This is a genomic window from Streptomyces sp. NPDC104367 (assembly GCF_055583825.1).
The window spans coordinates 1-175,708 of sequence record NZ_JBVJND010000023.1; the positions used below are offsets into that span (position 1 = coordinate 1).

Here is a 175,708-nt window from a genome sequence, read left to right on the forward strand (position 1 = left end):
TCGGCCCAGTCCTCCACTTTCAGCACCCTCCAGATCATCAAGGGGGGTTAATTCTGCGGGAGCACCTGGGGGTCATTCTTACGGGAGCAACGACACGGGCGTTAAGGGGCGGCGGTGCCTGCCCTTCGGGACGCTCCGCACTCTGGTGAGGGAGACGGCGCGGCGGATACGGTTGAGCACGCTGTTCAGCTCCTATCGCTGATGGCCCGGTCCCCCGACATCGCCCGTCGTGGGGGCCGTTTTGCGTACGACCGCCCAAAGGGTGCGGCCGTTCAAGCTGGTGGCAAGGAGCCCGAACCGATCGGCCTCGGCCACCACGTCCAGGACCTCCCGCCATGTCTCGGCAGAGACTGATTCCGGTATCTCCGCTTCCACCGAGGTGTGTCGGGGGTGTTCCTCCACCCGCGTGAGGAGCCCGAGAGCGGACAGCCGGGCGGCGATGGCCGCCGCGCTAACTCCCGAAGCGGGCACAGGGCAGCCTCCGTCACCGGCGATCACTTTGAGTGAAGCTAGTTAACTAGATTAGAGCTAGTGGACTAGATTTTCCATATGCCTGAGCAGCCGCCCTATCTCCGCATCGCCGACGAGCTTCGGCAGCGCATCGCGGAGCACGTATGGGAGCCGGGGGACCGTCTGCCGTCCCGCGCCCAGATCGGCCAGGAGTACGGCGTAGGTGAGAACGTGGTCCGCCGGGCGCAGGAGTTGCTGATCTCCCAAGGTGTGCTGGAAGGCCGCGCCGGATCGGGCACTTACGTCGCCGAGCCCCGGCAGCGGGTCCGGGTCGTCCGGTCAACCGCCCGCGAGCAGCCCAGCGGATCGCCGTTCCGGGCCGACATGAAGGCCGTCGGCAGGCAAGGGGATTGGGAGAGCCGGACAGACGCCAAGGTGCCGGCGCCGAGGGAGATCGCGGCGCGACTCGGCATCGCCGAGGGCGAGTTGTGCGTCCGGACGACCTACGAGTTCCTGGCGGACGGCAGACCGGTGCAGTTGTCGACGAGTTGGGAGCCGTACGACCTCACGGCCGGCACCCTCGTCGTACTGCCCGAAGGTGGGCCCCACGCGGGCACCGGGGTCGTGAACCGCATGGCCGCGATCGGGATCACGGTCAGCCATGCCGTGGAGCAGCCGGAGCCGAGGCAGGCGACCGCCGAGGAGGCGTCGCTACTGGGCATCCAGAAGGCCGCGCTCGTGACGCACATCCGGCGGACGTACTACAGCGACGACGGGCGGCCCGTGGAGACGGCGGACATCGTGGTGCCCGCGGCTCACTGCGAGATCGTCTATGAGATCCCGATCAATCGTTAGCCGAGGTCAGAGGCCGACATCTGACATCCACGGCTGACATCAACGAGGCCGGACGGCGGCATACAGCAGCACCCCCGCACGACCGTCGGATCAGCAGCCAACGGCCCCAGAGGCGGGCGTGGATCGAACTCCTAAAGCGGGTGTCGCAGGTTCGAATCCTGCCGGGGGCACCGGGCAAAAGACCCCGGGCCGATCATGGTCCGGGGTCTTCGACGTCCGGTTTTGCGGGCGGTCAGTCCCGGCTGGGGCGCATCGCCCGGAGGAGCCGGTCCATGTGGCTCATGGCTTCGTGCTGGGCGTCCTGGGCGGCGTGTGCGCGTCCATGGTGATGCTGATCTGGTGTCCGAGGATCCCCATCATGGCGCGGGGCGCGACCTCGGGCGCCATGAGGAGGGTGGCGGTGCTGTGGCGGGCGTCGTGCAGTCGGATGGTGCGGAGGCCGGCGGGCTCGGTGACGTGGGTGAAGGAGCGGTAGAGGGTGCGCGGCTCGACTGGGAGGGGCGGTCGAGTGGAACCGGGCACCCCGTGTATGCACTTGAAGGCGTATGCGCGGAATGAGAGTTCGACGTCATTGCGGTCGGTCGGTGGTGGTTGGACGGTCGACCGGATCGTCCATGTGATGCGCGTGCCGGGCCGCTAGGGTGCGGCTCCTCACCCTGGGATTGAACCTCGGGCATGCTCGCCTGCAGCGAGTGCCTACACAACCACCGGGGCTTGAACGTCAACGATGCCACCGGGGATGAGGACGGTGTCGAGGCGGATGCGAGATCTGCCTAGGCCCTGAAGCCGAACGCGTCACCCATGCCCTGCAGCAGCGCCCATGCCAGCAAGTGAGTCATGGCTTTCCCCCTACTGGTTCAAGGTCCGAACGACCGTGGCGCGCTCCACGGATGGGAGCCGGGGCGGGGGTGGATTGAGGTCGCAGTGGCAGTTGTGCATCGATCAGGCGCTTGAAGTGCGACTTTGCGGAATAAGGCTGAAATGCACCCTGTTTGAGTGATGTAGCGGCCACTCACACTCGGAAAATGGCGGTCCTCCACAGTGTCAGCCGGCCTGAGTGCCTGTTGTGCTCCTCGAACGGGCCCGACGTTCGCGAACGCGGACGGATCATTCCCCTGTGCGCCGAACTCTGCGACAGGTGCTGGAACCAGGTCGCCAACGAGCTTGCGTTGAGCGAGGGCGCCACAGCTGCGCCCGACCCCGAGTTCGATCCGGATGACGTGGAATGGGTCGAGCCTCGCACATGCCGGCATTGCCATGCTCCGGTCCGGTGCTACCCGACGAACTATGACCGTTGGGTTGAACTGGCCACGTTCGAACTCCCCGCGAAGAAGGTGCCCCCCAAGCACCGCTGGCGGCTGACGAGCCGGAAGGCCGCGTACAGCCCGATCGAAGTCGAGCGGGTGGCCGTCAGGATCGGAGCCGTCGATCCCACGCCCGGGGAACCCGTCATTCCCGCTCATGAGTTCGTGTGCCTCAGGCAGGAGGCATGACCGTGCCACTCTCGTGCCGCAACACCCTGGGCGTGATCAACCAGCCCCGTCCCTGAAGCGGGTGCCACCGGACGCCGGAAGAGCCCCTCTGGAGTGGTCTCCGAGGGGCCCTCTGGTTTGCGTGGGATGAAATGGGATGAAGCGGGATGAAGGGGAGCGTGTCGTCGTCAGGTGGCGGGCTCGGGAGTGCTGGGTGGCTTCGCGGGAAGCGTGTTGCGTGGATGCGATCGCCTCGGCGAGGCGGGTGGGTTTTCAGCGACTCGCCCTGGTCACGGCACCTGCGATGGGGCCGGGTGGGCTCCCGGCCCCATCGGGGTGGTCAGTGGCGGGGGGCCGGCTGGTTGCGGTTTTCGTCGCGGTGGTTGTCGTTGGTGCCGCGGTGGTCGCGGTTGTCCGTGCCGCGGTGGTCGCGGTCGTTGGTGCCGCGGTGGTCGCGGTTGTCGGTGCCTCGGTGGTCGCGGTCGTCCGAGCGGTGGCGGCCCCAGGTGACCTGGTCGACCACGCGGCGGTGGTCGTTGCGGAGGGTGGCCGTGTGGGAGCCGTTGTGCCAGACGAAGTGGCGGCGGTCCTGGTAGAGGTCCGTGGCGTTGTCGCGGCCCTCGCCGGTGTGGACGCGGACCGTGGCGCGGCCCTGCAGCCGGACGTGGCGGAAGGTGTAGGTGTGGCCGGCGTCGTCCGAGAGGGTCCAGTGGTCCAGGTTGACCACCCGGCGCGAGGTGTTCGAGACGTCCACCCACTCCTTGTTCAGGGCGCGGTTGGAGTGGTCGTCGCGGCCCGGGGAGTCGTTGTGCACGGCGCTGATGAACACGTCGCCGTGCGGGCGGACGGGGTACTGGCCGGCGGCCGCGGCCGGCAGCGCGAGCGCGCCCACGGCAGCGGCGGCCACGGCGGTGACGGCGGTCAGGCGACGGGCGGATGCGGATACGGACACGAGGTCCCCCTTCTCGGGCCGGGCACCCCCGGTGGGCGACTCTGGGCCACAGGTCACCCGGGGTGTCGGGCGGGTCGGCGACCGGTCGGCCGCACACCCACACCTTGCCCACCACCCGAAGAAGTTGTGGTGGTTACGCGTAGGTCGTGACTGTTTCTGGATATTTCCATGACCCTTGTATGTAAGGTTCATGTATGGGGTGAATGCGCCGTGTTGACGGCTTGTCGTCTCCTTGGTCCGTTGCGGCGTACGGGATCCACCCTGGTCGAGCCGACGTCGTCATGGGCCCCGGGCGGTCTGGCGTCACCCGAAAGTGAGTAACAGGATCTGCGCGGACGGCTCAGCCCGCGCCCGCCGACTTCAGTGCGGCCAGCAGGGTGCGGGCGTCCCGCACGGTGGGGTGGCGTTCGCCCAGGTGAACGGCGGCTTCGTCCAGCACCTGCCCGGCGTGGGCGACCCCGCCGGGCCGGTCGCAGCCGAGCATCGCGTGGGAGACCCGCAGGCGCAGTGTCAGGGGATGGTGTTCGCCCAGCCCGGTCCGGGCCTCGGTGAGGAAGGAGGCGCAGCCGTCGCGCGTCCGGGCCATGGAGCTGCCCTGCCGTTCCTGGTCTCGCTCCCAGTGGAGGACCCTGGTGGTGAGTTCGTCGGCGGCTCGGACCTGCGTGTACGGCAGTGTCTCGGCGCGGCGGGTGGCGTGCTCGGCGACCAGGGTCCTTGCCCGGTCGGGCAGGGGCGGCGGGCCGATGCTGCCGGCGGCGGCTCCCGGCACCAGCGCCTCGGCCACCTCGGCGGCCGTCGGGCGTCGGGCCGGGTCGGGGCGCAGGCACCGCCGGACCACCTCCGCCAGGTCCCGCGGCAGCCCGGTGAGATCGGGGGTGCCGGCCCTGATCGCGGCGACCACCGACGGCGTGTCCCGGCCCCAGGGGCTGCGGCCCAGGGCGAGGCGGGCGAGGACGGTGCCCAGGGAGAAGACGTCGCTCGCGGGTGTGAACGTGGGCTGCTCGCGCAGCTGCTCGGGCGAGGCGTAGGCGTAGGTGCCGGCGAAGCCGCGCCGTGGCTCGGTGAGCCGTTCGATCTGGGCGATGCCGAAGTCGATCACGCGCGGGCCGTCCTCGGTCAGCAGCACGTTGGCCGGCTTGAGATCGAGGTGGACGATGCCCTCGGCGTGGATGGCGCCCAGCGCGACGGCGATGCCCGCCCCCAGCGTGCGCACCAGGTCGGCGTCCAGGCGGCCGCAGCGCTCGGCGAGTTCCTGCAGCGAGGGGGCGGCCACGTAGGGCACCGCCATCCACGGGGTCGCCCCCTCGGTGTCCGCGGCGATCACCGGCACGGTGAACCGTCCGTCGACCCGCTGGGCCGCCCGCACCTCGTGGGCGAAGCCCTGCTTGATCGGGGGCGCCGCCGCGAGGTGCGCGTGCAGCGTCTTCACCGCGACCATCAGCCCGTCGGCGTCCTGGCACAGGTAGACCCGCCCGAAGCCCCCCTCGCCGACGCTCTCCAGCACCTCGTACGCGTCGAACGCCTGGGGCCCGTCCGTGTCGGCGGCGGCACCGGCACCGGGCCGGGCCCGTTCCATCTCCCGCCAGGTCCCGATGGCCGCGGCCTGCGCGTGCAGCGCGATCCTGCCGTCCTGGGCCGTGGTGGGGAGCCGCTTCCGCGTGTCCCGATCCGCCGTCGCGGGCTGGTCGTCCGCCACGACCACGATCCGCGCCGCGGCCTGTACACCGTCTTCGAACGTGTACGCCTCCATCTGTACGTTCGCGTCGCCGAGGCGGGAGACGTAGACGCCCGGGAGGCCCAACTCCGCGCACATGGCGGCCTCTTCGGGGGTGGGGCGCAGGTCGGCGCGGGCGAAGCAGAGGGCGGTCGGCTCGTATCCCCGACGGGTCAGGGGACGGAGGGTCCGCTGCCAGCGGCCCGCTGTCCAGGTGCGCCGAGTGGGCGCTTCCGTACCGTCGTTCACCAGGGCCAGGCAGGTCGCCTCGGCCGCGCCTGCCTCACGTGCCAGCACCGTGCAGGCCGTCTCCGGTGCCGCCTGCACCGTCTCCCCCAGCAGCGTCGCGGTGCGTGCCGCGACGCGCAGGACGGTGCGGCCTGCCGTCCGGGCCAGCTCGTCGCGCTGCTCGCGGAGCGCGTCGTACGCCTGCGACGAGCCCGGCATGTGGCCCTGGAGCTCCATGCACGCGAGGACCTGGCCGAAGCAGTCGACGGCCGTCGCGTGGTCCCCGGCCGCCACCGCCGCCTTCGCCTGGGCGACGCGGGCCGAGAGGACCTCGGAGCCGGCCGGGCCGTAGAGCTCCGCGGACCGTTCGGCTATGTGGCCGTACATGCGGACCGCGCGCGGGAAGTCCCCGGCGGCCTCGACCGCGGCGGCCGTCGCGAGGAGGTCCCGCAGCCCGTCCTGGCCGCCCTCGTTCCCGAACGGCAGGACGCCGGCGACCTCGGCGTAGCGCTGGCGGGCGATCCTGACCAGCTGGTGGGCGGGGCCGAGTTCACGCTGGGCGGTCTGGAGCATCTGGGAGAACGCCCGGAGCGCGGCCGCGTTGTCGCCGCTCTTCTGCTGCCAGTAACCCACCTCGCACAGCAGGGTGAGGGCGGTCTCGGTGCGGTTCTCGCGTTCGGCGGACCGGCGCATGGCCTCGTAGCGGCGTACGGCCTCCTCCGGGCGCCCCGACCTGCCGTGCCAGTGGGCGAGTTGGTGCCGGGCCAGCTCGGTGTCCGGGTGGCGTGGTCCCTGGACGCGCTCCCGGTCGGTCAACAGGCCTACGAACAGCCGGATCGCTGCTTCGGGTCGGCCCGACTCCCCTGTCCAGTGAGCCAGTTGGTGCCGCAGCGCCAGAGTGTTCGGGTCCTCGCGCCCCAGTGGGCGGTCCGCGCGGTCGACCAGTTGCGCGTAGCGTTCGGCGGCCTGCTCCGCGTCGCCCTCGTGGCCGATCCGCTCGGCCGCCGCGCCGCCCTCCCGTAGCGCCGCGACGGACTCGCCGGTCACCGGAGGCGTTTCGCGCTGTCTGCCCAACCACTTCATCGAGCCTCCCCGTTGGCCGTAGCCGGACGCGTGCCGAGGAGCCAGTATGCCTTGCCCAAACGTTTGCGCCAATCGTTTGGGCCAACCGTTTGGGCGGGGTGGTCGGATGAGGTGTGGTCGGGGTCGAGCGGCCTGGCCGATGAGTAACCGGGCGGTGGGGGCGGGGTGTTACGGCCGCGGTCTCACCGGAGGCCGGGGCCGACGGGGATGCCGGTGGAGGCCCGGACCACGAGGTCGGGGGTGAGGGCCTCCGAGGCGACGGGTTCGCCCGCGATACGGCGCAGGAGCAGCCGTACGGCACGACGGCCCTGTTCGGCCATCGGTGAGTGAACGCTGGTGAGCGGCACGGGCAGTTCGGCGGCGAGGGGGGTGTCGTTGAAGCCGGCCAGCGCGAGGTCCTGGCCCAGCCGCAGGCCCAGGTCACGGGCGGCGCCGATGGTGCCGATGGCCGCGAGGTCGTTGACGGCGAAGATCGCGGTCGGGCGGTCGGGGCCGCTCAGCAGCTCGACGGCGGCTCCGTGTCCGCCGGCCGCGTCGAAGCGGCAGTGCCGTACGCGGTGGGCGGGCACGGGGAGGCCGGCCTCGCGGTAGCGGTCGGTGAAGCCGGTGGTGCGGTCGGTGCCGGTGCTGGCGAAGGGCTCGCCGGCGATGACGGCCACGTGGCGGTGGCCCAGGGCCAGGAAGTGCTCGGCCACCAGGCGGCCGCCCAGCGGGTCGTCGCAGGTGACCGCGGGGTGCCCGGTGTCGGTACGGCGGTTGACGAGTACGAAGGGGGTGCCGTCGAGGACCGGGTCGGTCAGCGCGGCGCCGTCCAGGTGCGCGTCGCCGATGACGAGGCCGTCCACCCGGCGGCCCAGGATCATGCCGATCCGCTCGCGCTGGGTGGGGGGATCGTCGTGGGTGTTGGTGACGAAGGTGGAGATGCCCCGCCGGGTCGCCTCCTCCTCCATGCCCTCGTAGATGGTCGCCACGACGACCTCCGAGAGGCGGGGGAAGAGCACGCCGACGAGGTTGCTGCGCCGGGTGCGCAGGCTGGTGGCGTGCGGGTTGGGGCGGTAGCCGAGTTCGTCGGCGAGTTCGCGGATCCGCCGGGCCGTCTCGCCGGACGCGGCGCGGCCCTGCTCGCCGGAGGGGCCGTTGAGGACCCGGGAGACCGTCGAGACGTGCAGCCCGAGCCGGTCCGCGATCCCCCGCAGTGTCACCGGACCGCCGTCGCCCGCCATGCCCGTCTCCCACCTCGCCGCTTCCGAACCACCCGGCCCCATTCTCCCCAACGCCGTGAGGGAGTCGAGCCGGTGGGGGTGAGGGGAAGGACGAAGGACCGGAGGGAGGACGAGGACCGGAGGGAGGGACGAAGGGCCGGAGGGTGGGGGTGGGAGGGAAGAGGCCGCGAAGGGAGCAAGGGGACGCGTACGCGAAGGGGGCGGGGTGCGAAAGGGGCAGGGAGGGGCGGAGGGACAGGCGTGAAGGGGGGCGAGGGGGCCGAGGGTCGATGTCGCGGGCCGAGTCCGGGGCCGGGGTGAAGGGCCGGAGGTCAGGAACGGGGCCAGGAACGGGGGCCAGGGCGAGGGATCGCGAGGGGGCGGGGAGGACCGGAGGGAAGAAAACGCAAGGGGCGCGGGGTGAAGGGGAGGTGGGTGAGGGGCAGGGCAGGGCCGGGAGCGTGGGGGGCTCGCTCCCGGCTCTGGAGGGGTGGAGCTTGGGTGTTTGCCTGGCTCCTGGGCCTGGGGGGTCAGGACGGGGGGTGGAGGACTGCGTCGATGACGTAGATCGTGGCGTTCGCTGCCTTGATGTTGCCGCAGACGATGTTCGCCGTGCCGTTGACCTTGAAGTCGGTGCCCGAGCCCGACGTGGTCAGTTTGCTGCCCTCCACGGTCTTGAAGGAGCCGTTGGAGAGTTGGTCCGGGGTGATCCGCTGGTCCACGACGTGGTAGGTCAGCGTCTTCTTCAGCTCCCCCTGGTTGCCCAGCAGCGAGGCGAGCTGATCCACGGTCACCTTCTGGAAGGCCTGGTCGTTGGGGGCGAAGACGGTGATGTCCGGCTTCCCGTCGAGGTCGCCGTTCAGGTTCGCCCTGACCAGGGCGGACACCAGATGGCTGAGCTGCGGATACGCGGCCGCGGCCTCCGTGACCTTGTCCCTGGCCGTGCCGATCTTCTGGGCGAGCCCCGAACAGTCGGGACCGAACGTCCCCGAAGGACTCGGGGAGGCGTCCTGCGCCTGGCTCTGCGACGCCAGGCCGCCGAGCGCGAGCGGGACCGCGAGCACGGCCGCCGCGGCGGCCTTCGCTGTACGCATGCGGGTGAACCTCATCGCAACCTTCCTCCCGTGGAGGCGTGAAACTGCAGAGGTCAGAGGTCTGAGTGGGGAAGTCGTCGAACCGGTCGGGCGGGGGCGGGGCGGCTGCTACGGCGCCCGGCCCTGGACCGTCGTCCCCCGACCACCCAGCGAGCGTATCCAGCGGGTGCGCGTGACCGCATCTCGAGCCGGCCACGGCGCGCGGGGTGCGCCCGCACCCGGCACCATGGACGCAGTGCCCGACCGCCGCGCCGCGCCGCCGATCACGGAGGGCCGGGACGGAGGCATGATCGACATGGACGGGTTCGTCTTCGCGGTCGGCGGGTCCGCGCCACCGCCCCCCGCGGCCGTGCATGCCGTGGCCGCCCGTGCCGCAGCCGTGCATCCCGTGGCCGCCCGTGCCGCGGGAGCCCGTGCCGCAGCCGCCCATCCCATGGGCGCCCATCCCGTGGGCGCCCCCGCCGCACCACGGTACGGATGACGCCTCGGGACGGCCGGCGCGCGGAGGGCGCGGGCCCGTTCACGACGCGGCTCAGGTGGGAGCTGCCCGGCGGCGGTACGGCGGTCTGGGAGTCGCGGGCCGCACGCAAGCGCGGAACGCTCACGGTGCGCCCCGTGGGGACGGCCGAGGGACGCCCGCGCACCGCGGACCACGTGTCCGTCGTACGGCTGCGCAGGCTGAACACCGTCGCGGCGGTCTCCTTCTGCGTCGGCGGCCTGCTGTTCGCCCTCGGGGCCGGCCTCTCCCGGTTCGGTTCCGGCAGCGCCACGACGACGGCCTCGGTCTACTTCGTCGGGGGGCTGTTCTTCACCACCGGCGGCTACGCGTCGCTGCTGCAGGTGGTCAACGCGCCGCGGCGGGCCGACCACGGCGCCCTGCTGACCCGCGCGTGGCGATGGTGGCGCTACGAGCCCCAGCGCATCGACTGGCTGAGCGCCTTCACCCTGTTCGCCGGAACACTCGTCTTCGGCGTCAATCTCCTCGACTCCTTCCTGCACGGGCTCACCGTCCAGCAGATCAACCGGCTGATCTGGGCCCCGGACCTGATCGGCTGCGCCCTCTTCCTGCTCTCCGGGCACCTCGCCTTCGGCGAGATCTGCCACGGCTGGCCATGGCCGTGGCCCTGTCTGCGGGCGCGGAGCCTCGGCTGGTGGATCGTCGCGGTCAACCAGTTCGGCTCGTGGCTCTTCCTGGTCTCCGCCGTGGCCGCGTTCACCCGCCCGGTGACCGGCAGCGAGCTGAACACCGCCGTCGCCGACTGGGGAACCCTCCTCGGGGCGCTGTGCTTCGCGGCCGGCGGCCTCTCCCAGTACTTCGAGCGCCCCGCACCGCAGGAGAACACGGGAGCCGCGGGAGCGGCGTGAGCCATGTGAGCCGTAGTGACCGTCCGGGGTTCGGTCTCCGCTGAGGCGTCGGTGCCGAAGCCGTGCGGCGACCGGGCCGGAAGCGGATCGGAAGCAGGTCGGTTCTGGTCGCGGAAGCGGGCGCGCTGGTCGCATCGGAGGCGTCAATCGCGCTTCCGTGTCCCGCTGTTCACCTCCGGCCCGTGACGTTCCCGTACCGGGCGGGCCGCCGTGAGGGCGGGCGCGGTGCACTGCCGTGACCGCTGGAGAACTCCATGACCGATCCAGGGCTGACGCCGCCCGCCGAGCGTCCCGACCCGCTGTCCACCCATCGCGCGCCGCCCACCTACGGCCCTCCGGGGCTGATACCGCCCGGCGGCCCCGCCCGTACCTGGGGGTTCGTGGTCATCGCCGCGCCCCTGCTGCTCGCCCTGATCCTGAGCCTGGTCGGCGGCTCGGGCGGGGGCTCCGGATCGTCGGGGTCCTCGGGGTCGGCCGGCTACTTCGGCTCGGGGGTCTCGGGCTCGGACGGCGGCGGGACGACGACCGAGGAGCCGGACTATCCGACCGCGACGGCGACCGCCACGTCGCCGTACTACGGCACCGACACGGCCGGGGCGACCGCCACCGGGGGGTACACCGACTCGACGGACCTGTTCTCCGCCATCCCGAGCGCGACCGAGAGCGCGAGCACGGGCACGAGCACGGGCACGGGCACGGGCACGGGCGGTGGGCCGCGTGAGGTCGTCACCGCCTACTTCGCGGCGATCGACGCGCGGGACTACGAGACCGCCTGGGCCCTCGGCGGCAAGAACCTCGACTCCGACTACGACAGCTTCGTCTCCGGCTTCGCCACCACGCGGCAGGACACCATCGGCATCGTCTCCGTGACCGGCGCCGAGGTGCGGCTGACCCTCGACGCCCTCCAGACGGACGGTACGACGCGCACGTACGACGCCACCTACACCGTCCAGGACGGCGTGATCACCAGCGGCACGGCCACCCGGACCGGCTGACACCCACCCGCACGAGCGGAGCGCTGAACCACCATGGCCACACAGGTACTCGATCCCCAATCCTCCGGCCCCGCACCTCAGGAACCGCCGGAGCACCGCGTCTACGCGCGCACCAGGGCCACCCGGCTGCTGTCCGCGGGCACCTACCTCCACCCCGGCTACCGGCGCGCCGTCATCCGGGAACTGCTCCACCGTCGTTTCCGGGTCGTCGCGCCCTCCTACGGCTACGACGCCGTGTCCGTGCTCGCCCACGCCCTCGCCGCGCGCCGGCTGCGCCGCATCCAGTGGGCGGTCGCGGCGGGCTCGACGGTCGTGGACATCCTGCTGCTGAGCAACGGGGTGCTCAACCCGTCCGTCGGCGTCGTCCTGCTGTTCTGGGTGCCGTGGGCGGCGTCGTACCTGCGCCGGATCGTCACCCTGCACGTCCTGATGACCCGGGTGCGGGAGAGCGGCAAGGACGGCGGCTTCGACGGCGCCTGCCCGTCGCACGCCAGGCTGACCGCCGAACTCGCCCGCAAGATCGACCACGAGCAGGCCGGCCGCAGCGGACTGGTCTTCTACGGCGGCTACCGCCCGTTCGTCGGCGCGGGCCTGCCGTTGCGCGACTGGTCCAACGCGCAGTTGCTGCTCGGCGCCCCGAAGACCCGGATCATGGCGCGCAAGAGCGCGGACGGCGAACCGCCCGACCTCGACACCGTCGAGCGCAGACAGGTCGTGCCGTTCACCGTGCACGAGATCACCAGTGAGGTCGCCACCCGGCTGGCGGCCGACCTGCGCGACGAGGTCGGCCCCGAGGAGCGGATCGACGGGCTGACCGTCGAACAGCGCCGCTACACGACCGCGATCCGCACCAACGACCGCACCACCGGCGCCGGCTGGTCCCGGCTGCCCAGCGTGGACGACCTGCCCGGCGTGCACTGGCGGGAGGACTACGACGCGGCCCGCGAATACCTGTGCGTGCGCGTCGGGTCGTGGAACGAGGAGCTGGTGACCTCGATCTTCGTCGGGTTCGACCTCAAGGGCAACACGCTGCACACCGAGTTCTACACGTACGTGCTCGGGCCGCTCGTGGAGGACTTCCACCTCGTGGACCAGCTGCCCGCCGCCGTCGACGGGCGGCTGGCGGTGCGGGTGGCGTGGGACATGTGCGTGGGCGTGGTGCGCTGGTGGGCGATGCTGTGGCTGCTGCCGCTGCTGGTGATCCCGGAGCGGTTGCTGCCGACGTGGGTGGTCCGGTGGACCCGGCCCTGGCGGGTCAGGAAGGCCAGGCGGAACGCGATCGCGATGCTGCTGGCGAACCGGGTGACGGACACCAGCGAGCTGCGGCTGGGCCGTTACGTCAACCGCTGGCTCAACTGCGGTGCGCTGGCGAGCGTCCGGGAACTGGCGACCAGCGACACGTACCACCACTTCTTCCAGCAGTCGGACGCGGTGAAGTACATGCAGATCGTGGAGCGCCGGCTGCTCCAGAACATCCGCGCGTTCCTCGACGAGCACGACGTGGACCTCGCCGAGCACGACCGCGCGCAGACCAACATCCTGCTGGGCGACAACAGCCAGAACATCTTCGGCGGCCAGAACAGCAACTTCGGATACAACTACCAGCCGCAGAGCGGCGGTTCATCGGGGAAGGCGGGAGCGTGACCATGAGCCAGACCAATGCCGGCGACAACAACCAGATCGTGTCCGGCGGCCAGAACAGCGGGTTCGGGTACAACGTGTACAACACCCCGCAGCAGGACGACCGGTCCGCGGAGCGGGAGGCCGCGCGCGCCGCGCAGGCCCGCGCGGACTACGGCCGCAGCCGCAGCGTCTTCGTGGTGCACGGCCGTGACGAGCAGGTCCGTACGGCGATGTTCGGGCTGCTGCGGCGGCTCGATCTGCGCCCGCTGGAGTGGGAGCGGCTGGTGCGGGCCACGGGCGGGACCGCGCCGTTCCTCGGTGAGGTCGTCGCGAAGGCGCCGTCGCAGGCGCAGGCGGCGCTGGTGCTGCTCACCCCGGACGACGTCGCCAAGCTGCACCCGCAGCTGCTGGGCGAGCGGGAGCAGCCCTACGAGACCCGGCTGACGGGCCAGCCCCGTCAGAACGTGCTGATCGAGCTCGGCATGGCGCTGATGGCCTTCCCGGAGCGGACGATCATCGTGGAGGTCGGCCAGGTGCGGCCCGCGGCGGATCTCGCGGGGCGCAACGTGATCCGCTTCGACGGCACCGAGGCCGCCGTCGCGAAGATCGTCGAACGGCTCAAGGGCGCCGAGTGCGACCTCGACGACACCCGCCCCGACTGGCGCGACACCTCCCCCTTCACCAACCTGGCGGCCTACCACCGCCTGGCCTGACGGAAGGGGGGAAGCCGGCGGCGCAAGGGGCCCGCGGGGGGGCGAGGACGGGAAGGCCGGGAAGGATGGCCGGGGAAGGATGGCCGGGCGCTCGGGCCGGCCTCGCAGCCGGCCTCGCGGCCGGCCTCCTACCGGTTCGGCGGTTCCGTTGCCAGGGTCGAGAGGAAGGCCGCCAGTTCGCGCATGTTGATGTTCTCCGTCTCCTCCGGCCTGATGACGACGCGGAGTTCGCGGCAGATCGCGGACTCGCGGGACGAGGCCACGAAGGACATGAGGATCAGGTGGAGCAGGCTGTCGCGGTCGAGGTGGCCCAGCCGGGCCAGGCCGGAGCCGACCAGTGGCATGGCGACCGTCTCCAGCTGGGCGTGGGTGCGCAGCGCGGCCCACAGTCCGCCGAGCCCTTGCCACAGGTCCTCCACGCCGGAGGAGGCGACGTAGTCGTTGCCGATGCGGCTGTAGGCCACGCCGAACACCAGCCGCGGCCGGCTGCCCAGCACCGCCACCGTGCCGACCGGGTAGCGGTCGAGCTTGCCGAGCGGCTTGTCCGCGCGCGCTTCCCGGGCGACGGGCTCCGCCGGGGCGAGCGCCGCGTCCAGCTCCGCGTCGAGGCGGTGCGCGTCGCCGTCGTACAGGCGGTCCAGCAGCTGCGCCTGCACGCTGTCGCCGTTGATGACCCGGCCGCCGGCCGACAGCGTGTCGAAGGTGTCGCAGAACCCGACGACGAGGTGGGCCGGCTGGTCGAACACGTCGCCCGTCTCGACGACCACCGTGATGTCGGGCCGCCGGAACACCTGCCGCACCCGGCGCTGCGGCCGGGCCCGCAGCAGCCCCCAGGCCAGGCACGCCCCCACCGACAGCCCGACGGCCGCACCGGACCCGCTGTGCGGCACGAACGGTCCCACGACCTGGAGGACGGCGGACAGTCCGCCGAACGCCACCATCGTGTCGCGCACGAAGACCTGCTGGGCACGGCGCGAACCCCTCGGCAGCCGAACCAGTTGGCCGAAATCACCCGAACGCATGGTTTCCCCAGAGCATCATGGTAACCTGACGGTCACTGAGGCTGACGCAGAGTGACGCAGAACCGCCGGGGGGCGACGCGGATGGCCGGTGCGAGAGCGCGTATCCAGGTGAAGGTACTCGGCCCGGTCCAGCTCGAAGTCGACGGTGTACCAGTGCGGTTGACGCCGCTGACCGTACGGCTGCTGGTCCGCCTGGTCGCGGCCGAGGGCGAGGCGGTGCCGGTACGGCAGCTGCGCCGCGACGTGTGGGGACTCGCGGACGAGCCACGCCACCTGGACCAGCGCAACCGCAACGAGGTCCAGAAACGGGTCCTGGAACTGCGCCGGGCGCTGGCCCCCGGCCAGGACGGCGTGGGAACGCATGTCCTGCGCACCGAACAGCAGGTCACCGTGCACGGCCCGGAGACCGCCTACCGGCTGGCACTGCGCGCCGAGGAACTGGACAGCGCGCGGTTCACCGCGATCGTCAGCGGCGCCCTGCTCGCGCCGCCGGCCACCGCCGCGCACCGGCTCGCCGAGGCGTTGTCCCTGGTGCGGGGCCGGCCCCTGGCCGAGGTCGACGGCGAGGGGTTCGCGGTGCCCTTCATCCGCCGTCTGACCGTCCTCCAGGACACCGCGCGCCGTGAACTCGTCCGGGTGCAGGCCGACCTGGGGCGGCCCGAACTCGCGCTGCCGGTCGCCGAACTGATCGTCCATGAGCGTCCCGACGACCCCGAGGCCGCGCGGGTCCTGGACGCGCTGCGGGCGGAGCTGCGCGCCCGGCACGGTGACGAACTGCTGCGCTACCGGGTGCCGTTGCCCGGCCAGCGGGCCGATGTGGTGCTGGTGCGGGGGGACTTGTTCGAGCAGGCGGACTCCAACCTGGTGATCGGGTTCTCCGACACCTTCGACACGGAGACCGCCGAGGACCTCGTGATCAGCCGGGAGAGCGTGCAGAGCCAGCTGGTCGAGCGGCTGTTCGCCGGGCGGCGGCGCCTGCTGGACGACCGGCTGCGGGCCGGGCTGCGCACGGTGAAGCCGGTGGGCACCGAGCGGGTGCGGGCCAAGCCGCTGGGCCGGCGTATACGGTATCCGGTGGGCACGACCGTGGTGGTGCCGGTCGACGGCCGCCGGGTGTTCGCCACCGCCTATTCGCGGCTCGGCAACGACCTGGTGGCCCGCTCCAACCACACCGACCTGCGGCTGAGCCTGGAGAGTCTGTGGGCGTCGGTGGCGGTGCACGGCATGTTCAAGCCGGTCGCCGTGCCGCTGATCGGCTCCGGGCTGGCCCGGGTCACCGATCTGGACCGGGGGCAGCTGGTCGACCTGATCGTGGACTCGTTCATCGACGCCTGCCGCCACCACCCCGCGCTGACCCCCGAACTCCGGATCGTCATCAGGCCCGAGGAGCTGGCCCAGACCGACCTGACCCCGGTGGTCGGGCGCTTCCAGGACCTGGTGCCCGGGCCGCGCGCGGCGGACTGACGGCGGCGGTGGGACCGGGTGAAGGACCGGGCGCGCTCCCCGGGACGGCGGGCTGCTCCGCATCTCGGCTCCCCCTTCGCGGCGTCACCCCGCCGTCCGCGCCTCGCGCCGCTTCACCCGGCCCCACCGCTCCCCACGGGACCATCGCGTCCGCTTCCGCGGACACCCACCGACCGCTTCCGATCCGGTTCCGATCCCCGGCGTGCGAGAGGTGGCGGCCGGCGGTCATTCCGGTTCGCCCCGGGGCCCGGCCCGTACCGCCCGGCCCACCCGCGTGCGCAGCGCGACGAAGGCGGGTGAGCTGCGGGTGGTGATCTGGTCGCGGTCGCGCGGGAGGGCGACCGGGAGGTCGTGGGTGATGCGGGAGCCGGGGCCCGGGGAGAGGACGACGACGCGGTCACCGACGTAGACGCTCTCGTCGATGTCGTGGGTGACGAAGACGATGGTCGTGTCGTCGGCGCGGTGCACCTGGAGCAGCAGGTCCTCCAGGTCCTCGCGGGTGCCCGCGTCCAGCGAGCCGAAGGGCTCGTCCATGAGCAGCAGCGAGGGCCGGCAGACCAGGGCGCGGGCGATGGCGACGCGCTGCTGCATCCCGCCGGACAGCTCCCGGGGGCGGCGCCGGGCGACACCGTGCAGTCCGACGCGTTCGAGGATGGTCTCGGCCTCGGCCCGGCGGGCGGCGCGGGCGAGGCCCCGGCGGCGCAGCGGGAGCGCCACGTTGTCGCGGACGGTGAGCCAGGGCAGCAGCGAGCGGCCGTACTCCTGGAAGACCACCGCGAGCCGCTCCGGCACACCCCGCACGGGCGTCCCGTCGACCGTGACCGTGCCCTCCTGCGCGGGCAGCAGCCCGGCGATGGTGCGCAGCAGCGTGGACTTGCCGCAGCCGGAGGGCCCGACCACGCTGAGCAGTTGGCCGTCGGGCACGGTGAGGCTGATGTCGTCCAGGACGTGCTGGTCGCCGAAGTGGCGGCTGACGGAGTCGAGGCGCAGCATCCGTCACCCGGCCCGGTGCCCGCAGCGGTCGGCCTTCCCGAGCACGCGGGTGAAGTCGTCGGGCCGGTCGCGGAACATCCGCGGTTCCGTGGAGCCGGGGTTGCCGATGACCGTGGTCATGCCGTCCTCCCTCGGAGCAGACGTCTCTCGACGGCCAGCAGTCCGGTGTTGAGGAGATACCCGAGGGCGCCCAGCAGCAGCAGCGCCGACCACACCGTGAGCAGGTCGGAGCGGGTCTGGGCGTCGGTGAGCGTGAACCCGATGCCGTCGGCGCCGCCCGGCAGCAGCTCCGAGAACACCATCAGGATCAGGCACAGCGACAGGCTGAGCCGGAGCCCGGCGAAGACGCGGGGCAGCGCCGAGGGCAGGACGAGGAACCACAGCCGTTCGGGTGCGGTCAGCCGCAGCACGGCCGCCACCTGGAGCCGCAGCGGGTCGGTGGACCGGGCGCCCTCGGCCGAGTTGACCAGCACCGGCCACACGGCGCCGAGCGCGATCGAGGCGACCTGCATGGGCGTGCCGACGTCGAGGACGACGACGAGGACCGGCACCAGCGCGGGCGGCGGTACGGCCCGCGCGAACTGGAGCACCGGGTTGCACAGCGCGTACGCCCGGGGTGAGCGGCCCACCGCGATCCCCAGGGCGATCCCGGTGACGGCGGCGAGCGCGAACCCGGCCGCCATCCGGCCCAGGCTCGGCAGGATGGTGGCGACGGCGTCCGGGGTGAGGAACAGGTGGCCGGCGGGGCCGGAGAACCACAGGTCGCGGGCGTGCCGGGCGATCCGCAGCGGCGGCGGGAAGTACACACTGTGCCGGGCCCGGGCGCCCAGTTCCCAGCAGAGCACCGCACCGAGGAACACCGCCCAACGCAGCACCACGGGCACGGCGGCGCCCCGGAGCGGGACGGGGGCCGCCCCGGGGCGAAGGCGGTGGCGGTGGCGAAGACGGTGGCGAAGGCCGTGGTGGGAGCCGTGGCGAGGACCGTGATGGAAGTCGTCGCTAGGGCCGTGGTGGGAGCCGTGACCAGGGCCGTGATGGAAATCGTGGCGAGGACCGTGGGGGGAGCCGTGACCAGGGCCGTGGGGGGAGTCGTGGGAGGCGTCGTGGGAGGCGTCGTGGGGGGAGTCGTCCGGGGTCCGGGTCATGGTCGGCTCCGCCACGGCTTCGCCCGCGCCGTCGCCCCCGGCCCTGCCCCCGCCCCCGTCCCCGCCCGTGCGGGTTCGTGGTTCCAGGCGAACAGCCGGTGTTCCAGGGCGACCAGCGCGCTGTTGATCACCAGTCCGAGGCCGCCCGCCCAGACCACTCCGGCCAGTACGTCGCGGGTGCCGTCGGTCGCGCTCTGGGCCTGGGCGATGAAGATGCCGAGGCCCTGGCCGAAACCGGAGAGGATCTCCGTCGCGACGGCGAGGACGAGGGCGACCGCGGCCGAGATCCGTACGCCTGCGGCGATGAACGGGGCGGTGGCCGGCAGTTCCGCCCGCAGCAGCACCGCGAGCCGGCCGAACCCGAACGCGCGCAGGGTGTCCCCGGCCAGCGGGTCGGTATCGCCGAGGCCGTAGACGGTGTTGAACAGCACCGGCCACAGCGAGGCGTACGCGATCAGCGTCACCTCCGTCCGGACCCCCGACCCGAGCAGCAGCGAGACCAGGGGGATCAGCGCGACGGACGGCATGGGCCGCAGGAACTCGACGACGGCCCGGGCGGCGGCCTCCACGACCGGCACCGCACCCAGCAGCAGCCCCAGCGGCACGGCGAGCGCGCAGGCGAGCGCGAGGCCGAGCGCCCAGGCCCGCAGGGTCACCGCCACGTCGTCGAGGAAGACCGGGTCGCCCGCCAACCGCACGGCGCGCAGCAGGACTTCGGACGCGGGCGGCAGATAGCTGTGCCGGACGATCCCGGCCCGGGCCACCGCCTCGCAGATCCCGAAGGCCGCCGCCGCGCCGAGCAGGCCGAGCAGGAGTTCCTGGCGTCGGGTCATGTCGCGCGGTCTCATCTCACCAGCAGGGGTGCCGGGTCGATGTCCTTCGTCAGCAGTCCCTGGCCGCGCATGAGCCGGATCAGCCGGCGCAGGGCGGCGGGATCGGCGGTCGACGGATAGGCCGGGAGGTGGATCGACCTGGCCTGGTCCGCGGTCACCTTGGTGTACTCGGGCAGTTCGGCGCGTACGACCGCGGGGTCGCCGGAGGCCAGTTCGGACGCCGCCTCGACGGCACGCCGGAAGCCCTCGGCCGCCTTCGGGTGCTTCTTCACGAACGCGGCCGTGGTGACGTACCCGCTGGCGGGCAGGCCCTTCGCCGGTCCCGAGTCGCCGTCGAGCAGCACCCGGGCGCCCAGTTCGCCCTGGATGGCCGTGTCGAAGGGTTCGACGGCGTGTACGGCGTCCACCTGGCCGCGCTCCAGGGCGGCGCCCATCTGCGGGAACAGGATCTGCCGGTACTCGGGGCGCCCGGCGTGCAGGGCGTCGAGGATCGCGTTCAGGGTCAGGGACTGGATGTTGTTCAGGACGGCGACGGCGACCTTCTTGCCGGCGAGGTCCGCGGGCGACCTGAGGGCGGAGTCCCCGGGCACGAGGACGTCCATCATGTGCGGGGCGATCCGCACGCCCTCGGCGAGGATGCGCAGGTCCAGGGTGCCCTTCTCGTACGCCTGGAAATAGGTGACGTAGTTCGCACTCGCGATCACGTCGACCTGGCCCTTGAGCAGTGCGGGCAGCGCCTGGATGCTCTGCTGCACGGGCTGGATGCGCACCTCCAGGCCCTCCTTGGCGAACAGGCCGCGGTCCCGGGCCAGATAGAGGGCGGCGGAGTCGGCGAGCGGCAGCGCGGCCACGGTCAGCTCCTGCCGGCCGGTCCCGGAGCGCGAGGTGCCGCCGCCGTCGCAGCCCGCCAGGACCAGCACCGCCGCGGCGAGGAGCGCGAAGCGTTTGATTCCCGAACGTGATCGGCGTAATCGGCGTGAGCGCATGTCGGCATGACTACCCGAATTTGTCATGATCGCTACAGATTCGACGCGGTTTTCGGGGTCGCGGGGAAACTCCGGCACCCGTCCGGCCCCTTGCGGATGCCCGGGGCGGGCGTGCGCGGTGCACTGGGAGTGCAGGTACGGACGGAAGGCAGCGCTCATGCGAGAAGCCCCCTCACGGCGCGCGTTCCTGCGCCGGTCCGCCGCGGCCGGGCTGGTCACCGCCGTACCGGGACTCGCGCTCTCGGCGTGTGCCGGGGCGAAGGAGACCCGGGCCGCGGCGGCCAGTCCGGGGGCGGCCACCCCCGGCGCGAGCGCCCCGGCGGGCGGCGGTGGCCTCACCGCCAACGGCTACGGGCACACCGACGCCGACTACGCGCGGGCCGGTCTCACCCCGGGCAGGGTCCAGCAGTGGGAGGACGGCTTCCGCACCGCCGCCGGCAACGACGACCCGGACGTCTTCGAGTGGTGGTACTCCGACTTCACCGGTGACGACGGCACGGTCGTCTCCTTCACCCTGAGCACCCGGCACGACGACGGCTTCGTCCCGGAACCGGGCGAGGCCGGGCGCAGACCCAAGTCGGCCGTCATCGTCACCGACCCCGACGGCACCAGCCACGGCGGGACGCAGAGCCACGAGTGGAGCGAGTTCGCCGCCGCCGTGGACCGCTGCGACGTACGGCTCGGCCCCTTCACCTTCAGCGGCGACCTGAAGACGTACCGGATGAAGGGGCGTTCGGGCGACGTCGGTGTGGACCTGACGCTGACGAGTCTGGTGCAGCCGTTCCGGCCGGGCACCGGCCTCATCTACTTCGGCGACACCGACCACCACTTCGGCTGGCTGTGCGTGGTGCCGTCCGGCACCGCCACCGGCACGGTCACCGTCGACGGAGAGCAGCGGTCCTTCTCCGGCCACGGCTACCACGACCGCAACTGGGGCAACCGGCCCTTCCCGTACGGCGTCGAGCACTGGCGCTGGGGCCGCGGCAACGTCGGCGCGTACTCGGTGATCGGCGCCGACCTGCACCTGCGCGAGGAGTACGGCTCCGCGGTCGTCCCCGTCTTCCTCGTCGACGACACCGGGAGCGGCAGGCGCCTGGCCGGCGCGTACGGCACCGAGAAGGTGACGGCCACGGAGTCCGACCCGGTGCCCTACGACGACCCGGCCTATCCGCGGGACTACTACGGCAAGGTCCACTGGGCCTACCGCGACGGCGCCGACCGGGGCGACTTCACCTTCACCGACACCGACCGGAGGATCGTCTCCCGGCAGTACCTGACCGAGCCCAGCGAGGCCCAGCGGACCGCGCTGGAGCAGCTCGGCATCGACGAGATCTGGTACACCCGGTACGCCACGGAGAACGACCTGGACCTCGACATCGCCGGCCACCGCGCCTCCGGGACCGGCACGGGGACCCTGGAGGCCGCCCAGTTCGGACTGGCCGCCGCCCCGCCCAGGACGTCCCACGACTCCGGTTCTCCGACGCCCGGCTCCTGAGGACGGGCCGTCCTAGGGGGTGTCCAGCCGTCGGGGTGCCTTGGCGAGGTCCCTCGCCCGTGCCTTCTCCGCGGAGGTGGGGAAGAGGGGCGGCTCGCCGGGGCGGACGGCCGGCTGCGGGACCGGGTGGCCATGGGCACCGCCGGCGGGCGGGACCGGGAGTCCGCGCGGCACCGGGGGTCCGGCGGCGGCGCGGGCGACCGCCTCCAGCAGGACGGTACGGGCCTCCTGCTCGGCCAGGCCGTACACCTCCCGCCGGGCCGGGAGGGCGAGGGCGGCGGGGAGCCGGGCGGGGTCGAGGGGTTCGACCACCAGCGGGACGAGACCGCCGGGCAGGGACCGGTCCGCCGTCCGCTCCGCCCCGGTCGGCTCCTTCCTCGCCGGCTCCTCCGCCGTGGGCTCCGCCCCCGCCCCGTGCGCGGGGCCGTAGCGGTGCGGGGAGAGCAGCACCAGCACCACGGCGGCGCTGTCCGGCGCCGCGTCCGCCACCACCTCGTAACCGGCCTCCCGCAGGTGCCGGGCGGCCCACTCCGCCCAGATCCGGTCCGGCCGGGCATGGTCGATGAAGACCGGCCCGCTCGCTGAAGTCACCCGTGCCTCCCCCGCCGACGTCACCTCACCGCCATGATTCCCCATACGCGGCGCCCCGGCTTTCTTTACGCACTCCTGACGCCGGTCCCGCATCCGGGCGGCGTCGGCCGGTGTCCTCCTCATTGGTCCGGATTCTTGTCCGGATCACGTCGAGAACGGAGTGTGTGCTCATGGACGGCGCCGTCGTAGGGGTCGTACTGGCGGTCGTACTGGCCCTGCTGGTGCTGCGCAGCGGGATGCGGGTGGTCAACCAGGTGGAGCGCGGGGTGGTGTTCCGGTGGGGCAAGGCGCTGCCGGAGCACCGGCAGCCGGGGATCACCTTCCTCGTCCCCTTCTCCGACCGGATGCGCAAGGTGAACGTGCAGGTGGTCACGATGCCGGTGCCCACGCAGGAGGGGATCACCAAGGACAACGTGTCGGTGAAGGTGGACGCCGTCGTCTACTTCCGGGTCGTCGACCCGATCCGCGCGGCGATCGAGGTGCAGGACTACGTCTTCGCCGTCGGCCAGGTCGCCCAGTCCTCGCTGCGTTCCATCATCGGCAAGAGCGACCTGGACGACCTGCTGACCGACCGCGAGCGGCTGCACGAGGGGCTCGCCCTGATGATCGACAGCCCGGCCGCCGAGTGGGGCATCCACATCGACCGCGTCGAGATCAAGGACGTACAGCTGCCGGAGTCGCTGAAGCGGTCGATGTCCCGGCAGGCCGAGGCCGAGCGGGAGCGGCGGGCCCGGGTCATCACGGCGGACGGTGAGTTCCAGGCCGCCCAGCAGCTCGCCAACGCCTCCCGGATCATGTCCGACTCGCCCGAGGCGATGCAGCTGCGGCTGCTCCAGACCGTCGTCGAGGTCGCCGCCGAGAAGAACTCCACGCTGGTGATGCCCTTCCCGGTCGAGCTGCTGCGCTACTTCGAGCGCGCGACCAAGCGGCTCGACCAGGAGGTCGAGAAGAACGAGATCGAGAAGAGCGGACGGGACGGCCGCGCGGACGGCCCCGGCGGGGGCGACGGGAACGCCACCGGGGACGGCCTCGGCGCTGGGCTCGGTGAGGGGCTCAGGGCCGGGATCGAGCAGATCGCCGCCGTGGCCGACAGGTTCGGGCCGGCCGCGGGGCTCACGGCCCCGAGGGAACCGGCAGCGGAGCCGGCCGATCCCGCCGAGCGGCCGTAGCGAGCGCCAGCGTCACGGCGAGCGACGCGGCCGCGACGAGTGTCATCGCGCTTGCGGGCGAGGTGAGTTGTGCCACCGAGCCCGCCAGCGCGGCGCCCACGCCCTGCATGGTCAGCATGCCGGCCGAGTGCAACCCGAGGGCGTGGCCGCTGAGTTCGTCGGGGGTGAGGGACATCAGCCGCTCCTGGAGGACCAGGCTGGCCGCGAAGCCGACGGCGGCGACGGTGACGCAGACCGCGGCGAGCGCGAGCGGCGGGTGCAGGGCGAACACCAGGTAGGGCGCGGCCAGCAGCAGCCGCAGCGGGACGTCCAGCCGGGGGCGCAGCGCGGGCGGCACGAACCGGCCGACGGCCACGTCGCCGGCGAACATGCCCAGCGCCCCGCAGGCGAACAGGGCGCCGGCGGCGTGCGGGGCGTAGGAGACGTAGAGGGAGTCGCAGCCGACGACCAGCCCGTTGGGGACCCACAGGCCCAGGTAGGTGAGGCGGCGCGGGCGGGAGGACCACAGCAGGGCGTTGGTGCGCCAGGTCGCCGCGACGGACGGGCGGCCGGCGGCGCGTGGCGGCCGGGCGGTCAGGCCGAAGCGGGTGCCGAGCGCCGACGCGGTGTAGAGCGCGGCCGCCAGCAGCAGACAGGACCGCGGGGACAGGAGCGCCAGGAGGAGGCCGCCGAGCGCGAACCCGGTCACCTGCATCAGCCCGTTGACCATGTTGAACACGGAACGGCCCAGTACGTAGCCGTCCTTGGAGAGGATCTCGGTCAGCAGTCCGCCGCGCACCCCGCCGCCCAGCGAGGCGACCAGGCCCTGGGCGACCAGCACCGCGAAGACGGCCGTGACCGGCAGGCCGGGCAGTGCCAGGGCGGCCGTGGCGGCCGCGAAGCCGAGGCTCATACCGGTGAGGGTGGCGCGCGGGGGCAGCCGGTCGGCGCCCGAGAGCAGCAGCGTGGCCCCGACCACCTGGGCGAGCTGCGGTCCGAACATGCTCACCGCGGACAGCAGGGGCGAGCCGGTGAGCCGGTAGACCAGCGTGCCGAGCGCCAGGGCGCCGATCGTCTGGGCCGCGCTGGCGGCGGCGAAGGTCAGGAGTAACGGAGGGAACTCGGGGGTCCGCAAGAGCTCTCGGTAGCTGCGCATGGACGGAGTCTCGGAGCGGACGGCACCCGGAGGTTACTGTTTCGCGCACGCGCGAAAGGCAGGGGCCTCGCGCGAGGGACCACGAAGGACGGGGGTCTTCCCGTGGGCTGGTGGCAGATGGACGCGGACACGCTCGCCCGCAGCCGCTTCGTGCTCTCCCCGCTCGCCGAGACCTTCGCCGCCCTGAAGCTGCTGCACGCGGGTGCGGGCCGGCATCCGGGCGAGCGGGCCTGGCTGCACGGGCACCTGTCCGGCTACCGGAGCCTGCTAGGGGCCGACCCGGTGACCGCGCGGCTGGTGCGGGCCGGGCTGGGCCGGCGGTGGATCGCCGACTTCCTCACCCCGGCGCCCCGGGACGGCGAGACCTTCGAGGAGGGCGTCGGGCGGGTCCGGGCCGTCCCGCCCGACGCGGCCCGCGCCCATCTGCGGGTCTCCCTGGCCGGGCCGCTCCCCGCGGAGCTGGACCGGGACGACCTGCCGGAGCGCGCGGCCCGGCTCCTGGAGTACGTCTGGACGGAGGCGGTGGAGCCGTCCTGGGACCGGCGCCGGCGCGTCCTGGAGGCCGATGTCGTCGCCCGGACCGCGCAGGTCAGCCAGGGAGGCTGGGCGGCCGTCCTGGACTCGCTGCGGCCGGGGACGCGCTGGCTCGGCGAGAGCCGGTTCCAGGTGAACCTGCACGCGTACCCGCCGCGCGAGATCTCCGGCGCCGAGCTGGTCTTCGTGCCGGTCACCCCGCAGACCGGGTGGGTGGCGTGGGAGGAGCGGAAGCGGTACGCCGTGGTCTACCCCTGCGACGGTGTGCTGACCGCCGCCGACCGCAGGGCCGTGCCGACGGCGCTGGGCACGCTGCTGGGCACCGCCCGCGCCGCTGTCCTCGTCCTGCTGAACTCGCCGCTTTCCACGACCCAGTTGACGGCGGTCACCGGGCAGGGGCTGGGCTCGGTCGGGCGCCATCTGAAGGTGCTGCTCGACGCGGGGCTGGTGGCGCGGCGGCGGGCCGGCCGGTCGGTGCTGTACTCACGGACGGCGGCCGGGGACGTGCTCGTCGGCGCCGGCCGAGGCCGGGCGCCGGCCGTCCGCCCGGCGGAGTTAGCATCCGCTCATGACGACTCCTGAGAACAACGGTTCCGTCCTCGACGTCGAGATCGGTGCGCTGCGGGGCGGTTCCGCCGGCCTGGGCGGCTACGCCGGCAAGGCCGTCCTCATCGTGAACGTGGCCTCCAAGTGCGGCCTGACCCCGCAGTACACCGGCCTGGAGCGGCTCCAGGAGCGGTACGCGGAGCAGGGCTTCACCGTGCTCGGGGTGCCCTGCAACCAGTTCCTCGGGCAGGAGCCCGGCAGCGCCGAGGAGATCGCCGAGTTCTGCTCGGCGACGTACGGCGTGACCTTCCCGCTGACCGAGAAGGTCGAGGTGAACGGCGAGGGCCGGCACCCGCTCTACGCCGGGCTCGTCGGGTTCGCCGACGGCGAGGGGCACGCCGGTGACATCCGCTGGAACTTCGAGAAGTTCCTGATCGGCCGGGACGGACGGATCGCCGCCCGGTTCTCGCCGCAGACCGAGCCGGAGTCGGCGGAGGTCGTGGCGGCGGTGGAGGCGGCCCTCGCCTGAACCGCCTTGACCTTGCCCCCGGGGCAGGGACGAGTCTCCCGGTCACCGGGTGGAACGGATCCGCCCGGTGACGGAGGATGTGGCCGTGGACGACGGGGAACTGCTCACGATCGGCGCCTTCGCCTCACGGTCCCGGCTCTCGGCGAAGGCCCTGCGCCGGTACGACCGCCTGGGGCTGCTGGCCCCGGCGCACGTGGACGCGTCGACCGGCTACCGCTACTACCGCGCCGGTCAGGTGGAGCGGGCCCGGCTGGTGGCGCTGCTGCGCCGGCTGGACATGCCGCTGGCCCGGATCGCCGAGGTGGTCGAGGCGGCGGACGGCGCGCGGGCGGAGGCGCTGCTCGCCGGGTACTGGGCGGACGCCGAGCGGCGGTTCGCCGGGCAGCGGACGCTCGCCGCATACCTCCGTGGACGGCTGTCCGGGAGGAGTTCACAGATGTACGAGACGTTCGTGGTGGAGACGGTCGAGGTCCCCGCGCAGGTGGTGATCACCGAGACCCGGCACACGCTGGCGGACGAGCTGCCCGCCTGGATCGGTGCCGCGCTGGGCCGTCTGGAGGCGGCGGCCGGGGAGTGCGGGGGCGTGAGCGGGGCGCCGTTCGTCGTCTACCACTCGGAGGTGTCCATGGAGAGCGACGGGCCCGCCGAGGCCTGTGTCCCGGTCGCCGACGAGGCGGCGGCGCGTGCCTGGGCCGGGCGGCAGGGGCGGCCCCGGGAGACGGCGGTGCGTGTCGAACCGGCCCGTGTCCTGGCCCGCACCCGCATCGGCAGGGCCCAGGTGGCCCATCCGCAGATCCTGGCGGCCTTCGAGGCGGTGGAGCACTGGATCGCGGGCCGGGACGACCTGGCGCACGACGGGCCCTGCCGCGAGACCTACTTCGCGGACTGGGACACGGCGGGCCCGCAGGACCCGGTGTGCGATGTGGCGTTCCCGGTGCGGAACCGGGCGCAGGACCCGGCGCCGTCGCGGTAGCCGGCGGGCACAAGCCGAGCCCCCTCGGCAAGGACGGCGGGCCGGTCGAGAGGGCTCTTGATGGTGCTTGTGAAGTTGTCGTCGTCGGGAGCGTGAACGGTGGGTCAGCGAATGCCCCCTACGCCTTGACCGAGGCCACGAAGGTGTTCCACGCGCCGGCCGGGAACGCGAGGACCGGGCCTTCCTGGACCTTGGAGTCACGTACGGCGAGTCCCGCGGTCGTCGGCGACTTCACCTCGACGCACGCCCCGTTCCCTGCGGAATAGGAGGACTTCGTCCACGTCTCCGTGGCGCCCTGAAGCAGTGCCATGTCCACTCCTGTAGCGAGTTGCTGTGGTGCTTGCTGTGGTGCGATTCGCGCCAACCTTCTGACGGGTTGGCGTGATCGACGCTACTAGCGAACTCCCCCGCCCGGAGGACTCGTTCACTCGACCGGGTGGCATATTCCAGGTGAGACTTCCACTGGAGCGTGGCATCCGTGTAGTATCCGGCGCCCACAGCCCGGAAAGCACCGGAACGGGCTCAGCGGGCATACTCCTTGGCCGCGTCGGCGATGAACTGCCGGGACTGCTCGACGTTCAGCGACTGGGCGCGCAGGTGCTCGTACATGACGGCGTACTTCTGCACGTCGTGGGCCTTCTCCAGGTACAGGTCGCTGGTGACGCCCTCCAGGTAGACGACGCTGGAGTCGGCCGCGTCGGTGAACTCCAGGATCGCGTACTGGCCGTTGAGGCCGGGGTGCGCGCCCACCTCGAAGGGCAGCACCTGCACGGTGATGTGCGGCTGCTGGGACATCTCCAGGAGGTACTCCAACTGCTCGCGCATCACCAGTCTGTTGCCGACCAGCCGGCGCAGCGCGGCCTCGTCGAGCACCGCCCAGAGCCGGAGCGGGTTGTGCTCGGCGGTGATACGTTCCTGTCGCCGCAGCCGGACCTGGACCCGCTTGTCGATGTCGGCGGCGGAGGTCTCCGGCAGCGCGCCCTGCACCAGGGCCTCGGCGTAGGCGCGGGTCTGCAACAGCCCGGTCACCAGCTGGGGTTCGTACACCCGCAGCGACTCGGCGTCCGTCTCCAGGCCGATGTAGACGCTGTACGGGATGTCCCCGAACGCGTGCCACCAGCCTTGCTGGCGCGAATCCCGGGCCATCTCCATCAGGGAGTCGACGACCCGCTGGTCGTCGACCTCGTACACCCCGCACAGGTCACGGACGTCGCGCTGGCTGATGCTCCGGCGGCCGTTCTCCAGACGGCTGATCTTCGACTGCGAAACGAGCAACCGCTCCGCAACCTCCTCCGCCGTCATGCCCTTGAGCTCCCGGAGCCTGCGCAGCTCCTGGCCCAGCCGGCGCCGCCTGACGGTGGGATTGACATTGGACGCCACGGGACGTGCACCTCCGGCTGCCTGCCTGTAACTACCACTTTGCGTATCTGCTGTTGAGCAGATTGCCACCAAGGTGCTTCCTACCGCTGGGAAACACTGGATATGCGGCGCGTACGCGTCAGTTCGGGCACGTTCCGGATCCTCCGGACTCCGGGGCCGGGGACGGCCGAGCGGGGCGGCGAGGCGCGTACTGCGTACGCCTCACCGCCCCGCTCGGACCAGCGGCTCCCGAACCGGGTCTGAGAGTTGGCGCGTTGCCGCCGCGGCTGCGGCTCAGTGCACCGCGGCGCGAGCCATCGCACCCCGCCGCGGCTGCATCGGAACACCACGGGCGGGTTCCGGCACACCGGGCCTGGCGCCTGGTCCGGCCGGCCGGCCCGCGGGGGCCTGGGCCGGGTTGCGGCGCGGCTGGGCGGCCGCGCCGTTCTGCACGTCCATCACGGCGTGGGCGACGAGCCCACCCATGGGGTCGTGCCGGATCAAGTCCCGCAGCCTGGAACGAGAGGAGCGTCCCTCGTTCCCCGGGTACAGGTGCTTGCCGAGTCCGACCGCGTGGGCCAGGGCGGCGAGCGCGGCGGTCCGCGGGTCCGGCGGTACGCCGGTGCGGATCGCCGAATCCAGCCGGGCACGGATCTCCCGGGTGATGGCGTTGTCCGTCGCCTGGTAACGAGTTGTCGGCAACACCCCGCACATCTGCCCCGCCACGGCGGCGACCATGCCGCACCGTTCGAGATGCGAGAGATAGACCTGACGCAGCCCCAGCCGGGGCCCGCCGATCCAGTTCACAGCCCGCACGGGAGCGCCACGCCTTCGCAGCAACTCCAACGCGCAGTCCAAAGTCGGATCTCCAGTCGGCCGTGGCTGCACCACGGCGATACGATCCCCGTCTGGGGCTATCCGTCCGGCCAGCGCCAGCTCCACTAGCTGTGCTCCGGCCAGACCGAGGTCGAGCGACTGCGGCTGCGCAGTGGTACCCGTGGCCGGGTCCAGTGCCAGCAGCAGAAGCTCCTCCGGAATTGTTCTGCGGCTCCTGCCCATCCATGCCTCCCCGCGTGGATGAATGACAGGGTGACCCCTCTCACATTGGTCTGTCGAGGGTGCGTGACCGGTTTGTAAGGGAACCGGGAGGTATGTCGTTCTCGTCTACCGCAGGGGCTAAGCCCGCACACAGGACACTGGTACATGGTTCGGACAACGCACGGCAACGTGCGAAGCGTGGAGGAGGCATCGGTGGCGGGCGAGTCCCCCGACAGGTCGAAGCAGCGCGAGTCGTCGGCAGAACCGACGTCGGGGAGCGAGGGTTCGGTTCCCGAAGCACGCGACCCGCGGCTGGCGGTGGCCGACGGGAAGGAGACCGGCGGCGGCGTGGACACCGCGACCCGGGTCTTCTCGGTGAAGGAGACGGCGGCGGGCGAGGACAGCCCCAAGCCCCGCGAGGCGGCGGCGGCTTGGGTACGACCGGGAACGCCGACGGACCCCCCCGAGGCTCCCGAGGCCGCCAGGACGCCCGAGGGGGCCCCTGAGCCCCCCGAGAGCGCCACGACCCCCCAGGAGCCCTCCGAGCGCCCCGCGCCCGCCACAGAGCCGACAACCGCCACCGAGCGAGAGGCCCCGGCCACCGCGAAGACCACCGCCGGGAGCACGGACGCCGGGCGCAAGGCTGCCGCCGAGGACGCGGACGCCGGGCGCAAGGCTGCGGCGGAGGACTCGGCGGAGGCCTCGGAGCCCGGGAACGGACCGAAGGCTGCCACCGAACCCCAGGCCGCCGAACCCCAGGCAGCCGAGCCGAAGGCCGCCACGCCGGAGGCCCCCGCGGCCGAGAAGGCCCGGCCCGAGGACGCGGCCCCCGCCGACGCACCCGAGACCGGCGCCGACCCCCGGAACGCCGAGCCGGAGGCCGCGGCCGGAGCTGCCGAGGTCGAGGACGCCGTTCCCGCCGACGCGTCGAAGGACGAAGCCGAGGACTCTCAGCGCGAGGACACCGTCTCCGCGAACGCGCCGAAGGCGGACACCGAACCCCAGGACGCCGAGCCGAAGGCCGCCACGCCGGGGGCCGCGGGGACCGAGGACGCCCCGAAGGCCGGCGCCGAGACCGCCGGGACGGAGACCGGGACCGGGGACGCGGCCCCCGAGGACGCCAGGCCCGAGGCCTCGGGGGAGGACTCGGAGCCCGAGGACGCCACCCCCGCGAACGTCTCGCGGCCCGGCGCGGAGCCCGAGGACGCCGAGCCGGAGGCTGCGGCGGAGGACTCGGAGCCCGGGGACGGGCCGAAGGCCGCCGCCGAACCCCAGGACGCCAGACCGAAGGCCGACGCCGAGGCCGCCGCGGCCGAGAAGGCCCAGCCCGAGGACGCGGCCCCCGAGGACGCGGCCCCCGCCGACGTACCCAAGAGCGACACCGGCCCCCGGGACTCCGCGCCGAAGACCGGCGTCGGCCCCCGGGACTCCGCGCCCGCCGACAAGCCGGAGGCCGACGGCGGCAGCGGCACCGGTGGGGGCGCGGTGGCCGGGGGCGTCGATCAGCCGACGACCACCCTCAAGGCCCCCCGCCCGAAGCCCCAGGTCGACCAGCCCACCACCATGCTCAAGCTGGGCAGCCTGCCGAAGACCCCGGCGAAGACCCCGCCGAAGACCCCCGAGCGGCCCAGCAAGTTCGTCGCGCTCAAGTCGGACATACAGCAGCCGGACGCGAAGCCGGCGCCGAAGCCGAGGACCGAGCCCGCCTCGACCACGCGCACCACGGCCTTCCCCCAGGTCGGCCCCGAGCGCACCACCCAGCAGCCGCTTCCCCCGAAGCCCCCGCTGGACCTGCTCGCCGAGCTGACGAACACGCCCCCGCCGCCGGAGACGTCGGTCCGGACGATCCTCCGCCGGGTCAAGATCTGGACGCCCCTGGTCATCGTCCTGCTGATCGTCTTCGCGGTCGTACAGAGTCTGCGCCCGCTCCCCCAGCCCACCCTCGACCTGACCGCGAAGGACACGTACACCTTCGACGGCAGCGAGGTCGACATCCCGTGGCCGGCCGACGGCCAGGCCGCGCTGGACGTCGAGGGCATCGGCTCGTTCGGCTCCTCCGGCTCCCAGAAGCCCGTGCCGATCGCCAGCGTCGCCAAGGTGATGACCGCGTACATCATCCTGCGCGACCACCCCCTGAAGAGCGGTGCCGCCGGCCCCAAGATAAAGATCGACCAGGCCGCCGAGGACCAGGCGAACGCCGGCCAGGAGTCGACCGTCGACGTGACGGCCGGCGACTCGGTCACCCAGCGCGAGGCGCTGGAGAGCATCCTGATCGCGTCGGCCAACAACGTGGCCCGTCTGCTGGCCCGCTGGGACGCGGGCAGCGAGAAGGCGTTCGTGGCGAAGATGAACGCCACCGCGAAGAAGCTCGGCATGACGAACACGACGTACACCGACCCCTCCGGCCTCACCGACTCCACCGTCTCCACGGCCGTGGACCAGGTGAAGCTGGCGAAGGCCGCGATGTCGAGCGAGCCGGCCTTCCGCGAGGTCGCCACGATGATGTCGTACGACGACTACAAGGGTGTCAACCACTCCAACTGGAACCAGCTGGTCGGCCACAACGACGTCGTCGGCATCAAGACCGGCACCACCACCTCCGCCCTCGGCAACCTGGTGTTCGCCGCGAAGAAGACGGTCGGCGGCGAGACCCGCACGATCATCGGCGCGGTGATCCGGCAGCCCGCCGGCGGCACCGACAACACCATCCTGAGCGCCGCCCTCACCGGCGGCGACAAGCTGATCCGGGCCGCCCAGGGCGCGCTGAAGTCGGCGACGATCTTCAAGAAGGGCGATGTCGTCGGGTACGTGGACGACGGCCTCGGCGGCCGCACCCCGGTCGTCGCGACGAAGGACGTCACGGCCGTCGGCTGGTCGCGGCTGAAGGTGAAGCTGTCCTTCGCGGCCGACGACGTACCGCACACCGCGAAGGCGGGCACCGACGTCGGCACCCTCACCGTGGGTGACGGCTCCGGTTCCGCCGTCAAGGTCCCGGTCGCGCTGGAGAAGGATCTGACCGAACCCGGGTTCGCGAGCAAGCTGACCCGTCTGGGCTGAGCCTCGCAAAACCCATAGCAGGCATTACGTCACGCACCCCGCCGATTGGCGCCCCGCCCCGGGGCCCCGCGGCGGGGTGCGTGCTAGCGTCACGAATCGGGGCAGGTCGCCGACCGTCGGGACACGGCCGCGAACTGGACGGGAACCGGCCGGTAACACCGTGGAACGCGGCCGAGAACAGAAGACGGGACACGGGGAGTACCGACAGGTGGCCACAGCGGAGCCGACACGCGCCGACGACGCCGACCCGGGCCCGGTGGCGGGCCCGCGAATAGCCGTGCCGCCGGCGGATCCGGACGCGCGCGCGGACGGTGACACGGCGGAGACGGCGGAGCCGGACGCGCCCGCCGACACGGAACGTGACGGCCGCCTGGCCCGGCTGCTGCGCGCCGCCGAGCCGCTGCGCCTGCGCATGCTGCGGCACCCGGTGCTGTCGGTCACGGCCCTCGCCGGCGTCCTGCACATCATCTGGTTCTTCACGTTCGCGAACAGCGGTGGCGACCTCGCGGCGCAGGACGCCTGGGCCGAGTTCGTCGGCCGCCACCCCGACTCCGCGTACAACCTCGCCTGGTACGGCGGCATGCACCCGGTGTCGTACAGCGTGGTGTCGCCGTATCTGATGTCCGTGCTCGGCGTCCGTACGACGCTGATGATCGCCGGCACCGCCTCGGCCGGGCTGCTGACGCTGGTCCTCATCCGCAGCCGGATGGTGCGCAACCCCCTGTGGGCCTCGCTCGCCGGGGTGTTCGCGCTCATATGCAACGCGCTGTCCGGGCGGGTCACCTTCGGGCTGGGCACGGCGTTCGCGCTGGCCTCGGTCGGCGCGGTGTTCTGCTGGCCCCACCGCTGGCGCTTCAAACGCTGGGCGAAGGCGCTGGTCGCGGCCCCGCTCGCGGCCCTCGCCACCATGTCGTCGCCGGTGGCCGGGCTCTTCGTCGGTCTGGTCGCGGTCGCGCTGTTCCTCCAGAAGCGGCGCCCGGGCGCCTGGGCGCTGGGCCTCGCCCCCGCCGCCGTGGTCGCCGTCTCCGCCTGGCTGTTCCCGTTCTCCGGCACCCAGCCGATGGGCTTCGGCTCGGTGGTCATGCCGCTCTCCTACGGCCTGTTCTGCCTCTTCCTCGTCCCGAAGAAGTGGAAGACGGTCCGGCTGACGGCGGCCGTGTACAGCCTCGCGGTCGTGCTGGTGTGGCTGGTCAGCTCGCAGATCGGCTCGAACATCTCGCGGCTGCCGATGCTCTTCGCGGGCGCGACCCTGATCGCCGCCCTCCCGTACACGGTCCCGCGCTCGCGCAAGTACTACGTCACGATCCTCGCCTTCCTCGGCTTCGTCGGCTGGATCGGCTTCAAGTCGGTCGACGACATCCTGCACACGACCCCGGCCGCGTCCTGGGCCCGTGAGCTCGCCCCGCTGGTCCACCAGCTCCAGCAGGTCGGCGCCGAGAAGGGCCGCGTCGAGGTGATCCCGGCCCGCTCGCACCGGGAGGCGTCGGCGCTCGCGCCGTACGTCAACCTGGCCCGCGGCTGGAACCGCCAGGCGGACATGGAGCGCAATCCGCTCTTCTACGACGACACCCTCAACTCCGCGAACTACCACGAGTGGCTCCAGCGCTGGGCCGTCCACTTCGTCGTCCTGCCGAAGGACGAACCGGACGGCGACGGCGGCGAGCGGGAGCGGGCGCTGGTCCAGCGCGGGATGCCGTATCTGAAGCAGATCTGGGGCGACGCGAACTGGCAGCTGTTCAAGGTGACCGACGCGGTGCCGCTCGCCGAGCCCAACGCGGTGGTGGACAGCGCCGAGCAGGGCGAGCTGACCATCGAGGTCCGCAAGGCCGGGCGGATCCTGATCCGGATCCCGTACTCGCCGTGGCTGAGCATCGTCGACGCGGAGGGCAAGAGCCTCAAGGCGCCGCAGGAGACCCAGGCCTCCAAGAACCGCCCCGACGGCGAGCCGAAGAGCTACGTGAACGTCAACGGCTGCCTGGCGGAGACCGCGGAGGACGCGAAGGGCGACAAGTGGACGATGCTCCTCGCCCCCAAGGCCGGCACCTACCGCCTCGCGGCCCCCTACCAGCTGCCCCGCGGTACCCCGTGCCCGGACGAGCTGAAGTGATCAGGCCGCGCCGCGGGACGGCGGTCGCCGCGCCGGCGTTCCGCGGGGCGGAGGGCTTCCAGGGCACCGTGCTCGAACGCGCTGTCCCGCGGGTCGCGCTCGGCTGACCCTCACCAGCTGTCCGGCCCGTGCCGCAGCTCCCAGCGCCCAAGGTCGTGGAAGGACAGGTGCGCCGTCGGGACGCCGGTGCTCCGGTAGAACTCCAGACCGGCATCCCAGACGGCCCCGTACGCCGGCCCGTTCTCGTCGTGCGTGCCCAGCTCCCGCAGGCAGCGGGACGCCCCGTACACGGTCCAGCCGCCCACCGGGAGGACGGCCGCGGCCAGCTCCTCGGGGGTCACGTTCAGGTAGGGCTGGAGACAGACGCTCCAGATGCGCGACGCGTCCAGTGTGCTGTCGGGGCCTTTGGCGGTGTGGCGTCCGAGGATCTCCATCCGCAGCGGTGTCTCCGGCGGCATCCCGCGGGCGGGCCGGGCCGGGTCCTGGGCGGCGAGGCGTTCCAGGGCCGCGGCGGCGGCCCCGTCCGGGTCGCGCCGGCCGGCCATCGTGTGCTGGAGGCGCTTCCACGAGCGGTCGATGTCGGCGGTGGTGACGCTCTCGATGACCGGGACGAGTTCCCGCAACGCCTCCCAGACGGACTGCCGGTCCGCGGCGAACGCCACGGGTGCCTCTTCGAGGTAGAAGATCAGGGACGAGGCGCACATACGGGCCTCGGTGCGCTGGTCGTTGTCCGTCAGGTCGTCATGGCGGACCGCGCGCCGCCACCGGCGCAGGACGTCGGCGGCACACGCCCACTCGCCGCCCGCGCCGAGGAGCCGTACGAGGTGGAAGAGCTGGTCGTACCCGTGGGCGCGCCCCGCGGCACGGCCGGCGTCGAGCAGGCCGGCGAGCTGGGCCGCGATCTCCGGTACCCGGTCCGGGCGCCCCGTTCGCAAGGCGTCGGCGGCGGACCACAGCAGGTCCTCGGCGCGGGCCCGGTCCGGGTCGCCGTACTCCGGCGAGCCGTTCAGCCGGGCGTCGAGCTCCACCCGCTTCGCCTCGTGCTGCCAGGGCTCGGCCAGCGAGAACGTGACCACGGCGGTGCCGCAGCCGGGGCAGGTACGGGGCCAGCGGTCCGAGGGATGGTCGGGACCGCCGCGCCCGCACTCCTCGGAGGGGCAGATCCACCGGAGGCCCACGGCGCCCTGGGGCGGCCGGTATCCGTGGCGCGTGGGTGGCGGCGCCTTGCGCCGGTCGAACAGTCCCATCGGTGCCGGTGCCTCTCATCGGTGGTGCGGTCTGTGGTTCGTGGGGGGCGCACGCCTTCTGCCCGGCTACGACCGTGCCGACGGCTCCTCGTCCTTCTCCCCTTGGCCCCGGACGATCCGGCCGCTGCGGCTGTCGCGCGGGACGCCCCAGCGGGAGGCCGGCCGGCCGGTGGCGAGCCAGTACACCAGCACGGCTTCCCATATGAACGACTTCACCAGGGTGACGGCGAACCACTCGGGGCTGATCAGGAGGATCCGCACGGGCAGCCCGTGCCATCCCGAATAGCCGGTCCGGTGGGTCAGAACCCATACGGACACGATGACGCCCAGCACGTGCGCCAGCCCGATCACGGCACCGGAACTCATGGCCGGCCTCCTTGGCTCTGTTCCGAACTCGCTTGCCCTCACGCCCGTTTGGAGATCGCGAGTGCCCCCAAGGATGAGGGAAGGGGCGTCTCGGGAGTCGCCATTTCTGTACGCTTTCGTCACCAGATCCGTTCGGCCCGGCGGCGCGGTGACCTACGGCTTCGGCGTGGCGGCGGTACGGATTCGCCGGAGCTGTCCCGTGGTCGCGGAACAGCCCTCGGGCGAGGTCTCGTCCTCGCCCGAGGGCTGTTCGTCACGGTGCGGGGTCCCCGGCAGCCGCCCCCGCCGGAGGGTTCAGCGGAGTTCGTCCGCGTAGCGGTTCGTTCCCGGGACCGTCGGTATGAAGGGTGCCACCAGTTCCACTCGGCCCAGGCCCGAGGCCGCGACGTCCTCGTCCAGACCCGTGAAGCGGGCGGGCCAGCAGTCCCTCGGGTCGGCCTCCAGGAACCAGAGCAGGGTGAGGCGGGTGTCGACGCCTTCCACCTGCTTGACATAGGTCATGCGGTCGCCGGGGAGGGGGGTGGGCCGGAAGACGGTCACCATGGCGGAGGGGGAGCCGGCGAGGCGCCTGGGGAGGTGGCGGGAGCGGAGCCATTCCAGGAGTTCGGCCCGCTGCTCGGGCGACTCGCTGTCGACGACCTCGACGACCAGGCCCGCGTAGGGGTGGTCCAGGGCGTGGAAGTCGCGGGGGCCGGCCGCGCCGTCGCGGTAGACGGTCGCCTCGTGGTCCTGGAAGGCCGTGAAGACGTGGGTGCGGTCCTGGTAGACGCGCGCGTCCCGGTTCAGCCGCTTGTTGATGCCGACCGTCCACTTCATGTGGTCGGCGTAGCGGCCGTCGGTGACCCAGTAGACGGAGAGGTAGCAGCCGGCGGTGGCCGGCTGGGCGACGGCCGACTTCTCCGGGTAGCGCAGGAGCTGGAGGTCCCGGGTGGCCACCCAGCGGCGGCCGGCGTACATCCAGGGCATGGCCATGGCGCCCGCGTAGTAGTGGTCGTCCTCGTACCAGCGGTTGTACGCGTACTCGTGGCCGGGGTGCGGCTCGACCATGGTGATGAGGGCATGGCCGGGCCGGACGCCGTACGGGCCGACCGCGGCCAGCTCGGCGTACACATCGCTGCGCGTGTCCTCGCTCATGCGCCTTCCCTTCCGTCCGTCTGCACTCGCCCATACTCTGACGCTCCGTCAGATAAAGCGCCAGAGCCGGGAGGTCATCGATGTCACTGCTCGCGGGCAAGACGGTCGTCGTGTCGGGAGTGGGCGCCGGGCTCGGCCATCAGGTCGCGGCGGCGGTCGTGCGGGACGGCGGGAACGCCGTGCTGGGCGCGCGGACCGGGGCGAACCTCGCCAAGAGCGCGGCCGGGATCGATCCGGAGGGCGGCCGGACCGCGTACCGCGCCACCGACATCACCGACGAGGGACAGTGCGAGGCGCTGGCGGCGCTGGCGCGGGAGCGGTTCGGCGGGATCGACGCGGTGGTGCACGTGGCCGCCTGGGACTCCTACTTCGGCGGGGTCGAGGACGCGGACTTCGCGACCTGGGCCGCGGTGATCGACGTCAACCTGCTGGGGACGCTGCGGATGACCCGGGCCTGCCTGCCGGAGCTGAAGGCGGCGGGGGGCGGTGCGGTGGTCTTCGTCGGCACGCAGTCCGCCGTCGCCGCGCCCTCGCAGGTGAGGCAGGCCGCGTACGCCGCCTCCAAGGGCGCGCTGACCAGCACGATGTACTCGCTGGCGCGGGAGCTGGGGCCGCACCGGATCAGGGTCAACACCGTACTGCCGGGCTGGATGTGGGGGCCGCCGGTGCAGGCGTACGTACAGTTCACGGCGCACACCGAAGGCGTGCCGGAGGACGAGGTGCTGGGGCGGCTGACCGAGCGGATGGCGCTGCCGGACCTGGCGACGGACGGGGACGTCGCGGACGCGGCGGTGTTCCTGGCGTCGGACCGGGCGCGGGCCATCACCGGGCAGTCGCTGCTGGTGAACGCCGGGGAGCTGATGCGCTGAGGGATCGGTTCCGGCCATCCGGGCCACTCGGAATTCGTTCATACACATGAATCAAGGTCAGCAAGGCGAACGATTTTACCGCCCCTTGACCCTACGCCCGCTTGTCGTGCCCGCGTAAACGAACCCACGATGAGCGGGCACTTCGCGGCCTTCCCCGTCCAGGCTCCGCTTATGCGAAGTGCCATCCAGCTGAGCGGAGTTCACAAGGCGGACCCTGGAAGGGGTGGCGCATGAACGGGCTCGACTGGACCGTGCTCATCGGCTATTTCGGCGTGATGGTCGCGATCGGCGTGTGGTCGCACAAACGCGTGGACAACGTGGGCGACTTCTTCACGGCCGGCGGCCGGATGCCCTGGTGGCTGTCCGGCATCTCGCACCACATGTCGGGCTACAGCGCGGTGATGTTCACCGGGTACGCGGGCATCGCCTACACCTACGGCGTGACGTCGTTCGCCACCTGGTCCTTCCCGATCGCGCTCGGTGTCGCGATCGGCTCCAAGCTCTTCGCACCGCGCGTCAACCGGCTCCGCTCCCGCCTTAACGTGGCGTCCCCGCTGGAGTACCTGAAGAACCGGTACAACCTCCCCACCCAGCAGGCGCTGGCCTGGTCCGGCATGCTGCTGAAGATCGTGGACGTGGGCGCGAAGTGGGCGGCGATCGCCACCCTGCTGTCGGTCTTCACGGGCGTCTCCCTCAGCCAGGGCATCCTCATCACCGGCGCGATCACGGCGGTCTACTGCACGATCGGCGGCCTGTGGGCGGACGCGCTGACCGAACTCGGCCAGTTCGTCATCCAGTTGCTCGCCGGCATCTCCATGTTCGTGGCCGTCGTCCTGAAACTGAACGACAAGGGCATCGGCTTCTTCGACGCCTGGAACGAGCCCGCCCTGCACGGCCACGGCAAGCCGCTGGTCGGCCCCTACGGCACGGTCTTCCTGCTGGCGTTCCTGTTCATCAAGCTCTTCGAGTACAACGGCGGCATGCTCAACCAGGCCCAGCGCTACATGGCGACGAACAGCCCGAAGGAGGCCGAGCGCGGCGCCCGGCTCTCCGCGGCGCTCTGGCTGATCTGGCCGGTGGTCCTGTTCTTCCCCATGTGGATGTCCCCGCTCCTGGTCCACGCCCAGAAGCCGGACGGCTCCGACTCCTACGGCCTGATGACCGAACAGCTCATCCCGCACGGCCTGCTGGGCCTGGTCATCGTCGGCTTCTTCTCCCACACGATGGCGATGTGCTCCTCCGACGCCAACGCGATCGCCGCCGTCTTCACCCGTGACGTGGCCCCGGTCGTGTCCCGGCGGGCGCGGGCCTGGAACGAGCGCTCGGGGCTGATCGCGGCCCGCGTCACCACGGTCGTCTTCCTGGGCCTGTCCATGGCGGTCGCCACCCAGGTCAACTCCCCCACCTTCAAGGACATCATCACCGTCGTCATCAAGTGGGTGGCCGGTCTGATGGGCCCGATCGCGATCCCGATGATGCTGGGCCTGCTGCGCCCGTTCCGCCGCTCCGGTCCGACCGCCGCGCTCACCAGCTGGGCGATGGGCCTGCTGGCCTTCTGGCTGGTGAACTACCCGATCAACTGGAACGTCGAGGGCGGGGTCCCGCTCCAGTACCAGGTCTCGGTGCCCCTCGCGGTCTCCCTGGTCCTCTACGTCCTCATCGGCTTCCTGAAGCCCGAGGACACCCCGGAGCGCCTGGCGATCATCGAGACGGTCAACACGGACGGCGGCAGCGCGGCGGCGGTACCGGTCCCGGCCCAGGCGCAGACGGGCGGCGACGGGGTGCTGCACGACTGACCCGCCCGGACGCGACGGGCGACCCGCAGGCGCGACGGGCGGCACGGGCCCGGCGGGTGGCTCAGGCGCCGCGTGGGTAGCGGGCCAGCCAGCCCGGGGCCGCGCCCGCCGGACCGTGCAGCGCCGGGCCCTGGGTCATCTCCATCGCGAAGTCGTCGGCCAGTTCCAGGATCGTGGGACGGCCCTCCAGCTCGGCCACCCAGGCCGGCGGGAGGGCCGTCTCGCCGTGCAGGGCGCCGAGGAGACCGCCGGTGAGGGCCCCGGCGGCGGCGGAGGGCCCGGCCTGGTTCACCGCCAGGCACAGCCCGTGCCGTACGTCCTCGCCGACGAGCGCGCAGTACACGGCCGCCGCCAGCATCCCGTCCGCGGCCCCGTCCCCCGTCAGCTCCTCCACCCGGGCCGGGGACGGCATCCCCTGCCGTACGGCGCCCAGCGCGTGCTGCAACGCGTCCGACACGGGCTGGTGTCCGGGCCGGGCGGCGAGCAGCGCCAGCGCCCGCTGCACCGCGCCGTCGAGGGAGTCGCCGCGGGCCAGGGCGTGCACGATGACGGCGTACGCGCCGGCCGACAGACAGGCGGTGGGATGCCCGTGCGTCTGCGCCGAGCACTCCACCGCCAACTGGACGACGAGCTGCGGCTCCCACCCGACCAGCAGCCCGAACGGCGCGGACCGGGCGACGGCCTCCGGGCCCATGTCGTCGGGGTTCTTCGGCGACTCCAGGGTCCCCATGTTCTCGTCCCCGAGCCCCAGCAGCAGCGACCTCGTGGGCTGTCTCCTGGCGTACAGCCACTCCTCCCGGGCCAGCCACCCGTCGTCCTTGCGCCGCTCGTCGGGCCCCCAGTCCCGCTGGGTGGCCGCCCACCGCAGATACGCCCGGTGCAGGTCGGTGGGCGGGTGCCAGGCCCCCGTGTCCCTCCTCACCTGGGCTCTTATCAGCCCGTCCACGGTGAAGAGCATGAGCTGGGTGTGATGGGTGACGGCCCCGCGCCGCCCGTACCCGAAGCCGAGGTCGACGAGGCCCTCCGCGCCGTACGCCGCCCGGATCTCCTCCAGGGTCAGCACGTCCACGGGGCCCCCGAGCGCGTCCCCGACCGCGGCCCCCAGCAACGCGCCCCGCACCCGGCTCCGGAAGTCCTGCTGCTCGGCTCGACCCCAGACGGCATCCGATGTCGCACCCACCATGACCTCCTCACGGGCACCGTCCGTACGCACGACCGCCCAGCACTGTAATCGACCGGGAACGGTCGGTTCAGGGTGCGGTCAGGTAGGCGACGTGTGGGTTGTGTGCTGCCGGGTGACCGGATTTCAGCCGAAGGGGAAAAGGTCAGCCGTACCAGGTGACGTTGCAGACGCAGACGCATTCGTGGCGTGGCACCGGCAGGAAGCTGATAAATCCCCGACCGCCCAGGATGTCGAATTCACGCAGCCCACCCTCCCGGTCGAGAGGCCTGCCGACCTTCACAGAGTCCTGTCCGAGGTCAGCCAGCTCGGTCGCGAGGCGCTCCACCTCTGCCACCACTCCGGGCGGCAGCCCGTCCATGACGTACTCGGCGCTCGGGTTGTAGTCCCAGGCCCAGTCCGTCACAGTCCGGCCTCCGCCCGGGCAGCCTCCTGGATGGCCCGGATCTCCGCGATGGCGGCCGCAGGGTCCTGTTCCCCCGCGTCCACGATCCGCTCCAGCGCACGCAGACGCGCGGCGCGTTCCGGATGGCGCTGGATCGCCACGAACACGGCCCACGAGTGCACGAAAGCCCTCAGTGGCGCGAGGCTCTGGGTCTGCTGCGCGTTCGTCGTGGCCTCGAAGAGGTGCTGAGTGAGAGCCGGGACCCGACTCGGGGCGATCCGTACGACCGCCGCCCGCAAAGCGTCCGGAGTGAGTTCGGGCATGGGGATCAGCGGTTCGATCGGGCCGTCGTTCTGGGCGCTCACGGTGGCCTCCGGTGCGGGTGGCTCGGTCCTCGTACGGTACCCGGACAGCCGACGGCACGACGCCTTGGCAGCGCTTGTCACGTAACTCGGTGAAGTTCTCGGTGCGGGGCCACTCATACACTCAGCGATCATCGGGAAGAAGCTGCTTCCTTGCCGATCAGGCCCTCGTAACGAGATGGCGGTCCCGACAGGGCCGAAGTATGTGCAGACCTGACTCGGCAGACGCTGTCGTACAACTGACTCCCCACGCCGGTCGAGTTCGGCATATTCACTCCGGCGGGTGACCATGGTCGCCCCCGTCGCCCCCGTCGCCGCCGGTCACCTCTCCCCGTGCCCCGGCGCGAGTTCGGCCCACACGGTCTTGGCGCCGGCCGGGGCCGCGGCCACACCCCAGCGTCTCGCGTACGCCGCTACGATCAGCAGACCGCGCCCCGATTCCGATTCCGCGCCGTCGGCCTCCCGGCCGGGACCCCGCGGGACCCGGTCACCACGGGCGTCGGTCACCTCGACACGGAGCGTGCGGTCGGCTCGCAGCCGCAGCCCGAGCTGGAAGTCCCGTCCGGCGACGCGCCCGTGCGGTACCGCATTGGACGCCAGTTCGGCCACCACCTGCGTCGCCGCGTCGTGCGGCAGCCCCAAGTCGTCCAGTTGGCGTTCCGTGAACAGTCGCGCAAGTCGGGCACCCCTTCGTGTCGACGACAACTGGACCGTGAAGTGGCATGTGGGAGCGGGTGCTTCGGGAAGAGATTTCCGGATCATGTCACCCAGCGTGGCGATCTCCGTGATGCCCACGGACCGCGAGGACCACGCAGGGATGGGCGGCTCGCTCCAGTTGGTGAAACTCCCGGGCGGCAAGACGCTGGGGCACTCCGAGGCCCAGCTGCACAGTCGCATGATCAGCGATCCCCGGGAAGTACAGATCCTGGAAATGCGCTATGGCATGATCCGGGCGCAGGCTCTCACGCCCCGGGAGTCGCTTCGCCATATCCCCCGCCGACACCACCGTCCACGTCCGGGGCTCCAAGGACAAGGAGGGCGCTCGGCTCGCGTTCGGCGGCGCTCCGTGGGCCGAGTTCGTCACGTTCGCGAGGCGTTGACGGTCAGTGATCAGCGAGGTCGGCCTACTCGTTCGACAAGAAGCCTGACTATAGCTTGCATCTGCGCTTGCGGAAAGTCACTCTCCTGCCTGGCGGCATTGACGATCCATTCAGCCATCCCGTCGGCTTCGCCACCCGGAAAATGAAGGTTCTTGAGTATGGAAGCGATCAGCTTGATCCTTTCACGCTCAGTGAATTGAAGTGCCCGCCGGGAATAGGCCTCCTGCCATTCGGGGGAGGATTCGCGTCCCGCTCTGCGTACACGAATGAACTCAAGTACATAATGATGCCTCACCAGGGCCACGTACGCGACGGAGCAGACGACAGCCAGGCTCGCCGTGGCCCCGATGAGCATGAGGGCCTGCAATGCTCCCGCGTAGATGGATATGGCGTAGACACAGACCGCGACGTAGGTGGCACAGAGCAGCAGGGGCGCGAAGGCCGACGTACGCATACATGCCTCACTGAGCGAAGTTGACGCCGAAGACGATGGCCACGACGATGCTGATCGCACTGAGCACGTTCGGTATCACGATCCCCCGCCACTTGTGCGGCACACCGGAGGAGTCGGAGCCGTACCAGTCTTTCCAGAGGACGGCATCCTCTTTGTCGATCGGCGACGCCCCCGAACTGTCCGACGAGGAAATCTTCAGCAGGAGCTGAAGACCCGTGGAGATCAGAATCACCACGAAGGAAAGCGTCAAGCGGCCCACAAAACCCGGACTCGCGGCCGTCGCGGCGGAATACATGAAATGCCCGTCCCCGGTCATGCCCTACCCCCCAACAGGGCTCAACGATCCGTGGCGGAAGGTATGCCCGGTCAACGCCTGCGGCATTCCTCACCCAGAGGGGGTGTGAGCGGCGGGGAGCGGGAAGGAGGGTGTCATGTCCACCTCCCGCTCGCCTCGTGCGCTCTCGCTCTCCGCCGCCGTGCTCACCGGCACCGTCGCCCTCTACACCGCCCTCGTCGCCCTCGGGAACATCACCGACTTCGGCACCAACCAGGCGTTCGTCCAGCATGTGCTGGCCATGGACACGACGTTCAAGGACGACGACCTGATGTGGCGGGCGGTCACCGGAAAGGGGCTCCAGAACACCGCCTACGTGCTGATCATCGTGTGGGAGACCCTCGCCGCGCTGGTGCTGATCGCCGGGACCGTGCTGTGGTTGCGGCACGACGACGCGCGGGCGCGGCGGCTGTCGACGTACGGGCTGCTGATGCTGGTGCTGCTCTTCGGCGCCGGGTTCGTCGCCATCGGCGGCGAGTGGTTCGCGATGTGGCAGTCGAAGACCTGGAACGGCCTGGACGCGGCGACCCGGGTGCTGGTGCTCACCGGGATCGCCCTGGTCGTCGTACGGCTGACGGAGCGCGGGGATCAGGCCGGGTAGGGGGACGTCTCCCGGCCGGTGCGGAGCGTCCTCGCCCACCAGGCGAGCTGGTCGAGGAGCGTCCTGGCGTAGCCCGCCGCACCGGCGTCCAGCGGGCGGCCGTCCCGCCAGCCGGTGTAGTAGTCGGGGAAGGCGAGGCCGTCCCGCACGGTCACCGCGTGGAGTTCGGTGAGCACGTTCTCCAGGTGCAGCACCGCGTGCCGGCCGCCCGCCGCCCCGCCGTAGCTCACGAAGGCGACGGGCTTGGCCGTCCACTGGGTGAAGTGCCAGTCGACGGCCGCCTTCAGGGCCGCCGGGTAGCTGTGGTTGTACTCGGGAGTGACGACGACGAACGCGTCCGCCGACGACAGCGCGGCCGTCAGGCCCGCCATTCCGGACGGACGGGGGTAGGCCTCGCCCGCGTGTTTCGGTGACTCCGCGGGCAGCGCGAGAGGGATGTCGTACGCGGCCAGGTCCACGGTCTCCACGCCGAAGGCGCCGTGCCCGGCGGCCTGTTCGGCGACCCAGCGCGCCACCACCGGGCCGAACCGGCCCTCCCTGACGCTGCCGACCAGGATCACCAGCTTGTGTGTGTCGTTGTCCATGGCCCTCAGCCTGCGGCGGGGCCGTCCGGCCGGCCAGACCGCGCCCAGGCTGGCCCCCGCAGGGCCACGCTGAGCGCCGGGCCCCTGCCTATCCTCGACGGCATGGGCTCACCACTGGGGGACTTCGTCCGGGCGAAGCGGGACAGCATCCAGCCGGAGGCGCTCGGGCTGCCGGAGCGCGGCCGCCGCCGGTCGCCGGGGCTGCGGCGCCTGGACCTGGCCAACCGGGCCGGTGTCAGCGTCGAGTACCTCACGCGCATCGAGCAGGGCCGGGACCGCAACCCGTCGGTGGCCGTCGTCAACGCCCTCGCCGACGCCCTCAGCCTCGACCCCGCCGAACGCGCCCATCTGCGCTACCTCGCGAAGATCACCGGCGGTGAGTGCGCCGTGCGCCACGAGCCCGCGCCGCCGCTGCGCGAGGTGCGGCCGGCCGTGCGGGAGACCCTCCGCCTCCTCGAACCGGGCCTCGCCCTGGTGACCAACCGGCTCGGCGACATCCTCGCCCGCACCTCCGCGTACGAGGCGGTGATGGGCGCGAGCGGGCTGCTGGACCCCGAGGTCCCCAATCTCACCCGGTACGTCTTCACCGACCCACGTGCCCGGGACCTCTTCCCCGACTGGGACACCGTCGCCGACGAGCAGGCCTTCGACCTGTGGCTCGGGCCGTCCGCCGAGAACAGCGAGTGGTTCACGGCGGAGCTCGCGCCCGTCGCCGGAGCCGACTTCACCCGCCGGATGAACCGGCACACGGTTCCGGCCCGGGGGGTCCTGCGGCTGCGGCACCCCTCGGGCGCCGGGCTCCGGCTGCGGCGCGTGACGCTCGACATCACCGAGGACGCACAGCAGTTGGTCGTGCTCCTGCCCGCGGACGAGGAGAGCGCCGGAGCCGTCGAGCGACTCCGCCGCTCCCCGAGACTCCGCGCCATCTCCTGACGACGTCACGTGCCGGCCGTCGGCTGCCGACTGCCGATCGTCGGCCGCCGGTCCTCGGCAGCCGGTCCTCGGCAGCCGGTCCTCGGCAGCCGGTCACTTCACGACGGTGACCTTGGTGTCCGGTTCGGTGGCGAAGGTCCACAGGGCCGCGCCGTCCGCCTTGTGCACGCGGATGCCGCTGGTCTGCTTGCCGGCGGCGGGCGGCGGGGACGAGCCGTCGACGGCGTTGGAGAAGGCGATCGACAGGCCCGACTTCGCCGCGAAGTAGAGGATGTGCTCGATCTGGACGCCGTCCGAACCGGTCGTCGACGCAAGGGTCTTGGAGACCGTGTAGGCGCCCGGGTCGGGGCTCACCGTGCCCGGCCACACCGTGAACGTGCGGGTCGCCTTGTCGCTCGCGTCGACCAGCCAGACCCGCTTGTCGCCGAGCGAGTAGACGACCCGGCGGCCGGTGCCCGAGGCCGCCGGTATGTCCGGGGCCGACGCCGCCGGGGTCGGGGACGCCGAGGGGTGGGCGCCCGCCGACGCGCTCGCGGACGGGCGGACCGTCGCGGCCGTGGGGTGCGGCCCCTTGTCGGCCTGTACGGCCAGGAGGACGACGGCCACCGTCGCCCCCGCCGTCAGACCGGTGACCCAGACCCAGGAGGGCAGCAGTCGGGCAGCCACGGGTACGCATCTCCTCCGTTATGAGGCCCCCTACCGATTCGCACAGGGGTCGGATCATCGTACTGTGCGCCGCCCGGCCGCCCGCCGCTCAGTCCAGCACCGGCAGCAGCTCCGGCAGATGCCCGTCGGACGCCCGCGCCGCCCGCTGCCGCTCCTCGGGGACCTCGCCGTACAGCGTCGTCCGGGGCTTCGCCGGGCGGCCGGCCGCCTCGGCCACGGCGATCAGGTCGCGGACCGACTTGTACGAGCCGTACGACGAGCCCGCCATCCGGGAGATGGTCTCCTCCATGAGCGTGCCGCCCAGGTCGTTGGCGCCCGAGCGGAGCATCTCGGCGGCACCCTCCGCGCCCAGTTTCACCCAGCTCGTCTGGATGTTGGGGATGTGCGGGTGGAGGAGGAGGCGGGCCATCGCCGTCACGGCCCGGTTGTCGCGCATCGTCGGCCCCGGGCGGGAGATGCCCGCCAGGTAGACGGGGGCGTTGGTGTGGATGAAGGGCAGGGTCACGAACTCCGTGAAGCCGCCGGTGCGCTGCTGGACGCGGGCCAGGGTGCGCAGGTGGCCGAGCCAGTGGCGGGGCTGGTCGACATGGCCGTACATCATCGTGGAGGAGGAGCGGATGCCCACCTCGTGGGCCGTCGTCACGACCTCGATCCAGGTGGCCGTGGGCAGCTTGCCCTTGGTGAGGACCCATCTGACCTCGTCGTCGAGGATCTCGGCGGCCGTGCCGGGGATGGTGTCCAGGCCCGCCTCCTTCGCCGCGGTCAGCCACTCCCGGATCGACAGGCCGGTGCGGGTCGCGCCGTTCACCACCTCCATCGGCGAGAAGGCGTGCACGTGCATGCCGGGGACCCGCTCCTTGACCGCCCTCGCGATGTCGAAGTAGGCCGTGCCGGGCAGGTCGGGGTGGATGCCGCCCTGCATGCAGACCTCGACCGCGCCGACGTCCCAGGCCTGCTGGGCCCGGTCGGCGACCTGGCCGAGGGAGAGGGTGTAGGCGTCGGCGTCGGTGCGGCGCTGGGCGAAGGCGCAGAAACGGCAGCCGGTGTAGCAGACGTTGGTGAAGTTGATGTTGCGGGTGACGATGTACGTCACGTCGTCGCCGACGGCGGCCCGGCGGACGTCGTCGGCGATCCGCGTCAGCGCGTCCAGCGCCGGGCCGTCCGCGTGCAGCAGGGCGAGCGCCTCGGCGTCGGTGAGCTTCGTCGGGTCGTCGGCCGCGGTGGCCAGGGCCGCGCGGACGTCGGTGTCGATGCGCTCCGGTGCCATGCCGGGGGCGGCCGCCTCGCGCAGGGCGCCCCAGTCGCCGTACACCTCGTCGAAGTCGTCGCGCCGGTCGGCCGTACGACCCTCGGTGTCGACGGCCGTGTGGAGGTCGGTGCGGCCGGAGGCGGTGAAGACCTCCTCGGGCTCCTGCCAGGGGTGCCCCTGGACCACCGCGTCGGGGATCGCCAGGCCGGTCTCCGGGTCGGCGAGGGCGGCGACGTGCGGGCGCAGCCGCGGGTCCAGCCAGGGCTCGCCGCGGCGGACGAACTCCGGGTAGACGCAGAGACGTTCCCGCAGGGTGAAGCCGGCGGCCGCCGACTGCCGCGCCAGCTCCTCGATCCGCGGCCAGGGGCGCTCGGGGTTGACGTGGTCGATGGTGAGCGGGGAGACCCCGCCCCAGTCGTCGATGCCGGCCGCGATCAGGCGCGCGTACTCGCTGTCGACGAGGTTGGGCGGCGCCTGGATGTTGCCCGCCGGGCCCATCACCAGCCGCGCCACCGCCACCGCCGCGACCAGTTCGTCCAGTTCGGCGTCCGGCATGCCGCGCATCGCGGTGTCCGGCTTGGCACGGAAGTTCTGGATGATCAGCTCCTGGACGCCGTGGTAGGAGCGGGCGACCCGGCGCAGCGCGAACAGCGACTCGGCGCGCTCCTCGTACGTCTCGCCGATGCCGATGAGGACGCCCGAGGTGAACGGCACCGAGGAGCGGCCGGCGTCCTCAAGGACCCGCAGCCGTACGGCGGGTTCCTTGTCCGGGGAGCCGTGGTGCGGGCCGCCGGGCTCGGACCACAGCCGGGTCGCGGTCGTCTCCAGCATCATGCCCATGGACGGGGCGACCGGCTTCAGCCGCTGGAAGTCGGTCCAGGTCAGCACGCCGGGGTTGAGGTGGGGCAGCAGCCCGGTCTCCTCCAGGATGCGGACGGAGACGGCGCGGACGTAGGCGATGGTGTCGTCGTAGCCGTGCGCGTCGAGCCACTCGCGCGCCTCCGGCCAGCGGTCCTCGGGCTTGTCGCCGAGGGTGATCAGGGCTTCCTTGCAGCCGAGGGCCGCGCCCTTGCGGGCGACGTCGAGGACCTCGTCCGGCGACATGAACATCCCGTGCCCGGCCCGGCGGAGCTTGCCGGGGACGGTGACGAAGGTGCAGTAGTGGCACTTGTCGCGGCACAGGCGGGTGAGGGGGATGAAGACGCTCTTCGAGTACGTGATGACACCGGGGCGGCCCGCCTCCGCGAGGCCCGCGTCACGGACCCGGGCGGCGGTCGCGGCGAGGTCGTCCAGGTCCGCGCCGCGGGCCTGGAGCAGGACGGCGGCCTCGCCGACGTCCAGGGCGACGCCGTCCCGGGCGCGTTTGAGGGCGCGACGCATGGAGTTCTCGGTGGGGCCGGTACCGCGGGGGCGGTCGGTGGATCCGGTTCCGGAGGTCGCGGAAGTCGTCATTCTTCGAGCATACGGAGGGACTCCGCCGGTTCGGCCGGGGCGGGGGTGGCCCCGGAGACCCCGGTGCGGGCGGGGCGGACCGGCGGTGCGGGCACGGGGGCCTCGGGCGGACCGGTGGTGCGGGCGGGGGAGGCTTCGGGCGGACCGGTGGTGCGGGCGGGGGAGGCTTCGGGCGGACCGGTGGTGCGGGCGGGGGTGGCCTCGGGCGGACCGGTGGTGCGGGCACGGGCGGCCTCGCCATGGCCCTTCTTCTCCTCCCCCTCCGCCCGCGCACCGCCCCGCCCCGTTCCCTTCCCGTGGGGTTCATCCCCGGAGGGCACAGTGGGCGGTATGTGTGAGGACACGCACGGCATCGGCAGGCGCGCGCTGTTCGTGACGGGCGCGGCGACAGCCCTTACGTTGGGAAGCGTGAGCTTCGCGGCGGCGGACGGCCAGGACCCGGGCACCCGGAAGACGGCGACGGTGGGCGGCACGCTGCCCCCCGGCTCCCCGGACTTCGTGTACGTACCGTTCGAAGTCCCTTCCGGGGTGAGGGAGATCAGGGTCTCCTACACCTACGACAGACCCGGCGTCCCGGCCGGCACCGCCGGCAACGCGCTCGACATCGGCCTCTTCGACCAGCACGGCACCGGTCTCGGCGGCAAGGGCTTCCGGGGCTGGTCGGGCGGCGCGCGCACGGAGTTCTTCGTCCGCGCCGACGACGCCACCCCCGGGTACGTCCCCGGCCCCGTCGGCGCCGGCACCTGGTACGTCGCGCTAGGCCCGTACACGGTCGCCCCACAGGGCCTGACGTACGAGCTGGCGATCACGCTGACGTACGGCGAGCCCGGCACCCCGGTCCGGCCGGTCCACCCGCCCTCCCGGGCCAAGGGCCGGGGCCGCGCCTGGTACCGCGGCGACTGCCACCTGCACTCCTGGCACTCCGACGGCCGCCGCACCCCCGCCGAGATCGCGGCCCTCGCCCGGGCCGCCGGGCTGGACTTCATCAACTCCTCCGAGCACAACACGCACTCGGCGCACGCGCACTGGGCGGACCAGGCCGGCGACGACCTGCTGATCATGCTGGGTGAGGAGGTCACGACCAGGAACGGGCACGTGGTCGCCCTCGGCACGGACCCCGGGACCTTCGTCGACTGGCGCTACCGGGCCCGGGACAACCGCTTCGGCCGCTTCGCCCAGCAGATCCGCAGGGCCGGCGGTCTGGTCGTACCCGCGCATCCGCACGCCACCTGTGTCGGCTGCGCCTGGAAGTTCGGGTTCGGCGAGGCGGACGCGGTCGAGGTCTGGAACGGCCCCTACACGCCCGACGACGAGGTGGCCCTGGCCGCGTGGGACGCCACGCTGGTGGCCTCGGTGCGGGACGGCGGGCAGTGGCTGCCGGGCATGGGCAACAGCGACGCGCACCGGGACCCGGACGCCGTGGGCCTGCCGCAGACGGTCGTCCTCGCCGACGACCTGTCCCGCGAGGCGATCCAGGAGGGCCTGCGCGCGGGCCGCTCCTACATCGCCGAGTCGAAGAACGTGACGCTGAGCTTCACGGCGACGGGCGGCCGCGGCGAGCGGGCGGGCATCGGCGAACGCCTGGCGGTCGGCGCGGACACCCCGGTGACCGTCCGCCTGGACGCCTCCGGCGTCCCGCGCTGCACGGTCCGCCTCGTCACCGACCAGGGCGTCCTCCTCACCACCGACCCCTTCCCGGTGGCCGGCTCCGGCACGGTCGAATGGCGGACCACCCCGTCGTACGCCGCGTACGTCCGCGCGGAACTCCGCCACGAGACAGCGGCCGGCACGGTCCCCGGCGCCCTGGCGGCCCTGACCAACCCGATCTTCCTGGGCCGCTGACCCCCACCGCACTCATACCGGGTTCAGCGCACGGCGGGCGCCCCTGATCACGCCGTAGGCCTCGGCCCCGTACACGGCCGACGCACGGAGGGTCTTCCAGGTGCGGTGATAGAGAGCAACGGTGTCGGAGTCGTCGAGCCACAGTTCGGCGTGCCAGGTCTCGGTGACGACCTCACGATCGTCGTAGATCCAGAAACCCGGCCCCGGCGGAACCTTGAGCGCCGCCGCGAGCGGCACGATGCCCAGCTCGACCGTGTCCATGCCGATCACGCCTGCCAACCGGTCAAGTTGGGCGGCGAGGACCGGGGGCGGACAGATCAGGGAGCGCAGCACCGGTTCCCAGAGCAGGATGTGATACTTGCGGCCCCCGCTGTACAGCAGTTCTTGACGCTTGATGCGCGAGCGCACGGCGGCCTCGATGTCGTTTGGCGACCGGTGAAGTTCGGCGGACCGGGTGAGCACGGCGCGGGCGTAGTCGGGAGTCTGCAGAACGCCGACGATCCACGAGGACCCCCAGGCCAGCAGCACATTCGAACCGGCCTGCGCCTGGTTGTGGGCGTCCTGAACAGGCTTGTGCCCGCCGACCAGTTGTCGGCGCCATGAGCGGATGTGTGACTCGAACCCCGCGAGCCGGGAGCGCAGTTCGTCGTACGCAGTGGGCTGGCCGCACGCCTCGGCCCATGCCCGGAGGTCCTCGGGAGTGGCGGTCTGCTTGCCCAGCTCCAGCTTGGAGACCTTGGAGCCGGGCCAACCGAGCCGCGTGGCGAGGGCAGTGCCGGTGAGTCGGCCGTCAGGAGCCGAGAACCGCAGTTCCCTCAGTCGGGTTCCGAGGATTTCGCGGGCCTTCTGATAGTCCGTGCTCACCGGGCCACACCTGCTCTACGCCTCCTTCGCGGCCATGTTCGCCGCGAACTGTTTGTAAGGAACGGCGTAGTGCAGTGCGACGTCCCTCAGTCGGTTGTACTGGTTCACGGCCGCCGGTTCCGTGATCAGTTCGGCACCCGTGAGGTTGTCATCATCATCGAAGACGAGGACGGCGACGAGGTGTGCGTCGAAGATCCAGAAATCCTCGTCAGGCAGATCGACCTGCTGGGCGTCCTCGCGCCACATGCTGCGGACATCCTCGCCGAGCGCCGCGTTCTTGTCGCCATGGGCCAGCAGATACAGCTGGCCCGTGGTCGGAGGACTGTCTACGATCCGGACCCGCCCGACATACGCACCGTCCTCGGTCTTCGCACGGATCGTACGGCTCCACGGGGAGTCCAGATCCCAGACGGGCGTCTTGCCCCGGACGAACTGGTCGTAGGTCTGGGTCAGTTCGTCGGACGCGTAGCGACCGCGCATCTCCGGGTGCCAGGCACTGTGCCGGAACTTCTCGAAGAGCTTGCCGAACTGCTCCGGAGCGAGGGTCCGCGGCACCGGGTCGCGCTCCTTCGGCCCGAAGTCGACCAAGGTGTTGCGGGGCACCACGATCGGGACCTCGCCCTCGCCCAGGTGCTGGAGCTGGGCGAGGGCCTCGGGGTCGGTCAGGCGCGGTCCGTGGACGATGATCTCGCCCGAGTCGAGGTCTTCGTGCACGGCAGGGCAGCCACCCTCGCCGCTGCCCGTGCCGTTGAAGCGGAGTCGTCGGGCCATGACCAGCATCCTTTCAGCGGGGCCGTTCACTACAGGATTGTCAGGGCCGGAGCCCAGGACCATACGGTCCGGCCGTCTTCGTGAGAAAAATCGGGCCAAGCGATCATCTCCGTGCGAAAAATCGAGAAAACAGCGTGGTTCCGGCCGATCGCGCAGATCTAGCGTTCGGTTCATGGCACCGAGGAACACTCCGCACAGCCCTGGTTGTCCGCCTGGCCGAAGCACTGAATCAGGGGACTCGCGAGTGGCCGAGCCGGGGGCTGAGCCGGACCGCACCCTGGTCATCGACACCGCCCGCGACCGGTTGGGCCATGTCATGGGCCGGGTGGGGCCGTACGTCCAGTTGCGGCCGTTGGCTGGTGGCCGGGAGTGGGATGCCGATCCCGCTCACGTCCGGCCGGCGACAGACGCGGAACGACTGAGAGCCCTGGCCGAGCGCACCAGCGCCATGAACTCGTTCAGCAGCGGCGGCATCTTCGGGTGATCGCGTCCACGGAGGGCACCTCGTCCGTCGCTGTACCTGCCTGTGTCACCCTCGTCCGAAGGAGTTGTCCATGACCGTCACCCTCGACCGACCCGCGAGCACCCGCAGCCGGGACCCGGAGGAACTCCTCAACGCCGCCCAGCCACACATCCAGCACCTGACGGTCAACGTGCTGGACAGCGGCATGTCTCTCTGGGACCGCGAGGTCGCCCTGCTGCTGCGCGACCACACGATGGTCCGCGACATGGCCGAGCGCGTCCTCGGCAACGCCGTCATGTACACCATCGGATGCATGGAACACCCCGAAATCCACCTGGGCATGGGCAAGCTCGTCGACATCGGTGTTCACCAGCTCATCCTGGACACACCGGTGTGGTGGGCCCTCTGCGGCGTCTACAACGAGGGCCGGTACAAGCACCACGCCCCGTTCGTCGAGCGCCGCCGCGACGGTTTGTGCCTGCGCACCGCGGACTTCTTGAAGTCCATCGGCTTCGACGTCGACGAGGAGTTGTGGGCGATCGACGGCACAGACTGCTCGCCGTGTGACAGCAAGGTCCCCGACAGCCACTGAACGGCCCTACCCTGGCCCCCGTCCTCGGTCCCCGAAGGACGGGGGCCGGCCCTTGCCAAGAGGAACCTCCTTGCCTGTACGACACGACATCGCCGCCGAGACGGAGCTGTGGAACGCCTTTGCCGCGTCTGCTTTCAAGGACGACGCGGAACCGGGCTTCTGCTGGACCCAGTACGCCGGTCACGGCCCCGGTCCGGAACTGCTCGGTGAGCCGCGCTCCGTCCTGGAGATCGGATGCGGCACCGGCCGCGCCCTCGCCCACCTCGCCCAACGCGGCATCACAACCGTAGGTGTTGACCTCTCTCCGGTCATGGTCGAGAAGACCACCAGCAAATGGGCCGACACTGGTGCGCAGTTCGTCTGCTCCGAGGTGCTGGAGTACCTGAGCGCGCACGACGTCGCGTACGACGCCGTCTACTCGATCTTCGGAGCGGCCTGGTTCACCTCCCCCGAGCGCCTCTTCCCCCTTGTCCGCCGACGTCTCAATCCGGGCGGCGTCTTCGTCTTCTCGCAGCCTCCGGCCATCCCGGGGGCGTACGGGCCACAGGGCATGTACAAGGGCGGTTTCGCCGGCAAGGCGATGTTCACCTACCGCTACAGCTACCGCCCGGCCGTTTGGGAACGCCTGCTCACCCGCGCCGGATTCGCCACGGCCGACGCGGAGGAACTCGACGCACCACACCCCGGGCACATCGGGACACTTCTCGTGCACGCTGTCGCGATGTGAACCTTGCCGTACGACAGGAGGGGGGACTGACTGTGGAGAACATGCTGGCCGTGGCCGTCGGGGCCGGGTGAGGATCGGCGGGCGGTGGCACCACGGCACCGCCCACCTGCTGCCCGAGGACGACCCGGTCGCCCGGCTGCACACGCCGCCCAGGGGCAACAGCGCGGCCGTGCGGATGCTGGGGAACCAGTTGCTGACGATCCGGGTCGACCTCGACGACTAGCGACCGACGACCGGGGCGGGCCGCCCGCCGCGTCGAGGAGCCGTCGTCCACGACATCCGGCCCAGGGCAGGAGCACAGCCCCGGTTGGTCGTCAGCCCGGCCAGACGATGGCCTGGGTCTCGCTGTAGGCGTGCAGCGCGTACGAGCCCACGTCCCGGCCGACGCCGCTCATCTTGAAGCCGCCGAACGGCGCCTCCATGTTGCGGCCGACCGTGTTGACGCCGACCCCGCCCGCCCGCAGCCGCCGCGCCACCCGGAAGGCCCGGGCCACGTCCCCCGACCAGACGTAGTCGATGAGGCCGTAGTCGGAGTCGTTGGCGAGGACGATGCCCTCCTCCTCGTCGTCGAAGGGGATGACGCAGACGACCGGGCCGAAGATCTCCTCCCGGGCGACCCTCATGTCGGCGCCGCAGTCTGCGAGGAGGGTGGGGCTGACGTAGAACCCCCTTTCCAGTGGCGGGCGTTCGCCGCCGGTGAGCACCGTCGCGCCTTCCTTGCGGGCGAGTTCGACGTACGACTCGACGCGCGCCCGGTGTCCGGCGCTGATCACCGGTCCCACCACCGTGCCGGGCGCCGCGGGGTCCCCGACCTTCAACCGGGCGGCGTAGGCGGCGAGTGAGTCGACGAGCCGGTCGTACAGCGGCCGCTGCACCAGTACCCGGGTGGGTGCCGTGCAGATCTGCCCGCTGTAGAAGGAGAAGGTGGTTCCGATGCCGGCCACCGCCGAGCCGACGTCCGCGTCCGCGAAGACGACCGCCGCGCCCTTGCCGCCCAGCTCCATCAGCTGACGCCGCATGTCCCGCCCGCACACCTCCCCGATGCGCCGGCCGACGGCCGTGGACCCGGTGAAGCTCACCATGTCGACGTCCGGTGACGCCACGACGGCCTCGCCCACGCCCACGTCCTGCCCGGAGACCACGTTCACGACCCCGTCCGGGGCCCCGGCCTCCGCCAGCGCCTCGGCCATCCGGTAGACGGAGAGGGGGTCCTGCGGGGCCGGTTTCACCACCACCGTGTTGCCCATGGCCAGCGCCGGCGCGACCTTGCCCGCGGGATTGGCCCACGGGTTGTTGTACGACGTGATGCAGCCGACCACGCCGACCGGCTGGCGCACGGCCAGCGCGCCCATCACCCCGGCCTTCCCCATCGGTCCGGCCTCGTTGATCTGGGGCGGTACGGCCCACTCGGCCGGTTCCACCGTCGCGTACCGGCGGAAGCGGGCCGCGGCCACCCCCACCTGCATGGCCCGTGCGGTGCCGGTGGTCGCGCCCGTCTCGGCGCGGGCCAGCTCCGCGTACTCGCGCAGCCGCCCCCGGATGATGTCGGCGGCCCGCCCCAGCACCGCCGCCCGCTCCCCCGCCGGGGTCCGCGACCACGCCCCGAACGCCTCCCGGGCCGCCGCGCACGCGGCCAGCGCCTGCTCCCGCGAGGCCTCCGGAGCCAGGCCGACGGTCTCCTCGGTCGCCGGGTCGACGACCTCGTAGTGCCCGCCGTCGGGCTCCGTCCACCGCCCCGCGACGAACAGCCGCTGTCCGCCGGCCGCCTCGCTCACCGGGTCCTCACCGTCCTGGTGTCCCGTCCGGACCGCAGCACCTTCCCGGGGACGGCACCGCTCACCACGTCGTCCCGGATCGCCTCGACGCCGTTCACCCAGACCGCCCGTATCCCGATCGCCTTGGAGTCCAGGCGGGGGCTGTCTCCCGGCAGGTCGTGGACCAGGGTGGCCGGTCCGGCGGCGATCCGCTCCGGGTCGAGGAGGACCAGGTCGGCGTGGAAGCCCTCGGTGATCCGTCCGCGCTCGCGCAGCCCGAAGAGCCGGGCGGGGTCGTCGGTGAGCATCTTCACGGCCTGTTCGAGGCCCAGCAGTCTGCGGCCGCGCAGACAGTCCCCGATGAACCGGGTGGTGTACGGCGCCCCGCACATCCGGTCCAGATGCGCCCCCGCGTCCGACCCGCCCAGCATCACGTCCTCGTGCAGCCAGGTCTCGGCGCGCAGCGCCCAGGAGGCGGGGTCGTTGTCGGAGGGCATCGGCCACAGGACGGTCCGCAGCCCGTCGGCGGCGCAGATCTCCACCAGGCAGTGGAAGGGGTCCTGGCCGCGCTCCTGTGCTATGTCACGCACCACCCGGCCCGAGAGTCCCGCGTTCGCCTCGCTGTAGGTGTCCCCGATGACGTACCGCCCGAAGTCCGCCAGCCGCCGGAAGACCCCGGCCTCCTTGGAGCGGGCCCGTTCCAGCAGTTCCGCGCGCACGCCGGCGTCCCGCAGCCGCTCGATGCGCTCAGGCACCGGAAGGCCCAGGACCGGTCCCCAGCCGGGTATCAGGTTCAGGGCGCAGAAGGTGCCCAGGGACATGTTCATCGGGGTGAGGATCGGCATGGTCAGCGCCACGACCCTGCCGCCCGCCTTCCGGGCCCGCTCGCTGGCCTGGAGCTGCCGGGGCACCCGTTCGGGGACGGCCGCGTCGACGGTCAGCACGTTCCAGTTCAGGGGCCGCCCGGCCACCGCGCTCATCTCGGCGAACAGCTCGATCTCGGCGTCGCTGAACTGGTCGAGGCATCCGGCGACGATCGCCTCGATCTGCGTTCCCTCGTGCTCCCCGACGGCTTTCGCCAGGGCCAGCAGCTCGGCGGGGAGCGCGTGCCGGGAGGCGACGGGCCGCCCGTCCCCGTCGGAGTGGGTGCTGGACTGGGTGGTGGAGAAGCCCCAGGCGCCGGCGTCCATGGCCTCGTGCAGCAGGCGCACGATCTCGGCGAGCTGTTCCCCGGTGGGCTGTCCGCCGACCGCGTCCGGCCCCATCACGTACCGGCGCAGCGCGCAGTGCCCCACCATGAAGCCGGCGTTGACCGCGATCCGCCCTTCGAGCGCGTCCAGGTACTCCCCGAAGGAGTTCCAGCTCCAGGGCGCGCCTTCCTCCAGGGCGACCAGGGACATGCCCTCGACCTTGGACATCATCCGGCGGGTGTAGTCGGCGTCCTCGGGCCGGTCGGGGTTCAACGGGGCGAGGGTGAAGCCGCAGTTCCCGCCGGCGACGGTCGTCACCCCGTGGTTGAGGGAGGGCGTCGCGTACGGGTCCCAGAAGAGCTGTGCGTCGTAGTGGGTGTGCGGATCGACGAACCCGGGGGCGAGGACGAGCCCCGTGGCGTCCTCGACGGTCCGGGCCTCCTCGGTGACGGTTCCGACGACGGCGATGCGGCCGTCACGGATACCGACGTCGGCGGTGAAGGCGGGTGCGCCGGTCCCGTCGACAACGGTCGCACCCTTGATGACGTGATCGAGCAATGGGATCACTTCCTGGTATGCGGCGGAACTGCCTGCCCGGGGGCGACGAGCCCTCAGGCCCCCTGACGGAACCGTGTGGTCCGGTGCACCGGGTCCGTGTCGATCTTCGGGATCACGTGCTCCCCGATCAGCCGGATCGTCTGGAGCGTCTCCTCCTTCGGCACCCCGACCGGCAGCCCGAAGCTCAGCTGGTCGGCGCCCGCCTGCTCCCACCGCTTGCACTGCCGCAGCACCTCGTCGGGGTCGCCGCAGATCAGCAGCTCCTCCTCGACCAGCAGCTCCACGAACTCCGGCGTGTACTCGGGCAGCGTCTCCGGCCACACCGGGAAGCCCTCGGGCCGCGGGAACGTGTCGTGGTACCGGAAGACCAGCGAGGGCAGGTAGTGCAGCCCGCCGCTCGCCGCGATCCGGATCGCCTCGTCGTGGGTCGGCGCGCAGATCGCCGTCGTCGTCACCATGACGTTGTCGTTGACGAAGTCGCCGACCGGTTCGGCGTTCACGATCGCCGTCTTGTACTGCTCCAGCACCCACTCCATGTCGGAGACCTTCTGGATGCTGAACCCGAGCACCCCGAGCCCCTTCTTCGCCGCCATGGCGTACGACGGCGGGGAGCCGGCCGCGTACCACATCGCCGGGTGCGACTTGCCCAACGGCTTGGGCAGCACCTTCCTCGGCGGGAGCTGCCAGTGCTTGCCCTGGAAGCCGACGTACTCGTCCTGGAGCCACATCTTGGGGAACTCGGCGATGGTCTCCTCCCAGATCTCCTTGGTGTAGTTCATGTCGGTCACACCGGGGATGAATCCGAGGATCTCGTGGGAGCCGGCGCCCCGCCCGCTGCCGAACTCGAAGCGGTTGCCGGAGAGATGGTCGAGCATCGCGACCTTCTCGGCGACCTTCACCGGGTGGTTGACCTGGGCTAGGGGATTGAAGATCCCGGAGCCGAGGTGGATCCGCTCGGTGGCGTGCGCCAGGTAGCCCAGGTAGACGTCGTTCGCGGACAGGTGCGAGTACTCGTCGAGGAAGTGGTGCTCGGAGGCCCAGGCGTACTTGAAGCCTGACTTGTCCGCCTGGATGACGTACTCGGTCTCCTCCATCAGTGCCTTGTGCTCGGCGAGCGGGTCGGTCTCGGCTCGCTTGCCCACGTATCCCTGTACAAAGAGCCCGAATTCCACGGCGGTTCACCGTCCCAAGTCCAGGTGATTCTGCTGAGTCCTAAGACTTTCTGACGTACCGTCAGAAAGGTCAATAGCTGACGAGCTGTCAGATGACACTGACCCCGGCCAGCCAGCCCCCGTCGATCACGAACGGCTGGCCGGTGATGTACGACGAGTCGTCCGAGGTCAGGAAGAGCGCCAGCCTGGCCACCTCGTCCGCCCGGCCGATCCGGCCCAGCGGCACGAGCTTGCGGTACAGCTCGTCCAGGGCGCGGGTCATCTCCTCCGGGTCGGCGTCCGGGTCGAGCCGCGCGGGGTTGGACATCGCGGTGTCGATCGCGCCGGGGCAGATCGCGTTGACCCGTATCCCCCGGTCGGCCAGCTCCAGCGCGGCGACCCGGGTGAGCCCGAGGACCGCGTGCTTGGTGGCGGCGTACGTCCCCACCGCCGCCATCCCGGTCAGCGCCGTGTAGGAGGCCGTGTTGACGATGGTCCCGCCGTCGGCCAGTTCGGGCGCGACCGTCTTCATGCCGAGGAAGCAGCCCACCTGGTTGACCTGCACGACCTGCATGAACTCGTCGAGGGGCGTGTCCACGAGCGCGTTGAAGCGCAGGATGCCCGCGTTGTTCACCAGCCCGTCGAGCCGGCCGTACGCCTTCTTCGCGGCGGCGACGGCGGCCTTCCACTCCTCCTCCACGCCGACGTCGAGGTGCACGTAGGCCGCCCCGATCTCCTTGGCGAGGGCCTCGCCCTGGTCGTCCAGCACATCGGCGACGACGACCCGCGCGCCCTCCGCGACGAAGAGCCGCGCCTCCTGCTCGCCCTGTCCGCGCGCCGCCCCGGTGACGATGACGACCCGCCCGTCCAGCTTGCCCATGCCGCGCTCTCCTCAGGTCAGCCGGGGCGCGACCTCGGCCCCGAACGCGTCGATCTGGTCGATGAGTTCGGCCCGGCTCCGGCTGCGGAACCGCACCTGGATCTGGTGCACGCCCATGGCGCCGTAGGCCCGCAGCGACTCGGCGAGGGCCTCCGGGGCACCGCTGAGGGTGCGGCGGCCGACCTCCCAGCCGGGCGTGCCGACGTACAGCGGCTCGGTGATCGCGCCGACGGTGATCGGCTCCTCGACGCCCGCCTCCTCGCGCAGCCGCAGCAGCCGTCCGATCTGGGCCGGGAGCCGGTCCCTGGGGTCGCCCTGCGGCAGCCAGCCGTCGCCCTTGAGCGCGGCCCGCCGCACGGCGGCCGGCGAGGAGCCGCCGACCCAGACCGGCACCCGTTCCTGGGCGGGCCTGGGCCGCTGTCCGAGCCCCTCGAAGTCGTAGAACTTGCCGTGGTGGGTGGGGAACTCGTCGGGGCCGAGGGCGGCGCGCAGCGCGTCGATCGCCTCGTCGAGGACCGCGCCGCGCTGCCCGAACTCCACCCCCAGCACCTCGAACTCCTCCCGTACGTGCCCGGCGCCGACGCCGAGGACCAGGCGGCCGCCGGAGAGGTGGTCGAGGGTCGCGTACTGCTTGGCGGTCAGCAGCGGGTGGCGCAGGCCCACCACGGCGACATGGCTGAGCAGCCGGACCCGCCCGGTCACGGCGGCGAGATGGGCGAGGGTGGCCACCGGGTCGTACCAGACCGTGCTCATGGCCTCGGCGAGCCGGTGCGGGACGCCGACGTGGTCGCAGACGGCGAGGTAGGCGAAGCCGGCCCGGTCGACGGCGCGCGCGATCTCCACGAGGTCCTCGGCACCCGCGCCGGCCTCCCAGCCCTCGGCGTAGATCGTGGACTGGGACTGGACGGGGAGCTGGATGCCGTGGGCGAGGCTCACCGGGGACCGCCCCACAGGCCGTCGGCGCCCAGCCCCAGCAGGTCGATCGCGTTGCCGCGGACGATCCGCTCCACCACGTCCGGGGCGAGGTGGCCCATCTGGTCCTCGCCGACCTGGCGGGACTTGGGCCAGGTGGAGTCGGAGTGCGGGTAGTCGGTCTCGTACAGCACGTTCCCGAGGCCGATCGCGTCGAGGTTGCGCAGGCCGAAGGCGTCGTCGAAGAAGCAGCCGTAGACGTGCTCGGCGAACAGCTCGGAGGGCGGGCGGGTGACCTTGTCGGCGACTCCGCCCCAGGCGCGGTTCTCCTCCCAGACGACGTCGGCGCGTTCCAGGATGTAGGGGATCCAGCCGATCTGGCCCTCGGCGTACATCACCCGGAGGTTCGGGAACCGCTCGAACTTGCCGCTCATCAGCCAGTCGACCATCGAGAAGCAGCAGTTGGCGAAGGTGATGGTGGAGCCGACGGCGGGCGGGGCGTCGGCGGAGGTGGAGGGCATCCGGCTGCTGGAGCCGATGTGCATGGCGACGACCGTGCCGGTCTCGTCGCAGGCGGCGAGGAAGGGGTCCCAGTCGTCGGTGTGGACGGAGGGCAGGCCCAGGTGCGGGGGTATCTCGGAGAAGGCGACGGCCCGGACCCCGCGGGCGGCGTTGCGGCGGACCTCGGCGGCGGCCAGCTCCGCGTCCCACAGCGGGATGAGGATGAGAGGTATCAGGCGGCCGTGGGCCTGCGGGCCGCACCACTCCTCCACCATCCAGTCGTTGTAGGCGCGCACGCAGAGCAGGGCCAGTTCGCGGTCCTTGGCCTCGGTGAAGGTCTGGCCGCAGAAGCGGGGGAAGGTCGGGAAGCAGAGCGCGGACTGGACGTGGTTGACGTCCATGTCGGCGAGCCGCTGCGGCACGTCGAACGATCCGGGCCGCATCTGCTCGTACGTGATCACTTCGAGCTTGATCTCGTCCCTGCTGTAGCCCACGGCGGTGTCGAGGCGGGTGAGGGGGCGGTGCAGGTCCTCGTAGATCCACCAGTCGCCCACGGGGCCGTCCTCCCCGGGCCTGCCCATGACCGGCTTGAACCGCCCGCCGAGGAAGCTCATCTCCCTCAGCGGGGCGCGGACGATGCGCGGCCCGGTGTCCAGGTACTTCCTCGGGAGGCGGGACTGCCAGACGTCCGGCGGCTCCACGGTGTGGTCGTCGACGGAGATGATCAGCGGAAAGGTGCCGTCCTGGGTGTCCATGGCGCTCACGGTAGCGCCGATCTGACGAACCGTCAGCTAGTGCGATGGCGGTTCGTCAGCAGTCGCAGTTCGCGTGCCGGGCCAGCACGGCCAGCTCGTCGTCCTCCAGCCTGCGGGTGCGGCGGGCGGCGGGGTCGTAGGCGACGCAGGTGCTCACACAGGTGCAGAACACCTGGTCCCCACGGGTGATGCGGCTGGTCAGCTCGAAGGAGGAGCGGCGGACGCCGCTGACGGTGGTGCTGATGACGGCCGGTTCCGGGCTCAGGTCGAGGGCCTCGGTGTAGTCGAGTTCGTGGCGGGCGTAGATGACCCGGACCCGGATCGCCTGGCCGGGCTGTCCGGCCTGGAGGTAGAAGAGGTCCACGTGGGCGTCCTGGATCATCTCCAGGAGGCGGACGTTGTTCACGTGGTTCATCGGGTCCAGGTCGCTCATCCGGACCGGGCGGCTGTAGAGGTGCGGGCGGTGGTGGTGATGCTGCTGCGCGGGCAGGGGGGCGGGCACGGCCGCCAGGGTCGCGTGGCTCACCGTCGGGCCCCCGGCACGCCCTCGGCCAGCGCGTCCTCGGCCAGGTCGGCGGCGGCCCGCACCCCGCCGGACCGCTCGACCTCCGCGCGCAGGGCGGCGACCGCGGCCCGCACCGCCGGGTCCTTGGACACCCGCAGCACGGCCTCCCGCAGCGAGCGCGCGGTGACCTGCTCGCGCGGCAGGTACGCGCCCAGCCCCAGGTCCTCGATCCGGCCGGCGTTCACCCGCTGCTCGGCCATCTGCGGGATCGCCACCATCGGCACCCCGTGCCGGACGGCCTCCATCGTGCCGCCCATCCCGGCGTGGGTCACGAAGACGTCCGCGTGGGCCAGCACGGCCAGCTGGGGGACGTGCGCGTGCACCTCGAAGTTGGCCGGGAGCGGGCCGAGTTCGCCGTCGGTGACATCGGGGCCGACGGCCATCACCACGTGGTGGGGAAGGTCGGCGAAGGCCTCGGCGCAGGCCCGGTAGAACTCCGGGCGGCGGGTGAACTGGGAGCCCAGCGAGACCAGCAGCACCGGTACGTCGGGGCGGGGCGGCTCCCAGGAGCCCTGGTAGGAGCGGTCGCCGAGGGCGGGGCCGACGTAGGCGACGCGGCCGGCGGCGACGGTGTCGGCGCGGCGCTGGAAGGAGCGCGGCAGGAAGGCGATGGCGTGCCCGGGGCGCTCGACCTCGTGGAGGCGGGCGGGGTCGAGGCCGCTCTCGGCGAAGGCGGCGGCAAGGGTGTCGTACCCGGGGAGGTCGGCGAGGCCGGCGGCGCCGTCGAAGAACTCGGGGAACAGGCCGTCGTAGGTCAGGTGGGTGGGCGAGCACAGGACGGTCGGGACGCCCCACCGGGCGCCCAGCAGCAGCCCGGCGAAGCCGTAGACGTCGTAGAGGACGAGGTCGGGGCGGTCGTGGGCGTAGGCGCGGGTGAGCGCGGGCAGGGCGCCGAGCGAGGCGTGCACCGCGCGGGCGAAGCCCTCGGAGAGCCGCTCGGGCGCGTCCGTGCCGTCGCTCTCGACCGGGTAGAGGACGGGTTCGGCGCCGGCCGCCTTGACCGCGTGCGTGAAGTCCTCGGTGATGGCGTACGTGACCCGGTGGCCCCGGCGCACCAGCTCCTCCACCACGCCCAGGGTCGGGTTCACATGCCCCTGCATCGGCAGGTTGACCACGGCGACGTGCGCGGGGCCGGGACGGGTTCGCGGGAGCGGGGCGGGGTTGGTACCAGGCACGATGAGCGTTTCCTGTTCCTGTACGGCGCGTTGCGGGTCGCCCGCCGACGGTTGCGGGCCGTGGGTGTGTGGAGACGGGCATCGGTACAACGACGCCGACCCGCGCCACGCGACTGGCGACGGCGGGTAAACAACCCCTTCGTGGTGACATCCGGGGCGCCGGGTTGAACACGCGGGCGGGACCGGGACACGTGACCGGGCGTGACCGCGGGTCGTGGGCGGGCGTTGGGGCGGTGGAGGATCGTCGCCAGACAGGAGCCGCCTCATGCCCGGAACGCAGTTGCCCTTCATGGAGGAGGGGATGGCCCGCTGGCCGTTCGGTCCGCCCAACGCCGGGGTCGCGCTCGACTTCTCGGGGACACCGCCCCAACTCGGTGAGCTGCGGACGCTGGTGCGGGAGCGGTGGGCCGATCTGCCCCGGCTGGCGCAGCGGTTGGTGCGGCCCGAGCGGCGGGCGCTGTCGGTCCGGTCCCGCCGGCACCGCTGGGAGCGGCAGCCGGGGCACGACCCGGCCCGACAGGTGCGCGAGACGGGCACGCAGGCGCTGGAGGAGGCCGTACGGGACTGGTTCCACACCCCCTTCCGGGACGGCGAACCGCCGTGGAACCTGCACCTCCTGCGCGGCCCGTCGCAGGGCGAGTTCACGCTGCTCTTCCGGATGCACCACAGCCTGCTGGACGGCCGTTCCCTGACCACCCTGCTGCGCGCCCTCCTGGACGGCTGCCCGCCGGTGGACGCCGAAGCCTCCCTGGCCGGCCCCGGCGGTGTGCGCCGCGCCCCCGCGCCCGGCGCGGCGCCGGGCCTGCTGACGGCGGGGCTCGCGGTACCGCTGCCCGGGAAGGGCGAGCGGCGCACGGCCTACTCGGTCCTGCGGCTGCCGCCCGAGCTGATGCGGGCCGCGCGCGGCCCCGCCGGGACGGGCGCGACCACCAACACCGTGTTCCTGGCGGCCGTTTCGGGCGTCCTGCGGTCCTGTCTGGCGACCGCCGACCCGTTCGCGGCCGACCGGCCGGTCTGGCTGTCCGTGCCGGTCGACCAACGCCCCGCGGACCGGGGCGACTTCCTCGGCAACGCGTTCTGCAACGTCCGGCTGTCCGCGCCGGTCGCGCTCGGTGACCCGGCGGCCCGGCTGCGGGCCTGCGCCGGGCTCCTCACCACTGTGACCCGCCCCCTCGGCCGGGCGGAGAGGCTGTTCGAGTCCGCCGTCACCGCGCTGCCCGGCCCGGCCCAGGCGCTGGCCCGAGGCCGGCTGTTCGCCCCGGCGTACGCGCCGGCCGCCTGCACCTACGTCCACCTGCGCGAGAACGGCCGGACCCTGGCCGGGCGCCCGCTGCGCCGGGTCACCCTGGTCCCCATGGTGCCGCCGGACGACACCGCCACCTTCGCCCTGGGCGGCTGCGCCCGCGGCCACACCCTGAGCGTCTTCACCAACTCCGCTGCGGAGGACGCCGACCTGCTGGCGGAGGCGTTCCGGCACGAACTGGTCCTGCTCGCGGAGGCCGCCGCCGTGTGAAGAGTGTGTGGACCACCGTGTGTCGCGCTGTGATCGGTGTCTCGCCAGGCTGACGCAACCCCCGTGAACAAGGCAAACTGACGGGGTGGATCGGGATGTCTAGGGGGACGGGCATGGACGGTGGACCGCGGGTGCCGGAGCAGCGGCGTCCCGTCTCCTCGGCGGAGACGGCGGCGTTGCGCTTCAGTGTGCTCGGTCCGGTGCGCGCCTGGCGTGCGGAGGAGCCGCTCAACACCGGCTCCCCCCAGCAACGCGCGCTGCTCGCCGCCCTGTTGCTGCGCGAGGGCCGGACGGCCACCGCGGCCGAGCTGATCGATGCCCTGTGGGGCACCGAGCCGCCCTCGCAGGCGCTGGCGGCGGTGCGCACGTACGCGTCCCGGCTGCGCAAGATCCTGGACCCCGGGGTCCTGGTCAGCGAGTCGGGCGGGTACGCGGTGCGCGGGCTCGGCGACGGCGCCCTGGACCTGGCGGCGGCGCAGGACCTCGCCGCGGAGGCGGAGAAGGCGCGCAGCACCGGGGGCCTGCCGCGGGCGCGGGAGGCGCTGAACCAGGCGCTGGCGCTGTGGGACGGCGAGCCGCTGGCCGGCGTGCCCGGGCCCTACGCCGACGCCCAGCGGGTCCGGCTGGAGGAGCTGCGCCTCCAACTCCTGGAGAGCCGGCTGGACATGGACCTGGAGCAGGGCTGCCACGCGGAGGCGGTCTCGGAGCTCACGGCGCTGACCGCCGCCCACCCCCTGCGCGAGCGCCTGCGCGAACTGCTGATGCTGGCCCTGTACCGCAGCGGTCGCCAGGCGGAGGCCCTCGCGGTGTACGCCGACACCCGCCGCCTGCTCGCCGAGGAGCTCGGCGTGGACCCGCGCCCCGGCCTGCGCGAACTCCAGCAGCGCATCCTGCGGGCCGACCCGGCCCTGGCCGAGCCCTCCTCGCCCGCAGCCGAACCCCCGTCGGCCCCGGTCCGGCCCGCCCAGCTCCCGGCCACGGTGCCCGACTTCACCGGCCGTTCGGCCTTCGTCACCGAGCTGAGCGAAGTGCTGGCGTCGGCGGAGGGCCGGGTGATGGCCGTGTCCGCGCTGGCCGGGATCGGCGGCGTGGGCAAGACCACCCTCGCGGTCCACGTGGCCCACGAGGCCCGGTCCGCCTTCCCGGACGGCCAGTTGTACGTCGACCTCCAGGGCACCGGCTCGCGGACGGCGGAGCCGGAGACGGTCCTGGGGTCCTTCCTGCGCGCGCTCGGCACACCGGACTCGTCCATCCCCGACTCGCTGGAGGACCGCGCCGCCCTGTACCGCTCGGTCCTCGACGGCCGCCGGGTCCTGGTGCTGCTGGACAACGCGAAGGACGCGGCACAGGTCCGTCCGCTGCTGCCGGGCACGGCGGGCTGCGCGGCGCTGGTGACGTCCCGGGTGCGGATGGTCGACCTGGCCGGGGCGCACCTGGTGGACCTGGACGTGATGTCCCCGGACGAGGCGCTCCAGCTCTTCACGAAGATCGTCGGCGCGGAGCGGGTGGCCGCGGAGCGCGAGGCGGCCCTCGACGTCGTCGCCGCCTGCGGCTTCCTGCCGCTCGCGCTGCGTATCGCCGCGTCCCGTCTCGCGGCCCGCCGCACCTGGACGGTCTCGGTGCTGGCGGCGAAGCTCGCGGACGAGCGCCGGCGCCTGGACGAGCTCCAGGCCGGCGACCTCGCGGTGAAGGCGACGTTCGAGCTGGGCTACGGCCAGCTGGAGCCGGCCCAGGCGCGCGCGTTCCGGCTGCTGGGGCTCGCGGACGGCCCGGACATCTCGCTGGCGGCGGCAGCGGCGGTCCTCGCCCTCCCCGCCGAGGAGACCGAGGACCTGCTGGAGGCCCTCGTCGACACGTCCCTGCTGGAGTCCGCCGCCCCGGGCCGCTACCGCTTCCACGACCTGGTCCGCCTCTACGCGCGTGCGTGCGCGGAACGCGACGAGCAGCCGCCGAGCGAGCGCGGGGAGGCGCTGTCGCGGCTGCTGGACTTCTACCTGGCGACGGCGGCCGAGGTGTACGCGATCGAGCGGCCCGGGGAGCGTGTGCTGGACCATCTGAGCCGGACCACCTACCCGGGTCTCTCCTTCGCCGCCCGGGACAAGGCGCTGGACTGGCTGTTCACCGAGGCGAGCGGGCTGCTGGCGGCCGTGCAGCAGGCGGGCACGGCGGGCCGGCTGCGCCGGGCGGCCGACCTGCTGGTCGCGGCCGTCGACCTCGGGGAGTCCGGGATCGGTGCCCGCCAGTACGTCCGGGCGGCCACCGCGGTGATCTCCGCGGCCCAGGAGCACGCCGACGCCTACGCCGAGGGCCGGGCCCGCCTCATGCACAGCCATCTGCTGGGCGTCTCGGGCCAGTTCACGGAGTCGGACCGGGAGGCGGGGGCGGCCCTGCGGCTCGGGCTCGCCGCCGGGGACCCGGTGGTCTGCGCCCAGGCGCCCAACCAGCAGGGGATCATCGCGCTCTACACCGGCCGGCACGACGAGGCCGAGCAGCTCCTCACCCAGGCCCTGACCGCCTTCCGCGCGGACCGGAACACTCCCGGGGAGGCCAGCGCCCTGTGCAACCTGTCGCGGGTCCACCTGGCGACCGGCCGCACCGAGAGCGCCGTCTCGCTGGCCCGGCAGGGGGTCACCATCTACGCCCGCGCCGACACCGGCGTGGCCCTGCGGCTCGCCAACGGCAAGTACGCGCTGGGGCTGGCGCTGACCAGCGCGGGAGAGACCCGGCTCGCCCTGGAGACGCTCACCGACGCCCTGGGCATGTTCCAGGACGCCCGGCAGCAGCTGTGGCACGGCATGACCCTGTTCCGGCTCGCCGAGCTCCACCTCGCCGACCGCAGCCCCGCCCAGGCCGCGTCCTGTGCGGAACAGGCGCTGGTCGTGCTGCACGGCATCGGCGGGGAATGGCGGCGCGCCAACATCCTCACGGCGCTCGGCCGCGGCCTGCATGGCATCGGCCAGACCGACCGGGCCCGGGTCTGCTGGCAGGAGGCGCTGTCGGTCTTCGAGGAGTCGGGGGCGCCGGAGGCGGCGGACGTACGGAAGCTGCTGACGTCCGTTCCGGTGGGCTGAGGTCCGTTCCCGCGGGCCGAGGGGCGAAAGCCGTACGGGCGTTCATCATTCGTTTATCACCACCAGGCACTCTCAGTCGTGCCGGACCGTCGCGTCGGGGGGCAGACGGCTCGGTGCGTAGGCCGCACCCATAGGGTGAGCGGCCGTGCGATGCCCGCCCGGTGACACTCGGGGGAGTGACCGGGCGGGCGTCCTCCACTTCGTCACGTCCTGTTCTCAAGGAGCACCTCATGGCCGACAACACCGGGACCGTCAAGCCCGACGACTTCCACGCGACGAGCGAGACGGCCGACGCGGCCGCGACGGCCCTCGTCGTGGACGCCAAGCCCGGCTTCGACCCGGCGGCCGCCCCGGCCGTCGGCACGAAGCCCGCCGCGGACGCCGCGACCACCGCGGCCACCGGCAAGAACGACGTCACCAGCAAGGACTTCCACGCCACGTCGGAGCCCCTGAACGCGCCCGCCGACTTCCACGCCACGGACGAGAAGGCCTGACGGACCACACCCGGACGGGGATCGGCCGCGGCGGCGCGGAGGGGGAGCCGCCGCGGCCGAGGTGTGTCCGGGGCCGTACCGCCCGAACCCGGTTCAGCGGCCCCGCAGTTCGCCCTTGAGCACCTTGCCGCCGGCGTTCCTGGGGAGTTCGGTCAGGAACTCGACCAGGCGCGGCACCTTGTAGTTGGCCATCTCGCGGCGGGACCAGGCGATGAGGTCGTCGGCGGTGAGCGTCGAGTGCGGGCGGCGGACCACGAAGGCCTTGCCGACCTCGCCCAGCCGGGCGTCGGGCACACCGACGACCGCCGCGTCGGCCACGTCCGGGTGCAGGCCGAGGAGCTGCTCTATCTCGGCCGGGTAGGCGTTGAAGCCGCCGACGATGAACATGTCCTTGAGGCGGTCGGTGATGCGGAGGTTCCCGGCGTCGTCCAGGACACCGACGTCGCCCGTGCGCAGCCAGCCGTCCGGGGTCAGGGTCTCGGCGGTGGCGGCGGGGTCCTCGTAGTAGCCGCGCATCACGTTGAAGCCGCGGACCAGCACCTCCCCGGCCCCGTCCACCCGCACCTCGGTCCCCGGGATCGCCCGGCCGGAGGTCGACGCGATCACCGTCGGGTCGTCGCCCCGGCGGCACATGGTCACGATGCCGCTGGCCTCCGAGAGGCCGTACGCGGTCAGGACGGTCTCCACGCCGAGTTCGCCGCGCAGCCGTTCCACCAGCCGGAGCGGGACGACGGCCGCGCCGGTCACCACCAGGCGCAGCGCGGAGAGGTCGTGGGCGGCGCGGGCCGGGTGGTCCAGGAGCGACTGGTGGAGGGTCGGCGGGCCGGGGAGCACGGACACCCGTTCCGCCGCCACGTTCGCCATCACCGTCTCCACGTCGAACACCGGCTGCGGGATCATCGTCGCCCCGCGCATCAGGCAGGCGATCACCCCGGCCTTGTAGCCGAAGGTGTGGAAGAAGGGGTTGACGATCAGATAGCGGTCGTCCGTGCGCAGGCCCGCCAGGTCCGCCCAGACCTCGTACGCCCGCAGGGTCTGCGCGTGGGTGATCATCGCGCCCTTGGGGCGGCCCGTCGTACCGGACGTGAAGACGATGTCGGACAGGCAGCCGCCGTCCAGCCGGCCCGCCCGCGCCCGTACCTCGGCGGCGCCCACCCCCTCCCCGGCCGCCAGGAAGTCCTTCCAGGTACGGAAGCCCGCCGGCGCGTCCTCCGACAGCACCACCGCGTCCCGCAGCGCGGGCAGCCCCGGCAGGGGCCCGCCGGTCTCGCCGTCCGTCCCCCCGGCCGCCTCCCCCGCCGGCTCTGCGGCCGCCTCCCCCGCGGCCCGTCGCAGCGAGGCGACGTAGGACGTGCCGAGGAAGGTGCCGGTCACGAACAGCAGCCGCGCCCCGCTCCGGCGCAGCACGTCCGCCGCCTCGGCGCCCTTGAAGCGGGTGTTGAGCGGGACCAGCACCCCGCCCGCCGACACCGCGCCGAGCGCCGCGACGATCCAGTCCAGGGAGTTGGGCGCCCAGATCCCCACCCGGTCGCCCGTCTCCACCCCGGCGGCGAGACAGGCGGCCGCCGCCCGCTCCACCCGGGCGCCCAGCTCCGCGTACGTGATCCGGGTGCGGCCGTCCACCACCGCCTCGGCGTCCGCGTACCGTGCCGCCGCCGACCGCACCAGCCCCGGAACGGTCCCCCACTCCATGTCTCCGCGCACAACAGACCTCCCCGGACGCATAGCTGACTGACCGTCAGATTAGCTGTAGCCTGACGGCCTGTCAGCAAGCCGGGTAAGCCGTGGAGGTGCGGGCACATGGCCGGTCTCAGAGGCATTCAGGACGCCACCGCCATCGTCGGGATCGGACAGACAGCCTTCGCCAAACGGCTCGGCGAGGACGAACGGACCCTCGCCTGCCGGGCCGTCCTCGCCGCCCTCGACGACGCCGGGATCGCCCCCGGCGAGGTCGACGCCCTCGCCTCCTTCACCATGGAGGAGACCGACGAGGTGGAGCTGGCGAAGGCGGTCGGCTTCGGGGACCTGACCTTCTTCAGCAAGGTCGGCTACGGAGGCGGCGGCTCCTGCGCCACCGTCGCGCACCTGGCCGGCGCGATAGCCGCCGGGCAGGCCACGGTGGGGGTCGCGTGGCGGTCCCGCAAGCGCGGCAGCGGCCCCCGGCCCTGGACCAACACCGCCGTCCAGCTCCCGACGCCCGCCCAGTGGACCCGGCCCTTCGGCCTGCTCCGCCCCGCCGACGAGATCGCCATGCTCACCCGCCGCTACATGCACGAGTACGGCGCCACCCGCGACCACCTCTTCAACGTCGCCCTCGCCTGCCGCAACCGCGCCAACCAGAACCCCGCCGCCGTGATGTACGAACGCCCGCTCACCCGCGAGATGTACATGACCTCCCGGTGGATCAGCGAGCCGCTGTGCCTCTTCGACAACTGCCTGGAGACGGACGGCGCGCTGGCCTGCGTGGTGGTCGGCCGGGAGCGGGCGCGGGACTGCGCCAAGGCCCCCGTCTACATCCACTCCGCCGCCCAGGGCCTGCCCGCCCAGCACCACGGCATGGTCAACTACTGGAACGACGACCCCCTCACCGGCCCCGCCTGGACCGCCGCCCGGCACCTGTGGAAGCACGCCGACCTCACCCCCCAGGACGTCGACGTCGCCCAGATCTACGACGCCTTCACCGCCCTGATCCCGCTCTCCCTGGAGGGCTACGGCTTCTGCGGACGCGGGGAGGGCGGGGCGTTCACCGAGCAGGGGGCCCTGGAGATCGGCGGCCGGCTGCCCGTCAACACCGGGGGCGGCGGGCTCTCCGAGGCCTACGTGCACGGCTTCAACCTCATCACCGAGGGCGTCAAGCAGCTGCGCGGCACCAGTACCGCCCAGGTCCCGGGCGCCGCCAGCTGCCTGGTCACCGCCGGCGAGGGCGTCCCGACCTCCGCCCTCCTCCTCACCAACAGGAGCTGAGATGCTGGAACCGGTCATCGACCCCCACGGCGCCCCCTTCTGGGAGTACGCGGCACGCGGCGAACTCCGCGTCCAGGCCTGCGCCGACTGCCACGAACCCCGCTTCCCGCCCCGCCCCTGCTGCCCGCACTGCCAGTCCTTCGCGACCGAGTGGCGGCCCACCAGCGGGCGCGGCCGCGTCTGGTCGTACGTCGTCCCGCACCCGCCGCTGCTGCCCGAGTACGCCGCCCAGGCCCCGTACAACGTGGTCGTCGTGGAACTCGACGACGCGCCCCGGGTGCGGATGGTGGGCAACGTGGTCAGCGAGCCCGGGGCCGCGCTCGGCTCCCTCGCGCCGGACCGGGTCCGGATCGGCGCCCGCGTCCAGGCCGTCTTCGCCGACGGCCGTCCGCAGTGGGTCCTGGAACGGCCGTGAGCCTCGGCCTGAGCACCGACAAGGAGACCGGGGTCGCCGTCGTCACCCTCGACCGCCCGGCCAGGCTCAACGCGGTCGACCTTCCGCTCGCCGCCGAACTGGCCGCCACCTGGAGGTCGTTGCGCTTCGACGACACGGTACGCGCGGTGGTCCTCACCGGGTCCGGGGGGCGCGCCTTCAGCACCGGCCTCGACCGGGACGCCGTCGTGCCGCAGCCGTCCTCGCCGTACAGCCAGGACGATCCGCTGATCGCGATCGGGCCGAAGTCGAACGACCTGTGGAAGCCGGTGATCGCCGCCGTCGCCGGGATGGCCTGTGGGGGCGCCTTCTACCTCCTGGGCGAGGCGGACTTCGTCGTCGCCGACGAGACCGCGACCTTCTTCGACCCGCACACGTCCTACGGCATGGTCAGCGCGTACGAGTCCGTGCTGCTGGCCCAGCGGATGCCCTACGGCGAGGTGGCCCGCATGGTGCTGATGGGCAACGCCGAGCGGCTGGGCGTGCGCCGGGCGTACGAGGTGGGGCTGGTCTCCGAAGTGACCGCGGCCGGGCAGGCGTTGGAGGCGGCGGTACGGTGCGCGACCGTCATCGCCGGTCATCCGACCGAGGGCGTCCAGGGGAGCGTGCGGGCCCTGTGGGCGGCGAAGGAGGCGGCCCGGGAGCGCGGCTTCGCCCAGGCCCCGCACCTGATCACCCTGGGCAACCTGCCGACGGACCGGCAGACCGAGCTCTTCGCCGACCGCCCCCGCACGGCCCCGCGGGTCCGCTGAGCGCCGACGGGGGCCCTGTCGGGTTTAGGCCGCGAGTGCGCTGTGGCCGGTCGCGCAGTTCCGCGCACCCTCAGGGGCGCGGGGAACTGCGCGGGCAACCCCCACCGGGCGGCCGCCGTGACCCGACAGGGCACCCCCTGCCGGCGCTCACGGCGTGCGCGCCGTCCCCGTGCCCTTCTCCGCGTCGAGCGCGTACACGCAGCGGTCCTTGCTGCACGCGTACACGACCCCGTCCTTGACCACCGGCGACCCGGTGATCTCCCCGCCCGTCGCCAGCTTCCACCGCAGCCGGCCGTCGTCGGCCTTCAGCGTGTACAGCAGGTGGTCGGTGGAGCCGAAGTGGATACGGCCCTCGGCGACCGCCGGCGCGCCCACCACGTCGCCGCCCGCCTGGAACCGCCACTTGGGTGTCCCGGTGACCGCGTCCAGGGTGTACAGGCCCTTGCCGCTGCCCACGTGGACGTGGCCCGCGGCGACCAGCACCGGCTCGATCGACGCCCGGGCCTCGGTCGCGATGCGCCAGCGGTCGCGGCCGTCGGTGGCGTCGAGGGCGTAGACCGTGCCGAGGTAGTCGGCGAGGTAGATGCCGCCGCCCGCGACGGCCGGCCCCGGCACGAACGCCGGCGGGGAGAGGAACACCGCCGGCGCCTCGAAGTGCCAGCGCACACGCCCCGTCGCGCTGTCCAGGGCGATGACGCGGGTGCCCGCACAGGCGTACACGAAGCCGTCGGGGGCGTGGGTGAGGCGGACCGGGACGCCGCCGCAGGAGGCCGCGTCGCCGATGGGGTAGGACCAGCGTTCGTCACCGGTGCGGGCGTCCAGCGCGCGCAGCCGGGCGTCCTGCCAGACGAAGACCGTGCCGTCGTGGACGGAGGGCCCGGCCTCGGGGGACTCGAAGTCGGTCTGGCAGCCGCTGATCTCCCAGAGCTTCTGCCCGTTGGAGGCCTCCCAGGCCTGGGCCCCGCCGCCCCGGGTGCCGGTGACGAGCGTGCCGCGGTCGGCCTTGAGCGCGTACACCCAGGCATCCGTGGACAGCCGCCACAGGTCGCCGCCCTGGCGGGCCTCCAGGGCGAACAGGGTCGGGCCGTCGGAGGCGTGCACCCGGCCGTCCGCGACCGCCATGGACCAGGCGACGTCCCTCGTCTTGAAGCGGCGGCGGCCGGTGGCGACGTCGAGGGCGTGCACCTCGAAGGAGGTGACGTAGACGAGGTCGCCGTCGACGGCCGGGGTGCCCCAGACGTCGTTCGACATGCGGAACCGCCAGGGGCGCCAGCCGGCCGTGGTCTCCGGCAGCTGGGCGGGCACGGGCGGTACACCGGGGTCGGCGCCGTTGACGCCGGGGTGCGGTCGGGACCAGCTGGCGACCAGTCCGGCCTCCGGCGGCGGGGCCTTGACGGCGGCGGCGCGGGTGTCGGAGACCCGCGGGCCGGGCCCGATGGGCACCTGGGCGCCGGCCAGCCGCACCGGGCCGGTGTCGGGGCCGGGGGCGCCGACGGGGACCGGGGCCGGGACGGCGGGGTCGTACGAGGGCGGCGGCGGGACCGCCGGACGGGCGCCGCGTCCGCCGGACGGGCCGGCGGAGGGCTTCACGGCCGGCCTCCCGCCGCGGCGGGACTCGATCAGCCCGACCGCCTTCTCGGGCAGCCAGGCCGACGCCGTACCGCTGTCGTCGGAGCCGGAGCCGAAGAGGTGGGGGGCCAGCTGGGCCTGGAGGTCGGCCGGGTTGGGGCGGGAGGTGGCCTCCATCTGCATGCAGGACTCGATGAGCGGGCGCAGCTCGTCCGGGAGGCCTTCGAGGTCGGGGCCCTCGCGGAGCAGCATGAAGACGGTCTCGACCGGGTTGGCGCCGTGGAAGGGCGGGTGGCCGGTGGCGGCGAAGACCAGCATGGAGCCGAGCGAGAAGACGTCGCTCGCGCCGGTCACGGAGCGGGAGTCCTTCGCCTGCTCCGGCGACATGTAGGCGGGCGTGCCGACGGCGACGTTCGTCATCGTCAAACGCGTGTTCGAAACGCCGGACGCGATACCGAAGTCGATGACCCGGGGGCCGTCCTCGACGACGAGGACGTTGGACGGTTTCAGGTCCCGGTGCACCAGCCCGGCGCCGTGGATCGACTGGAGCGCCTCGGCGACGCCCGCGGCGAGCCAGCGCACGGCCTGGGCCGGCAGCGGCCCGCAGTCGTTCACTATCTCCTCGAGGGACGGCGCGGGCACGTACGCGGTCGCGAGCCACGGCACGGCGGCGCGCGGGTCGGCGTCGACGACGGCCGCCGTGTAGAAGCCGGAGACCGCCCTGGCCGCCTCCACCTCACGGGTGAAGCGGACCCGGAACAGCTGGTCCTCGGCGAGTTCGGTCCGGACCGTCTTGATCGCCACGCGCCGGCCCGACGCCGAGCGCGCGAGATAGACCAGCCCCATGCCGCCGGCCCCCAGCCGTCCCAGCACCTCGAACGGCCCGATCCGCCGCGGATCGTGCTGCGTCAGCTGATCCACCACTTGCCTGCCACCTCCCCGTACGGGCCCCGTCCACCCACATATGTACGCGACCCCGTGCAGCGTCTCACCACTCGCACCGCCGTGGCGGCACGCACCCCGATTCTTCCTGGCCCGGGCACAGGTTGCGAACCCGGTGACCAATCGGGATGCCTCATGACAAAGTGAGACATTCACCCGCCGAAAGCCGCCGGGAGCCGCCTTTTCACGGCCCTCGGCGCTCCTCAGCGTTGCAGCAGCGCGAAGGACGCCCCTTGATTGTCGGTCACGACGGCGACTTTTCCGTACGACGTCTCGAAAGGCGGTGCCTGGACCCGGCCGCCGAGCCGCAGCACGGCCCCGACGGCGGCCTCCACGTCCCCGGTCCGGAAGTGGACGACGAACTGCGCGGGCATGCCGGCCGCGAACACCTCGGTGACCGGGGCGCGGCCGAAGTCCGGGTCGGCGCCCGCGCCGAACAGGGCCTCGTGGAAGAGGTGGGCGTAGAAGGTGTTGGCCGCCTCGGTGTCGCTGGTGTAGAGCTGCGCCCAGGCGAAGGTGCCGGGGGCGTGCCGGACGGCGAAACCGGGGTGGGCCGCGGCCTGCCAGAGGCCGAAGACGGCGCCCTGCGGGTCGGCGACGAGGGCCGCGGTGCCGAGGTCGCGGACGGGCGCGGGGTCGCTCACCAGCTGTCCGCCGGCCGCGAGGACGCGCCGGGTCAGGTCCCGGGCGTCGGGGGTGGCGAAGTACACCGTCCAGACGGTGGGCATCCGGCCGTCGCGCTTCCGCGCCAGCCTGGCGACCTCGGCGCCGTCCAGACGGGCCCACACGGAGCCGCCGCCGGAGTCCTCGAAGGTCCACCCGAAGAGCGCACCGTAGAACCGCTTGCCCGCCTCGACGTCGGGCAGCTGTACGTCCACCCAGCACGGGACGCCCTCTGTGTATTCGGATGCCCTGTTTTCGGCCATGTCGTCAAAGTAACCGCACCGCCCGCACCGCGCAGACCAGCCGCACCACCTGGGGCAGCGCTCCCCATACACCCGCGCACCCCATTTGCAGTCGGCCGAATCGCGCTCCGATCACCCCTCGGTAAGCTGACGGCATGACAGGACAAGTGCGTACCGTCGACGGCCGCGTGGCCGGCCGGCGTGGGCAGGCGACCCGGCAGAAGCTGCTCGACTGCCTCAGCGAGATGCTCAGCTCCTCCCCTTACCGGGACGTCAAGGTCATCGATGTCGCCCGGAAAGCGGGGACTTCGCCCGCGACCTTCTACCAGTACTTCCCGGACGTCGAGGGCGCCGTCCTGGAGATCGCCGAGCACATGGCCACCGAGGGCGGCCAGTTGACGGAACTGCTCGCGGGACGCTCCTGGGTCGGCAAGGCCGGCTGGACGACCGCGCAGGAACTCGTCGACGGTTTCCTGGAGTTCTGGCGCAGGAACGACGCGATCCTGCGCGTGGTCGACCTGGGGGCCGCCGAGGGGGACAAACGGTTCTACAAGATCCGCATGAAGATCCTGAACTCGGTGAACAACTCCCTGAGCGACTCCATCGCGGAGTTGCAGGCCAAGGGCAAGGTCGACAAGGACGTGAATCCGGCGGCAGTGGCCGGTTCACTGGTCGCCATGCTCGCGGCCGTCGCCGCGCACCAGCGGGGTTTCCAGACCTGGGGTGTGAAGCAGGCCGAACTCAAGCCGAACCTTGCGCTGTTGGTGCACCTGGGCGTGACCGGGAAGAAACCGACGAAGTAGCACGTGCCCTTGGGTCCTGTCTGGCAGGCGGCGGTTCACACGAGGTGGGCCGCCGCCTGTTCCCCTATGCGGGCAGCGGGCGGTCCCGTACCACGTGCTTCATCACCAGCGTCGAGGTGAGGCGCTGCACGCCCGGCAGGGTCGCGAGCCGTTCGTCGTACAGCCGCTGGAAGGCGGCGAGGTCGGCGGTGGCCACCCGCAGCAGGTAGTCGGGCTCCCCGAACAGCCGCTGGGCGTCCAGCACATGGGGGATCTCGGCGAGCGCCCGCTCGAAGTCGGCGACCGTGTCCCGGTCCTCCTGCCGCATCGACACGAAGACCAGCGCCTCGAAGCTCAGTCCCACCGCGGCCGGGTCCACCACCGCCCGGTACCCGCTGATCGCCCCCGACCGCTCCAGCTCGCGCAGCCGGCGGTGACAGGGCGAGACGCTCAGCCGTACCCGCCCGGCCAGCTCGGTCACCGTCAGCCGGCCGTCCTGCTGGAGCTCGGCAAGAATCTTCCGGTCCACGTCGTCCATGGGGAAGATTCTCCCCCGAATGGCCTGGTCACGGGCAAATTTCGACAACACTTTCGAGTCATACGCGCCTAATGTCCCTTCCATGGACACCGGACCCCTGCTCTCCTTCCTCGCCGTCGACCTGCTCCTGGTGTGCGTACCGGGCGCCGACTGGGCGTACGTCATCGCCGCCGGGGTGCGCGGCCGCTCGGTGGCGCGGGCCGTGGCGGGGCTGATGGCGGGCTACGCCCTGCACACCGCGCTCGCGGTCGCGGGGCTCGCGGTGCTGGTGGCGAGGTCGCCCGCGCTGCTCACCGTGCTGACGGCGGCCGGGGCCGGCTATCTGATCCGGCTGGGCTGGAACGTGCTGCGCCGTCCGGCGGTGCCGCGGGAGGCGGAGGCGGCGCCGGAGGGCTTCCTGCGGGGCGCGGCGATCAGCGGCCTCAACCCCAAGGCGCTGCTGCTCTACCTCTCCGTGCTCCCCCAGTTCCTGGTCACCCGGGGCGGCCATCCGCCGATAGCCCTCCAGACGGCGGTCCTCGGCGCGCTGCACATGGCCTGCTGCACCGCCGTCTACCTCACCGTCGGCGTCCTCGCCCGCCGCCTCCTGTCCGCCCGCCCGAGGGCGGCCAGGGCGGTCACCCGCACCTCGGGAGCGGCGATGCTCGGCATCGGCGCACTGCTGCTGGCCCAGCACGCGCTGTGAGCCCGTGGAACGCCGCGAGGACATGCCGCCGCCGAGCACCACGACGGTGTTCTGCGGCCGAGCGCTACATCGGTGCTCGGCGGCCGAGCGCTACGACAGTGCTCCGCGGCTGCGCGCTACGACGGTGCTCCGCGGCCGAACGTTACGACGGTGTTCTGCGGCTGAGCCGGAAGACCCTGATCTCGCGCTCCACCCGCTCCTGGTAGGCCGCGTACGGCGGCCAGAACGCCAGCAGCGACCGCCAGGCCGCCGCCCGCTCCTCCCCCGCCAGCAGCCGGGCGGTGACCGGCACGTCCCGCCCCTTCCAGCTGATCTCGGCGTCCGGGTGCGCGAGGAGGTTGTGGGTCCAGGCCGGGTGGCCGGTCCGCCCGAAGTTGGAGCCGACCAGCAGCCAGCCGTCGCCCTCCGGCATGCACGCGAGCGGCGTCCGGCGGGCCCGGCCGCTGCGCGCCCCGGTGGCGGTGAGGATCACCCCCGGCAGCATCTGCGCGCTGAGCAGCACCTTCCCCCGGCTGATCCGGTGCACGGCCCGGTCCAGGGCCGGGATCACGTGCGGGGCCACCTTCGCGAACCCGCGGGTGGCGGAGACCCGCTGCACCAGCCGCTCCCCGATCACATCGCCACCCCCGCCCCGTCGAACAGCCCCGCCCGGCCGGCCGCGTGGTCGCGCAGCCGGTGCACGGGCCCGAACAGCAGCTCGTCCCCGGCGGCCCGCTTGAAGTACAGCTGCGCCTCGTGCTCCCAGGTGAACCCGATCCCGCCGTGCAGCTGGATGCCTTCCCCGGCCGCGGTCCGCAACGCCTCCAAGGCCTGCGCGAGGGCCAGTCCCCCCACCCGCCCGGCCGCCGCCCGCCACTGCCCTCGCGAGGAGTCGCCCCGAGCCGCACCTCCCGCACCCGGCGCTTTCCGGACCCCCTGTGCCCCCTGCGCCTCCTCCGCCCCCCGCGTTTCCTCCGCCCTCCGCACCTCCCCCGCTTCCCGCACCCCTCGCACTTCCGCCACCCCCCTTGCCTCCCGCGTTTCCCGAACCCCCTGCATTCCCTCCGCTGCCCGCGCTTCCCGCACTTCCGCCGCCCCCCTCGCCTCCCGAACCCCCTGCATTTCCTCCGCCTCCCGCGCTTCCCGCGCCTCCCGCGGTTCCCCCGCTTCCTGCGCGGTGGCCCAGGCCGCGTAGTAGGCCGCCGAGCGGGCGGCCCGTACCGTCACGTACACATCGGCCAGCCGGTGCTTGACGGCCTGGAAGGAGCCGATCGCCCGGCCGAACTGCTCGCGCTGCTTCACGTACTCCACGGTCCGCTCCAGCGCCCGGTCGGCGGCGCCCACGGCCTCGCCCGCGAGCACGGCGGCGGCCGCGTCCCCGACGGCGGCGAGGGCGGGGTGGATGTCGGCGTCCGCGGACCCGAGGAGTTCCGCCGGCACGTCCCGCAGCTGGACCCGGGCCTGGCCGCGGGTCGGGTCGAGGGCGGTCCGCCGCGTCCGTACGACCCCGGCCGCGTCGCCCGCCACGAGGAAGAGCAGGACGCGCGAGCGGGCGTACCCCCCGGCGTGCGCGGGGACGACGAGCAGCCCGGCGCTGTGCCCGTCCAGCACCTGGTCGGCCTCCCCGTACAGCCGCCAGCCGTCCCCCGACCGCCGGGCCTGCACGCCCCCGGCCCGGCCGCCGCCGGCCCAGTCGCCGCCGCCGGGTCCGGTGAGGGCGAGGGCGGTCCCGAGGAGCGGGCCGGGGACGGCGAGGGCGGCGGTGAGGGTGCCCCCGGCGATCCTCGGCAGCAGTTCGGCGCACTGGGGTGCGGTGCCGAGGGCGAGGATCAGCGGTGCGGCGAGCACGGCGGTGGCCAGGAACGGCGAGGGCGCCAGGGCCCGCCCCAACTCCTCGGCGGCCAGTGCGACTTCCGTGACGGAGCAGCCGACTCCGCCGTACCTCTCGGGCAACGCGAGTCCCGGCAGACCGAGTTGTCCGCTGAGGGCGGTCCACAGGCCGGGGTCGTGGCCCTCCGCCCGGCCGACGGCGGCCCGTACGCCCTCGGTGCCGCAGCGCTTGTGGAGCAGTTCCCGCAGGGCGCGCCGGATCTCGTCCTGCTCGTCGGTGAAGCGGGTGTCCATGGCCGGACCTCCTGACGATCTGACGGCCCGTCATGCTAGGGCCGCCGGATGCAGATGCACAGGGGCGGAGTCCAGCGGATCTGATGTACCGTCAGATTCATGACTGGACCCCGCAAGGTCGCCGTGGTCGGTGTCGCCCTCTCCGACTGCGGCCGGGTGGACGAGGCCACGCCGTACGCCCTGCACGCCCAGGCGGCCCGCCGCGCGCTGGCGGACGCGGGCCTCGGCCGGGAGCTGGTGGACGGCTTCGCGTCGGCCGGGCTGGGCACCCTGGCGCCGGTGGAGGTGGCCGAGTACCTGGGCCTGCGCCCCACCTGGGTCGACTCCACCTCGGTCGGCGGCTCCACCTGGGAGGTGATGGCCGCGCACGCGGCGGACGCGATCGCCGCGGGCCACGCGAACGCGGTCCTGCTGGTGTACGGCTCGACGGCCCGCGCGGACGTCCGGGCCGGGCGGCGGACGGGCAACCTGTCCTTCGGCTCCCGGGGCCCGCTCCAGTTCGAGGTGCCCTACGGCCACACGCTCATCGCCAAGTACGCGATGGCCGCCCGCCGCCACATGATCGAACACGGCACGACCGTCGAGCAGTTGGCGGAGGTCGCGGTCCAGGCCCGGGCGAACGCGGCGCTCAACCCGGAGGCGATGTTCCGCACCCCGGTCACGGTCGACGAGGTGCTGTCCGGCCCGATGATCGCCGACCCCTTCACCAAGCTGCACTGCTGCATCCGCTCCGACGGCGGCGCGGCGGTGCTGCTGGCCGCCGAGGAGTACGTCCGCGACTGCCGGACGGCCCCGGTGTGGGTGCTGGGCACCGGCGAGTGCGTCTCGCACGCCACGATGTCCGAGTGGGCGGACTTCACCGTCTCCCCGGCGGCGGTCAGCGGCCGTCTGGCCTTCGGACGGGCGGGCGTGCGGCCCGCCGAGATGGACTTCGCGCAGATCTACGACGCCTTCACCTACATGACCCTCGTCACCCTGGAGGACCTCGGCTTCTGCGCCAAGGGCGAGGGCGGGGCGTTCGTGGAGAAGGGCCGGCTGCGGGTCGCGGGCGGGGACCTGCCGGTGAACACGGACGGCGGCGGCCTGTCCGCCCAGCACCCGGGCATGCGCGGCCTGTTCCTCCTGGTCGAGGCGGTACGGCAGCTGCGCGGCGAGGCCGGCGACCGGCAGCTGCGGCGCGGGCCGGACGGCGGGCCGCCACGGCTCGGGGTGGCCTCGGGGACGGGCGGCTGGTTCTGCTCGTCGGGGACCGTGGTGCTGGGCCGGGACTGAACCGGGCCCGGCGGCAACCTCTTCCGCTCCGGCGGCAACCTTTCGGGCCCCGGCGGCCACTGCCGTACCGGAAGCTTCGACGTTCGAAGGACGTGCACCGCCGATTCGCGTAAGGATCCCTCCGTGGCCTCCTCCTCACATCGCCGTCGCCCGCAGCCGGACGAGAAGTTCGAATGGCGCCCGGTGCGCGGCCCGTTGCTCGCGGTCGCCGCCGTGGCGGCCGTCGCCCTGGTCGCGACCCTGATCGTGGCGTTCCGGCCCGGTGCCGCGTCCGGCGCCGGCGGGGACCGGGCCGTGGCCGTCTCCGCGGCCGCGTCGTCCGCGACGCCGTCCCGGACGTCCGCCGCCCCCTCGGCCGAGCCGTCGTCGGCGTCACCGAGCCCCGCGGCGGGCAGGCGGACGACGGCTCCGGCGTCGTCCGCCCCGGCGTCCGCGTCCACCGCCCCGGCCCGCCGGGCGGCGAGCGCCGCCACCACCCGGACCCCGACCACCACGGCCCCGGCGGCCGGCCGCATCCGCCCTGGGGCCTCCTACTCCGGCGTCGCCACCTCCTACGACGTCGGCGACGGCGACGGCGCCTGCTCCTACGGCCCCACCGACGACGTCATGACCGCGGCGATGAACACCGCGGACTACGAGACGGCGAAGGCGTGCGGCGCGTTCGTCTCGGTCCGCGCGTCGAGCGGCACGTCGATCACCGTACGGATCACCAACGAGTGCCCGGCGCCCTGCCAGGTGGGCCAACTCGACCTCAGCCAGCAGGCGTTCGCCAAGCTCGCGCCGCTCTCGGCGGGCCGGATAGCGATCACCTGGAGCCTGCTGAGCCCGGCCACCTCGGACACCGTCTCGATCCGCTACAAGACCGGCTCCACCCAGTACTGGTGCGGCATCCAGGCGATCGGCCACCGCAACCCGCTGGCCCGCCTCGAAGTCCGCGCCGGCGGCGGCTGGCAGGCGCTGACCCGCACCGACTACAACTACTTCCTCTCCGAGAACGGCAGCGGCTGCGGGGCCGAGATCCGCCTCACCGACATCTACGGCGAACAGCTCACCGTCCCCGCCCTGCCCGTCCGCCCCGACACCGTCCAGCAGACCGGCCTGCAGTTCACCCGGCACTGAGGCGGACGGCCCCGCGGCCCCTACCCGCGCACCGGCACGATGCGGTGGCCGCGGCGGGGTTTCGGGGCGTCGAGCATGGTGACGCCGACGTGGTTGCGGCTGCGCAGCCAGGCCGTGGGGGCCATGACGAAGCCGACGGCGACACCGACCACGCTGACCGGGAAGAGGAGCGGCAGCGACTGCCCCTCGGGCAGGGTCCTGCCGCCCTCGTGGAAGGCGTAGACGAGGGCGGCGACGAGGACGGCGAGGGAGAGCGCCGACACGGCCGCCCAGACGGCCCGTACCCGCCGGGTCCGGGCCTGGTCGCTGACCTCGGCGAGGATGGAAGCCGTGCAGACGGGGCACTCCAGTTCGACGCTGTGCCGCCCCTCGTCCGGCCGTTCGAGCTGGAACTGGCCGGAGGCCCAGGTGACGGTACGGGTCCGGGGCGTGACGACACCGCCCTTGACCACGTCACTGAGTATGTGACGGACAGCCACTTCTACGGTCCTCTGCGTGTTCATGTCCCCTCCGTCTTGTTCGACCCGGACAGTGTGGGCCGAACTCCACTGTGACCGCAGGGATTTGAGTGGGATCTGAGTCACTTCGCGCACCGCCGCGACCCGCCGGTCCCGACCTGCCGCGCCGGTGCCGCGGGCCCGGCCGCGTGATACTCGGCGCATGGCAGCAACGGATCTCCACGCGCTCCTCAAGCAGCTCCGGGTCTGGGCCCCCGGGGCGACGGAGCTACGGCCCTTCGACCCGGACCGGGCACCCGCGGCCCCGCTCCCGCTGTTCACGGCGTGGTTCGCGGACGCGGTGGCGGCGGGGCAGGCCGAGCCGCACACGATGTCGCTGGCGACGACGGACGAGAAGGGCCGGGCGGACGTGCGGATCGTGATGCTGCACGGCGCGGACGCGGCCGGCTGGTCCTTCGGGACGCATGTGACCAGCCGCAAGGGCCACGAGCTGAGCGCCCGTCCGTACGCGGCGCTCGTCTTCTACTGGCCGGTGCTGGGCCGCCAGGTCCGGCTGCGCGGCCCGGTCACCGCCGCGCCGTCGCAGGAGAGCCAGGCCGACCTGCACGCCCGCTCGACGGGCGCCCTGGCGGCCGCGCTGACCGGCCTCCAGAGCGGCGTCCTGTCCTCGCTGGACGAGCTGCGCGAGGCGTCCCGGACGGCCTGGGAACGGGCCCGCGCCGCCCCGGACGCCCCCTCCCCGACCTGGACCCTGTACCGGCTGCGCCCCGAGGAGGCCGAGTTCTTCCAGGGCGACCCGGACCGGCGCCACGTCCGGCTGCGCTACACCGCCGGGGCCGACGGAAACTGGCACCGGGAGCTCCTGTGGCCGTGAGCGGCGGCACCGGCCCGCGCGGGGCGGCCCGCGGCGGCGTCAGGCCCTGGTGCTCTCGATGTCGTAGAGAGCCCAGTCGGTCACCTGGCGGTAGCCGACGCGCTGGTAGAGGGCGTTGCTCGTCGGGTCGGCGAGGTTCGTGAAGAGGAGGAGTTCGCCGGTCCCGGTGGCCGAGACCGCCCGGCTCACCGCCGCCGTCACCGCTCCGGCGTAACCGCGGCCGCGGTGCTCCGGCGGGGTGTAGACGGGCGCGATCCGGGCCTGGCCGGCGACCTCCGGGGTCACGCCGGCCATGGAGACGGGGGTGCCGTCGGGGGTCTCCCAGAGGGTGACGCCGCCGTAGGAGAGCCGGGAGTCGGCCCAGTCCCCGGCGTCCCGGCCGCCGTGCGGGCCCGTGTCCCCGACGAACCCGCGGTACCAGCGGACCAGCAGCTCCCGGTCCGCCCCTCGGGCGATCCGCGCCCGGCCCGCCGGTCTCGGTGAGGGCTCCGTCAGCTCGGCCAGCCGGTAGAGCCGTTGGCGCTCGCGAAGGTGCGACGGCGCCCCGGTCCGGCGTTCCCAGGCCGCCACGAACGCCTCCGCCGCGGCCCGCTCGCCGCAGAACCCTCGCACCGGGTGGCCGGCGTCCAGGAGCGCGGAGACCAGCCCCTCGGTCCCGGCCGCGGTGAGCGGGGTGGGGCGCAGCGCGTGCGGCGGGGTGTGCAGCAGCGCCGCGGCCACCTCGCCGTCCGCCCGGACCAGGTGGCCGAAGAACGGGGGTGCGTCGCCGTAGGACCGCGGGCCCGTGCGCCGGAGCTGTTCGGTCACCGTCAGATGGACGGTGTGCAGATCGGGGCGGGAGCGCAGGAAGCCGCCCGCGTGGGCGAGGAATTCGGCGAGGTCGGCGGTGAACCGCCAGCCGGTGCCGTCGTGTTCGGGGGCCATGGTCGATGGTGCCGTCCGGCCGCCCCGTTCCGCATCCGAATTGGCGGGGCGCGGGCTACGGCACGGGCTCCGGGTCGGTGGCCAGGCGGGCGTGCAGGTGCACGTCACGGAAGGCGTCCTGCCGGCCCTCCGCGAACATCGCGCCGCGCAGCGTCCCTTCGTAGGGGAAGCCGCAGGTCCGTGCCGTGCGGCAGGACGCCTCGTGGCCGAGGGCGTGGCCCAGTTCGAGGCGGTGCAGGCCCAGTTCGGTGAAGGTCCAGTGGGCGGCCAGGGCCAGGGCGCGGGTGGCGACCCGGCGGCCGCGCGCCTCGGGGAGCACCCAGTAGCCGACGCGGGCGGTGCTCATCACCCGGTCGATCATGTTGACGCCGATGTGGCCGAGGGGCGCTCCGCTGTCCGCGTCGGTGATCCGGAACGGCTCCGCCGTGCCGTCGGCCGTCTGCCGCTCCAGCCGGCGCAGGGCGGCCCGGGCGCCGTCGAGGTCGGTCTCCGGTTCCAGCGGGGTGTTCCAGCGGCGGAACTCCGGATCGTCCCGGCCGCGCAGCCAGGCCGCCGCGTCGGCGCCCGCCTCCGGGTCCCAGCGGTCCAGCCGCAGGCCGTGGCCGTGCGGGAGGGAGTCGGGGCGGGGGCTGCGGGGCTGCTGGTGAGTGGTGGCCATGGGCCCATTGAAGCCGCTGCGGCGGGGCGCGGCCCAGCCGGTCTCAGCGTTGCGCCGGGCGGAAGACCGGGGCCCCTTCCCGGAAGGCGACCTCCAGGTCCAGGCCCGCGCGCAGGTCGCCGGGGACGGCGGCGACCACCTCGGTCATCATGCGCGGGCCCTCCGCCAGGTCGACCACGGCGGCGACGTAGGGGACCCGGTCGCCGAACGGCGGGAGGTCGTTGCGGTGGACGACGGACCAGGTGTAGAGGGTCGCGCGGCCGCTCGCGGGCTCCCAGGTGACGTCCTCGCTCCAGCAGTGCGGGCAGAACTCGCGGGGGTAGTGGTGGGCCCGCCCGCAGGAGCCGCAGCGGCGCAGCAGGAGCCGGCCCTCGGCCGCCGCCTCCCAGTAGGGGCGGGTGAAGGCGTCGGGTTCGGGGCGGTCGAAGCGGGGGGCCGCCGCCCGGGGGGCCTCGGGGGCTCGTTCGCCGGTCGTCGCATCCATGAATCTGACGCTACGTCAGAAGTACCGGAAAACCGAGAGCCGGATGGGAAAAGCCTGTGCTTCCCCGGTGCCGCTGTGGGCCCGCCGTGAATCCCGCGGAATGTGTCTCCCGACAGCTCAGGGCCAAGTTCGCCGAGTACCAGGCGGGCCTGAAGCTGCGCGGCCCGGACGGCTTCGGCCCGCTGACCGCCCGCAACTACGACACGTACCTGGTCGAGCGGTACATGCGGCCGTCGGCCACCAGGTACCTGGCCGCGCTGTCGGACTCGGACCGCGCGACGTACCTCGCGAAGAACACGTTCATCACGTGGTCCGGCGGCCGGGCCTCCTTCGGCTGGGACGACTTCCTCACCCACGTCGGCGCCCGCAAGAAGACCGTCCCGGCCTTCGACGCCTTCGACCTGTCGGCGGGCGAGAACAATGAATTCGGATCGAGTACGAGCGAGACCCGCCACTTCACGGCGTACGGCGCGAAGAATGACACCACCGGCCTGAGCACCAGGCGGGTCGCCGCCGACATCCCCGAGAAGCTGAACCTGATGAACCCGATGTACCACCTGGTCGACCGGGTCAACGACAACCGCTCCAGGCACTGGTGGATCCGGCTCGGCACCAGCGACTCGGACACCGCGCACGTCGTCTCCGCCAACCTGGCCGCCCGCCTGGACAACCTCGGCGACGACGTGAACCACCTCTACTACTGGGACGAGGGCCACGGCGCCAACACCGACCCGGGCGACTTCATCGCCTGGATCGCGGAGGTCACCTCGTCCGGCAAGGACAAGAAGGGCAAGCGGAATTAACAGGCCGCCGCGGAAGTAAGAAGCTCTCACAATCGAGAGGGAGCTCTCACGGCCGCGATAGCCTCCCGGAACGCGGTGTTCTTTCCCGTCTGTCTAAGGACACCGCCCACCCGTGACGTCGGGCCCCAGCGCACCGGGGCCCGACGTCACGGGCCTTTTCCGACCGGATGAGGTGGGCTACGTCACAAGCTCCACCCACTTCTCCTACGGGTGTGATCAATCCGCAACCAATTCCGGTCTTGACCGAGACCCAACAACGTGAAGCGTGATTACGCTCGCGCTCATGGCCGTGTTCTCCCCCACCGTTTCGCCCGTCTACGTCATAGGCGCAGGCCCAGGAGGTCTCGCCGCCGCGTACGCGCTGCGGGCCCGGGGCATCCGCGCCGTGATCCTGGAGAAGTCCGACGACGTCGCCGCGTCCTGGCGCCGCCACTACGACCGGCTCCATCTCCACACCACCCGCCGGCTCTCCGCCCTGCCCGGGCTGCCCATGCCGCGCCGCTTCGGCCGCTGGGTCTCCCGCGACGACGTGGTGCGCTATCTGGAGAAGTACGCCGAGCACCACCGGCTGGAGATCGTCACCGGCGTCGAGGTCTCCCGGGTGGAGCGCTCGCCCGACGGCACCGGCTGGCTGCTGCACGCCTCCGGCGGGCGCGAGCTGACCGGCTCCGCGGTGGTGGTCGCCACCGGCTTCAACCACACCCCGCGCATCCCCGACTGGCCAGGCCGGTCCGCCTTCACCGGCGAGTTCCTGCACGCGGGCGAGTACCGCAACGCCGAGCCGTTCGCGGGCCGGGACGTCCTCGTCGTCGGTGTCGGCAACACCGGCGCCGAGATAGCCGTCGACCTGGTGGAGGGCGGCGCCGGCCGGGTACGGCTGGCCGTCCGCACGGTCCCGCACATCGTGCGCCGCTCCACCGCGGGCTGGGCCGCCCAGTACAACTCGATCCTGGTACGGCGGCTGCCGACCGCACTGGTGGACCGGCTCGCGCGGACCATGGCGAAGGTCAGCGTGCCCGACCTGGCCGCGCACGGCCTGCCCCGCCCCGACAGCGGCCTCTACAGCCGGGTCAAGCAGGGCTCCATCCCGGTCCTGGACGTCGGTCTCATCGAGGCGGTGCGCCAGGGGAAGATCGAGATCACGGCCGCCGTCGAGGGCTTCGAGGAGGGCAAGGTCACCCTCGCCGACGACAGCCGCCTCTCCCCCGACGCGGTGATAGCGGCGACCGGGTACGTCCGCGCCCTGGAGGGCCTGGTCGGCCACCTCGACGTGCTCGACGGCCGCGGGCGCCCCGTGAGCCACGGCCCGCGCAGCCCGAAGAACGCCCCCGGCCTGTACTTCACCGGCTACTCCAACCCGATCAGCGGCATGTTCCGGGAGATGGCCATCGACGCGGAGAAGATCGCGAAGGCCGTCGCCAGGCGGCAGCGGACGGCGTAGCGGAGCGCCCCCGGACGGCGTAGAAAGCCTCAACCTCCTTACGTACGACTCCTGTTATTCATGTGACCCATGTGACAGGAGTTGTTTGTTACCGCTGGTAGTACGCACGCGTGCCCCGGGCCAGAATGTGAGCCCTGCTCAACTTTCCGGCTCCACCCCTCTCGCGCATGACGGAGGACGCACGTGGCACGTGAAAGACAGCTCTCCCGCCGCTCCCTGCTCGGCGGTGCCGCCGCCGGGGCCGCCGGCCTCACCGCGGTCTCGACGGCCGTCGCCGGTACGGCGTCGGCGGCGACCGCCTCCCGGACGGTCGACGTCGCGATCGTCGGCGGCGGCCTCGCCGGGCTCACCGCGGCCCGCGACCTGGTGGCCGGCGGCAAGACGGTCGCCGTCCTGGAGGCCCGGGACCGGGTCGGCGGCCGGGTGGTGAACCTGAAGCTGGCCAACGGCGGTTACACCGAGGGCGGCGGCGAGTTCATCGGCCCCACCCAGGACCGCATCAAGGCCCTCGCCGACTCCCTGGGCGTGGCGACCTTCACCACCTACAACACCGGCGACAACCTCCTCTACAAGGACGGCACCCGCAGCACGTACGACACCAGCGGTCTGCTCGGCTCGGTCCCGCCGGTGGACGCGGCCGGGCTCGCCAACGCGGCGATCGTGCAGTCCCAGCTGGACAGCATGGCCGCGACGGTGCCGGTGGACACGCCCTGGACGGCCGCCAAGGCCGCCGAGTGGGACAAGCAGACCTTCGAGAGCTGGCTGAACGCGAACGCGATCATCCCCTCCGCCAAGTTCCTCCTGGACCTGGCCTGCACGTCGATCTTCTCGGCCCAGCCCCGCGAGCTCTCCCTCCTCTACGTCCTCTACTACATCGCCGCGGCGGGCAACAGCTCCAACGCCGGCACCCTGGAGCGGCTGACCGACACCGCCGGCGGCGCCCAGGAGTCCCGCTTCGTCGGCGGCTCCCAGCAGGTCCCGATCAAGCTCGCCGCGACCCTCGGGGACCGGGTGGTGCTGAGCGCGCCGGTCCGCTCCGTCGTCAAGTCCGGCAGCTCGTACGTCGTCACCGCGGACGGCATCACCGTCAACGCCACCCGCGTCGTCGTCGCCGTACCGCCGCCGCTGGCCGCCCGGATCACCTACGACCCGCTCCTTCCGGCCGCCCGCGACCAGCTGACCCAGCGGATGCCGATGGGCTCGATCGGCAAGGCCATCGCCGTCTACGACACCCCCTTCTGGCGGGCCGACGGCCTCAACGGCCAGGCCGTCAGCGACTCCGGCGTGGTCCGCTCGACCTTCGACAACTCCCCGCAGGACGCCTCCTACGGGGCGCTGATGGGCTTCATCGAGGCCGACGAGATGCGGGCGTACGACGCGGCGAGCGAGGCCGACGTCAAGACGGCCGTACTGGCCGACTACGTCAACTACTTCGGCGCCAAGGCCAAGTCGCCCACCTCCTTCGTGCTCCAGCGCTGGGACAACGAGGGCTTCTCCCGCGGCGGCCCGGTGGCCTACGCGCCGCCCGGCGTGCTGACCCAGTACGGCGCCGCGCTGCGCGCACCGGCGGGCGGCATCCACTGGGCCGGGACGGAGACCTCCACGTTCTGGACGGGCTTCATGGACGGCGCGGTCCGCTCGGGCGAACGAGTGGCCAAGGAGGTACTGGCCGCCCTCGGGTAGCCGGGCCGGTTCCGACACCCTGCGCCCGGCCCTCCGCCCGGCCCTGCGCCCGGGCTTCCGTCCGCCCTTCCGCTCCGCCTCGCGGTGGCCGCCCCCGTCCGGGCGGCCGCCGTGAAGTCTGGCTTCATCCGCCCCTTGTCCCCCATCCGCACCGGGCTCAGCATGGATTCGGGGGGCGTCGGGGCGGATGGCCCCGCCCCGGCGGTGGTTCTCGGCCTCAACTTTCCGTGCACAGCAGTTCCTGACGCAGTGTCAGTTCAGTAATCTGACAGTGCGTCAGTTAATTGTGCTGTCACACAGGAGCGGGCGGAACGATGCTTGGATCAACCCACGGCACCCTCACCACCGACTCCCGCCGGGCCCGGGTCATCGCCTGCGGTGAGCAGCGTCCCGGCCCCGCCGTCCACGGGCGGACGGCCGACACGGGCGAGCTGGACGTCAGCGGACGGCCGCTGTACGCGGACGTACCGGATCTGGACAGGTTCTTCCGGCCCGAGTCCGTCGCCGTGATCGGCGCCTCGGACACCGAGGGCCGGCCCAACACGGGTATCACCCGGCAGCTGCTCGACTGGGCGGACCGGGTCGGGGCCCGGGTGCACCCGGTGCATCCGACCCGGCCGTCGGTCTTCGACATCGCCTGTGTGCCCTCCGTCGCCGACCTGCCCGAGCAGGTCGATCTCGCCGTCCTCCTGGTCGCCGACCCCCTTCCGGTGATCGAGGAACTGGCCGAGACCAAGGTGCGGTTCGCCGTCGCCTTCGCCTCCGGGTTCGCCGAGACCGGCGAGGAGGGCGCGGCCGCCCAGACCCGGCTCGCGGCGGCCGTACGGCGCTCCGGGCTCCGGCTGCTCGGCCCGAACACCAACCTCAACGCCTTCGAGCGCTTCCGCGACGACCTGGACGGCCCGGCGATCGCCCTGATCACCCAGTCGGGCCACCAGGGCCGGCCCGTCTTCGCCGCCCAGGAACTCGGCATCCGCCTCTCGCACTGGGCCCCGACCGGCAACGAGGCCGACCTGGAGACCTCCGACTTCATCTCCTACTTCGCCGAGCGGCCCGAGGTCGGCGCCATCGCCTGCTACGTCGAGGGCCTCAAGGACGGCCGCGCCTTCCTGCTCGCCGCCGACCGCGCGGCCCGCCGCCAGGTGCCCGTCGTCGCCGTGAAGGTCGGCCGCACCGAGGCCGGCGCCCGCACCGCCGCCTCCCACACCGGCAAGCTGACCGGCGCGGACGACGTGGTCGACGCGGCGCTGCGGCAGTACGGGGTGATCCGCGTCGACGGACTCGACGAACTCCAGGACACCGCCGCCCTGCTGGCCCGGGCCCGGCCACCGCGCGCCGACGGGGTGGTCGTCTACTCGATCTCGGGCGGCACGGGCGCGCACGTCGCCGACCTGGCCTCCGGCCTGGGGCTGCGGCTGCCGGAGCTGTCCGGGGCCCGGCAGGCCGAGCTGCACCAGTGGATACCGCAGTACCTGAGCGTGGCCAACCCGGTGGACAACGGCGGGCATCCGGTGGGCGACTGGCGCGGCCGGAAGATCATCGACTCGATCCTCGCCGACCCCGAGGTCGGGGTGCTGATCTGCCCGATCACCGGCCCCTTCCCGCCGCTCAGCGACAAGCTGGTGCGGGACCTGGTGGACGCGGCCGAGGCCAGCGACAAGCTGGTCTGCGTGGTGTGGGGTTCGCCGGTCGGCACCGAGGACGCCTACCGCGACGTACTCCTCGGCTCCTCCCGGGTGGCCACCTTCCGCACGGTCGGCAACTGCCTCACCGCCGTCCGCGCCTACCTCGATCACCACCGCTTCGCGAGCGGCTACCGGTCCCCCTTCGACGAGGCCCCGCGCACCCCCTCGCCCTCCTACCGCAAGGCGCTCGCGCTGATGCGGCCGGGACAGCAGCTGAGCGAGCACGCGGCGAAGCAGCTGCTGCGCGCGTACGGCATACGGGTGCCGCGCGAGCAGTTGGTGACCAGCGCGGCGGCGGCGGTGCGCGCGGCCGGGCTGGTCGGCTACCCGGTGGTGATGAAGGCGTCCGGCGGGCAGATCGCCCACAAGACCGAGCTGGGCCTGGTGAAGATCGGCCTGACCTCCGCCAGCCAGGTCCGGGACGCGTACCGCGAGCTGACGGACATCGCCCGCTACGAGGGCGTCGCCCTCGACGGCGTGCTGGTCTGCCAGATGGTCGAGCGGGGCGTGGAGATGGTCGTCGGGGTCACGCACGACGACCTGTTCGGGCCGACCGTGACCGTGGGCCTGGGCGGGGTGCTGGTGGAGGTGCTGCACGACGCGGCGGTGCGCGTCCCGCCGTTCGGCGAGGAGCAGGCCCGGGACATGCTGGCCGAACTGCGCGGGCGGGCCCTGCTGGACGGGGTCCGGGGGCGGCCGCCGGCCGATCTCGAAGCCCTCGTCGAGGTGGTCCTGCGCGTCCAGCGGATGGCCCTGGAGCTCGGGGACCAGCTCGCCGAGCTCGACATCAACCCGCTGATGGTGCTGGACCAGGGGCAGGGCGCGGTGGCGCTGGACGCGCTGGCGGTGTGCCGCTGACATGGCGAAGGAGACGACCGCTGCGATGAACATGCCCGATTCCCCCCGAGAGTCGGAAAAATCCGTTGAGTCATTGGTACTGCACGCCACTGACAACCGGGTCGCCCAGATCACCCTCAACCGCCCCGAATCCCTCAACGCCATCACACCTGACCAGCGAGAACGCGTCATCCACCTGCTGGCCGAGGCCTCCGCGGACCCGGCGACCGGAGCCGTGGTCATCACCGGGACGGGCCGCGGTTTCTGCGCCGGCGCCGATCTCCGGGGCGGCGGCGGTCCGGCCGAGCGCGTGCCCGGTGACGTGGCCCGGACCATCCGGCTCGGCGCGCAGCGGCTGGTCGCCGCCGTCCTCGACTGCGAGAAGCCGGTGATCGCGGCGGTCAACGGCACCGCCGCCGGGCTCGGCGCCCATCTCGCGCTCGCCTGCGACCTGGTGCTGGCCGCCGAGTCGGCGCGTTTCATCGAGGTGTTCGTCCGCCGCGCCCTGGTCCCGGACGGCGGCGGCGCCTACCTCCTCCCCCGCCTGGTCGGCCCGCACCGCGCCAAGGAGCTGATGTTCTTCGGCGACGCCCTCTCCGCCCCGGAGGCGGAACGCCTGGGCCTGGTCAACCGGGTCGTCGCGGACGAGGACCTGGCCAGGACGGCCCGGGAGTGGGCCGCCCGCCTCGCCGCCGGTCCGACCCGCACCCTCGCCCTGACGAAGCACCTCGTCAACGCGTCCCTGGACGCCGACCGGACGTCCGCCTTCGCCGCCGAGGCCGCCGCCCAGGAGATCAACATGACGACGGCGGACGCGGCGGAGGGCCTACGCGCCTTCGCGGAACGCCGGAGCCCTCGGTTCCGGGGCCGCTGAGCCCGCGCACCCCACGCCCCGACGGGCCCGTCGGCCGCAACTGCCCCGGGCCCGTCAGCCGTCGGCGTGTTCGAGGATGCGCAGGGTGCCCGCGTCCGGGTCGCCGAAGAGGACGAACAGTTCGGGGGCGTCCGCGCTGCCGCCGATCGACCAGTGGGTGCTCTCGCCGCAGTCGCCGTCGAGGCTGAGCAGCACGCCGGCCCGGCCGGTGCCGGAGCGGTCCGCGTCGGGACGCCAGCTGCCGGCCCCCTCGCACACGACGTAGTCACGGGACCCGCGGTCGTCGACGGGCGGCTGGGCGGGCAGTGCGACGGCCTCGGCGCTGCCGTCGGCGCGCAGCCGCAGTTCGGCCCCGTCGTCGCCCCGCCAGACCCCGGCCAGCTGGACGGCGGTCGGCTCGGGCGGCTCGTACTCCTGGACCAGGCCCGCCCAGGTGGCCGCCGCGGCGCCGCCGAGGGCCGCGAAGAACAGGACGGCCGAGCCGGGCACGGCCCACCGCCAGACGGCCGCCGGCGGCCAGGAGCGACGGTGGACGTACCCGACGCCGAGGACGGGCAGCAGGCCGAGCGCGAACAGGACCGGGACCGTGGCGGACAGCCGCCAGGACCACAGCAGCGCGGCCGGCGCGCCCCAGACGGCGGCCGGGACCGCCGGGGCCGCCAGGTGCCACGCCCAGGGCGGGCCGCCCAGGCGCCGCGCGGCGAGCCGGGCCGGCACCACCGCGGGCCAGGTCAGGACGAGCGCCTGCGCCACGCCCAGCACCGGCAGCACCAGCGAACCGAAGACCAGGCAGCACACGGCGCCCAGGGCACCGCCGTACCCGGAGCCGTAGTCGTCGCCGCGGGTGCTCGCGACCCACCACAGCAACCCGGCCGCCGGCAGCTGGGCCGCGCTCAGCGCCGCGGCCGTGCCCAGATCGTCGCGCGACCAGAGCCGCCCGCCGCCGCGCAGCCGTTCGCGTATGTCTCCCCACCCCATGGGCGCAGCGTAGGTGCCCGTACGGCGTCCGTCGCCGCCCTTCCCATCTGACGTGGCGTCAGCTTCAATGAAGACGTGATGGGACACGCAGGGGCGGCGGCCGCCGCCGTCCGTTATCTCAGGTCGGCTCCCGGGCCGGGGACCGTGGAGGCCCTGCCGCGCCCGGAGTTGCGGTGCGTGGGGGCGGACGAGCGGGTGCCGGTCGACCCGGCGGAGTTCCGGCGGGTGCTCGGGAACTTCGCGACCGGGGTGACCGTTGTCACGGCACCGGCCGCCGAAGGCGAACCCTCCCCCGCCGGCTTCGCCTGCCAGTCCTTCTCCTCGCTCTCCCTCGACCCGCCGCTGATCTGCTTCATGGTCGGCCGTACGTCGGCCACCTGGCCGCGCATCGCCCGCGCGGGGGTCTTCTGCGTCAACGTCCTCGGCGCGGGCCAGGGCGAGCTGTGCCGCGGCTTCGCGGTGAGCGGCGCGGACAAGTTCGCGGGGGTGGCCTACGACGCGGCCCCGGTGTCGGGCGCGCCGCGGCTGGCCGGCACCGCCGCGTGGATCGACTGCGCGGTCCACGCGGTGCACACGGGCGGCGACCACCTGATCGTGGTCGGCCGGGTCGACGCCCTGGGCGCGGGCGACTCCCCCGGCGGGCCGCTGCTGTTCCACCGGGGGCGGTTCACCGGGCTGGCCGGCTAGACGGCCGGGGCGGGCGCGGGGACCGGCACCACCGGGCGGCGCCGGATCACCAGTGCCATCAGGGCCGCCGCCGCGCACAGCGTGCCGGAGGCGTACCAGACCATGTCGTACGTCCCGAAGGCGTCGCGGGCGACACCGCCGAGGTAGGCGACGACGGCCGCGCCGACCTGGTGCGAGGCGAGGACCCAGCCGAAGACGATGGCGCTGTTCTCGCCGTAGTGCTCCCGGCACAGGGCGAGGGTGGGCGGGACGGTGGCGACCCAGTCGAGGCCGTAGAAGACGATGAAGAAGATCATCGGGGGGTGGACGGTCGGCGCCAGCAGCATCGGGAGGAAGAGGAGGGAGATGCCGCGCAGGGCGTAGTAGACGGCGAGCAGGCGGCGCGGCTCGAAGCGGTCGGTGAACCAGCCGGAGGCGATCGTGCCGACGACGTCGAAGACGCCGACGACCGCGAGCAGCGAGGCCGCCGCGGTGATCGGCATGCCGTGGTCGTGGGCGGCCGGCACGAAGTGGGTCTGGACCAGGCCGTTGGTGGAGGCCCCGCAGATCGCGAAGGTGCCGGCGAGCAGCCAGAAGGGCCCGGTGCGCACGGCGGAGGACAGGACGCCGAGGGCGCGCCGGGCGGCTCCGGTGACCGGCGGCGGCTTCGGCACGAAGTCGGCCGCGCCGTACGGCTTCAGGCCCACGTCGGCCGGGTGGTCGCGCAGCAGCAGCCAGACGAAGGGGACGACCGCGAGGGCGGCGAGGGCGACGGTGACGGCGGCCGGGCGCCAGTCGTAGGTCTCGACGATCCAGGACAGCAGCGGCAGGAAGATCAGCTGGCCGGAGGCGGAGGCGGCGGTGAGGATGCCGCTGACCAGGCCGCGGCGGGTGGTGAACCAGCGGTTGGTGACCGTGGCGGCGAAGGCGAGCGCCATCGAGCCGGAGCCGAGGCCGACCAGCAGGCCCCAGCACAGCAGCAGCTGCCAGGCCGCCGTCATCCACACGGTCAGGCCGGAGCCGACGGCGATGACGGTCAGGGCCACGGCCACCACTCGGCGGATGCCGAAGCGGTCCATCAGGGCGGCGGCGAAGGGTGCGGTGAGCCCGTACAGCGCGAGGTTGACGGAGACGGCCGCGCCGATCGTGCCCCGCGACCAGCCGAAGTCCTGGTGCAGCGGGTCGATGAGCAGGCCGGGCAGGGAGCGGAAGGCGGCCGCGCCGATGATCGTGACGAAGGTGACGGCGGCGACGTACCAGGCGCGGTGCACGCGCGAGGAGCGGGTCGGCTTGGGCTTGGGGTCCCTGAGGACGGCTGCGGCTTCGCTTGTCTGGGTCACGCCGTAAAGCTTCGGCCAGTGGGCCCGCTCCATCGAGTGGCCCGAAGGACAGTATTCGTTAGAATCGGGCCATGAGCAGTGACCCCGGTTTCCGTCCGCACCGTGTCGCCGTCCTCGCGCTGGACGGCCTGCTCCCCTTCGAGCTGGGCATCCCGCACCGCATCTTCGGCCGCCCCAGGGACAGCCGGGGCCGGCACCTGTACGAGGTCGTGACCTGCTCGGTCCGGCCGCCGGGCCCGGTCGAGACCGACGCCGACTTCTCGATCCACGTGCCGAACGGCCCGGAGGCGCTGGCCACCGCCGACACCGTGATCGTCCCGGCCTCGTACGAGCTGGGCCCGGTCTTCGAGGAGGGCGTGCTCACTCCCGAGCTGGCCGCCGCCCTGGCCCATATCCGCCCCGGCACCCGGCTGGCCTCCATCTGCACCGGCGTCTACGTGCTGGCCGCCGCCGGCTATCTGGACGGCCGCCCGGCGACCACGCACTGGGCCGAGGCGGACCACCTCCAGCGGCTCTTCCCGCGCGTGGCGGTGGACGCCGACGTCCTCTTCGTCGACGACGGCGACGTGCTCACCTCCGCCGGGGTGGCCGCCGGGATAGACCTGTGCCTGCACATGGTCCGCCGCGACCACGGCACGGCCGTCGCCAACGACGTGGCCCGCCGTACGGTCGTGCCGCCGCACCGGGACGGCGGCCAGGCCCAGTACATCCACCGCCCGGTCCCCGACCCCCAGGTCGCCACCACCACGACGGCCCGCGCCTGGGCCCTGGGCCGCCTCCACGAGTCCATCCAGCTGCGCGACATGGCCGAGCAGGAGGCCATGTCGGTACGGACCTTCACGCGCCGCTTCCGCGAGGAGACCGGTGTCAGCCCCGGCCAGTGGCTCACCCAGCAGCGCGTGGAACGCGCCCGCCACCTCCTGGAGTCCACCGACTTCTCGGTCGACCGGATCGCCCGCGACGCCGGCTTCGGCACCTCCCAGTCCATGCGCCAGCACCTTCAGGCGACCCTCGGCGTCACCCCGACCGCCTACCGCCGGACCTTCCGCACCGGCGTGACCGACGACCGCCCCCACGCCCCCGTCCACACCCCGCGCTGACCGCCCGGACGGCCCTGCCGCGGACGGCGCCGCCCTCCGCGACGGCCCGCCCGCGGGGGACCCGGTCGCCGCGAGGCGGACTCACCGGCCCTGTCCTGCCCCTCCCCGCGGTCTCAGAACGTGAGCACCCCCCGGGCCACCCGTCCCGCCTCCGCGTCGGCGCGGGCCTTCTCGAAGTCCTCGACCGGGTAGGTCTCGGTGACCAGTTCGTCCAGCATCAGGCGGCCCTGGCGGTACAGCTCGGCGTAGAGGGCGATGTCGTGCTGGGGGCGGGAGGAGCCGTAGCGGCAGCCGAGGATGGACTTGTCGAGGAACAGGGCGGCGACGACGAAGGACGCCTCGGCGGTGGCGGCGGGCATGCCGAGGAGGACGGCCTGGCCGTGCCGGTCCAGGAGGTCGACGGCCTGCCGGACCAGCTCGACCCGGCCGACACACTCGAACGCGTGGTCGACGCCGTACGGCAGCAGGTCCTTGACCCCGTCCGTCGAGGTCAGGAAGTCGGTCGCGCCGAACTGCCGGGCCACCTCCTCCTTGGCCGGGTTGGCGTCCACGGCCACGATCCGCAGCGCGCCGGCGATCCGCGCGCCCTGGATGACGTTCAGCCCGATGCCGCCGGTGCCGATGACCAGCACGGTGTCGCCGCGGTCGACGCGGGCGCGGTTCAGTACGGCGCCCACCCCGGTCAGCACCCCGCAGCCGATCAGCGCGGCCGACGTCAACGGCACGTCCTTCGGGATCCGCACCGCCTGCACGGCCCTGACGACGGTGCGTTCCGCGAAGGCCGAGTTGCAGGCGAACTGGTGCACCGCCCGGCCGCCCCGCAGGAACGGCTTCCCGGGCCGCCCGATGGCCTTGCGGCACATGGTGGGCCGCCCCCGGTCGCAGTCGGCGCACGCACCGCAGTTGGCGAGCGTGGAGAGCGCCACGTGGTCGCCCGGGACCACATGGCTCACGCCCGCCCCGACGGCCTCCACCACGCCCGCGCCCTCGTGTCCGAGCACCACGGGCACGGGAAAGGGGATGGTCCCGTCCACCACCGACAGGTCGCTGTGGCAGAGGCCGGCCGCCGCCACGGCGACCAGCACCTCCCCCGGCCCCGGTTCCCGGACCTCCAGATCGTCGACGACCTGCACCTGTTTGCCGTCGAACACGACACCACGCATCACGAATCGCCCCCCTTGGGTTCCCTCGGCAGACCGAGCACGCGCTCGGCGATGATCGTGCGCTGCACCTGGTCCGAGCCGCCGTAGATGGTGTCGGCCCGGGAGAAGAGGAACAGGTGCTGTGCGGCGTCCAGTTCGTACGGTGCCGCCGCCGACCAGTCGGCCGGGCCGACGCTCGCGCCGGCGCCCCGCACCAGCACGGCGAGTTCCCCGAGCCGCTGGTGCCAGCCGGCCCACAGCAGCTTGGCCACGCTCGGCGCGCCGGGCTCCCCGCCCGAACCGCCCAGCGTGCGCAGGGCGTTCCAGCGCATGACCCGCAGCTCGGCCCACTGCCGCACCAGCCGCTCCCGTACGACCGGATCGGCGACGGCGCCCGTCGCCACGGCGTCCCGCACCACCCGCCCCAGCTCCTCGGCGAACCCGATCTGCTGGGCCAGCGTCGAGACGCCGCGCTCGAACCCGAGCAGGCTCATGGCCACCCGCCAGCCGTTGCCCTCGCCGCCCACCACGTGCTCCACGCGCGCGTGCGCCCCGTCGAAGAAGACCTCGTTGAAGTCGCTGGTGCCGGTCATCTGCCGGATCGGGCGGACCTCGACGCGTCCGGGCTGGTCCATCGGCACGAGCAGGAAGCTCAGCCCGTGGTGGCGGCGTGAGGCGGGCTCGGTCCGCGCGAGCACGAAGCACCAGTCGGCCTCGTGCGCGAGCGAGGTCCAGATCTTCTGGCCGCTGATCCGGTAGCCGTCGGCCTCGCGTACGGCCGAGGTGCGCACACCGGCCAGGTCCGACCCGGCGCCGGGCTCGCTGTACCCCTGGCACCACAGTTCCTCGCCCGCGGCGACGGGGGGCAGGAAGCGCGCCTTCTGCTCCTCGCTGCCGTGTGCGATGAGCGTCGGGGCGAGCAGGTTCTCCCCGATGTGCCCGGAGCGCGGGGGCGCGGGCGAGCGGGCGTACTCCTCGGCCCAGGCGACCTGCTGGGTGAGCGTGGCGGTGCGGTTGCCGTACCCGCCCTCCGGCCAGCCGAGCCCGATCCACCCGGCGGCGCCGAGTGTGCGCTCCCAACTGCGCCGGTCCACGCCGGCTTCGGCGTGTGCGCCGAGCCAGGTCCGGACTTCCCGGCGAAACGCCTCGTCCTCCGGCGCGAAGCCGAACTCCACGGTGACCTCCAGAGATACGTCGGGTTCACGGCCGTACAGGAACGGCCGGACGGCGCCGTGGTGGCCGGGCGCCGGCGCGGCGGACGGGAGAGGGGGAGCGGGCGGGCGGATTCGGTGAGCGCGGGCTCCGGAAGCGGGCGGGCGGATTCGGTGAGCGCGGGCTCCGGAAGCGCGCCGGGGGCGCGGGGCGGCGCGCGAGCACGCGCGACGGCGCCGCCCGCGCGAACGCACCGCGCCCGTGCGGGCGCGTGGGTCCGCGCGGCCCGTCCACCCCGCGGCCGCCGGTGCACACGCGCTCCGTCCCCCTCACGTGTTCGGCCGGTTTCCCGCCCGCGCCGCCGCCTCCATCGCGGCCAGTTGCGCGAGCATCGGCATCGGGTCCGTTCCCACGCTCCCCGGCAGCGCCTCGGCGATCCGCTCCGGCGTCCAGGAGCCCGGCGCCGCGTAGGCGGCCCGCAGCTCCCTCGGCTGGGCCCAGACCGCGATCTTGGGGCCGGCGACCGTGTAGACCTGCCCCGTGATCGCCGCGTCGCGCGCGGCGTCCGACAGCAGGTAGACCACGAACGCGGCGACGTCCTCCGGCTCGCCGATCTCCGTCAGCTCCGTCGGCACGCCCGCCGACATGCGCGTACGGGCCACCGGTGCCACCGCGTTCGCGGTCACCCCGTACTTGTTGAGGCCGAGCGCGGCGCTGCGCACCAGCGAGATGATCCCGCCCTTGGCCGCGCTGTAGTTGGCCTGTGCGACGGAGCCCTGGTGGTTGCCGCTGGTGAAGCCGATCAGGGTGCCGGAGCGCTGGGTGCGCATCACCGCCGACGCCGCCCGGAACACGGTGAAGGTGCCCTTGAGGTGGGTGGCGACCACGGGGTCCCACTCCTCCTCGGTCATGTTGAACAGCATCCGCTCGCGCAGGATGCCGGCCACGCAGACGACCCCGTCGAGCCGGCCGTACGACGACAGCGCCGTGTCGACGACCCGCTGCCCGCCGGCCATGGTGGAGATGTCGTCGGCCACCGCGACCGCGTCCCCGCCGGCCGCCTCGATCTCCTTGACGACGGCCTCGGCGACCTCGCTCGTGGGCGAGCCGCCGCCGACCGAGACGCCGTAGTCGTTGACCACGACCTTCGCGCCCTCGGCGGCCGACGCCAGCGCGACCGCCCGTCCGATACCGCGCCCGGCACCCGTCACGGCAACGACCTTGCCTGCCAAGAAGTTCCCCACGTCCGGCCCCTTCCCGCGGTTTCTGACGGACCGTTAGATTTTATGGCGCGTCAGATGCGCGGACACAAGCCCCGGGGAGGAACCGGATGTCACTGCCGACACTTCATCCGGCGTTTCACGACATCGCCGAGCGCGTCAACAACTGGGGGCGCTGGGGGGCCGACGACGAGATCGGCACGCTGAACCTGATCACCGACGACGTGGTGCGGCGCGCCGCCGAGACCGTCCGCAGCGGCCACCGCGTCCCGCTCGCCCTGCCGTTGCGGGAGGACGGCGTGCAGACCGGGATGATCCCGGGGCGGGTCAACCCGCTGCACGCCATGGTGCAGATCAACCAGGAGCTGTTCGGTCCCGGCACCGTCGCGTGCAGCGACGACGCGGTGACCATGGGGCTCCAGGCGGGCACCCACTGGGACGCGCTCACCCATGTCTCGCACTCGGGAAAGCTGTACAACGGGCGCCCGGCGGAGACGGTGACCGCGCACGGCGGGGCGCAGTTCAGCGGGATCGCGACGGCGCGGCACATCGTCTCGCGCGGGGTGCTGCTCGACGTGGCACGCGCGCGTGGCGTGGACCGGCTGGCGGGGGGCCACGCGGTCACGCCCGAGGACCTGGAGGCGGCCGAGGAACTGGCCGGGACGACGGTCCGGGCCGGGGACGTCGTGCTGGTGCGGACCGGGCAGGTGCAGGTGTACCTGGCCGGGGACAAGCACGGGTACGGGTACCCGTCGCCGGGGCTGTCGGTGCGGACCCCGGAGTGGTTCCACGCGCGCGACGTGGCCGCCGTCGCGAACGACACCCTCACGTTCGAGATCTTCCCGCCGGAGATCGAGGACCTGTGGCTGCCGGTGCACGCCCTGGACCTGGTGGAGATGGGGATGCTCCAGGGCCAGAACTGGAATCTCGAAGAGTTGTCCACAGCCTGTGGAGAAACCGGCCGGTACGCGTTCCTGCTGTCGGCGATGCCGGAACCGTTCGTCGGGGCGACGGGAACGCCGGTGGCGCCGGTGGCGGTGCTCTGACCCGGTGACCCCGGAGTGCGGCGCGCGCCGGCCCGCCCCGAGCCCGGTCCCGCGCGCCGCCGTCCGGCTCGACCCACACTCGGCGAGGACACCCGGCGCCGGGGCCCTCGCCGTCCCCTCGCGGCGAATCGCAGACCTCAAGCGTGTGCACCCGGCCACAGGACGTCAACGCCCGAACGGGGTCCTACGGTGTGCTCCCCGGTTCACAGCGGGCGCGCACGGGTGCAACCCCCGGCGCATCACCGCGCATCGGGGATCACACCGCCTCGAAGGCCAGCCCCTCGAACGAGGCGAGTCCGCCCCCGTACGCCACCGCCGCGCCCCGCCGGATCTCCGAACACCGGTCGAGCTCGCACCAGATGCGCTTGCCGACGCCTTCGGGGCTCCAGCCCCAGCGGTCGGCGAGCCCGTCGACGAGGGCCAGGCCCCGGCCGCCGGTCGCGTCACCGTCGACGCACCTCGGCACGGGCGCGCGGTTGCTGGTGTCGGCGACCTCCAGCCGTACGGTGGCCGACTCCCCGGCGCCGCCGCGGTCCGCGCCCGGCAGCGACAGGCGCAGCACGGCCGGACAGCCGGTGTGCACCACCGCGTTGGTGACCAGCTCGGAGACGAGCAGGATCAGCGTCTCGGCGAGCGGCTCGTCCGCCGCTATGCCGGACCCGGCGAGGCGCGAGCGGGCCCACCTTCTGGCCCGTCCCACCTCCGCGGGGTCGGGCCGGATCTCCAGCTGCACTTGAAGCACCTGCACCGCTCACACCATCCGAACCGGCGGACACATGAACCCGCGCCGAGCCGACGCCACGACCAGGGCCGTGACGACCAGTACGGCGAGGGCCACGATCGTAGCCATTTTCTGCATGGCCAGAACAACGGCCAGAGCAAGGGTCACGGAACGTGATTCCCTTACGCGACAGCATGGTTGACGTACAGTCACCCCAACAAGCGCTTCGGGCATATTCCAGCGCGAAGGAGTACGCCTACGGCATACTGTGCGACGCTCGTGACGGGGGGTCGAACAGGTGGCGGAGCAAGCCCTTACCACCCTGCGAGCGGCGGCACGCACCGTGAGCCGCGGGGCCGCTTCGGCGGCGCCGCCGGCATGGCTCTCGCTCCGAACCACTCGCATCCCACAGAAGGTACCGGAGGGGGCGCCCGACTCCGGGCCGTGACGAGTCACGCGTTGGACACAACCCGGTATCAACGCTCCGTGATCCCGGTGTGCCACGATCCGCGACACCCGGACCGGTCGAACGCCTGACTCCGCAGACCAGGGGTGTTTCGAACGCTCAGCCGAGCAGCTCCGCGGCGAGCATCTCCTCACCCTGGGTGCCGCCACCGCCGCGCCTCGCCCGCACCCAGGCCCGCTTCAGGTGCAGATGCACCTCCGCCTCCCAGGTGAAGCCCATCCCGCCGTGCACCTGGAGGCAGTCCCGGGCGCCGCGTACGGCGGCCTCGTCGGCGAGCAGCCGGGCCGCCGCGATGTCCACGGGGTCGGCGGTCACCGCGGCCGCGTAGACGGCCGCCCGCGCGGTCTCGGTACGCACCAGCGTCTCGGCGCACAGGTGCTTGACCGCCTGGAAGGCCCCGATCGGCTGCCCGAACTGTTCGCGTGTCCGGGCGTGTTGCACGGCCAGCTCGCACGCGCGCGTGGCCGTGCCGAGCTGTTCGGCGGCGGTCAGCAGCACCGCCACCGGATCGGGGGGCTCGGCGGCCGCGTCCGGCACCCGGTGCAGGGGCGTCAACGGGTCCACGGAGCGCACCGGTACGGCCCGTGAGGCGTCCCCCGTCACGGTGTCGGCCTCCGCCAGCCACTCCACCAGGGCGGCGTCCACGCGGGCCACCACGGCCTCGCCGTCGGCCGCCCCGGCGACGTGCCCGGCCGCGAGGTGCGTGGCCAGCAGCGGGCCGGTCAGCAGCGCCCGTCCCGCCTCCTCGAAGACCAGCGCGGCCTCCGGCAGCCCCAGCCCGACCCCGCCGTCGGCCTCCGGCAGCCGCAGCGCGAAGAACCCGGCCGCCCCCAGTTCCCGCCACAGGTCCCGGTCGAGGCGCCCCGGCGCGCCGGCGGCCGCCCGCAGCGCCCCGCCGTCGAACCGGCGTGCGAGCAGCTGGCGCATGCCCTCCCGCAACGACTTCTGGTCGTCGGTCAGTTGGAACCGCACGTCCGTTCACCGCCCCTTCGGCAGTCCGAGGATCCGCTCGGCGACGATGTTCCGCTGGATCTGCGACGTGCCCGCCGCGATGGTGTACGAGAGGGAGGACAGCCGGTCGAGGACCCAGGGCCGGTCCAGGTCGAGCGCGTCGGGGCCGAGGACGTCGGCCGCGGCGTCGTACAGCTCCTGGCGGGCGTGCGAGTAGCGGAGTTTGAAGACCGAGCCGCCGACCCCGGGCACGCCCCTGCCCTCGGCCTCGCTGACGTTCCACTGGGTGAGCCGCCACAGCGCCCGGAACTCGGCGTTCAGCCGGCCGAGCCGGCGGCGCAGCGCGGGGTCGTCCCAGGTGCCGTTCCGGTGCGCCTCGCGCGCGAGGTCGCCGAGCACCCGGCGGCAGGCGACGACCTCGCCGACGAAGGCGGTGCCGCGTTCGAAGGAGAGGGTGACCATGGTGACGCGCCAGCCGTCGTTCTCGGCGCCCACGCGGTTGGCGGCCGGCACCCGCACCTCGTCGAGGAAGACCTCGGCGAACTCGTCGGACCCGGCGAGCGTGCGCAGCGGCCGTACGGTGACGCCCGGCGCGGCCATGGGCATGGCCAGCCAGGTGATGCCGCGGTGCCTGGGCGCCCCGGGGTCGGTGCGCACCAGCAGTTCGCACCAGTCGGCGACCTCGGCGTGCGAGGTCCAGATCTTCGAACCGCTGACCACGTAGTCGTCGCCGTCACGCCACGCGCGCGTGCGCAGCGCCGCCAGGTCGGAGCCGGCGTCCGGCTCGCTGAAGCCCTGGCACCAGACCTCCTCGCCGCGCAGGATCGGTGCCAGCCAGCGGGCCCGCTGCTCCTCGGTGCCCTCGGCGGCGACGGTGGGGCCCGCGTGCAGCAGGCCCACGAAGTTGGCGCCCACGTAGGGCGCGCCGGCCCGCTCGGTCTCCTCCAGGAAGATCAGCCGGGTGGTCGGGGAGGCGTCCCAGTGGACGTCGGCGTACCCGGCGTCGTACAGCGTCCGCTGCCAGCCGAGGTCGTAGGCGCGGCGGCCCGGCCAGTCGCGCGGCCGCGGCTTCGGCGGGAGGCCGGGCAGCGTCTTGGCGAGCCACTCCCGCAGCCGGGCCCGGAAGTCCTCCTCCTCGGGCGTGTACGACAGGTCCACCGGCAGACACCCCCACGGAACTGATGGTTCGTCAGATCTCGCAGGCTAGCCCCGCACCCCTGGACCGACAAGGCACCAGCACCTACGATCTGACGACTCGTCAGCTCACGGAGCGAGCAGGGGGCCCGGCCATGGACGACAGCACAGCCACCGCACACGACCCGAACGCCGTCGCACACGAGCTCGGCGCCTCCCGCACGCTCTGGGACCTGGTCGTGCGCCGCGCCGGACTCACCCCCGACCGCCCGGTCTTCCTCCAGGGCGGACGCGCCCTGGCCTTCGGCGAGCTGCGCGCGCGTGCCGAACGCGTCGCGGCCGGGCTGTACGGCATGGGCGTGCGCCCCGGCACGGTGGTCGCCTGGCAGCTGCCCACCCGCATCGAGACGGCCGTCCTGTCCTTCGCGCTGGCCCGGCTCGGCGCCGTCCAGTCCCCCGTCATCCCCTTCTACCGGGACCGCGAGGTCGGCTTCGCGCTGCGCGAGTCCAGGGCCGAGTTCTTCGCCGTACCGGGCGTCTGGCGCGGCTTCGACCACACGGAGATGGCACGGCGGCTGGGCGCGAAGGGCGTCTTCGAGGCGTACGACACACTGCCCGACGGCGATCCCGGGGTGCTGCCCGCGCCGCCCGCCGAGGGGTCCTCCGTCCGGTGGATCTACTGGACCTCGGGAACCACCTCCGACCCCAAGGGCGTTCTCCACACGGACCGGTCGCTCATCGCGGGCGGCTCCTGCCTGGCGCACGCGCTGCGGCTCACGGCGCGGGACGTGGGCTCGATGGCGTTCCCGTACGCGCACATCGCCGGCCCCGACTACACGGTGATGCTGCTGCTCTACGGCTTCCCGGCGGTGATGTTCGAGCAGTTCGCGCTGCCGGAGGCGCTGGCGGAGTACCGCGCGCACGGGGTCACGGTGGCGGGCGGTTCGACGGCCTTCTACTCGATGTTCCTCGCGGAGCAGCGCAGGCATCCGGGCGGCAAGGTGATCCCGTCGCTGCGGCTGCTCGCGGGCGGCGGGGCGCCGAAGCCGCCGGAGGTGTACCACGCGGTGGTGCGGGAGATGGAGGTGCAGCTGACGCACGGGTACGGCATGACCGAGGTGCCGATGATCACGATGGGGGCGCCGGACGACACGCCGGAGAACCTGGCGACGACCGAGGGGCGGCCGCCGGCCGGGATGGAGATACGGATCGCCGAGGGCGGCGAGGTGCGGCTGCGGGGGGAGGCGGTGTGCCAGGGGTACCTGGACCCGGCGCAGACGGCCGAGGCGTTCGACGAGGAGGGGTTCCTGCGCACCGGCGACCTGGGGCACCTGACCGCGAGCGGGCATCTCGTGCTCACCGGGCGGCTGAAGGACGTGATCATCCGCAAGGGCGAGAACATCTCGGCGAAGGAGATCGAGGACCTGCTCGCCGCGCACCCGGCGGTGGGCGACGCGGCGGTGGTCGGGCTGCCGGACGCGGAGCGCGGGGAGATGGTCTGCGCGGTCGTCGAACAGCCTGCGGGAGCCGAGGTGTTGACGCTCCCGGAGCTGGTGGCGTACCTGCGCGCGGAGGGGCTGTCGGTGCACAAACTGCCGGAGCGGCTGGAGGTGGTGGACGCCCTCCCGCGCAACGAGACCCTGCGCAAGGTGCTCAAGTACCAGCTGCGCGAGCGGTTCTCGGGGACCGAGGGGGACCCCGGTCCGGGAGACCCCGGGCCGAAGGGCGCTACTCCGGGATCGTGAAGTAGCGGGCGAACGCCGGGACGATCTCCGACTCGGCGACCCTGCCGTCGGCGTCGGTGTCGAGGCCCGCCGCGACCGCCTCGGCGAGTTCGGGGGCGACACCGAGGGCGCGCAGCACGCGCACGGTGTCGGCGACCGCGGCGGTGCCGTCGCCCGCGGTGTCCGCGAGGGCGACGGCCGCGTGCAGGAAGGGCCGGGCGATCTCGGCGAACCGGTCGGGGTTGTCGTGCAGCCGCTTGACCGCGCCGCTCACGAACTCCTCGCGGGTGATGCGCTGGTCGCCGTCCCGGTCGGCCATGCCGGCCATGCCCTGCCAGAAGGCCTCCGCGCCCGCGTACAGGGCCTGGCCCTTGTCGGAGCGGGCGGGGGCGCCGAACTCGGCCAGCAGCGCCTTGGCCGCCGAGCTGAAGTCCTCGCGGTCGATCCAGCCGTTGCCGTCCTGGTCGAAGGTTGCGAACCGGGCGGCGATGCGTCGCTCGTACTCGGTGCTGACCATGTCTGTTCGGGCCGCCTTACGTGAGGTGGGGGTATCTCACCGGGAGCGTACGACGAGGGTGGCGGGCCGGGAGCACGAAAACGACCGTTGTGCCAAGACCGGGGGAATTCCGCGACAACAACGTGGCACTGTCGCGACCTTTCCGCTATGCGGAGAGCGGGTCCTCCTCCTCGGCGGTCGCGCTGTCGATGTCGGCGTACACGTCGAACAGCCGTCGCACGCCGAGGGCGCCGAGGACCCGGTTGACGTGGGAGCCGTCACTCGCGCCGTGCGCGGGCAGTATCAGCCGCAGCCGGCCGCGGCAGGAGCGGATGAGACGGCGGGCCGCGATGAGGACGCCGACGCCGCTGGAGTCGCAGAAGAACACGTCGGAGAGGTCCAGGACGAGACTGTGGTGCCCCTCGGCCACCGCGTCGTGCACGCGCTGGCGCAGCACCGGTGAGGTCACCAGGTCCAGTTCGCCCGACACCCCGAGCACGGCCCACTCACCCTGTTCGTCGCCGGTCACCTTGAAAGCCACGGCTCAGCCCTCCGCTCGCCGGATCTCCCGGAACCGCCCGGAAACGGAGCCAGTTCCTACGCTTCATTACGCGCGGCTGCCCAGCGGCCGTTCCCCGAAACCCCAAAGAACAAACGAGACCCAATCAGCAAAGGTCTTGTTTCGGTCACCACCGATCCTGTTCGATCAGAAACGGTGGATTCGGTGGATACAGCCGGGGCACCGGAGACACACAGGCCAGACCCCCTACCATCCTTGATCCGCCAGGGGGCGCGCATTGCCATAAAGGGGCGTGCGTCGCCGCACGTGCCGACTACATTCGAGGAGACGGTGGAGACACGCTGGACACGGGCACCGGAAGGGGGCCGCATGGCGACGAAGGACGCACCGCCCCGCTGGGACCGCAAGATGCAGCAGCGGCTCGCACGCGGTGAGGCGGCCGCCCTCGGCGAGCTGTACGACCGCTACGCCTCGCTCGTGCACGGCCTCGCCCACCGCGTCCTCGACGACGAGGGCGCCGCCGACTCCATAACCCGCGAGGTCTTCTCCCACGTCTGGGAGCACCCCGACGCCTACGACCCCCGGCAGGGCCCGCTGCGCTCCTGGATGTTCGCGCTGACCCACCGCTTCGCCGTGCAGCGCCTCAGGGCCACCGAGACCGCCGCGCTCGCCCCGGCCGACAGCGCGCCCGAGGCCGCCGAGGAGCTGGAGCGCAAGGTGCGGCGCGCCTCCGTGGCGGCCCGCGCGGACTACATCGTGCACTCCATGCCGACCCCGCTGCGCGCCGCCCTGGAGCTCGCCTACGTCCAGCGCCGCGACTACCGGCAGACCGCCGCGGACCTCGGCGTCACCGAGGACGAGGCCCGGCGCCGGCTGCGCCTGGGCCTGCAACTGCTCTCCACCGCCCACGACGTCGGGACACCACCCGGATACGGAGGTGCGGTGTGAGCGGCGCCGACCCCTTCGAGGCGCACGGCGGCACGGGCTCCGGCAACGGGGACGGCGACGTGCCGCGCGACGGCGGCGAGCCCGGCCGGGCGCCGCGCATACCGCTGCCCCGGGCCTCCGTCGAGGACGGCGGACGTCCGCTGCCGGAACCGGCCGACCCGCCGCCCGCACCGCCCGAGCTGCCGCACGACGTCCTGAAGTCGCTCCTCGGGGCGTGGGCGCTGGCCGCGTGCTCGGCGGCCGAGGCCCTGGCCGTCGAGACCCACCTCGGCGACTGCGGGGCCTGCGCGGACGAGGCGCTGCGGCTGCGCGAGGCGGTCGGCCTGCTGCACCAGTCGGAGAGCCTCGACCTCGACCCCGGGCTGCGCACCCGGGTCCTGGAGAGCTGTCTGGACCGCCGTCCGGCCCGGATCCCGCTGCCCGCGTGGGCGGCGCCCTACGACGCCGAGGCGGCCCGGCTGGACGCCCTGCTCCAGGACATCGGCGACGCGGAGTGGCACGCGCCGGTGCGGCTGCGCTGGTTCGACGGCGAGGCGGCGGCGACCCGCCGTACGACGGTCGCCGGGGTCATCGCCCACCTGCTGTCCGTGGACGGCCTGGTGGCGCTGTCGCTGGGCCTGGACGACCCGCTGGGCGAGGAGACGCCGGACGAGGGCCCGGCCGGCCGCACCGAGGCGTTCTGGCGGGCCTCGCACTTCCCGCCGACCCGCGCGCTGCGGGTGCCGTGGCGGGAGCAGAGCCACCGGCTGGTGCAGACCGTCTCCTTCACGGGCAGCGGCTCCGGACGGCTCGCGGTGTCGTACGGCGACTTCGAACTGCCGCTGCACGACGCGATGCTGGACCGCGCGTTCGAGTGCTGGGTGCACGCGGAGGACATCGCGGACGCGGTGGACTACCCCTACGAGCCGCCCGCCCCCAGGCATCTGCACAAGATGATCGACCTCGCGGCACGCATGCTGCCGGCCGCGCTGGCCGAGCGGCGCCGGGCGGGGCTGGCGGCGCCCGGGCAGACCCCCCACCTGGTCCCTGCGGGACGGCCCGGCCGGAGTCTGCGGCTGGAGATCGAGGGGCACGGCGGCGGCGAGTGGCTGATCCCGCTGGACTCACCGGGGGCGGTGGGGTCGGCGGAGTTCGAGGTGGCGCACGTGGCCCTGGACGACGTGGAGTTCTGCCGGCTGGCGGCCGGGCACGTGCCGCCGGAGGAGGCGGCCGCGGGGCAGCTCGGGGACCGTGCCGCGATCAGGGACGTCCTCTTCGCGGCGGCGAGCCTGAGCAGGATGTAGGGGGCCGCGGGGGTTCGGCCGTGGGGCGGCGCGGGTGGTTCGTGGTCGCTCGCGCAGTTCCCCGCGCCCCCCAAGGCAGGAGCGGGGCGCGGCCCCGTCCTCCGAGGGGCGCGGGGAACTGCGCGGCCGGCCCCACGCACCCGCGGTCGGCACGGGGGCCGTGCCGGGCCGTCCCTCAGGCGAAGACGACCGTGCGGCGGCCGTTGAGGAGGATGCGGCGTTCCGCGTGCCACTTGACCGCTCGCGCCAGCGCCTGGCACTCCACGTCGCGGCCGATCGCGACCAGCTGGTCCGGGGTGACGTCGTGGCCGACCCGCTCGACCTCCTGCTCGATGATCGGCCCCTCGTCGAGGTCGGCGGTGACGTAGTGCGCCGTCGCCCCGATCAGCTTGACGCCCCGCGCGTGCGCCTGGTGGTACGGCTTCGCGCCCTTGAAGCTCGGCAGGAACGAGTGGTGGATGTTGATGATCCGGCCGCTCAGCTCCTTGCACAGGTCGTCCGAGAGGACCTGCATGTAGCGGGCGAGGACGACCAGTTCGACGTTCTCCTCGCGGACGAGGTCGAGCAGCTGGGCCTCGGCGTCGGCCTTCGTCTCCTTCGTCACCGGGATGTGGCGGAAGGGGACGTGGTACGACTCCACCAGCTCGGCGAAGTCGGTGTGGTTGGAGACCACCGCGGCGATCTCCACCGGCAGCGCGCCGATGCGGGCGCGGAAGAGCAGGTCGTTCAGGCAGTGCCCGAACTTGCTGACCATGAGGACGATGCGCATCTTCTCGTCGGCCCGGTTGATCTGCCAGTCCATGTGGAAGGAGTCGCCGATCGCCGCGAAGCTCGCCCGCAGCTTGTCCACCGTCACCGGCGCCTCGGCCGAGAAGTGCACCCGCATGAAGAACAGACCCGTGTCGTGGTCCCCGAACTGCTGGCTGTCCTCGATGTTGCAGCCGGTCATGAACAGATAGCTCGACACGGCGTGCACGATGCCCTGCTTGTCCGGGCAGGAGAGGGTGAGGACGTACTGGTCCGCCGGGGCGGCCTGGGCTCGGGTGGGCTGATCTGTCATGCACCACAGAATCTCATGCCCCGCCGCTCCGGTCGGCCCCTGTCCGCCACCCGGACCCGCCCGGACCCGGAGGCACCCGCCCGGTCCCGGGCCCGCCGGCGCCGGGCTACGCGGACCGCGTCATGATCCGCAGTACCTCCAGGCTGCGCGGCGCCGCGTCCGGGTCGTCGCCGTCGCTCGTCGCGAGGCGGAGGTGCGCGTCGCGGGCCGCGCGGACCGCGTCCGGCCACGCCTCGTGGTCGAGGTACGCGGAGACCGGCGCGTCCGGCCCGACCTGGTGCATGATCCGCAGCACCCGCAGGACGGCGGTGTCGACGAGCGCCGCCTCCTGCGAGTCGCGGAATATCGTCCCGACGTACTTCTCGGCGGACCAGTTGTCCAGCCAGGTGTCCTCGACCAGCCGGTACACCGCGTCGGTCACGTCGCCGTACCCGTCCGTCCCGACCAGCCAGACGTTCCGCTGGAACTCCGGGTCCGAGAGCATGTGCAGCGCGGAGCGCACATTGCTGCGCCAGCGCCACCACGGCATGTCGTTGAGTGGCATGCCGCCCATGGTGGAGGAGCGACGGCCGCGACGGGAAGAGTTCTCCGAACCTTGCACGGTCATCGATCGTACGTTCCGCGCCGCACGCCCCGCACCGGCCCCCGCAATTCACCTGCGCGTCACCTCTCATCGACCATGGGTCACTCCCGGGTTAGTGATGTGGCGGAATCGTGCGTGTCCATGACCGGCAGGCGACCCACGCGCAGCACCTTCCCCACCGAGCACCACCGGCCCGTCAGAGCCGCCCTCCTGCCAGCGGTGGCCATGGCGGCCTGTGCGTCGCTGGCCGCGGGCTGCGGCGTCGTGCACGGACTGGCGGGCGCGGACGACGACGTGATCAAGGTCATGACCTGGGCACCGCAGAAGACCACCGCCACCAACAAGGCCGGCATGCCCGCCATGGCCTCCGCCTACGTCCGCTGGATCAACGCGCGGGGCGGCGTCAACGGCCGCAAGCTCGAACTGCTCACCTGCAACGACCACAACAGCAGCGTGGGCGCCGCGAACTGCGCGCAGCGCGCGGTCGACGAGGACGTCGTCGCCGTCGTCGGCTCCTACAGCCAGTACGGCGACTCCTACTTCGCCCCGCTGGAGGGCGCGGCCATCCCCTACATAGGCGGCTACGGGGTGTCGAACGAGGAGTTCACCAGCCCCGTCTCCTATCCGGTCAACGGCGGCCAGCTGACCCTGCTGGCCGGGCTCGGGGAGACGCTCGCCGACAGCTGCGGGCCGGTCACCCTGGTCCGGCCGGACAGCATCGCCGGCGACCAGCTGCCCCAGCTGCTCGACTCGGGCCTCAAGGCGGGCGGGCACGCCAAGGCGATCGACCAGCTCGCGGCCGAGGACCTCACCGAGTACGACAAGCAGTCGCAGAAGGCGCTGGCGAGCGCCGGCACGGACACGGCGAAGACGGGGTGCGTGGTGCCCGAGCTCGGGGACCGCACGGCCACCTTCATGGACAGCTTCCAGCGCGCCCGCCAGGACTACCCGAAGGTGAAGACGGCCGCCGAGATCGGCAGCGTCGACCAGACGGTGATCAACTCCACCGGCGGTGCCTCCGGCCCGTACGAGGGGTCGTTCATCACCGGCTGGTACCCGGTGGCCTCGGACGCCCACTGGGCCGGGATGAAGAAGGTCATCAGCAAGGAGGCCTTCGGCGACAACCGGATCGACCCGGCCGACGCCGGGGTGCAGACCACCTGGATCGCCTACAAGGTCCTCACCGCCGTGCTGGAGAAGATCGGCGAGGGCGAGGTGACCTCGGACAGCGTGCGGCACACCCTCAACGACGGCCTGAAGGTCTCCACCGGCGGCCTCACCCCGACCCTGAGCTGGCCCTACCAGGGCAAGCTGTCCGCCGCCGGCTTCTCCCGGCTGGTCAACGCGGACGTCAACGTCCAGGTGGTCAAGGGCGGCCTGCTCCAGTCGGCCAACAAGGACGCCCTCGACATGACGAAGATCCTGGAGAACGCGGACCTCAGCTGAGCCGGGCCGGCCGCGGCCGGCCCGTCCTCAGAGCTGGGTCGGCTGCCGCTGGGTCAGCCCGTACTTGCTCGCGATCGTGTTCCACAGCGCGGCCGCCTTCACCTTCTGGCTGCTGGCGGTGCCGCTCTCCCGGTTGCCGGCCGCGGTCTGGCCGGTGGAGCGGGCCTGGCCCTTGTGGCAGCCGTGCTTGCCGCCCACCTGGTCGGCCCAGGCCGCGTAGTGGTTGTCGGCGTTCGCGGAGGCCTGCCACGCCTTGGTGAGCGAGGCGGTCAGCTCGGCGTTGTCCGGCAGCTTGTCGACGGACAGCTTGGACAGCCGGGTGACCAGCTCGGTACGCGACGTGGCGGCGGTGCGCAGGTCGGACGCGGAACTGTCCAGGTTCTTGCACTGCTTCACGCTCGCGACGGCGCTGATCACCGTGGCCCGGCTGCTGCCGCTGTCGGCGAGCAGCTTGTCCAGGGCGACGGCCTGCTCCTTGGCCGGATCGGCCGCGGCCGACGAGGACTCCTCGGTGGCCGGGGCGGACGCGGCGACCGTCTTGTTGTCGTCGCCCGAGTCCCCGCCGCCGCTGAACAGGGCACCCGCCCCGATCCCGAGCACGGCGATGCCGACCCCGACGGCCGCGATCAGCGGCACCTTCCCCCGGCCGCCGCCACGACCGCCCCGGCCACCGCGACCGCCGCCGCCGTCGTCGTAGCGGTCGTACGACGGCGGGGGCGGGGTGTGGGACGGCTGCTGCTGGATGCGCGGCATCTGGGCGGTGGACGCGGCCGGGGGTTCGCTGCCCGGTCCGCTGCGGAACAGGTTGTCGAACTCGGCGGGCGGCTGCCGGTCGCCGCCCTGCGCGCCTCCGGCCGGGTACGGCGCGATGTACTGCGTGGCCTCGGCGTCGGAGTGCGCCGGGGGCGCGGGCTGGTGCCCGGGGTACTGGCTCTGTCCGCCCGAGGTCTCCGGCGGCAGCGCGCCCGGCCCCACGGGCGGGATCAGCTGGGTGGCCCCCTCGGGGGACGCGGCCGGCGGCACGGGCGGGAGGTACTGGGTGGCGCCCTCGTCCACCGGGGCCGCGGGCACCGGCGGTATGAACTGGGTCGCGCCCTCGTCGGCGGGCGGCAGTGTCCCCGGGTGGGCGCCGTGCGGGACCGCCGACGGCAGCGCGGCGCCGCCGTACACGTCCTGCTGCGGGGCGCCGTAGCCCTGTGGGGGCTGGGCGCCGTAGGCGTCGTGCGACGGCTGGGCGCCGTAGCCGTACGACTGCTCGTAGCCGCCGCCGTACGACGGGCCGGGCGTTCCCTCCGGCGGGAGCGGGCCGGCGCCGGGGGGCTGGGCGGTGTGCGACTGGGCGGCCTGGGACTGGGCGTTCCAGGCGGGCGGCAGCTGCTGGGGCTCGGCCCACTCCTGGCCCGCGGCCTGCGGCCAGGCGTGCTGGGGCTCGGGGGCGCCCTGCTGGTGACCGGGCCCCCACGGCTGTCCCCAGGACTGACCCTCGGAGGGCGCGGTGGCCGGGGCGGGCGGCTGCGCCATGCCCGTGGGAACGCCCGTCATACCCGGCAACAGGGGTTCGCCACCGTCGGAGGGCAGCACGATGCCTTCGCGCGCGGGCTCGCCCTGTCCACTCTGCGTCACCGGGACTCCTACTAATGGGGGACCTTGTGAATCGTCCGCTCACGCTACCGGGTCCCCTCAGCAGGGTGCCACGCAGCCAAGGGCGTGATCTTGCTCCCTGTGACAGCAGTAACAGAACAGCCCCGCGGTGCGCTGTATATGCCGCATCGTGCACGGCAACGTGTGGTTTCCCACACGTTCACGCAGCCGCGGGGCACGAATTCATGCGGCCGCCTGCAGATCCAGGCGGGCGCCGAACTCCCTGACGACCGGTTCGTCCCGGAACGGCTCCAGCCGCTGCTGGAAGTCGTCCAGGTACTCGGCGCCCCGGTTGGAGCGGACCGTCTCCAGGAGTTCCACCGCCTTCGTCCCGGTGACACAGGCCTGTTCGATCTCGCGCTGCTGCACCTGGGCCGTGGCGAGCAGCACATAGCCGATCGCCCGGCGCCGCGCCCGGGTCTCCGGGTGCCCGGCGAGCGACTGCTCCGCGCACTTCACGGCCGCGTCGGCCTGCCCCAGGTCCCGGTGGCAGTGCGCCAACTCGTCGGCCAGGTAGGCCTCGTCGAAGTGCCTGATCCACGCCGGGTCGTCTCCGGAGGCCGGATCGGCGGCCTCCATCGCCGACACCGCACGCCCGGAGGCCAGTTGCGCGGCCCGCGCGTCGCCCAGCAGGGCGTGGCCGCGGGCCTCGGCCGCGTGGAACATCGCCTCCGCGCGCGGGGTCACACGGCCCCGTGCGCCCTCCTGCGCCGCCCTCGCCAGCTGGGCGATCTCCCGGGGGTTCCCGAGCTGCGCGGCGAGGTGGCTCATGGAGGCGGCGAGCACGTAGCCGCCGTAGCCGCGGTCACCGGCGGCCTGCGCGAGGCGCAGCGACTGGATGTAGTACCGCTGCGCGAGCCCGGGTTGGCCGGTGTCGACGGCCATGTACCCGGCGAGCTCGGTGAGCCGGGCCACGGCGGCGAACAACTCCCGCCCGACCGCCTCCCGGTAGGAGCCGGCCAGCAGCCCCGACACGACGCTGTTGAGGTAGTGCACGACGACCGGCCGCACATGACCGCTGCCGAACTGGTGGTCCAGGTCGGTCAGCGCCTGCGTCATGGCCTTCACGGCGGCGACGTCCGACTGGCCGACCCGCGGCCCCGCCTGCCGCGCGACCTGCGCGTCCGGCGCCGAGATCAGCCAGTCCCGGCTGGGCTCCACCAGCGCGGACGCGGCGACCGAGGAGCCGGACAGGAAGTCCCGCCGCCCGACGTCGCTGCGCCACAGCTCGCAGACCTGCTCGATGGCCCCCAGTACCGTCGGCGAGAACTGGAGACCGACGCCCGACGCGAGGTTCTTGCCGTTGGCCATGCCGATCTCGTCGATCGTGACCGTACGGCCCAGCTTGCGCCCCAACGCCTCGGCGATGACGGCCGGCGCCCGGCCCCGCGGCTGCTGGCCGCGCAGCCAGCGGGCCACGGACGTTTTGTCGTACCGCAGATCGAGACCGTGCTCGGCGCCGCACATGTTGACCCGGCGGGCGAGCCCGGCGTTCGAGCACCCCGCCTCCTGGATGAGCGCCTGCAACCGTTCGTTCGGCTGCCGCGCCACGAGAGGCCTTGCGGCCATGGCGTACCCCCTGCGAACTCCCTGTAGGGAAAAGATCCGGCCTTTGCGATCACTGCCCAGCAGACATACCGAAAATGCGGGACATGCGAGGATTGCCGGGTAAAGGCAGCGGAACTGCGAGGGCGCCCGCCGCCAACCCCCCACTTGTGACTACCCGCTCACGCCCCGGTTCCTCCTGCGCGCCCCCACACGTGCATCCATGCGCCCCAATTGCGGAATCGATGCTCCTCCCCCGCGCGCGCTACAGCCGTAACCACAGGTGGGTGCGGGAGTTGTGTTGAACGTGGAAGAGACGATCGTCGGCGCCGAAGCCGCTCAGATTCCGAAGCAGCGTGGGGAATCGCTGCTGGAGACCGCCGTACGCTACGCCGAGGAACGTCACTGGGACGTGTTCCCCGGTACCTGGCTGGAAGCGGTCGAGGGGGTGCAGCGGTGCTCGTGCGGGGAGGTCGCGTGCGCCGCGCCCGGCGCGCACGCGGCGCGTCCGGACTGGGCGTCGCAGGCCACGGGTAGTGCGACGGTCGTGCGCCGGATGTGGCAGAAGCACCCGGCGGCCTCCATCCTGCTGCCGACGGGACGTACGTTCGACGCGCTGTCCGTGCCGGAGACGGCGGGGTTCCTCGCGCTGGCGCGCATGGAGCGCATGGAGCTGACGCTGGGGCCGGTGACGCTGACGCCGGACCGGCGGATGCAGTTCTTCGTGCTGCCGGGGGCGTCGGTGAAGGCGCCGGAGCTGGTCCGTAGGCTGGGCTGGTCGCCGGCGTCGCTGGATCTGACGGCGCTGGGTGAGGGCGCGTACGTGCCGGCGCCGCCCACCCGGTACGGGTCGCGGGGCGCGGTGCAGTGGGTTTGCCGGCCGACGCCCGCGAACCGGTGGTTGCCGGACGCGGAGGAACTGGTCTCGCCGCTGGCCTACGCGTGCGGGAGGGACCGGTAGCCGCCCACCGGGCCGCCGGGTTGGGCCGTACGGCGGTCGCGGGCGCGTCCCGGCCGGTCGCGCGGTCCCCGCGCACCTCGCGGGGCACGTCGTAGGGTGCTGGCATGACCGATGCCGTGCGTATTCGGGGTCTCTGGAAGCGGTTCGGGCAGCAGGTCGCCGTCGCCGGGATCGATCTGTCGCTGCCCGCCGGGAAGTTCGTCGGGCTGGTCGGGCCCAACGGGGCGGGGAAGACCACCACCCTCTCCATGGTGACCGGGCTGCTGCGGCCGGATCAGGGGTCCGTCGAGGTCGTCGGGCACGACGTCTGGCGGGACCCGGTGGCGGTGAAGGCGAGGATCGGCGTCCTCCCCGAAGGACTGCGGCTCTTCGAACGTCTCTCCGGACGCGAACTGCTCGGCTACACGGGCCGGCTGCGCGGCCTCCCCGGCGCCGAGGTGGACAAGCGGGCCACCCAGCTCCTCGACGTGCTCGACCTCTCCGGTGCCCAGCACAGACTCGTCGTCGACTACTCGACCGGCATGCGCAAGAAGATCGGGCTCGCCGCGGCTCTCCTCCACAATCCCGAAGTCCTCTTCCTGGACGAGCCGTTCGAGGGCGTCGACCCGGTCTCCGCGCAGACCGTCCGGGGCGTCCTGGAGCGGTACACGGCCTCCGGCGCGACCGTCGTCTTCTCCTCCCACGTCATGGAACTCGTCGAGTCGCTGTGCGACTGGGTGGCGGTGATGGCCGCCGGCCGGATCCGCGCGACGGGCACCCTGGCGGACGTGCGCGGGGCGCACACCACCCTTCAGGCGGCGTTCCTGGAACTGGTCGGGGCGGGCACGCGGAACACCGGGGCGGATCTGGACTGGCTGGGCGGCGGGGCGGCCCGGTGAGCGACGTGACCTCCACCGTCGTACGGCTGAAGCTGTCGCTGCTGCGCAACGGGCTGCGCCGGTCCGGCGGCCGGCGGGCCGCGTTCGTCGCGTCGGCGGTCCTCGCGCTGCTGTTCGGGGCACTGCAACTGCTGGGCCTGGTGCTGCTGCGCGGGCAGGCGCACGCGGACGCGGTGGCCGTGCTCGGGACCGCCGTACTGGCGCTGGGCTGGGCGTTCATGCCGCTGTTCGTCCCGTCCGGCGACGAGACGCTGGACCCGACCCGCCTGGTGATGCTCCCGCTGCGGCCCCGCCCGCTGGTGCGGGCCCTGCTCGCCGCCTCGCTGGTCGGCATCGGGCCGCTGTTCACGCTGCTGCTGCTGGTCGGCTGCGCCCTCTCGGTGGCGCACGGGGCCGCCGGGTACGCCGCCGCGGTCGTCGCCGTGCCCCTCGCGCTGCTGCTCTGCGTGGCCCTGGCACGGGCGGTGGCCGCCGCGAACGTACGGCTGCTGACCAGCCGCAAGGGGCGTGATCTGGCCGTACTGAGCGGCCTTGTCATCGCGGTGGGGGCGCAGCTGGTCAACTTCGGCGCACGGAGCCTCGGTTCGGCCGGGCTCGGGCAGCTCGCGCCGGTCGCCGACGTGCTGCGGTGGCTGCCGCCGGCCTCGGCGATCGGCGCGGTGCACGCGGCGAGCGAGGGCTCCTACGGCACCGCTCTGGCCCAGCTCGCCCTCTGCGCGGCCGCGTCGGCGCTGGTCGTCGCCGTGTGGGCGCGGACGCTGACCCGGCTGATGACCGCGCCGGACGGCTCGACCCTCCAGGTACCGGACTCCGCAGGGCGCGGCCCGTCCCCGGCCGGCGGCCTGGGACGGCTGCTGCCCGCCGGACGCACCGGCACGGTCATGGCGCGCAGCCTGCGGTACGTCTGGCGCGACCCCAAGACCAAGGCCGCGTGGGTGACCTCGCTGGCCATCGGGCTGATCGTGCCCGTCTTCAACGCCCTCCAGGGCACCGGGTCGGTCTACTTCGCGTGCTTCGCCGCCGGGATGCTCGGCATCCAGATGTACAACCAGTTCGGGCAGGACACGTCCGCGTTCTGGATGGTGGCCATGACCGTCTCCTCCTCGCGGGACGCCTATGTCGAACTGCGCGGGCGGGCGCTGGCCCTGCTGGTGATCACCCTGCCGTACGCGACGCTGGTGACCGTGCTGACCACGGCGATGCTCGGCGGCTGGTCCCGGCTGCCCGAGGTGCTCGGCCTCTCCTTCGCCCTGCTCGGCGCGATGCTGGCGACCGGCGCCTGGACCTCGGCCCGCTTCCCCTACTCCATCCCCCAGGAGGGCCACCGCAACGTCGCGGCCGGGCAGACCGGCCTGGCCTGGATCGCGATCTTCGGCGGCATGGTCTCGGCGGCCCTGCTGTGCCTCCCGGTCATCGTCCTGGCCGTCGCGCTGAACGTGAGCGCGGGAGGCGAGCGGTGGACATGGGCGCTGCTGCCGGCGGGGGCGGCCTACGGGGCGGGCATCACCTGGGCGGGGCTGCGGATGGCGGCACCGCGTACGGCGGCCCGTCTGCCGGAGATCCTCACGGCCGTCAGCAAGGGGTGAGCCGGGCGCCCCTCCGGGTTCCGGTCACTCCCCCACGCGGTCGAGGAACGGCTCCACGGCCGCCCGCCAGGCCTCCGGCCGGTCGTAGGGCAGCAGGTGCCCGGCGTCCGCCACCTCGGCGTACTCCCCCCGGGGAAGCACCCGCACCATCTCCTGTGCCTCCGCGCGCCCCAGATCACCGTCCACCCCGCGCACGACCAGCGCGGGACAGGTCACCTGGGCCAGCTCCTCCCAGTGCGCGTCGTACACCCAGGTCTCCCGGGACTTCAGCATCTGGTCGGGGTCGAAGACGGGCCGCCAGCCGTCGCCGCACTCGTGCATGACCTCGGCGTAGAACTCCCCGCGCGCCGGGCTCGGCCGCTCCACCCAGGGGTCGTCCTCGCCGAACCACTTGCGGACGTCGGCGAGCGTGGTGAAGGGAAGGGGCCAGGACTTGAACCAGTCGGACCACTCGCGCTGCGACGCCGTGCCGATCGCGGAGGCCCGCATGTCGCAGATGATCACGCCCCGGACCAGGTCGGGCCGCTTCGCCGCGAGCTGCCAGGCGGTCAGGGCGCCCATGGCGTGGCCGATGAGCACGGCCGGGCCGAGGCCCAGTTGCTCGATGACGGCGATGGCGTCCTCGATGTACGCCTCCCGGGTGTACGCGGCCTGCGGGGGCTTGTCGCTCTGTCCGTGGCCGCGCTGGTCGAGGGCGACCGCGCGGTGCCGTTCGGAGAGCCAGCGGGCGGTGGAGGCCCAGTGCGAGGCGCGGCCCGTCAGTCCGTGCAGCAGCAGGGCGCCGGGGTACGGGTGGTCCGGGTCGGCGCGGTCGGCGTGCGGCCGTTCCTGGTCGTCCTTCTTGGGCGGGTCCGCGAACTCCCAGGCGGCGAGGTGTACGCCGCCGGCTCCTGTCACGTCGATGCGCCGTGCCATGGGCCTGGCACCCCCCTAGCTCCGCGTGCCTAGTGTCGCCTCGTGTCGCTGCGTGCTGCTTCCGTACCGCTGCAGACTATCGAATACCTATTCGAAAATCGGGTTCCTACGGGCAACACCCCTCATTCGAGTGACCCCTCCCCAGGCATGATCGGCGCCGCCGGGGGGATTTGTTCTGCGGGGGGCGGACCGCTCGGGGAAAACGGTCCGAGGGGATGACCCTGGGAGCTCGGGGCTCCGGGTCAGCACCGGGGAGGACAGGCCCCGGCACCGCGAGGTGCCGGGGCCAAACCCACGTCCGTCCCCGCGTCGTTCACCACGTCTTCGGCACATCCTCCCCGCCCCCCTCAGGTCATATGCCTCTCGCGACAGCCTTGCACGCGAAACGTTCGAGCGCTGCGATTCGGCGCACTGAATCTTGGAATCGACGGGTTCGACACACCGGGGGAAGACGTCGAAGAGGCACGTCAACTCGCCTACGGGCAACGAAAGTTGAGTGACCCTCAGGTTCGCCGCCCGACGCTCGGCACGGCCTCAGCGCTTGGCCACGAACACATGCGAGGCGACGTCCGCCTCCAGCTCGGCCGCCTCGCCGCCGCTGCCCACCAGCACCCCGCCGGCCGACTCCGTCACGCTCACCACCGAACCGGGCTGCACACCCGCCCGCCGCAGCGTGTACATCAGCTGCGCGTCCGTCTGGATGGGCTCGCCGATCCGGCGGACGACCACGGTCTTGCCGTCCGCGCCCGGGTCCAGGTCGGCCAGCGACACCATGCCCTCGTCGAGGAACGGGTCCGCGCCGTCCTTCTCGCCCAGCTCCTCCAGCCCCGGGATCGGGTTGCCGTACGGCGACTCGGTCGGGTGGCGCAGCAGTTCGAGCACACGCCGCTCCACGGCCTCGCTCATCACGTGCTCCCAGCGGCATGCCTCCGCGTGCACCTGCTCCCACTCCAGGCCGATCACGTCGACCAGCAGGCACTCGGCGAGCCGGTGCTTGCGCATCACCCGCGTCGCCAGCCTGCGGCCCTCGTCGGTCAGCTCCAGATGGCGGTCGCTGGCCACGGACACCAGGCCGTCCCGCTCCATCCGCGCCACCGTCTGGCTCACCGTCGGCCCGCTCTGGTCGAGCCGCTCCGCGATGCGGGCGCGCATGGGGACCACGCCTTCCTCTTCGAGCTCGAGGATGGTGCGGAGATACATCTCCGTGGTGTCGATCAGTCCGGACATACGTGCCCCTCGATTACCTCTGCCGGAAGCTACCTCTGCCGGGAGCCCGGCCGCGTGCGCTGGCCCTGACACCAATTCTGCCGGATCCCGCTGACAAGCGGGGGACACCGGCGGAACGGGCACCCGACAACTGCGTCCGCCACCGCCTTCCGGCCGTATTGACAGCGAGATGGTCCAGACCGGAGGGTGATCCGCGACACAGCCGCTGACGCCGACACCGCGAAGGGTCACCGCATGAGCGACGGCACGCCCGCCGACCTGTTCCTCGACGCCGCCATCGGCCTGCTGCACCGGGTCCGCGAGGAGGAGGCCGGGGCCATCGCCGCCGCCGGCACCCTCCTCGCGGACACCTTCGCCTCCGGCGGCCGGCTCTTCGCCTTCGGCGCCGGGCACTCCTCGCTCGCCGCGCAGGACGTCGTCTACCGCGCGGGCGGCCTCGCGCTCATGAACCTGCTCGCGGTGCCCGGCCTGGTGGGCGTCGACGTCATGCCCGCCACCCTCGGCTCCCGCCTCGAACGCGTCGACGGCCTGGCCACCGCCGTCCTCGACACCTCGCCCCTGCGCGCCGGCGACGCCCTCGTGGTCGTCTCCCTCTCCGGCCGCAACGCCATGCCCGTGGAGATGGCCGCCGGCGCCCGTGAGCGCGGCGCCAAGGTCATCGGCGTGACCTCGGTGGCCTACGCCGCGGCGACCACGTCCCGGCACTCCTCCGGCACCTACCTCAAGGACCACTGCGACGTCGTCCTCGACTCGAAGATCGCCGTCGGGGACGCCGAACTCACCCTCGACACCGTCGCGGCGCCCTTCGCCCCGGCCTCCACCGTCGTCACCAGCGCACTGCTCCAGGCGGTCCTCGCCACCACCGCGGCCACCCTCGCCGACCGCGGCGTCGAACCCCCGCTGCTGCGCTCCGGCAACGTCGACGGCGGCCACGAATGGAACGCGCGCGTGTTCGAGGAGTACCGCGACCGGATCTTCTACCAGCCGTGACGCGCCGGCCGCTCCGGCCGCGCCCACCGCCTCCGCGACGTCCGTGCTCCCTGTGCTCCCTGTGCTCCCTGTGCCCCTTGTGCCCCTTCAGGGCTCGCGGTGCTCCTTCAGGGCTCGCGGTGCTCCTTCAGGGCTCGCGGTGCTCCTTCTTCAGGGCTCGCGGTGTTCCTTCGCGAGCGCGGCCAGGTCCAGGGCCGTGGCGATCCGTACGGCCACGTCCTCCGCGTACGTCGCGTCCACGCGCTCGAAGCGGCTGCGCCCCGGACCGCGCAGGAACGTCACGACACCCAGCGTGCGGCTGCGGCTGCGCAGCACCGCGCACAGCGCGTGCACCGCGTCGCCGGGCCACTGCCGGGACAGGGCCCACGCCCGGGCCCGGTCCGGCGGCACCGAACCGGCGTCCGCCCGCACGCTCCCGGCCCGCTCCACGCACTGCAACGCCGGATGCCCGTCCTCGTAGCGCGTGGGCAGCCCCGCCGCGCCCGTCAGCAGGCTCGGGCCCGGTGCCCCGGCGGGCGTACCCGCGATGCGCACCAGCCGGACCGGGCCCACGTCACCGTCCGCGCGGGCGCCGCCGACCACCCGGTCGATCACCGCGTGGTCGGCGAAACCGGCCAGCGCGAAGTCCAGATGGACCACGGCCGCCTCCGCCGGGTCCTCGCACTCGGCGGCCGCGCGGGCCGCACGGTGCAGCTGATTGGTCCGGAAGCGCAGCATGGCCGCCTCCTGCTCGCCCCGCCTGGCCTCCGTGACGTCCAGGAACAGCCAGCCGACCCCGAGCGGCACCGGCTCCTCCGCCAGCGGCGACGCCAGCCGCAGGAACCCCGACCGCCAGCAGCGCCGCTGCTCGCCCTCCGCGGTCCGCACACTGACCCACATCTCGGCCGGCGCAGGCGGCGCGCCCTCCGCCAGCACGTGCGTGAGCGCGCCCTCCAGGTCCTCCACGCCCTGTGCGAGCAGCTCCCCCAGCGGCCGGCCCAGCGCCGACGTCCGCCCGATGCCGAGCGCGCGGGCCGCGTGGGCGTTGACCACGGCGGGCCGCAGATCCGCGTCGACGAGCACGACACCCCAGGCGGCGTCCTCGAACAGGGCCTCGCTGAGCGCGATCGACCGCTCCAGGTCGATCTGCGCGTGCACCTCGCTGAACGCGCAGTACAGACCGGCGGGCTTGCCGTCCGGTCCGCGCACCGCCGCCGACTGGGTGCGCACGAGCACCCGCCCGCCGTCCTTGGTGACCAGCGCGAACTCGTGCACCTGGCGGCCGGAGGCGTGCATGGCGGCCATCAGCCGGCCCTCGACCTCACCGGCGTCCGCCTCGCGGACCGCCCACCCGGCGAAGCCGTGCCGGCCCACCGCCTCGGCCGCCGTCCACCCCAGGATCCGCTCGGCCTCGCGGTTCCAGTGCGTGACGACGCCGTCCGCGTCGAACGCGCACAGGGCCGCGTCCATGCCGTCCAGGAGCGCCGCGAGCAGATCGGAGCCGCCCGAGTCCTCCGGAGCCTCCCGCTCCGATTCCGGCTCGGGCTCGTCGGGCCCCAGCTCGTCGGTGGCCCCACTACGCCGGGAAGCACTCACCTGGACCCCCATCAGGCTGCGTCCGCACGCACGGCGCGTCGTTTCACTTTCTGCCCTTCATTCAACTCGAACGTGACGCAGCCCACATCGTGTTCCCGCAAGATTGAAGGAATCGTTGTACGCCCCCGGCCGGAGGCCCGTCCGCCGGCATCGCGAAAAAACAGTTGAGCCCTTCCCGACGACTTCCTAGAGTGGCTGTCACTTCGGAAGGGAGGTGGTTCGGTAAATGTATGCATATCGGACGGAAGAGGTGGCTGCGGGCTGAAGGCTCGCCACCACACGATGTGCGGTGCCGGACCGGCGTGCGCGAGATGCACGCAGCCGGCCCAATCCAACGCAGTCACCCGACCCGCGAGTTCGCCGGCACGTCCGGCCGGCTCCTCCGCCCAGGCGGAGGGACCCGAACTCGCGGGTCGTCTGCGTGTGCGGGCCCGTCTCAGGGGCTGAGGCGCTCCACGTGCCAGGTGCCGTCGGGGTCGGCGACGTAGCGGAGGCGGTCGTGGAGGCGGTCCTGGCGGCCCTGCCAGAACTCGACCGTCCGGGGGGCGATGCGGAAGCCGCCCCAGTTCGGCGGGACCGGGACCTGTTCGCCCTCGGAGTAGCGGGCGCTCAGCTCGGCGTAGGCCGCGTCGAGCTCGGCGCGGGAGTAGATGACCGAGGACTGCGCGCTGGCCCAGGCGCCCAGCTGGGAGCCGTGCGGGCGGGTGCGGAAGTAGGCGGCGGTCTCGTCGCGGCCGGTGCGGCGGGCGGTGCCGGTGACGATGACCTGGCGGGCGATGGCGTGCCAGGGGAAGAGCAGCGAGACGTACGGGTTCGCGGCGAGGTCCCGGGCCTTGCGGGAGTCGTAGTTGGTGTAGAAGACGAAGCCCTGGGCGTCGTACCGCTTCATCAGGACCGTGCGCGAGCTGGGGCGGCCCTCGGCGTCGGCGGTGGAGACGACCATCGCGTTGGGTTCGTAGATCATGCCGTCGGCGGCCGCCCGCGCGGCCTGCTCGAACCAGCGGGTGAACTGGTCCATGGGGGTTGCGGCCAGGTCGCCCTCGGCGAAGCCCTCGGCCCGGTAGTGCTTGCGCATCGCGGCGGGGTCGAGGACGGGGTCGTCGGAGGCGGCGGCGGCGTCACGGTCGGTCACGCGGTCATCTTGCCGTATGGCTCCGCGCGCCACCGGGGAACGGCATCGGATGTGGCACTGAGTGCCGCTGGACTCCCCAAGTCTGGCACTCGGGGTTATGGTGCAGTTGCCTCCGACCACACCACATGAGGAGCCGCCCCATGTCCGACTTCGTACCTGGGCTCGAAGGAGTCGTCGCGTTCGAGACGGAGATCGCCGAACCGGACAAGGAGGGCGGCGCCCTGCGCTACCGGGGCGTCGACATCGAGGATCTGGTCGGACACGTGTCGTTCGGGAACGTGTGGGGGCTGCTGGTCGACGGGGCCTTCAACCCGGGGCTGCCGCCGGCCGAGCCGTTCCCGATCCCCGTCCATTCGGGTGACATCCGCGTGGACGTGCAGTCCGCGCTCGCCATGCTCGCCCCCGTGTGGGGGCTCAGGCCGCTGCTCGACATCGATGCCGGGCAGGCCCGGGACGACCTGGCGCGGGCCGCGGTGATGGCGCTGTCGTACGTCGCCCAGTCCGCGCGCGGGCAGGGGCTGGCGATGGTGCCGCAGCGGGAGATCGACAAGGCGCACTCGGTCGTGGAGCGGTTCATGATCCGGTGGCGGGGCGAGCCCGATCCGAAGCACGTCGCCGCGGTGGACGCGTACTGGACCTCGGCGGCCGAGCACGGGATGAACGCGTCCACGTTCACGGCCCGGGTCATCGCCTCGACGGGGGCCGATGTCGCGGCCGCGCTGTCGGGTGCGGTGGGGGCCATGTCGGGGCCGCTGCACGGCGGTGCGCCGTCCCGGGTGCTGGGGATGATCGAGGAGATCGAGCGGACCGGGGACGCGGAGGGGTACGTCAGGCGGGCGCTGGACCGGGGTGAGCGGCTGATGGGGTTCGGGCACCGGGTGTACCGGGCCGAGGACCCGCGGGCGCGGGTGCTGCGGCGGACGGCACGGGAGCTGGGGGCGCCGCGGTTCGAGATCGCGGAGGCGCTGGAGAAGGCGGCGCTGGAGGAGCTCCACAACCGCCGGCCGGACCGGGTGCTGGCGACGAACGTGGAGTTCTGGGCCGCGATCATGCTGGACTTCGCGGAGGTGCCGGCGCACATGTTCACGTCGATGTTCACCTGCGCACGGACGGCGGGCTGGTCGGCGCACATCCTGGAGCAGAAGCGGACCGGGCGGCTGGTCCGGCCGTCGGCGCAGTACGTGGGGCCGGGGGTGCGCAGGCCGCAGGACATCGAGGGGTTCGCGGACATCGCCCACTGAGTCGCCCGCAGGAGTGTGCGGGCCGCTGAGTCGCCCGCGGGGGTGTGCGGGCGGCTGCGGGTGCGTCGTGGCCGGTCGCGCGGTTCCCCGCGCCCCCGGAGAGCGGGCCCTTCGGGCCCTGCTCCTCATCCCAGGGTCTCGTCGAGCAGCAGCGCCCACTGCGTCACCACCCGCTCCCGCCGCCCCCTGTCGTCCGTCAGGAGGTTGGCCAGGCCCAGGCCCCTCGCCATGTCCAGGAGGCCCTGGACCGTCTCACGGGTGCCGGGGCGGGACTCGTCGGCGGCCAGGAGGTCCACGGCGATGCGGTGGGTCTCGCGGCCGACGCGGGCCTCCAGCTCGGTGACCTGGGAGCGGAGCTGCTCCTCGTTGGAGGCGGCGACCCAGAGGTGGAGGGCGGCGCGGAAGAGGGGGCCGGTGTAGAGGTCGACGAGGGCGGAGACGACGGCTCTGCGGTCGCCCGCCGCGCCGTCGGGGAAGAGGGCGCGGATGGCGGTGGAGCGTTCTTCGGCGACGTACTCGACGGCCGCCGTGAAGAGGTCCTCGCGGGTCGGGAAGTGGTGCTGGGCGGCGCCCCGGGAGACGCCGGCGCGTTCGGCGACGACGGCGACCGTGGAGCCTGCCCAGCCGTGTTCGGCGAGGCAGGCCACGGCGGCTTCCAGGAGGCGCTGCCGGGTGGCCCGGCTGCGGTCCTGCTTGGGGGCGCGGTCCTGCTGAGGACCGCGCCCGTGTTCCGCCGTGCTCACACCACCCACGCCGCGTCCCGTCGTTCGAGGAAGGCCGTCATCCCCTCGCGGGCCTGGTCGGAGGAGAACAGCCGGGCCGAGAGCGCGGTCAGGTGGGCCGCGTCCCGGTCGAATGTCTCCAGCACCCTAGCCGTGAGCAGCTGTTTCGTCTCGGCCAGGGCCTGGGGGGCGGAGCGGCGGATGCCGTCGAGGACGGGGGCGAGGGCGGTGTCCACGTCGTCGGCGACGGTGGTGAGCAGGCCGAGGCGGACGGCTTCGGCGGGGTCGAGGCGTTCGCCGGTGAGGTAGTAGCGGGCGAGGGCGCGGGGGTCGGTGCGCGGCAGGAGGGTCAGGGAGATCACGGCGGGGGCGACGCCGATGCGTACCTCGGTGAAGGCGAAGGTGGAGCCGGCCGAGGCGGCGGCGATGTCGCAGGCGGCGAGGAGGCCGAGGCCGCCCGCGCGGACGTGGCCGGTGACGCGGGCGACGACCGGCTTGGGCAGCTCGACGATCTGGCGCAGGAGCCCGACGAGGGCGTCGGGGTGGGGCGGGTCGCGCAGGTCGGCGCCGGCGCAGAACGTGGTGCCGGTGTGGGTGAGGACGACCGCGCGGACGTCGGGGTCCTTGGCGGACTCGGTGAGGGCCTCGGCGAGTTCGGCGACGAGGGCGGCGGACAGGGCGTTGCGGGTGGCGGTGGAGTCGAGGCTGAGGGTGGTGACGGCTCGCTCGCGGGTCTGTCCGATCAACGTCATGGGCCCTCCTCGGGTTCCCCGGTCTTCGCGAGGTCGCGCAGTTCGCGGCGGAGTATCTTCCCGGAGGCCGCGCGGGGGACCCCGGTGACGAAGGTGACCTTGCGGACGCGTTTGTAGGGCGCGACGCGTTCGGCGACGTAGAGCATGGTCTCGTTCTCGGTGAGGTCGTCGGCGGCGGGCTGGCGCACGACGAAGGCGTGCGGGATCTCGTTGCCGTCCTCGTTGTAGGCGCCGATGACGGCGGCGTCGGCGATGCCGGGGTGGGTGAGCAGGAGTGCCTCCAGTTCGGCGGGGGCCACCTGGAAGCCCTTGTACTTGATGAGTTCCTTGACGCGGTCGACGACGTAGAGCCAGCCGTCGGCGTCGACGTGGCCGACGTCCCCGGTGTGCAGCCAGCCGTCGGTGTCGATCATCTCGGCGGTGGCGTCGGGACGGCCGAGGTAGCCCTTCATGATCTGGGGGCCGCGGATGGCTATCTCGCCGCGTTCGCCGGGGGCGGCGTCCTTGTGGGGGTCGTCGAGCGAGACGATCCGCATCTCGGTGCCGGCGATGAGCTTGCCGACGGTGCCGGGCGGTGCCTGGTGCATGGCGTCCAGGGGGACGACGTGGGTGCCCGGCGAGAGTTCCGTCATGCCGTACGCCTGTGCGACCGGCGGCAGGCCGAGCCGCTGGGAGCAGGCGGCGGCGAGCCGGGCGTCCAGGGGCGCGGCGGCGCTCATGACGTACTGGAGGGACGACAGGTCGTACTGCTCGACGAGCGGGTGCTTGGCGAGGGCGAGGACGATCGGCGGGGCGACGTACAGGCCGGTGATGCGGTGGTTCTGGATCGCCGCGAGGAAGGTCTCCAGCTCGAAGCGGGGCAGGACGACGACGGTGGCGCCCGAGCGCAGGGGCGCGTTCATGAGGGCGGTCAGGCCGTAGATGTGGAAGAAGGGCAGTACGGCGAGGATGCGGTCGCCGGGGCCCGCCGGGACGGAGGACTCCAGCTGGGCGAGGTTGGTGCCGATCTGCCGGTGGGTGAGCATCACGCCCTTGGGGACGCCGGTGGTGCCGGAGGAGTACGGCAGCGCGGCGACGTCCTCGACGGGGTCGATGTCGACCTGGGGCTCGGGGGCGGTGGAGCCGAGCATGTCGATGAGGCTGCGGTGTCCGGGCGCGCTGTCGCAGACGAATATCTCGGCTATGCCGCCGGCCAGTTCGGCCGCACGGCGGGCCGACTCCAGGAGCGGTGAGACGGTGACGATCCAGCGGGCGGCGGAGTCGCCGAGCTGTTTGGCGAACTCCTCGGGGGTGGCGAGCGGGTGCACGGTGGTGACGGAGGCACCCGCGCGCGTGGCCGCGTAGAACGCCGTCGGGAAGGCGACGGTGTTCGGGCTGTGCAGGGCGAGGACGTCGCCCTTGCGGACGCCCGCCTCGGCGAGTCCGGCCGCGACCCGCCGGTGGAACCGGTCCAGTTGCTCGTACGTGAGGGTGGTGCCGTCCGCGCCGTCGATCAGGGCGGGCGTGTCACCGTACTCGGCGGCCCGGCCCAACACCGCCTCGTGGATGGGGAGTTCTACGGGCGGAACGTCTGCGTACTCACTGCGGAACACGGTTCCTCCAAGGCGGGCGCGGCGGCCTAGTACGACTTGGGCAGGCCCAGGGTCTGGTGGGAGACGTAGTTGAGAATCATCTCCCTGCTCACCGGAGCAATACGAGCCACACGCGCGGCTGTTATCAACGAGGCGAGCCCGAATTCCCGGGTCAGTCCGTTGCCGCCGAGGGTGTGCACGGCCTGGTCGACGGCCCTGACGCAGGCCTCCCCGGCCGCGTACTTCGCCATGTTGGCGGCCTCACCGGCGCCGATGTCGTCCCCGGCGTCGTACAGGTGCGCCGCCTTCTGCATCATCAGGCGGGCGAGTTCGAGGTCGATGTGCGCCTGGGCGAGGGGGTGCGCGATGGCCTGGTGGGCGCCGATGGGGGTCTTCCAGACGGTGCGGTCGCGCGCGTAGCCGACGGCCTTGGCGAGGGCGTGGCGGCCCATGCCGATCGCGAACGCGGCCGTCATGATCCGCTCGGGGTTGAGTCCGGCGAACAGTTGCAGCAGGCCGGCGTCCTCGTCGCCGACGAGTGCGTCGGCGGGCAGCCGTACGTCGTCCAGGGTCAGCTCGAACTGCTTCTCGGCGGCGCTGAGTTCCATGTCGATGGGGCGCTTGTGGAAGCCCTCGGCGTCGGTGGGGACGAGGAACAGGCAGGGCTTGAGGCGTCCGGTGCGGGCGTCCTCGGTGCGGCCGACGATCAGGACGGCGTCGGCCATGTCGACGCCGGAGATGAAGACCTTGCGGCCGGTCAGCAGCCAGTCGCCGGTGTCCGGGTCGCGGCGGGCGGTGGTGGCGATGCGGTGGGAGTTGGAACCGGCGTCGGGTTCGGTGATGCCGAAGGCCATCAGGAGCGAGCCGTCGGCGAGGCCGGGGAGCCAGGTGCGCTTCTGTTCCTCGGTGCCGAAGCGGGAGATCACGGTGCCGCAGATCGCGGGTGAGACCACGAGCATGAGCAGCGGGGAGCCGGCGGCGCCGAGTTCTTCGAGGACGATGGAGAGTTCGGTGATGCCGCCGCCTCCGCCGCCGTACTCCTCCGGGAGGTTGACGCCGAGGTAGCCGAGCTTTCCGGCTTCCTGCCAGAGCTCGGTGGGGTGGCGGCCCTCGGCGGTGGTGCGGGTGATGTAGTCGCGGCCGTACTTGGCGCCGAGGGTGGCCACGGCCGCGCGGAGTGCCTTGTGTTCGTCGGATTCGATCTGGGGGGTCACTGTGGCTCCTTCGGGTGGCGGGATCGTATGTGGTTGCTCGCGCGGCTCCCCGCGCCCCTAGAGGGGCGCCTGCACTACCGCCAGCAGGGAGCCGGGCTCCACCTGTTGGCCTACGGCCACCCTCAGTTCGGTCAGGGTGCCGGTGACCGGGGCCGTGATCCGGTGCTGCATCTTCATCGCCTCCAGCCAGAGGAGGGGTTGGCCGGCCTCCACCGCGGAGCCCGCCTCCAGGCCCTCCGCCACCCGTACGACCGTTCCCGGCATGGGGGCCAGCAGCGAGCCCGGGGCGAGCTGGGCCTTCGGGTCGGGGAAGCGGGGCAGGGCGGTGAGGAGGGTGTTGTTGACGTGGACCTGGTCGCCGTACCGGGCGACCTCGAACTTGCGGTGCACACCGTCGATGTCGAGTACGACGAGACGCGCGCCGGCGTGCACGACCCGTACGCCGTCCGCCGTGAGGCCCTCGCGCGCGTGATGGTAGTGGACCTCGTGCTCCTCGCCGGCCATGAGGTAGCGCTTGGTCTGCGGCTGGGAGGGGACGTTGCGCCAGCCGCCGAAGCGGGAGCGGCCCTGGGCGTCGGCGAGGGCTGCCGCGAGGGGGGCGTACGGGTCGGGGGCGGGCGCGGTGAGGGCGGCGTGGTGGCGGTCGTAGAAGCCGGTGTCCATGCGGGCGGCCGCGAACTCCTCGTGGCGCAGGGAGCGGACGAGCAGGTCGCGGTTGGTGGTGGGGCCGTGCAGGGTGGTGTTCTCCAGCGCGTGCGCCAGCTTGCGCAGCGCTTCCGCGCGTGTGGGGGCGTGCGCGACCGCTTTCGCGAGCATGGCGTCGTAGTGCACGCCGATCGTGTCGCCGTCGGTGCAGCCGGTGTCCAGGCGGACGTTGCCGGGGACGGCGAGGCGGTGCAGGGTGCCGGTCTGCGGGGCCCAGTCGCGGGCGGGGTCCTCGGCGTAGAGGCGGGCCTCGACGGCGTGGCCGCGCGCCTGCGGCGCGTCGGGCGGGAGGGGGTGGCCCTCGGCGACGCGGATCTGTTCGGCCACCAGGTCGAGGCCGAAGACGGCCTCGGTGACGGGGTGTTCCACCTGGAGGCGGGTGTTCATCTCCAGGAAGTGCGCCGTGCCGTCGGCGACGAGGAACTCGACGGTGCCCGCGCCGACGTACGCGACGGCGCGCGCGGCGCGCACGGCCAGCTCGTACAGCTCCTGTACGAGCTCCTCGGGGAGTCCGGGCGCCGGCGCCTCCTCGATGACCTTCTGGTGCCTGCGCTGGAGTGAGCAGTCGCGGGTGCCCAGCGGCCAGACGGTGCCGTGCGCGTCGGCGAGGATCTGCACCTCCACGTGGCGGCCGCGTTCGATGTAGGGCTCGACGAAGACCTCGCCGTCGCCGAAGGCGCTCGCGGCCTCGGCGCGCGCGCCCTCCAGGGCGGCGCCCAGTTCGTCCAGGCGGCGCACGACACGCATGCCGCGCCCCCCGCCGCCCGCGGCCGCCTTCACGAGCACCGGCAGGTCCGCGGCCGTGACCTCGCCCAGGGGCGCGATGCCCATGAGTTCCTTGGCGCGGGTCTTGGACGCCATCGCCTCGATCGCCTCGGGGGGCGGCCCGATCCAGACCAGGCCGGCGTCGAGGACGGCGCGCGCGAAGTCGGCGTTCTCGGAGAGGAAGCCGTAGCCGGGGTGCACGGCGTCCGCGCCGGCGCTCACGGCGGCCTTCACCACCAGGTCACCGCGCAGGTAGGTGTCGGCGGGGGCGGCGCCCGGCAGCCGTACGGCCGTGTCGGCCACGCGCGCGTGCAGGGCGTTCTCGTCGGCGTCGGAGTGCACGGCGACGGTGCTGACGCCGAGTTCGGCGCAGGTGCGGAAGATCCGGCAGGCGATCTCGCCGCGGTTGGCGACGAGCAGGGTCGATATCGACGTGGTCGACGTGGGCAGCGTGGTCATCGTGGTCCCTCACATCCGGAAGACGCCGAAGCCGCCCCGCGCGCCTTCGTAGGGGGCGGTGTGGATGGCGGACAGGCACAGGCCGAGGACGGTGCGGGTGTCGCGCGGGTCGATCACCCCGTCGTCGTACAGCCGCCCGGACAGGAACATCGGCAGCGACTCGGACTCGATCTGCTGCTCGACCATGGCGCGCAGGGCGGCGTCGGCGTCGTCGTCGTAGGGCTGCCCCTTCGCGGCGGCCGACTGGCGGGCGACGATCGACAGGACGCCGGCGAGCTGCTGCGGGCCCATGACGGCGGACTTGGCGCTGGGCCAGGCGAACAGGAACCGGGGGTCGTAGGCGCGGCCGCACATGCCGTAGTGGCCGGCGCCGTAGGAGGCGCCCATGAGGACGGAGAGGTGCGGGACGCGGCTGTTGCTGACCGCGTTGATCATCATCGCGCCGTGCTTGATGATGCCGCCCTGCTCGTACTCCCTGCCGACCATGTAGCCGGTGGTGTTGTGCAGGAAGAGGAGCGGGATGTCGCGCTGGTTGGCGAGCTGGATGAACTGGGCGGCCTTCTGGGACTCCTCGGAGAACAGGACGCCCTGGGCGTTGGCGAGGATGCCGACCGGGTAGCCGTGCAGGGCGGCCCAGCCGGTGGCGAGGCTGCTGCCGTACAGGGGCTTGAACTCGTCGAAGTCGGAGGCGTCGACGATCCGGGCGATCACCTCGCGCGGGTCGAACGGGGTCCTCAGGTCGCCGGGAACGATGCCCAGCAGTTCCCCGGGGTCGTACTTGGGCGGTTCGGCGGGGCCCGGATCGGGGTGCGCCTTGCGGTGGTTGAGGCGGGCGACCACCCGCCGGGCCTGGCGCAGGGCGTCCGGTTCGTCGACGGCGAAGTAGTCGGCGAGACCCGACACGCGCGCGTGCATCTCCGCGCCGCCGAGCGACTCGTCGTCGCTCTCCTCGCCGGTCGCCATCTTCACGAGCGGCGGTCCGCCGAGGAAGACCTTGGCGCGCTCCTTGACCATGATCACGTGGTCGGACATGCCGGGGACGTAGGCGCCGCCCGCGGTGGAGTTGCCGAAGACGACGGCCACGGTGGGGATGCCGGCGGCGGACAGGCGGGTCAGGTCGCGGAAGATGGCGCCGCCCGGGATGAAGATCTCCTTCTGCGAGGGCAGGTCGGCGCCGCCGGACTCGACCAGGCTGATGCAGGGCAGCCGGTTGGCGAGGGCGATGTCGTTGGCGCGCAGGGCCTTCTTCAGCGACCAGGGGTTGCTGGCGCCGCCGCGCACGGTCGGGTCGTTGGCGGTGATCAGGCACTCCACGCCCTCGACGGTCCCGATCCCGGTGACGAGCGAGGCGCCGACGGCGTAGTCGCTGCCCCAGGCGGCGAGCGGGGACAGCTCCAGGAAGGGGGTGTCGGGGTCGAGGAGGAGTTCGATGCGCTCGCGGGCGAGCAGCTTGCCGCGCCCCCGGTGCCGGTCGACGTACTTCGGGCCGCCGCCGGCGAGGGCCTTGGCGTGCTCGGCCTCCAGGTCGGCGAGCTTGGCGAGCATGGCGTCGCGGTTCGCCCGGTGGTCGGGGGCGTGGGTGTCGAGGGTGGTCTCGATGACCGTCACAGCAGGGCCTCCGGGATGTCCAGGTGGCGGGAGCGGAGCCATTCGCCGAGGGCCTTGGCCTGGGGGTCGAAACGGTGCTGGGCGGCCACGCCCCGGCCGAGGATGCCCTCGACGGTGAAGTTGAGGGCGCGGAGGTTGGGGAGCGGGTGCCGGGTCACGGTCAGCTCCGCCGCCTCGGGGACGAGCCGGCGGAAGACGTCGACGGTGAGGGTGTGCGCCAGCCACCGCCAGGCGTCCTCCGAGCGGGCCCAGACGCCGACGTTGGCGTTGCCGCCCTTGTCACCGCTGCGGGCCCCGGCGACGAGCCCGAGGGGCGCCCGCCGGGTGGGCCCGGCCGGCAGCGGTTCGGGCAGCGGCGGTCCGGGCGGGTCGGCGAGGACGAGGGTGTCCCGGGCCGGCGGTACGGCGATCCGCCGGCCGTCGTCGAGGACGGCCACGTGGGGCACCTCCCCCTGGGGGACGTACCCGTCCTCGAAGACCCCGTAGGGCGCGCCCTTCCCGGGTGGCGCGAGCACATGGAAGCCGGGGTAGCTGGCGAGGGCCAGTTCCACGGCGGCGCCGCTCAGTGCCCGGCCGACGGCCTCCGGGTCCGGGTCCCGTACGACGAGCCGGAGCAGCGCGCTGGCGGTCTCCTCGGTGCCGGCGTCGGGGCGGTCGGTGCGGGCCAGTTCCCAGCGGATCTCGGAGGGGCGCGACTTGGCGAGCGCGAGGGCTTCGCCCATCTGCTCCCGTACGAGTGCGGCCTTGGCCTCGACGTCGAGTCCGGTGAGCACGAAGACGACCTCGTTGCGGAAGCCGCCGAGCAGGTTGCGGCCGACCTTGAGGGTCGGGGGCGGGGCCTCGCCGCGCACGCCCTCGATGCGGACCCGGTCCGGGCCGTCCTGGCTCAGCCGGACGCTGTCCAGGCGGGCGGTGACGTCGGGTCCGGCGTACCGGGGGCCGCCGGTCTCGTACAGCAGCTGGGCGGTGACCGTGCCGGTGTCGACGAAGCCGCCGGTGCCGGGGTGCTTGGTGATGACGCAGCTGCCGTCCTCGTGGAGTTCGGCGAGCGGGAAGCCGGGGCGCCGGACGTCCCGGCCGGTGGCCCGCGCCTCGGCGAAGAACGCGTAGTTGCCGCCGGTGGCCTGGGTCCCGCACTCCAGGACGTGGCCGGCGACGACGGCGCCCGCGAGCCGGTCGTACTCGTCGGGCCGCCAGCCGAAGTGGGCGGCGGCGGGCCCGGTGACCAGGGCCGCGTCGGTGACCCGGCCGGTGACCACGATGTCGGCGCCGGACCGCAGGCACTCGGCGATCCCGAAGCCGCCGAGGTAGGCGTGGGCGGCGAGGCTGCCGGGGTGGGCGGCGGTGAGGTCGTCGCCCTCCACGTGGGCGACCCGCACCGGGATGCCGAGCCGCCCGGCCAGCAGCCGTACGGCGTCGGCGAGTCCGGCGGGGTTGAGGCCGCCGGCGTTGGTGACGATCCGCACGCCCCGCTCGTGGGCCAGGCCCAGGCAGTCCTCCAGCTGGCGCAGGAAGGTGCGGGCGTATCCGGCGGCGGGGTCCTTGAGGCGGTCACGGCCGAGGATGAGCATGGTCAGCTCGGCCAGGTAGTCGCCGGTGAGGACGTCGAGCGAGCCGCCGGTGAGCATCTCGCGCAGCGCGTCGAAGCGGTCGCCGTAGAAGCCGGAGGCGTTGCCTATCCGCAGGGTCACGGGGTGCCGCCCCTCGGGGTGCGGCCGGGGCCGGGCAGGCCCGCGAAGGCCTGGGCGATGTCCAGCCAGCGGTCGGCGTCGGGGCCGGTGGCCTCCAGGGCGAGGTCGGCGCGGTGGGCGCGCTGGGTGACCAGGAGACAGAAGTCGAGGGCGGGGCCGGTGACCCGGTCGTCGGCGTTCTCGGGTCCGTACACCCACAGCTCGCCGGAGGGGGCGGTCAGTTCGACGCGGAACTCCTCGAAGGGCGCGGGCAGTCCGTGCACGCCGAAGGCGAAGTCGCGGGTGCGGACGCCGAGGCGGGCGATGTGGCGGAGCCGGTCGGTGGGGGTGCGGGTCACCCCGAGCGCGTCCGCGACGTCCAGGCCGTGCGCCCAGGTCTCCATGAGCCGGGCGGTGGCCATGGAGGCGACCGACATGGGCGGGCCGTACCAGGGGAAACGTGCCCGCTCGGGTGCCGCGCGCAGCGCCTCGGCCAGGGCGTCGCGCCCGGCCCGCCAGTCGGCCAGCAACAGGGCGGGCGGCTTGGCGGCGCCGTCCTCCGCGCCGTTGTCCACGAAGTCCCCGGGCGCGGCCAGCGCCTTCTCGACCTCGCGGGCGAAGGCGTCCCGGTCGGTCACCGCCAGCAGCGAGGAGTGGTCGGTCCAGGCGAGGTGGGCGATCTGGTGGGCGACGGTCCAGCGGGGCGCGGGCGTGGCGAGGGCCCACTGCTCGGCACTCAACTCGGCTACCAGCCGGTCGAGTTCCGCGCTCTCCTCCCGCAGGTCGTCGATGACGGGCGTCGGATCGGACATGGGGAGGAGCATGGCAGCGCACCCAGAAACAATCAAGCGTGCTTGCATTAATTCGGCCGACGGCCCACCCCGGGGCCTCCCGGCGGTGCTCCGCATGGCACTCCGCATAGTGCTCCGCGCGGTGCTCCGACAGGTGTTCCAAGTGGTCTGCCGTGGGCGTTCCTTGGGGGCTTTCGGGGCTTTCCTTGGGGGAACCCGTCGCGGTGCCGACGCCGTCATGCCCTATGTTCGATGGGAACATCCGGCGATGGAGTGATGTGTGGGGCGGGCGGGGCGTGCGGAGGACCGATGAACTCGCCGTGGGGGCGGAGACCACGCTCGTCGTAGCGGATGCGGCGGGCGGGCAGCAGGTGGCCGAGGAGGCGCCGGCGCGTGAACTCCCGCGCTTGTGGCCGCTGTTGCTGGTGGCCGCCGCCGTCGTGCCCGGCACCGCCCTCTTCCTGCTCGGCCAGGGCGTGAGCAAGGCGGCGCTGGACGCCTGGCAGACGGTGTGCCTCGCGGTCGCCGTGCAGGCGACACCCTTCCTGCTGCTGGGTACGGCGCTGTCGGGGGCGATCAACGCGTTCGTGCCGGAGCGGGTGTTCACCCGGCTGCTGCCGAAGCGGCCCGCGCTGGCCGTGCCGGTCGCCGGGGTCGCCGGGGTGGTGCTGCCGGGGTGCGAGTGCGCGTCGGTGCCGGTGGCGAACAGCCTGATCGGGCGCGGGGTGACACCGGCCGCCGCGTTCGCGTTCCTGCTCTCCGCCCCCGCCGTCAACCCCGTCGTCCTGACCGCGACCGCCATCGCGTTCCCGGGCAGCCCCGCCATGGTGCTGGCCCGGCTGCTCGCCTCGCTGGTGACCGCCGCCGTGATGGGCTGGCTGTGGCTGTGGCTGGGCCGGGAGGAGTGGCTGCGGCCGGCCGTGCGGCACAGCGGGCACACCCCGGGGTACAGCCGCTGGACGGAGTTCCGGCGCGCGTTCCAGCACGACTTCCTCCAGGCGGGCGGCTTCCTGGTCGTGGGCGCGATGGCGGCGGCGACCTTCAACGTGGCCGTGCCGCGCTCGGTGCTCGACACGTTCTCCGGGTCGCCGTGGCTGTCGGTGCTGTTCCTGGCGGCGCTGGCGATCATCCTGGCGGTGTGCTCGGAGGCGGACGCGTTCGTGGCGTCCTCGCTCACCGGCTTCTCGCCCACCGCCCGGCTGGCGTTCATGGTGGTCGGCCCCATGGTCGACCTGAAGCTGATCGCGTTGCAGGCGGGCACGTTCGGCCGGGCCTTCGCGGCCCGTTTCTCGGCCGCCACGACGGTCGTCGCGGTCCTGTGCAGTGCGGTGGTCGGAGGGGTGCTGCTGTGAGACGTCCGCTTCAGGTGACCCTGCTCGTCCTCAGCGGCCTGGGGCTGCTGCACTCCTCCCTCTTCACCGACCTGTGCCTGCGGTACGTCAAGCCCGGGATGCGTCCGCTGCTGGTCGTGTCCGGGTTCGTGCTGCTGGCGCTGGGCGTCGCGGAGGCGGCGGCACGGGAGGGCGGGCAGCGCCACGGCAGCCACGGTGACCACGCGGATGGCGCCGGACCGCACGACGGCGGGGAGGGCCACCACGGTCACGACCACTCGGCCGTGCCCCGGGTCGCCTGGCTGCTGCTGTTCCCCGCGCTGAGCCTGCTCTTCTACGCCCCGCCGGCGCTCGGCGCGTACACCGCCGCCCGGCAGCCCGCCAGGGCGGTGCCGGAGCAGGACGGCTTCGACCCGCTGCCCGGCACCTCGCCGCTGCCCCTCACGCTGACCGACTTCACCACGCGGGTGCAGCAGGACCGCACGCTGGCCATCAGGGGGCGGACGGTGCGGATGAGCGGGCTGGTCACGCCCGTCGCGGGGGGCGGGAGCTGGGACCTGACCCGGATCATCATCTCGTGCTGCGCGGCCGACGCGCAGTCGGTGAAGGTGCGGATCTACAGCGACAGCGTGCCGCCCGCCGACACCTGGGTGTCGGTCACCGGGAGCTGGCACCCGGGCGGGAGGCTGGGCACGAAGTCCGCACCGGTCGCGCTGGACGCCCGGACCGTGAAGAAGATCCAGCGCCCGGCGAACGGCTATCAGGACGCGCTGCCGCTGCCCTCCGGCTGAGGGCCGCCGGCCGCGCGGCGGCCGCGGCCCACCTGGGTGCGGACCGCGCCGATGCTCGCCGCGATGACGAGGGCGATGGCGGCGGCCTCGGTGGCCGTCAGCGCCTGGTCGAGGATGAGGAACCCGGCGGTGGCGGCGATGGCCGGTTCCAGGCTCATCAGGATGGCGAAGGTGTGCGCGGGCAGGCGGCGCAGCGCGAGGAGTTCGAGGGTGTAGGGCAGTACGGAGGAGAGGATCGCGACCGACGAGCCCAGGGCGACGGTGGTCGGGTCGAGGAGCCTCGTGCCGGCGTCGGCGATGCCCAGCGGGAGGAAGAGCAGGGCCGCGACGGCCATGGCCAGGGCGAGCCCGTCGGCCTGCGGGAAGCGGCGGCCGGTCCGGGCGCTGAAGACGATGTAGGCGGCCCACATGGCGCCGGCGCCCAGGGCGAAGGCGACACCCGCGGGGTCGAGGTCGCCGAAGCCTCCGCCGCCGAGGAGGAAGACGCCGGCCAGGGCGAGCGCCGCCCAGACCGCGTTGACCGCACGCCGGGAGGCCAGCACGGACAGGGCGAGCGGGCCCAGCACCTCCAGGGTGACGGCGGTGCCCAGCGGGATGCGGTCGACGGCCTCGTAGAAGAGGCCGTTCATCGCGCCCATGGTGACACCGAAGGCGATCACCGTGCCCCAGTCGGTGCGGGAGTGGCCGCGCAGCCGGGGCCGGCAGACGACGAGCAGCACCACGGCGGCCGCGAGGAGCCGCAGGGTCACCACGCCGAGCGCGCCCGCCCTGGGCATCAGGGTGACCGCGAGAGCACCGCCGAACTGCACGGAGATGCCGCCGGCCAGCACCAGGCCGACGGGACCGAGCGAGCCGAGCGAGCCGAGCCGGCCGCGCGCCCCGCCCCCGGACGCGGGTGCGGAGGCGGGCGGCGCGGCCACGGGAGCGGGGGTGGGCGTCGGCTGCGAGGTGCTGGGGGTGGTCACGGGCGGTCCAGTAAGGGTCGTCGTTCATTGCGATGCACTTTTCAGTCCAGGGTAATGGACCCAAACAGGTGCGTAAACCCTTTATGGAACTGTCCTGCCCCGGCCGCCTCCCGCCTTCGCTCAGATGCCCGGCCAGGGCTCCTCGTCGCGGAACAGGGGGCGGCCGTCGGGGAGGGAGGTGGGCATGCCCGCGCCGTAGTCGGCCTCCATGGGGACAGGGGGCTGCACGGGGGGCTCGTACATGGGCTGGGGCCACAGACCGGCGGCCGCGTAGACGTCCTGGTCGTACATGTTCCCGTACGGCTGGTACTGGTAGCCGTACCCGCCGCCGCCCTGCGCGTGGGCCTGGGCGTGAGCCGTCGCGTAGACGGGCTGGGCCGCCGGTGCGGCGTGTGCGGCGTGTGCGGCCGGTGCGGCGGGTTCGGTGAAGAGGGGGAGCCGGAGTTCGCCGGTGTCCATGATCGCGTTGTTCTGGGAGCGGTGCAGCCGGGAGTACGCGCCGCCGCGGCTGAGGAGTTCGTCGTGGCGGCCGGTCTCGACGATGCGGCCCCGGTCGACGACGAGGATGCGGTCGGCGTCGGGGGCGAGGTTGAGGTCGTGGGTGATCATGATGGTCGTACGGCCGGTCATCAGGCGCCGCAGCGGCTTGACGACGCGGCGCGCGGCCATCGCGTCGAGGCCGGTGGTCGGCTCGTCGAGGACCAGGACGGGCGCGTCGCGCAGGATCGCGCGGGCGATGGCCAGCCGCTGGAGCTGGCCCCCGGACAGACGGGCCGAGTTGGGGTCGACCCTGGTGTCGTAGCCCTCGGGCAGCTTCATGATGAAGTCGTGGGCGTCGGCCGCCCTGGCCGCGTCCTCGATGGCCTGGTCGCTGGCGCCGGGGCGGCCGCAGGCGATGTTGGCGCGCACGGTGTCGTGCAGGACCAGGGTCTCCTGCGGGAGCAGGGTGATGTACTCGCGCAGCCGGGCCAGCGGGAAGTCGCGGATCGGGACGCCGTCGAGGAGGACCTCGCCGCTGTCCGGGTCGTAGAAGCGGAGCAGCATCTTGGAGACGGTGGACTTGCCCGCGCCGCTGGGGCCGGTGATGATCACGAGCTCGCCGGGGCTGACGGTGAAGGAGAGCCCCTCCAGGGCGGTCCTGTCGGCGCCCGGGTAGCGGAAGCCGACCTCGCGGAGTTCGACGGAGCCGTCGGGGCGGCCGGAGTCGGTGCCCCGCCTCGGGTCGGTGACCGAGGGCCGCACGTCGAGGATCTCGATGAGCCGTTCCGCGCCCGCCGTGGCGGCGGTGATGGTGAGGCCGAGCTGGGCGAGGCCGCGCACGGGCGGGTAGAGGTAGCCGAGGAAGGCGGAGAAGGCGAGGAGCTGACCGAGGGTCATACGGTCGGTGGAGATCTCCCAGACCCCGATGCCGATCACCGCGAGGACGCAGATCGTCTCGATGACCTGGACGAGCTGCTCGTAGGCCTCGTTGAGCCGGGAGGAGCGCACGGAGGCGCGGAACCAGGCGGTGGCCTCCTCGTTCAGCCGCCGGCGCTCGGCGTCGCGCCGGTCGTACGCCTGCGTGAGCACGATGTTGCCGAGCGACTCCTCGACGACGGAGGTGATCGCGCCGTCGGCGACCCGGCCCTCCCTCGACACGTCCTTGATGGAGCCGGAGAAGCGGCGGGCGGCCAGCCAGAACAGCGGGGCGAGGACGAAGGTGGCGGCGGCCAGGTCCCAGCGCAGCCAGAACGCGGCGGCCGCGTAGAAGATGGCGCTGAACAGGGCGGACGCGGCGCCGATGAGACCGGACACGACCATGGTCTCGATCGCCTCGACGTCGCTGGTCAGACGGGAGAGCAGATCGCCCTGACGGTGGCTCTGGAAGAAGTGCGGGGGCAGCTGCTGGACATGGTCGAAGACGTGTTCGCGCAGCCGCATCACGAAGCGCTCCGTCGCCCAGGCGGCGAGGGAGTTTCCGGCGTACCCGACGACCGCGCCGACGGCCGCGACGGCCAGCCACTTGCCGGCCGGGCTCCAGAAGGCGGCCAGCGAGCCCTTCTGGAGGGCGTGGTCGGTGAGGTCGCTGAAGAGGAGGATGGCCTCGGTCTCGGCGAGCGCTGCGATCACCGTGCACACCCAGACGATCATCAGCCACTTGCGCAGGCCACGGGTCAGCGGCCAGAAGCGGCGGAAGGCCGCGCGGGCCGGGATGGTGGGCGTGTACTCGTCGTCGTCTTCGTCCTCGTATTCCGAGCCGTCGACTTCGTACTCGTATTCCGCGCCCTCACTCTCCTTTGCACGCATGACGCATCCACCTCCACTGTCCGACGTCGGAATTACCGAATTTCAGGAGCGAAAAAGGACCGACGGCGAGCCGTCGGTCCTTTTTACAGCTGACTCAGTTGTCCTGGCCGGGGATCGGCTTCGGAGCCGGCTTCGGAGCCTTCTTCTTGGGCTTCGGCGGCGGGGGCAGCTGCTTGTTGGCCTTGGGGGGCAGCGGGGCGAGCTTCTTGAGGCTCATTCCGACTCCTTGAGAGTTTCGAAGTACAAGTGGTACGAGAATTCTCTTGGGCAATGTGCAGGGATTTCGGATCGTCATCCTCGGCAATCCCCGCCGCCCGACAAGGAAGAACTTACACGGCTCAGATCCCAAGCAACGGCAAAGTCGGCTTCCGAACGGCAAACAGGTGCTGTGAATACCTGGGTAACAGCTGTATAACGACCCCGAACCTGAGAGTTGTCCTGCGAACCTGAGAGTTTCCTTATGACGCGGGGCGGTCGGAGCTCCGGACCGGTCTCACCGGCGGGCCATGTACAGGTCGAACGCCTTGTGGAGCAGCTTGTTGAGCGGGAAGTCCCACTCGCCGAGGTACTCCACGGCCTCCCCGCCGGCCCCGGCCTTGAACCGGAGCAGCCCCAGCAGGTGGTTGGACTCCTCCAGGGTGTCCGTGATGCCGCGGAAGTCGTAGACGGCGGCTCCGAGTTCGTGGGCGTCGCACATCATCCGCCACTGCATGGCGTTGTTGGGCTGGACCTCGCGCCTGCGGCCGGTGGAGGCGCCGTAGGAGTACCAGACGTGGTCGCCGACGGTGAGCATGGTCGCGGCGGCGAGGATCTCGCCCTCGTGGTGGGCGAGGTAGAGGCGCATGCGGTCGGGGTGTTCGGCGGCGAGGGCGGTCCACATCCGCTGGAAGTAGGAGAGGGGGCGCGGGATGAAGCGGTCGCGCTCCGCGGTCTCGGTGTAGAGGGTGTAGAAGGCGGGCAGGTCCTCGGGGCCGCCCCGGACGACCTTGACGCCCGCCTTCTCGGCCTTCTTCACATTGCGCCGCCACTGCTGGTTGAGGCCGCTCCGGATGTCGTCCAGGGAGCGTCCGGCGAACGGCACCTGGAACACGTAGCGGGGCTGGCCGGCCGCGAAGCCCTCCTCGCCGCCCGCCTCCGCCTGCCGCCAGCCCAGCCGCCGCAGCCGGTCGGCGAGTTCGAGGGCGCGGGGGTCGTACGAGGTCGCCTCGGCGTCCGCGAGCCGCCGGGCGGCCGGATCGGCGATCGCCGCCTTGACCGCCTCCGCGCTCCACCGCCGTACGACGACGGGCGGGCCCATCTTCACGGAGAACGCCCCGCGCTCCTTCAGATGGGCCAGCAACGGGTCGAGCCACCGCTCCGGCCGCGGGTCGTGCCAGTCGATGACGGGGCCCTCCGGCAGGTACGCCAGATACCGCTTCACCTTCGGCACCGGCCGCAGCAGCACCAGCCCGACCCCGGCCATCCGCCCCTCCCCGTCGAACCACCCCACGCTCTCCGCCCGCCAGTCGGGCTTCACGTCCCCCCAGGACGGCACCTGCATATGGCTGACGGCGTGGCGCGTCCCGACGAACGCGAGGTGCTCCGCACGGGAGACGGGCTGAAGACGAAGGGCGGCTGTCATGCTCAAGGCTCCTGGAGTTCGCGTTTCCCTGACACGCTCAAGAACAACAGACACCCCCACCCCCACCCCAGCTCCCACGCCCCTGCGAACGTGCCCCCATGCCCGAACTCATAGACCAGGTGGACGAACACGACCGCGTACTCGGCTAGTCCTCCAGCGCCTCCGCCAGTGCCTCCGCCAGGTGTTGGGCGGGGGTGTTGGTGAGTTGGCGCAGTTGGGTTCGGCAGGAGAAGCCGTCCGCGAGGATCAGGGTGTCCGGGTCCGCGGCGCGTACGGAGGGGAGGAGCTGTTCCTCCGCGCAGGCCTTCGACACCTCGAAGTGGCCCTTCTCGAAGCCGAAGTTGCCGGCCAGGCCGCAGCAGCCGCCGGCGAGGTCGCCGGTGAGGGCGGCGGCCTCGCGGAGCCGGCGGTCCGGGGTGTCGCCCAGGACCGCGTGCTGGTGGCAGTGGGTCTGGCCGGTGACCGCACGGTCCAGGCGCGGCGGGGTCCAGTCCGGGGCCAGCCGCTCCAGCGCCTCCGCGAAGGTCAGCACCCTCGCGGCGAGCCGGGCGGCGCGCGGGTCACCGGGGAGCAGCTCCGGCAGATCGGCACGGAGGGCGGCGGCGCAGCTGGGTTCCAGGACGACGAAGGGCGGGGGGTCGAACCCCTCGCCGGCGTCCGGCTCGGGGTCCGGTTCCTGGAGGAGGAACGGGTCCAGTTGGTCCAGGGTCCGGGTCAGGACCTCCCGGGCCCGGTCCAGTTGGCCCGTCGACAGGTAGGTGAGACCGCAGCAGACGCGGGCGCGGCCGGGGCGGAGCACGGACATGCCGTAGCCCTCCAGGCGGCCGTCGGGTGACCGGCGGGCCTTCCAGCGCCCGGCCGGGAGCTCCAGCACCCCCACGCCGGCCGCCTCCAGCACCCGTACGGCCGCCCGGCCCACCTCCGGTGACAGGTGCTCGGTGAACGTGTCCGGCCACAGGAAGGCCGTTCGCCGCGGAAGGTCCGGCCCGCGTCCCGCCCGCGCCCGCGCCTCCCACCCCCGCAGCCGCCCGCGCTGGCGCCGCCGCTCCCAGCGGCTGAACGGCTCCGTCGCCAGCCGCGGGATCCCGCGCTCCGGCGCGATACCGCCGAGCCGCTTGGCGATGGCCGCCAGCGGTCGCACCGAGGCGAGGGCGTTGACGAGCCGCGCCGTGCGGGTACGGGCCACCAGCGCCAGCCACCGCGGCAGCCACCCCATGCTGTAGTGCGCGGCCGGGCGCCGCCGGCCCTCGTAGTGGTGGTGCAGGAACTCCGCCTTGTACGTCGCCATGTCCACCCCCACCGGGCAGTCGGACCGGCAGCCCTTGCAGGACAGGCACAGGTCCAGCGCGTCGCGGACCTCCGTGGAGCGCCAGCCGTCCGTCACCAGCTCGCCCGCGAGCATCTCGTGCAGCAGCCGCGCCCGGCCCCGCGTCGAGTGCTCCTCCGCGCCCGTCGCCCGGAACGACGGGCACATGACGGACGCACCGCTCGTCTCCGTCGTACGGCATTTCGCGACGCCCACGCAGCGGCGGACCGCCGCCGAGAAGTCGCCGCCGTCGGCCGGGTACCCGAAGGCCACGTCCACCGGCTCGCGGGGCAGGACGGCGAAGCGGAGGTTCGCGTCCAGGGGCGCGGGCCGCACCAGCATCCCGGGGTTGAGGAGGTCGTCCGGGTCCCACACCCCCTTCGCCCGCTCGAACAGGGCGACCGTCTCCGCGCCGTACATCCTGGGCAGCAGCTCCGCCCGCGCCTGGCCGTCGCCGTGCTCGCCGGAGAGCGAGCCGCCGTGCGCGGTGACCAGGTCGGCCAGCTCCTCCGAGAAGCGCCGGAAACGGGCCACGCCCGCCGCGCCGAGCAGGTCGAAGTCGATGCGGACGTGGATGCAGCCGTCGCCGAAGTGGCCGTACGGCGTGCCGCGCAGCCCGTGGGCGGTGAGCAGGCCCCGGAAGTCCCTCAGGTACGCGCCCAGCCGGGCCGGCGGCACCGCGCAGTCCTCCCAGCCCGGCCAGGCCTCGGTGCCGTCCGGCATCCGGGTCGCCGTACCGGACGCGTCCTCGCGCACCCGCCACAGCGCCCGCTGCCCGGCCGGGTCGGTGAGCACCGCGGCGTCCAGCGCGTCCGCCGCGCGGACGACCGCCGTGGCCCGCGCGTGTGCCTGCGCCTCGCTCTGACCGCCCGTCTCGACGAACAGCCAGGCGCCGCCGCGCGGCAGCCCGGCCGGGGACGGCACCAGGTCGGCGGCCATGCCCTCCACGGTCAGCGGGCCGAGGGGCAGCAGGCCGGCCGCCGCCTCCGCGGCCGCGGACTCGTCGGCGTACCCGAGCACGGCGAGCGCACGCGCGCGCGGTGCCTCGACCAGGCGGACGGTCGCCTCGGTGACGATCCCCAGGGTGCCCTCGCTCCCGCAGAGGGAGCGGGCCACGTCGGCGCCCTTCTCGGGCAGCAGGGCGTCCAGCGCGTACCCGGAGATACGGCGGGGCAGGTCCGGGAAGCCGGTGCGCAGCCGGGCCAGCTCGCCGTCCGCCAGGGCCCGCAGCCCCTGCGGCGCGCCCGCCCAGCCGGGACCGGGCCGCAGCCGCTCGCCCCGCGCGGTGATCACGGCCAGCTCCCGGACGCTGTCCGCGGTCGTGCCCCAGGCCACGCTGTGCGAGCCGCAGGAGTTGTTGCCGATCATCCCGCCGAGCGTGCAGCGGCCGTGGGTGGAGGGGTCCGGGCCGAAGCGCAGACCGTGCGGGGCGGCGGCCTCCTGGAGCCGGTCCAGGACCAGGCCCGGCTGGACCACCGCCGTCCGCGTGTCCGGGTCCAGCCCGACCAGCCGGTTCATGTGGCGGGTGAAGTCCAGCACCACGCCCGTGCCCGTCGCCTGGCCCGCGATCGACGTGCCCCCGCCCCGGGCGACCACCGGCACCCCGTGCGCCCGGCACACCTCCAGTACGGCCGCCACGTCGTCCGCGTCCCGGGGGGCCACCACCCCCACCGGGACCCGCCGGTAGTTGGACGCGTCCATCGTCATCAGTGCCCGGGACGTGACGTCGAAGCCGACCTCACCCCGGACCCCCCTGCGCAGCTCCGCCGCCAGCTCCGAGAATTCCGACATACGTCCACTCAATCAGCCCGTCCGGTGTCCGGGGGCGACTCCGCCCGGCCGAAACGGGGCGGCGGCGCCCGGGAACCGGCGCGTCTCACCCGACGGACGAGGTTTCACCCGCGTTTCCTCCACCCGTTAACCTCACCCCGTGGCTGACATCCAGATTCCTGCTGACATCAAGCCCGCGGACGGTCGGTTCGGCGCGGGTCCCTCCAAGGTGCGGGTGGAGGCGCTGGACGCGCTGGCCGCCACCGGTACGTCCCTCCTCGGTACCTCCCACCGCCAGGCCCCGGTCAAGAACCTGGTGGGCCGGGTCCGCGAGGGCATCAGCTCCCTGTTCTCCCTGCCGGACGGGTACGAGGTCGTCCTCGGCAACGGCGGGTCCACCGCCTTCTGGGACGTCGCCACCCACGGTCTGATCGACGCCAGGTCGCAGCACCTGAACTTCGGCGAGTTCTCGTCGAAGTTCGCCAAGGCCGCCAAGCTCGCGCCCTGGCTGGCCGAGCCCACCGTGATCGCCTCCGACCCGGGCACCCACCCGGAGCCGCGGGCGGAGGCCGGCGTGGACGTCTACGCCTTCACCCACAACGAGACCTCGACCGGTGTCGCCATGCCGATCAAGCGGGTCGCGGGCGCCGACGAGGGCGCGCTGGTCCTGGTCGACGCCACCTCCGGCGCCGGCGGCCTCCCGGTCGACGTCTCCGAGACCGACGTCTACTACTTCGCCCCGCAGAAGTCCTTCGCCTCCGACGGCGGTCTGTGGATCGGCGTCTTCTCCCCGGCCGCCGTCGAGCGCGCCGAGCTGATCCACGCGTCCGGCCGCCACATCCCGGAGTTCTTCTCGCTCCCCACGGCGATCGACAACTCCCGCAAGAACCAGACGTACAACACCCCGGCCCTCGCCACCCTCTTCCTGCTCGACCAGCAGCTGGAGTGGCTGAACGGCCAGGGCGGCCTCGCCTTCTCCACGGCCCGCACGAAGGACTCCTCGACCCGCCTCTACAGCTGGGCGGAGGAGTCCAAGTACGCCACTCCGTTCGTCGCCGACCCGGCCAAGCGCTCGCAGGTCATCGGCACGATCGACTTCGCCGACGAGATCGACGCGGCCGCCGTCGCCAAGGTGCTGCGCGCCAACGGCATCGTCGACACCGAGCCGTACCGCAAGCTCGGCCGCAACCAGCTGCGCGTCGCCATGTTCCCGGCGATCGACCCGGCGGACGTCGAGGCGCTGACGAAGTGCATCGACTACGTGATCGAGAAGCTCTGACGGCTCCGTCCCCACGGCGGTGAGGGGCGCCCGGCGGTCCACCGCCGGGCGCCCCTCGTGCTGTCCGGTCCTTCCGTCACTCCTCGCCGATGAGCTTCTCGTACGCCTTGGCGTCGAGCAGCCCGTTGGAGGACGCCCCGCCCTTGGCCCTGATCTTGAACAGCCACATGTCGTACGGCTCGGAGTTGACCATGTCGGGGTCCTCGACGGCCTCGGCGTTGACCGCGACGATCTCCCCGGTGAGCGGGCTGTACAGGTCGGACGCCGCCTTGACCGACTCCACCACGCCGACGGGGTGTCCGGCCTCGACCTTCCTGCCGACCTCGGGCAGCTCGAAGAAGACGATGTCGCCGAGCGTCTTCTGGGCGTGGTCGGTGATGCCGACGGTCGCGATGCCGTCGGATTCGGTGCGGATCCACTCGTGTTCGTCGGTGTAGCGCAGGTCGGTGGGCACGTAGGACATCTCTGGGCTCCTTCGGCGGTCGCGGTGCGATCGGGAGAAGCCTGACCCCGGGAAAGCGCGCACCCCCGCATTGGCGGCGCCGCGGTCCACCATGCAGGTGACGGCGTGCCGCCTCCCGCGTGCCGGACCGGGCGCCCGCCTCACGCGGCCGAACAGCTCACGCTCGGCACCGCGCCGCCTCCCGGCGCGCCGCCGAACCCGAAGCTCGCCGAACCGCCCGCCGCGATGCTCCCGTTGTGCGCGGCGTTCACGGCGGTGACCGTCGCCCCGCTCTGGGTGTACGACGCGTTCCACATGTTGGTCACCTGCTGCGACCCGCTCCACGTCCAGGTCACCGACCACGACCCGATCGCGGTGGTGCCGGTGTTGGTGACCGTGACGTCGGCGTTGAAGCCGCTCCCCCAGTCGCTGCTGACGGTGTAGGAGGCCGTGCAGGAGGCGGACGTGCCTCCGCCTCCGCTGCCGCCGCCACCGCTCCCGGTGCTCGGGAACAGCGGTGCCTTGACGCTCGCCAGGTACCCGTCCTTCACCGTGTCCACGGTCGTCCAGTCGTCCTTGAGGATCCCGCCGGTGTCGCCGGAGTTGGGGTTCCAGGACCAGAAGGTCCACTGGAAGGAGTCGGCGCCGTAGGCGGCGGTCGGCCGGAGGTAGGCCACCAGCGCGGCCAGCCACTTCTGGTCCACGGTCGAGGCGAGCGTGGTGCCGAACTCGCCGACCCACACCGGGGCGATGTCCTGCTTGAAGATGTAGCCCCAGTACGCGTCCCAGACCCCCGGCATGTTGTCGGGGAACGCGGGGTCGCTGAACCAGCTCTGCTGGGCCACGCTGGTGGCGTAGTCGTGGGCCGAGTACACGACCCGGTTCGCCACGTCGAGTTGCACCGGGTACTGGGCGACGCCCATCAGGTTGCCGCCCCACCAGCCCGAGACCCCGTTGTACGTCTGCACGCCCTCGACGAAGACCAGCAGGTCGGGGTTGACGGACAGGACGGCGTTCCCGGCGCGCTGGGCGGCCAGCCGCCAGTCGACCGTCGTGTCACCGCAGCCCCAGCAGGCGGGGTCGTGCGGCTCGTTGTGCAGGTCGATGCCGATGACGGTCGGATCGGCGGCGTACCGCGCGGCCAGCGCCTTCAGGTCGGCGATCCAGGTCGACTCGGGGACGGACGACGTGTACCAGAGCGCCGACTGGCCGCCGGAGTCCGGGCGGTGCCGGTCGAGGATGACCTTGAGGCCGTCCTGTCCGGCGTACGCCACGATCCGGTCCATGACCTGGAGGGAGTTCAGCCCCTGGAGGTCGGCGTTCTTGCCACTGCTGAAGTCGATGCTGTTGGGGACGGTGGTGCTCTTGAGGATGTCGTCGCTGTAGGGCAGCCGGATGGTGTTGTAGCCCAGCGTCCTCATCTGGTCGATCATGCTCTTGTAGTCGCGCGACCAGAGGCCGTGGACCACGTAGTTGGAGGTCTCGAAGCCGAACCAGTTGATCCCGGCGATCCGGACCGGCTGCCCGGCCGCGTCCAGGATCTGGCGGCCGCTGGTGTGCCAGTAGCCGGCCCCCGGCGTGTCGGCCGCGTGCGCGGGGCCGACCGCGCCGGCGAGGGGCAGGAGGAGGGCGGCGACACCGGCGCACAGCGCTCTTCGCAGGCTGCGTAAGCGGAACATGGGCCTGTTCCTCTCGGGAGGGAGGCGCGGCCCCGGAACTCATGGGAGCGCTCCCATGCACCGCGCACCTCCCAGGAAACTGACACACCACCATCCCGTCAAGACGTGCGGCACGAGCCGGGTGCCGCGCCGTGTCAGGGGGCGGGGTCGCCGACCGTGGCGGTGACGGCGCCGATGACGCCCGTGCTGCTGATGGTGACCGCCACCGTGAGGGGCCGGATCGGGTTGGGCGGCACGACCGGGTTGGGCGGTACGACGGGCGAGAGCAGCAGGAAGTCCGGCTTGATCCTGAGCGTCGTGGTGCCGCCCGCTGAGAAGGGGGCGTCGTCCCGGTGGGCGCCGACGAGGTCGTACGCGCCCTTGCTGGTGGCGCCGGTGCCGGTGGCGTCGTCCAGGCTGCTGACGATCTGGGCGGTGCCGCCGCCGGCCGCGGCCGGGAGGGTGACGACGAAGACCTTGAGGGTGCCGGTGAGGGCGATCTTCTCGCTCGGCCCGCCGAAGGTGCCGGAGAGTGGCAGGCTGACCGAGCGGAACCGCGGCAGGGCGGTGGCCGCGGCCCGGACCGACCCGGCGGGCCCGGCCACGGCGGCACCGGCGGACGCGGGGACGGCCGACCCCAGGGCGGCGGTGACCAGACAGACGTTCCCGGCCAGGCGCAGGACGTTGCGGCGCATGGGCACTCCGATTCCGTGAGGCGGGACCCCGTGCCGCCCCCGTCCCGCGGACCCTTCCCACCGTGCCCCGCACGGCCCACGACCGCCGCACCGGTGACCCGTACGAGTGACCCACGGCGACCGACCGGTCACCCCCCCACCGGAAGCACACCCCGGCACCAGCCAGCCGAACACGGCACGACACAGGCCACCGGGGCGGGTCAGTGGCGACGGCCGCCGGGACGGCTCAGAGGCGGCGGTCGTCGGGGAGGGGGCAGTGGCGACGGCCGCCGGGGCGACTCAGAGGCGACCGCCGCCGGGGAGGGGGCAGTGGCGGCGGTCGTCCGGCAGGATCAGCGGCAGCGGCCGCCGGGGCGGGGTCAGTGGCGGCGGTCGGGGGTGCGGCGTAGGCGGCGCAGGGCGAAGAAGGTGAGGGCGAGGGCGCCGATGGCGAGGGCGCCGACCTTGGCCTGGCCGGTCGCGGTGGAGCCGCCGTCCGCCCCCGAAGCCGAACCGCCGCCGCTGTGGCTGCCGCTGGAGGGGGACGTACCGCTTCCGCCCGGCACGTCCTCGGCCTGGACCGGGCTGTCGGCACCCTCGCTGCCGTACATCAGCTTCGTCCCGTCGGCGGAGTAGCTGACCGACTCGCCCTGTTTCTGGAGGGGGACGTCGAGCCGCCCCCCGCGCTTGATCTTCCCGCCGTTCCAGTCGTAGTAGATGCCGCCGAAGTAGCCGCGCACCGCGAGCCGGCCGCCGTCGGGCGAGAACGCGGCGTCGGTGGCCCAGAGGTCGACGGCGGCGACGGGCCGGAAGACGTTCGTGCCGGAGGCGGAAAGGGTGGCCGGACCCTCGTAGAGGTGCCCGCCGTCCTCCTTCTTGTCGATGATGTACACGCGCCCGGTCTTGGGGTGCACGATCAGCGACTCGGCGTTCCGTGCGCCGTTGGAGTACTTCACGACGTACTGCGTGGCCCGGACCGTCTGGTCGACGAGCTTCTCGGGCTCGGGCAGCCGGTAGATCCACACGTACGGCCAGCTGCCGTCGAGGTTGTCGCCGATGTCGCCGACGTAGATCTGGTTGCCGGGGCCGATGGAGATGGCCTCGACGTCACGCGGGGAGCCCACGCCGCTGAGCGTGATCCGCGCGACGGTCTTGCCGGTCGCGCTGTCCACCGCGTAGATGTACGGCCCGTCGCCGCTGTCGTTGTGCGTCCAGTAGATGCCGGGATGCAGCCGGGAGGCGGCGAGGCCGCTGGACTCGGTGATCCGCGGGTCCTCGATCGTGAACCCCTTGTCGCCGGTGCCGTCGGCGGCAACGGCGGGCGCGGAGGCGAGGGCTCCCGTGAGCAGGACCCCGGCGAGGAGGGCGAGCGGTCGTCGGCGCATGCCACCAAGCCTGCCATCCCGCCCTGTGGTTCACGGCGCCGGGACGTGGCGGTACTCACACCGGTTCGCACCCCGCCCCTCCCGCTGATCGTCCATCATGAGCGGATGCTCAGGTTCATGCCCGTCGGGGACTCGATGACGATCGGCAGCACGGGCGAGCACACATGGCGGTACCGCATGTGGCAGCACCTGTGCACGACCTACGGCGGCCCCTTCACCCTGGTGGGCCCGCGCGAGACGCTGTACGACAAGCTCGCCGACGCGCCGGTCTCCCACGCCTACGCGGACCCCGACTTCCCCCGCGCCCACCTGGCCGGCTGGGGCGAGGGCTGGCTGCACATGGCCCCGCTCATCGGGGAGGCGGTCCGGTCCTGCCGCGCCGACGTGCTGCTGGTCTCCCTCGGCCTGATCGACCTGGGCTTCTACACCAACGCGGAGCAGACCGCGGCGAACGCACGGTCCTTCGTCACGGCCGCCCGGGAGGCCAACCCGCGCGTCGGGATCGTGCTGCTGCCGGTGATCCCGAACGTCCGGGCCGCGTCGGACGAGCCGTTCGCCGAACAGGTCGCCCGCTTCAACGAACTCCTCGCGAAGGCGGCGGCCGACCTGGACGAACCCCGCTCCCCGATCCTGCTGGCGTCGCCCCCCGCGGCGTACGACATCCACACCGACACCTACGACGGCACCCACCCCAACGCGAACGGCGAGCACCGGATCGCGGAGGCGTTCGCGGAGGCGATGCGCCAGGGATGGGACATCGGCCAGGAGTACGAGCCCGCGGCGGACTGAGCGGCACCGCGGTCGGCCTCGCCGTCGGGACCGACGAGTTCCCCCACGGCCAAGTCCTTGCTTAGAGCGCACTCCACGCCGTTGGCTGGGTGACCATGAAGTACACGCAGCTCGGACGTACCGGACTCAAGGTCAGCCGACTCGTCCTCGGCACCATGAACTTCGGCCCGCAGACCGACGAGGCCGCCAGTCACACGATCATGGACGCGGCGCTGGGCGCCTGGCATCGACTTCTTTGACGTGTCACCGGCGCGCATGCGGCACCACGGAGAGCGCCGACCGCCACCCCCGACTCGCCCTGCACGCAGAGCAGGAGACAGCGGTCCGCATGCAGATCTGTCACTTCACCATGCGAAAGCTTCGGGGGACGGTCCCGGCCCCGGGAAGATCTCGTCGAGAGCCGCAAGGAGCTCCGCGCCCAGGTCCAGGTCGAGGGCGCGCAGCGCTGAGTCAAGCTGCTCCTGCGTGCGTGGGCCGACGATCGGTCCTGTCACGCCGGGACGGGTGAGCAGCCAGGCCAGCGCGGCCTCGCCCGGTTCGATGCCGTGCTTGTCGAGCAGGTTCTCGTACGCCTGGATCTGCTCGCGCGTGCGGGCGTCCTTGAGGGCGTCGGCGGCCCGGCCGCTCGCCCGGCGCCCCTCCGTGGCCTCCTTCTTGAGGACTCCGCCGAGCAGCCCGCCGTGCAGCGGCGACCACGGGATGACCCCGAGGCCGTACTCCTGCGCGGCCGGGATGACCTCCATCTCGGCGCGCCGCTCGGCGAGGTTGTAGAGGCACTGCTCGCTGACGAGCCCGACCCGGCCGTGTGTCTTCGCGTTCTCGTTGGCCTGGGCGATCTTGTAGCCGGGGAAGTTCGAGGAACCGGCGTAAAGGATCTTCCCTTGTCGGACCAGGACGTCGATCGCCTGCCAGATCTCCTCGAACGGCGTCGAACGGTCGATGTGATGGAACTGGTAGACGTCGATGTAGTCGGTCTGGAGCCGCTTGAGGGAAGCGTCCACGGCACGGCGGATGTTCACGGCGCTGAGCCGGTCATGGTTGGGCCAGGCCGGTCCGTCGGCGCCCATGTTCCCGTAGACCTTGGTGGCCAGGACCGTCTTGTCACGACGCCCGCCGCCCTCGGCGAACCAGGTACCGACGATCTCCTCGGTGCGCCCCTTGTTCTCACCCCACCCGTACACATTTGCGGTGTCAACGAAATTCAGCCCCGCGTCGAGCGCCGCATCCATGATGGTGTGACTGGTGGCTTCATCCGTCTGCGGCCCGAAGTTCATCGTGCCGAGCACGATGCGACTGACCTTGAGTCCGGTACGTCCCAGCTGCGTGTATTCCATGGCTGCCAAGCGAACCCCTTCGAGTCCACTCCACGCAAGACGTCCGGCGGGCGGCGGGTACGCCTGTCTCAGGCGCCCTCGCCGATGTGCCGGTACAGCGTGGCGCGTGAGACGCCCAGGGCCCTGGCGATGGCGTTGACACTCTCGCCCTTGGCCCGTCTGGCGCGGGCGACCGTAAGCATGTCGTCGTTCATGACAGCGGGCCGTCCACCAGTACGCCCCTGCGCCCTGGCCGCGTCCAGCCCGGCCATGCCCCGAGGGGCGCTGTCGCGCCCTACAGCCGTTTACTGTCGAGCCGCACAAGCTCTGTCGGCCCCGAAAGGGGCCGCACATCTGTCAGCCGTCTTCCGACTGTGGCGGCCTTCCGGCCGCCCCTGCTGCTTACCTCTTCGTCGTTGCACGGCTTCTGGCTTCGCTGTTCGCCAGAGGTCTACGTGCTGGTCGGCCGCAGGCCGCCAGAGGTCAGACGGCTGACGTACTTACGTAAGCGAAGTGAGGAGCGAGGCTTGCCGAGCGGAGCGAGGTAGCTGGTGGTGGTGACCGCTTCCTGTAAAGGGGGAGCCATCACCACCACCAGCGCTCAGGCCGTGGCGGCAGGCTTTCGGACCCAGCGTCCGCCGACACGCTCCAGGCGGTCCCTGAGCTTCGGCCGTACGGTCTCGGGCTTCCTGTCGACGATGGGCGCGTAGCGCCTCGACAGCGCGAGCGCCGACTCCTCTTTCGGCTGTTCCTCGATGATCCGCGCGACCAGGTCTTCGTCCCAGGTCTTCGCCTTGGGCAGGCCGACGACCTTGAGTCCCGGTTCCACTCGCTCCCAGACGGGGATTTCCGAGCCGTTACTCGCCGTCCTCATGGTGACTGCGATGTCGAGATCGCTCTTGGCCCGGTTGATCGCGGTCTGGATGCTGCGCCCCTTCTCGGACTTCCGCAGGACGATGACGCCGCGGACGCCTCCGGCCATCGCCCGCCCGCCAATGGGAGCGGAGGCCGTGGTGAGCCCCTCGCCGTTTCCCTTCGGCGTGTGCGTCACCGCGAGCACGGGGATGCCGGACTTGCTGATCGGCTTGAGCTTGTCGATGGTGTTCCGGGCCGTGACGGAGGAGGCGACGTCCTCACCGTCACCGAGGGCGCCCAGCACGTTGTCGAGGACGAAGAGGTCGGCGCCCAGCGTCAGGAGGTCGTCGTGGACGCCCTGCCAGTAGCCGGGCTGGCTGGTGTCCTCCACGGGGAAGACGGTGACGGAGTCCCTCGGGACTGCGCCGTGCAGCCGCTCGCGGAGTTCCCCCTCGGCGCCGTCGTCGGTGAGGCCGAAGACGATGTGGCGGCAGAGGCGCAGCACGGGGAGACCGAGGAATTCGTCGGCTCCGTTCAGGAGGGCAGCAGACATCCCAGCGGCGAAGTTCGTCTTCCCGGCCTTGGGCTCGCCAGCGAGCATGGTGATGTTGCTGGTGAGCAGGTCGCCAATGAGGAACGCCTGCTCGTACGGGACGTGCTCGATCTCGTGGAGCTTGCGCCCCTTGGTGGTGATGGCTCCCACGGTTTGTCGGGCCCCTTCCTGTGAGGCGCACGAATGCGCCGGTAACCCCCGCCGGACGGCGGGACATGTGCCTCCCTTTCTTCGCGGGGGGACCGGCGCCGGACGGCGCGGTCTCTCATCACAGGTGGCGCCCAGGGCGTGATGCCCGGACTCGGTCTCGTGCGGTCGGGAGCGACGGCGACGACCTGCCGGGCATCCTGCAAAGGCCGAGAGGACCCTGCGTTCGGGGCCCCCTCGGTTTCTCTCGCCCTTCGACTTCGTCAGTCTTCGCTGCGAATCGCTGCCATGTTCCGTACGCGCTGTTTGAAGTCCATCGGGATCAGAACCTGAACCCGTCCGACGGAGTGCTGCCACATGCCGTCATGGCCGTCCACGGACATGGCCTGCGCGGCCGTCATCCCCCGGATCGGCTCTGCGTGGATGACAGCCTTGGCCCCTGCGGAACGAAGCTCCTTGCCCTTCTCGTGCTGGGTCGACAGCTTGCTCCACCGCTCCCGGTAGGTCTCTCCCGTGGGGATCTCCTCCCAGGTGTCCGGTCGTGCGGGCTGGGCGATGAGTTGCTCGCGTCGCGCGTCCAGCCGCTTGTACGTCTCGCGGTACTCCTGCTTGCCCAGCTCGCTGGAGTAGAGGCCCGCCTCACGGTCTTCCCGCAGGTCCGCCAGGGCACGGTTCACTTCCTCGATGTCGCGCGTGTAGTCCACCCCCGGACGGAAGACCTTCCGGACGATCTCGACGTCCCCTGCGGCGAGGAGGAACGCCTTCTCCACGGCGTCCTCCAGCGTGTGAGCCGCAATGCCCTTGCTTCCGGTCGGACACGGCTTGTGGGTGGTCCGCGAGGCGCAGCGGTAGTAGGGCCAGTTACGGCCGGGGCCGAGATACGCGGGTTCCCCACAGGTGCAGAACGCAACCCGGAGCAGGGGTGAGCCGCCCTTGCGGTTTCCGTTGCGCTGACTGGTGTTCTCGTCCAGCTTCTTGTTGGCCAACTCCCACTCAGCCTGCGTGATCAAGGGCTCCGCGCGCTGAAGAGGCTGGCCATCGGCGTCCCGGACAACTCGGGTCCGCTTCACCTTCTTCCCGTCAACCATCACTTCCTCAGTCACTTCCATCTGCCCCAGGACACAGCGGGAGCGCACGACCTTGGACGTGTTCGCGGCGGTCCAGCGGCTCCCCTTCGGGGTCTTGCCACTCCGGATCATCTGGGCGTCCAGGGACGTCGGGGTCTTGGACGTGTCCTCGTTGAGCCACTGCGCGATGCTGTTCGCCGACTCACCTTCGATGAGACGGCGAACGATCTCGCGAAGCGTCCCGGCCGTGTCCGTTCCGTAGTCGTCCGGCACCAGCTTCCACCCCTCGCCGGTCTCCTGCTTCTCCTCGCGGTACCCATACGGAGTGCGGCCACCGCGCCAGCGTCCCTCCTTCACCAGGTGGTTGTAGGACGACTTGGCCCGAGCCTTGATGGCTTCGAGCTCCCCCTCCGCGAAGGACGCGATCAGGCTCAGGAGGAGCTTCCCCATCTGCGTGTTCAGGTTGATCCCGTCCTCGACGGTGGCTACCTCCTTGCCGTTCTTCTCGCACCACTCCAGGAGGGTGTGCACGTGCAACACGCGCCGCGAGAGGCGGTCGATCTTCAGCGCGCAGAGGATGTCGTACTCATCGGCGCGCGACTCCTCCATCGCGATCCTGTGCTCGATCGCGCTGACCTCCTTTCCGATGGTCGAAGGCAGCCACTTGCCGAACTCCGGGCGCTTCCACGGCTCTACCCCGCCGGACACGTCGATGTCCTCGACCCATCCCACGACGACGTGCCCCTCCTGGTCGGCCCATCGCTGGATGGAACGACGCTGACGCTCCGGCGATGTGGTCTCGTCCGACACCCTCGACAGACGGACCACACCCAGAACTCTCGCCATGCTCGTTCCCCCTCTCCCCTGCGGCACGCACCGTGCACAAGGGGTGACGGTGTGTGGTTCGCATCATGGCGTCAAAATTGATCTTTGGACACCGCCAACGTGTACGGCTGGGGCGACAACAAGGGCCGTACCGAGTCCATCATCGGCAACTGGTTCGCCCAGAGCCCCGCCCACCGCGACAAGGTCGTGCTCGCCACCAAGGTGTACGGCAACATGGCCGGCGACGGCGGCTCCTGGCCCAACCACGACAAGCTGTCCGCCCTCAACATCCGGCGGGCCGTGGACGCCAGCCTGAAGCGGCTGCGGACCGACTACATCGACGTCTACCAGTTCCACCACATCGACCGGCGGACCCCCTTCGAGGAGATCTGGCAGGCGATCGACGTACTGGTGCAGCAGGGGAAGATCCTCTACGCCGGTTCCTCGAACTTCCCCGGGTACAAGATCGCCCAGGCCAACGAGACCGCCGCGCGGCGCGGCGGGACCATCGGGCTGGTCAGCGAGCAGTGCCTCTACAACCTCGCCGAGCGGCGCGCCGAGATGGAGGTCATCCCGGCCGCGCAGGAGTACGGCCTCGGGGTCATCCCCTGGTCGCCGCTGCACGGCGGACTGCTCGGCGGTGTGATCAAGAAGGAGGCCACGGAGGGGCGCCGGGCGAGCGGACGGGCCGCCGACGCCCTCGCCGACACCACCATCCGCGCCCGGATCCAGGCCTACGAGGACCTGCTCGACAAGCACGGCGTGGAGCCCGGCGAGGCCGCGCTGGCCTGGCTGCTCACCCGTCCGGGTGTGACAGGACCGATCGTCGGCCCGAGGACCGGCGAACAGCTGGAGTCCGCCCTGCGGGCCGTGGAGCTGGAGCTCGGCAAGGAACTCCTGGAGTCCCTGGACGAGATCTTCCCGGGCCCGGGTCCCTCCCCGGAGGCCTTCGCCTGGTGACCGGCACGGGGACAGCGCCCCGCAGGGGGCGCTGTCCTCACCTCATCGCGGAAGCCACCGCGACCACCACGAACAACAGCACGAGCACACCGGCCATGATCCGGTTCCGGGTCTTCGGGTCCACACGACGAGCCTAACCGGCCGCCCCGAGCCCCCAGCGCCCGACCACCTCGTACCGCGGCCGTTCCCCCGGTACCCCGGACGTCGGCAGATTGCTCCGCACCAGCGCCAGCTCCCCCACCGTCCAGGTCCGGCCCGTGAACTCCGCGAGCAGCCGGACGTACGGCCCCGCGTCGACCGCGTCCCGGCTCCGGGCCACCGTCAGGTGGGCCTGGTAGCGCCGGTGCTCCCCCGTCCCCACGCCCGCCTTGCGCGCCGCCGCCTGCGCGCGGTCCGCGAGCAGGCGGAGGGTCTCCAGGTCCCCCTCGGCGCCCGCCCACAGCGCCCGCCCGTGCCCGAACTGGCCGCCGCCTGCGACGGCCAGCGGGAAGGCGGGGGTACGGCGGGCCGCGCGGGCGAGGCGGTCCGACAGGTCCGGTACGAGCCCGTCGTCGACCTCGCCGTAGAACGCGAGCGTGTAGTGCCAGCCGGGCCGGCCGGTCCAGCGCAGCGCCCGCGCACCGGGCAGCCCCCGCAACCGGTCGACCTCGGCGGCGAGTTCGGCGACCGCGTCCGGCGGCGGCAGCACGGCGGCGAAGAGTCTCATACGGACCACACTGCCATCATGGGGAGATGCGGATCACCATCAGAGAAGGCGGGACCGAGGACATACCGGTGATGCTCGGCATGCTCGACAGCTGTGTGGAGTGGCTGGTCGCGCAGGGGCGGACCGAGCAGTGGGGGACGGCACCGCTGTCGCGGAACCGGGGGACGGTGGAGTCGGTCGCGCGGTACATGGACGAGGGCGTGACGTACATCGCCGAGGCGGACGGGGTGCCGGCCGCCACCCTGACGCTGACCGGCGCCCCGGGGGCCTACCTGGCCCATCTGCCGCCGCCGGGCGAGCCCGAGCGGTACATCCACTGGCTCGCCTCCGACCGCCGCTTCAAGGGCCACGGCGTGGGCAGCGCCCTGCTGGCGCACGCCGCCGAGGAGACCCGGCGGGCGGGGGTGCCGCTGCTGCGGGTGGACTGCTACGCGGGCGCCGACGGCAAACTGGTCCGCTACTACGAGCGCAACGGCTTCACCCGCACCGAGACCTACACGACGGGCCGGAACTGGCCGGGACAGGTGCTGGCCCGGAGGCTGTAGCCTCCGGGCCGCAGGGGATCAGGCCGCCGGTGCCAGCTGTTCCCGGGGCTCTCTCGGCACGAAGCGGACCTGCGGGTGGCCGCCGTGCCAGCCGACCGAGAGACGCAGGTTGCCGGCCCTGGCCAGGACCAGGCCGATCGCCAGGGCCGCCCCGGCCGCGATCGCGCCGCCCACCGCGAGACCGGCCCGGACGCCGTACGCGTCCGTGATCCAGCCCGCTATCGGCGCGCCGATCGGCGCGCCGCCCATGAACACCATCATGTAGAGGGACATCACCCGGCCGCGCATGGCCGGGTCGGTGCCCATCTGGACGGTGGTGTTGCCGGTGACGTTGACGGTCATGCCGAACATGCCGATCGGCACCATGAGCAGGGCGAAGAGCCACAGCGAGGGCGCCGCGGCGGCCACCGTCTCCAGGGCGCCGAAGGCGAGTGCGGCGGCGATCATCACCCGCATCCTGGCCGTGCCGCGTCTGGCCGCGAGCAGGGCGCCGACCAGGGAGCCGACCGCCATCAGCGTGTTGAAGGCGCTGTAGGAGCCGGCGCCCGCGTGGAAGACGTCGTCGGCGAAGGCGGAGAGGTACACCGGGAAGTTGAAGCCGAAGGTGCCGACGAACCCGATCAGGACGATGGTCCAGATGAGGTCGGGGCGGCCGGCGACGTAGTGCAGGCCCTCGCGCAGCTGGCCCTTGCCCCTCGGCGCGCGCTCGACGACGTGCAGGTCGCGGCCGCGCATCAGCAGCAGGCCGACGATGGGGGCGACGAAGGACAGGCCGTTGAAGAGGAACGCCCAGCCGGTGCCCACGCCGGTGATCATCAGGCCGGCGACGGCGGGGCCGACGAGCCGGGCGGACTGGAAGTTCGCGGAGTTGAGGCTGACCGCGTTCTGCAGCTGGTCCGGGCCGACCATCTCGGAGACGAAGGACTGGCGGGCCGGGTTGTCGACGACCGTGGCGAGGCCGACGGCGAACGCGGCGAGGTAGACGTGCCAGACCTGGACGTGGCCGGAGAGGGTGAGCAGGGCGAGCGCGATGCCGGTGAGGGCCATCGCGGTCTGGGTGACGAGAAGGGCGCGCCGCTTGTTCAGCCGGTCGACGAGGACGCCGCCGTAGAGGCCGAAGAGCAGCATCGGCAGGAACTGGAGCGCGGTGGTGACACCGACGGCGGTCGCGGAGCCGGTGAGGCTGAGGACCAGCCAGTCCTGGGCGATGCGCTGCATCCAGGTGCCGATGTTCGAGACGACCTGGCCGCCGAAGAACAGCCGGTAGTTCCTGACCTTCAGCGAGCTGAACATCGAGGACTTACGGGATGCGGGGGTGGTGGGCGCGGTCGGTGCGGGGGCGGAAGGTGCTCCGGATCCCGTACTCAAAGTGGGTTCGCCTCCTCGGTAGAGCGACTTACAGGTGTGCGAGCTTCTCCAGCACGGGGGCGGCTGCGCGCAGCTTCGCCCACTCGTCCTCGTCGAGGCCGTCGACCAGGCCGGCCAGGAACGCGTTGCGCTTGCGGCGGCTCTCCTCGAGCATCGCCTCGGCCTGTTCGGTCCTGGTGACGACCTTCTGGCGCCGGTCCTCCGGATGCGGCTCCAGCCGGACCAGGCCCTTGGCCTCCAGCAGCGCCACGATGCGGGTCATCGAGGGCGGCTGGACGTGCTCCTTGCGGGCGAGCTCACCGGGGGTGGCCTGGCCGCAGTTGGAGAGGGTGCCCAGCACCGACATCTCGGTGGGGCTCAGCGACTCGTCGACCCGCTGGTGCTTCAGCCGACGCGAGAGTCGCATCACGGCGGAGCGGAGGGCGTTCACGGCGGCCGCGTCGTCGCCATGGGTAAGGTCCGGCATGTCCTTAGAGTAACTCATTACCCTAACTAAAGACCACTCGGGACACGCCGTATGCCCGTGACCTCGGCCACTGAATCGCGACATCACCCTTACGGGTGAGCCGAGGCCGGAAAACGACGCACCGGGCGCGCGGATGTGGCGCCCTCGTATGCATGGGGACCAGTGTGCTCAGCCTGCGGATAGACAAGGAGCTGCACGAGCGGCTCCGGCGTCATGCGGCCAAAAGAGGAATGAGCGTCCAGGACTATGTGGTCCGGACGCTCATTCGGGACGACTTCGACGAGCGGTTCTCGGCCGCCGTCGAGGAGACGGAGAGGTTCTACGGCGATCAGGTCAGGGTCACGTGAGGCCCAGGGCCGGCATCAGGTAGTAGAAGGCGAACACCGCGGAGACCACGTACATCGCCGCCGGGATCTCCTTGGCCCGGCCCGCGGCGAGCCGCAGCACCACGAAGGTGATGAAGCCCATGCCGATGCCGTTCGTGATCGAGTAGGTGAACGGCATCATCACCATGGTCACGAAGGCCGGGATCGCGAGGGTGTAGTCCGCCCAGTCGATCTCCTTGATCGAACCGGCCAGGATCAGGAAGCCGACCGCGATCAGCGCGGGGGTGGCCGCCTGCGAGGGGACCATCGTGGCGATGGGCGTCAGGAACAGCGCGACGGCGAAGAGCGCACCGGTGATGACGTTGGCGAAGCCGGTGCGCGCGCCCTCTCCCACGCCGGCCGTCGACTCGACGAAGCAGGTGGTGGCCGAGGAGGAGCTGGCACCACCGGCGGCGACGGCGACACCGTCGATGAACAGGACCTTGTTGATGCCCGGCATGTAGCCCTGGGCGTCGGTCAGCTTGGCCTCGTCGCTGACGCCCATGATCGTGCCCATGGCGTCGAAGAAGCAGGACAGCAGGACGGTGAAGACGAACAGGACGCCGGTCAGCACGCCGACCTTGTCGAAGCCGCCGAAGAGGCTGACCTTGCCGATGAGGCCGAAGTCCGGGGTGGAGACGGGGCTGCCGGGCCACTTCGGCGTGGTCAGACCCCAGGACGGCACATGTGCGACGGCGTTGACGACCAGCGCGAGCACGGTCATCGCGACGATCGAGATCAGGATGGCGCCGGAGACCTTGCGGACGATCAGGGCGAGCGTCAGCAGCGTGCCGAGCACGAAGATGAGCACCGGCCAGCCGTTGAGGTGGCCGTCGCTGCCGAGCTGGAGCGGGACGGTGGTCTGGGCGGCGTCCGGGATCCGGCTGACGAAGCCGGAGTCGACGAGACCGATCAGCATGATGAACAGGCCGATACCGATCGAGATCGCCTTGCGCAGGCTGAAGGGCACCGCGTTCATCACGCGCTCGCGCAGGCCGCTGGCGACCAGCAGCATCACGATGAAGCCGGCCAGGACCACCATGCCCATCGCGTCGGGCCAGGTCATCCGGGGCGCCAGCTGGAGCGCCACGACGGAGTTCACGCCGAGGCCGGCGGCGAGCGCGATCGGCACGTTGCCGATGACGCCCATGAGCAGCGTCGTGAAGGCGGCGGTGACGACGGTGGCCGTGACCAGCTGCCCGTTGTCGAGCTGGTGGCCGTACATGTCCTTCGCGCTGCCGAGGATGATCGGGTTCAGCACGATGATGTAGGCCATCGCGAAGAACGTGGCGAAGCCGCCGCGCACCTCGCGGGCGAGGGTGCTGCCCCGCTCGGAGATCTTGAAGTAACGGTCGAGCGCGCCGTACGCGGGGGTCGCACCCGGCTGTTCGGGGGCGGGGGCCTGAGTGGAAGCCGGGGTTGACATTGGAGGTTCCTACGAGCAGAAGTGGCCAAACACAAACGGTTTCAGTATGAACGTATGATTACTAGATCGCTATCTCCGCGCGTAGACCGCCGGGACCGCTGGGGAGAAGGGCCGGGTGCGTAAGCTGAGCCCCATGGCGAAGTGGACCCCCAAGCACGAGGCCCCGGAACCCCTGGAGGGCCCGGTCGTGCCGACCATCATCGGCGGCACGATCCTCTGGTTCGCCCTCTTCCTGGTCCAGCTGCCGTTCTACGGCTGGTACGCCGACCACGGCCACACCTGGTGGCTGTGGACCTGCCTGGCCGGCGGCGGCCTCGGCCTGATCGGCGTCTGGTACGTGCGGAAGCGCGACGCGGCGATCAAGCGGGCGGAACTGCGGGCGACCCTGTAGGGGGTCCGGGGCCGGTCCGTACGACCAGCGCACGACACGGCTCCTCCCCTGGTCGGATCTTCCGCCCACTCGGCGGGTGAACGCGCAAATCCACACGTACCGTCGAACGTATGACGCACATCGACGCGGGCGCGGAGCTCGACCCCGTGCATCCGGTCCCGCTGCCGGCGCCGGTCCGGACGACCGGCCTGACGGCCGCCGAGGTCGCGGAGCGGGTCGCGCGCGGCCAGGTGAACGACGTACCGGTGCGCAGCAGCCGCTCGCTCGGCGAGATCGTGCGCGCGAACGTCTTCACCCGGTTCAACGCCATCATCGGTGTGCTGTGGCTGGTCATGCTGTTCGTGGCGCCGATCCAGGACAGCCTGTTCGGCTTCGTGATCCTCGCCAACACGGGTATCGGCATTGTCCAGGAGTGGCGGGCCAAGCAGACCCTGGACTCGCTCGCGGTGATCGGCGAGGCACGGCCGACCGTGCGCCGCGACGGGGCCGCCGTGGAGGTGAGCACCACCGAGATCGTGCTCGACGACCTGATCGAGATCGGCCCCGGCGACAAGGTCGTCGTGGACGGGGTGTGCGCCGAGGCCGACGGGCTGGAGATCGACGAGTCGCTGCTCACCGGGGAGGCCGACCCGGTCGTCAAGCACCGTGGCGACCAGGTGATGTCCGGCTCCTTCGTGGTGGCCGGCGGCGGCGCCTTCGCCGCGACGAAGGTCGGCCGCGAGGCCTACGCGGCCCAGCTCGCCGAGGAGGCCTCCCGCTTCACCCTGGTCCACTCCGAGCTGCGCACCGGCATCTCGACCATCCTCAAGTACGTGACCTGGATGATGGTCCCGGCCGCGATCGGCCTGGTCGTCACCCAGCTCGTCGTCAAGAACAACGGCATCAAGGACGCCGTCGCCCGCACCGTCGGCGGCATCGTCCCCATGGTCCCCGAGGGCCTCGTGCTGCTCACCTCCGTCGCCTTCGCGATCGGCGTGATCCGGCTGGGCCGCCGCCAGTGCCTGGTCCAGGAGCTGCCCGCGATCGAGGGCCTGGCCCGCGTCGACACCGTCTGCCTCGACAAGACCGGCACCCTCACCGAGGGCGGCATGGACGTCAGCGAGCTGCGGACCCTGGACGGGGCCGACGAGACGTACGTGCGCAAGGTGCTGGGCTCGCTCGGCGAGTCCGACCCGCGCCCCAACGCCTCCCTCCAGGCGGTCATCGACGCCTACCCCGACAGCGAGGACTGGCGGTGCGTGGAGTCGCTGCCCTTCTCCTCCGCCCGCAAGTACAGCGGCGCGACCTTCAGCGAGGGGGACGGGGAGCTGAGCACCTGGCTGCTGGGCGCGCCGGACGTGCTCCTCGGCGCCGACGACCCGGCGCTGGCCGAAACCGTGCGCCTCAACGAGGAGGGCCTGCGGGTGCTGCTGCTCGCCCGCGCCGCCCGGGACCTCGACCACGCGAAGGTGGCCGAGGGCGCCCGCCCCACCGCCCTGGTCGTCCTGGAGCAGCGGCTGCGCCCGGACGCGGCGGACACGCTGCGCTACTTCGCCGACCAGGAGGTCAGGGCGAAGGTGATCTCCGGCGACAACGCGGTGTCGGTGGGCGCGGTGGCGGCGAAGCTCGGCCTCAGCGGTACGACGGTGGACGCGCGCCGGCTGCCCGCGGAGCCCGGCGCGATGGCCGAGGCGCTGGACGAGGGCACGGTCTTCGGGCGGGTCACCCCGCAGCAGAAGCGGGACATGGTGGGGGCGTTGCAGTCGCGCGGGCACACGGTCGCGATGACCGGGGACGGTGTGAACGACGTGCTCGCCCTGAAGGACGCCGACATCGGGGTCTCGATGGGCTCGGGCTCGGAGGCGACCCGGGCGGTGGCGCAGATCGTCCTGCTCGACAACAGCTTCGCCACGCTGCCGTCGGTGGTGGCCGAGGGCCGCCGGGTGATCGGCAACATCACGCGGGTGGCCACACTGTTCCTGGTCAAGACGGTGTACTCGGTGCTGCTCGCGGTGCTGGTGGTCTGCTGGCAGGTGGAGTACCCGTTCCTGCCGCGGCACCTGACCCTGCTGTCGACGCTCACGATCGGCATCCCGGCGTTCTTCCTCGCCCTCGCGCCCAACAGGGAACGGGCCCGGCCGCACTTCGTGAGGCGGGTGATGCGGTACTCGATCCCGGGCGGGGTGGTGGCGGGAGCCGCGACCTTCGTGACGTACCTGATCGCGCGGCACCACTACACGGGCACGGACGCGCTGGACGCGGAGACGAGCGCGGCGACGCTGACGCTGTTCCTGATCTCGATGTGGGTGCTGGCGATCATCGCGCGGCCGTACACCTGGTGGCGGATCGTGCTGGTGGCGTCGATGGCCGTGGCGTTCGTGTTCGTGCTGATCGTGCCCGCGCTCCAGAACTTCTTCGCGTTGAAGCTGGTGGGGGTGGCCATGCCGTGGACGGCGGTGGGGGTGGCCGTGGTGGCGTCGGCGGTGCTGGAGCTGCTCTGGAAGTGGGTGGAGCGGAGGTTCCCCGTGTGAGGGCGGTCGCCCGCACGGGTGCTACGCACCGTCGTCGCCGTCGCGCAGGGAATGAATCATCAGCCGCAGGATCCGGAACGCGTCCGACTGCTCGGTCCCGGTCATGCCGGCCAGCATTCTGACCTCGACGGACCGGACCGCCACGGTCGCCTTCTCCAGGCTCCGCCGGCCGCGTGGCGTGAGCCGCACGGGAAGGACCTTCCCCACGGGCGCCTCCGCGGGCCTGGTCACGTACCCGTCCCGTTCCAGGGTCCGGAGCAGCACGTTCATCGTCTGCCGTGTCACGAACGCGCCACGCGCGAGCTCGGAGTTCGACAGGCCCGGCCGCTGGGCCAGCAGTTCGAGGCAGGAGTAGTGCGTCACGCTCATCCCGAGCGGCCGCAGCACCTCCTCCATGGCCGCGCGCAGTGCGCTCGAAGCCTCTTTCAGCAGGTAGCCCAGGGATTTGTCCAGGTCGACGCCGGCACCGTTTTGACTCATGTCAGGATTCTGACATACCTTGGCCTGTGTCAGTAAACTGACACGAAGACAAGGAGCACCACCATGCCCGCCACCGGCCCCGACTTCATCTCGCTCCAGGCACGCGACCTCGACGCCTCGCAGGCGTTCTACGAGCAGTACCTCGGCCTCGTCCGCTCGCAGGCCGGACCTCCGCACGCCGTCGTCTTCGAGACGAAGCCGATCGCGTTCGCGCTCCGCGACATCGTCCCCGGCACCGATCTCGCATCCGTCGCCCAGCCCGGCATCGGTGCGGCGATCTGGCTCCACGCCACCGACGTCCAAGCCATCCACGACGCCCTCGTCGCCGACGGCCACACCATCGTCTCCGCACCGATCGACGGCCCCTTCGGCCGGACGTTCACCTTCGCCGACCCCGACGGCTACCGCATCACCCTCCACGACCGCACCTGACAGGCCGACCGGCGCATCGCCCCCGCCCGTCCGTGGACTTACGGCGGCGGCTTCCGGCAGCTCCGGGCGGCCTGAACGCGGACGGGCCCGCGATCCACGTCCCGCGCGGCCGGAGGGAACCGCGCGGGCCGGTGGAAGACGGTCGCACGGTTCCCCTCGCCCGTGACAGGGACTACTGCACGTCGACGTAGTCGCCCGTGGCGCTGACCGAGGAGGTCGTGGAGGTGCCCGCGAAGGAGAAGCGGTAGTAGCCGTCGGACGTCGCGGTGGTCGTCGTCTTCAGGGTGCCCGTGGAGGACGACGTGACGGTCTTCAGCGTGGTGTAGGTGCTGGAGCCCTTCTTGCGGAACTGGAGCTTGACCGCCTGGGTGGCGTAGCCGGCGTACTTGCCGGTGTCCCAGTTGGCGCGGGACAGCTTGCCGGTGACCGTGATGGTCTTGCCCTTCTTCACCGGCTCCGGGGTGGCGTCGGCCGTCAGCTTCGCGGCGCGCAGGACCTTGGTGGTGCCCAGGTCGCCCTGCCAGTTGGTGTGGTCGGAGCTGTCGACGGCGAGGCCGCCGACCTTCCAGGAACCGGCCTCGCTGTTGGCCAGGTCCGAGTCGCCGCCGACCGTGAAGACCAGGGAGGCCGTGCAGTTGAGCACGGTCGTGGAGGCGGCGGTGCAGGTGCCCGGGTCCTCGGAGATGAACAGGTCGGACGGCGAGGCGGCCGAGGTCCCGCGGTAGATGAACGGGCCCGTCTGGAAGGTGCTGGCGCTCAGGCTCGCCGCGTGGGTCACGGTGTAGGTGACCGAGAAGGACTTCTTGGCCGTGCCGACGACCATGCTGCTGCCCTTGTTGACCTTCATGTTCGAGAAGGTGACGTCCGGTGTGCTGCCGGCGGCGTGGGCGGCCGGGGCGACGAACGCGGAGAGGGCCAGGGCGCCGGAGACGGCGGCCACGGTGGCACGAATGCGCATGGATTCCCCAGGTGGAGAACGGTGGGCGCGAGGCCCAGGTGATCTAGGGAGTCTGTTGACTCGGGTGATCAGATCCATGAGCAGGGAGACTGGTTGTACGCGTGAGACGTAATCCGGTCAGATTTTGATTACTTTGCGACCGGATTACGTCTCCATGGGACTACTTCACGTCGACGTAGTCACCCGTGGCGTTGACCGCGGGGGTCGTGGAGGTACCCGCGAAGGAGAAGCGGTAGTAGCCGTCCACCGTCGCCTTGGTGGTGGTCTTCAGGGTGCCCGTCGAGGACGACTTGACGCCCTTGACGTTGGTGTAGGTGCTGGAGTTCTTCTTGCGGAACTGGAGCTTGACCGCCTGGGTGGCGTAGCCGTGGTACTTGTTGTCGTCCCAGTTGGCGCGGGACAGCTTGCCGGTGACCGTGATGGTCTTGCCCTTCTTCACCGGCTCCGGGGTGGCGTTGACCGTCAGCTTCGACAGGCGCTGGACCTGGGTGGTGCCGAGGGCGCCCTGGTCGGCGTAGCCGACCTTGGTGATGTCGGGGTCCGTGCTGTCGAGCTGGCCGTTGTACGCGATGGCCAGGGCACCGGCGTGCCAGAGACCCGCGTCGGCGTTCGTCAGGTCGCCGTAGCTCGGGTAGATGTCGATGTTCCCCTTGCAGTCGGCGGTGGTCGACGAGGTGACCGTGCAGGTCGCCGGGTCGTCGCCGATCAGGAGGTTGGACTCGTTCTCGTAGGAGCCCTTGTAGATGTAGGCGCCCGTGAGGAAGTCGTCGGCCGTGATGTCGACATCGGCGGCGTGGGTCAGCGTGTAGGTGACCGACGTGGCGACGTGAGCGGTCGTACCGACCTTGACGGCCTTGGCGATCTTGACGTTGGAGAAGGTGACGTCCATGGCGTACGGAGCGTCGTCGTCCGCGGTGGTGGCGGTGAACGCGGACTTGCCGGACGCCGAGTGGGCGGCCTCGTGCAGCTTCGTCGCGTCGGCGCCGAAGGTCGAACCGCCCGCGGCCTGTGCGGCCGGCACGGCGAAAGCGGAGAGGGCCAGGGCGCCGGTGACGGCGGCCACGGTGGCACGTATGCGCATGCGTTCCCCTGCATGGAAGTGATCGGTGAGTCTGTTGACTCGACCGATCAGATCCACGAGAGGGATCAAAGGTTGTACTGAAAGGGAAACTTGTGGCCACCCCGTGAAGGTGGCCGGAAAACGTCTCCCGCGGCGGCCGCTCAGTCGAACCAGCGGTCGCGCGCCAGCTCCTCCGTCCGGGACGGGTCCTCCAGCAGCGCCGCCACCTCGAAGCGGCGCGGCCACTGCCCCGCCGCCCAGGCCAGACCGGCCGCGACACCCTCCAGGGTGGCCGCGTGCAGGACGCCGTCACCGGTCAGGCGCCAGTCGATCTCGACGCCGTCGACCACCAGTTCCTCGTGCTCGACGTACGTCCGCGGGGTGCGCGGGCCGAGCAGCACATGGACCGGCTCGGGGACGTCGTGCTCGGTGCCCTGCGAGTCGACCGACCCGGTGACGGACTCGCTCAGCCGCCGCACCTGGAACAGCTCGGCGAGTTCCGCCGCGCGCGACGGCCGTACGGGCAGCAGCGGCACGCCGGTGGTGAACGGCAGCAGGTCCGGCGAGTCGACGACCACCGCGTCCGCCGCGTCCACGACCTCCACCCGGCCGTCGACCACGGCCCGCACCTCGTCGGGGAGGGTCACCTGCTCGGGGTCGAGGTCGGCCAGCGCGCCGTAGAGCGCGTGCAGCTGCGCGCCGGTGACCGAGCGGTCCGGGTCGGCGAGCCGGTCGAGGAGTTCGGCGGCGCCGCCGGGCTCGCCGAGCAGGGCCGCGACCGAGGTCCGTACGCCCAGCGCCCGCAGCACCTGCTCGTCCTCGAAGCCGGTGGCGTCGGCCTCCTCGTACAGGCCGCGCAGCAGCGGGTCGCCCCCGGCGGCCAGCAGTCCGGCCGGGCGGCGGCCGTCGAGGACCGGGTGCCCGCGCAGCCACCACGCCGTGTACGGCCGCACGACCTCGTGGGTGCCGTCGGGGAGCAGGATGCGGACCGGCTGGGTGAGGGCGTCGCGCAGCGGGGGCCGGGCGAGCAGCGCGAGCGCCTGCGGCCAGTGGTCCTCGTCGACGAGGTCGAGGTCGCGGACGGCGACCAGTTCGGTGGCGACCGGCGGGACGGGGGTGTCCGGGAAGCGGTCGAGGATGTCCTCGCACCACACGTCGACGGCGTCCAGCAGACCGGCGTCGTCCGGCTCGGCGAAGTCGCCCTCGCGGGGCTCCAGTTCGTCCGGGTCCAGGACCACGTCCGTGGCCCGCACGAGCGCGAAGTCCGCCAGCACGCCGCAGGCGGCCAGCGGCTGCTCGCCCCACTTCTCGGCGAGGTCGGCGGCGACGGCGGCCAGTTCGCCCTCGCGGATGACACGGGCGAAGGCGCTGCCGGGGAGGACCAGTTCGCCCGCCGGGGCCGGTTCGCCGTCCTCGTCGGGCAGGGCGAGGGCGCCCAGCCAGGGCTCGTCGCCGGGCTCCAGGCCCGCGTCCCGGACCAGGGCGAGGACGGTGTCCGCCAGCTCCTCGGCGTCCGGGGTGTCCTCCTCCCAGTTCGCCCCGCCGTCGTCGTCCAGGGACGCGGCCACCGCGGCCCGCACCTGCGGGGTGGTCAGCACCGCGCGCGGGGACGCGGGGAGCGCGCCGAGCTTCTCCAGCAGGGGGTGGGCGGCGTCCTGGTGGGCGACCTTGAGGCCGAGCCGGGCGAGCGTCTCCGGGTCGATGGCGGTGGCGTCGGGGGTGGGGATGAGCACCTGGCGGGGCCCGATGGTGGTCCGGCCGTCGGCGAGCGGCACCGGCAGCCCGGACAGCCGCTCCGGGTCGACGCCGGCGAGGCTGTCGTAGAGCCGCCACCACCAGTCCGGGTCCTTCTCCAGGCCGGCCAGGCGGTCCACGGCGTCGGCGAGCGGCAGCCGGGCGACGCCCAGGGTGCGCAGCTCCACCCGTCGTTCGAGGCCGGCGGGCAGCAGCGTGGGCAGCACCTCGGCGAGCACGCGGACGGTGTCGGCGCCCGCCCCCTCGACGATCTCGGCGTCCCGGGGCCGCAGCGCCTCGGGCAGGTCGGAGTCCTCGGCCGCGTCGAGGGCGGGCGGCAGGAACGCGGTGCGCGGCAGCCGCTCCAGGATCGCCTGGCGCAGCGCGCCGTCCAGCTCGCCCTTGCCGAGCGGGCCGGGCACGAGGTGGATGATCTCCTCCCCCACCGGCCGCCAGTGGGCGAGGAGTTCGGCGTAGGAGTCGGCCGCGCGGCGCACCAGGAAGTCGGTGAGCGGGCCGGGCGCGGCGTGCCGCCGGGTGGTGTCGAGCGGGAAGGAAGCGATGAGCAGGGCGGGCACGCCGAGGGCCTCGTCGCTGGGGGTGGGCGCGTGCAGGACGGCGGCGGTGCGCGGCCGGTCGGGGGCGCCCCGGCCGTCCGTGGGCACGGCCCAGGTCAGCGACCAGTGCGGCCGCAGCCGCTCCTCGACCGGCCGGTCGGCGAGCAGTTCGGGCGAGAGCGGACCGTGCGCGGAGACGGTACGCCACCGGGTCGTGCCCTCCCGCGAGTCCTCTACGACGGTGAGCCCGCCGTCGGTGCGGCGGGTGAGGGTCCGGCTGTCCTCGGCCGTCTCGACCACGACCTCCTCCAGCCCGGGCAGGGCGAGGAGCAGTGCGTCGTCGACGGCGTCCAGGAGGCGTTCGGCGAGGTCGGTGGCCGCGGTGTCGCGCAGCGGCAGGATCACGACCGTGTCGTACGGGTCCGGGGCGGTGCCCTCGGCGGCGAACGGGAGCCGGAGCAGCGGCACATGGCCGTCCCTGCGGCGGATCTCGTCGCCGAGGCCGGGGCTGTGCCGGGCGGTCTCCTCGGCGAGTTCCCGGCACTCGGCGAGGGACCAGCGGACGCCGCCGTGCCGGCCGACGACCGCGGGTTCGTCCGTCACCGCGAGCACGGCGGCGAACCCGACGCCGAACCGCCCCACCGCTCCCTCGCTGTCGGCCCGCTTCGCGGAGGCGCGCAGGGTGGAGAGGGACTCGACGCCGGCCGCGTCCAGCGGGGCGCCGGTGTTGGCGGCGAACAGCACGCCGTCGCGGAGGGTGAGCCGGAGCCGTCCGGGCACCCCGGCACGGGCGGCCGCGTCGGCGGCGTTCTGCGCGAGTTCCACGACGAGCCGGTCCCGGTACCCGCCGAGGACGAGGTCCTCCTCGGCGTTGGCGTCCTCGCGGAACCGGGCGGGGCTGGTGGCCCAGGCGTCCAGCACACCTCGCCCAAGACGGGCGGTCCCGAACGGGTCGGCACCCTCGGCTGCGGGCCGCACGAACTTGCTCACGTTGTCTCTCCTCGTCGACGTGAGCACGAAGGTACCGCCTCACCGGGGGGTGATCGGCTACAGGCCGCCGCCCCTGACGGCCGACGGGGCGACGGGGCTCAGCGGCGCATACGGCTACTTCACTCTCGGAGCGGGGCGCGGCCGGGTGAAACGACCACGCCGGGCAGACGGGTCCCCTCACACGGACGGGGCCCGCCCCGCATGACCGACGAACGCCGCCCAGGAACCGACCCCGAGGGTGAGCAGAGGGCCATCTGTGGTCTTGGAGTCACGGACGTGGACGAGAGCGGGGGTGGTGGCGACTTCGACGCAGGATTCGCCATCACCGCTGCTGCTGTAGCTGCTCTTGAACCAGGTGAGGGCTACTTCGACGCAGGAGTCACCCTCACTGCTGCTGCTGTAGCTGCTCTTGAACCACGCCAGGTCGGAAGCGCCTCTAGCCATGTTGGTGTGGATCATGTGTCCCCCAGCAGTTGTTCGAGGAAGGCCGTGGACTCACGCGGGGTGAGCGCCTGGGCGCGGATGATGCCATACCGCAGTTCAAGAATACGGAGCTGCCGCGGTTCGGACACCGGTCGGCCGTTGGCCACCGCCGGCGAACGGCCGACCGCCGCCCCGTCCTCGAACTTGAGCACCTCGATCCCGCCCGCCAGTCCCGCGTGCTCCTCCCGATCCATCGGCATCACCTGAAGCTCGACGTTCCGCAACTGCGCTGCCTGAAGCAGATGTTCAAGCTGGCGGCGCAGCAACGCCTTTCCGCCGAGCGGACGCCGTAGGGTCCACTCCTCCAGGACGAAGCTCATCTCGGGCGCCGGGTCCCGCTCGAAGACCGCTTTGCGGGCCACCCGCGCGGCGATGAACCGCTCGATCTCGTCATGGCCGTAAGCGGGACGCCTCATGAGCAGCAGCCCGCGCGCGTACTCCGGCGTCTGCAACAGCCCATGAATGTTGAGCGGGTCGTACAGCTGAAGCTCCACCGCCTTGGCCTCCATCTTGGCCAGGTCCCGTACCTGCTTGGGATACCTGACCTTCTTCACGTCCTCCTTCATCGCGGCGATCAAGCCGCCCGCCCCCAACACCTCGTCCGCCCGCTCCAGATACTCCGGCCTCGGGATGCGCCTGCCGCCCTCGATCTTGTAGACGAGGTCCTCTCCATACCCCACGGCCCTGCCGAAGTCGCCCGCGCGCATGCCGACCGCTTCTCGCCTGAGCTTCAACTGCCGTCCCACCGTGGCGATGACGGCGAGCCCCCAGTCGTCGTCCGGGTCCACCTCCCACCCCGGCTCGTCCGCCTCCGTCCTGAGCCGCCCGGCCTCCGCCTCCACCGACATCCGCACACCTCCGTCACCGTACGCAACCGTCCCGTCACCGATCACGGTAGGTGCGGCCCACCACCCCCAGCGCCGTGAACACCGAAATCTCCACCCGGACACCGGAACCTCGAAACGCGGGCTCTGGTCGCGAGGGACGTCACCGACAAAGGAACGACGAGGGGAAAGAACCCCACCAAACCCCACCCCTCCCGCCCGTCGCCCAAACTCACTCCCGCGAGTGAATATGCCCAAGTCAGCTAGGTTTGGGGCGGGTTGCGTGCCCTACGCTCAGCGCGACAACCCCAGTAAGAACTTCGGCCCCCGCCGGGACGGCAATCCCGGTGCGAGGGCCTGACCACCAAGGAAGAAAGCCCCTTCCCGATGGATACCGAAAACCCTAGCGCGCCCTCGTGCGCCCAGCCCCGTGTTGGCGCCAAGAAGCACCCGAACCGGGGGTCCGGCGGTCTCA

General features: G+C 72.5%; 159 protein-coding genes and 4 pseudogenes. 65 read left to right on the forward strand and 98 right to left on the reverse strand.

Features of this window, described 5'->3' with window-relative positions; all coding sequences use genetic code 11:
- Nucleotides 1-192 precede the first annotated feature (192 nt).
- The gene (locus tag ACZ619_RS29955) at nucleotides 193-471 is read right to left on the reverse strand and encodes a hypothetical protein (protein WP_469605741.1); all 279 of its coding nucleotides are present in this window, start codon (nucleotides 469-471) and stop codon (nucleotides 193-195) included.
- A 78-nt stretch (nucleotides 472-549) separates the two neighbouring features.
- Here ACZ619_RS29955 and ACZ619_RS29960 point away from each other — a divergent pair, with 78 nt between their 5' ends.
- Nucleotides 550-1,305, forward strand: a complete 756-nt coding sequence (locus ACZ619_RS29960; RefSeq protein WP_469605362.1) for a GntR family transcriptional regulator — start codon at nucleotides 550-552, stop codon at nucleotides 1,303-1,305.
- A gap of 232 nt (nucleotides 1,306-1,537) precedes the next feature.
- On the opposite strand, the pseudogene ACZ619_RS29965 reads toward ACZ619_RS29960, so the two are convergent.
- Nucleotides 1,538-1,806: pseudogene (locus ACZ619_RS29965) on the reverse strand (site-specific integrase); the annotation flags it as partial.
- Nucleotides 1,807-2,330: 524 nt separating this feature from the next.
- Between ACZ619_RS29965 and ACZ619_RS29970 the strand changes: the two are divergent.
- Nucleotides 2,331-2,798 (forward strand): DUF6083 domain-containing protein, encoded by a 468-nt coding sequence (locus ACZ619_RS29970; RefSeq protein ID WP_469605365.1) that lies wholly within the window; start codon nucleotides 2,331-2,333, stop codon nucleotides 2,796-2,798.
- A 319-nt stretch (nucleotides 2,799-3,117) separates the two neighbouring features.
- On the opposite strand, the gene ACZ619_RS29975 is transcribed toward ACZ619_RS29970, so the two are convergent.
- From ACZ619_RS29975 to ACZ619_RS29990, 4 genes are all read right to left on the reverse strand, one after another.
- Entirely contained in the window at nucleotides 3,118-3,729 is a 612-nt protein-coding gene (locus ACZ619_RS29975) for a lamin tail domain-containing protein (protein ID WP_469605367.1), read from the reverse strand.
- A gap of 340 nt (nucleotides 3,730-4,069) precedes the next feature.
- The gene (locus tag ACZ619_RS29980; protein ID WP_469605369.1) at nucleotides 4,070-6,718 is read right to left on the reverse strand and encodes a serine/threonine-protein kinase; all 2,649 of its coding nucleotides are present in this window, start codon (nucleotides 6,716-6,718) and stop codon (nucleotides 4,070-4,072) included.
- Between the two features lie 218 nt (nucleotides 6,719-6,936).
- Nucleotides 6,937-7,977 (reverse strand): LacI family DNA-binding transcriptional regulator, encoded by a 1,041-nt coding sequence (locus ACZ619_RS29985; protein ID WP_469605372.1) that lies wholly within the window; start codon nucleotides 7,975-7,977, stop codon nucleotides 6,937-6,939.
- 509 nt (nucleotides 7,978-8,486) lie between these two features.
- Nucleotides 8,487-9,050: a fasciclin domain-containing protein gene (locus tag ACZ619_RS29990; RefSeq protein ID WP_469605374.1), complete on the reverse strand. Its 564-nt coding sequence runs from the start codon at nucleotides 9,048-9,050 to the stop codon at nucleotides 8,487-8,489.
- 172 nt (nucleotides 9,051-9,222) lie between these two features.
- On the opposite strand from ACZ619_RS29990, the gene ACZ619_RS29995 reads away from it, so the two are divergent.
- The 5 genes from ACZ619_RS29995 to ACZ619_RS30015 all read left to right on the forward strand — a co-directional run bounded on the left by ACZ619_RS29995 (nucleotide 9,223) and on the right by ACZ619_RS30015 (nucleotide 13,746).
- Nucleotides 9,223-9,531, forward strand: coding sequence for a hypothetical protein (locus ACZ619_RS29995; RefSeq protein ID WP_469605376.1), 309 nt, complete (start codon nucleotides 9,223-9,225; stop codon nucleotides 9,529-9,531).
- The gene (locus ACZ619_RS30000; RefSeq protein ID WP_469605378.1) at nucleotides 9,528-10,415 is read left to right on the forward strand and encodes a hypothetical protein; all 888 of its coding nucleotides are present in this window, start codon (nucleotides 9,528-9,530) and stop codon (nucleotides 10,413-10,415) included. Before ACZ619_RS29995 ends, ACZ619_RS30000 begins: the two co-directional genes overlap by 4 nt.
- 254 nt (nucleotides 10,416-10,669) lie before the next feature.
- Nucleotides 10,670-11,410 carry a hypothetical protein gene (locus ACZ619_RS30005; protein WP_469605380.1) on the forward strand — a complete coding sequence of 247 codons (741 nt, stop codon included), beginning with the start codon at nucleotides 10,670-10,672 and terminating at the stop codon, nucleotides 11,408-11,410.
- A gap of 33 nt (nucleotides 11,411-11,443) precedes the next feature.
- The gene (locus ACZ619_RS30010) at nucleotides 11,444-13,054 is read left to right on the forward strand and encodes a hypothetical protein (RefSeq protein WP_469605382.1); all 1,611 of its coding nucleotides are present in this window, start codon (nucleotides 11,444-11,446) and stop codon (nucleotides 13,052-13,054) included.
- A 2-nt stretch (nucleotides 13,055-13,056) separates the two neighbouring features.
- A complete protein-coding gene (locus tag ACZ619_RS30015) occupies nucleotides 13,057-13,746 on the forward strand; it encodes a TIR domain-containing protein (protein ID WP_469605384.1) in 690 nt (229 codons plus the stop codon).
- A 128-nt stretch (nucleotides 13,747-13,874) separates the two neighbouring features.
- Here ACZ619_RS30015 and ACZ619_RS30020 read toward each other — a convergent pair whose 3' ends face one another.
- Complete coding sequence (locus ACZ619_RS30020; protein ID WP_469605386.1) at nucleotides 13,875-14,768, reverse strand: macro domain-containing protein; 894 nt, start codon at nucleotides 14,766-14,768, stop codon at nucleotides 13,875-13,877.
- A gap of 153 nt (nucleotides 14,769-14,921) precedes the next feature.
- On the opposite strand from ACZ619_RS30020, the gene ACZ619_RS30025 reads away from it, so the two are divergent.
- On the forward strand, nucleotides 14,922-16,232 hold the full coding sequence (locus tag ACZ619_RS30025; protein WP_469605389.1) for a macro domain-containing protein: 1,311 nt from the start codon (nucleotides 14,922-14,924) through the stop codon (nucleotides 16,230-16,232).
- Between the two features lie 225 nt (nucleotides 16,233-16,457).
- On the opposite strand, the gene ACZ619_RS30030 is transcribed toward ACZ619_RS30025, so the two are convergent.
- From ACZ619_RS30030 to ACZ619_RS30045, 4 genes are all read right to left on the reverse strand, one after another.
- Nucleotides 16,458-17,225, reverse strand: a complete 768-nt coding sequence (locus ACZ619_RS30030; RefSeq protein WP_469605391.1) for an ABC transporter ATP-binding protein — start codon at nucleotides 17,223-17,225, stop codon at nucleotides 16,458-16,460.
- A gap of 116 nt (nucleotides 17,226-17,341) precedes the next feature.
- Nucleotides 17,342-18,109: an ABC transporter permease gene (locus tag ACZ619_RS30035; protein ID WP_469605394.1), complete on the reverse strand. Its 768-nt coding sequence runs from the start codon at nucleotides 18,107-18,109 to the stop codon at nucleotides 17,342-17,344.
- 257 nt (nucleotides 18,110-18,366) lie between these two features.
- Nucleotides 18,367-19,203: an ABC transporter permease gene (locus ACZ619_RS30040; protein WP_469605395.1), complete on the reverse strand. Its 837-nt coding sequence runs from the start codon at nucleotides 19,201-19,203 to the stop codon at nucleotides 18,367-18,369.
- An 11-nt stretch (nucleotides 19,204-19,214) separates the two neighbouring features.
- On the reverse strand, nucleotides 19,215-20,189 hold the full coding sequence (locus ACZ619_RS30045) for an ABC transporter substrate-binding protein (protein ID WP_469605397.1): 975 nt from the start codon (nucleotides 20,187-20,189) through the stop codon (nucleotides 19,215-19,217).
- Between the two features lie 157 nt (nucleotides 20,190-20,346).
- Between ACZ619_RS30045 and ACZ619_RS30050 the strand changes: the two genes are divergently transcribed.
- Nucleotides 20,347-21,684, forward strand: a complete 1,338-nt coding sequence (locus ACZ619_RS30050) for a hypothetical protein (RefSeq protein ID WP_469605400.1) — start codon at nucleotides 20,347-20,349, stop codon at nucleotides 21,682-21,684.
- 12 nt (nucleotides 21,685-21,696) lie between these two features.
- On the opposite strand, the gene ACZ619_RS30055 is transcribed toward ACZ619_RS30050, so the two are convergent.
- Nucleotides 21,697-22,275, reverse strand: a complete 579-nt coding sequence (locus tag ACZ619_RS30055) for a toll/interleukin-1 receptor domain-containing protein (protein WP_469605402.1) — start codon at nucleotides 22,273-22,275, stop codon at nucleotides 21,697-21,699.
- A gap of 170 nt (nucleotides 22,276-22,445) precedes the next feature.
- On the opposite strand from ACZ619_RS30055, the gene ACZ619_RS30060 reads away from it, so the two are divergent.
- Nucleotides 22,446-23,444, forward strand: coding sequence for a slipin family protein (locus tag ACZ619_RS30060; protein ID WP_469605405.1), 999 nt, complete (start codon nucleotides 22,446-22,448; stop codon nucleotides 23,442-23,444).
- On the opposite strand, the gene ACZ619_RS30065 is transcribed toward ACZ619_RS30060, so the two are convergent.
- Nucleotides 23,389-24,579: an MFS transporter gene (locus tag ACZ619_RS30065; RefSeq protein ID WP_469605408.1), complete on the reverse strand. Its 1,191-nt coding sequence runs from the start codon at nucleotides 24,577-24,579 to the stop codon at nucleotides 23,389-23,391. The two genes, ACZ619_RS30060 and ACZ619_RS30065, sit on opposite strands and share 56 nt — an antisense overlap.
- Nucleotides 24,580-24,681: 102 nt before the next feature.
- Between ACZ619_RS30065 and ACZ619_RS30070 the strand changes: the two genes are divergently transcribed.
- The 3 genes from ACZ619_RS30070 to ACZ619_RS30080 all read left to right on the forward strand — a co-directional run bounded on the left by ACZ619_RS30070 (nucleotide 24,682) and on the right by ACZ619_RS30080 (nucleotide 27,161).
- On the forward strand, nucleotides 24,682-25,695 hold the full coding sequence (locus ACZ619_RS30070) for a helix-turn-helix domain-containing protein (protein WP_469605411.1): 1,014 nt from the start codon (nucleotides 24,682-24,684) through the stop codon (nucleotides 25,693-25,695).
- Nucleotides 25,682-26,188 carry a glutathione peroxidase gene (locus ACZ619_RS30075; protein WP_469605415.1) on the forward strand — a complete coding sequence of 169 codons (507 nt, stop codon included), beginning with the start codon at nucleotides 25,682-25,684 and terminating at the stop codon, nucleotides 26,186-26,188. The genes ACZ619_RS30070 and ACZ619_RS30075 overlap by 14 nt, the downstream gene beginning before the upstream one ends.
- A 67-nt stretch (nucleotides 26,189-26,255) precedes the next feature.
- Nucleotides 26,256-27,161, forward strand: coding sequence for a MerR family transcriptional regulator (locus ACZ619_RS30080; protein WP_469605417.1), 906 nt, complete (start codon nucleotides 26,256-26,258; stop codon nucleotides 27,159-27,161).
- A 118-nt stretch (nucleotides 27,162-27,279) separates the two neighbouring features.
- On the opposite strand, the gene ACZ619_RS30085 is transcribed toward ACZ619_RS30080, so the two are convergent.
- From ACZ619_RS30085 to ACZ619_RS30095, 3 genes are all read right to left on the reverse strand, one after another.
- Nucleotides 27,280-27,471 (reverse strand): DUF397 domain-containing protein, encoded by a 192-nt coding sequence (locus ACZ619_RS30085; protein ID WP_469605420.1) that lies wholly within the window; start codon nucleotides 27,469-27,471, stop codon nucleotides 27,280-27,282.
- Between the two features lie 212 nt (nucleotides 27,472-27,683).
- A complete protein-coding gene (locus ACZ619_RS30090) occupies nucleotides 27,684-28,541 on the reverse strand; it encodes a helix-turn-helix domain-containing protein (protein ID WP_469605422.1) in 858 nt (285 codons plus the stop codon).
- A 273-nt stretch (nucleotides 28,542-28,814) separates the two neighbouring features.
- Nucleotides 28,815-29,579 (reverse strand): GOLPH3/VPS74 family protein, encoded by a 765-nt coding sequence (locus ACZ619_RS30095; RefSeq protein ID WP_469605423.1) that lies wholly within the window; start codon nucleotides 29,577-29,579, stop codon nucleotides 28,815-28,817.
- A gap of 177 nt (nucleotides 29,580-29,756) precedes the next feature.
- On the opposite strand from ACZ619_RS30095, the gene ACZ619_RS30100 reads away from it, so the two are divergent.
- Nucleotides 29,757-32,615, forward strand: coding sequence for a serine hydrolase (locus tag ACZ619_RS30100; RefSeq protein WP_469605425.1), 2,859 nt, complete (start codon nucleotides 29,757-29,759; stop codon nucleotides 32,613-32,615).
- Nucleotides 32,616-32,823: 208 nt separating this feature from the next.
- Nucleotides 32,824-34,722 carry an MFS transporter gene (locus tag ACZ619_RS30105; protein ID WP_469605427.1) on the forward strand — a complete coding sequence of 633 codons (1,899 nt, stop codon included), beginning with the start codon at nucleotides 32,824-32,826 and terminating at the stop codon, nucleotides 34,720-34,722.
- Nucleotides 34,723-34,832: 110 nt separating this feature from the next.
- Here the strand turns inward: ACZ619_RS30105 and ACZ619_RS30110 are convergent, their stop codons facing one another.
- The 3 genes from ACZ619_RS30110 to ACZ619_RS30120 form a co-directional block, all read right to left on the reverse strand.
- A complete protein-coding gene (locus ACZ619_RS30110) occupies nucleotides 34,833-35,969 on the reverse strand; it encodes a hypothetical protein (protein ID WP_469605429.1) in 1,137 nt (378 codons plus the stop codon).
- 66 nt (nucleotides 35,970-36,035) lie between these two features.
- Entirely contained in the window at nucleotides 36,036-36,335 is a 300-nt protein-coding gene (locus ACZ619_RS30115) for a hypothetical protein (RefSeq protein ID WP_469605432.1), read from the reverse strand.
- A gap of 294 nt (nucleotides 36,336-36,629) precedes the next feature.
- Complete coding sequence (locus ACZ619_RS30120; RefSeq protein ID WP_469605434.1) at nucleotides 36,630-37,469, reverse strand: hypothetical protein; 840 nt, start codon at nucleotides 37,467-37,469, stop codon at nucleotides 36,630-36,632.
- Nucleotides 37,470-37,549: 80 nt separating this feature from the next.
- Here ACZ619_RS30120 and ACZ619_RS30125 point away from each other — a divergent pair, with 80 nt between their 5' ends.
- Together ACZ619_RS30125 and ACZ619_RS30130 are read left to right on the forward strand one after the other, a co-directional pair.
- On the forward strand, nucleotides 37,550-38,338 hold the full coding sequence (locus tag ACZ619_RS30125) for an SDR family oxidoreductase (protein ID WP_469605436.1): 789 nt from the start codon (nucleotides 37,550-37,552) through the stop codon (nucleotides 38,336-38,338).
- A 230-nt stretch (nucleotides 38,339-38,568) separates the two neighbouring features.
- Nucleotides 38,569-40,134 (forward strand): sodium:solute symporter family protein, encoded by a 1,566-nt coding sequence (locus tag ACZ619_RS30130; protein ID WP_469605438.1) that lies wholly within the window; start codon nucleotides 38,569-38,571, stop codon nucleotides 40,132-40,134.
- A 61-nt stretch (nucleotides 40,135-40,195) separates the two neighbouring features.
- Here ACZ619_RS30130 and ACZ619_RS30135 read toward each other — a convergent pair whose 3' ends face one another.
- From ACZ619_RS30135 to ACZ619_RS30150, 4 genes are all read right to left on the reverse strand, one after another.
- On the reverse strand, nucleotides 40,196-41,314 hold the full coding sequence (locus tag ACZ619_RS30135; protein WP_469605743.1) for an ADP-ribosylglycohydrolase family protein: 1,119 nt from the start codon (nucleotides 41,312-41,314) through the stop codon (nucleotides 40,196-40,198).
- 145 nt (nucleotides 41,315-41,459) lie between these two features.
- Nucleotides 41,460-41,720 (reverse strand): hypothetical protein, encoded by a 261-nt coding sequence (locus ACZ619_RS30140; protein ID WP_469605440.1) that lies wholly within the window; start codon nucleotides 41,718-41,720, stop codon nucleotides 41,460-41,462.
- Nucleotides 41,717-42,064 (reverse strand): DUF6247 family protein, encoded by a 348-nt coding sequence (locus tag ACZ619_RS30145; protein WP_469605442.1) that lies wholly within the window; start codon nucleotides 42,062-42,064, stop codon nucleotides 41,717-41,719. Before ACZ619_RS30145 ends, ACZ619_RS30140 begins: the two co-directional genes overlap by 4 nt.
- 318 nt (nucleotides 42,065-42,382) lie before the next feature.
- Entirely contained in the window at nucleotides 42,383-42,823 is a 441-nt protein-coding gene (locus ACZ619_RS30150; protein WP_469605445.1) for an ATP-binding protein, read from the reverse strand.
- Nucleotides 42,824-42,833: 10 nt separating this feature from the next.
- On the opposite strand from ACZ619_RS30150, the pseudogene ACZ619_RS30155 reads away from it, so the two are divergent.
- Together ACZ619_RS30155 and ACZ619_RS30160 are read left to right on the forward strand one after the other, a co-directional pair.
- Nucleotides 42,834-43,058 (forward strand): annotated as a pseudogene (locus ACZ619_RS30155) (Scr1 family TA system antitoxin-like transcriptional regulator); the annotation flags it as partial.
- Nucleotides 43,048-43,161: a DUF397 domain-containing protein gene (locus ACZ619_RS30160; protein WP_469605745.1), complete on the forward strand. Its 114-nt coding sequence runs from the start codon at nucleotides 43,048-43,050 to the stop codon at nucleotides 43,159-43,161. The pseudogene ACZ619_RS30155 and the gene ACZ619_RS30160, both read left to right, overlap by 11 nt.
- Before the next feature lie 10 nt (nucleotides 43,162-43,171).
- On the opposite strand, the gene ACZ619_RS30165 is transcribed toward ACZ619_RS30160, so the two are convergent.
- A complete protein-coding gene (locus tag ACZ619_RS30165; RefSeq protein WP_469605762.1) occupies nucleotides 43,172-43,615 on the reverse strand; it encodes a hypothetical protein in 444 nt (147 codons plus the stop codon).
- Between the two features lie 7 nt (nucleotides 43,616-43,622).
- Entirely contained in the window at nucleotides 43,623-43,931 is a 309-nt protein-coding gene (locus ACZ619_RS30170) for a hypothetical protein (RefSeq protein WP_469605447.1), read from the reverse strand.
- Nucleotides 43,932-44,046: 115 nt separating this feature from the next.
- Here ACZ619_RS30170 and ACZ619_RS30175 point away from each other — a divergent pair, with 115 nt between their 5' ends.
- Nucleotides 44,047-44,550: a DUF2165 domain-containing protein gene (locus ACZ619_RS30175; RefSeq protein WP_469605450.1), complete on the forward strand. Its 504-nt coding sequence runs from the start codon at nucleotides 44,047-44,049 to the stop codon at nucleotides 44,548-44,550.
- On the opposite strand, the gene ACZ619_RS30180 is transcribed toward ACZ619_RS30175, so the two are convergent.
- Nucleotides 44,538-45,134, reverse strand: a complete 597-nt coding sequence (locus ACZ619_RS30180; protein WP_469605453.1) for an NADPH-dependent FMN reductase — start codon at nucleotides 45,132-45,134, stop codon at nucleotides 44,538-44,540. The two genes, ACZ619_RS30175 and ACZ619_RS30180, sit on opposite strands and share 13 nt — an antisense overlap.
- Nucleotides 45,135-45,236: 102 nt before the next feature.
- Between ACZ619_RS30180 and ACZ619_RS30185 the strand changes: the two genes are divergently transcribed.
- Nucleotides 45,237-46,067 (forward strand): helix-turn-helix domain-containing protein, encoded by an 831-nt coding sequence (locus tag ACZ619_RS30185; RefSeq protein WP_469605456.1) that lies wholly within the window; start codon nucleotides 45,237-45,239, stop codon nucleotides 46,065-46,067.
- 93 nt (nucleotides 46,068-46,160) lie between these two features.
- Here ACZ619_RS30185 and ACZ619_RS30190 read toward each other — a convergent pair whose 3' ends face one another.
- The 3 genes from ACZ619_RS30190 to ACZ619_RS30200 form a co-directional block, all read right to left on the reverse strand.
- Nucleotides 46,161-46,733, reverse strand: coding sequence for a hypothetical protein (locus ACZ619_RS30190; RefSeq protein ID WP_469605458.1), 573 nt, complete (start codon nucleotides 46,731-46,733; stop codon nucleotides 46,161-46,163).
- A gap of 88 nt (nucleotides 46,734-46,821) precedes the next feature.
- Nucleotides 46,822-49,434, reverse strand: a complete 2,613-nt coding sequence (locus ACZ619_RS30195) for a bifunctional FO biosynthesis protein CofGH (RefSeq protein ID WP_469605459.1) — start codon at nucleotides 49,432-49,434, stop codon at nucleotides 46,822-46,824.
- Entirely contained in the window at nucleotides 49,431-49,754 is a 324-nt protein-coding gene (locus ACZ619_RS30200; protein WP_469605462.1) for a hypothetical protein, read from the reverse strand. The genes ACZ619_RS30195 and ACZ619_RS30200 overlap by 4 nt, the downstream gene beginning before the upstream one ends.
- Before the next feature lie 10 nt (nucleotides 49,755-49,764).
- Between ACZ619_RS30200 and ACZ619_RS30205 the strand changes: the two genes are divergently transcribed.
- Entirely contained in the window at nucleotides 49,765-51,276 is a 1,512-nt protein-coding gene (locus ACZ619_RS30205) for a CehA/McbA family metallohydrolase (RefSeq protein WP_469605464.1), read from the forward strand.
- A gap of 12 nt (nucleotides 51,277-51,288) precedes the next feature.
- On the opposite strand, the gene ACZ619_RS30210 is transcribed toward ACZ619_RS30205, so the two are convergent.
- Nucleotides 51,289-52,140 (reverse strand): helix-turn-helix domain-containing protein, encoded by an 852-nt coding sequence (locus ACZ619_RS30210; protein ID WP_469605467.1) that lies wholly within the window; start codon nucleotides 52,138-52,140, stop codon nucleotides 51,289-51,291.
- A gap of 15 nt (nucleotides 52,141-52,155) precedes the next feature.
- Nucleotides 52,156-52,911, reverse strand: coding sequence for a DUF6879 family protein (locus ACZ619_RS30215; RefSeq protein ID WP_469605470.1), 756 nt, complete (start codon nucleotides 52,909-52,911; stop codon nucleotides 52,156-52,158).
- A gap of 244 nt (nucleotides 52,912-53,155) precedes the next feature.
- Here ACZ619_RS30215 and ACZ619_RS30220 point away from each other — a divergent pair, with 244 nt between their 5' ends.
- The 4 genes and pseudogenes from ACZ619_RS30220 to ACZ619_RS30235 all read left to right on the forward strand — a co-directional run.
- Entirely contained in the window at nucleotides 53,156-53,395 is a 240-nt protein-coding gene (locus ACZ619_RS30220; RefSeq protein ID WP_469605472.1) for a hypothetical protein, read from the forward strand.
- A 70-nt stretch (nucleotides 53,396-53,465) separates the two neighbouring features.
- Entirely contained in the window at nucleotides 53,466-53,966 is a 501-nt protein-coding gene (locus ACZ619_RS30225; protein ID WP_469605473.1) for a hypothetical protein, read from the forward strand.
- Between the two features lie 70 nt (nucleotides 53,967-54,036).
- Nucleotides 54,037-54,693 carry a class I SAM-dependent methyltransferase gene (locus ACZ619_RS30230; protein ID WP_469605475.1) on the forward strand — a complete coding sequence of 219 codons (657 nt, stop codon included), beginning with the start codon at nucleotides 54,037-54,039 and terminating at the stop codon, nucleotides 54,691-54,693.
- A gap of 58 nt (nucleotides 54,694-54,751) precedes the next feature.
- Nucleotides 54,752-54,916 (forward strand): annotated as a pseudogene (locus tag ACZ619_RS30235) (nitroreductase/quinone reductase family protein); the annotation flags it as partial.
- A gap of 91 nt (nucleotides 54,917-55,007) precedes the next feature.
- Here ACZ619_RS30235 and ACZ619_RS30240 read toward each other — a convergent pair.
- From ACZ619_RS30240 to ACZ619_RS30275, 8 genes are all read right to left on the reverse strand, one after another.
- The gene (locus ACZ619_RS30240) at nucleotides 55,008-56,468 is read right to left on the reverse strand and encodes an aldehyde dehydrogenase family protein (RefSeq protein ID WP_469605478.1); all 1,461 of its coding nucleotides are present in this window, start codon (nucleotides 56,466-56,468) and stop codon (nucleotides 55,008-55,010) included.
- Nucleotides 56,465-58,195 (reverse strand): N-acyl-D-amino-acid deacylase family protein, encoded by a 1,731-nt coding sequence (locus ACZ619_RS30245; RefSeq protein WP_469605480.1) that lies wholly within the window; start codon nucleotides 58,193-58,195, stop codon nucleotides 56,465-56,467. Before ACZ619_RS30245 ends, ACZ619_RS30240 begins: the two co-directional genes overlap by 4 nt.
- 53 nt (nucleotides 58,196-58,248) lie before the next feature.
- Nucleotides 58,249-59,367, reverse strand: a complete 1,119-nt coding sequence (locus tag ACZ619_RS30250; protein WP_469605483.1) for an LLM class flavin-dependent oxidoreductase — start codon at nucleotides 59,365-59,367, stop codon at nucleotides 58,249-58,251.
- 88 nt (nucleotides 59,368-59,455) lie between these two features.
- Entirely contained in the window at nucleotides 59,456-60,226 is a 771-nt protein-coding gene (locus ACZ619_RS30255) for an SDR family NAD(P)-dependent oxidoreductase (RefSeq protein WP_469605485.1), read from the reverse strand.
- Between the two features lie 12 nt (nucleotides 60,227-60,238).
- On the reverse strand, nucleotides 60,239-61,162 hold the full coding sequence (locus ACZ619_RS30260; RefSeq protein WP_469605487.1) for an LLM class F420-dependent oxidoreductase: 924 nt from the start codon (nucleotides 61,160-61,162) through the stop codon (nucleotides 60,239-60,241).
- The gene (locus ACZ619_RS30265) at nucleotides 61,159-62,394 is read right to left on the reverse strand and encodes an amidohydrolase family protein (protein ID WP_469605490.1); all 1,236 of its coding nucleotides are present in this window, start codon (nucleotides 62,392-62,394) and stop codon (nucleotides 61,159-61,161) included. The genes ACZ619_RS30260 and ACZ619_RS30265 overlap by 4 nt, the downstream gene beginning before the upstream one ends.
- A gap of 55 nt (nucleotides 62,395-62,449) precedes the next feature.
- Entirely contained in the window at nucleotides 62,450-62,920 is a 471-nt protein-coding gene (locus tag ACZ619_RS30270; RefSeq protein ID WP_469605492.1) for an acyl-CoA thioesterase, read from the reverse strand.
- Nucleotides 62,917-64,134, reverse strand: coding sequence for a macrolide family glycosyltransferase (locus tag ACZ619_RS30275; protein WP_469605495.1), 1,218 nt, complete (start codon nucleotides 64,132-64,134; stop codon nucleotides 62,917-62,919). The genes ACZ619_RS30270 and ACZ619_RS30275 overlap by 4 nt, the downstream gene beginning before the upstream one ends.
- Nucleotides 64,135-64,399: 265 nt before the next feature.
- Between ACZ619_RS30275 and ACZ619_RS30280 the strand changes: the two genes are divergently transcribed.
- The 3 genes from ACZ619_RS30280 to ACZ619_RS30290 all read left to right on the forward strand — a co-directional run bounded on the left by ACZ619_RS30280 (nucleotide 64,400) and on the right by ACZ619_RS30290 (nucleotide 69,212).
- The gene (locus ACZ619_RS30280; protein WP_469605498.1) at nucleotides 64,400-65,647 is read left to right on the forward strand and encodes a wax ester/triacylglycerol synthase domain-containing protein; all 1,248 of its coding nucleotides are present in this window, start codon (nucleotides 64,400-64,402) and stop codon (nucleotides 65,645-65,647) included.
- Nucleotides 65,648-65,760: 113 nt separating this feature from the next.
- On the forward strand, nucleotides 65,761-68,718 hold the full coding sequence (gene afsR / locus ACZ619_RS30285; RefSeq protein WP_469605500.1) for an SARP-family global regulator AfsR: 2,958 nt from the start codon (nucleotides 65,761-65,763) through the stop codon (nucleotides 68,716-68,718).
- 230 nt (nucleotides 68,719-68,948) lie between these two features.
- Nucleotides 68,949-69,212 carry a hypothetical protein gene (locus ACZ619_RS30290; protein ID WP_469605502.1) on the forward strand — a complete coding sequence of 88 codons (264 nt, stop codon included), beginning with the start codon at nucleotides 68,949-68,951 and terminating at the stop codon, nucleotides 69,210-69,212.
- Between the two features lie 93 nt (nucleotides 69,213-69,305).
- On the opposite strand, the gene ACZ619_RS30295 is transcribed toward ACZ619_RS30290, so the two are convergent.
- Nucleotides 69,306-70,904: a FadD3 family acyl-CoA ligase gene (locus ACZ619_RS30295; RefSeq protein ID WP_469605504.1), complete on the reverse strand. Its 1,599-nt coding sequence runs from the start codon at nucleotides 70,902-70,904 to the stop codon at nucleotides 69,306-69,308.
- 108 nt (nucleotides 70,905-71,012) lie between these two features.
- On the opposite strand from ACZ619_RS30295, the gene ACZ619_RS30300 reads away from it, so the two are divergent.
- The 3 genes from ACZ619_RS30300 to ACZ619_RS30310 are packed head-to-tail and all read left to right on the forward strand — an operon-like array spanning nucleotide 71,013 to nucleotide 73,361.
- A complete protein-coding gene (locus ACZ619_RS30300; RefSeq protein ID WP_469605505.1) occupies nucleotides 71,013-72,176 on the forward strand; it encodes a lipid-transfer protein in 1,164 nt (387 codons plus the stop codon).
- A 1-nt stretch (nucleotide 72,177) separates the two neighbouring features.
- Nucleotides 72,178-72,591, forward strand: a complete 414-nt coding sequence (locus ACZ619_RS30305; protein WP_469605507.1) for a Zn-ribbon domain-containing OB-fold protein — start codon at nucleotides 72,178-72,180, stop codon at nucleotides 72,589-72,591.
- Nucleotides 72,588-73,361, forward strand: coding sequence for an enoyl-CoA hydratase/isomerase family protein (locus ACZ619_RS30310; RefSeq protein WP_469605510.1), 774 nt, complete (start codon nucleotides 72,588-72,590; stop codon nucleotides 73,359-73,361). The genes ACZ619_RS30305 and ACZ619_RS30310 overlap by 4 nt, the downstream gene beginning before the upstream one ends.
- Before the next feature lie 147 nt (nucleotides 73,362-73,508).
- Here the strand turns inward: ACZ619_RS30310 and ACZ619_RS30315 are convergent, their stop codons facing one another.
- Nucleotides 73,509-75,854 carry an outer membrane protein assembly factor BamB family protein gene (locus ACZ619_RS30315; protein WP_469605513.1) on the reverse strand — a complete coding sequence of 782 codons (2,346 nt, stop codon included), beginning with the start codon at nucleotides 75,852-75,854 and terminating at the stop codon, nucleotides 73,509-73,511.
- A 221-nt stretch (nucleotides 75,855-76,075) separates the two neighbouring features.
- Nucleotides 76,076-76,798 carry an AfsK-binding protein KbpA gene (gene kbpA / locus ACZ619_RS30320; RefSeq protein ID WP_469605516.1) on the reverse strand — a complete coding sequence of 241 codons (723 nt, stop codon included), beginning with the start codon at nucleotides 76,796-76,798 and terminating at the stop codon, nucleotides 76,076-76,078.
- A 134-nt stretch (nucleotides 76,799-76,932) separates the two neighbouring features.
- Between kbpA and ACZ619_RS30325 the strand changes: the two genes are divergently transcribed.
- Complete coding sequence (locus tag ACZ619_RS30325; RefSeq protein WP_469605518.1) at nucleotides 76,933-77,580, forward strand: TetR family transcriptional regulator; 648 nt, start codon at nucleotides 76,933-76,935, stop codon at nucleotides 77,578-77,580.
- Nucleotides 77,581-77,644: 64 nt separating this feature from the next.
- On the opposite strand, the gene ACZ619_RS30330 is transcribed toward ACZ619_RS30325, so the two are convergent.
- The gene (locus ACZ619_RS30330; RefSeq protein ID WP_089101958.1) at nucleotides 77,645-78,097 is read right to left on the reverse strand and encodes an Lrp/AsnC family transcriptional regulator; all 453 of its coding nucleotides are present in this window, start codon (nucleotides 78,095-78,097) and stop codon (nucleotides 77,645-77,647) included.
- An 82-nt stretch (nucleotides 78,098-78,179) separates the two neighbouring features.
- On the opposite strand from ACZ619_RS30330, the gene ACZ619_RS30335 reads away from it, so the two are divergent.
- On the forward strand, nucleotides 78,180-78,782 hold the full coding sequence (locus tag ACZ619_RS30335) for a LysE family translocator (RefSeq protein ID WP_469605521.1): 603 nt from the start codon (nucleotides 78,180-78,182) through the stop codon (nucleotides 78,780-78,782).
- A 142-nt stretch (nucleotides 78,783-78,924) separates the two neighbouring features.
- Here the strand turns inward: ACZ619_RS30335 and ACZ619_RS30340 are convergent, their stop codons facing one another.
- Together ACZ619_RS30340 and ACZ619_RS30345 are read right to left on the reverse strand one after the other, a co-directional pair.
- The gene (locus ACZ619_RS30340; RefSeq protein ID WP_469605523.1) at nucleotides 78,925-79,398 is read right to left on the reverse strand and encodes a nitroreductase family deazaflavin-dependent oxidoreductase; all 474 of its coding nucleotides are present in this window, start codon (nucleotides 79,396-79,398) and stop codon (nucleotides 78,925-78,927) included.
- On the reverse strand, nucleotides 79,395-80,885 hold the full coding sequence (locus ACZ619_RS30345; RefSeq protein WP_469605526.1) for an acyl-CoA dehydrogenase family protein: 1,491 nt from the start codon (nucleotides 80,883-80,885) through the stop codon (nucleotides 79,395-79,397). Before ACZ619_RS30345 ends, ACZ619_RS30340 begins: the two co-directional genes overlap by 4 nt.
- A 99-nt stretch (nucleotides 80,886-80,984) precedes the next feature.
- Between ACZ619_RS30345 and ACZ619_RS30350 the strand changes: the two genes are divergently transcribed.
- On the forward strand, nucleotides 80,985-82,157 hold the full coding sequence (locus ACZ619_RS30350; RefSeq protein WP_469605528.1) for a thiolase C-terminal domain-containing protein: 1,173 nt from the start codon (nucleotides 80,985-80,987) through the stop codon (nucleotides 82,155-82,157).
- 123 nt (nucleotides 82,158-82,280) lie between these two features.
- Nucleotides 82,281-83,276: an expansin EXLX1 family cellulose-binding protein gene (locus tag ACZ619_RS30355; RefSeq protein WP_469605530.1), complete on the forward strand. Its 996-nt coding sequence runs from the start codon at nucleotides 82,281-82,283 to the stop codon at nucleotides 83,274-83,276.
- Nucleotides 83,277-83,296: 20 nt separating this feature from the next.
- Here ACZ619_RS30355 and ACZ619_RS30360 read toward each other — a convergent pair whose 3' ends face one another.
- Entirely contained in the window at nucleotides 83,297-83,779 is a 483-nt protein-coding gene (locus tag ACZ619_RS30360) for a hypothetical protein (protein ID WP_469605533.1), read from the reverse strand.
- A gap of 157 nt (nucleotides 83,780-83,936) precedes the next feature.
- Here ACZ619_RS30360 and ACZ619_RS30365 point away from each other — a divergent pair, with 157 nt between their 5' ends.
- Entirely contained in the window at nucleotides 83,937-84,608 is a 672-nt protein-coding gene (locus tag ACZ619_RS30365; protein ID WP_469605535.1) for a pyridoxine/pyridoxamine 5'-phosphate oxidase, read from the forward strand.
- A gap of 39 nt (nucleotides 84,609-84,647) precedes the next feature.
- Here the strand turns inward: ACZ619_RS30365 and ACZ619_RS30370 are convergent, their stop codons facing one another.
- Genes ACZ619_RS30370 through ACZ619_RS30380 form a run of 3 tightly spaced genes read right to left on the reverse strand, consistent with a single transcriptional unit; the run spans nucleotide 84,648 to nucleotide 86,674 of the window.
- Nucleotides 84,648-85,532, reverse strand: coding sequence for a GNAT family N-acetyltransferase (locus ACZ619_RS30370; RefSeq protein ID WP_469605537.1), 885 nt, complete (start codon nucleotides 85,530-85,532; stop codon nucleotides 84,648-84,650).
- Nucleotides 85,533-85,587: 55 nt separating this feature from the next.
- Complete coding sequence (locus tag ACZ619_RS30375) at nucleotides 85,588-86,190, reverse strand: GNAT family N-acetyltransferase (RefSeq protein ID WP_469605539.1); 603 nt, start codon at nucleotides 86,188-86,190, stop codon at nucleotides 85,588-85,590.
- A 43-nt stretch (nucleotides 86,191-86,233) separates the two neighbouring features.
- Complete coding sequence (locus ACZ619_RS30380) at nucleotides 86,234-86,674, reverse strand: Zn-ribbon domain-containing OB-fold protein (protein ID WP_469605542.1); 441 nt, start codon at nucleotides 86,672-86,674, stop codon at nucleotides 86,234-86,236.
- Between the two features lie 86 nt (nucleotides 86,675-86,760).
- Between ACZ619_RS30380 and ACZ619_RS30385 the strand changes: the two genes are divergently transcribed.
- From ACZ619_RS30385 to ACZ619_RS30405, 5 genes are all read left to right on the forward strand, one after another.
- A complete protein-coding gene (locus ACZ619_RS30385; RefSeq protein WP_469605545.1) occupies nucleotides 86,761-87,477 on the forward strand; it encodes a hypothetical protein in 717 nt (238 codons plus the stop codon).
- A 283-nt stretch (nucleotides 87,478-87,760) separates the two neighbouring features.
- A complete protein-coding gene (locus ACZ619_RS30390) occupies nucleotides 87,761-88,918 on the forward strand; it encodes a flavin-containing monooxygenase (RefSeq protein WP_469605546.1) in 1,158 nt (385 codons plus the stop codon).
- A gap of 183 nt (nucleotides 88,919-89,101) precedes the next feature.
- A complete protein-coding gene (locus ACZ619_RS30395) occupies nucleotides 89,102-90,601 on the forward strand; it encodes a flavin monoamine oxidase family protein (protein WP_469605548.1) in 1,500 nt (499 codons plus the stop codon).
- Nucleotides 90,602-90,915: 314 nt separating this feature from the next.
- Nucleotides 90,916-93,144 carry an acetate--CoA ligase family protein gene (locus tag ACZ619_RS30400; RefSeq protein WP_469605550.1) on the forward strand — a complete coding sequence of 743 codons (2,229 nt, stop codon included), beginning with the start codon at nucleotides 90,916-90,918 and terminating at the stop codon, nucleotides 93,142-93,144.
- Nucleotides 93,145-93,175: 31 nt separating this feature from the next.
- The gene (locus ACZ619_RS30405; RefSeq protein ID WP_469605748.1) at nucleotides 93,176-93,997 is read left to right on the forward strand and encodes an enoyl-CoA hydratase/isomerase family protein; all 822 of its coding nucleotides are present in this window, start codon (nucleotides 93,176-93,178) and stop codon (nucleotides 93,995-93,997) included.
- A 54-nt stretch (nucleotides 93,998-94,051) separates the two neighbouring features.
- Here ACZ619_RS30405 and ACZ619_RS30410 read toward each other — a convergent pair whose 3' ends face one another.
- Nucleotides 94,052-94,975, reverse strand: coding sequence for a hypothetical protein (locus ACZ619_RS30410; protein WP_469605553.1), 924 nt, complete (start codon nucleotides 94,973-94,975; stop codon nucleotides 94,052-94,054).
- 78 nt (nucleotides 94,976-95,053) lie between these two features.
- On the opposite strand from ACZ619_RS30410, the gene ACZ619_RS30415 reads away from it, so the two are divergent.
- Nucleotides 95,054-95,662 (forward strand): flavin reductase family protein, encoded by a 609-nt coding sequence (locus ACZ619_RS30415; protein WP_469605556.1) that lies wholly within the window; start codon nucleotides 95,054-95,056, stop codon nucleotides 95,660-95,662.
- Here ACZ619_RS30415 and ACZ619_RS30420 read toward each other — a convergent pair.
- On the reverse strand, nucleotides 95,659-96,981 hold the full coding sequence (locus ACZ619_RS30420; RefSeq protein WP_469605559.1) for an MFS transporter: 1,323 nt from the start codon (nucleotides 96,979-96,981) through the stop codon (nucleotides 95,659-95,661). The two genes, ACZ619_RS30415 and ACZ619_RS30420, sit on opposite strands and share 4 nt — an antisense overlap.
- A 71-nt stretch (nucleotides 96,982-97,052) precedes the next feature.
- On the opposite strand from ACZ619_RS30420, the gene ACZ619_RS30425 reads away from it, so the two are divergent.
- Entirely contained in the window at nucleotides 97,053-98,081 is a 1,029-nt protein-coding gene (locus tag ACZ619_RS30425; protein WP_469605561.1) for a GlxA family transcriptional regulator, read from the forward strand.
- A gap of 113 nt (nucleotides 98,082-98,194) precedes the next feature.
- Here the strand turns inward: ACZ619_RS30425 and ACZ619_RS30430 are convergent, their stop codons facing one another.
- From ACZ619_RS30430 to ACZ619_RS30440, 3 genes are all read right to left on the reverse strand, one after another.
- A complete protein-coding gene (locus tag ACZ619_RS30430; RefSeq protein ID WP_469605564.1) occupies nucleotides 98,195-99,244 on the reverse strand; it encodes a Zn-dependent alcohol dehydrogenase in 1,050 nt (349 codons plus the stop codon).
- Nucleotides 99,244-100,398 (reverse strand): acyl-CoA dehydrogenase family protein, encoded by a 1,155-nt coding sequence (locus tag ACZ619_RS30435; RefSeq protein WP_469605566.1) that lies wholly within the window; start codon nucleotides 100,396-100,398, stop codon nucleotides 99,244-99,246. Before ACZ619_RS30435 ends, ACZ619_RS30430 begins: the two co-directional genes overlap by 1 nt.
- Before the next feature lie 306 nt (nucleotides 100,399-100,704).
- On the reverse strand, nucleotides 100,705-101,619 hold the full coding sequence (locus ACZ619_RS30440) for an SDR family NAD(P)-dependent oxidoreductase (protein WP_469605568.1): 915 nt from the start codon (nucleotides 101,617-101,619) through the stop codon (nucleotides 100,705-100,707).
- A gap of 86 nt (nucleotides 101,620-101,705) precedes the next feature.
- Here ACZ619_RS30440 and ACZ619_RS30445 point away from each other — a divergent pair, with 86 nt between their 5' ends.
- Nucleotides 101,706-102,641 carry a cyclase family protein gene (locus ACZ619_RS30445; RefSeq protein ID WP_469605570.1) on the forward strand — a complete coding sequence of 312 codons (936 nt, stop codon included), beginning with the start codon at nucleotides 101,706-101,708 and terminating at the stop codon, nucleotides 102,639-102,641.
- 256 nt (nucleotides 102,642-102,897) lie between these two features.
- On the opposite strand, the gene ACZ619_RS30450 is transcribed toward ACZ619_RS30445, so the two are convergent.
- The 3 genes from ACZ619_RS30450 to ACZ619_RS30460 form a co-directional block, all read right to left on the reverse strand.
- A complete protein-coding gene (locus ACZ619_RS30450; RefSeq protein WP_469605750.1) occupies nucleotides 102,898-103,374 on the reverse strand; it encodes an ATP-binding protein in 477 nt (158 codons plus the stop codon).
- A 553-nt stretch (nucleotides 103,375-103,927) separates the two neighbouring features.
- Nucleotides 103,928-104,800 carry an acyl-CoA dehydrogenase family protein gene (locus tag ACZ619_RS30455; protein WP_469605573.1) on the reverse strand — a complete coding sequence of 291 codons (873 nt, stop codon included), beginning with the start codon at nucleotides 104,798-104,800 and terminating at the stop codon, nucleotides 103,928-103,930.
- Between the two features lie 6 nt (nucleotides 104,801-104,806).
- Nucleotides 104,807-105,937, reverse strand: a complete 1,131-nt coding sequence (locus ACZ619_RS30460) for an acyl-CoA dehydrogenase family protein (RefSeq protein WP_469605576.1) — start codon at nucleotides 105,935-105,937, stop codon at nucleotides 104,807-104,809.
- Between the two features lie 131 nt (nucleotides 105,938-106,068).
- On the opposite strand from ACZ619_RS30460, the gene ACZ619_RS30465 reads away from it, so the two are divergent.
- Nucleotides 106,069-107,658 (forward strand): class I adenylate-forming enzyme family protein, encoded by a 1,590-nt coding sequence (locus ACZ619_RS30465; protein ID WP_469605578.1) that lies wholly within the window; start codon nucleotides 106,069-106,071, stop codon nucleotides 107,656-107,658.
- Here the strand turns inward: ACZ619_RS30465 and ACZ619_RS30470 are convergent.
- Both ACZ619_RS30470 and ACZ619_RS30475 read right to left on the reverse strand, forming a co-directional pair.
- Entirely contained in the window at nucleotides 107,642-108,154 is a 513-nt protein-coding gene (locus tag ACZ619_RS30470; protein ID WP_469605580.1) for an EF-hand domain-containing protein, read from the reverse strand. The genes ACZ619_RS30465 and ACZ619_RS30470 overlap by 17 nt on opposite strands.
- 145 nt (nucleotides 108,155-108,299) lie before the next feature.
- Nucleotides 108,300-108,674 carry an STAS domain-containing protein gene (locus ACZ619_RS30475; RefSeq protein WP_469605583.1) on the reverse strand — a complete coding sequence of 125 codons (375 nt, stop codon included), beginning with the start codon at nucleotides 108,672-108,674 and terminating at the stop codon, nucleotides 108,300-108,302.
- 348 nt (nucleotides 108,675-109,022) lie between these two features.
- On the opposite strand from ACZ619_RS30475, the gene ACZ619_RS30480 reads away from it, so the two are divergent.
- Together ACZ619_RS30480 and ACZ619_RS30485 are read left to right on the forward strand one after the other, a co-directional pair.
- The gene (locus ACZ619_RS30480) at nucleotides 109,023-109,601 is read left to right on the forward strand and encodes a sigma-70 family RNA polymerase sigma factor (RefSeq protein ID WP_469605585.1); all 579 of its coding nucleotides are present in this window, start codon (nucleotides 109,023-109,025) and stop codon (nucleotides 109,599-109,601) included.
- Complete coding sequence (locus ACZ619_RS30485; RefSeq protein ID WP_469605587.1) at nucleotides 109,598-110,884, forward strand: maleylpyruvate isomerase N-terminal domain-containing protein; 1,287 nt, start codon at nucleotides 109,598-109,600, stop codon at nucleotides 110,882-110,884. The genes ACZ619_RS30480 and ACZ619_RS30485 overlap by 4 nt, the downstream gene beginning before the upstream one ends.
- A gap of 175 nt (nucleotides 110,885-111,059) precedes the next feature.
- On the opposite strand, the gene purU is transcribed toward ACZ619_RS30485, so the two are convergent.
- The gene (purU, locus tag ACZ619_RS30490) at nucleotides 111,060-111,944 is read right to left on the reverse strand and encodes a formyltetrahydrofolate deformylase (RefSeq protein ID WP_469605590.1); all 885 of its coding nucleotides are present in this window, start codon (nucleotides 111,942-111,944) and stop codon (nucleotides 111,060-111,062) included.
- Between the two features lie 106 nt (nucleotides 111,945-112,050).
- Nucleotides 112,051-112,551: an SCO4402 family protein gene (locus tag ACZ619_RS30495; RefSeq protein ID WP_469605593.1), complete on the reverse strand. Its 501-nt coding sequence runs from the start codon at nucleotides 112,549-112,551 to the stop codon at nucleotides 112,051-112,053.
- A 117-nt stretch (nucleotides 112,552-112,668) separates the two neighbouring features.
- Between ACZ619_RS30495 and ACZ619_RS30500 the strand changes: the two genes are divergently transcribed.
- Nucleotides 112,669-113,973, forward strand: coding sequence for an ABC transporter substrate-binding protein (locus ACZ619_RS30500; RefSeq protein ID WP_469605597.1), 1,305 nt, complete (start codon nucleotides 112,669-112,671; stop codon nucleotides 113,971-113,973).
- Between the two features lie 27 nt (nucleotides 113,974-114,000).
- Here ACZ619_RS30500 and ACZ619_RS30505 read toward each other — a convergent pair whose 3' ends face one another.
- Together ACZ619_RS30505 and ACZ619_RS30510 are read right to left on the reverse strand one after the other, a co-directional pair.
- Entirely contained in the window at nucleotides 114,001-115,596 is a 1,596-nt protein-coding gene (locus tag ACZ619_RS30505; RefSeq protein WP_469605600.1) for a hypothetical protein, read from the reverse strand.
- Nucleotides 115,597-115,797: 201 nt separating this feature from the next.
- Nucleotides 115,798-117,183 carry a transcriptional regulator gene (locus ACZ619_RS30510; protein WP_469605603.1) on the reverse strand — a complete coding sequence of 462 codons (1,386 nt, stop codon included), beginning with the start codon at nucleotides 117,181-117,183 and terminating at the stop codon, nucleotides 115,798-115,800.
- Between the two features lie 274 nt (nucleotides 117,184-117,457).
- Here ACZ619_RS30510 and ACZ619_RS30515 point away from each other — a divergent pair, with 274 nt between their 5' ends.
- The 3 genes from ACZ619_RS30515 to ACZ619_RS30525 all read left to right on the forward strand — a co-directional run bounded on the left by ACZ619_RS30515 (nucleotide 117,458) and on the right by ACZ619_RS30525 (nucleotide 120,584).
- A complete protein-coding gene (locus ACZ619_RS30515) occupies nucleotides 117,458-118,120 on the forward strand; it encodes a bifunctional DNA primase/polymerase (protein ID WP_469605606.1) in 663 nt (220 codons plus the stop codon).
- A gap of 104 nt (nucleotides 118,121-118,224) precedes the next feature.
- Nucleotides 118,225-118,998 carry an ABC transporter ATP-binding protein gene (locus tag ACZ619_RS30520; RefSeq protein ID WP_469605609.1) on the forward strand — a complete coding sequence of 258 codons (774 nt, stop codon included), beginning with the start codon at nucleotides 118,225-118,227 and terminating at the stop codon, nucleotides 118,996-118,998.
- On the forward strand, nucleotides 118,995-120,584 hold the full coding sequence (locus ACZ619_RS30525; protein ID WP_469605613.1) for a transporter: 1,590 nt from the start codon (nucleotides 118,995-118,997) through the stop codon (nucleotides 120,582-120,584). Before ACZ619_RS30520 ends, ACZ619_RS30525 begins: the two co-directional genes overlap by 4 nt.
- A 24-nt stretch (nucleotides 120,585-120,608) precedes the next feature.
- On the opposite strand, the gene ACZ619_RS30530 is transcribed toward ACZ619_RS30525, so the two are convergent.
- Both ACZ619_RS30530 and ACZ619_RS30535 read right to left on the reverse strand, forming a co-directional pair.
- On the reverse strand, nucleotides 120,609-121,499 hold the full coding sequence (locus ACZ619_RS30530; RefSeq protein ID WP_469605615.1) for an alpha/beta fold hydrolase: 891 nt from the start codon (nucleotides 121,497-121,499) through the stop codon (nucleotides 120,609-120,611).
- Between the two features lie 534 nt (nucleotides 121,500-122,033).
- Nucleotides 122,034-122,726 carry a metal-dependent transcriptional regulator gene (locus ACZ619_RS30535; protein ID WP_123976148.1) on the reverse strand — a complete coding sequence of 231 codons (693 nt, stop codon included), beginning with the start codon at nucleotides 122,724-122,726 and terminating at the stop codon, nucleotides 122,034-122,036.
- Between the two features lie 234 nt (nucleotides 122,727-122,960).
- Between ACZ619_RS30535 and ACZ619_RS30540 the strand changes: the two genes are divergently transcribed.
- The gene (locus ACZ619_RS30540) at nucleotides 122,961-123,716 is read left to right on the forward strand and encodes an SIS domain-containing protein (RefSeq protein ID WP_469605619.1); all 756 of its coding nucleotides are present in this window, start codon (nucleotides 122,961-122,963) and stop codon (nucleotides 123,714-123,716) included.
- Nucleotides 123,717-123,866: 150 nt separating this feature from the next.
- Here the strand turns inward: ACZ619_RS30540 and ACZ619_RS30545 are convergent, their stop codons facing one another.
- A complete protein-coding gene (locus tag ACZ619_RS30545) occupies nucleotides 123,867-125,291 on the reverse strand; it encodes a PAS domain-containing protein (protein WP_469605622.1) in 1,425 nt (474 codons plus the stop codon).
- A gap of 436 nt (nucleotides 125,292-125,727) precedes the next feature.
- Entirely contained in the window at nucleotides 125,728-126,423 is a 696-nt protein-coding gene (gene pdxH, locus ACZ619_RS30550) for a pyridoxamine 5'-phosphate oxidase (protein ID WP_469605625.1), read from the reverse strand.
- A 140-nt stretch (nucleotides 126,424-126,563) separates the two neighbouring features.
- On the opposite strand from pdxH, the gene ACZ619_RS30555 reads away from it, so the two are divergent.
- Nucleotides 126,564-127,664 carry a citrate synthase 2 gene (locus ACZ619_RS30555; protein WP_469605628.1) on the forward strand — a complete coding sequence of 367 codons (1,101 nt, stop codon included), beginning with the start codon at nucleotides 126,564-126,566 and terminating at the stop codon, nucleotides 127,662-127,664.
- 125 nt (nucleotides 127,665-127,789) lie between these two features.
- Here the strand turns inward: ACZ619_RS30555 and ACZ619_RS30560 are convergent, their stop codons facing one another.
- Genes ACZ619_RS30560 through ACZ619_RS30595 form a run of 8 tightly spaced genes read right to left on the reverse strand, consistent with a single transcriptional unit; the run spans nucleotide 127,790 to nucleotide 137,942 of the window.
- Nucleotides 127,790-128,416, reverse strand: a complete 627-nt coding sequence (locus ACZ619_RS30560; RefSeq protein WP_469605631.1) for a TetR/AcrR family transcriptional regulator — start codon at nucleotides 128,414-128,416, stop codon at nucleotides 127,790-127,792.
- Nucleotides 128,404-129,138, reverse strand: a complete 735-nt coding sequence (locus tag ACZ619_RS30565; RefSeq protein ID WP_469605636.1) for an enoyl-CoA hydratase family protein — start codon at nucleotides 129,136-129,138, stop codon at nucleotides 128,404-128,406. The genes ACZ619_RS30560 and ACZ619_RS30565 overlap by 13 nt, the downstream gene beginning before the upstream one ends.
- Nucleotides 129,135-130,730 carry a 4-coumarate--CoA ligase family protein gene (locus ACZ619_RS30570; RefSeq protein ID WP_469605640.1) on the reverse strand — a complete coding sequence of 532 codons (1,596 nt, stop codon included), beginning with the start codon at nucleotides 130,728-130,730 and terminating at the stop codon, nucleotides 129,135-129,137. The genes ACZ619_RS30565 and ACZ619_RS30570 overlap by 4 nt, the downstream gene beginning before the upstream one ends.
- 26 nt (nucleotides 130,731-130,756) lie before the next feature.
- Nucleotides 130,757-131,923, reverse strand: coding sequence for an acyl-CoA dehydrogenase family protein (locus tag ACZ619_RS30575; protein WP_469605644.1), 1,167 nt, complete (start codon nucleotides 131,921-131,923; stop codon nucleotides 130,757-130,759).
- A gap of 57 nt (nucleotides 131,924-131,980) precedes the next feature.
- On the reverse strand, nucleotides 131,981-133,852 hold the full coding sequence (locus tag ACZ619_RS30580) for an acetyl/propionyl/methylcrotonyl-CoA carboxylase subunit alpha (protein WP_469605648.1): 1,872 nt from the start codon (nucleotides 133,850-133,852) through the stop codon (nucleotides 131,981-131,983).
- A gap of 9 nt (nucleotides 133,853-133,861) precedes the next feature.
- Nucleotides 133,862-135,460, reverse strand: coding sequence for an acyl-CoA carboxylase subunit beta (locus tag ACZ619_RS30585; RefSeq protein WP_469605650.1), 1,599 nt, complete (start codon nucleotides 135,458-135,460; stop codon nucleotides 133,862-133,864).
- Nucleotides 135,457-137,151 (reverse strand): acyclic terpene utilization AtuA family protein, encoded by a 1,695-nt coding sequence (locus ACZ619_RS30590; RefSeq protein WP_469605653.1) that lies wholly within the window; start codon nucleotides 137,149-137,151, stop codon nucleotides 135,457-135,459. Before ACZ619_RS30590 ends, ACZ619_RS30585 begins: the two co-directional genes overlap by 4 nt.
- Nucleotides 137,148-137,942: a TIGR03084 family metal-binding protein gene (locus ACZ619_RS30595; protein WP_469605656.1), complete on the reverse strand. Its 795-nt coding sequence runs from the start codon at nucleotides 137,940-137,942 to the stop codon at nucleotides 137,148-137,150. Before ACZ619_RS30595 ends, ACZ619_RS30590 begins: the two co-directional genes overlap by 4 nt.
- A gap of 350 nt (nucleotides 137,943-138,292) precedes the next feature.
- On the opposite strand from ACZ619_RS30595, the gene ACZ619_RS30600 reads away from it, so the two are divergent.
- Both ACZ619_RS30600 and ACZ619_RS30605 read left to right on the forward strand, forming a co-directional pair.
- Entirely contained in the window at nucleotides 138,293-139,273 is a 981-nt protein-coding gene (locus tag ACZ619_RS30600; protein WP_469605753.1) for a permease, read from the forward strand.
- The gene (locus tag ACZ619_RS30605; RefSeq protein WP_469605659.1) at nucleotides 139,270-140,043 is read left to right on the forward strand and encodes a TIGR03943 family putative permease subunit; all 774 of its coding nucleotides are present in this window, start codon (nucleotides 139,270-139,272) and stop codon (nucleotides 140,041-140,043) included. Before ACZ619_RS30600 ends, ACZ619_RS30605 begins: the two co-directional genes overlap by 4 nt.
- Here ACZ619_RS30605 and ACZ619_RS30610 read toward each other — a convergent pair.
- The 5 genes from ACZ619_RS30610 to ACZ619_RS30630 all read right to left on the reverse strand — a co-directional run bounded on the left by ACZ619_RS30610 (nucleotide 140,013) and on the right by ACZ619_RS30630 (nucleotide 148,012).
- Nucleotides 140,013-141,008 (reverse strand): EamA family transporter, encoded by a 996-nt coding sequence (locus ACZ619_RS30610; RefSeq protein WP_469605664.1) that lies wholly within the window; start codon nucleotides 141,006-141,008, stop codon nucleotides 140,013-140,015. The genes ACZ619_RS30605 and ACZ619_RS30610 overlap by 31 nt on opposite strands.
- 120 nt (nucleotides 141,009-141,128) lie before the next feature.
- On the reverse strand, nucleotides 141,129-143,294 hold the full coding sequence (locus ACZ619_RS30615) for an ABC transporter ATP-binding protein (RefSeq protein WP_469605668.1): 2,166 nt from the start codon (nucleotides 143,292-143,294) through the stop codon (nucleotides 141,129-141,131).
- Between the two features lie 94 nt (nucleotides 143,295-143,388).
- Complete coding sequence (locus ACZ619_RS30620) at nucleotides 143,389-143,511, reverse strand: hypothetical protein (protein WP_469605670.1); 123 nt, start codon at nucleotides 143,509-143,511, stop codon at nucleotides 143,389-143,391.
- 276 nt (nucleotides 143,512-143,787) lie between these two features.
- Nucleotides 143,788-144,915 carry a lipid II:glycine glycyltransferase FemX gene (locus ACZ619_RS30625; RefSeq protein ID WP_469605673.1) on the reverse strand — a complete coding sequence of 376 codons (1,128 nt, stop codon included), beginning with the start codon at nucleotides 144,913-144,915 and terminating at the stop codon, nucleotides 143,788-143,790.
- A gap of 145 nt (nucleotides 144,916-145,060) precedes the next feature.
- Complete coding sequence (locus ACZ619_RS30630; protein WP_469605676.1) at nucleotides 145,061-148,012, reverse strand: FAD-binding and (Fe-S)-binding domain-containing protein; 2,952 nt, start codon at nucleotides 148,010-148,012, stop codon at nucleotides 145,061-145,063.
- Nucleotides 148,013-148,151: 139 nt separating this feature from the next.
- Here ACZ619_RS30630 and serC point away from each other — a divergent pair, with 139 nt between their 5' ends.
- Nucleotides 148,152-149,270 carry a phosphoserine transaminase gene (gene serC / locus ACZ619_RS30635; protein ID WP_469605678.1) on the forward strand — a complete coding sequence of 373 codons (1,119 nt, stop codon included), beginning with the start codon at nucleotides 148,152-148,154 and terminating at the stop codon, nucleotides 149,268-149,270.
- A 76-nt stretch (nucleotides 149,271-149,346) separates the two neighbouring features.
- Here serC and gcvH read toward each other — a convergent pair whose 3' ends face one another.
- From gcvH to ACZ619_RS30655, 4 genes are all read right to left on the reverse strand, one after another.
- Nucleotides 149,347-149,733 (reverse strand): glycine cleavage system protein GcvH, encoded by a 387-nt coding sequence (gene gcvH, locus ACZ619_RS30640; protein ID WP_469605680.1) that lies wholly within the window; start codon nucleotides 149,731-149,733, stop codon nucleotides 149,347-149,349.
- Nucleotides 149,734-149,873: 140 nt separating this feature from the next.
- Nucleotides 149,874-151,391 carry a cellulase family glycosylhydrolase gene (locus tag ACZ619_RS30645; RefSeq protein ID WP_469605683.1) on the reverse strand — a complete coding sequence of 506 codons (1,518 nt, stop codon included), beginning with the start codon at nucleotides 151,389-151,391 and terminating at the stop codon, nucleotides 149,874-149,876.
- A gap of 134 nt (nucleotides 151,392-151,525) precedes the next feature.
- Nucleotides 151,526-152,065, reverse strand: a complete 540-nt coding sequence (locus tag ACZ619_RS30650; RefSeq protein ID WP_469605685.1) for a hypothetical protein — start codon at nucleotides 152,063-152,065, stop codon at nucleotides 151,526-151,528.
- 359 nt (nucleotides 152,066-152,424) lie between these two features.
- A complete protein-coding gene (locus tag ACZ619_RS30655) occupies nucleotides 152,425-153,429 on the reverse strand; it encodes a TolB-like translocation protein (protein WP_469605688.1) in 1,005 nt (334 codons plus the stop codon).
- Between the two features lie 105 nt (nucleotides 153,430-153,534).
- Between ACZ619_RS30655 and ACZ619_RS30660 the strand changes: the two genes are divergently transcribed.
- Both ACZ619_RS30660 and ACZ619_RS30665 read left to right on the forward strand, forming a co-directional pair.
- Nucleotides 153,535-154,218, forward strand: a complete 684-nt coding sequence (locus tag ACZ619_RS30660; RefSeq protein ID WP_469605691.1) for an SGNH/GDSL hydrolase family protein — start codon at nucleotides 153,535-153,537, stop codon at nucleotides 154,216-154,218.
- 95 nt (nucleotides 154,219-154,313) lie between these two features.
- Nucleotides 154,314-154,459 (forward strand): annotated as a pseudogene (locus ACZ619_RS30665) (aldo/keto reductase); the annotation flags it as partial.
- Between the two features lie 103 nt (nucleotides 154,460-154,562).
- Here ACZ619_RS30665 and ACZ619_RS30670 read toward each other — a convergent pair.
- The 4 genes from ACZ619_RS30670 to ACZ619_RS30685 all read right to left on the reverse strand — a co-directional run bounded on the left by ACZ619_RS30670 (nucleotide 154,563) and on the right by ACZ619_RS30685 (nucleotide 158,999).
- Nucleotides 154,563-155,552: an aldo/keto reductase gene (locus tag ACZ619_RS30670; RefSeq protein WP_469605756.1), complete on the reverse strand. Its 990-nt coding sequence runs from the start codon at nucleotides 155,550-155,552 to the stop codon at nucleotides 154,563-154,565.
- Between the two features lie 68 nt (nucleotides 155,553-155,620).
- The gene (locus ACZ619_RS30675; protein ID WP_469605694.1) at nucleotides 155,621-155,803 is read right to left on the reverse strand and encodes a helix-turn-helix domain-containing protein; all 183 of its coding nucleotides are present in this window, start codon (nucleotides 155,801-155,803) and stop codon (nucleotides 155,621-155,623) included.
- A gap of 329 nt (nucleotides 155,804-156,132) precedes the next feature.
- Nucleotides 156,133-157,089 (reverse strand): AAA family ATPase, encoded by a 957-nt coding sequence (locus ACZ619_RS30680; protein ID WP_469605696.1) that lies wholly within the window; start codon nucleotides 157,087-157,089, stop codon nucleotides 156,133-156,135.
- Nucleotides 157,090-157,349: 260 nt separating this feature from the next.
- Nucleotides 157,350-158,999: a recombinase family protein gene (locus ACZ619_RS30685; protein WP_469605699.1), complete on the reverse strand. Its 1,650-nt coding sequence runs from the start codon at nucleotides 158,997-158,999 to the stop codon at nucleotides 157,350-157,352.
- A gap of 84 nt (nucleotides 159,000-159,083) precedes the next feature.
- Here ACZ619_RS30685 and ACZ619_RS30690 point away from each other — a divergent pair, with 84 nt between their 5' ends.
- A complete protein-coding gene (locus ACZ619_RS30690) occupies nucleotides 159,084-159,938 on the forward strand; it encodes an aldo/keto reductase (RefSeq protein WP_469605702.1) in 855 nt (284 codons plus the stop codon).
- A 133-nt stretch (nucleotides 159,939-160,071) separates the two neighbouring features.
- On the opposite strand, the gene thpR is transcribed toward ACZ619_RS30690, so the two are convergent.
- Nucleotides 160,072-160,644, reverse strand: coding sequence for an RNA 2',3'-cyclic phosphodiesterase (gene thpR / locus ACZ619_RS30695; protein WP_469605704.1), 573 nt, complete (start codon nucleotides 160,642-160,644; stop codon nucleotides 160,072-160,074).
- A gap of 26 nt (nucleotides 160,645-160,670) precedes the next feature.
- Between thpR and ACZ619_RS30700 the strand changes: the two genes are divergently transcribed.
- On the forward strand, nucleotides 160,671-161,189 hold the full coding sequence (locus tag ACZ619_RS30700) for a GNAT family N-acetyltransferase (protein ID WP_469605707.1): 519 nt from the start codon (nucleotides 160,671-160,673) through the stop codon (nucleotides 161,187-161,189).
- An 18-nt stretch (nucleotides 161,190-161,207) separates the two neighbouring features.
- Here the strand turns inward: ACZ619_RS30700 and ACZ619_RS30705 are convergent, their stop codons facing one another.
- Both ACZ619_RS30705 and ACZ619_RS30710 read right to left on the reverse strand, forming a co-directional pair.
- Nucleotides 161,208-162,557: an MFS transporter gene (locus ACZ619_RS30705; protein WP_469605709.1), complete on the reverse strand. Its 1,350-nt coding sequence runs from the start codon at nucleotides 162,555-162,557 to the stop codon at nucleotides 161,208-161,210.
- 28 nt (nucleotides 162,558-162,585) lie between these two features.
- Entirely contained in the window at nucleotides 162,586-163,023 is a 438-nt protein-coding gene (locus tag ACZ619_RS30710) for a MarR family winged helix-turn-helix transcriptional regulator (protein ID WP_181804999.1), read from the reverse strand.
- 152 nt (nucleotides 163,024-163,175) lie between these two features.
- On the opposite strand from ACZ619_RS30710, the gene ACZ619_RS30715 reads away from it, so the two are divergent.
- Nucleotides 163,176-163,370, forward strand: coding sequence for a toxin-antitoxin system HicB family antitoxin (locus ACZ619_RS30715; protein ID WP_469605712.1), 195 nt, complete (start codon nucleotides 163,176-163,178; stop codon nucleotides 163,368-163,370).
- On the opposite strand, the gene ACZ619_RS30720 is transcribed toward ACZ619_RS30715, so the two are convergent.
- On the reverse strand, nucleotides 163,363-164,814 hold the full coding sequence (locus ACZ619_RS30720) for an NCS2 family permease (protein WP_469605714.1): 1,452 nt from the start codon (nucleotides 164,812-164,814) through the stop codon (nucleotides 163,363-163,365). The genes ACZ619_RS30715 and ACZ619_RS30720 overlap by 8 nt on opposite strands.
- Before the next feature lie 133 nt (nucleotides 164,815-164,947).
- On the opposite strand from ACZ619_RS30720, the gene ACZ619_RS30725 reads away from it, so the two are divergent.
- Together ACZ619_RS30725 and ACZ619_RS30730 are read left to right on the forward strand one after the other, a co-directional pair.
- Nucleotides 164,948-165,205 (forward strand): DUF2530 domain-containing protein, encoded by a 258-nt coding sequence (locus tag ACZ619_RS30725; protein WP_469605716.1) that lies wholly within the window; start codon nucleotides 164,948-164,950, stop codon nucleotides 165,203-165,205.
- Between the two features lie 110 nt (nucleotides 165,206-165,315).
- Complete coding sequence (locus tag ACZ619_RS30730; protein WP_469605719.1) at nucleotides 165,316-167,715, forward strand: HAD-IC family P-type ATPase; 2,400 nt, start codon at nucleotides 165,316-165,318, stop codon at nucleotides 167,713-167,715.
- 21 nt (nucleotides 167,716-167,736) lie between these two features.
- Here ACZ619_RS30730 and ACZ619_RS30735 read toward each other — a convergent pair whose 3' ends face one another.
- Entirely contained in the window at nucleotides 167,737-168,195 is a 459-nt protein-coding gene (locus ACZ619_RS30735) for a MarR family winged helix-turn-helix transcriptional regulator (RefSeq protein WP_469605723.1), read from the reverse strand.
- A 63-nt stretch (nucleotides 168,196-168,258) separates the two neighbouring features.
- On the opposite strand from ACZ619_RS30735, the gene ACZ619_RS30740 reads away from it, so the two are divergent.
- Entirely contained in the window at nucleotides 168,259-168,627 is a 369-nt protein-coding gene (locus ACZ619_RS30740) for a VOC family protein (protein ID WP_469605725.1), read from the forward strand.
- 172 nt (nucleotides 168,628-168,799) lie between these two features.
- Here the strand turns inward: ACZ619_RS30740 and ACZ619_RS30745 are convergent, their stop codons facing one another.
- From ACZ619_RS30745 to ACZ619_RS30765, 5 genes are all read right to left on the reverse strand, one after another.
- Entirely contained in the window at nucleotides 168,800-169,585 is a 786-nt protein-coding gene (locus ACZ619_RS30745) for a hypothetical protein (RefSeq protein WP_469605728.1), read from the reverse strand.
- Between the two features lie 160 nt (nucleotides 169,586-169,745).
- A complete protein-coding gene (locus ACZ619_RS30750) occupies nucleotides 169,746-170,666 on the reverse strand; it encodes a hypothetical protein (protein ID WP_469605730.1) in 921 nt (306 codons plus the stop codon).
- A gap of 140 nt (nucleotides 170,667-170,806) precedes the next feature.
- The gene (locus tag ACZ619_RS30755; protein WP_469605733.1) at nucleotides 170,807-173,926 is read right to left on the reverse strand and encodes a sacsin N-terminal ATP-binding-like domain-containing protein; all 3,120 of its coding nucleotides are present in this window, start codon (nucleotides 173,924-173,926) and stop codon (nucleotides 170,807-170,809) included.
- A gap of 177 nt (nucleotides 173,927-174,103) precedes the next feature.
- Complete coding sequence (locus ACZ619_RS30760; protein WP_469605736.1) at nucleotides 174,104-174,370, reverse strand: DUF397 domain-containing protein; 267 nt, start codon at nucleotides 174,368-174,370, stop codon at nucleotides 174,104-174,106.
- 11 nt (nucleotides 174,371-174,381) lie between these two features.
- Nucleotides 174,382-175,257 carry a helix-turn-helix domain-containing protein gene (locus ACZ619_RS30765; protein WP_469605739.1) on the reverse strand — a complete coding sequence of 292 codons (876 nt, stop codon included), beginning with the start codon at nucleotides 175,255-175,257 and terminating at the stop codon, nucleotides 174,382-174,384.
- Between the last annotated feature and the right edge of the window lie 451 nt (nucleotides 175,258-175,708).

What these genes read in the sequence shown, in the direction of transcription:
- ACZ619_RS30765 (WP_469605739.1), bottom strand. Translation starts at nt 175,257, where the DNA reads ATGTCGGTGGAGGCGGAGGCCGGGCGGCTCAGGACGGAGGCGGACGAG.
- ACZ619_RS30740 (WP_469605725.1), top strand. Translation starts at nt 168,259, where the DNA reads ATGCCCGCCACCGGCCCCGACTTCATCTCGCTCCAGGCACGCGACCTC.
- ACZ619_RS30745 (WP_469605728.1), bottom strand. Translation starts at nt 169,585, where the DNA reads ATGCGCATTCGTGCCACCGTGGCCGCCGTCTCCGGCGCCCTGGCCCTC.
- ACZ619_RS30085 (WP_469605420.1), bottom strand. Translation starts at nt 27,471, where the DNA reads ATGGCACTGCTTCAGGGCGCCACGGAGACGTGGACGAAGTCCTCCTAT.
- ACZ619_RS30185 (WP_469605456.1), top strand. Translation starts at nt 45,237, where the DNA reads ATGGGCTCACCACTGGGGGACTTCGTCCGGGCGAAGCGGGACAGCATC.
- ACZ619_RS30380 (WP_469605542.1), bottom strand. Translation starts at nt 86,674, where the DNA reads ATGGATGCGACGACCGGCGAACGAGCCCCCGAGGCCCCCCGGGCGGCG.
- ACZ619_RS30130 (WP_469605438.1), top strand. Translation starts at nt 38,569, where the DNA reads ATGAACGGGCTCGACTGGACCGTGCTCATCGGCTATTTCGGCGTGATG.
- ACZ619_RS30360 (WP_469605533.1), bottom strand. Translation starts at nt 83,779, where the DNA reads ATGAACACGCAGAGGACCGTAGAAGTGGCTGTCCGTCACATACTCAGT.
- ACZ619_RS29970 (WP_469605365.1), top strand. Translation starts at nt 2,331, where the DNA reads ATGGCGGTCCTCCACAGTGTCAGCCGGCCTGAGTGCCTGTTGTGCTCC.
- ACZ619_RS30305 (WP_469605507.1), top strand. Translation starts at nt 72,178, where the DNA reads ATGCTGGAACCGGTCATCGACCCCCACGGCGCCCCCTTCTGGGAGTAC.
- ACZ619_RS30165 (WP_469605762.1), bottom strand. Translation starts at nt 43,615, where the DNA reads ATGCGTACGTCGGCCTTCGCGCCCCTGCTGCTCTGTGCCACCTACGTC.
- ACZ619_RS30760 (WP_469605736.1), bottom strand. Translation starts at nt 174,370, where the DNA reads ATGGCTAGAGGCGCTTCCGACCTGGCGTGGTTCAAGAGCAGCTACAGC.
- ACZ619_RS30000 (WP_469605378.1), top strand. Translation starts at nt 9,528, where the DNA reads ATGACGCCTCGGGACGGCCGGCGCGCGGAGGGCGCGGGCCCGTTCACG.
- ACZ619_RS30225 (WP_469605473.1), top strand. Translation starts at nt 53,466, where the DNA reads ATGACCGTCACCCTCGACCGACCCGCGAGCACCCGCAGCCGGGACCCG.
- ACZ619_RS29960 (WP_469605362.1), top strand. Translation starts at nt 550, where the DNA reads ATGCCTGAGCAGCCGCCCTATCTCCGCATCGCCGACGAGCTTCGGCAG.
- ACZ619_RS30735 (WP_469605723.1), bottom strand. Translation starts at nt 168,195, where the DNA reads ATGAGTCAAAACGGTGCCGGCGTCGACCTGGACAAATCCCTGGGCTAC.
- ACZ619_RS30175 (WP_469605450.1), top strand. Translation starts at nt 44,047, where the DNA reads ATGTCCACCTCCCGCTCGCCTCGTGCGCTCTCGCTCTCCGCCGCCGTG.
- ACZ619_RS30095 (WP_469605423.1), bottom strand. Translation starts at nt 29,579, where the DNA reads ATGGGCAGGAGCCGCAGAACAATTCCGGAGGAGCTTCTGCTGCTGGCA.
- ACZ619_RS30540 (WP_469605619.1), top strand. Translation starts at nt 122,961, where the DNA reads ATGAGCGACGGCACGCCCGCCGACCTGTTCCTCGACGCCGCCATCGGC.
- ACZ619_RS30180 (WP_469605453.1), bottom strand. Translation starts at nt 45,134, where the DNA reads ATGGACAACGACACACACAAGCTGGTGATCCTGGTCGGCAGCGTCAGG.
- ACZ619_RS30480 (WP_469605585.1), top strand. Translation starts at nt 109,023, where the DNA reads ATGGCGACGAAGGACGCACCGCCCCGCTGGGACCGCAAGATGCAGCAG.
- ACZ619_RS30390 (WP_469605546.1), top strand. Translation starts at nt 87,761, where the DNA reads ATGGCCGTGTTCTCCCCCACCGTTTCGCCCGTCTACGTCATAGGCGCA.
- ACZ619_RS30670 (WP_469605756.1), bottom strand. Translation starts at nt 155,552, where the DNA reads ATGGAATACACGCAGCTGGGACGTACCGGACTCAAGGTCAGTCGCATC.
- ACZ619_RS30370 (WP_469605537.1), bottom strand. Translation starts at nt 85,532, where the DNA reads ATGGCCCCCGAACACGACGGCACCGGCTGGCGGTTCACCGCCGACCTC.
- ACZ619_RS30620 (WP_469605670.1), bottom strand. Translation starts at nt 143,511, where the DNA reads ATGAGCCTCAAGAAGCTCGCCCCGCTGCCCCCCAAGGCCAACAAGCAG.
- ACZ619_RS30365 (WP_469605535.1), top strand. Translation starts at nt 83,937, where the DNA reads ATGGCAGCAACGGATCTCCACGCGCTCCTCAAGCAGCTCCGGGTCTGG.
- ACZ619_RS29985 (WP_469605372.1), bottom strand. Translation starts at nt 7,977, where the DNA reads ATGGCGGGCGACGGCGGTCCGGTGACACTGCGGGGGATCGCGGACCGG.
- ACZ619_RS30015 (WP_469605384.1), top strand. Translation starts at nt 13,057, where the DNA reads ATGAGCCAGACCAATGCCGGCGACAACAACCAGATCGTGTCCGGCGGC.
- ACZ619_RS30425 (WP_469605561.1), top strand. Translation starts at nt 97,053, where the DNA reads ATGAGCAGTGACCCCGGTTTCCGTCCGCACCGTGTCGCCGTCCTCGCG.
- ACZ619_RS29990 (WP_469605374.1), bottom strand. Translation starts at nt 9,050, where the DNA reads ATGCGTACAGCGAAGGCCGCCGCGGCGGCCGTGCTCGCGGTCCCGCTC.
- ACZ619_RS30415 (WP_469605556.1), top strand. Translation starts at nt 95,054, where the DNA reads ATGGGACACGCAGGGGCGGCGGCCGCCGCCGTCCGTTATCTCAGGTCG.
- ACZ619_RS30430 (WP_469605564.1), bottom strand. Translation starts at nt 99,244, where the DNA reads ATGCGTGGTGTCGTGTTCGACGGCAAACAGGTGCAGGTCGTCGACGAT.
- ACZ619_RS30410 (WP_469605553.1), bottom strand. Translation starts at nt 94,975, where the DNA reads ATGGGGTGGGGAGACATACGCGAACGGCTGCGCGGCGGCGGGCGGCTC.
- purU (WP_469605590.1), bottom strand. Translation starts at nt 111,944, where the DNA reads ATGACAGATCAGCCCACCCGAGCCCAGGCCGCCCCGGCGGACCAGTAC.
- ACZ619_RS30465 (WP_469605578.1), top strand. Translation starts at nt 106,069, where the DNA reads ATGGACGACAGCACAGCCACCGCACACGACCCGAACGCCGTCGCACAC.
- ACZ619_RS30040 (WP_469605395.1), bottom strand. Translation starts at nt 19,203, where the DNA reads ATGACCCGACGCCAGGAACTCCTGCTCGGCCTGCTCGGCGCGGCGGCG.
- ACZ619_RS30565 (WP_469605636.1), bottom strand. Translation starts at nt 129,138, where the DNA reads ATGACGTTGATCGGACAGACCCGCGAGCGAGCCGTCACCACCCTCAGC.
- ACZ619_RS30205 (WP_469605464.1), top strand. Translation starts at nt 49,765, where the DNA reads ATGTGTGAGGACACGCACGGCATCGGCAGGCGCGCGCTGTTCGTGACG.
- ACZ619_RS30675 (WP_469605694.1), bottom strand. Translation starts at nt 155,803, where the DNA reads ATGGCCGGGCTGGACGCGGCCAGGGCGCAGGGGCGTACTGGTGGACGG.
- ACZ619_RS30595 (WP_469605656.1), bottom strand. Translation starts at nt 137,942, where the DNA reads ATGTCCGATCCGACGCCCGTCATCGACGACCTGCGGGAGGAGAGCGCG.
- ACZ619_RS30700 (WP_469605707.1), top strand. Translation starts at nt 160,671, where the DNA reads ATGCGGATCACCATCAGAGAAGGCGGGACCGAGGACATACCGGTGATG.
- ACZ619_RS30045 (WP_469605397.1), bottom strand. Translation starts at nt 20,189, where the DNA reads ATGCGCTCACGCCGATTACGCCGATCACGTTCGGGAATCAAACGCTTC.
- ACZ619_RS30375 (WP_469605539.1), bottom strand. Translation starts at nt 86,190, where the DNA reads ATGGCCACCACTCACCAGCAGCCCCGCAGCCCCCGCCCCGACTCCCTC.
- ACZ619_RS30510 (WP_469605603.1), bottom strand. Translation starts at nt 117,183, where the DNA reads ATGGCCGCAAGGCCTCTCGTGGCGCGGCAGCCGAACGAACGGTTGCAG.
- ACZ619_RS30715 (WP_469605712.1), top strand. Translation starts at nt 163,176, where the DNA reads ATGGGGACCAGTGTGCTCAGCCTGCGGATAGACAAGGAGCTGCACGAG.
- ACZ619_RS30535 (WP_123976148.1), bottom strand. Translation starts at nt 122,726, where the DNA reads ATGTCCGGACTGATCGACACCACGGAGATGTATCTCCGCACCATCCTC.
- ACZ619_RS30120 (WP_469605434.1), bottom strand. Translation starts at nt 37,469, where the DNA reads ATGAGCGAGGACACGCGCAGCGATGTGTACGCCGAGCTGGCCGCGGTC.
- ACZ619_RS30215 (WP_469605470.1), bottom strand. Translation starts at nt 52,911, where the DNA reads ATGGCCCGACGACTCCGCTTCAACGGCACGGGCAGCGGCGAGGGTGGC.
- afsR (WP_469605500.1), top strand. Translation starts at nt 65,761, where the DNA reads ATGGACGGTGGACCGCGGGTGCCGGAGCAGCGGCGTCCCGTCTCCTCG.
- ACZ619_RS30265 (WP_469605490.1), bottom strand. Translation starts at nt 62,394, where the DNA reads ATGGACACCCAGGACGGCACCTTTCCGCTGATCATCTCCGTCGACGAC.
- ACZ619_RS30520 (WP_469605609.1), top strand. Translation starts at nt 118,225, where the DNA reads ATGACCGATGCCGTGCGTATTCGGGGTCTCTGGAAGCGGTTCGGGCAG.
- ACZ619_RS30110 (WP_469605429.1), bottom strand. Translation starts at nt 35,969, where the DNA reads ATGGGACTGTTCGACCGGCGCAAGGCGCCGCCACCCACGCGCCACGGA.
- ACZ619_RS30295 (WP_469605504.1), bottom strand. Translation starts at nt 70,904, where the DNA reads ATGGAGTGGGGGACCGTTCCGGGGCTGGTGCGGTCGGCGGCGGCACGG.
- ACZ619_RS30710 (WP_181804999.1), bottom strand. Translation starts at nt 163,023, where the DNA reads ATGCCGGACCTTACCCATGGCGACGACGCGGCCGCCGTGAACGCCCTC.
- ACZ619_RS30445 (WP_469605570.1), top strand. Translation starts at nt 101,706, where the DNA reads ATGTCACTGCCGACACTTCATCCGGCGTTTCACGACATCGCCGAGCGC.
- ACZ619_RS30400 (WP_469605550.1), top strand. Translation starts at nt 90,916, where the DNA reads ATGCTTGGATCAACCCACGGCACCCTCACCACCGACTCCCGCCGGGCC.
- ACZ619_RS30255 (WP_469605485.1), bottom strand. Translation starts at nt 60,226, where the DNA reads ATGGGCAAGCTGGACGGGCGGGTCGTCATCGTCACCGGGGCGGCGCGC.
- ACZ619_RS30495 (WP_469605593.1), bottom strand. Translation starts at nt 112,551, where the DNA reads ATGACCGTGCAAGGTTCGGAGAACTCTTCCCGTCGCGGCCGTCGCTCC.
- ACZ619_RS30685 (WP_469605699.1), bottom strand. Translation starts at nt 158,999, where the DNA reads ATGGCGAGAGTTCTGGGTGTGGTCCGTCTGTCGAGGGTGTCGGACGAG.
- ACZ619_RS30720 (WP_469605714.1), bottom strand. Translation starts at nt 164,814, where the DNA reads ATGTCAACCCCGGCTTCCACTCAGGCCCCCGCCCCCGAACAGCCGGGT.
- ACZ619_RS30330 (WP_089101958.1), bottom strand. Translation starts at nt 78,097, where the DNA reads ATGGACGACGTGGACCGGAAGATTCTTGCCGAGCTCCAGCAGGACGGC.
- ACZ619_RS30125 (WP_469605436.1), top strand. Translation starts at nt 37,550, where the DNA reads ATGTCACTGCTCGCGGGCAAGACGGTCGTCGTGTCGGGAGTGGGCGCC.
- ACZ619_RS30750 (WP_469605730.1), bottom strand. Translation starts at nt 170,666, where the DNA reads ATGCGCATACGTGCCACCGTGGCCGCCGTCACCGGCGCCCTGGCCCTC.
- ACZ619_RS30660 (WP_469605691.1), top strand. Translation starts at nt 153,535, where the DNA reads ATGCTCAGGTTCATGCCCGTCGGGGACTCGATGACGATCGGCAGCACG.
- gcvH (WP_469605680.1), bottom strand. Translation starts at nt 149,733, where the DNA reads ATGTCCTACGTGCCCACCGACCTGCGCTACACCGACGAACACGAGTGG.
- ACZ619_RS30350 (WP_469605528.1), top strand. Translation starts at nt 80,985, where the DNA reads ATGACTGGACCCCGCAAGGTCGCCGTGGTCGGTGTCGCCCTCTCCGAC.
- ACZ619_RS30650 (WP_469605685.1), bottom strand. Translation starts at nt 152,065, where the DNA reads ATGCGCCGCAACGTCCTGCGCCTGGCCGGGAACGTCTGTCTGGTCACC.
- ACZ619_RS30555 (WP_469605628.1), top strand. Translation starts at nt 126,564, where the DNA reads ATGTCCGACTTCGTACCTGGGCTCGAAGGAGTCGTCGCGTTCGAGACG.
- ACZ619_RS30300 (WP_469605505.1), top strand. Translation starts at nt 71,013, where the DNA reads ATGGCCGGTCTCAGAGGCATTCAGGACGCCACCGCCATCGTCGGGATC.
- ACZ619_RS30050 (WP_469605400.1), top strand. Translation starts at nt 20,347, where the DNA reads ATGCGAGAAGCCCCCTCACGGCGCGCGTTCCTGCGCCGGTCCGCCGCG.
- ACZ619_RS30030 (WP_469605391.1), bottom strand. Translation starts at nt 17,225, where the DNA reads ATGCTGCGCCTCGACTCCGTCAGCCGCCACTTCGGCGACCAGCACGTC.
- ACZ619_RS30170 (WP_469605447.1), bottom strand. Translation starts at nt 43,931, where the DNA reads ATGACCGGGGACGGGCATTTCATGTATTCCGCCGCGACGGCCGCGAGT.
- ACZ619_RS30010 (WP_469605382.1), top strand. Translation starts at nt 11,444, where the DNA reads ATGGCCACACAGGTACTCGATCCCCAATCCTCCGGCCCCGCACCTCAG.
- ACZ619_RS30630 (WP_469605676.1), bottom strand. Translation starts at nt 148,012, where the DNA reads ATGTCGGAATTCTCGGAGCTGGCGGCGGAGCTGCGCAGGGGGGTCCGG.
- ACZ619_RS30280 (WP_469605498.1), top strand. Translation starts at nt 64,400, where the DNA reads ATGCCCGGAACGCAGTTGCCCTTCATGGAGGAGGGGATGGCCCGCTGG.
- thpR (WP_469605704.1), bottom strand. Translation starts at nt 160,644, where the DNA reads ATGAGACTCTTCGCCGCCGTGCTGCCGCCGCCGGACGCGGTCGCCGAA.
- ACZ619_RS30075 (WP_469605415.1), top strand. Translation starts at nt 25,682, where the DNA reads ATGACGACTCCTGAGAACAACGGTTCCGTCCTCGACGTCGAGATCGGT.
- ACZ619_RS30005 (WP_469605380.1), top strand. Translation starts at nt 10,670, where the DNA reads ATGACCGATCCAGGGCTGACGCCGCCCGCCGAGCGTCCCGACCCGCTG.
- ACZ619_RS30725 (WP_469605716.1), top strand. Translation starts at nt 164,948, where the DNA reads ATGGCGAAGTGGACCCCCAAGCACGAGGCCCCGGAACCCCTGGAGGGC.
- ACZ619_RS30290 (WP_469605502.1), top strand. Translation starts at nt 68,949, where the DNA reads ATGGCCGACAACACCGGGACCGTCAAGCCCGACGACTTCCACGCGACG.
- ACZ619_RS30195 (WP_469605459.1), bottom strand. Translation starts at nt 49,434, where the DNA reads ATGACGACTTCCGCGACCTCCGGAACCGGATCCACCGACCGCCCCCGC.
- ACZ619_RS30325 (WP_469605518.1), top strand. Translation starts at nt 76,933, where the DNA reads ATGACAGGACAAGTGCGTACCGTCGACGGCCGCGTGGCCGGCCGGCGT.
- ACZ619_RS30065 (WP_469605408.1), bottom strand. Translation starts at nt 24,579, where the DNA reads ATGCGCAGCTACCGAGAGCTCTTGCGGACCCCCGAGTTCCCTCCGTTA.
- ACZ619_RS30345 (WP_469605526.1), bottom strand. Translation starts at nt 80,885, where the DNA reads ATGGACACCCGCTTCACCGACGAGCAGGACGAGATCCGGCGCGCCCTG.
- ACZ619_RS30500 (WP_469605597.1), top strand. Translation starts at nt 112,669, where the DNA reads ATGACCGGCAGGCGACCCACGCGCAGCACCTTCCCCACCGAGCACCAC.
- kbpA (WP_469605516.1), bottom strand. Translation starts at nt 76,798, where the DNA reads ATGGCCGAAAACAGGGCATCCGAATACACAGAGGGCGTCCCGTGCTGG.
- ACZ619_RS30615 (WP_469605668.1), bottom strand. Translation starts at nt 143,294, where the DNA reads ATGCGTGCAAAGGAGAGTGAGGGCGCGGAATACGAGTACGAAGTCGAC.
- ACZ619_RS30060 (WP_469605405.1), top strand. Translation starts at nt 22,446, where the DNA reads ATGGACGGCGCCGTCGTAGGGGTCGTACTGGCGGTCGTACTGGCCCTG.
- ACZ619_RS30150 (WP_469605445.1), bottom strand. Translation starts at nt 42,823, where the DNA reads ATGATCCGGAAATCTCTTCCCGAAGCACCCGCTCCCACATGCCACTTC.
- ACZ619_RS30020 (WP_469605386.1), bottom strand. Translation starts at nt 14,768, where the DNA reads ATGCGTTCGGGTGATTTCGGCCAACTGGTTCGGCTGCCGAGGGGTTCG.
- ACZ619_RS30580 (WP_469605648.1), bottom strand. Translation starts at nt 133,852, where the DNA reads ATGACCACGCTGCCCACGTCGACCACGTCGATATCGACCCTGCTCGTC.
- ACZ619_RS30530 (WP_469605615.1), bottom strand. Translation starts at nt 121,499, where the DNA reads ATGGCACGGCGCATCGACGTGACAGGAGCCGGCGGCGTACACCTCGCC.
- ACZ619_RS30625 (WP_469605673.1), bottom strand. Translation starts at nt 144,915, where the DNA reads ATGACAGCCGCCCTTCGTCTTCAGCCCGTCTCCCGTGCGGAGCACCTC.
- ACZ619_RS30645 (WP_469605683.1), bottom strand. Translation starts at nt 151,391, where the DNA reads ATGTTCCGCTTACGCAGCCTGCGAAGAGCGCTGTGCGCCGGTGTCGCC.
- ACZ619_RS30405 (WP_469605748.1), top strand. Translation starts at nt 93,176, where the DNA reads ATGCCCGATTCCCCCCGAGAGTCGGAAAAATCCGTTGAGTCATTGGTA.
- ACZ619_RS30335 (WP_469605521.1), top strand. Translation starts at nt 78,180, where the DNA reads ATGGACACCGGACCCCTGCTCTCCTTCCTCGCCGTCGACCTGCTCCTG.
- ACZ619_RS30730 (WP_469605719.1), top strand. Translation starts at nt 165,316, where the DNA reads ATGACGCACATCGACGCGGGCGCGGAGCTCGACCCCGTGCATCCGGTC.
- ACZ619_RS30115 (WP_469605432.1), bottom strand. Translation starts at nt 36,335, where the DNA reads ATGAGTTCCGGTGCCGTGATCGGGCTGGCGCACGTGCTGGGCGTCATC.
- ACZ619_RS30655 (WP_469605688.1), bottom strand. Translation starts at nt 153,429, where the DNA reads ATGCGCCGACGACCGCTCGCCCTCCTCGCCGGGGTCCTGCTCACGGGA.
- ACZ619_RS30470 (WP_469605580.1), bottom strand. Translation starts at nt 108,154, where the DNA reads ATGGTCAGCACCGAGTACGAGCGACGCATCGCCGCCCGGTTCGCAACC.